The sequence below is a fragment of the Nannocystis exedens genome (assembly GCF_002343915.1).
Classification (GTDB): domain Bacteria; phylum Myxococcota_A; class Polyangia; order Nannocystales; family Nannocystaceae; genus Nannocystis; species Nannocystis exedens.
Genome location: NZ_NETK01000001.1, coordinates 4,716,153 through 4,946,838, shown reverse-complemented (window position 1 = coordinate 4,946,838; position 230,686 = coordinate 4,716,153). Strand labels below are relative to the sequence as shown.

The 230,686-nt window shown below is 71.6% G+C and carries 184 protein-coding genes and 2 tRNA genes (2 of these 186 only partly in view); 100 read left to right on the top strand and 86 right to left on the bottom strand.

Annotated elements, in window-relative coordinates; translation table 11 throughout:
• Positions 1-997 carry the 5' portion of a peptidase S8 gene (locus NAEX_RS19465; RefSeq protein WP_100792910.1) on the bottom strand. 857 nt of this gene lie to the left of the window's left edge, so 997 of the gene's 1,854 nt are visible here — the first part of the coding sequence; the start codon lies at positions 995-997; its stop codon lies beyond the left edge, outside the window.
• Between the two features lie 132 nt (positions 998-1,129).
• Here NAEX_RS19465 and NAEX_RS19460 point away from each other — a divergent pair.
• Positions 1,130-1,206: transfer RNA gene (locus NAEX_RS19460), tRNA-Arg, on the top strand.
• A gap of 507 nt (positions 1,207-1,713) precedes the next feature.
• Here NAEX_RS19460 and NAEX_RS19455 read toward each other — a convergent pair.
• From NAEX_RS19455 to NAEX_RS19435, 5 genes are all read right to left on the bottom strand, one after another.
• Positions 1,714-3,531 carry an FG-GAP repeat domain-containing protein gene (locus tag NAEX_RS19455; protein WP_096328986.1) on the bottom strand — a complete coding sequence of 606 codons (1,818 nt, stop codon included), beginning with the start codon at positions 3,529-3,531 and terminating at the stop codon, positions 1,714-1,716.
• Positions 3,501-4,625: an FHA domain-containing protein gene (locus NAEX_RS53000; RefSeq protein ID WP_096328985.1), complete on the bottom strand. Its 1,125-nt coding sequence runs from the start codon at positions 4,623-4,625 to the stop codon at positions 3,501-3,503. The genes NAEX_RS19455 and NAEX_RS53000 overlap by 31 nt, the downstream gene beginning before the upstream one ends.
• Before the next feature lie 128 nt (positions 4,626-4,753).
• The gene (locus NAEX_RS19445; RefSeq protein WP_170135841.1) at positions 4,754-5,626 is read right to left on the bottom strand and encodes a divergent polysaccharide deacetylase family protein; all 873 of its coding nucleotides are present in this window, start codon (positions 5,624-5,626) and stop codon (positions 4,754-4,756) included.
• 81 nt (positions 5,627-5,707) lie between these two features.
• Entirely contained in the window at positions 5,708-7,102 is a 1,395-nt protein-coding gene (locus NAEX_RS19440; protein WP_096328983.1) for a S41 family peptidase, read from the bottom strand.
• A gap of 137 nt (positions 7,103-7,239) precedes the next feature.
• Positions 7,240-10,881 (bottom strand): vitamin B12-dependent ribonucleotide reductase, encoded by a 3,642-nt coding sequence (locus tag NAEX_RS19435; RefSeq protein ID WP_096328982.1) that lies wholly within the window; start codon positions 10,879-10,881, stop codon positions 7,240-7,242.
• A 734-nt stretch (positions 10,882-11,615) separates the two neighbouring features.
• Between NAEX_RS19435 and NAEX_RS19430 the strand changes: the two genes are divergently transcribed.
• Positions 11,616-12,146, top strand: coding sequence for a winged helix-turn-helix domain-containing protein (locus NAEX_RS19430; RefSeq protein ID WP_096328981.1), 531 nt, complete (start codon positions 11,616-11,618; stop codon positions 12,144-12,146).
• 379 nt (positions 12,147-12,525) lie between these two features.
• On the opposite strand, the gene NAEX_RS19425 is transcribed toward NAEX_RS19430, so the two are convergent.
• Positions 12,526-12,602 (bottom strand) — tRNA-Asp (locus tag NAEX_RS19425).
• A gap of 139 nt (positions 12,603-12,741) precedes the next feature.
• Positions 12,742-13,797, bottom strand: a complete 1,056-nt coding sequence (locus NAEX_RS19420; RefSeq protein ID WP_100792911.1) for a class I SAM-dependent methyltransferase — start codon at positions 13,795-13,797, stop codon at positions 12,742-12,744.
• Between the two features lie 111 nt (positions 13,798-13,908).
• Between NAEX_RS19420 and asnB the strand changes: the two genes are divergently transcribed.
• Positions 13,909-15,786: an asparagine synthase (glutamine-hydrolyzing) gene (gene asnB, locus NAEX_RS19415; RefSeq protein ID WP_096328980.1), complete on the top strand. Its 1,878-nt coding sequence runs from the start codon at positions 13,909-13,911 to the stop codon at positions 15,784-15,786.
• A gap of 78 nt (positions 15,787-15,864) precedes the next feature.
• Here asnB and NAEX_RS19410 read toward each other — a convergent pair whose 3' ends face one another.
• The gene (locus tag NAEX_RS19410; RefSeq protein ID WP_096328979.1) at positions 15,865-19,416 is read right to left on the bottom strand and encodes an AAA family ATPase; all 3,552 of its coding nucleotides are present in this window, start codon (positions 19,414-19,416) and stop codon (positions 15,865-15,867) included.
• Between the two features lie 327 nt (positions 19,417-19,743).
• Positions 19,744-21,051, bottom strand: a complete 1,308-nt coding sequence (locus NAEX_RS50420; protein WP_170135840.1) for a metallophosphoesterase family protein — start codon at positions 21,049-21,051, stop codon at positions 19,744-19,746.
• A gap of 1,279 nt (positions 21,052-22,330) precedes the next feature.
• Between NAEX_RS50420 and NAEX_RS19400 the strand changes: the two genes are divergently transcribed.
• The gene (locus NAEX_RS19400) at positions 22,331-25,309 is read left to right on the top strand and encodes a carboxypeptidase regulatory-like domain-containing protein (RefSeq protein WP_096328977.1); all 2,979 of its coding nucleotides are present in this window, start codon (positions 22,331-22,333) and stop codon (positions 25,307-25,309) included.
• A gap of 148 nt (positions 25,310-25,457) precedes the next feature.
• Positions 25,458-28,376, top strand: a complete 2,919-nt coding sequence (locus NAEX_RS19395; protein WP_170135839.1) for a carboxypeptidase regulatory-like domain-containing protein — start codon at positions 25,458-25,460, stop codon at positions 28,374-28,376.
• A gap of 167 nt (positions 28,377-28,543) precedes the next feature.
• Here the strand turns inward: NAEX_RS19395 and NAEX_RS19390 are convergent, their stop codons facing one another.
• From NAEX_RS19390 to NAEX_RS19370, 5 genes are all read right to left on the bottom strand, one after another.
• Positions 28,544-29,494: an acyl-CoA desaturase gene (locus NAEX_RS19390; protein ID WP_096328975.1), complete on the bottom strand. Its 951-nt coding sequence runs from the start codon at positions 29,492-29,494 to the stop codon at positions 28,544-28,546.
• A gap of 62 nt (positions 29,495-29,556) precedes the next feature.
• Complete coding sequence (locus NAEX_RS19385) at positions 29,557-30,306, bottom strand: response regulator transcription factor (RefSeq protein ID WP_096328974.1); 750 nt, start codon at positions 30,304-30,306, stop codon at positions 29,557-29,559.
• Positions 30,303-31,823: a Fic family protein gene (locus NAEX_RS19380; RefSeq protein WP_096328973.1), complete on the bottom strand. Its 1,521-nt coding sequence runs from the start codon at positions 31,821-31,823 to the stop codon at positions 30,303-30,305. Before NAEX_RS19380 ends, NAEX_RS19385 begins: the two co-directional genes overlap by 4 nt.
• A 186-nt stretch (positions 31,824-32,009) precedes the next feature.
• Complete coding sequence (locus NAEX_RS19375; RefSeq protein ID WP_096328972.1) at positions 32,010-32,969, bottom strand: sensor histidine kinase; 960 nt, start codon at positions 32,967-32,969, stop codon at positions 32,010-32,012.
• Between the two features lie 10 nt (positions 32,970-32,979).
• Positions 32,980-33,828 (bottom strand): hypothetical protein, encoded by an 849-nt coding sequence (locus tag NAEX_RS19370; RefSeq protein WP_096328971.1) that lies wholly within the window; start codon positions 33,826-33,828, stop codon positions 32,980-32,982.
• Positions 33,829-33,857: 29 nt separating this feature from the next.
• Here NAEX_RS19370 and NAEX_RS19365 point away from each other — a divergent pair, with 29 nt between their 5' ends.
• Positions 33,858-34,460, top strand: coding sequence for a MiaE family protein (locus NAEX_RS19365; protein WP_096328970.1), 603 nt, complete (start codon positions 33,858-33,860; stop codon positions 34,458-34,460).
• Positions 34,461-34,468: 8 nt separating this feature from the next.
• On the top strand, positions 34,469-34,942 hold the full coding sequence (locus NAEX_RS19360; RefSeq protein WP_096328969.1) for a VOC family protein: 474 nt from the start codon (positions 34,469-34,471) through the stop codon (positions 34,940-34,942).
• Positions 34,943-34,999: 57 nt separating this feature from the next.
• On the opposite strand, the gene NAEX_RS19355 is transcribed toward NAEX_RS19360, so the two are convergent.
• From NAEX_RS19355 to NAEX_RS19345, 3 genes are all read right to left on the bottom strand, one after another.
• The gene (locus NAEX_RS19355) at positions 35,000-37,681 is read right to left on the bottom strand and encodes a putative bifunctional diguanylate cyclase/phosphodiesterase (RefSeq protein WP_096328968.1); all 2,682 of its coding nucleotides are present in this window, start codon (positions 37,679-37,681) and stop codon (positions 35,000-35,002) included.
• A 432-nt stretch (positions 37,682-38,113) separates the two neighbouring features.
• Complete coding sequence (locus tag NAEX_RS19350; RefSeq protein WP_096328967.1) at positions 38,114-38,521, bottom strand: response regulator; 408 nt, start codon at positions 38,519-38,521, stop codon at positions 38,114-38,116.
• Positions 38,522-38,634: 113 nt separating this feature from the next.
• The gene (locus NAEX_RS19345; RefSeq protein WP_096328966.1) at positions 38,635-39,465 is read right to left on the bottom strand and encodes an MBL fold metallo-hydrolase; all 831 of its coding nucleotides are present in this window, start codon (positions 39,463-39,465) and stop codon (positions 38,635-38,637) included.
• A gap of 83 nt (positions 39,466-39,548) precedes the next feature.
• On the opposite strand from NAEX_RS19345, the gene NAEX_RS19340 reads away from it, so the two are divergent.
• The 9 genes from NAEX_RS19340 (at position 39,549) to ttcA (ending at position 45,187) form a co-directional block, all read left to right on the top strand.
• Positions 39,549-40,322, top strand: coding sequence for an arginyltransferase (locus tag NAEX_RS19340; RefSeq protein ID WP_096333662.1), 774 nt, complete (start codon positions 39,549-39,551; stop codon positions 40,320-40,322).
• Between the two features lie 287 nt (positions 40,323-40,609).
• A complete protein-coding gene (locus NAEX_RS19335; protein ID WP_170135838.1) occupies positions 40,610-41,383 on the top strand; it encodes a FadR/GntR family transcriptional regulator in 774 nt (257 codons plus the stop codon).
• Positions 41,370-41,585, top strand: a complete 216-nt coding sequence (locus NAEX_RS50415) for a hypothetical protein (RefSeq protein WP_170135837.1) — start codon at positions 41,370-41,372, stop codon at positions 41,583-41,585. The genes NAEX_RS19335 and NAEX_RS50415 overlap by 14 nt, the downstream gene beginning before the upstream one ends.
• Positions 41,483-42,064, top strand: coding sequence for a sterol desaturase family protein (locus NAEX_RS19330; protein ID WP_096328964.1), 582 nt, complete (start codon positions 41,483-41,485; stop codon positions 42,062-42,064). The genes NAEX_RS50415 and NAEX_RS19330 overlap by 103 nt, the downstream gene beginning before the upstream one ends.
• Positions 42,065-42,131: 67 nt before the next feature.
• Positions 42,132-42,815 carry a M14 family metallopeptidase gene (locus NAEX_RS19325; RefSeq protein ID WP_170135836.1) on the top strand — a complete coding sequence of 228 codons (684 nt, stop codon included), beginning with the start codon at positions 42,132-42,134 and terminating at the stop codon, positions 42,813-42,815.
• A gap of 119 nt (positions 42,816-42,934) precedes the next feature.
• A complete protein-coding gene (locus tag NAEX_RS19320) occupies positions 42,935-43,522 on the top strand; it encodes a hypothetical protein (protein WP_096328962.1) in 588 nt (195 codons plus the stop codon).
• 89 nt (positions 43,523-43,611) lie between these two features.
• Positions 43,612-43,872, top strand: coding sequence for a DUF1244 domain-containing protein (locus NAEX_RS19315; RefSeq protein WP_096328961.1), 261 nt, complete (start codon positions 43,612-43,614; stop codon positions 43,870-43,872).
• On the top strand, positions 43,869-44,294 hold the full coding sequence (locus NAEX_RS19310) for a secondary thiamine-phosphate synthase enzyme YjbQ (protein WP_096328960.1): 426 nt from the start codon (positions 43,869-43,871) through the stop codon (positions 44,292-44,294). The genes NAEX_RS19315 and NAEX_RS19310 overlap by 4 nt, the downstream gene beginning before the upstream one ends.
• Positions 44,291-45,187 (top strand): tRNA 2-thiocytidine(32) synthetase TtcA, encoded by an 897-nt coding sequence (gene ttcA, locus NAEX_RS19305; RefSeq protein WP_245913758.1) that lies wholly within the window; start codon positions 44,291-44,293, stop codon positions 45,185-45,187. Before NAEX_RS19310 ends, ttcA begins: the two co-directional genes overlap by 4 nt.
• A gap of 303 nt (positions 45,188-45,490) precedes the next feature.
• Here the strand turns inward: ttcA and NAEX_RS53855 are convergent, their stop codons facing one another.
• Positions 45,491-46,096: a single-stranded DNA-binding protein gene (locus tag NAEX_RS53855; protein WP_096328959.1), complete on the bottom strand. Its 606-nt coding sequence runs from the start codon at positions 46,094-46,096 to the stop codon at positions 45,491-45,493.
• 434 nt (positions 46,097-46,530) lie between these two features.
• On the opposite strand from NAEX_RS53855, the gene NAEX_RS19295 reads away from it, so the two are divergent.
• The 4 genes from NAEX_RS19295 (at position 46,531) to NAEX_RS19280 (ending at position 52,246) form a co-directional block, all read left to right on the top strand.
• On the top strand, positions 46,531-47,118 hold the full coding sequence (locus tag NAEX_RS19295) for a glycosyltransferase (RefSeq protein WP_096328958.1): 588 nt from the start codon (positions 46,531-46,533) through the stop codon (positions 47,116-47,118).
• Between the two features lie 25 nt (positions 47,119-47,143).
• The gene (locus tag NAEX_RS19290) at positions 47,144-48,232 is read left to right on the top strand and encodes a M50 family metallopeptidase (protein WP_096328957.1); all 1,089 of its coding nucleotides are present in this window, start codon (positions 47,144-47,146) and stop codon (positions 48,230-48,232) included.
• A 302-nt stretch (positions 48,233-48,534) separates the two neighbouring features.
• Positions 48,535-50,922: an excinuclease ABC subunit UvrC gene (gene uvrC / locus NAEX_RS19285; RefSeq protein WP_170135835.1), complete on the top strand. Its 2,388-nt coding sequence runs from the start codon at positions 48,535-48,537 to the stop codon at positions 50,920-50,922.
• 16 nt (positions 50,923-50,938) lie between these two features.
• On the top strand, positions 50,939-52,246 hold the full coding sequence (locus tag NAEX_RS19280; protein ID WP_096328955.1) for a hypothetical protein: 1,308 nt from the start codon (positions 50,939-50,941) through the stop codon (positions 52,244-52,246).
• A gap of 255 nt (positions 52,247-52,501) precedes the next feature.
• Here the strand turns inward: NAEX_RS19280 and NAEX_RS19275 are convergent, their stop codons facing one another.
• A complete protein-coding gene (locus NAEX_RS19275) occupies positions 52,502-53,758 on the bottom strand; it encodes a spinster family MFS transporter (protein WP_170135834.1) in 1,257 nt (418 codons plus the stop codon).
• A 114-nt stretch (positions 53,759-53,872) separates the two neighbouring features.
• Here NAEX_RS19275 and NAEX_RS19270 point away from each other — a divergent pair, with 114 nt between their 5' ends.
• The 3 genes from NAEX_RS19270 to NAEX_RS19260 all read left to right on the top strand — a co-directional run bounded on the left by NAEX_RS19270 (position 53,873) and on the right by NAEX_RS19260 (position 57,490).
• On the top strand, positions 53,873-54,298 hold the full coding sequence (locus NAEX_RS19270; protein WP_096328953.1) for a ribonuclease III domain-containing protein: 426 nt from the start codon (positions 53,873-53,875) through the stop codon (positions 54,296-54,298).
• A gap of 64 nt (positions 54,299-54,362) precedes the next feature.
• The gene (locus NAEX_RS19265) at positions 54,363-55,901 is read left to right on the top strand and encodes a hypothetical protein (protein WP_143140468.1); all 1,539 of its coding nucleotides are present in this window, start codon (positions 54,363-54,365) and stop codon (positions 55,899-55,901) included.
• An 8-nt stretch (positions 55,902-55,909) separates the two neighbouring features.
• Positions 55,910-57,490, top strand: a complete 1,581-nt coding sequence (locus NAEX_RS19260) for a Rossmann-fold NAD(P)-binding domain-containing protein (RefSeq protein ID WP_096328951.1) — start codon at positions 55,910-55,912, stop codon at positions 57,488-57,490.
• 64 nt (positions 57,491-57,554) lie between these two features.
• Here the strand turns inward: NAEX_RS19260 and ybaK are convergent, their stop codons facing one another.
• From ybaK to NAEX_RS19245, 3 genes are read right to left on the bottom strand one after another with little or no spacing between them, the layout of a single operon-like run.
• On the bottom strand, positions 57,555-58,028 hold the full coding sequence (gene ybaK, locus NAEX_RS19255) for a Cys-tRNA(Pro) deacylase (RefSeq protein WP_096328950.1): 474 nt from the start codon (positions 58,026-58,028) through the stop codon (positions 57,555-57,557).
• 7 nt (positions 58,029-58,035) lie between these two features.
• Positions 58,036-59,535 carry a PQQ-dependent sugar dehydrogenase gene (locus tag NAEX_RS19250; protein WP_096328949.1) on the bottom strand — a complete coding sequence of 500 codons (1,500 nt, stop codon included), beginning with the start codon at positions 59,533-59,535 and terminating at the stop codon, positions 58,036-58,038.
• A gap of 44 nt (positions 59,536-59,579) precedes the next feature.
• Entirely contained in the window at positions 59,580-61,475 is a 1,896-nt protein-coding gene (locus tag NAEX_RS19245) for a serine/threonine protein kinase (protein ID WP_096328948.1), read from the bottom strand.
• Between the two features lie 139 nt (positions 61,476-61,614).
• On the opposite strand from NAEX_RS19245, the gene NAEX_RS19240 reads away from it, so the two are divergent.
• The 4 genes from NAEX_RS19240 (at position 61,615) to NAEX_RS19225 (ending at position 65,644) form a co-directional block, all read left to right on the top strand.
• Positions 61,615-62,850 carry a S1C family serine protease gene (locus NAEX_RS19240; protein WP_245913757.1) on the top strand — a complete coding sequence of 412 codons (1,236 nt, stop codon included), beginning with the start codon at positions 61,615-61,617 and terminating at the stop codon, positions 62,848-62,850.
• Between the two features lie 21 nt (positions 62,851-62,871).
• Complete coding sequence (locus NAEX_RS19235) at positions 62,872-63,840, top strand: Hsp33 family molecular chaperone HslO (RefSeq protein WP_096328946.1); 969 nt, start codon at positions 62,872-62,874, stop codon at positions 63,838-63,840.
• A 119-nt stretch (positions 63,841-63,959) separates the two neighbouring features.
• A complete protein-coding gene (locus NAEX_RS19230) occupies positions 63,960-64,868 on the top strand; it encodes a pseudouridine synthase (RefSeq protein ID WP_100792914.1) in 909 nt (302 codons plus the stop codon).
• Between the two features lie 410 nt (positions 64,869-65,278).
• On the top strand, positions 65,279-65,644 hold the full coding sequence (locus tag NAEX_RS19225; protein ID WP_096328944.1) for a hypothetical protein: 366 nt from the start codon (positions 65,279-65,281) through the stop codon (positions 65,642-65,644).
• Positions 65,645-65,872: 228 nt separating this feature from the next.
• On the opposite strand, the gene NAEX_RS19220 is transcribed toward NAEX_RS19225, so the two are convergent.
• Positions 65,873-66,820, bottom strand: a complete 948-nt coding sequence (locus NAEX_RS19220) for an HDIG domain-containing metalloprotein (protein ID WP_170135833.1) — start codon at positions 66,818-66,820, stop codon at positions 65,873-65,875.
• Positions 66,821-66,985: 165 nt separating this feature from the next.
• Between NAEX_RS19220 and NAEX_RS19215 the strand changes: the two genes are divergently transcribed.
• From NAEX_RS19215 to NAEX_RS19205, 3 genes are all read left to right on the top strand, one after another.
• Positions 66,986-67,690 (top strand): hypothetical protein, encoded by a 705-nt coding sequence (locus NAEX_RS19215; RefSeq protein ID WP_096328942.1) that lies wholly within the window; start codon positions 66,986-66,988, stop codon positions 67,688-67,690.
• 30 nt (positions 67,691-67,720) lie between these two features.
• Positions 67,721-68,023 carry a glutaredoxin domain-containing protein gene (locus NAEX_RS19210; RefSeq protein ID WP_096328941.1) on the top strand — a complete coding sequence of 101 codons (303 nt, stop codon included), beginning with the start codon at positions 67,721-67,723 and terminating at the stop codon, positions 68,021-68,023.
• Between the two features lie 107 nt (positions 68,024-68,130).
• Positions 68,131-68,874 carry an MYXO-CTERM sorting domain-containing protein gene (locus tag NAEX_RS19205; protein ID WP_143140469.1) on the top strand — a complete coding sequence of 248 codons (744 nt, stop codon included), beginning with the start codon at positions 68,131-68,133 and terminating at the stop codon, positions 68,872-68,874.
• A gap of 337 nt (positions 68,875-69,211) precedes the next feature.
• Here NAEX_RS19205 and NAEX_RS19200 read toward each other — a convergent pair whose 3' ends face one another.
• Positions 69,212-70,162 (bottom strand): AraC family transcriptional regulator, encoded by a 951-nt coding sequence (locus NAEX_RS19200; RefSeq protein WP_096328939.1) that lies wholly within the window; start codon positions 70,160-70,162, stop codon positions 69,212-69,214.
• Positions 70,163-70,272: 110 nt separating this feature from the next.
• On the opposite strand from NAEX_RS19200, the gene NAEX_RS19195 reads away from it, so the two are divergent.
• Positions 70,273-70,656, top strand: coding sequence for a nuclear transport factor 2 family protein (locus NAEX_RS19195; protein WP_096328938.1), 384 nt, complete (start codon positions 70,273-70,275; stop codon positions 70,654-70,656).
• Between the two features lie 55 nt (positions 70,657-70,711).
• Here the strand turns inward: NAEX_RS19195 and NAEX_RS19190 are convergent, their stop codons facing one another.
• From NAEX_RS19190 to NAEX_RS19180, 3 genes are all read right to left on the bottom strand, one after another.
• Positions 70,712-71,278, bottom strand: a complete 567-nt coding sequence (locus tag NAEX_RS19190; RefSeq protein WP_143140470.1) for a TlpA family protein disulfide reductase — start codon at positions 71,276-71,278, stop codon at positions 70,712-70,714.
• 10 nt (positions 71,279-71,288) lie between these two features.
• Positions 71,289-72,347 (bottom strand): asparaginase, encoded by a 1,059-nt coding sequence (gene ansA / locus NAEX_RS19185; protein WP_211302433.1) that lies wholly within the window; start codon positions 72,345-72,347, stop codon positions 71,289-71,291.
• A 209-nt stretch (positions 72,348-72,556) separates the two neighbouring features.
• A complete protein-coding gene (locus NAEX_RS19180; RefSeq protein WP_096328936.1) occupies positions 72,557-73,573 on the bottom strand; it encodes a helix-turn-helix transcriptional regulator in 1,017 nt (338 codons plus the stop codon).
• 448 nt (positions 73,574-74,021) lie between these two features.
• Between NAEX_RS19180 and NAEX_RS19175 the strand changes: the two genes are divergently transcribed.
• Positions 74,022-75,368 carry an ABC1 kinase family protein gene (locus tag NAEX_RS19175; protein ID WP_096328935.1) on the top strand — a complete coding sequence of 449 codons (1,347 nt, stop codon included), beginning with the start codon at positions 74,022-74,024 and terminating at the stop codon, positions 75,366-75,368.
• Between the two features lie 148 nt (positions 75,369-75,516).
• Here the strand turns inward: NAEX_RS19175 and NAEX_RS19170 are convergent, their stop codons facing one another.
• From NAEX_RS19170 to NAEX_RS19145, 6 genes are all read right to left on the bottom strand, one after another.
• On the bottom strand, positions 75,517-76,923 hold the full coding sequence (locus tag NAEX_RS19170) for a glycosyltransferase (RefSeq protein ID WP_096328934.1): 1,407 nt from the start codon (positions 76,921-76,923) through the stop codon (positions 75,517-75,519).
• Between the two features lie 311 nt (positions 76,924-77,234).
• The gene (locus NAEX_RS19165) at positions 77,235-78,398 is read right to left on the bottom strand and encodes a mannose-1-phosphate guanylyltransferase (protein ID WP_096328933.1); all 1,164 of its coding nucleotides are present in this window, start codon (positions 78,396-78,398) and stop codon (positions 77,235-77,237) included.
• A 176-nt stretch (positions 78,399-78,574) separates the two neighbouring features.
• Complete coding sequence (locus tag NAEX_RS19160; protein WP_096328932.1) at positions 78,575-81,247, bottom strand: efflux RND transporter permease subunit; 2,673 nt, start codon at positions 81,245-81,247, stop codon at positions 78,575-78,577.
• A gap of 11 nt (positions 81,248-81,258) precedes the next feature.
• On the bottom strand, positions 81,259-82,248 hold the full coding sequence (locus NAEX_RS19155) for a glycosyltransferase family protein (protein WP_096328931.1): 990 nt from the start codon (positions 82,246-82,248) through the stop codon (positions 81,259-81,261).
• A gap of 3 nt (positions 82,249-82,251) precedes the next feature.
• Positions 82,252-83,004 carry a DUF2334 domain-containing protein gene (locus NAEX_RS19150; protein ID WP_170135832.1) on the bottom strand — a complete coding sequence of 251 codons (753 nt, stop codon included), beginning with the start codon at positions 83,002-83,004 and terminating at the stop codon, positions 82,252-82,254.
• Positions 83,005-83,470: 466 nt separating this feature from the next.
• Positions 83,471-84,634 (bottom strand): glycosyltransferase, encoded by a 1,164-nt coding sequence (locus NAEX_RS19145; RefSeq protein WP_170135831.1) that lies wholly within the window; start codon positions 84,632-84,634, stop codon positions 83,471-83,473.
• Between the two features lie 297 nt (positions 84,635-84,931).
• Here NAEX_RS19145 and NAEX_RS19140 point away from each other — a divergent pair, with 297 nt between their 5' ends.
• Together NAEX_RS19140 and NAEX_RS19135 are read left to right on the top strand one after the other, a co-directional pair.
• Positions 84,932-85,885: an alpha/beta fold hydrolase gene (locus NAEX_RS19140; RefSeq protein ID WP_143140471.1), complete on the top strand. Its 954-nt coding sequence runs from the start codon at positions 84,932-84,934 to the stop codon at positions 85,883-85,885.
• Between the two features lie 146 nt (positions 85,886-86,031).
• Positions 86,032-86,790, top strand: coding sequence for a lysophospholipid acyltransferase family protein (locus tag NAEX_RS19135; RefSeq protein WP_170135830.1), 759 nt, complete (start codon positions 86,032-86,034; stop codon positions 86,788-86,790).
• On the opposite strand, the gene NAEX_RS19130 is transcribed toward NAEX_RS19135, so the two are convergent.
• The 3 genes from NAEX_RS19130 to NAEX_RS19120 all read right to left on the bottom strand — a co-directional run bounded on the left by NAEX_RS19130 (position 86,757) and on the right by NAEX_RS19120 (position 89,768).
• Positions 86,757-87,938, bottom strand: a complete 1,182-nt coding sequence (locus NAEX_RS19130; protein WP_143140472.1) for a glycosyltransferase family 2 protein — start codon at positions 87,936-87,938, stop codon at positions 86,757-86,759. The genes NAEX_RS19135 and NAEX_RS19130 overlap by 34 nt on opposite strands.
• A gap of 296 nt (positions 87,939-88,234) precedes the next feature.
• Positions 88,235-89,059 (bottom strand): SDH family Clp fold serine proteinase, encoded by an 825-nt coding sequence (locus NAEX_RS19125; protein WP_096328925.1) that lies wholly within the window; start codon positions 89,057-89,059, stop codon positions 88,235-88,237.
• Positions 89,046-89,768 carry a rhomboid family intramembrane serine protease gene (locus NAEX_RS19120; protein ID WP_096328924.1) on the bottom strand — a complete coding sequence of 241 codons (723 nt, stop codon included), beginning with the start codon at positions 89,766-89,768 and terminating at the stop codon, positions 89,046-89,048. The genes NAEX_RS19125 and NAEX_RS19120 overlap by 14 nt, the downstream gene beginning before the upstream one ends.
• A gap of 287 nt (positions 89,769-90,055) precedes the next feature.
• Between NAEX_RS19120 and NAEX_RS19115 the strand changes: the two genes are divergently transcribed.
• The 3 genes from NAEX_RS19115 to NAEX_RS19105 all read left to right on the top strand — a co-directional run bounded on the left by NAEX_RS19115 (position 90,056) and on the right by NAEX_RS19105 (position 94,059).
• Positions 90,056-90,697: a bifunctional 4-hydroxy-2-oxoglutarate aldolase/2-dehydro-3-deoxy-phosphogluconate aldolase gene (locus NAEX_RS19115; protein ID WP_096328923.1), complete on the top strand. Its 642-nt coding sequence runs from the start codon at positions 90,056-90,058 to the stop codon at positions 90,695-90,697.
• A 129-nt stretch (positions 90,698-90,826) separates the two neighbouring features.
• A complete protein-coding gene (locus NAEX_RS19110; protein WP_096328922.1) occupies positions 90,827-93,100 on the top strand; it encodes an Rv1355c family protein in 2,274 nt (757 codons plus the stop codon).
• A gap of 227 nt (positions 93,101-93,327) precedes the next feature.
• Positions 93,328-94,059: a CoA transferase family protein gene (locus NAEX_RS19105; protein WP_143140473.1), complete on the top strand. Its 732-nt coding sequence runs from the start codon at positions 93,328-93,330 to the stop codon at positions 94,057-94,059.
• A gap of 117 nt (positions 94,060-94,176) precedes the next feature.
• On the opposite strand, the gene NAEX_RS19100 is transcribed toward NAEX_RS19105, so the two are convergent.
• Positions 94,177-94,605, bottom strand: a complete 429-nt coding sequence (locus NAEX_RS19100; RefSeq protein WP_143140474.1) for a hypothetical protein — start codon at positions 94,603-94,605, stop codon at positions 94,177-94,179.
• Between the two features lie 397 nt (positions 94,606-95,002).
• On the opposite strand from NAEX_RS19100, the gene NAEX_RS19095 reads away from it, so the two are divergent.
• Positions 95,003-97,327 (top strand): Rv1355c family protein, encoded by a 2,325-nt coding sequence (locus NAEX_RS19095; RefSeq protein WP_245913756.1) that lies wholly within the window; start codon positions 95,003-95,005, stop codon positions 97,325-97,327.
• A 52-nt stretch (positions 97,328-97,379) separates the two neighbouring features.
• On the opposite strand, the gene NAEX_RS19090 is transcribed toward NAEX_RS19095, so the two are convergent.
• The 5 genes from NAEX_RS19090 to NAEX_RS19070 all read right to left on the bottom strand — a co-directional run bounded on the left by NAEX_RS19090 (position 97,380) and on the right by NAEX_RS19070 (position 100,472).
• Positions 97,380-98,105: a hypothetical protein gene (locus tag NAEX_RS19090; protein WP_096328918.1), complete on the bottom strand. Its 726-nt coding sequence runs from the start codon at positions 98,103-98,105 to the stop codon at positions 97,380-97,382.
• A complete protein-coding gene (locus NAEX_RS19085) occupies positions 98,092-98,640 on the bottom strand; it encodes a hypothetical protein (protein WP_096328917.1) in 549 nt (182 codons plus the stop codon). Before NAEX_RS19085 ends, NAEX_RS19090 begins: the two co-directional genes overlap by 14 nt.
• A gap of 71 nt (positions 98,641-98,711) precedes the next feature.
• Positions 98,712-99,257, bottom strand: a complete 546-nt coding sequence (locus NAEX_RS19080; RefSeq protein ID WP_096328916.1) for a YfgM family protein — start codon at positions 99,255-99,257, stop codon at positions 98,712-98,714.
• On the bottom strand, positions 99,254-99,799 hold the full coding sequence (locus tag NAEX_RS19075) for a hypothetical protein (protein WP_143140475.1): 546 nt from the start codon (positions 99,797-99,799) through the stop codon (positions 99,254-99,256). Before NAEX_RS19075 ends, NAEX_RS19080 begins: the two co-directional genes overlap by 4 nt.
• Before the next feature lie 73 nt (positions 99,800-99,872).
• Positions 99,873-100,472 carry an RNA polymerase sigma factor gene (locus NAEX_RS19070; protein WP_170135829.1) on the bottom strand — a complete coding sequence of 200 codons (600 nt, stop codon included), beginning with the start codon at positions 100,470-100,472 and terminating at the stop codon, positions 99,873-99,875.
• 62 nt (positions 100,473-100,534) lie between these two features.
• Here NAEX_RS19070 and NAEX_RS19065 point away from each other — a divergent pair, with 62 nt between their 5' ends.
• On the top strand, positions 100,535-101,341 hold the full coding sequence (locus tag NAEX_RS19065) for a pseudouridine synthase (RefSeq protein WP_096328913.1): 807 nt from the start codon (positions 100,535-100,537) through the stop codon (positions 101,339-101,341).
• A gap of 232 nt (positions 101,342-101,573) precedes the next feature.
• A complete protein-coding gene (locus NAEX_RS19060; protein WP_170135828.1) occupies positions 101,574-102,284 on the top strand; it encodes a 4Fe-4S single cluster domain-containing protein in 711 nt (236 codons plus the stop codon).
• A gap of 81 nt (positions 102,285-102,365) precedes the next feature.
• Here NAEX_RS19060 and NAEX_RS19055 read toward each other — a convergent pair whose 3' ends face one another.
• The 4 genes from NAEX_RS19055 to NAEX_RS19040 all read right to left on the bottom strand — a co-directional run bounded on the left by NAEX_RS19055 (position 102,366) and on the right by NAEX_RS19040 (position 107,083).
• Positions 102,366-103,406, bottom strand: a complete 1,041-nt coding sequence (locus NAEX_RS19055) for an STAS domain-containing protein (RefSeq protein ID WP_100792917.1) — start codon at positions 103,404-103,406, stop codon at positions 102,366-102,368.
• A gap of 340 nt (positions 103,407-103,746) precedes the next feature.
• A complete protein-coding gene (locus NAEX_RS19050; RefSeq protein WP_096328910.1) occupies positions 103,747-104,514 on the bottom strand; it encodes a polyamine aminopropyltransferase in 768 nt (255 codons plus the stop codon).
• Positions 104,511-105,473, bottom strand: coding sequence for a hypothetical protein (locus tag NAEX_RS19045; protein ID WP_096328909.1), 963 nt, complete (start codon positions 105,471-105,473; stop codon positions 104,511-104,513). Before NAEX_RS19045 ends, NAEX_RS19050 begins: the two co-directional genes overlap by 4 nt.
• Positions 105,474-105,487: 14 nt before the next feature.
• Positions 105,488-107,083, bottom strand: coding sequence for an aldehyde dehydrogenase family protein (locus NAEX_RS19040; RefSeq protein WP_096328908.1), 1,596 nt, complete (start codon positions 107,081-107,083; stop codon positions 105,488-105,490).
• A 157-nt stretch (positions 107,084-107,240) separates the two neighbouring features.
• Here NAEX_RS19040 and NAEX_RS19035 point away from each other — a divergent pair, with 157 nt between their 5' ends.
• On the top strand, positions 107,241-108,320 hold the full coding sequence (locus NAEX_RS19035) for an MYXO-CTERM sorting domain-containing protein (RefSeq protein WP_096328907.1): 1,080 nt from the start codon (positions 107,241-107,243) through the stop codon (positions 108,318-108,320).
• A gap of 117 nt (positions 108,321-108,437) precedes the next feature.
• Positions 108,438-109,838 (top strand): NHL repeat-containing protein, encoded by a 1,401-nt coding sequence (locus NAEX_RS19030; RefSeq protein ID WP_143140476.1) that lies wholly within the window; start codon positions 108,438-108,440, stop codon positions 109,836-109,838.
• A 243-nt stretch (positions 109,839-110,081) separates the two neighbouring features.
• Here the strand turns inward: NAEX_RS19030 and NAEX_RS19025 are convergent, their stop codons facing one another.
• Positions 110,082-110,744, bottom strand: coding sequence for a DUF4920 domain-containing protein (locus NAEX_RS19025; RefSeq protein ID WP_096328905.1), 663 nt, complete (start codon positions 110,742-110,744; stop codon positions 110,082-110,084).
• Between the two features lie 93 nt (positions 110,745-110,837).
• Here NAEX_RS19025 and NAEX_RS19020 point away from each other — a divergent pair, with 93 nt between their 5' ends.
• Together NAEX_RS19020 and NAEX_RS50410 are read left to right on the top strand one after the other, a co-directional pair.
• Positions 110,838-112,553, top strand: coding sequence for an alkaline phosphatase family protein (locus tag NAEX_RS19020; protein WP_096328904.1), 1,716 nt, complete (start codon positions 110,838-110,840; stop codon positions 112,551-112,553).
• Positions 112,554-112,563: 10 nt separating this feature from the next.
• A complete protein-coding gene (locus NAEX_RS50410; protein WP_170135827.1) occupies positions 112,564-113,697 on the top strand; it encodes an NHL repeat-containing protein in 1,134 nt (377 codons plus the stop codon).
• Positions 113,698-113,761: 64 nt separating this feature from the next.
• Here the strand turns inward: NAEX_RS50410 and NAEX_RS19010 are convergent, their stop codons facing one another.
• Positions 113,762-114,550, bottom strand: a complete 789-nt coding sequence (locus NAEX_RS19010) for an energy transducer TonB (protein ID WP_100792918.1) — start codon at positions 114,548-114,550, stop codon at positions 113,762-113,764.
• A 651-nt stretch (positions 114,551-115,201) separates the two neighbouring features.
• On the opposite strand from NAEX_RS19010, the gene NAEX_RS19005 reads away from it, so the two are divergent.
• The 5 genes from NAEX_RS19005 to NAEX_RS53850 all read left to right on the top strand — a co-directional run bounded on the left by NAEX_RS19005 (position 115,202) and on the right by NAEX_RS53850 (position 120,079).
• A complete protein-coding gene (locus NAEX_RS19005) occupies positions 115,202-116,401 on the top strand; it encodes a beta propeller repeat protein (RefSeq protein ID WP_143140477.1) in 1,200 nt (399 codons plus the stop codon).
• 143 nt (positions 116,402-116,544) lie between these two features.
• Complete coding sequence (locus NAEX_RS19000; protein WP_143140478.1) at positions 116,545-116,829, top strand: hypothetical protein; 285 nt, start codon at positions 116,545-116,547, stop codon at positions 116,827-116,829.
• Between the two features lie 286 nt (positions 116,830-117,115).
• Positions 117,116-118,432, top strand: a complete 1,317-nt coding sequence (locus NAEX_RS18995; protein WP_096328900.1) for a sensor histidine kinase — start codon at positions 117,116-117,118, stop codon at positions 118,430-118,432.
• Positions 118,433-118,766: 334 nt separating this feature from the next.
• On the top strand, positions 118,767-119,324 hold the full coding sequence (locus NAEX_RS52160) for a hypothetical protein (protein ID WP_177325906.1): 558 nt from the start codon (positions 118,767-118,769) through the stop codon (positions 119,322-119,324).
• Between the two features lie 620 nt (positions 119,325-119,944).
• Positions 119,945-120,079, top strand: coding sequence for a hypothetical protein (locus NAEX_RS53850; RefSeq protein ID WP_256254039.1), 135 nt, complete (start codon positions 119,945-119,947; stop codon positions 120,077-120,079).
• A 243-nt stretch (positions 120,080-120,322) separates the two neighbouring features.
• On the opposite strand, the gene NAEX_RS18985 is transcribed toward NAEX_RS53850, so the two are convergent.
• The 4 genes from NAEX_RS18985 to NAEX_RS18970 form a co-directional block, all read right to left on the bottom strand.
• The gene (locus NAEX_RS18985) at positions 120,323-121,474 is read right to left on the bottom strand and encodes an AI-2E family transporter (protein ID WP_096328899.1); all 1,152 of its coding nucleotides are present in this window, start codon (positions 121,472-121,474) and stop codon (positions 120,323-120,325) included.
• Between the two features lie 172 nt (positions 121,475-121,646).
• Positions 121,647-122,321, bottom strand: coding sequence for an acetyl-CoA carboxylase biotin carboxyl carrier protein (locus NAEX_RS18980; protein WP_096328898.1), 675 nt, complete (start codon positions 122,319-122,321; stop codon positions 121,647-121,649).
• Positions 122,322-122,323: 2 nt separating this feature from the next.
• Positions 122,324-124,054: an acyl-CoA carboxylase subunit beta gene (locus tag NAEX_RS18975; protein ID WP_096328897.1), complete on the bottom strand. Its 1,731-nt coding sequence runs from the start codon at positions 124,052-124,054 to the stop codon at positions 122,324-122,326.
• A gap of 32 nt (positions 124,055-124,086) precedes the next feature.
• On the bottom strand, positions 124,087-125,451 hold the full coding sequence (locus tag NAEX_RS18970; RefSeq protein ID WP_211302432.1) for an acetyl-CoA carboxylase biotin carboxylase subunit: 1,365 nt from the start codon (positions 125,449-125,451) through the stop codon (positions 124,087-124,089).
• 275 nt (positions 125,452-125,726) lie between these two features.
• Here NAEX_RS18970 and NAEX_RS18965 point away from each other — a divergent pair, with 275 nt between their 5' ends.
• Positions 125,727-128,150, top strand: coding sequence for a serine/threonine-protein kinase (locus NAEX_RS18965; RefSeq protein ID WP_170135826.1), 2,424 nt, complete (start codon positions 125,727-125,729; stop codon positions 128,148-128,150).
• 205 nt (positions 128,151-128,355) lie between these two features.
• Here the strand turns inward: NAEX_RS18965 and NAEX_RS18960 are convergent, their stop codons facing one another.
• On the bottom strand, positions 128,356-129,279 hold the full coding sequence (locus NAEX_RS18960) for a ribonuclease Z (protein WP_096328894.1): 924 nt from the start codon (positions 129,277-129,279) through the stop codon (positions 128,356-128,358).
• Between the two features lie 184 nt (positions 129,280-129,463).
• On the opposite strand from NAEX_RS18960, the gene NAEX_RS18955 reads away from it, so the two are divergent.
• The gene (locus NAEX_RS18955; protein WP_143140479.1) at positions 129,464-130,468 is read left to right on the top strand and encodes a hypothetical protein; all 1,005 of its coding nucleotides are present in this window, start codon (positions 129,464-129,466) and stop codon (positions 130,466-130,468) included.
• Between the two features lie 7 nt (positions 130,469-130,475).
• A complete protein-coding gene (locus NAEX_RS18950) occupies positions 130,476-130,772 on the top strand; it encodes a gamma-butyrobetaine hydroxylase family protein (protein ID WP_096328892.1) in 297 nt (98 codons plus the stop codon).
• 378 nt (positions 130,773-131,150) lie between these two features.
• Here the strand turns inward: NAEX_RS18950 and NAEX_RS18945 are convergent, their stop codons facing one another.
• The 5 genes from NAEX_RS18945 to NAEX_RS18925 all read right to left on the bottom strand — a co-directional run bounded on the left by NAEX_RS18945 (position 131,151) and on the right by NAEX_RS18925 (position 136,737).
• A complete protein-coding gene (locus NAEX_RS18945; RefSeq protein ID WP_096328891.1) occupies positions 131,151-133,376 on the bottom strand; it encodes a DUF3160 domain-containing protein in 2,226 nt (741 codons plus the stop codon).
• Between the two features lie 84 nt (positions 133,377-133,460).
• Positions 133,461-134,006, bottom strand: coding sequence for a GNAT family N-acetyltransferase (locus NAEX_RS18940; RefSeq protein ID WP_096328890.1), 546 nt, complete (start codon positions 134,004-134,006; stop codon positions 133,461-133,463).
• A gap of 46 nt (positions 134,007-134,052) precedes the next feature.
• Positions 134,053-134,292 carry an RNA-binding protein gene (locus tag NAEX_RS50405; protein WP_170135825.1) on the bottom strand — a complete coding sequence of 80 codons (240 nt, stop codon included), beginning with the start codon at positions 134,290-134,292 and terminating at the stop codon, positions 134,053-134,055.
• Positions 134,293-134,500: 208 nt separating this feature from the next.
• Positions 134,501-136,114 (bottom strand): FecR domain-containing protein, encoded by a 1,614-nt coding sequence (locus NAEX_RS18930; protein WP_096328888.1) that lies wholly within the window; start codon positions 136,112-136,114, stop codon positions 134,501-134,503.
• Positions 136,111-136,737, bottom strand: a complete 627-nt coding sequence (locus tag NAEX_RS18925; RefSeq protein ID WP_096328887.1) for an RNA polymerase sigma factor — start codon at positions 136,735-136,737, stop codon at positions 136,111-136,113. The genes NAEX_RS18930 and NAEX_RS18925 overlap by 4 nt, the downstream gene beginning before the upstream one ends.
• A 91-nt stretch (positions 136,738-136,828) precedes the next feature.
• On the opposite strand from NAEX_RS18925, the gene NAEX_RS18920 reads away from it, so the two are divergent.
• Together NAEX_RS18920 and NAEX_RS18915 are read left to right on the top strand one after the other, a co-directional pair.
• Positions 136,829-137,437, top strand: coding sequence for a hypothetical protein (locus NAEX_RS18920; RefSeq protein ID WP_100792919.1), 609 nt, complete (start codon positions 136,829-136,831; stop codon positions 137,435-137,437).
• An 86-nt stretch (positions 137,438-137,523) separates the two neighbouring features.
• Entirely contained in the window at positions 137,524-137,949 is a 426-nt protein-coding gene (locus tag NAEX_RS18915; RefSeq protein WP_096328885.1) for an HU family DNA-binding protein, read from the top strand.
• A 62-nt stretch (positions 137,950-138,011) separates the two neighbouring features.
• On the opposite strand, the gene NAEX_RS18910 is transcribed toward NAEX_RS18915, so the two are convergent.
• The gene (locus tag NAEX_RS18910) at positions 138,012-140,093 is read right to left on the bottom strand and encodes a PEP-utilizing enzyme (RefSeq protein ID WP_143140480.1); all 2,082 of its coding nucleotides are present in this window, start codon (positions 140,091-140,093) and stop codon (positions 138,012-138,014) included.
• A gap of 112 nt (positions 140,094-140,205) precedes the next feature.
• On the opposite strand from NAEX_RS18910, the gene NAEX_RS18905 reads away from it, so the two are divergent.
• A complete protein-coding gene (locus tag NAEX_RS18905; RefSeq protein WP_096328883.1) occupies positions 140,206-140,679 on the top strand; it encodes a hypothetical protein in 474 nt (157 codons plus the stop codon).
• Complete coding sequence (locus NAEX_RS18900; protein ID WP_096328882.1) at positions 140,676-141,035, top strand: hypothetical protein; 360 nt, start codon at positions 140,676-140,678, stop codon at positions 141,033-141,035. Before NAEX_RS18905 ends, NAEX_RS18900 begins: the two co-directional genes overlap by 4 nt.
• Positions 141,036-141,128: 93 nt before the next feature.
• On the opposite strand, the gene ppk1 is transcribed toward NAEX_RS18900, so the two are convergent.
• Both ppk1 and NAEX_RS18890 read right to left on the bottom strand, forming a co-directional pair.
• Positions 141,129-143,273 (bottom strand): polyphosphate kinase 1, encoded by a 2,145-nt coding sequence (gene ppk1, locus NAEX_RS18895; protein WP_096328881.1) that lies wholly within the window; start codon positions 143,271-143,273, stop codon positions 141,129-141,131.
• Between the two features lie 21 nt (positions 143,274-143,294).
• On the bottom strand, positions 143,295-143,771 hold the full coding sequence (locus tag NAEX_RS18890; RefSeq protein ID WP_096328880.1) for a SixA phosphatase family protein: 477 nt from the start codon (positions 143,769-143,771) through the stop codon (positions 143,295-143,297).
• Positions 143,772-143,901: 130 nt separating this feature from the next.
• Between NAEX_RS18890 and NAEX_RS18885 the strand changes: the two genes are divergently transcribed.
• The 5 genes from NAEX_RS18885 (at position 143,902) to NAEX_RS18865 (ending at position 148,730) form a co-directional block, all read left to right on the top strand.
• Positions 143,902-146,028, top strand: coding sequence for a DUF2079 domain-containing protein (locus NAEX_RS18885; RefSeq protein ID WP_096328879.1), 2,127 nt, complete (start codon positions 143,902-143,904; stop codon positions 146,026-146,028).
• 145 nt (positions 146,029-146,173) lie between these two features.
• Entirely contained in the window at positions 146,174-146,899 is a 726-nt protein-coding gene (locus NAEX_RS18880) for a hypothetical protein (RefSeq protein ID WP_096328878.1), read from the top strand.
• 1 nt (position 146,900) lies between these two features.
• Positions 146,901-147,434, top strand: a complete 534-nt coding sequence (locus NAEX_RS18875) for a hypothetical protein (RefSeq protein WP_096328877.1) — start codon at positions 146,901-146,903, stop codon at positions 147,432-147,434.
• Positions 147,435-147,445: 11 nt separating this feature from the next.
• Positions 147,446-147,949, top strand: a complete 504-nt coding sequence (locus NAEX_RS18870) for a hypothetical protein (protein ID WP_096328876.1) — start codon at positions 147,446-147,448, stop codon at positions 147,947-147,949.
• A 241-nt stretch (positions 147,950-148,190) separates the two neighbouring features.
• On the top strand, positions 148,191-148,730 hold the full coding sequence (locus tag NAEX_RS18865) for a hypothetical protein (protein ID WP_096328875.1): 540 nt from the start codon (positions 148,191-148,193) through the stop codon (positions 148,728-148,730).
• A 62-nt stretch (positions 148,731-148,792) separates the two neighbouring features.
• Here NAEX_RS18865 and NAEX_RS18860 read toward each other — a convergent pair whose 3' ends face one another.
• Positions 148,793-151,474 (bottom strand): MGH1-like glycoside hydrolase domain-containing protein, encoded by a 2,682-nt coding sequence (locus NAEX_RS18860; RefSeq protein ID WP_096328874.1) that lies wholly within the window; start codon positions 151,472-151,474, stop codon positions 148,793-148,795.
• 93 nt (positions 151,475-151,567) lie between these two features.
• On the opposite strand from NAEX_RS18860, the gene zwf reads away from it, so the two are divergent.
• From zwf to ppsA, 4 genes are read left to right on the top strand one after another with little or no spacing between them, the layout of a single operon-like run.
• Positions 151,568-153,094 carry a glucose-6-phosphate dehydrogenase gene (gene zwf, locus NAEX_RS18855; protein WP_096328873.1) on the top strand — a complete coding sequence of 509 codons (1,527 nt, stop codon included), beginning with the start codon at positions 151,568-151,570 and terminating at the stop codon, positions 153,092-153,094.
• Entirely contained in the window at positions 153,091-153,774 is a 684-nt protein-coding gene (pgl, locus tag NAEX_RS18850) for a 6-phosphogluconolactonase (RefSeq protein ID WP_096328872.1), read from the top strand. The genes zwf and pgl overlap by 4 nt, the downstream gene beginning before the upstream one ends.
• Positions 153,767-155,206: an NADP-dependent phosphogluconate dehydrogenase gene (gene gndA, locus NAEX_RS18845; RefSeq protein WP_096328871.1), complete on the top strand. Its 1,440-nt coding sequence runs from the start codon at positions 153,767-153,769 to the stop codon at positions 155,204-155,206. The genes pgl and gndA overlap by 8 nt, the downstream gene beginning before the upstream one ends.
• Before the next feature lie 31 nt (positions 155,207-155,237).
• Positions 155,238-157,544, top strand: a complete 2,307-nt coding sequence (ppsA, locus tag NAEX_RS18840) for a phosphoenolpyruvate synthase (RefSeq protein ID WP_096328870.1) — start codon at positions 155,238-155,240, stop codon at positions 157,542-157,544.
• Between the two features lie 86 nt (positions 157,545-157,630).
• Here ppsA and NAEX_RS18835 read toward each other — a convergent pair whose 3' ends face one another.
• The 3 genes from NAEX_RS18835 to NAEX_RS18825 form a co-directional block, all read right to left on the bottom strand.
• Positions 157,631-158,524 carry a hypothetical protein gene (locus NAEX_RS18835; protein WP_096328869.1) on the bottom strand — a complete coding sequence of 298 codons (894 nt, stop codon included), beginning with the start codon at positions 158,522-158,524 and terminating at the stop codon, positions 157,631-157,633.
• Positions 158,525-158,872: 348 nt separating this feature from the next.
• Positions 158,873-159,856, bottom strand: a complete 984-nt coding sequence (locus tag NAEX_RS18830) for a zinc-dependent alcohol dehydrogenase family protein (RefSeq protein WP_096328868.1) — start codon at positions 159,854-159,856, stop codon at positions 158,873-158,875.
• A gap of 1 nt (position 159,857) precedes the next feature.
• On the bottom strand, positions 159,858-160,499 hold the full coding sequence (locus NAEX_RS18825; RefSeq protein WP_143140481.1) for a hypothetical protein: 642 nt from the start codon (positions 160,497-160,499) through the stop codon (positions 159,858-159,860).
• A gap of 1,058 nt (positions 160,500-161,557) precedes the next feature.
• On the opposite strand from NAEX_RS18825, the gene NAEX_RS18820 reads away from it, so the two are divergent.
• The gene (locus NAEX_RS18820) at positions 161,558-162,400 is read left to right on the top strand and encodes a formylglycine-generating enzyme family protein (RefSeq protein ID WP_170135823.1); all 843 of its coding nucleotides are present in this window, start codon (positions 161,558-161,560) and stop codon (positions 162,398-162,400) included.
• A gap of 4 nt (positions 162,401-162,404) precedes the next feature.
• On the opposite strand, the gene NAEX_RS18815 is transcribed toward NAEX_RS18820, so the two are convergent.
• From NAEX_RS18815 to NAEX_RS18800, 4 genes are all read right to left on the bottom strand, one after another.
• Positions 162,405-163,913: a hypothetical protein gene (locus NAEX_RS18815; RefSeq protein ID WP_143140482.1), complete on the bottom strand. Its 1,509-nt coding sequence runs from the start codon at positions 163,911-163,913 to the stop codon at positions 162,405-162,407.
• Positions 163,867-164,868 (bottom strand): hypothetical protein, encoded by a 1,002-nt coding sequence (locus NAEX_RS18810; RefSeq protein WP_096328864.1) that lies wholly within the window; start codon positions 164,866-164,868, stop codon positions 163,867-163,869. The genes NAEX_RS18815 and NAEX_RS18810 overlap by 47 nt, the downstream gene beginning before the upstream one ends.
• Positions 164,869-164,947: 79 nt before the next feature.
• Positions 164,948-165,979, bottom strand: coding sequence for an agmatine deiminase family protein (locus NAEX_RS18805; protein WP_096328863.1), 1,032 nt, complete (start codon positions 165,977-165,979; stop codon positions 164,948-164,950).
• 4 nt (positions 165,980-165,983) lie between these two features.
• On the bottom strand, positions 165,984-166,961 hold the full coding sequence (locus tag NAEX_RS18800; protein ID WP_096328862.1) for a deoxyhypusine synthase family protein: 978 nt from the start codon (positions 166,959-166,961) through the stop codon (positions 165,984-165,986).
• Between the two features lie 117 nt (positions 166,962-167,078).
• Between NAEX_RS18800 and NAEX_RS18795 the strand changes: the two genes are divergently transcribed.
• From NAEX_RS18795 to NAEX_RS18755, 9 genes are all read left to right on the top strand, one after another.
• Positions 167,079-168,713 (top strand): glycerol-3-phosphate dehydrogenase/oxidase, encoded by a 1,635-nt coding sequence (locus tag NAEX_RS18795; protein WP_096328861.1) that lies wholly within the window; start codon positions 167,079-167,081, stop codon positions 168,711-168,713.
• 59 nt (positions 168,714-168,772) lie between these two features.
• Positions 168,773-169,720 (top strand): diacylglycerol/lipid kinase family protein, encoded by a 948-nt coding sequence (locus tag NAEX_RS18790; protein WP_096328860.1) that lies wholly within the window; start codon positions 168,773-168,775, stop codon positions 169,718-169,720.
• A gap of 30 nt (positions 169,721-169,750) precedes the next feature.
• Positions 169,751-171,427: an FAD-binding oxidoreductase gene (locus NAEX_RS18785; protein WP_096328859.1), complete on the top strand. Its 1,677-nt coding sequence runs from the start codon at positions 169,751-169,753 to the stop codon at positions 171,425-171,427.
• Entirely contained in the window at positions 171,424-171,987 is a 564-nt protein-coding gene (locus tag NAEX_RS18780) for a hypothetical protein (protein ID WP_096328858.1), read from the top strand. The genes NAEX_RS18785 and NAEX_RS18780 overlap by 4 nt, the downstream gene beginning before the upstream one ends.
• Positions 171,984-172,847 (top strand): hypothetical protein, encoded by an 864-nt coding sequence (locus NAEX_RS18775; protein WP_096328857.1) that lies wholly within the window; start codon positions 171,984-171,986, stop codon positions 172,845-172,847. The genes NAEX_RS18780 and NAEX_RS18775 overlap by 4 nt, the downstream gene beginning before the upstream one ends.
• A 750-nt stretch (positions 172,848-173,597) precedes the next feature.
• Positions 173,598-174,032 (top strand): MarR family winged helix-turn-helix transcriptional regulator, encoded by a 435-nt coding sequence (locus NAEX_RS18770; protein ID WP_096328856.1) that lies wholly within the window; start codon positions 173,598-173,600, stop codon positions 174,030-174,032.
• 117 nt (positions 174,033-174,149) lie between these two features.
• Positions 174,150-175,967 (top strand): ABC transporter ATP-binding protein, encoded by a 1,818-nt coding sequence (locus NAEX_RS18765; RefSeq protein ID WP_096328855.1) that lies wholly within the window; start codon positions 174,150-174,152, stop codon positions 175,965-175,967.
• Positions 175,964-177,727 carry an ABC transporter ATP-binding protein gene (locus tag NAEX_RS18760; protein ID WP_096328854.1) on the top strand — a complete coding sequence of 588 codons (1,764 nt, stop codon included), beginning with the start codon at positions 175,964-175,966 and terminating at the stop codon, positions 177,725-177,727. The genes NAEX_RS18765 and NAEX_RS18760 overlap by 4 nt, the downstream gene beginning before the upstream one ends.
• Before the next feature lie 187 nt (positions 177,728-177,914).
• The gene (locus NAEX_RS18755) at positions 177,915-179,324 is read left to right on the top strand and encodes an NHL repeat-containing protein (RefSeq protein WP_143140483.1); all 1,410 of its coding nucleotides are present in this window, start codon (positions 177,915-177,917) and stop codon (positions 179,322-179,324) included.
• Positions 179,325-179,337: 13 nt separating this feature from the next.
• Here the strand turns inward: NAEX_RS18755 and NAEX_RS18750 are convergent, their stop codons facing one another.
• Complete coding sequence (locus NAEX_RS18750) at positions 179,338-181,647, bottom strand: hypothetical protein (protein ID WP_096328852.1); 2,310 nt, start codon at positions 181,645-181,647, stop codon at positions 179,338-179,340.
• Positions 181,648-182,951: 1,304 nt separating this feature from the next.
• Between NAEX_RS18750 and NAEX_RS18745 the strand changes: the two genes are divergently transcribed.
• On the top strand, positions 182,952-183,257 hold the full coding sequence (locus NAEX_RS18745) for a hypothetical protein (protein WP_096328851.1): 306 nt from the start codon (positions 182,952-182,954) through the stop codon (positions 183,255-183,257).
• A gap of 498 nt (positions 183,258-183,755) precedes the next feature.
• On the opposite strand, the gene uvrA is transcribed toward NAEX_RS18745, so the two are convergent.
• Both uvrA and pdxA read right to left on the bottom strand, forming a co-directional pair.
• Positions 183,756-187,091 (bottom strand): excinuclease ABC subunit UvrA, encoded by a 3,336-nt coding sequence (gene uvrA, locus NAEX_RS18740; protein WP_170135822.1) that lies wholly within the window; start codon positions 187,089-187,091, stop codon positions 183,756-183,758.
• Positions 187,088-187,993: a 4-hydroxythreonine-4-phosphate dehydrogenase PdxA gene (gene pdxA, locus NAEX_RS18735; RefSeq protein WP_211302431.1), complete on the bottom strand. Its 906-nt coding sequence runs from the start codon at positions 187,991-187,993 to the stop codon at positions 187,088-187,090. The genes uvrA and pdxA overlap by 4 nt, the downstream gene beginning before the upstream one ends.
• A gap of 135 nt (positions 187,994-188,128) precedes the next feature.
• Between pdxA and NAEX_RS18730 the strand changes: the two genes are divergently transcribed.
• The 3 genes from NAEX_RS18730 to NAEX_RS18720 all read left to right on the top strand — a co-directional run bounded on the left by NAEX_RS18730 (position 188,129) and on the right by NAEX_RS18720 (position 191,561).
• Positions 188,129-189,433 carry a DUF3108 domain-containing protein gene (locus NAEX_RS18730; protein WP_143140484.1) on the top strand — a complete coding sequence of 435 codons (1,305 nt, stop codon included), beginning with the start codon at positions 188,129-188,131 and terminating at the stop codon, positions 189,431-189,433.
• A 130-nt stretch (positions 189,434-189,563) separates the two neighbouring features.
• Complete coding sequence (locus tag NAEX_RS18725; protein ID WP_096328849.1) at positions 189,564-191,015, top strand: serine/threonine protein kinase; 1,452 nt, start codon at positions 189,564-189,566, stop codon at positions 191,013-191,015.
• A gap of 27 nt (positions 191,016-191,042) precedes the next feature.
• Positions 191,043-191,561 (top strand): gamma carbonic anhydrase family protein, encoded by a 519-nt coding sequence (locus NAEX_RS18720; RefSeq protein ID WP_096328848.1) that lies wholly within the window; start codon positions 191,043-191,045, stop codon positions 191,559-191,561.
• A 4-nt stretch (positions 191,562-191,565) separates the two neighbouring features.
• Here the strand turns inward: NAEX_RS18720 and NAEX_RS18715 are convergent, their stop codons facing one another.
• Positions 191,566-192,174, bottom strand: coding sequence for a hypothetical protein (locus NAEX_RS18715; RefSeq protein WP_143140485.1), 609 nt, complete (start codon positions 192,172-192,174; stop codon positions 191,566-191,568).
• A gap of 83 nt (positions 192,175-192,257) precedes the next feature.
• Here NAEX_RS18715 and NAEX_RS18710 point away from each other — a divergent pair, with 83 nt between their 5' ends.
• Positions 192,258-192,650 carry a hypothetical protein gene (locus NAEX_RS18710; RefSeq protein WP_143140486.1) on the top strand — a complete coding sequence of 131 codons (393 nt, stop codon included), beginning with the start codon at positions 192,258-192,260 and terminating at the stop codon, positions 192,648-192,650.
• Here the strand turns inward: NAEX_RS18710 and NAEX_RS18705 are convergent.
• On the bottom strand, positions 192,647-193,630 hold the full coding sequence (locus tag NAEX_RS18705; RefSeq protein ID WP_096328845.1) for a fibro-slime domain-containing protein: 984 nt from the start codon (positions 193,628-193,630) through the stop codon (positions 192,647-192,649). The two genes, NAEX_RS18710 and NAEX_RS18705, sit on opposite strands and share 4 nt — an antisense overlap.
• A 407-nt stretch (positions 193,631-194,037) precedes the next feature.
• On the opposite strand from NAEX_RS18705, the gene NAEX_RS18700 reads away from it, so the two are divergent.
• The 7 genes from NAEX_RS18700 (at position 194,038) to NAEX_RS18670 (ending at position 203,625) form a co-directional block, all read left to right on the top strand.
• Positions 194,038-195,177, top strand: coding sequence for an N-acetyltransferase (locus tag NAEX_RS18700; protein ID WP_096328844.1), 1,140 nt, complete (start codon positions 194,038-194,040; stop codon positions 195,175-195,177).
• Between the two features lie 82 nt (positions 195,178-195,259).
• Entirely contained in the window at positions 195,260-195,541 is a 282-nt protein-coding gene (locus NAEX_RS18695; protein ID WP_170135821.1) for an acyl carrier protein, read from the top strand.
• 4 nt (positions 195,542-195,545) lie between these two features.
• Positions 195,546-197,315, top strand: coding sequence for a fatty acyl-AMP ligase (locus tag NAEX_RS18690; RefSeq protein WP_096328842.1), 1,770 nt, complete (start codon positions 195,546-195,548; stop codon positions 197,313-197,315).
• 121 nt (positions 197,316-197,436) lie between these two features.
• A complete protein-coding gene (locus NAEX_RS18685; RefSeq protein ID WP_096328841.1) occupies positions 197,437-199,173 on the top strand; it encodes an FG-GAP repeat domain-containing protein in 1,737 nt (578 codons plus the stop codon).
• 392 nt (positions 199,174-199,565) lie between these two features.
• The gene (locus NAEX_RS18680; protein WP_143140487.1) at positions 199,566-200,183 is read left to right on the top strand and encodes a hypothetical protein; all 618 of its coding nucleotides are present in this window, start codon (positions 199,566-199,568) and stop codon (positions 200,181-200,183) included.
• 380 nt (positions 200,184-200,563) lie between these two features.
• A complete protein-coding gene (locus tag NAEX_RS18675) occupies positions 200,564-203,053 on the top strand; it encodes a DUF4215 domain-containing protein (protein ID WP_170135820.1) in 2,490 nt (829 codons plus the stop codon).
• Positions 203,054-203,151: 98 nt separating this feature from the next.
• On the top strand, positions 203,152-203,625 hold the full coding sequence (locus NAEX_RS18670; protein ID WP_096328838.1) for a DUF4112 domain-containing protein: 474 nt from the start codon (positions 203,152-203,154) through the stop codon (positions 203,623-203,625).
• 91 nt (positions 203,626-203,716) lie between these two features.
• Here NAEX_RS18670 and NAEX_RS18665 read toward each other — a convergent pair whose 3' ends face one another.
• Positions 203,717-204,169 (bottom strand): hypothetical protein, encoded by a 453-nt coding sequence (locus tag NAEX_RS18665; protein WP_100793212.1) that lies wholly within the window; start codon positions 204,167-204,169, stop codon positions 203,717-203,719.
• A 124-nt stretch (positions 204,170-204,293) separates the two neighbouring features.
• On the opposite strand from NAEX_RS18665, the gene NAEX_RS18660 reads away from it, so the two are divergent.
• Positions 204,294-205,499 (top strand): PD40 domain-containing protein, encoded by a 1,206-nt coding sequence (locus tag NAEX_RS18660; RefSeq protein ID WP_096328836.1) that lies wholly within the window; start codon positions 204,294-204,296, stop codon positions 205,497-205,499.
• Between the two features lie 98 nt (positions 205,500-205,597).
• Here NAEX_RS18660 and NAEX_RS18655 read toward each other — a convergent pair whose 3' ends face one another.
• From NAEX_RS18655 to NAEX_RS18645, 3 genes are read right to left on the bottom strand one after another with little or no spacing between them, the layout of a single operon-like run.
• Positions 205,598-206,467 carry a prolipoprotein diacylglyceryl transferase gene (locus NAEX_RS18655; RefSeq protein WP_096328835.1) on the bottom strand — a complete coding sequence of 290 codons (870 nt, stop codon included), beginning with the start codon at positions 206,465-206,467 and terminating at the stop codon, positions 205,598-205,600.
• 50 nt (positions 206,468-206,517) lie between these two features.
• Positions 206,518-210,054: a hydantoinase B/oxoprolinase family protein gene (locus NAEX_RS18650; RefSeq protein ID WP_096328834.1), complete on the bottom strand. Its 3,537-nt coding sequence runs from the start codon at positions 210,052-210,054 to the stop codon at positions 206,518-206,520.
• 33 nt (positions 210,055-210,087) lie between these two features.
• A complete protein-coding gene (locus NAEX_RS18645) occupies positions 210,088-210,771 on the bottom strand; it encodes a hypothetical protein (RefSeq protein WP_143140894.1) in 684 nt (227 codons plus the stop codon).
• A gap of 74 nt (positions 210,772-210,845) precedes the next feature.
• Between NAEX_RS18645 and NAEX_RS18640 the strand changes: the two genes are divergently transcribed.
• The gene (locus NAEX_RS18640; protein ID WP_096328832.1) at positions 210,846-212,666 is read left to right on the top strand and encodes a histone deacetylase family protein; all 1,821 of its coding nucleotides are present in this window, start codon (positions 210,846-210,848) and stop codon (positions 212,664-212,666) included.
• Positions 212,667-212,759: 93 nt separating this feature from the next.
• Here the strand turns inward: NAEX_RS18640 and NAEX_RS18635 are convergent, their stop codons facing one another.
• The 4 genes from NAEX_RS18635 to NAEX_RS18620 form a co-directional block, all read right to left on the bottom strand.
• Positions 212,760-214,721: a tetratricopeptide repeat protein gene (locus tag NAEX_RS18635; RefSeq protein WP_096328831.1), complete on the bottom strand. Its 1,962-nt coding sequence runs from the start codon at positions 214,719-214,721 to the stop codon at positions 212,760-212,762.
• Positions 214,722-215,035: 314 nt separating this feature from the next.
• Complete coding sequence (locus tag NAEX_RS18630) at positions 215,036-216,457, bottom strand: DUF1552 domain-containing protein (RefSeq protein WP_096328830.1); 1,422 nt, start codon at positions 216,455-216,457, stop codon at positions 215,036-215,038.
• On the bottom strand, positions 216,454-218,163 hold the full coding sequence (locus NAEX_RS18625; RefSeq protein WP_170135819.1) for a DUF1592 domain-containing protein: 1,710 nt from the start codon (positions 218,161-218,163) through the stop codon (positions 216,454-216,456). The genes NAEX_RS18630 and NAEX_RS18625 overlap by 4 nt, the downstream gene beginning before the upstream one ends.
• 230 nt (positions 218,164-218,393) lie before the next feature.
• Positions 218,394-218,642 carry a hypothetical protein gene (locus NAEX_RS18620; RefSeq protein WP_096328828.1) on the bottom strand — a complete coding sequence of 83 codons (249 nt, stop codon included), beginning with the start codon at positions 218,640-218,642 and terminating at the stop codon, positions 218,394-218,396.
• Here NAEX_RS18620 and NAEX_RS18615 point away from each other — a divergent pair.
• Positions 218,629-219,597 (top strand): WD40/YVTN/BNR-like repeat-containing protein, encoded by a 969-nt coding sequence (locus NAEX_RS18615; protein WP_143140895.1) that lies wholly within the window; start codon positions 218,629-218,631, stop codon positions 219,595-219,597. The genes NAEX_RS18620 and NAEX_RS18615 overlap by 14 nt on opposite strands.
• Before the next feature lie 129 nt (positions 219,598-219,726).
• Here the strand turns inward: NAEX_RS18615 and NAEX_RS18610 are convergent, their stop codons facing one another.
• Entirely contained in the window at positions 219,727-220,536 is an 810-nt protein-coding gene (locus NAEX_RS18610) for a class I SAM-dependent methyltransferase (RefSeq protein WP_096328826.1), read from the bottom strand.
• A 713-nt stretch (positions 220,537-221,249) separates the two neighbouring features.
• Here NAEX_RS18610 and NAEX_RS18605 point away from each other — a divergent pair.
• The 6 genes from NAEX_RS18605 (at position 221,250) to NAEX_RS18580 (ending at position 225,372) form a co-directional block, all read left to right on the top strand.
• The gene (locus NAEX_RS18605) at positions 221,250-222,074 is read left to right on the top strand and encodes a hypothetical protein (RefSeq protein ID WP_096328825.1); all 825 of its coding nucleotides are present in this window, start codon (positions 221,250-221,252) and stop codon (positions 222,072-222,074) included.
• Between the two features lie 79 nt (positions 222,075-222,153).
• A complete protein-coding gene (locus tag NAEX_RS18600; protein ID WP_096328824.1) occupies positions 222,154-222,492 on the top strand; it encodes a RebB family R body protein in 339 nt (112 codons plus the stop codon).
• A complete protein-coding gene (locus tag NAEX_RS18595; protein WP_096328823.1) occupies positions 222,489-222,887 on the top strand; it encodes a RebB family R body protein in 399 nt (132 codons plus the stop codon). Before NAEX_RS18600 ends, NAEX_RS18595 begins: the two co-directional genes overlap by 4 nt.
• 182 nt (positions 222,888-223,069) lie before the next feature.
• Positions 223,070-223,606: a hypothetical protein gene (locus tag NAEX_RS18590; protein ID WP_096328822.1), complete on the top strand. Its 537-nt coding sequence runs from the start codon at positions 223,070-223,072 to the stop codon at positions 223,604-223,606.
• Positions 223,607-223,719: 113 nt separating this feature from the next.
• A complete protein-coding gene (locus NAEX_RS18585; protein ID WP_211302430.1) occupies positions 223,720-224,181 on the top strand; it encodes a TspO/MBR family protein in 462 nt (153 codons plus the stop codon).
• 561 nt (positions 224,182-224,742) lie between these two features.
• On the top strand, positions 224,743-225,372 hold the full coding sequence (locus NAEX_RS18580; RefSeq protein ID WP_096328820.1) for an NADAR family protein: 630 nt from the start codon (positions 224,743-224,745) through the stop codon (positions 225,370-225,372).
• Positions 225,373-225,418: 46 nt separating this feature from the next.
• On the opposite strand, the gene NAEX_RS18575 is transcribed toward NAEX_RS18580, so the two are convergent.
• Positions 225,419-226,249, bottom strand: coding sequence for a TIGR02452 family protein (locus NAEX_RS18575; RefSeq protein ID WP_211302429.1), 831 nt, complete (start codon positions 226,247-226,249; stop codon positions 225,419-225,421).
• 83 nt (positions 226,250-226,332) lie between these two features.
• Here NAEX_RS18575 and NAEX_RS18570 point away from each other — a divergent pair, with 83 nt between their 5' ends.
• Complete coding sequence (locus NAEX_RS18570; protein WP_096328819.1) at positions 226,333-227,415, top strand: CE1 family esterase; 1,083 nt, start codon at positions 226,333-226,335, stop codon at positions 227,413-227,415.
• A 64-nt stretch (positions 227,416-227,479) separates the two neighbouring features.
• On the opposite strand, the gene NAEX_RS50400 is transcribed toward NAEX_RS18570, so the two are convergent.
• A complete protein-coding gene (locus NAEX_RS50400; RefSeq protein WP_170135818.1) occupies positions 227,480-228,085 on the bottom strand; it encodes a hypothetical protein in 606 nt (201 codons plus the stop codon).
• A 918-nt stretch (positions 228,086-229,003) separates the two neighbouring features.
• On the opposite strand from NAEX_RS50400, the gene NAEX_RS18560 reads away from it, so the two are divergent.
• The 3 genes in view from NAEX_RS18560 to NAEX_RS18550 are tightly spaced (at most 53 nt apart) and all read left to right on the top strand, a layout consistent with a single transcriptional unit that may run on beyond the window.
• Positions 229,004-229,549 (top strand): RNA polymerase sigma factor, encoded by a 546-nt coding sequence (locus NAEX_RS18560; protein WP_096328817.1) that lies wholly within the window; start codon positions 229,004-229,006, stop codon positions 229,547-229,549.
• A complete protein-coding gene (locus NAEX_RS18555; protein WP_096328816.1) occupies positions 229,549-230,139 on the top strand; it encodes a hypothetical protein in 591 nt (196 codons plus the stop codon). Before NAEX_RS18560 ends, NAEX_RS18555 begins: the two co-directional genes overlap by 1 nt.
• A gap of 53 nt (positions 230,140-230,192) precedes the next feature.
• Positions 230,193-230,686 carry the beginning of an RNA ligase gene (locus tag NAEX_RS18550; protein WP_096328815.1) on the top strand. It continues 646 nt past the right edge of the window, so only the first 494 of its 1,140 coding nucleotides appear in the window; its start codon is at positions 230,193-230,195; the stop codon falls past the right edge of the window.

Here is a 230,686-nt window from a genome sequence, read left to right as displayed (position 1 = left end):
CGCGGCCGCGGCTCTCGTTGCCGGCGGCGCAGACGACGGTGACGCCCTTGCTGTTGGCGTAGTCGATCGCCTTGGCGAGCACGCTCGACGGCATCGGCCCGCCGAGGCTCATGTTGATCACCTGGGCGCCGTGGTCGGCGGCGTAGCGGATGGCGTTGGCGATCCAGGGGATCTGCCCGCGGCCGTCGCCCGACAGCACCTTGAGCGGCATGATCGTGCTCTTGAAGGCGACGCCGGTGACGCCGAGCGCGTTGTGGGTGGTCTGGGCGATCGTGCCGGCGACGTGGGTGCCGTGGAGGTGGTCGTCGAGGCCGTCGGCGATCGAGTTGGGGACGAAGCTGACGCCGTTGGTGAAGGCGGTGCCTGCGAGGTCGGGGGCCTGCTTGGCGACGCCGGGCAGGTCCTTCCAGGCGACGCCGGTGTCGATGACGGCGACGATCACGCCCTCGCCCTTGGTGATGCCCCACGCTTCGGGCGTGTGGATCATCTGCATGTGCCACTGACGGGCGTACATCGGGTCGTCGGGCTCGAAGCGGGGCCGGCGCTCCTTGCTCGGCTCGACCTCGTCGGCGGGTTCGATGCCGACGTCGCCGACGAGCGAGTAGACGAGCTCGGGCTCGACGACCTCGACCAGCGGGTTGCTCGCGAGCGTGGTTTGCAGCTCGGCCAGCTGCTCGGGCTCGCCGACGACGCGGAAGAGGTGCTCGCCCTCGCTGTAGAAGCCGGCCGGCTCCCAGGCGAGGCCGAGGTCGTCGAGCAGCGCGCGCAGCTCGGCCTCGCTGCCGCCCTCGCCGTCCTCGGGTTCGACGAGGTCGAGCAGCAAGGCGCCGGTAGTCTCGCCGAGGTCGAGGTCGGCGACGGAGACGGGCGTGATGTCCGCGGCCCGCACGCCGTCGTCGGTGGAGCGGTGCTCGGCGGCCAGCCAGACGCTGGCGGCGGCGAGGCCTGAGGCCGAAAGGAGGGTGCGGTGACGCGAGAGGGCCGAGACGAGACGCATGGGTGCTCCTGGGAGGGGCCTGAGGCCGGCGGTCAGTTCGTCCGTCCAGTATAAAAGGGCGGCATGGCCCATGCACGGCGCGTCGTGCGTGCGCTTTTCGCCGGGCGCGAGTTCGGGTATCCTGGCCCCGCTGCGTTCGTAGCTCAGCTGGATAGAGCATCGGGCTTCGAACCCGAGGGCCGCAGGTTCGAATCCTGCCGAGCGCACCATCTGCGGGGCCATCCGGCCCCGCGACCCTCCGGGTCGTCCGACTGTCGAGCTGCGTGAAAGAAGGATCGCCGCCCGCGAGCCCGCGGATCACGCGCCGTTCTTCGGGCGGTTGCAATGCAGGGAGCGGGCGGTGGCTCGCTCGGCGAAAGGGCCACGGTCGAGCTCGCCGTACACGGGGGCGCGCGCGGCGAGGACTCCTCCGCGGAGGGCAGGCGTGTCCCGAGGGACAGGTGCGGCGCGTCGAGCGGCTCCGGGCGACGGCGAAGGCTGCCCGGCTCGTGTGACGGGAGGGCCAGGTGCGACGCGGCCCCCCTCGGGCGCGACAGCGAAGGGGCGGGGGTGATGTGTCCGGAGGGACAGGCCGCGCGCTCGGACCCGGGACGGCGGACGCTTCGAGGCCCGGCGCGAGGCGGCGCGGGTGGCCGAAGGAGCATGCCCTGGAGGGCATGCCCTGCGGGCCAGCTCCGGCTGTCCGGGGGGACATGCCCTCCGGGACAGCAGCGGGTCTAGCGGCGGCGGCGCGGCCGGAGGAGCGCGAGCACGCCGAGGCTGAGCAGGCCGGCGGAGCCGGGGGACTGCTGGCGGCAGCCGCAGCCGCCGTCGTCGTCGGTGCCGGCGGTGTCACCGGTGCTGGCGGTGTCGTCGCCGGTGGTCGCGTCGGTGGTGGTGCCGGGCTCGCCGGTGGTCGGGCCGGGGCCAGGGCCGGTGGTCGGGTCGCCGCCGGTCGTCGGCGCGGTGGTGGTGGTGGTGGGGTCCGGGTCTTCGGTGGTGCTCGTGGTGGTGCCGTCGGTGTCGGTGCCGGTCTCGCCCGGGTCCTCGCCGAACATCTGGCAGGTCTCGTTGCCGGCGGCATCGACGGCGCACAGCTGGCCGAACGCCTCGCGCGGGGTGCCGCGCCACAGCGCCTCGCCGTACCACTGCATCGGGACCTCGGTGCCGCCGGCGACCAGCACGACCGACTGGAAGTCGTGCGGCATGACGGGGGTCTTGTTGTCGTGGATCCGCGCGACCACGCTGCCGTCGACCAGGGTGACGAGGGAGATCTTCGGGGCGGCGGTGTCTTCCGCGACGTCGACGCCGAGGAACACGCGGTCGGCGCTCTGCGGCGCCTCGCCCTCGGAGAGGACGACGTCGATCTTCTTGTCGCCGTCGAGGTCGGCGACGGCGATGCCGAGGGTGCCCTGCGAGTTGGCGGGCATGAAGGCGTCGACGACCTCGAGGTGGCCGTCGCCGCTGTTGAGCATCAGGCGGTCGTCGCTGCCGAACAGGCCGGCGATCACGAAGTCGGGGTCGCCGTCGCTCTCGTAGTCGAGGAAGGCGACCATGTTGTCGTCGCCGGGGATGTTGTCGGCGTCGGGCCAGAGATCGGCGGTGCCGTCGACGAAGCCGCCGGCGCCGTCGTTGACGAAGACGTGCTCGCGGCCCATCGGCCCGTCGTTGATCGTGACCAGGTCGAGGTAGCCGTCGCCGGTCAGGTCGATCGCCTCGAACTCGTAGTTGTTGGCGTACTGCGGCAGCTTGTCCGAGGCGTCGGTGAACACGCCGGCGCCGTCGTTGACGAACATGTACGAGCCGCTGCAGGACTTGCACGAGACGAGCACGTCGAGGTCGAGGTCGTTGTCGACGTCGGCGAGCTCGAGCTCCCACGACCAGGCGACCAGGGCGTCGGGCATGTTCGTGTCGGTGACGTCGGTGAAGACACCGCCGTCGTTGAGCCACAGCCGCGTGACGCCCGAGCTCTGGTTGGCGGCGCCGGGGCCCCAGTCGGCGAGCACGGCGTCGAGGTCGCCGTCGCCGTCGACGTCGCCGAGCTCGACGTCGCCGAAGCTGTGCGGCGCCTGCGGGAGGTTGTCGCTGGCCTCGGTGAAGCCGCCCTCGCCGTCGCCGAGGTAGAGCCGGCTCTGGGTCTCGAAGGTGTTGGCGACGATCAGGTCGACGTTGCCGTCGCCGTCGAGGTCGCGCACCTTGATCGCGCGGGTGAAGTCGGGCTCGGGCCCGAACACCTCTTCGCTGACATCGGTGAACGGCATGCCGGGGCCCTGGTTGAGGAAGGCCCGGTTCGGCTCGGGAGCCTCGGGCGAGGCGTAGCCGGCCCCGTTGGCGAACAGGACGTCGACCCGCCCGTCACCGTCGATGTCGGCGAGCTCGACCTTGTTCGACCACTCGGCGGTGGCCCCGATCGTCATCGCCGTCGCGTCCTCCCACGGGGCTGCCCACGCGGGCGCAGCGACGAGGACGACGCCGGTGACGATCAAGAGTTGAAACGTGTTCTTCAGGACATGTCCTGAAAGACTTACTCGAGCACAATTCCGCGTTCGGCACATACCGACACCATCTGCTTCTGTCGATTCGGATCGGTCAGCTTCTTGAAGGCGGACTTGGCCTTGGCCTGGTCGCCCATCTTGCACGCGGAGGCGCCCATCAGCGCCAGCGCGTTCGAGGTCTTGTCGATCTCGTAGCTCTTCTTGGCGAGGTCGTAGGCCTGGGTGGCGTTGCCGGCGAGGTTGGCCTTGCGCGCCTCCTCCAGCAGCTGCACCGGGTCGCCCTTGGGCACCGGCGGCTTGTCGGTCTTGGTCGGCGGCGGCGGCGACGGCGGCTTGACGACCTTCTCGCCCTTCGGCACCGCGGGCTTGTCGGTCTTGGTCGGCGGCGGCTCTTCGACCGGCGGATCGCTCGGCTCGGCGGAGGTGACTCCGGGCACCGGATCGTTGGGCAGCGGCGGCTGCTCGGGCGGCGGCTGCTCGGGCGGCTTGGCCTCGACCTTGGGCAGCGGCGGCGGCGGCTCCTCGACCTTCGCCGGCGGGTCGACCTTCGGCCCCTTCGGCGCGTCGGTGCCCGCAGCACCGCCACCACCACCGGCGAACTGATAGGCGACGAAGCCACCGCCGATCAGGAACACCGCGAGCAAGGCGAACAACAAGCCGCGACCCTTGCCCTCGGTGGGCTGTTCCGTGTGCCGCTCGTCGTCGCGGTCGCGCGAGGCGTCAGGCAGCGGCGGCGGCGGAGCGATCATCGCGGCGGCTTCGGTGGCCGGGATCCGCGGGAGGTCCATGCTGGGGGCGGCACGCATCGGGTCGGTCCCCGGCGCGCCCCCCTGACGCTCGATGTTGAGGGTGGTCTGTTCGGCGTTGTTGGTGATGGCGAGGTGGTAATCGCCGATCTGCACCACGTCACCCTCGTTGAGGTTGACCGTGCCCTCGATGAGGACTCCGTTCACCCGGACCCCGTTGTAACTGTCGAGGTCCTCGATCACCCACCCGTCCGAACCTGGGGTGAGCCGCGCGTGCTGCCGGGAGACGTTCTGCTCGGTGAGCTGGATGGTGTTCCCTGGCTCCCGTCCGATCGTGATCTCCTCTTCGCCGAGCGGCACGATCGTGGTCGCGCCCTCTTCGTCCTCGATGATCAGTCGCAGGGCCATCCGTGTGAGCTTCAGGGTAGGAAGTTCGGCGAATTACTGTCAAGCGAGCCCGCGGCGCCGCGGCTCCGCGTCCGCACGCTCCGAGCCAGCCAACCCAGCCGTTGCTGCCGGTCCGGCAATAACAACGTTCACTCCCGCACTTTGTCGAGGCCGCGGCGCGTAAGGATCTCGCGCAGCGGATAGACGCCGATCCCTTCCCGGTAAAGTCGCGGAAGCTCGGTCCGCAGGGCCTCCACGACCTCCTGCGAGGGATGGGCAATGACGACGGTCGGGACCTCGCGCGCGCGGGCGGCTGCGTGCTGAAGCTGGGCCAAAATCGCCTCGGGGCGCGGATCTTGGTCCAAAAACACGTCGCGCCCGAGCGCGGGGACCCCCGCGGCGTCCGCGGCCGCGAGACCCTGGCTGTGCGCGGTCGTCCGCGAGTCGAGGAAGAACAGGCCGCGCGCTCGCAGCTCGGGCATCAGCGCGTCCATGGCGGCCCGGTCGGCGGTGAGCCGCGAGCCCATGTGATTGTTGACGCCGACGGCGACAGGGACGCGGTCCAGCGCCGCCCGCAGCGCCGCGCGCAGCTCGTCGGCCGAGGCGCCGAGGCGGAGGAACTGCTCGCGCGCCTCGGGACCGTCGGTCATCTTGCCGGGGTCGAGCGGCTCACACGGGAGGTGCAAGAGGATCTCCCGCGGCCGGCGACGGTCGGTGCGCAGCCGGAGCTGCGCACCGGCGGCGTAGACGCCGCCCGGCACGACGCTGAAGGTCAACGGGAAGCGCAGCGCGAGCAGCCGGTCGAAGTGGTGCAGCTCGCGGCCGATGTCGTCGATGACGATCGCAAGGTGGCCGCGCGCTTCTTGCCAGGGGATCGTCAAGTCACCGCGCGAGTCCTGCCAGCGACGCGTGCGCGCGACGGTCTCGTCGAGCTGGCGCTGGAAGATCGCCTCGTCCTCGGCCGCTGCTTGCGGGGCCGGCGGCGGCCGCGGCGCGAGCCAGAACAACGCGGCCGCGCTCACCCACCACGCGACCAGCGAGACGCGAGCCCACCGCGGCGCGGCGACGGGCCGAAGCAGCGGCGCGCCCGACGAGCCCAGGCGCTACCTCCGCCGACCGCCGCGCGCCGGCACGCGCACGAGCCCGCGCAGGTGCTGCACGGCGACGCGCAGCTGGGCGTCTTCCCCGGCGGCGCGCACGGCCTCGCTGTCGTCCTGCATGGCGACGGCGGGGTAGCCGAAGTCCTCGGGCTTGAGGTGCCGCGGCTGGGCGCGCTCGGGCTCGAGCTCGGGCTGGCTGTCCTTGTAGGGGCGGAAGTCGGCGCCGACGACGACGTCGGGCTGGATCCCGCTGGCCTGGATGAGGCGATCGTTGGGGGTGTAGTAGAGGGCGATCGTCAGCTTGAGCAGGGAGCCGTCGCCGAGCTCGAAGGGGGCCTGGACGGAGCCCTTGCCGTAGGTGCGCTCGCCGACGACGAGGGCGCGCCGGTGATCTTGCAGCGCGCCGGCGACGATCTCGGAGGCGGAGGCGGACGACTTGTTGACGAGGACGACCAGCGGCAGCTTGGACCAGGCCTGGCCGGGGACGGCGCGGGCCTCGTCGAGGAGCTCGCCGCGGCGCCCGCGGGTGCGCACGATCGGTCCCTCGTTGACGAACAGGTCGACGATGGCGATCGCCTGGTCGAGCAAACCGCCGCCGTTGTCGCGCAGGTCGAGGACGACGCCGGCGAGGCCGTCGCGCGACTGGTCGCGCAAGCCGGCGAGGGCGTCGGAGAGCTCCCGCCCGCTGGTCTCGGAGAAGTCGCGCAGGCGCACGTAGCCGAGGCCCTCGCCGAGCGCGCGGCTGGTGACGGCGGGGCTGTCGATGTACTCGCGGGTGACGACGACGTTGCGCACGCTCGGCTTGCCCGGCTTGCCGTCGACCTTGGGCGCGGGCCGCTCGAGGGTGAAGCTGACCTTCGTGCCAGGTGCGCCGCGCATGGCCATGATGGCGCGCCGCAGGTCGAAGAAGTGGCTGATCGGCTTGCCCTCGATCGAGGGGATGAGGTCGCCGACGACGACGCCGGCCCGCTCGGCCGGGCCCTTGGCGACGACCTCGCGGACCTCGAGCACGTAGCGCGCCTGCGGCTCGGTCTCCTGGCGCAGGACGACGACCATGCCGACGCCGCCGAAGCTGCCCTCGATGTCCTCGCGCAACATCCGAGCCTCGCGCGGCGGGAGGAACTCGCTGTGCGGGTCGAGCTCGGCGACGAGGCCGGCGATGGCGCCGTAGATCAACTTTTCGCTGTCGACCGGGCGGACATAATGGTTCTCGAGGATGGTCAGCGCCCGCGCGAACATGTCGAGCTTGCGGTAGCGCGAGTAGTCGGCCGGGGCGGGCTGGGCGACCTGCTTCACCGCGCCGGGCTGGGCGATGGCCGATTGGACATATCCCGAAAGACCTGCCCCGAAGAGCATGCCGATTCCGACGAGCGCGACGGCGCGGAGCTTGGCTGTCATGGTGCGTCCCTACGCGGCGACCCGGCCGTCATCATCATCGGCCAAGAGTACCGCCGGGCACCCCGTGGGCAATAGTGGTGCAGGGAGGCGAGGCGCGGATCCCGCGATGGCGCCAGGATCCGCGCGCGACAGGTCGTTCACGAGCAGCCGCTGGTGGCGCCGCAGCTGACGCACTTCAGGCAGGAGCCGTTGCGGACCATGGTGAAGCTGCCGCACGAACCGCAGGCGTCGCCTTCGTAGCCGGACATGCGGGCGACGCGGACTTGCTCGCTGACGCTGGGGGCGGCGACGGCGGCGGGGCGCGGCTTGGCGGCGGCGCGGGCGGGTTCGGCGGCGGCGGTGCGGTCCTCGACCTCGATCGCGTGGCGCTTCTTGCCCGGGACGGGGCCGCGCGGGAGGTTGGCGCTGAGCTTGAGCGGGCCGGGGGTGACGATGCGCTCCGAGACGACCTCCTCGTCCTGGAACTCGACGCCCTCGTTCTGGCTCTGGTCGCCGAGCGCGTCGGGCTCGAGGTCCTCGGGGTTGACGTGGGCCAGCTCGTTGCGGTCGAGGTAGGTGACGGCGAGCTCGCGGAAGATGTAGTCGATGATCGAGGTCGACATCTTGATCCGCGAGTTGCCGACCACCGGGCCGGCGGGCTCGAAGCGGCTGAACACGAAGGCGTCGACGTACTCCTCGAGCGGGACGCCGTACTGCAGGCCGAGGCTGATGGCGATGGCGAAGCAGTTCATCAGGCTGCGGAAGGCGGCGCCCTCCTTGTGCATGCCGATGAAGATCTCGCCGAGCGAACCATCGGCGTACTCGCCGGTGTGGATGTAGACCTTGTGGCCGCCGATGGTCGCCTTCTGCGTGTAACCGCCGCGGCGGTCGGGCATGCGCCGGCGCTTGGCGAGGTAGCGGTGGACGATCTTCTCGGTGACCTTCTCGATCACCTGCGGCTGCGTGGTCGCCGGCGCGTCGGCGACGTCGTCCTCGGCCTCGACGGCGAGCGCGGACGACAGCGGCTGGCTCAGCTTGCTGCCGTCGCGGTAGAGGGCGTTGGCCTTGAGCGCGTACTTCCACGAGGCGATGTAGACGCTCTCGACCTCGCGCACGCTGGCGTCGCTCGGCATGTTGATGGTCTTGCTGATCGCGCCGGAGAGGAACGGCTGGGCGGCGGCCATCATGCGCACGTGCGCCATCGGGGCGATGTAGCGGGTGCCGTAGCGGCCGCACTTGTTGGCGCAGTCGAACACCGGCAGGTGCTGGGCGCGCAGGTGCGGGGCGCCCTCGACGGTCATGGTGCCGCACACGAAGTCGTTGGCGCGCTGGATGTCCTCGGCCGAGAAGCCCAGGGCCTCGAGGATGTTGAAGGTCGGGTCGTTGAGCTGGGCGTCGGTGAACTTGAGGACGTCGCGGCAGAAGTCGTCGCCGAGGACGTAGCGGTTGAAGACGAAGCCGATCTCGAAGGCGCCGGCCAGCTCCGACTCGATGCGCGCGAGCACCTCGTCGGTGAAGCCCTTGCGCTTGAGGTCGGTGTGGGAGATCCGCGGGCTGCCGACGAGGGTGCCGGCGCCCTTGCAGTAGCGGACGATGTCGGCGATCTGCGTCTCGGTGTAGCCGAGGGTGGCGAGGGCGGCGGGCACCGACTGGTTGATGATCTTGAAGTAGCCGCCGCCGGCGAGCTTCTTGAACTTCACCAGCGCGAAGTCGGGCTCGATGCCGGTGGTGTCGCAGTCCATCAGCAGGCCGATGGTGCCGGTCGGGGCGATGACGGTGACCTGGGCGTTGCGGTATCCGTGCTGCTCGCCGAGGCGGAGGGCGGCGTCCCACTCGGCCTGGGCGGCCTTGAGCAGGTAGCTCGGGCACACGTGCTGGGCGATGCCCATCGGCGCGATCGACAGGCCCTCGTACTCGGCCCGCGGGGCGTTGTAGGCGGCGCGGCGGTGGTTGCGGATGACCCGCAGCATCGGCTCGCGGTTGGCGGCGTAGCCGGGGAAGGGGCCGTGCTCGCGCGCCAGCTCGGCGCTGGTGCTGTAGCAGGCCGCGGTCATCAGGGCCGTGATGCCGCCGCAGATCGCGACCGCGAGCTCGCTGTCGTAGGCGATCCCGCGCAGCATGAAGTAGGTGCCGAGGTTGGCGTAGCCGAGGCCGAGGGTGCGGTACTTGTAGCTGCGGATCGCAATCGCCTCGCTCGGGAACTGGGCCATGAGCACCGAGATCTCGAGCACCATCGTCCACAGCTTGCAGGCGTGCCGCATGGCGTCGACGTCGAGGTCGAGGTCGCCGGCGCCGCTGCTGCGCGAGAGGAACTTGACGAGGTTCAGCGACGCCAGGTTGCAGGCCGTGTCGTCGAGGAACATGTACTCGGAGCACGGGTTCGACCCGTTGATCCGGCCGTCGTTCGGGCAGGTGTGCCACTCGTTGATGGTGGTGTCGAACTGCAGGCCGGGGTCGGCGCAGGCCCAGGCGGAGAAGGTGATCTTGTCCCACAGCTCGCGCGCCCGCACGGTGCGGTGGACCTTGCGGTCGCTGCGGCGGATGAGGTCCCAGGTGCCGTCCTCCTCGACGGCGCGCAGGAACTCGTCGGTGACGCGGACCGAGTTGTTCGAGTTCTGGCCGGAGACGGTGGCGTAGGCCTCGCTGTCCCAGTTGGTGTCGTACTCGGCGAACTCGATCTCGCGCGCGCCCTGCTTGGCGAGGGCGATCGCCCGCTGGATGTAGCTCTCGGGGATCTCGGCGGCGCGGGCGTTGGCGATCGCCTTGCGCAGGCCCTTGTTCTTGCGCGGGTCGAAGCGGTCGTCGCCGGTGAGGTCGACGTCGTGACATGCGCCGAGGACCAGGTTGAGGTGGCGGCTGCACAGCCGGCTGCCGGCGACCAGCGCGGCGACCTTCTGCTCCTCGATGACCTTCCAGTCGATGAACTTCTCGACGTCGGGGTGGTCGACGTCGACGATGACCATCTTGGCGGCGCGCCGGGTGGTGCCGCCGCTCTTGATCGCGCCGGCGGCCCGGTCGCCGATCTTCAGGAAGCTCATCAGGCCGCTGCTGCGACCGCCGCCCGAGAGCGGCTCGCCCTCGCCGCGGAGGGTGGAGAAATTCGTGCCGGTGCCCGAGCCGTACTTGAACAGGCGGGCCTCGCGGACCCACAGGTCCATGATGCCGCCCTGGCCGACGAGGTCGTCGCTGACCGAGGAGATGAAGCAGGCGTGCGGCTGCGGGCGCTCGTAGGCGTTGTTCGACAGGCTGAGCTCACCGGTGACGGGGTCGCAGTAGCTGTGACCCTGGGCCGGACCGGTGATGCCGTAGGCCCAGTGCAGGCCGGTGTTGAACCACTGCGGGCTGTTCGGCGCGACGGCCTGGTCGGCGAGCATGGTGGTCAGCTCGTCGTAAAAGACGCGGGCCGACTCCTCGTCGCTGAAGTAGCCGTGCTTGAAGCCCCAGTAGGTCCAGCAGCCGGCCAGGCGGTGGAACAGCTGGCGGCTGTCGGTCTCGCCGACCATGCGCTGCTCGGGCGGCAAGGCGGCGAGCGCGTCGGTGTCGGCCTCGCTGCGCCACAGCCACTCGGGCACGCCCTCCTCCGCGACCTTGCGCAGGCGCGCGGGCACGCCGGCCTTGCGGAAGTACTTCTGGGCCATGATGTCGACGGCGACCTGCGACCAACCCTGCGGGACCTGGATGTCGCTCGCCTCGAACACCACCGTCCCGTCAGGGTTGGTGATCCGCGAGCTACGGCGCTCGAACTCGACGCCGGAGAAAGGTCGGGGTTGATCCTTGGTGAACAGCCGGGACAGCTTCATGACGGGGCGGACTCCGGGGGCAGGAGGCTGAGTTGTCGGGGGGGGGCGTGAAATGCGCGACCGGCCTCGCCAATGCAAGACCTGGCCAGCCGCGACCAGGCTTCGCGCAGACCCAGGACGGGGCGAGCGAAGTCGAGCAGCAGGGGCGAAATTGTAAAGTCGGGCAGAGATGGACCGAGGAGCACCCGGATGCAAGCCGGACGGAAGCGCTCCTCGACCCCCACATCTTGTGGGTGAGGGGCCTTGTAGCACGACATGTTGGGGCAGAGAACTTCCGCGCTCCGCGCTGTTCGCCCTGTTGCAGGCTCTAGGGAGGGGGCTTGCGGCCCTCCCGCATCCACAGGAATTCCGCAGCCCGGCCCGCCTGTCCTGCGCGAATCTGGAATGGTGTTTAGTCGAGCGTCGAGGTGCCTCGGAGCGTTCGCGCGGTCCGCACAAGGCGGCGGCTTCGCCACTCGGCGAAAACCGCGCGGAAGCTGTCCACATGGGCCCTGGGGGCGGTGAGACTCGTACCTGTAGGGGCGTTTACGTACATTCCCTGGCGCGGGTTCACGCACCTGTGTGGTGGCGACGAAGAGATCTCTCCGCGCGCCGGTGAATCCCGGAGGCGGTTGGGACAATGATTCCCCGATGAGCGGCCGATCGCGGCTTGCGCGGGCCGATCGGATGAGCAATACCGGCCGAAGCGCCCAGCGCCGTCAGGAACGGTCGCAGCGCCCGATCTGGAACATCCGATGACACGTGAAGCCAGTGCCATTTTCCGCGCCGAGAGCGGCGCGCTCGAGCGGCTGAGCGCGCTCGAGACGCTCAAGGGCCTCAAGAACCGCGACACGGTGTCGCTCGGGGACCTGGTCCACTTCCTCGAGGCGCGCGGGCTGTGGGCGCAGTTCGGGAAGATCACCCTCGGCGACCTGCGCGACGGCTTCGGTCCGCCGCCCGAGCCGGTCGCCGCCGAGCCCGAGCCGACGGGGCGCAAGAAGAAGCGCCGGATCCTCGAGGAGGAGCTGGCCGAGGTCGAGGCCGAGGCCAAGGCGCTGAAGAAGGAGAAGGAAGAGGCGCCCGAAGACGGCGGGCTGTCGACCGACGAGGTCGCGCGCCAGGTGCTGCCCTTCATCGAGGGCAACGGCGACGTGACGATCGAGGACATCGCCGAGTACTCGCGCATCGATCGCAAGGTGCTGCGCCACCACCTCGGGGTGCTGGTCAAGCAAGGTCGAGTCGAGCGCATCGGCGTCGGCCGGCACGCGGTCTACTCGACGCTTTGAGCGCGGAGCGAGGCCGGCGCGGGCGCGTCGGTCTGATCGGTGCGGTGGACAGATGCCGGCCCCGCGGTCGGGGTCGGGAACTCGGCGAGCTCGATCCTGGGCGGTGAGCTGGGGCGCGAGGGTCCGTCGAGCGCAGCAGACGGCCCGGTCCTCGGCGAGGAGCTTGGCGTGCGGGCCCTTCTGGCGCGAACTCCGGTACGAGGGGGCCCGGCGGCGCACTTGGGCACGAGGACTGGCGAGCGGAGCAGGCGGTCTGGGCCGCGAACTTCGGGGGGAGCCGCCAGGGTGACGAGCCGGGCCATCGATGGCGAGGCCGCGAGGCGGACCAAAACACAAAGCCCCGAAACCGGGCGGTTTCGGGGCTTCGCTTCAGTTTCTCTGGCGGGGCGGACGGGGCTCGAACCCGCGACCTCCGGCGTGACAGGCCGGCGTTATAACCAACTTAACTACCACCCCTCAGGGCTCTCGCAGCCGTTCGGTGCGAGGGGCCAGGAAGATGCTCTGGTTCGGAACGGAAGTCAAGCACGATCCGAGGGTCCCAGCACCCGTAAGGGAGGGCGGCAAAGCCCGGAGGGTGGTGGGGTTACCCGTGTGCTCAGACGACGTGGGCCCGGGCGACGACGACGAGGTTCGCTCCCCAGCCGCAGTGGGCCCCGAACACGCCTTCGAGCCAGGGGCCGAGGGCGCTGTCGAGGCTGTCGAGGCCGCGGACGACGAGCGGGCCGGCCAGGCGCTGCCACCGCCGGCCCTGTTTGGAGGGCTGAAGGCGATCGCCGGCGACGCCCGCGACGCCGGGGGAAGCGGCGGGGCCACGGCGGGAGGGGCCGAGGCGGCGGCGCAGCTCCAGGGCGAGGTCGGCAGCCGTGAGCAAACTCGGTGCGAGCGAGGTGCCGATCTGAGGGGCGCTCCACAAGATCTCGGGCTCCAGACCGGCGCGGGTGAGGGCGGCGGTGAAGGTGGCGCGCTCGAAGAAGCTGATGTGATCGCCGAGTTCGAGCGGGCGGAAGCGGCGGCCCCAGAGCGGTCGCAGGAGATCGCCCCAGTTCGGGACCTCGATCACGGCCAGGCCGCCGGGGGCGAGGTGGCGGCGGATCCACACCAGACCGCGCACCGGCTCGCGCAGGTGCTCGAGCACGTGGGTCATGGTGATGAGGTCGAAGCGACCGAGGCCCAGGTCGGTGACCTCGATGTCGAGGGCGTGGACCTCGTGACCGGCGGCCTGGGCCTGGGCGCCCGCGGGCGAGCGCTCGATGCCCTCGGTGCGGTAGCCGAGCTCGCGCAGGACGTCGAGCAGGAGGCCGGTGTCGCAGCCGATGTCGAGGGCGCGAGCTCCCGCGCGCGGGCGACCGATGCGGCCCCCGCTGAGGCGGTCGTAGAGCTCGACGTTGCGGCGCTTGCGGCTGCTGTCGCGGGCGGCGGGTTGCGTGGGCGACTGGCGCTGCTTGGCGCGCGTGGCGTAGTACGACTCGCTGAGGTAGGTGGCGGCGTAGTGGCCGGTGGCGTGGACGAGGTCGCAGCCGCGGCAGCGGACGACGCCGATGCCGTGGACCTCGGGGAGGAGGGGGCGGCCGTCGCGGGCGCCGCAGACCGGGCAGGCATCGACGGGTTCGACGGTGGGGGCGTCGGTGGGGGCGTCGGTCGCGGCGGTCATGACGAGGGCGGCTGCGGGCGGCCCGGGCCATAGTATGCCAAGCTCGCCCCTGATGGCGCCCTGGCGACCCGAATCTGGCCGACGCGCCCGTGCTGTGGGGGGGCGGTCCTGATGTGCGGCATCGCCGGCATGGTGGGGGCGTGCGACGCGGCTCTGGTGGCGAGCATGACCGCGGCGCTGCGGCACCGCGGGCCCGATGGTGACGGGGTCCATCTCGAGCCGGACGTCGGGCTCGGTCACCGCCGGCTGGCGATCCTCGACCTCGCCGGCGGGGCCCAGCCGATGACCGACGCGAGCGGCGATTTCGTGATCGTCTACAACGGCGAGATCTACAACTTCGCGGCGCTGCGGGCCGAGCTGCTGGCGGCCGGGGTGCCGCTGCGCACGCGCGGCGACACGGAGGTGCTGCTCGAGCTGTGGCGGCGCGAGGGGCCGGCGGCGCTGCAGCGGCTGCGGGGGATGTTCGCGTTCGCGGTGTGGGACCGGCGGACCCGCGAGCTCCACCTGGTGCGCGACCGGCTGGGGCAGAAGCCGCTGTATTACTCGCAGCTCGCGGGCGGCGAGCTGCTGTTCGCGTCGGAGCCGAAGGCGCTGCTGCAGTGCCAGGCGGTCGACCGCTCGCTCGACCTCGCGGCGCTCGACGCCTACCTCGAGCTCTACTATGTCCCGCCGCCGCGGTCGATCTTCGCCGGGGTGAAGCAGCTGCCGCCGGGGCATCGATTGACCTGGCGCGAGGGACAGGTGACGATCTCGCGCTGGTGGGACTGCGAGCCGCGGCCACCGGACCCGCGGCTGCGGAGCGTGGAGGCGTGGGCAGAGGCGGTGGCGCCGACGCTGGCGGAGGCGATCGAGCTGCACACGGTGTCGGACGTGCCGGTGGGGGCGTTCCTGTCGGGCGGGCTCGACTCGTCGACGATCGTCGCGGCGCTGGCCCGCCGGGGCACGGCGCTGCAGACGTTCTGCGTCGGCTACGGGCCGGAGGGGGCGAGCTACGAGGAGCGGCACCACGCGCGCGAGGTGGCGCGGCACTTCGGGCTAATGCACCACGAGCTCGAGCTGAAGGTCGACATCCTCGACGACCTGGCGGCGATGGTGGCCGGCTTCGACGAGCCGTTCGGCTCGTGGACGGCGCTGCTGGCGTATCACCTGTCTCGCTTCGCGCGGCAGCGCGTGACGGTGGCGCTGGCCGGCGACGGCGGCGACGAGGTGTTCGGCGGCTATCCGCGCTACCGGGGGCTGCGGATCTCCGAGCACCTCGGGCGCGTGCCGCCGGGGGCGGTCGCGCTGGCCGGGCGGGCGCTGCGGGTGCTGGGCGAGCCGACCACGGCGCTGAGCCTGCGCCGCTGGGGCCGGCAGTTCCTCGACAGCCTGGCGCTGCCGCCGGGCGAGCGCTACGCGGCGTGGGTCGGCAAGGGCTCCGATTCGGCGCGCGACCGGCCCTACGCGCGCGAGACGGCGCGGCGGATCGCCGAGGTGCGGGCGCCGAACTTCATCGCCGAGGCCTTCGATCGACCTGTCTTCGGGGACCTGGTCGCAAGGGCATGGTACGCCGACATCCACGGGTTTTTGCCCGAGAACGTGCTGCGCTGCACCGACCGCATGAGCATGGCCCACGGGCTCGAGGTGCGGGTGCCGTTCTGCGACCACGTGCTGCTCGAGCAGATGGCGGCGGCGCCGTCGTCGATGCGGGTGACGGCGCTGGCGTCGAAGCGGGTGCTGCGGGAGATCGCCGGCGAGTGGCTGCCGCCGGCCGTGCTGAAGCGCAAGAAGCTCGGGTTCTCGGCGCCGTTCGGGGCCTGGCTCAAGGCGGCGGAGGCGCGCATCGTCGCCGACTGGCTGCACCCCGACGTGATCAAGCGGCGCGGGCTGTTCGACGTCACCGGGGTGGCGCGGATCGTCGGCGAGCACCGCCGCGGGACCCGCGATCACTCGCTGCGGATCTGGTCGCTCATCGTGCTCGAGCAGTGGCAGCGCATGTACTCTGACTAGCTGCTCTAGCAGACATGCTCCCCGGAGCATGTTTTGAGAGACATGTCGCCAAAAACATGTCCCCAGAACAGCGCCGGCTCAGGCCTCGGCGGCGCGCGAGAGGCCGGCGTCGGGCGGGTCCGGGAGCTCGACGATCTGCAGGGCGGCGCCGGTGTCGGTGGTCTGGCGCGCGAGGTGCATCAGGTGGCGGTGGCAGGTGAGGAAGAGGATCTGGGTGGTGCGGGCGACGTCGCGGAGGGCCTGCAGGGTGGTGGCGGCGCGGTCCTCGTCGAAGTTGACGAGCACGTCGTCCATCACCAGCGGGAGCGGCTCGTTGCGGTCGCAGTAGTCGAGGACGTAGGCGAGGCGGAGGGCGAGGAACAGCTGCTCGCGGGTGCCGAGGGACAGCTCGCCCGGGAGCCGGAGGCGGCCGCCGCGGCCGACGGCGGCGAGGGTGCCGGCCTCGGGCTGGGGGACCACGCGGAGGTGGCGGCCGCCGGTGATCGTGGCCAGCAGGTCGGAGGTGTAATGGAGGATCGCCGGCTGGTTCTCGCGGGCGTAGCGGTCGGTGACGCGGGCGAGCACCTGCTGGGCCAGCTGGACCAGGACGTAGCGGTCGACGTGCTGGGTGAGGTCGGCGTGGAGCGCCTCGCACTCGGCGTTGAGGCGCGCGGCGCGGTCGCCCCCGAGGTGCTGGAGCTGGTTGTCGAGCTTGCCCTTCTGCTCGACGGCGGCGGTGCGGCGGCGGTCGAGCTCGCCGATCCGCCGGGCCAGGTCGTCGCGCTCGGCGGCCAGGGCCTCGCGGCGGGCGCCCTGCAGCTCGGCGTCGTAGCTGTCGCGCGCCGGGCCGTCGCCGAGGGCGCGGGCCAGCCGCAGCGCCAGCTCGCTCTGTCGCTTCTGCAGGCGGGCGCGCTGGAGCGCTCGTTCGGACATGTCCAATAGTTCAGCCGTATCGCGGGCGCCGGCGCGGGTCGCCAGCGCCGCGAGCTCGGCGGACGCGGCGGCGCGGAGCTCGGCCAGGCCGTCGCGCTCGCGCTGCTTGGCCTCGGCCTGCTCGCGCGCCTGGGCGGCGGCGGCGGCGGCGGTGCGGGCCTCGGCGAGGCGGCGGCTGAGGCGGTCGACGGTGTGCTCGGGCGCGAGCCCGTCGGCGGGGCGGCCGAGGCGGGCGAGGAGCGCGGCGCACTCGGCGTCGAAGCCGGCGAGCAGCGCCTCACCGCGCGCCAGGGCCTCGCGGCGGGCCTCGAGGTTGGCTAGCTTTTGGGACATGTCCTCGAGGGCATCGATGCGGGCGAGCGCGGCGTCCGGCTCGAGGTCGGCGGGCAGGCCGAGGGTGACGAGCAAGGCGGAGAGGGCGGCGCGGATGTCGGCGAGCTCGCGGGTGAGGGCGGCGTGGGCGGCGTGGCCGCGGGCGACGGCGCTCTCGAGGCCGGCGAGGCGGGCCGAGGCGGCCTCGAGGCGGGCGCGCGCGGCCATGGCGGAGCGTTCGCGGTCGCGCAGGCCCTGGGCGAGCGCGGGCAGGCTGGCGCCGGGCCAGGCGAGGCGGCGCTGCAGGCGGGCGGTGAAGTCGTCGAGCGCGGGGCGGAGGCGGCGGACGACCTCCTCGCGGCGGACCTGCTCGGCCGCCAGCTCGCGCAGGTTGGCGGCGTCGCGGTACCACGCGATCATCGCCGCCGGCGGGCCGGGGACGATCTTGGTCGGGCGCCACAGCGCGGCCCACTCGGCGGCCCAGCGCTGCTCGGCGCGGGTGACCGCGGCGACCCGCTCCTGCGCGCGGGCGACGTCTTGCTCGGCGCGATCGATCTGGCGCTGAAGGCCTGTCTTTTTGGCCAGCTGGTCGGCGGCGTCGCGCAGGCGGTCGGCGAGGTCGTCGGCGTCGGCGAGGGCGCGCTCGAAGCGGCGCGCCAGCTGCTTGCGCGCGGCTGTGGTGTCGGGCCCGGGGTCGACCGCGTCGGCGCCGGCGAACAGGGCGCCGAAGCCTTCTTGCGTGTGGAGCCGGCGGCGGACCTCGTGCCAGACCTCGTCGCGGCGGGCGCGGGCGGCGGCGAGGGCGTCGGGGTCGGGCAGGTCGGCGGCGGCGAGGGCCTCGAGCTCGGCGCGGGCGCGGGCGAGGTCGTCTTGCTCTCGGGACAGGTCCGAAAGGGCAGCCCGGCGCTCGCGCTCGAGGTCGAGGCCGCGGGCGTGGTGGTCGTCGAGCTCGGCGGGGCGCGGCAGCGGGGCGGCGGCGAGGTCGGCGGCGGCCAGGGGCGGGTGCAGGCGCAGCAGGCCGAGGTCGAGGTCGGCGCGCAGGCGGGCGAGCGCCAGCTCCTCGCGGTCGAGCTCGGCGCGACGGGCGAGGGCGTCCTCGAGCTCGGCGAGCAGGGCGCTGTCCTCGTGGTCGGGGGCGGCGGCGGCGAGGTCGGCGACGCTGGCGCGAAGGGCCGCGAGCTCGGCCTCGTCGTCGGCGAGGCCGCGGGAGGACAACATGAGCTCCTGGCGGGCGCGCTGCCAGCGGGTGGCGAGGGCGCGCAGGCGGTCGAGCTCGTGCGGCTGGATGACCCATCGGACATGGTCTTCCGGGCGTGTCCCTGGAGACATGGTCGAAAGGATCGACTCGAGGGCCTCGGTCTCGCGGGCCAGGCGCTCGCGCTCGCGCGGGATGACCAGCCGCTGCTCGGCGACGGCCTCGACGCGGCGGACCAGCCGCTCGACGGCGCCGGCCTCGGCGAGCAGGGCGGGGTCGGCGGCGGGCTGATCGGCGCGGGCGAGCAGGCGCGCGAGCTCGGCGTCGAGGGCCCGCAGCTGGTTGTCGGCGGCGGCGAACTCGGCGTGGCGCTGGCGGGCCCGCTCGGCGGCCGGCTCGTCGAGGTCGGTGCGCAGCGAGGGGTCGGCGAGGGCGCGCACGAGGCCGAGGTGCTCGTGGAAGTCCTCGAACGCGCCGAGCAAGGTGCGCAGCCGGGCCTCGCGCTCGCGCAGGCGGGCGAGCTCCTGCTCGGCGGCGTCGGCGTCGTGGCGCGCGGCGGCGAGGTTCGTGGTCAGCGCGGCGTACTGCGGCTGGGCGAACATGGCGTCCCGCAGCGCCAGCTTGGCGTCGCGCAGCTGGGTGAGGCCGCGGTTGATCGCGGGGTTCTTGCCCTTGGCCTTGAAGAGGGCCTCGCTCTCGCCCTGAAGGCCCGCGAGGGCGCCGCGGATCTTCTCGGCGCTGCCGCCGAGGGCGCCGCCGCCGAGCAGCTCGGCGAGGCCGGCGACCTGGAGGACGTCGGAGCCCTGCTGCAGGTCGGCGTGCGAGAAGCCGAAGATCGCGCGGTAGAGCTCCTCGGTGATGGCGCCGAAGTAACGGGCGAAGCGGGCGGCGTCGAGCGGGACCTCGCCGGCGTCGCTGCGCAGGCTGCCGGCGAGCGAGTCCTTGCGCTTCTTGAGGCGGGTGACGTGGAGGCGCTGACCGGCGCTGTCCCGAAGGACAGCTCTCAGGGCGATCGCGCGGTAGTCGTACTCGAAGGCGTAGGGGGTGCGGTCGTCGACGCCGAACAGGAGGCCGTGGAGGGCGCGCAGGAGGGTGGTCTTGCCGGCCTCGTTGGGGCCGTAGAGGACGACGAGGCCGGGCCCCCCGGGCAGGTCGATGTCGAGCGACTCGAAGTGGCCGAAGCGCTCGACGGTCAGGCGTTCAAAGCGCATTTTCTGTTCGGGTGGACGGGATGCAAGGAGCGCGTTGAGGTCGTTTTCGGGGCGGGGACGCGGCGAGATCTGCCATACCGGAGGCTCGACGCCGAGGGGGCGCGACTCGTGGGCCGGGCGTCAGCCATGGGGCCCGTGGCTGTGCCCGGGCTCGCCCGACTCGGCCGCGAACGTCGCGAGCCTCGCTCGTGAGGGCGGCTTGCGACGGGTCGTCGATGGGGCTGGCCTTGGGGACATGTACGAAGAGGGAACGTTCTTCCGTGTGTCTCTCGGTGCATGTCGGGACATGCAGCCGCGATGGGGCGATGCGCGCGCGGCCACGCCGGGTCACTGGACCTCGGGGTGCTCGCTCGGGCGGATCGCGGCCGGGTCTTGCGGGGGCAGGTGCGCGGGCGGGCGCGGGTGCGGGAGGTCGGGGGCGAGGAGGCCGAGGAGGAGGGCTTCGACCTCGGGGAGGCGGGCGGCGAGGCGCTCGGGGTCGTCGGGGCGGAGACCGAGATAAGGAGCGACGAGGGCGCCGAGCGGGGCGAGGGCGGGGCCGTATTCGGCGAGGCGCTGCGGGTCGGCGGCGAGGGCCTCGAGCTCGTCGCGCAGGGCTTGATGGAGGGCGAGCAGCTCGCCGTGCTCGGTCTCGGCGGGCGGACGGGTGCGGAAGCGGACTTGCTCGATCCACACGTCGCCGAGGTCGGCGGCGATCGCCCGCGTCTGGGCGGCGAAGGGCTCGGGGTGGGCGGCGAGGCGCGCGTGCAGGTGGGTGGCGCCGTCGACGAGGACGCGCGCGAGCACGGGCCTCCCGCCGGCCTCGAAGACGATCTGCTGCAGGCGCATGCGCAAGGTGCCGAGGAGGTCGTCGGTGTCGGCGGCGCTGGCGGCGGCGAGGGAGATCTCGGCCCAGCGCAGGACGTCGAGGTCGCGGTGGGCGACGCTGCGAATTTTCAAATTGTCGATGTCGAGGACGGTGCAGCCGCGCGGGCCGGTCTCGTGGGCGTGGCGACCCTGCAGGTTGCCGGGGTAGACGACCCACGGGTCGGCGTGGAGGATGCTGCGCTTGTGGACATGTCCCAAAGCCCAGTAGTCGTAGCCGCGGCGGACGAGCTGCTGGACGGTGCACGGGGCGTAGTTGCTGTGCTCGGCGGCGCCGATGGCGTTGGTGTGGAGGACGCCGATGTTGACCAGGTCGCGCCGGCGGTCGGGGTAGAACTCGGCGAGGTTGTCCTCGACGCTGCGGTTGCCGTAGCTCTGCCCGTGGACGGCGAGGCCGAGCGCGGGCAGCTCGAGGGTGCCGGCGGCCTCGGCGGGGAAGGTGTGGACGTGCTCCGGCAAGGGGATGTGGCGCGCGAGCACGGACTCGGCGTCGTGGTTGCCGCGGACCATGACGACCCGGGTGCCGACGTCGCGCAGGCGGGCGAGCTCGCGGACGAAGAAGAGGCCGGTGTTGAAGTCGCGCCACTCGCCGTCGAAGACGTCGCCGGCGAGGATCAAGAGGGCGGCCTGGTCTTCGAGACAGGTGTCGACGAGGCGGGTGAAGGCGCGACGGGTGGCCAGGCGGATGTCGTCGACGGGCGCGCCCTCGATGCGACCGAGCCCGCGGAGCGGGCTGTCGATGTGCAGGTCGGCGGCGTGGATGACCCTCATCCCCGGTGACGGTGGCACCTTTGATCGCCCGGTGCCAGCACGCCCGGCCCGGGGCGGCGCCGCCGCGATCATGGATCGAAGCCGAGGGAACTGGGGGCCAGAGGTCCCTGGGGGCCGATCTCGCAGGACACAGGGTGCGCTCGACGAGATCTTTCTTCGCAAAGCGGCGACGGAATTCCCCGGCGCCCACGGGGCGGCGCGGACGCCGTGGTCAGGGTCGGGCAGAGCCGCAGGAAGCCGCCGCGACGAGGCGCTAGCATCCCGGTCGCAATGAGATCGTGGACCCCCGCTCCTGCGTATGTCCCCAGACCTGGAACATCCGCGGCCCCTCGGGCGTAGCGGAAAAATCACATGTCCCGAGTGACACGTCGCCGAGACGAGAGACGCGCGTGCTGAAGGCCGGCAATCCACGGAGGAGACAGTTCGGGGCGAGGACCTCGCTGCAGAGCGGCGAGGACGGAGGGGCTCCAAAGCGCGCCCTGTCGCGCAGGTCGTCCCGAGGCGCCGAGCACGGTCGGGGGACGGGACGAGACGGGCGGGGACAGCAGGCCAGCGCGGGGCCGTGGGTGCGGGTCCGCGCGATCGGGCGAGTCGCAGCGATCGACCTCTGGAAACGGCGAGCTCTGCCGGACGGCGCGGCTGCTCGCGGCGCTTCGCACGGCGACGAGGGGCGGGCTTCGCCGGGGGCCGGAGCGCTCGCGCGGCGAGACGACGGGGCAGCGACCGGCGATGCTCGCCGACGATCGACATCGCGCTCGCCGTGGGCGTCGACCCGTGCGAGGTGGGGAGTCCCGAGCGGAGCGGGCGGGCGGGAGGTCGTGAGCGGAGGACGTCGAGCCTGCTCGCGCGAGGAGGGCTCGAGTGCCACGGCGCTCGCGAGCGAGGTCGTGAGCGGAGGACGCCGAGCCGTCTCGCGCGAGGAGGGCTCGAGTGCCACGGCGCTCGCGAGCGAGGTCGTGAGCGGAGGACGCCGCGCCGTCTCGCGCGAGGAGGGCTCGAGTGCCAAGGCGCTCGCCAGCGAGGTCGTGAGCGGAGGACGTCGCGCCGCTCGTCGCGAGGAGCCGCGCGGCGGAGAGGTCGTGAGCGCGCGGTTCACGGGGCGGGGAGAAGTCCGGTGCGGCGCGGCGATCGAAGGTGGAGCCGTGAGCGGCGTGGGCTTGCGACCTCCGCTGCCGCGGGCAGCTTTTTGTCGTCGGGTGCGAGGGAGACGGCGGGATACACTTTGGACATGTCTTTTTCGACATGGTTTTCTGTGCATGTCTGAAAGGATAGGTAGTGCGTGAGCAAGGACGAGACAGCGCGAGGGTCAGGGCCGGTATGGCTGGTGGTCGCGGGGTTGGCCGGGGCCGCGTTTTGGTGGTGGCGCAGCGGAGCCGAGAGCGCGGCGGTGCCGGCCGCGGAGCAGGGTGAGCAGCAGGTGCAGGCGATCGCCACCAGCCTGCCGGAGGCGCGGCCGGAGTTGGTGCTGAACCCGCGCTTCGCCGAGCGGGCGACGGTCGCGGGGATCGTGCGAGATCCGCAGGGCCAGCCGGTGGCCGGGGCGCAGGTGTGCGCGACGACCTCCGCGAACGAACTGGCGTCGAAGGACATGGAGCGGCCGAGCTGTACGAAGACCGAGCGCGACGGTCACTACCGCATCGAGGGGCTGTTCCCGGTGCGCTACGCGATCCTGGCGAGCGCCGCCGGCTTCGCGCCGGGGAAGTACTACCAGGGCGAGGGCGCGGCCCGACGCAGCTGGATCGACCTGCGGCCGAAGATGGAGGCGCTCGGCGTCGACATCACGCTCGAGGACGGCGGCGTCGAGATCCACGGGTTCGTCAAGGACCTGAGCGGCGGGCCGATCGAGGGCGCCCAGGTCACCGCCGGCGCGACCTTCGCCTGGACGGCGGCCGACGGGTCGTTCTCGGCGTGGGTCGCGGAGGGGTCCGTCTGGATCGTGGCGAACGCCGACGGCTATGCGAGGGGCCACGAGGAGGGCCTGGCGCCGGGTCACGAGTTCGAGCTGTTCCTGACGCCCGAGGCGGTGCTGGTCGGCAAGGTAGTGCGCGCGGGCGAGGGCGGCGGGCCGATCGAGGGCGCGCAGGTCATCGCGGTGTCGGGCGGATGGGGCTTCATGCCGAAGTCGGCGTACACCGACGCGAACGGCGAGTTTCGCATCGAAGGGCTCGAGCCCGGGGCCTACAAGGCGCGGGCCGAGGCCGACGACGCGCTCGGGGTGGCGAAGGAGCAGGTGATCCTCGGGCTCGGCGAGACGTCGGACCCGATCCTGATCGAGGCGCACCCGGCGTTCACGGTCGAGGGCAAGATCGTGACCGAGGGCGGCGGGAGCTGCGACAACGGCAACGTGAGCCTTGCAGATCCGGCGCAGGGGCGCGAGGCGTGGATGCCGATCGAGAGCGACGGCACGGTGCGCAAGCGCGGGGTGCTGCCCGGCGATTATCAGGTCCACGTGCGCTGTCGCGGGTTCGTGTCGGCCGAGCGCTACGAGCGGGTCAAGGTCGTCGACAAGAGCGTGACGGGGCTGCGCTGGGACGTGTCGAAGGGGCAGTCGATCCGCGGGGTGGTGGTCGACGCGAGCGGCAAGCCGGTGCCCAAGATGAACCTCGAAGCGTCCCTCAAGCCGGACCCGAGCCGGGCGCGGGCGCACCAGACGGCCAACGTGTGGGGACCCGAGACCGACGCGCAGGGCCGCTTCGAGCTGGCCGGGCTGCTCCCGGGGACGTACGACGTGTCGGTGAATTCGTGGGGGCAACCGCGGGCGACGCCGGCGACGCCGACGGTGGTGGAGGTGCCGAAGGGCAAGGACGCGACGGGCGTGCGCATCGAGTTGCCGGCGACCGGCGAGGTGCGCGGGTCGGTGCGCGATTCGAAGGGGCAACCGATCGCGGCCGCGAAGATCGGGGCCAACGACGGGGTCCACTGGCAGTTCGCGACCGCGGCGGACGACGGGAGCTTCCACTTCAAGAACCTGGCCAGCGGGGACTACCGCATCACGGCGCGGATGGGCTGGTTCGGCGAGACGATGCGAGCGCCCGGGACCAGCGACGACGACGTGCAGGGCGAGCGCGTCGAGGTGCGCGAGGGCAAGGTCGCGACGGTGAAGCTGGTGGTCGAGAGCGCGTCGGGGCGGATCACGGGGGTGGTGCGCGACGAGGACGGCGGACCGGTGGCGGACGCGTTCGTCGAGGCGACGCGCGAGTCGGAGAGCGCGGCGAGTTCGGCGGGCGCGGGGATGCGTCAGGGCCGCTGGGGCGAGTTCTTCGAAAAGCCGAACCTGACCGACCAGGACGGGAAGTTCACGCTCGAGAGGCTGGAGACGGGGAAGCACACGCTCCGTGCCCACCGCAAGGGCGGCGGCGAGGCGATCGTCGAGCACGTGGCGCTCGGCAGCGAGGTGGTGCTGACGATCGCGTCGCCGGGGCGGATGTCGGGCACGGTGAACGTGCGCGGCGGGGCGGCGCCGGAGGAATTCACGATCGTGGTCCTCGACGAGGCGACCGGGTATCAGCGACACGACAACTTCTTCCGCACCGGCGGGGCGTGGAGCGTGCCCGACCTGCCGGCCGGGAACTACAAGGTGTCGGTGACCGCGGGCGGAGGCACGGCCGAGGTCCACGCGACCATGGCCGCGGGCAAGGACACCAGCGGGGTGCGCATCGAGCTGGCGCCGAAGGTGACGGTGCGCGGGACGGTGGTCGACACCGACGGCAAGCCGATCGCAGGGTTGGAGGTGTCCGTCAGCGCACCCGGTACGTGGTCGTCCAGCAGGGGCGACGAGGACAAGCGCCACGTCACCGACGAGCAGGGTCGCTACGAGGTGACGAACGCGCCGAGCGGGAAGGTGCAGGTGAACGTGTACCCGCGCAGCTGGGGCAACAGCGAGTACTCGTATACCTCGATGCCGGTGATGCTGTCGGCCGACGCGTCGGAGACGGAGCTGGCGCCGATCAAGGTGGCGCGGAAGCGCGTGAAAGACGGCGAGAAGTCCGGCGAGCTGGGGATCAAGCTCAAGGAGCCGGAGCCGGGCGCGGACCCGCTGACGCGACAGCTCATCGTGGCGTACGTGCGCCCGGGCAGCGCGGCGGCGCTCGCGGGGCTGCAGATCGGCGACGTGATCGTCAGCGTCGACGGCCAGGACGTGACCGGGGCGAACGCTTACCTGTATCACGGGCTGACCGAAGTGCTCGAAGGCACGGCGCTGACGCTGGGGCTGGCGAACGGCAAGAGCCTCTCGGTGACGGCCGGCAAGGCGCCGTGAACCGAAATCAGATGTTCTGAAGGACAGGTCGCTACGGGCGCGCGCCGTGGTGACCGGCCGGGAAGAGGAGCCCCGCGGGGCGGGTTCCGCGGGGCGGGTCGAGATGTCTCGAAAGCCAGATTCGGTGCGCGAGCAGAGGTGTGGCGAGATGCGCAGGAGAGCCGTCGTCGGGGTGATTTTGGCGGTCGTCGGAGGGGCGCTGTGGTGGTTGCGCGAGGAGAAGGACGCGGCGCCTGTCGCGACCGCCGAGGTCGTGGCGGCGCCGGTCCAGGCGATGGTGAGCGCGGGACAGGAGGAGGCGGCGGGGCTGCAGCTCGACCCGCGGCTCGCGGCGCGGGCGTCGATCGCGGGGTTCGTGAAGGACGCGAAAGGGGCCCCGATCGCGGGGGCGCAGGTGTGCGCGCTGTTGACTTCGGAGCGGTTGCCAACAGACGAGCGACGCCGGCCTCCCTGCGTGACGAGCGAGCGCGACGGGCACTACCGGATCGCGGGGCTGTTCGGGGCGCGTCACGAGGTCGTCGGTTCGGCGCCGGGGTTCGTGCCGACGTTGTACGCGCAAGGAGAAGGCGCGAGCCGGCGCGAGTGGGTCGAGCTGCGGCCGGGGATGGAGCTGCTCGGGGCCGACATCGTGCTCGAGGACGGCGGCGTCGAGATCCGCGGGGTCGTCAAAGATCTAAGCGGCGGACCGATCGAGGGCGCTCAGCTCCTCGGGAATCGCCAGCCTGTCGTCTTCACCGGGCCCGAGGGCGAGTTCTCGATGTGGGTGAAGCCGGGCCAAATCGGAGTGCGCGCGATGGCCGACGGGTACGCGGACGGGCGCGACAACGGCGTCGCGCCGGGGCACTTCTTCGAGGTGTTCATGACGCCGGAGGCGGTGCTGGTCGGCAAGGTGGTGCGCGCGGGCAGCGGCGAGCCGGTCGAGGGCGCACAGGTGTCGAGCGGAGGCGGGTCGTGGACATCGACGATGACCGACGCGCAGGGGATGTTCCGCCTCGACCGCTTGCCGCCGGGGCCGTACAAGCCGAGCGCAGCGTCCGACGAGACGTTCGGGCTGGCGGAGGAGCTTGTGATGCTGGGGCTCGGCGAGACGTCGGAGCCGCTGGTGATCACGGCGCACCCGGCGTTCTTCGTCGAGGGGCGAGTGGTGATCGAGGGCGGGGGGAGCTGCGACGCCGGGTCGGTGATCTTGCGCGACGGGGCGAGCGGTCGCGCGGTGCGTGGGGCGACCGAGGCGGACGGTGTGATTCACCTGAGGGCCGTTCGACCCGGGGAGTACGGGATCGAGGTGCGGTGTCAGGGACATGTCCCGGAGGACACGTATGAAAAGGTGAAGGTGGTCGACCGCAGCGTGTCCGGGGTCGAGTGGAAGGTCCGGCGCGCGCAGGCGCTCCGCGGGGTGGCGGTCGACGTGCGGGGGCGGCCGGTGGCGAAGCTGACGGTGAGCGCGGGCTCGAAGCCGGACCCGAGCCGGCCGCAGGCGCAACGGATCTGGGCCAGCGCGCAGACCGACGCGAGCGGGCGCTTCGAGGTGACGGGGCTGTTGCCGGGGAAGTACGACGTGGAGGCGTCGTCGTGGGATCCGCCGCGCACGACGCCGAAGGCGATGGAAGTGACCTTGCCCAAGGGACAGGATGTGGAAGGTGTGCGGATCGAGCTGCCGGCGGTCGGCGAGGTGCGCGGGTCGGTGCGCGACGCGAAGGGGCAGCCGGTGCGCGGGGCGTCGGTGGCGCTAGTCGGCGGTTCGACCCGGTTCGGGGCGACGGTGGCCGACGACGGGACGTTTCGCATCGAGCACGTGGGCGTCGGCGAGTACCGGGCCGAGGCGCAGAAGGGCTGGGAGAAGCTGCGCGCGCCGGGGACGAGCGACGACGACGTCCAGGGCGAGAAGATCGAGGTGCGGGCGGACGCGGTGACGACGGTGCAGCTGGTGGTGGCGAGCGCGACGGGGAAGATCACGGGGGTGGTGCGCGACGAGCACGGGGCGCCGGTGGCGGACGCGTTCGTCGGCGCGGCGCGGGAGTCGGACCGCGCAGGAGCGGCCAAGGGCAGCGCGTCGCTGGAGACGCGGTGGACGTTCGGCAAGCAGCCCAACATGACCGACGCCGAGGGGCGCTTCACACTGACGGACCTGAGCGACGGGAAGCACACGGTGCGGGCGCATCGTCGCAGCGGCGGAGAGGCGATCGTCGAGCAGGTGGCGGTCGGGAGCGAGGTGACGCTGACGCTGGCGCCGGCGGCCCGACTGGCGGGGACGGTGGCGCTGCCCGGGGGCGGGACGCCGGAGGAGTTCACGGTGGTGATCGCGGAGGCGACCAGCCAGTACCGCCGCACCGACAACTTCTACCGCACGAACGGGGCGTGGAGCTTCCCGGAGGTGCCGGCGGGCGAGTACAAGGTGCAGGTCAACGCGGGGGCCGGGACCGCGGAGGCGACGGTGAAGGTGGCGGCCGGAGAAGAGCTGTCGGGGGTGCGCATCGAGCTGGCGCCGAAGGTGACGGTGCGCGGGACGGTGGTCGACCTCGAGGGCAAGCCGGTGCCGGGGCTGACGGTGACGGTGTCCGGCAGCGGCGCGTCCGCGAGCGCGCAGGACGGCAAACACAACGTGACCGATGAGTCAGGTCGGTTCGAGTTCCGCAACGCGCCGGCCGGACTGGCCCAGATCAACGTGTCGCCCCAGAACGGGAACGCCGAGTTCGGCTGGTCGTCGATGCCGGCGATGCTGTCGGGCGAGGCGTCGACGGTCGAGCTGCCGCCGATCCGCGTGGCGCGCAAGCGGACGCCGAGCGGCGAGCAGGCGGGCGACCTCGGCTTCACGACCCACGAACCGGCGTCCGGCGCCGACCCGATGAAGCGGCGGTGGGTGGTGGCGCACGTGCGGCCGAAAGGACCGGCGGCGCTGGCCGGAGTGGTGGTCGGCGACGAGATCGTCAGCGTCGACGGCCAGGACGTGCAGGGGCCGAACAGCTACTTGTTCCACGCGCTGACGTACGCGCCGGTGAAGACGACGCTGACGCTGGGGCTCGCGCGCGGGGCCAGCGTGCAGCTGACGCTCGACGCGCGGCCCTGAGGGCGGACGAACGAGCCTGTTCTTCGGGACAGGTTGTTCGCCGCCTCGCTGGTGCGCGGCCGTGGGCTGGCCTTCGGGACAGGCGCTTGGGCCGGTTCGCCTGGGCCCCGCAGGCCAGGCGCGCTCCGTACCGGAGGGTGAGAGGGCCTGTCCGTTGGGACAGGCGCTCAGGCCTGGTCGGGGAGGGCGGCGTCGAGGGCGTCGCGCAGGTCGGTGGTCGAAGGCGCGGCGGAGGCCGCGGGGGCGGCCTTGCGGCGCCCGTCGGCGAGGATGGTCTCGGGGACAGGTCGCAAGTCCCACACGAGGCCGACCCAGCTCATGGCCTTGAGGATGTAGTAGGTGATGTCGACCTCCCACCAGTAGAAGCCCTGGCGGGTCGAGCCCATGTAGTGGTGGTGGTTGTTGTGCCAGCCCTCGCCGAGGGTGATAAGCGCCAGCAGCCAGTTGTTGCGGCTGGTGTCGGTGGTGGCGAAGCGGCGCTTGCCGAACACGTGGGCGAGCGAGTTGATGGTGAAGGTGCCGTGCCACAGCAGGGTGGTGCTGAGGCCGAAGGCGATAAACAGGCCCGACAGGCCCATGGTGAGGTAGACGAGGACGCCGAGAGCGGTCGGCGGAAGGTACCAGTACTTGTCGAGCCAGCGCAGCTCGGGGTACTTGGCGAGGTCGCGGATCTTGTTGTAGTCGGTGTCGCCGGCGTTCTTCTCGAAGATCCAGCCGATGTGCGAGTACCAGAAGCCGCGCTGGATCGGCGAGTGGGTGTCCCACGGCAGATCGCTGAACTTGTGGTGGTGACGGTGGTGCGCAGCCCACCACAGCACGCCGCGCTGCGAGGAGGTCTGGGTGAGGACGGCGGCGATGAACTGGACGATCCGGCTGGTCTTGAAGGTGCGGTGCGAGAAGTACCGGTGGTACCAGCCGGTGACGAAGAACATGCGCCCGAAGTAGAGGGCGAAGCACACGGCCCAGTCCTGCCAGCGCGTGCCGGTCCACAACGCGCCGAGCGGCATCAGGTGGATGGCCAACATCGGCCCGATGCTGCCCCAGTCGTATCCGGGGCGCTCCTTCGGCGGGAGGTCGCGGAACTTGTGGGGGATCGGGATCGGCGAGTCGAGCTGCATGCGCTCCGGTCAAGGTGCCGGAGATGCCCGAACGACGCCTGTCCTCGAGTGGTCAATCCGTGTCACGGTTTGGTCACCGGGCTCGGGACGACGAATTTGTAGCCCGTTCCCCTCACCGAGACGAAATACACGGGATTCACCGGGTCGGGTTCGAAGTGGCGCCGGAGGCGCATGATGAAGTTGTCGACCATCCGCGTGTTGGGGTAGTTCGCCAGCTTCCACACCTGCTCCTGCAGCTCCTGGCGCGAGAGCACCCGCCCAGGGTTGGCCGCGAAGTAGCGCACGAGGTCGAACTCGAGGCGAGTGAGCTTGACCTCCTGGTCGCCCTTGCGCGCTTCGCCGCGCTCGACGTCGATGACGGCGTCGCCGAAGCGGATCGGGGCGACGGAGGTGGGGTCCTGCGCAGGTCGCTCTTGCGCCGGGCGTTGTTCGCGCTCCCACGAGCGCCTGCGCAACAGCGAGCGCACCCGGGCCAGCAGCTCGCTGAGCTCGAACGGCTTGACGAGGTAGTCGTCGGCGCCGACCTCGAGCCCGCGCACGCGATCGTCGGTGGCGTTTCGCGCGGTGAGCATGAGGACGGGCGCGAAGTTGCCGCCGTCGCGCAACTTCTTGCACAGCTCGAAGCCGTCGGTGTCGGGGAGCATGACGTCGAGGACGATGGCGTCGTAGCGCGCGCCGAGCAGCAGCTCGGCGGCCCGCCGCGCGGTGCTGGCGAGATCGACCGCGTAGCCCTCGAGCTCGAAGTTCAACTTGAGCCCGGCGGCGAGGTGCTGCTCGTCCTCGACGAGGAGGAGTCGGGGCGAGACGCTCACTCGGCTCCCTCCTCGCTCGAGTCGCCGCGGAACGCCGCGGCGACGGCGCTCTGGAGACGAGCGACCTGCTCGTCGCTGAGCTCGGCGAAGAGCTTCCGCTTCGCCCGCGACAGGACGAGGTTGTTGTCGATGCAGATGCGCAAGAAGAGCTCGCGTTTGCGATCGGGCATGTCGATGATCCGCGACATCCGGCGCCTAGCTTCATCGACTTTCTTGAGGATGTCGATCTCCTCGACGAGGTCGCGCCGGATGGTCTCCTGGACCCATCCGTAAAGCGCCTCGGCGTGCGGGGTGAGATCGAGGTAGGCGTAGAGCGAGGCGTCGTTGTCGGTCGCGGTCATGACGCCCAGGTCGTCGAGCGTGTAACGGACGATGCGGAGGAGCGGCCGCGAGATCTCCTCGAGGACCATGTCGTAACCCGCCTTGTCGCGGAGGATCGCCGCGGACACCGGCAAGACGAGGTCGTCGGGGCAGAACCGAAGACAGTGCAGCATGAAATGGATCAGGTAGCGATGGATGCGCCCGTTGCCGTCGTCGAACGGGTGGATGTAGACGAAGCTGAAGGCGATGACGGCGGCGGCGACAACAGGGTCGATCCCGTCGGCCGACCTCGACGAGGTCCAGCGCTCGGCGAGCCCGAGCAGCCCTTCCATCATCGCCGGGACATCCTCAGGCCGAGGGCAGACGTAGTGGATCTTGTGCTGCCACAAGATCGCGTTGCTGCCGATGTAGGTCTGATCGCTGCGGTAGTCCGACTCGCGATAGGCTTCGACGACGATGACGTTCTGCAGCTCGATCAGGAGCTGCTTGTCGAGCACGCCGGTGCGCGGCCCTCGTTGCAGCAGATCGACGAAGCGAGCCTCGCGATCCGAATCGACCCGTTCACCCTCCAGCTCGAAGCTCTTGCGCGTCTCCTTGGTGTAGAGGTAGCTGACGGCGCGGCGGAGGAGATCGGGATCGTGCGAGGCGAGGCTGTGCTCGATCTGCGACGACAGCGGGAGCGCGGCCAGTTCCACGAGGCGCTGGGTCTTGCGAACCTGCGGGCACCAGGCGCGTGAGCCGAGCAAGTTGTTGCGGACGCGTTGCCGCGGCACGTTCGTCGGCGACCCGGTGAATTGCTCGTCAGGATCGAGGGCGTCGACGTATGCGACCGCCTGGTGGAGGTCGTCCAGCTCGAGGCGCCGCTCGGTCAGCCATTCGTAGAAGAACCACAGCCGGCGCAGATACTTGCCGTTAGGCGTGGCGATCAGCGCCGTCCGCAGCTCGTTCGGGTCGAAGGCGGCGAAGACTCGGGCGAGCACTCCGAGGTCGACGCCGTCGTATTTGAGCGCGAAGACGAGGTGGTCGACGGCGCCGTCACCAGGGTCGTAGTCGGGGGGAAAGCGCTCGTAGACCCTTCGGGGGCCGTCGTAGGTGACGGAGCGCGCGCCCGCCGCAATTTCCGACAGGTGGTACGGGTCCGCGCACTTCAGGCGGTATCGCGCGATGAGCCAGGCGTACCCTGCAGGACCAGCCATCCGTGAACCTTCAGGCGCCTCCAGAAACTATCTCGAAATCTGAAGACTGTCCAAAAGGGTTAAGGAACGGGGCACTCTCTAAGAAAAGCTTAGCGCAAGGTGCGCCGATCCGGGCGGCCCGGAGCTCCGGAAATCTTCAGGCGGCTGGGAAAACATGCTGAAATTCGCCGTCGGCTTCGAAAACGTTCAGGCCGAGCGGAGGCGCATCGGGAGGGTGACGCGGAGGGTGGTGCCCTGGCCGGGGCCGGGGGAGAGGGCCTCGGCGCGGCCGCCGAGGGAGCGGACGAGGGCGGAGACGACGTAGAGGCCGAGGCCGGTGCCGCGGCGCTCGCGGACGGCCTCGTCGGGGACGCGGTAGAAGCGCTCGAAGACGCGGCGCAGGTGGGTGCGCGGGATGCCGATCCCGCGGTCGCGGACCTCGAGCGCGACCTGCCCGCGCGCCTCGACGGCGCTGGCGCTGACGACCACCGCGACGTCGTCGCCGCTGTACTTGATGGCGTTGTCGATCAGGTTCTCGAGCACGGCGGCCAGCGCGACCTCGTCGGTGACGATCCGCAGCTCGGGGGCGATGTCGACGCGGACGACGTCGTCGGCCAGGTGCGCGCGGCGAGTGACGCCGGCGGCGCAGCGACGCGCGAGCTCGGCGAGCGAGATGTCGGTGAGGTGCTGCGCCGGCCGGACCTCGCCGGCCAGCCGCGTGGCGGTGAGGACCCGGTCGATGAAGGCGGTCAGCCGCTCGACGTCGTCGTGCATCATCCGCCGCAGCCGCTCGTGCTGGGCCCCGGGCAGGTCGGGCCGCGCGAGCGTCTCGAGGCACAGCTTGAGCGCGGCGAGCGGGCTCTTGAGCTCGTGCGTGACGGAGTCGATGAAGCTGGTCTGCCGCCGGACCTCGCGGATCTCCCGGACCAGGAAGACCGTGAAGAGGACGATCACGAACATGATGACGACCAGCGAGCCGATGCCCGCGACCAGCAGCCAGCGGTTGCCGCGGAGGTCGGCCACCATCTCGGGGTTCTGCAGCACGAGGTAGCTCCAGCCGACCAGCAGCGCCAGGCACAGCGCGACCGCCCCCGAGGACAGGATGATCGGCACGGAGATCGACCGCGTCATGCGGGCGAACGCCATGGTGCGTGTCCTTCGGGTCATGGCGAAAAGCTCATGTTCCAGGGGACATGTGCGAAAGTTGCAACGAGCCGGCGGCGCCGGGGCTGCCGCCGCGGCCCCGCGCGGCGCCCATGTCGAGCTCGACGCGCTCGATCGCGGCGCCGACGGGGGTGCAGTAGTCGAGGACGCTGTCGTCCTCGGGGTCGCAGGCCGGCGCGGGCTCGGCGAGCCGCTGCTCGGGGGTGCAGGCGACGTCGGCGACCGCGAGCGGCGGGAGGGCGCGGCCGTCGGCGAGGAGGAGGCGCACGCCCGCGGCGCCGGCGGCCACCGGGGCGCTCCACCACACGCGCACGGCGGCGGGCGCCTGGGCGCCGGGCATGGCCGGGCAATCTGTCCCCTGGGTCACGAGCTCGGCGGCGACGGGGAAGGGCGGGGCGTCGGCGGGGACGACGTCGGCGGACTGGCCGTCGAGGTCGCGGCCGTCGGCGTCGAACAGCTGGCCGGCGACGGTGACGCTGACGAGCTCGCGCTGGGGCGCGGGGACGACGAGCTCGAGCGCGCGGAGCTCGTCGCGCTCGCTGGCGGGGGCGAGGCTGGCGGCGATCGGGACGCGCCGGGTGCCGTCGCGGGCGAGGACGACGAAGCGGCTGGGGATCAGGGCGGCCGGGTCGAGCGGGCGGGTGAAGACGACGTAGACGAGGGTGCCGACCGGGACGCCGAAGTACTCGCGCCCGTCGCCGGCGGGCGGCGGCTGGGCGTGGGCCGAGAGGACCCGGGTGGGCGTGCCGAGGGGACGCGCGGCCGCGGGCGCGCCGCCAGGAGGCTGCGGCGGCATGTCGGCCGGGGCGAGGGCGCAGGCGGCGAACGCGAGGGCGGCCGCGACGCGGAACAGGGCAGGCACGCGAGCGCCAGGGTACACTGCCGCCGCCGATGCTGCACCTGGCCGCGCCGACCGATGAGCGCTGGGCCGCGCGAGCGCGCGAGCACCTGCCGGAGATCCTCCTCGACCACGCCCACTGCGAGAAGAAGGCGGCGTCGACGGCGTTGTCGCTGATCTTCCGCTACCCGGAGCGGCCGGCGATGGTGGTGCCGCTGTCGCGGCTGGCGCGCGAGGAGCTGGCCCACTTCGAGGAGGTGGTGGCGGTGATGCGCGCGCGCGGGCTCGAGTTCCGCCGCCAGACGCCGAGCCCCTACGCGGCCCAGCTGATGGCCGCCGCCCGCACGCACGAGCCGATGCGGCTGCTCGACACGCTGCTTTGCTGCGCGCTGATCGAGGCCCGCAGCTGCGAACGGATGCGCCTGCTGGCGGAGACGCTGGACGACCCGGGGCTGGTGAAGCTGTACCGCGGGCTCCTGGCGTGTGAGGCCCGCCACTTCCACAGCTACGTCGAGCTGGCGCGAGCGCTGGAGCTGGTCCCGGAGGCGGAGCTGTCGGCGCGGCTCGACGCTCTGGCCGCGCACGAGGCCGCGGTGCTGCGCGGCGACCCGGGCGAGCCGCGGCTGCACAGCGCGGTCGCGCCTGCGCTACAGTGAGGCCCGGCATGACCAGCGAACACCGCCCGTTCCGCGTCCTCGGGGTCCAGCAGATCGCAGTCGGCGGCCGCGACAAGGCGGCGCTGCGCCGCTTGTGGTCCGACCTGCTCGGCCTGCCGATCGTCGGCAGCTTCCGCAGCGAGCGCGAGAACGTCGACGAGGACATCGCCGTCGCCGGCACGGGGCCGTGGCAGGTCGAGGTCGACCTGATGCAGCCGATCGACCCCGACAGGCGACCCCGCGTCCACGAGCCGGCGCTCAATCACGTCGGCCTGTGGGTCGACGACCTCGACGCGGCGGTGACCTGGCTCTCGGGACAGGGGGTCCGCTTCGCCCCCGGCGGCATCCGCCGCGGCGCGTCCGGCCACGACGTGTGCTTCATCCACCCGCGCGGCGACGAGGGCAGCTTCCCGCTCGGCGGCGAGGGCGTGCTCATCGAGCTGGTGCAGGCGCCGGCCGAGCTGATCGCGGCCGGGCGGTGAGGGACGGAGGCCCGGAGCGGCCGGGCTTTGAGGACATGTCCTGACGGACAGCCGAGCTCACGGCTTGCAGTCGCGCGAGATCATCGACTCGGCGACGCCGCGGGTGACCGGGCGCGAGAAGTAGTAGCCCTGGCCGAACTCGCAGCCCATCTCGGCCAGCAGGTCGAGCTGGGCCCGGGTCTCGACGCCCTCGGCGATCACGCTCATCCCGAGGTTGTGCGCCAGCGTGACGATGGTGCGCACGATCTCCGCGTTCTCGCCGTCGGGTCCGATGTTGCTGATGAAGGAGCGGTCGATCTTCAGCGCCGACATCGGGAAGCGGTGCAAGTAGCTCAGCGAGGAGTAGCCGGTGCCGAAGTCGTCGACGTAGGAGTGGACCTGCTCGAGCCGGAGCTGCTCGATCAGCTCGGAGGCGGTCCGCGGATCTTCCATGATCACGCTCTCGGTGATCTCGAGCTTGAGGCTCGACGGGACGAGCATGCTCTCGTGCAGGGCCTTGGTGATCAGCGCCGGCTGGGCGAACTGCTTGCCCGACAGGTTGACGCTGATCGACAGGGCCTCACGGTGGGGGTACTTGGCGTGCCAGCGCTGCATCTGGCCGCAGGCCTCGCGCAGGACCCACTCGCCGATCGGGATGATGAGGCCGGTCTCCTCGGCGCAGCCGATGAACTCGCCCGGGAGGACGAGGCCGCGGGTCGGGTGGTTCCAGCGCAAGAGCGCCTCGAAGCCGCTGATCTGGCCGCTGACGAGGTCGATGACCGGCTGGTAGTAGACCTCGAACTCGCCGCGCTCGATGGCCCGCCGCAGGTCGCTCTCGAGCGTGAGCTGGGCGACGGCCTCGGCGTGCATGTCGGCGTCGAACAGCTCGTAGCGGCTCTTGCCGCGCCGCTTGGCCCGGTGCATCGCGGTGTCGGCGTCGCGCAGGATGTCCTCGGTGCGCTCGTAGCCGAGGGCGCTCCAGGTGATGCCGACGCTGATCGAGGTGTAGACCTCCTGGTCGCGCAGCGACAGCGGCTGCTTGAGCTGGCCGAGGATCCGGTCGGCCACGCGGATGGCGTCGCTGGCGTCCTGGACGTTGGGCAGGAGGACCCCGAACTCGTCGCCCGACAGGCGCGCGAGCAGGTCGTCGGGGCCGACGCAGTCCTGCAGCAGCCGCGCGACCGAGATCAGCAGGCGGTCGCCGGTCGAGTGGCCGAGGCTGTCGTTGATGTTCTTGAAGCGGTCGAGGTCGAGGCACAGCACCGCGAACGCGGGCCGACCCTGGCGCACGCCCTGCAGCGCCGCCTCGAGCTTCTCCATGAAGGCCTGGCGGTTGGGCAGGCGGGTCAGCGGGTCGTGCAGCGAGTCGTGGCGCGAGCGCTCCTCGCGGGCGCGCAGGGCGATCTCGGCGCGGCGGCGGCGGGTGATGTCGCGCGCGACGACCTGGACGCCGGTGACCGCGCCGTCGAAGTCGCGCAGCGGCACGACGGTCGACGAGAACCACCCGCTCTTGCCGCGGACCTCGATCATCTCCTCGACCGAGACGCCGATCCCGCTCTCCATGACCTGGGCGAAGCGGGCGAGGTAGGCCTCGGCCAGCTCGGGCATGTCGGGCGCGAGGTCGCCGAGGCTCTTGCCGATCAGGCTGTCGACGGTCGACGAGAAGAGGTCGGCGATCAGCTCGTTGGCGTGGAAGATGACGCCGTCGCGGTCGAAGCAGAGCAGGAAGACGTCGCTGGCCTCGACCAGCAGCTGGTACTTGATCTCGCTCTCCTGCAGGGCGCGCTCGATCTTGCGGCGCTCGCTGATGTCGACCAGCGTGACCATGATCGCCGCTGCGCCCTCGCCGTCGTCCTCGACCGGCACGGCGGTGAGGTTGGTCCACAGCAGCTCGCCCTTGGCGGTGCGCAGGCCGACGGTCATCGGCGGCTGCGGCTTGTGCTGCTCGAGGCAGCGCCGCAGCGGCGAGCCGGGGGCGAGCGGGTGGCCGTCGTCGCGCAGGGCGCCGCGCTCGAGATCGTCGATCGTCAGCGCGGCGAGGGCCTCGGCGCTGTGACCGAGCAGCCGCTGCGCGGTGGTGTTCGACATGACGATCGCGCCGCGGGCGTCGAGCTGGAGGATGCCGGTCGGGACGGCGTCGATGAGGCGCAGCAGCGCAGGCGCGACCAGCGGGCGGGCGCCGACGGCCGGGTCGCCGAAGTGCCGCGCGAGCCCGGGGGCCTCGCGCAACAGCCAGGCATGCGTCTCGACCAGCGGCGGGTCGACCCGCTGCGCCAGGTCGGGGTGCAGCTCGAACCACGCCGCCCGCCCGCGGGCGTAGGCGACCAGCGCGGTCCAGCGGGCGTACAGCGCCGGCGTCAGCGCGGCCGCCAGCGCGGCCCGCCCGTCGGCGCCGTCCCGCGGGTCGGCGGCGAAGGCCAGGCCGCAGCGCATGAGCATGTCGTGGAGGACAGGGTCTTCAGGCCATGTCTCGAGGTGCAGGTGCTGCTCGCGCAGGGCGTCGCGGGCGGCCGGCAGCTGGGCGATGAAGGCCCGCGGGTCGTCGAGCGCGGCCAGCACGGCGGTCGGCGCGAGGCCCAGGCGGGTGAGCGCGAGCGCGTGCTCGACGAGGCCGGCGCCGGCCCGGCGGAGGGTCAGGAGGAGGGTGAGCTCCTTGAAGACCGCGGGCAGGGGGCAATCGAGGTAGGCGTGTCTGGCGGCGTGCCACAGGTCGGCGAGGGTGTCCGGACAGGCGAAGGCCGGCTCGAAGAAGGCCGGCAAGTAGCCGAAACGCTGCTCGATCTGCGCACGCAGGGCGGCCAGGCGGCTCCCGGCCCCGGCCTCACTCTGGGGTTCGAGCCCGCTCTCGGCGGGCGATCCGGCATGTGCGTGGGCGTCCGTGATCGCAGTTCTCCGCGGAAAACCGTGCCAAAAGAGCGTTACAGGGGCCCGCGAGGGGTGTCAATTGCAGGACGCGTGAGGAGGCGGTCGGGACGCGGTTCCGTCGCGTTTTTCCGGGCTCATCCGGCACGTTTTTCGGGGAGATCGGCGCGCGGACGAACGCGCGGAGCGGCGGACGGATGACCGCGGCTCGCCCCGATGACATGACTGAAAGGACAGACGCGAGCGCGCCGTCGGTCGAGCCTGCGAGCCGGCGTCACGCGGAGCCGGCGAGACACGACAGCGACGACGCTGCGTCCGCGGAGGCGGTGATCAACCGGCCCGGCTGTCGCTGGGATCGCCGGCGCCGCCCTCGGGGTCGGGCACGAAGCGGTTGATCTTCGAGAGCAGCCGCCGCAGGTCGATCGGCTTGGTGTCGTAATCGTCGCAGCCGGCCTCGAGGGCCTTCTCGCGGTCGCCGGACATGGCGTGCGCGGTGAGGGCGATGACGGGGATACTCGCGGTCGCCTCGTGCTCCTTCAACACCCGCGTGGCGTACCAGCCGTCCATGTCGGGGAGGCTCAAGTCCATCAGCACGATGTCGGGCTTCTCCTTCTTCACCATGGCGACACCCTCGCCGCCGTCGACGGCGACGAGCACCTCGTAGCCCTTGCGACGCAGTCGCCTCGAGAGCATGTCCCGGCTGAGTTCGTTGTCCTCGACGATCAAGACCTTGGGCATAACCAGGTCCATCCTATCACCAGCGGCCGGCGAAGGGCGACCGCGCGACGCGCCGGGCGACTGCGCGCCGCCAACCTCGCGTCTGGTAAGCCCGTGTACGGCGGCGCGCCCGTTCAGGTCAGGACGAACTGACCGTCGGGCTCGCGGCGGACCCGGCCCTCGCCCTCGAGCTTGCGCAGGTGGGCGTCCAGAGACCGCTCGGCCAGCCACCAGATCTCCCGCGGGGTGTCGCTGTAGGCGCCGGCGAGGAGCTCGGGCATCCGCGTGGCGCCGGCGTTCAGGGCGGCGAGCACCCGGCCCTCGCGCTGTCTGCGATGGGTGATGTAGCGCTCGAGGCACTCCTGCGGCGCCGCGATCACGGGGCCGTGGGAGGGGACGAGCGCCGTCGGTCGCGCGGTACCGAGGCGGGCGAGCGAATCGAGGTACGCCGACATGTCTCCCCCGTCGGCAGGGTCGATGAGGATCGTCCCGATGCCGGCGACGAGGTCGCCGGCGTAGGCGATCCCCGTGCGCTCCTCGCAGTAGACGAGGTGGCCCGGCGCGTGGCCCGGCGTGAACAGGGCTCGAAGGACATACCCGTCGTCCAGCTCGAGCCGGTCGCCGTCGGCCAGCGTGACGTCGACGGGGAAATCGACCCGGGCCGCCGTGAGCGAATGGGCGTAGATCGGCGCGCGCCATCGCTGCGCGAGCTCGAACGCGTAGCCGATGTGATCGCCGTGGTGGTGGGTGACGAGCACGGCGACGATCTCCGCGCCCGCGGCGGCCCGCTCCGTGAGCAACGCATCGAGCGCGGCCCGCTCAGTCGCATACGGCGTGGCCGGCTCGACGACCGCGAGCCGGCGCGTGCCGACGATCAAAGTATTGGTCGCGGTCGCCGGCGGGAGCGTCGGCGTCTCGTACGGGACCCGCCAGACGCCGGGGTCCAGGACTTCAGGCTCGGCCATGGCACGCGAGTGTAGTGCCCACGGCGCCCGGTACAACACGATGGCGCGCCTCGCGGCGGCGAGGACCCGTATACTGACCGATGATGCGCTGGCGCCCCCGCTTGCTCGCGGCCGACCCGCCCGAGCTGCTGGTATACGACGAGGCGACCGTCTGCCCCTATCTCCAGGGGCGCGACGCTCGAATGCCGCTCCGCGTACCGACGCGGATGCTCACCCCGCAAGAGTTCGCCGAGCGCCTGCGGGTCGGCGACCGCCGCCAGGGCGTGCTGCTCTACCGCACCTCGTGCCCGACCTGCCAGGCCTGCGAGCCCATCCGCATCGACGTCGAGCGCTTCGTGGCCGACAAGACCCAGCGCCGCGTGTACCGTCGCGGCCTCGGGCGCATCGACGTCGAGATCGGTCCGCCCGAGCTCACCCCCGAGAAGGTCGCGCTCTACAACCGCCACAAGGCCGAGCGCGACCTCAACGCCGACGGCCACGACATCGACGAGGTCGGCTACCGCGCCTTCCTCGTCGACACCTGCTGCGAGTCGTTCGAGATCCGCTACCGCGTCGACGGCCGCCTGATCGGCGTCGCCGTCGTCGACCGCGCCGAAGACGCCCTGTCCGCCGTCTACTTCTACTTCGACCCCGACTTCGAGCCGCTGTCCCCCGGCGTGTTCTCGATCATGAAGCAGCTCGAGCTGTGCCGCGCCTGGGGTCTCCGCTACCTCTACCTCGGCCTGTACATCCGCGAGTGCCCGTCGATGGCCTACAAGGCCCGCTACCTGCCCCACGAGCGCCGGATCGCCGGCCGCTGGCGCCGCTTCGACCGCGCCGGCGCGGCCGTCGAGCCCCCCGTGTCCGAAGAGACATGACGCATCGGACAGGCGAGGCGGCGCGCCCGCCTCGACCCTGTGCGCTGCCCTTCGCCGAGCGGACCCGCCCTCGTTCCGCTGACGGTCCCCGGATCGCGATCGCCGCGGGTGCGCGCGGGCTGCTGGTCGCTCGGCGGCCGACGGCGCAACCCTTGCCGTTCGCGGCCGGCTCGCTCGGCCGGTTCCGCCCAACCGCAGGCCGGCCACGAGATCGTGCCCATTTAAACTGGTATGACCAGTTGACCATCGAATCTGGACATGACATGCTGAGCGCATCAGGCTCGTCCATGCGCCTCAAGCCAGTCGCCCGAAAGTCCCTGTCCGACGCTGTGTTCGAGCAGCTTTCTCAGGAGATCGTGCACGGCCGGATGCGCCCGGGCACGCCGCTGCCGAGCGAGCGCGCCCTGTGCGACGTCCTGCGGGTCAACCGCGGGGCGGTGCGTGAGGCGCTCAAGCGGCTGTCGCAGGCCGGGCTGATTTCCATCCAGCACGGCGGCGGCACGCGGGTGCTCGATTTCAAGCAGACCGCCAGCCTCGACCTCCTCAATCGCCTCCTCTTTCACCACGACGGCACCGTCGACCTCCGCGTCGCCCGCAGCGTGATGGAGATGCGGGCCGCGATGGCCCCGGACATCGCCCGGCTGGCCGCCTTGCGCCGCAGCCCCGGCCAGGTGCTGCAGCTCGACGAGGTCGTCGCCGCGATGGCGGCGCAGGAGCACGACTTGCTGGCGCTGCAGGTGCTAGCGCTGCAGTTCTGGGACCTGCTCACGCTCTGCAGCGACAACATCGCCTACCAGCTCGCCTTCAACGGCCTGCGTCACACCTACGAGGGCATGCGCGAGGCGCTGGTCGAGGTGATGAGCGAGGAGCTGCGCGACCTCGCGGCCTATCGCCGGATCGCCGACGCCGTGCGCCGCAAGGACGGCGAGGGCGCCGGCCAGAGCGCCCAGGCGCTGATGCAGCACGGCTCGCGCGGCATCTTGCAGCTGCTCGCCGCGCTCGAGCACCCGGACGAAGATCGAGCGGCAGACGGAGAGGAGGACGACGATGACGAGCAATGAGCACGAACCCCTGGGCGGCCGCGACGGCAAGAGCCCCACGCTCGGCCAGGCCGCGCGCGCCTTCTTCACCTTTCACAGCCCGCGGATCTTCGCGGTGGTGTGGCCGCTGCTGGTCGCCACGCGCCTCGCGGTCGGCGACTTCGGCTGGGCCTCCTCGTCGTCCCGATCCTCCTGGCGGCCCAGCCATTCGTCGAGTGGCTGATCCACGTCTACATCCTCCACTTCAAGCCGACCACGGTGTTCGGCCGCAAGTTCGACCTGCAGATCGCCAAATTTCACCGCGCCCATCACCGCGACCCGTGGCGGCTCGAGCTGGTGTTCATCCCCCGGCGCGCCGGCTGGCTCGGCCTGGCGATGTTCTCCGCGGTGTGGTTCCTGCTCGCGCCCACGCCGCAGGTCGCCCTCAGCGGCGTGGTCGGCAGCGTGACGATGGCTTTCCTCTACGAGTGGACGCACTACCTCACGCACACCGGCTACAAGCCCAGAGGCGAGTTCTACCGCCGGATCTGGCGCTACCACCGCCTGCACCACTTCAAGAACGAGCACTACTGGCAGGGCGTCACCACCCACCTCGGCGACCGGATCCTCGGCACCATGCCCGACCACACCGGCGTCCCCAACTCGCCGACCTGCCGCACGCTCGGGGTCGAGGCGCCGACCGACTTGCCCGGCCCGCCGTGAGCGACATGTCCTTCGGGACAGCCGCGGCCTCTTGCCCTCGGGCGCGCGCTCGAGGCACCCTCTCGGCGTGTCGCGCCTGTCGCCCGGGGTCCACTGGTTCTCGCCCACGCTGCCGATCCACGTCTTCGACGCCGCCGAGCCGGGTCCGGTCGCGCTGATCCAGGCCGGCATCCACGGCGACGAGGTCGCCGGCGTCCACGCGCTGCAGGAGCTGCTCGAGGAGCAGATCCGTCCGACCCGCGGGCGCCTGATCGTCGTCCCGATCATGAACCCTCCGGCCTATCGCGCCCGCCAGCGCTGCGCCCCCGGCGGCCTCGACCTCAACCGCTGCTTCCCCGGCGACGCCGACGCGCCCGAGCGCGAGCGCCGGCTCGCGCGCCGGTTCATGGACCTCGTGCTGGCCGAGCGCCCGGCGCTGATGGCCACGCTCCACGAGAGCCACAAGCGCTACCACCCCGACGTGCGGCCGTCGTTCGGTCAGACGCTGGTGTACGGCGTCGAGCCGATGCCGGCGATCATCGGCCGCACGATCGACCGCCTCAACGAGCGGATCGCCGGCGACGACGAGCGCTGGGCCCCGCAGTACTACCCGGTCGCGACCTCGTCCACCGAGGTCATCGTCGACGCGACCGGCTGCGTGGGGATCTGCGTCGAGACGTGGATGGGCCTGCCGGAGGCGCGGCGGATCGAGCTGCAGCGCCTCGTGGTCGAGCTGCTGCTCGACGACCTCGGTGTGCGTCCGATGGCCTGAAACGGCCGCTCGGCGCGCGTTCTGCCGCAGGCGTCCGCGCCGCTGCCACGGGCCTTGCGCGGGGGAGCCTCACGCCGGTTTTGTCGTGCCTCGCGCGGGTCTGCGGTAGATTTTGGCCAGTGCTCGAGTCCGCCACCGAGACCCTCACCGCCCCGGCCGCCCCCTCGTTGCCGACGAGCCCGCTCGCCGCCCATGCGGACGAGGTCTTCGAGGCCACCAGCCCCTACGACGGCGACGGCTTCCGCAACCACTGCCGGCGGCTGTTCCTGTTCACCGAGATGCTGCTCGCGCGCGAGGGCACCCCGCTCGCGCGCGACCTCGCGTACGCGATCGCCATGTGCCACGACCTCGGGATCGTCAGCCGCGGCGACACCGGGCGCACCTACCTCGAGCGCAGCCGCAGCCTGTTCGCCCGCGAGATGGCCGGCTACGAGCTCAGCGCCGCGCAGGACGTGGTCGACGAGTGCCTGATCTACAACCATCGTTTGCTGCCGGTGCCGAACCTGTCGCCGCAGGCCGACGCGTTCCGCCGCGCGGTCCAGATCGAGCACACCCGCGGGTTGCTCCGCTTCGGCCTGCCGAAGGCCCCGGTCGCCGCCGTGTTCGCCGCCTACCCGCGCGACAACTTCGACCGCGTATTGCTCGACTTCACCTGGCGGACCCTGCGCCACGAGCCGCTGACCCTCGTCAACGGCATCTTCTTCTGAGCCTTCGCGCGGTCCTGGCCGGTGCGCCATGTCTCCAAGGACATGGCCCCCAGGACATGCACAATATACCCTGTACGAGAGGACATGTCATGACGAGCGAGCGCCTGACCCCGGAGCAGACCGAGCAACTCGAGGCGGCCGCGTTCCGCAGCTTGATGGCGCACTTGCGCGAGCGGACCGACGTGCAGAACATCGACCTGATGAACCTGGCCGGCTTCTGCCGCAACTGCCTGTCGCGCTGGTACCAGGAGGCCGCCGCCGAGCGGAGCATCCCGTTGACGCAGGACGAGGCGCGCGAGATCGTCTACGGCATGCCGTACAGCGAGTGGAAGGCGAAGCACCAGAAATGACGCTGTCACTCGAGTCCCGCGAGCTCGAGGTCGCCACGCGCGGCCGCGGCCTCGTCGACGTCACCGCCGAGGTGCAGGCGTTCGTCCGCGACAGCAAGCTGCGCCACGGCCTCGTCACCGTGTTCGTCCACCACACCAGCGCCTCGCTGCTGATCACCGAGAACGCCGACCCCGAGGTCCACCGCGACCTCGAGCGCCTGTTCCACCGCCTCGCGCCCGACGGCGACCCGCTGTTCCGCCACGACGCCGAGGGCCCCGACGACATGCCCGCCCACGTCCGCAGCGCGCTGACCCAGACGTCGCTGTCGATCCCCGTGCAGGCCGGTCGCTGCGCGCTCGGCACCTGGCAGGGCATCTACCTGTGGGAGCACCGCCACGCCGGCCACCGCCGCCGCCTCACCCTCACCCTCATCGGCTCGTGACCGACTCGCCCGACGACATCGCCGCGGCTCCGCAGGCGCCCGAATCCCTCGAACCGCCGCCGAGCGGCCGGTCCTCACGCCGTCGCCTGCTCGCGCGCGCGATGGTCAAGACGATCGCCGCCTACGACCTGATCGGCGCCGGTGACCGCGTGATGGTCGCGATCTCCGGCGGCAAGGACAGCTACACGCTGCTCGATCTGCTGTGGGAGGCGAAGGCGCGCGCGCCGTTCCGCTTCGAGCTGGTGGCGGTCCACCTCGACCAGGTCCAGCCGGGCTACGACGGGGCGCCGCTGCGCCGCTGGCTCGAGCGCTTCGGGGCGCCGTTCGAAATTTTGCGCGAGGACACGTACACGCCGGTGGTGGCCCACACGCCCGCGGGCAAGGCGTACTGCTCGATGTGCTCGCGGCTGCGGCGGGGGATCCTCTACACCGCGGCGGAGCGGCTCGGCTGCAACAAGATCGCCCTCGGGCACCACCGCGACGACAGCCTCGAGACGCTGCTGCTCAACCTGTTCTACGCCGGCCGCCTGCAGGCGATGCCGGCCGGCTACACCACCGACGACGGCCGGTTCCGCGTGATCCGTCCGCTCATCGAGTGCGCCGAGGCCGACATCGCCGCGCACGCGAGCGAGGCCGGCTACCCGATCCTCCCGTGCAACCTGTGCGGCTCGCAGGACAACCTCCGCCGCGACAAGATGTCCGCCCTCATCGCCCAGCTCGAGCAGGACAACCCCGATGTCCGCTCGGTGATGCTCAGCGCGCTCAAGAACGTCGCGCCGTCGCACCTGCTCGACCCCCGCCTGCTCGCGCGCGGCGAGGCCGACGAGGTCGCCGTGCCCGACCTGCCCCAGCCCGCGAAGCCGGGCCCGCGCCGCCTCACCGTGCTGCCCTGAGCTGCGTCTGTCCTCGGGGGACGGACCGCTCGGCAGAGCCCGCCTGGCGCGATGACTCTCGGGACATGTCCTCAGAGCCATCCGCTGCACGTCGCCGCGAGCGCGGGCACGCGCCCTGATTCGCCGTCCCGAACGAGGACTTGCCCCACGTGCCCGCTCCCGCGCGGGACCGCGCAGCGAGGTGTCCTTCGGGACACCTTTCCGGCCCGACGCTTGCGACGCAGCGGTCTTCGTAGACATGTCCCTTGCGTCCTGGCACGCGAGACATGCTCTTCGTGCCAGGCGCCCGCCGTCAGCCGCGGCTCAGAACGGGATGTCGTCGTCGCCCGGGTCGGACGGCATGTAGTTGTTGTCGTACGGCTCGTTGCCCGGCCCGCCGCCGTCGTCCTCGAAGCCGCCGCCGCCGCCGCCGCCGCCGCCGCCGCCGCCGCGGTTGAATCCGCCGCCGCCGCCGCCGCGATTGCCACCGCCGCCGCCGCGGTTGCCGTAGTTCCCGCCGCCGCCGCCGCGGCCACCACCGCCGCCGCCACCACCGTAACCGCCGCCGCCGCCCTCACCACCACCGCCGCCGCCGCCTTCACCGCGGCCGCCGAGGAACTGGACCGTGTCGGCCACAATCTCGGTCGTGTAGTGCTTCTGGCCCTCTTTCTCGTACGACGAGGTGCGGAGGCGGCCTTCGACGTAGACCTCGCGGCCCTTGGTGAGGAAGTTGTTGCAGTGCTCGGCCTGCTTGCCCCACACCGTGATCCGGTGCCACTCGGTCTCCTCGACCATCTCGTTGTTCTTGTTCTGGTACTTGCGCGAGGTCGCGACGTTGAGCTTGCAGACCGGCTGCCCGTTCTGCATGTAGCGGAGCTCCGGGTCGCGGCCGAGGCGGCCGAGGACGATGGCTTTGTTGACGCCAGCCATGAGATTGCTCTGGTTCTTTTCTGTGGTCGCGCGAGGCCCGTGAGGGGCAATCACGAGCGGCGCGCGGATGATATACGCGAAACTGCCCCCCGCGGGGAGGTCGCTCGGTGCGGCTGCCTGTTTGCAGGCGCCGCGAAAAAAGTCGAGCCCGCCGTGTCGCCGTGGCGACCCCTGCGCGTGCTGGGGCGCGGGCCTGCGGCGAAGCGACCTGGAGCGCTTGACTTTGCGCACGATGTTCGCTCACCCGTCGACGCCTCCGAGATCGTCGCGACTCGGGTGCTCACTGAGGATCGTGCTGCGCCCCCGAGTGGGGACGCCGCGATCCCCGATTCTTCCGCGTCCTCCTGGCCGCCAATCGGTGATTTGTTGACGATGAGCGGCGTTCGGAACTATTACCGGGCATAGTGAGGGAGTACTCCCCCACGCACGCCGCCATGCAATTGTCGCTCAGCGTCATCCTCTTGCTGCGGAACCGTGAACCGGCCGTGACCCAGATGGTGCGGCGGTGCGTCGACGTGGTGCGGAGTCGGGGGGCCAAGGCGCGGCCGTTCGAGCTGCTGGCCGTCGACCAGACCTCGGTCGACAACACGCTCAGTCTGCTGAGCGTCCTGCACGCGCGGATCCCCGAGCTGCGGACCCTGCAGGACGTGCGTCAAGGCATGGCGGTGATCGAGGCGGCGCGGGCGGCCCGCGGCGACCGCTGGTTGCTGGTCGATCGCGTCGTCGACCCCCAGCTCATGACCTGGGGTTTGAATCAGCTCGAGAGCGGCAAGCGAGCCGCGATCGTGCCGGGGGAGATCCTCGCGGTCGAGGCCAAGCTCGGCGCGCAGGTGCTCGGCAACCTCGCCGGCGGGCTCGTTTCGGCCCAGCAGGCCGTCGAACACGAGCTCGCCGCTCGCGGCCAGCGGGCGGCGTGGAGCCCGGCGCCCGACCGCGGCGTCGCCGAACGCGCCGCGCTGTTCGTGCGCCAGCGCCTGGGTTGGGTCGGTTTGAGTCAGCTCGACCGCCCGCTCGGGACCTGAGCTCGCCCGCTGCTATAGTCCCGCGGTGGCCACCCTCCTCGCCATCGTCGCGCTCTCGCTTTTAATCATCGTTCACGAGTTCGGGCACTACATCTGCGCGGTCGCCACCGGCATGAAGGTCGACCGCTTCAGCGTGTTCGGCATCGGTCCGGTGGTCGCGCGGCTCGGCGTGTGGCGCGGCACCGAGTTCGTCATCAGCGCGATCCCCTTCGGCGCCTACGTGCACATCGTCGGCATGGAGGCCGACGACGCCCCCTCGCTCGCGGTGGCCGAGGGTGGGCGCCCCGGCGAGGTCCCCGAGCACGACCCGAACGACCCCACGCTCTACCGCAATCGCCCGATCTGGGCCCGCATGCTGGCCATCCTCGGCGGTCCGCTGGCCAACTACCTCACCGCGATGGTGCTCGGCTTCGTCGCCCTGACCATGGTCGGCAACGAGGTCCCGCTGTCGATGCGGGTCGACAACGTGGTCGAGCCGGCGGCCCAGACCGCGGGCCTTTTGCCCGGCGACGAGCTGGTCAAGATCGCCGGCGAAGACGTCACCGGCCGCGGCACGCAGGACAAGATCCTCGCCACCACCGCCGCGCACAAGGGCGAGACGGTGGCGATGGTGGTCCGCCGCGAGGGCCAGGAGGTCGCGCTCGACCTGCCGCTGACCGCCGAGGGCAAGATCGGCATCCAGATGTCGCCCGGCGAGGTCACGCGCGAGACTCACCCGGTCGGCGTCGCCGCCAAGACCGCCGTCCTGTTCCCGATCAAGTTCAGCGCCTTCCAGCTCGACGCGCTCGGCAAGTGGGTCACCGGCCGCATCGAGGGCAAGATGAGCGGCCCGGTCGGCATCGTCCGCGAGATCGCCAAGTCGGCCGAGCGCGGCGTCGAGGCCTTCCTCGAGATCGCCATCAAGATGAGCACCTTGCTCGGCCTGTTCAACCTGCTCCCGCTGCCCGCCCTCGACGGCGGCCGCTTCGTCTTCCTGCTGTGGGAGGCCGTCACCCGCCGCCGCGTCACCCCGCGCATCGAGGAGACCGTCCACGGCATCGGCATGCTGGCCCTGCTCGGCCTCATCCTCTGGGTCACCATCCGCAACGACCTGTTCTCGCACCTCTTCGGCTGAGATGGCCCATGGCCGCGCGTCAAGGACGACCCCCGCACAAACCCGCCGCACCGCCCGCCGACCCGCCGCCGCATTCCGCCGGTCCTCCGGCGACCGGTCCTTCGGGACAGGCCTCTGAGGCCATGGCTCAGGAGCCAGACTCGGGCGATGCCCCGACACCGCCGCCCTCCGCCGCCACCGGGCCGGCGTCGTCAGCTCGGGACGAGGTCCCGAAGCGGTCGTCCGCTCGCGCTTCGGCGCGGGCGCCTGCGAGCGCGTCCGCGAAGTCGCCGTCAGGTGCTTCGGGACATGCCCAGAAGGGCATGTCCTTGGAGACATATCCGGACGACGCCCCGAAGCCGCCCTCGTCCGAGGCCTACACGCCGGAGGCCGAGGACGTGCTCGAGAGCTTCGAGGTCGCCGACGGCGGCGCGGGCGACCTCGACGCGCCGGGGCGGTTCGGCGGCTCGACGCGGACCGAGGCGCTGGCGGCGCTCCAGGCCGACGCCGAGTGGCAGCCGCGCGCGAGCACGGCCGAGGACTTGGCGGCGATCGTCGAGCGTCTGCCCGACCTGCCGGGCGTCTACATCATGCGCGACCGCAAGGGCGACGTCGTCTACGTCGGCAAGGCGAAGCGGCTGCGCGCGCGCGTGCGGCAGTACTTCAACGGCACCGACCCGCGGCTGTTCGTGCCCTACCTGGCGCAGACGCTGGGCGACATCGAGACGGTGGTCACCTCCAACGACAAGGAGGCGCTGCTGCTCGAGAACAACCTGATCAAAAAATACAAGCCGCGCTTCAACGTCAAGCTGCGCGACGACAAGCAGTTCCTGGTCCTTCGCCTCGATCCCAAGGCGAAGTGGCCGCGGCTCGAGCTGGTCCGGCGCATGCGCCAGGACGGGGCCCGCTACTTCGGCCCGTACCACTCGGCCCAGAGCGCCCGCCACACCCTGCGGGTGGTCAACCGCTACTTCAAGCTGCGCACCTGCACCGACTACACGCTGACGCACCGCAAGCGCCCGTGCCTGCAGCACCAGATCGGCCGCTGCCCGGCGCCGTGCGTCTACCCGGTCGACGCCGACGCCTACGCGCTGCAGGTCAAGGGCGTCGGCCTGTTCCTCGAGGGTCGGCACAAGGAGCTGGTGGCCGGCCTCACCGCGCAGATGGAGGACGCCGCCGGCGCGCTCGAGTTCGAGACCGCCGCGCGCCTGCGCGACCAGCTCGCGGCGATCAGCACCAGCCTCGAGCGCCAGCAGGTGGTCGGCTCGGCGTCGCTCGACCAGGACGTCATCGGCATGTACCGCGAGGGCGGCCAGGTCGAGTTCGTGGTCATGCACGTGCGCCAGGGCAAGCTGCTCGGCACGCGCACCTTCTCGGCCCGCGGCATGGAGCTGCCCGACCCCGACGTCCTCGGCAGCTTCCTCGTCGCCTACTACGACGACGCGCCGACGATCCCCGACGAGATCCTCCTGCCCTCCGAGCTGCTCGACGACGACGAGGCGCCGCTCAAGGCCTGGCTGCGCGAGCACAGCGGCCGCAAGGTCGCGCTCCTCGTGCCCGAGCGCGGCGACCGCAAGAAGCTGCTGCTCCTGGCCCAGCGCAACGCCGCCTCCAACTTCACCTCGCGCCGCAACCGCGCCGAGGACAGCGAGCAGGCGCTGCGCACCCTGCAGCAGCGCCTCGGCCTCACTCGCCTGCCGCGCGTGATCGAGTGCTACGACATCAGCCACATCCAGGGTCAGGACACGGTCGCGTCGATGGTCGTGTTCGTCGACGGCGCCCCGGCCAAGAAGCGCTACCGCAGCTTCAAGATCAAGGGCCTCGGCGGCCTGGCCCAGGGCGACCGCCAGAACGACGACTTCCGCAGCATGTACGAGGTGCTCGGCCGCCGGCTCAAGCGCGCGAATGTCGGCGAGGACATGTCCGAAGAGGTAGATGAGTCCGCCGAGGCCGAGGCCGAGCCGACGATCGAGGCGGCCGACGAGATCGAGGAGAACACCTGGGCGCTGCCCGACCTGATGGTGATCGACGGCGGCAAGGGTCAGCTCGGGCGGGTCATCGCGGCGCTGCACGACCTCGGAGTGCCGGTCGGCGAGGGCGGGGTCGACGTCGTCTCGCTGGCCAAGGAGCGGCGCCAGGGCCTCGGGCGCGGCAAGGCGGCGCTGCAGCGGCTGCGCACCTTCAAGACCTACGCCGACGCCGCGGCCGCGCTCGACGCCGCGGGCTCGCTCACAGCCGAGGACGCGCCGACGCCGGTGGAGCCCGACCCCGACGCGCCGCAGCGACCGGGCCAGAGCTACCAGGACTACGTCGTGCGCACGCCCGACGACGACCCCGAGGAGTGGGAGGTCAAGCCCGAGCGGGTGTTCGTGCCCGGCGCGAAGGATGCGATCCGCCTGCGGCCCGGCAGCTCCGAGCTGTACTTGATGACGCAGATCCGCGACGAGGCCCACCGCTTCGCGATCACGCACCACCGCAAGCGTCGCGGCAAGCGGGCCCTCCACAGCGCGCTCGACGACATCCCCGGGGTCGGCCCGGCGCTGAAGAAGGCGCTCATCCAGCACTTCGGCACGGTGGCGGAGATCCGCAACGCGGCTCCGGCGCGGCTGACCGAGGTGAAAGGCGTGGGCGCAGCGCTGGCGCAGCGGATCCACGAGGCCCTGCGCGAGGGCGGGACCGACGCGAGTGCGCCCCCGCGCGGCGAGTCGTAGTACCGTCGTCGCCGCCATGGCCGTGATCAGCTTCGACTGCCCCAACTGCGGCGCCAAGCTCCAGCCCGACGACAGCAAGCGACGCGCGCGCTGCCAGTACTGCGGCGCGAACTTCGACCTGCCGCGGACCACGGCCGTGCCGCCGCAGCACCACGCGAACGCGGGCGCGTCCCCCAAGGTCGTCGGCGCGCTGCTCAGCGGCTTGGCGACGACGGTGGTGCTCGGCGTCGTCGCCGGTTATTTCGTGATGTCGCCCGCCGGCCCGAGCTCGATCTCTCAGGCGCTGGTGCCGACGACGCCCGGCGCTCCGGCGCAGACGCCGACGATCGGCGGCCCGCCGGTCAAGGCCGACCCGATGCGCAACGAGGCCGACTTCATGTGGGACGAGGTCGGCGGCCCGCCGGTCATCGTCACCATCGACGGCAAGGAGCACGTGCTCGGCCGCCTGCGCGTGCGCCCCGACGACCAGCTCCACGTGGCCGTGTTCGCGGCCGACGACGGCAAGGAGCGCTACCGCGTCGGCCCGTTCGGCAGCTACGGCGAGGCCTATCGCTCGACGTACTTCAGCGTGGTCGGCGAGCGCCTCTTCGTCACCGACTTCCGCGGCAAGCTCAAGGTGTTCGAGCTGGCCACGGGCAAGTCGGTGCAGGACATCGCGCTGACCGACCGCGCCGAGCGCTTCTGCCTGCTCGAAGGGACAGGTGAGAGCCCGCGCCTCTACCTCGCGCTGGTCGACCGGCGCCAGTTCCTGGTCGACGCCGCCGGGCCGGCGCTCAAGGAGGAGAAGCTGCCGCGGGCTTGCGACGCGCAGGGCGGGTGGAGCCCGCGCGGCGGAGACCCATCGCTGTCGACGAGCGAGCGGCTGCGCCGCGCGCCGAAGGTCGAGGGCATCGACGTCTCGGGCGTCCACCTCGACGGTGCGCTGGGCGTCGCGCGCGGCGTGAAGTCGCCGGGCACCGCCTATCCGATGGCCTTCGGCTTCGACCCCGCGTCACGCGAGGTCCGCTGGAAGAGCCCGGTGCCCGCGGTCGACCTCGCCTCGGTGCGCGAGCGCGACAACGAACAGGACATCCTGGCCGGCGGTCGCTACTTCGCCACCTACGGCGAGGGCTCCGAACACTGGCACCTCGCCGCCCTCGACGCGAAGACCGGCGACCGCCTGTGGGACAACAAGCTGCGCAGCATTTTCGCCGTCGACTGGCTGCGCGGCATCGAGGCCACGGCGAACCACGTCTTCCTGGTCCGCATGAGCTCCGTCGAGGTGTACGACGCCGCAACCGGTGCGCTCAAGGCCACGATCGGCGACGAGAGCTACGACGGTTGACGCCGTACGAGGCTGTCGCAAAGGCCCCACGAGGCGCCGCCGCGCCTTGTCGCTGCCGCGCACGGTTGCTAGCATCGATGGTGCGCAGCAGAGCGCAAAGTAGATAGCTGAGGGACGGACACTGCGAGGGCCCGCGCGGGCGCCGGACGGAAGTCAGTCGGTCGCGCCCGGCCTGCGGCCCACAAGGACATAAGGACATGTCCTTGTGGGCAGCGAACCTTCGCCGCCGCGGCGCTCGGCCGCCGCGGCGCCACGCTAGGGCTGCCCCTCGACGAACTTCTTGATGTCCTTCTCGGCCGTGCGCACCGCGACGAAGCAGCAGGTCGCCGCGAGGATCAGCGTCGACGAGGTGACGAGGAACGTCTGCTGCGAGCCGTAGACCTCGGCGACCTGGCCGAACAGCGGCGGGGCCGCCATGTCGCCGAGGAAGTGGAGGATGAACACCGCGAGCGCGTAGGCCATCGCCCGCTGGGCGCCGGGCACGACGTTGGCGATCTGGGTGTTGACCGACGGCATGCAGAGGAACAGGCAGGTCGCGCCGACCCCGAGCGCGGGCAGGAAGATCGCCCGGCTCTCGGCCGAGAAGCCGATGAAGAAGGCCGGCAGCGCCAGCGCGTAGGCGATGCCGGCGAGCAGGGCGTACGCGCCGCGGGTGCGGCGCGCCAGGCGGTCGCCGAGCAGGCCGGCCAAACCCGAACCGATGAGGCCGCCGACCAGGCCGATCACCCCGAGCGCCAGCGACGCCTCGACCTTCGTCATGCCGCGCTCCTTTTGGAAGAACTCGATGCTGTAGTGGAGGATCGGCACCAGGATCATCACCGCGAACGCCTGCGCGAGGATGATCAGCATCAGCGTCTTGTTGCGCAGCAGGGCGAGGTACGACCTGACCCCATGGACATGTTCGTGAGAACCTGTCCCAGAGTGCCCGACGCGCGAAGGCTCGGCCAGCAGCGCGATCAGGACCGCGATCAGCAGCCCGGGCGCGCCGGCGACGTAGAACGCGTTCTGCCAGCTTCCGGAGTAGTGGGTGACGAGGCCGCCGATCAGGTAGCCCGCCGTGCCGCCGAGCGGCATGCCGAGGAAGAACAGGGCCAGCGCGCGGCCGCGGACGCGGTCGGAGAAGTAGTCGGCGACCAGCGTCGGGCCGATGACGAGGCAGCCGGCCTCGCCGACGCCGATCAAAAAGCGCGACAGGAACAGCCCCGTCTTGCCGGTCGCCAGGCCCGAGCCGATCGTCGCCAGCGACCAGATGAACACGCAGGCGGCGAAGATCATGGTCCGGCGGTAGCGCCCGGCCCAGTAGCCGATCAGCGGCGCGAACACCATGTAGCCGAGCGTGAAGGCCGACCACAGCATGCCGAACTCCGCCTTGGTCATGGCGAAGGCGCTCTTGATCTCGACCTCGAGCGCGCTGACCACCTGGCGGTCGGCGTAGTTGAGGAAGTTGGCGAAGAACACGACCGCCAGCGCGTACGCCAAATACCGGGAGGAAAAGCGGGGGCGCTCGGCCATGGGCGGCCGGAGCATAGCGCTGCTCGGCAGCGTCACCGACGCCGACTCGTGGTTCGCACGTGCAAGGGCTCACGCGCGGGCGTGCGCGTGGCTGGACTATGCTGCGCCGCGCCCATGGACCTGCAGGGGAGATCGATCCGCACCCTCGCGTGGCTCGGCGACGCCGAGTTCGAGCGGGAGGTCCGGCTCCGGCTCGCGCGGCGAGGCGACTACCCGACCGACCGGCTCCACGCCATGAAGGCCCGCATCGTCTGCGCCGAGGCCCAGGCCGAGCTGCTCGCGGCCATCGAGCCGGAGCTCGACGAGGCCGAGGCCGGGGTCGTGCGGCGCGGCCGCAACGTCAGCCTCAAGGCGTCCGGCCGCGGCGTGCGGGACGTGCGGGCTTACCGCGCGGCGACCGGCCTCGAGGCGCTGGTGGCCTACTGGTGCTTCGGCGACCCGGCGGTGCGCGGCCGCTTCGAGGCGCTGGTGGCCCCGCGCCTGGAGGCGGCGATCGACGCGGTATTGGCGTCACAGACGGCCGCCCGCAGGTCTTCGTAGCGAGGCGGCAGGCGCGGTGATAATTTGCCGTGGGGCGGCCTGGTCCGGTCCTGGAGGCATGTACATGCACCTGCTGGTACGGACGGCCGCGGCGGGGCTCGTCGCTGCGAGCCTGTCCTGTCGGACATCCGAGAACCCGACCGCGACCGAGACCACCGGCAGCGCGAGCACCGGCGAGCCGGACGACGGCTCGCGCGCGACGATGGTCCACACCTTCGGGCTCACGTCGCTCGCCGCCTTCGAGGAGACCGAGCCGTGCGTGCAGTGGACGCTGCACAACGAGCAGCCGCTCTACGTCAACGCCGTCACGCTGGTCAACGACGGCGGCTTTCACCACAGCAACTGGCTGACGGTCCCGGAGGACAAGTTCCCGGGCGAGGACGGGTTCTTCCGCTGCTCCGACCGCGGCTACAGCGAGCTCGACGCCGCGCTCTCGGGCACCGTGGTGTTCGCCCAGTCGACCCAGTCGCGCAGCGAGGTCCAGCAGCTCCCGCCGGGCGTGGTCATCAAGATCCCCCCGCGGCACAAGATCATCGCCGGCGTCCACCTCCTCAACCTCGCCAGCGTCGCCATCGAGACCGAGCTGCGCATGGCCCTCGACATCATCCACCCGCGCGACGTCGAGGTCCTGGTCGCTCCGTTCCGCCTGTCGTACTTCGACCTCGACATCCCGCCGCAGCGGCGCAGCCGCTTCACCGGCACCTGCAAGCTCCGCGGGCCCTACGTCGGCGCCGTCGACGGCGAGTTCGACCTCAAGCTCTACCACGTCCTGCCGCACACCCATTACCTCGGCGATCACTTCCGCCTCGAGAGGTTCGACGCCGACGGCGACAGCGAGGTCGTGTTCGAGAAGACCGGCTTCAACGCCGACGCCGGCGGCAAGGCGTTCGACCCGCCGCTCGAGCTGAACGGCAGCGAGGGCCTGCGCTTCTCGTGCGGCTTCGACAACTGGCGCGACGTCTCGGTCGGCTGGGGCATCGGCGACCAGGAGATGTGCGTCATGCTCGGCCTCGCCGACAGCCGGGCGATCATGGACGTCAGCGTCCTCACCGGCTCCAAGCCGACCGGGGTCGAGGGCGACGTGCTCCTGCACGAGGGCCCGTGCCAGGTGATCGCCTTCCCCGAGAACGGCGCCCAGACCGAGCCCACGGGAGAAGAGAAGGCCGCGCCGCTGTACGTCCCGCCGGGCGACCCGGGCGACGTCGACCTCGAGCCGCTGAAGCAGTGCGTCGACGCCGACCCGAGCGTGCCGTCCAAGGGCGCGCCGAGCCTGGAGGGCATCTACGGCGCCATCTTCGCACCGGGCTGCGTGTTCTCGTCGTGCCACGACGCCAAGCAACCCGCGGCCGGCCTCGACCTGCAGTCGCCGGGCCTCCACGAGCGCCTGCTGGCCCACAAGGTCGCAGCCCGGGTCGACGTCCCGCTCGTCGCCCCCGGCGACGCCGAGGGCAGCTGGCTGTACCGGATCGTCTCGCGCTGTGACCCGACCGACAGCGACGGCCAGACCGTCCGTCACATGCCCTACAACGCGCCCACCCTGCTCACCGACGGCGCGGTCGCGCTGATCCGCGCGTGGATCAACGCCGGCGCCGAGAATAATTGAGTACCGCCATGCACCGCCGCTCGCTCGTCGTCCTCGCCCTCGCGTGCGCCTGTCGCCTTGAACCTGGCTCTTCGGGCAGCGACGCCGCCAGCACCGGCGCCACCTTCGAGCCCGCGACCGCGACCACCGGCAGCCCGCCGGACCCGACGTCGACCACCGGCGAGCCGGCGCCCGAGACGGCGACGGTGGTCCACAGCTTCGGCAGCTACTTGATGACGCCGTACCTCGAGATCGAGCCGTGCGTGCAGTGGACGCTGCACAACGACGAGGCGATCTACGTCAACGCGGTGACGCTCGTCAACGACGGCGGGTTCCACCACAGCAACTGGTTCGCGGTGCCGGAGGAGGTGTTCGCCGGCGAGGACGGGTTCTGGGACTGCGCCTCGCGCGACTACAACGAGATCACCGCCGCGGTCGAGGGCACGGTGCTGTTCGCCCAGTCGACCCAGTCGCGGCAGGAGGTCATGCAGCTGCCGGCGGGCGCGGTGATCAAGATCCCGCCGCGGCACAAGATCATCGCCGGCGTGCACCTGCTCAACCTCGGCAGCACCGACCTCGAGTCCGAGCTGCGGATGGCGCTCGACATCATCCACCCGCGCGACATCGGCGCCGTGCTGGCGGCGATGCACCTCGACTACCGCGACCTGGCGATCCCCGCGAACAAGCACAGCCGCTTCACCGGCAACTGCTCGTTCAAGGCGACCTTCGAGAAGTCGACCGGCAAGCCGTTCGACATGAAGCTCTACTACGTGCTCCCGCACTACCACTACCTCGGGGAGTACTTCGGCCTGCAGATCCTCGGCGGCCCGCGGGACGGCGAGTTCCTGTTCGAGCTCGACGGCTTCAACGGCGGCGCCAACGGGGCCGCGTTCGACCCGCCGGTCGACCTGTCCGACGCCGACGGCCTGCGCTTCGCCTGCGGCTTCAACAATTGGCTCAACAAGGACATCGGCTACGGGATCGGCGACCAGGAGATGTGCATGATGCTCGGGCTGGTCGACGCGCGGGTGATGATCGAGTCGCGCGTCAGCGAGGGCTCGCAGCTGGTCGGCGTCGACGGCGAGGTGGTGCTGCACGAGGCCGAGTGCGCCAACTATGCCGTGTTCAAGAACCCGGCCCAGGGCCCGCCGACGCCGGAGGAGATCGCCCGGCCGCTCTACGTGCCGCCGACCGACCCGGGCGACGTCGACCTCGAGCCGACCAAGAGCTGCGTCGACAGCCCGCCGACGGCCGTGCCCGACACCCCGACGACGCTGACCAGCGTGCGCGACGCGATCTTCACCCCGAGCTGCACCTTCTCGTCCTGTCACGACTCGTCGGCTCCGGCCGCCGGCCTCGACCTGCAGACCGCCGAAGGCCTCGGCGCCCGCCTGCTCGCCCACGAGGTCGTCGCCGACACGCCCGACCCGCTCGTCACCCCCGGCGACCCTCAGGCGAGCTGGCTGTACCGCCTGGTCGCCGAGTGCGAGCCGCAGAACGGCAACGGCGCGACCGTCCGCCACATGCCGTTCAACGCCCCGACCCTGCTGCCCGACCCGCTGGTCGCCAAGCTGCGCGCGTGGATCGAGGCCGGCGCGATCGACGATTGATTCCGCTAAAATGGGGCATGTCCGAAGGGGTATGCCCGAGAGGGCATGTCTTCTGCGCCATGTCCTAAGCGACCTGTACGAGCGGACAGAGGGTCGCCCGGGTCGCGCGCACGTAGTCGTCGGGGTGCAGCACGATCTGCAGCCCGCGCGTGCCGGCCGACACGGCGATCTGTTCATAAAGAATCGCCGTCTCGTCGAGGTAGACCGGATAGTCCTTCTTGCCGGCCAGAGCCGTGACGCCGCCGCGGACGTAGCCGGTCAGCGGCGTCACCTCGCGCAGGGCGACCAGCTCGACCCGGCGGTCGCCGCTGGCGCGCGCGAGCGCCTTGAGGTCGAGGTGGCCGTCGCCCGGGACGACCGCCAGGCACACGCCATGACGGTCGCCGCGGGCGATCAGTGTTTTGAACACCTGCTCGGGGGGGAGGCCGACCAGGGCTGCGACCTCGGCCGCCTTGAGGTGCTCGGCATCGACCGGGTAGGGCCGCAGCTCGTAGGCGATGCCGAGGTTGTCGAGGATTCTGGCGGCGTTGGTCTTCACGTGCGCGTCACTGCGGGACGACCCGCAGGATCTTGCCGTCGACGGGGGCGTTGAAGCCGTCGAGCTGGACCACGGTGAACAGGACGTCACCGAAGCCGTTGCTGCCGGAGCCGAGGATCCGGTCGTCCTGGCCGGCGACCATGCCGAGGAGCTCGACGCTGGTGCCGTCCCAGTTGAGGGCGTAGACGCCGCCCGAGCAGTAGTCGCCGTAGAAATAGGTGCCGTTCCACTCGGGCACCTCGCAGCTGCGGTAGACGGTGCCGCCGGTGATCGAGCAGCCCTCGCCGTGGTTGTACTCGGCGATCGGGGTGGTGAGGCCCTGGTCGTTGACCTCGTTCGGGCCCTTGCCGTCGTCGCAGCCGCCGTTGAAGCAGTGGTTGCCCTCCATCAGGCTCCAGCCGTAGTCGGCGCCGGCCGCGACGACGCTGACCTCCTCCCACTGGTTCTGGCCGACGTCGGCCGCGTAGAGCGTGCCGTCCTCGTCGAAGGTGAAGCGCCACGGGTTGCGGAAGCCCCACGCGTAGACCTCCGGCGCGAACTCGGGGTCGTTCACGAACGGGTTGTCGGCCGGGACCGTGTAGTCGAAGCCGTCGAGCATCTCGCACTGGCCGCACGGCTCGTTGCTGTCGGGCGTGCCGTCGGGCTCGACGTCGATGCGCAAGATCTTGGCGTGCAGCGACTGCTTGTCGCGGCCGGTGTCGAACTGGTCGTCGGCGCCGCCGCCGTCGCCCATGCCGATGTACAGCATGCCGTCGGGCCCGAACTCGATCATGCCGCCGTTGTGGTTGCTGGCCGGCTGCGAGATGGCGATCACGAGCCGCTCGGACGCCGGGTCGACCTTGTTGGGGTCGTTGGGGTCGAGCTTGAACTCGGACACGTACGTCGGCCCGGGGCCCTGCCACATGCCCGGGTTGTAGTTGACGTAGATCCGCGGGTCGTTCGGGAAGTTGGGGTGGAAGTCGAAGCCGAGCAGGCCCTGCTCGGGGCCGATCTGGTTCGGCACCTTGTTCTTGACGTCGATGTCGAGGAAGCTCTCGTCCGGCGCGGTGGTCTGGCCGGGCTCGAGGATCTTGATCCGCCCGCCCTGCTCGAGCACGAACAGGCGCTCGGGGTCGCTGGGATCGGCGCGCACCTGGAGCGGGCGGTCGAAGCCGGTGGCGACGACCTCGAGCGCGAAGCCGGGACGGCCGGGCACCGGCGTGTACGGGCACGCGGGCTCGCCGGTGGTGGTCGAGGTGCCGTCGGTGGTCGGGTCGACGGTGGTGGTCGACGTCGGCGGGTTGTCGGTGGTCGGGCCGGCGGTGGTCGGGTCGACCGAGGCGGTGGTCGAGGTGCCGTCGGTGCTGGTGCCCGTCGGCGGGCTGTCGGTGGTCCCCGTGGTGTTGTCGGTGGTGTTGGGACCGCTGGTGGTCGAGCTGTTGGAGTCGGTGGCGTTGCCGTCGCCACCGCACGCGAGCAGCGTGACGCAAGGGAGAAGGGTGAGGCGGGCGAAGTTCTGCCAAGACATGGCGGGCAGCCTAACACACGCCTACGCGCGCCTGCGCGCCGGCCTCACTTCAGCGCGACGCAGGTGACGTCGATCTTCGGCGTGTTGGGAGCGACCTCCTCGACCGCGCCCGTGTTGGTGTCGACGACCTTGACTCGACCCGCGCTCATCTCGCTGGTCCACACCTTGCGATTGGCGAGCTTGGGGTTCTTGCGGAACTTGAGCACCTCGCCGCTCTTCGGCAGACGCCAGGTCTTGAGGCCGGCCTCGGTCGAGGTGTCGCAGTGCTCCTTGGCCTTCTCCCACAGCATCTTGCCGGGCAGACGCAGGCCGGGGATGTCGGCGTCGCTGATCAGCTCCTTCGGCTTGGGCGTCGGCTTCTTGCCGTCGTCCTTCTTGTCTTCCTTGTCTTCTTTCGTGTCGGGCGGCGTGTCGACCTTGGTGTCGGGCGGCGTGTCGACCTTGGTGTCGGGCGGCGTGTCGACCTTGGTGTCGGGCGGCGGCGGCGTGTCGACCTTGGTGTCGGGCGGCGGCGGCGTCTTGGTCTCGGAGCCCGCCGTGCCGGCGCTGACGACCTCGGGCGGAGGCGGCGGCGTCACGCTCGCCTTCTGCTTCATCATGAAGAACACGCCCGCTCCGGCGCCGCCGAGGACGAGCAACACGACGAGGATGAGGACGCCCTTGCCGCCGCCGCTGCGGGTCGGCATCGGCGGCTGGGTGCTGGTCCCCTCGCCGCGGCCGAGCGACCACGACTCCTCGGCGGCCGGGCCCCTGCCGAGCTCGCCGGACCAGGTCGGCTTGTTGCTCGCCGGCTGAAAGGTCGGCGGTTGAGAGATCGGCGGACCGCCGGTGATCACGGTCGCGACCGGAGGCGTGAAGCCGGGGTTCGACGTCGGCGGCGGGCCGCCGGTGATCACGGTCGAGGCCTGCGGCGGCGGCACGGACGACGGCGCGCCCGTCATCGGCGCGGCGGTCATCGGCGGCGCGTGGGTGTGCGAGGCCATCGCCGGCAGCGGCGCGCCGAGCTGCTCGAACGGCGCGAGCGCGGCCGACAGCTCGGAGCACGAGGCGAAGCGGTCGTCGGCGTTCTTGGCGAGGCAGCGCTCGACCACGGCGATGAGGCCGGGCGGCACGTGCGGCGCGAGCTGGGCGATCGGCGTCGGCTGCTTGGTCGAGACGGCGACGAGGATCGCGGCCATCGTCGCGCCGGTGAACGCGTCGGCGCCGGTCAGCGCCTTGTACAGGATCGCGCCCATCGCCCAGATGTCGGTGCGGTGGTCGACCCCGGCCGCGCCCTCGGTCTGCTCGGGCGACATGTATTCGGGCGTGCCCATCAGCACGCCGGCGCTGGTGCGCCCGCCGCCCTCGGTGCCGCCCTGCGAGAACTTCGAGATGCCGAAGTCCATCAGCTTGACCAGCAGGTGCCCGGGCGAGGGCTCGTGGAGGAAGATGTTCTCGGGCTTGAGGTCGCGGTGGACGATGCCGACCGCGTGCGCGGCGTCGAGGCCGATCAGCGCCTGGCGGATGATGAGCACCGCGAGGCCGGGGTCGACTTGACCTGTCTGTTGGACCAGCTCACCGAGCGAGCGCCCGTTGAGCATCTCGAGCACGATGTAGGGGCCGAGGACGCTCTGGCCGAAGTCGTAGATGTCGCAGATGTGCGGGTTGCCGATCTGCCCGGCCGCGGTGGCCTCGTTCTTGAAGCGGTCGAGGATGCCGGGGTTGCCGGCGAACTCGGGGTGCATCAGCTTGATGGCGACCGCCTTGCGCACGCGGATGTTCTGCGCCCGCCACACGGCCCCCATGCCGCCGGCCCCGAGCAGCTTGGTGAACCTGAACTTGCCGTCCAGAAGCCTCCCCTCGAGCGGCAGGACCTTCCCCGCGGTCGGGCACACGAACACGTCTTCCGGGTGCGACTGCTGGCAGAAGGGGCATGGGGCTGGCGCGGCGGCACCGTTCATGGTCGGCAAGGTATATCACGGCACGGGCGAAACCCCGCCTGCGCGGCTTCGGCCTGCACATAAATGCAGCCTCGCCGGCGTCGGCGGGTGCAGCAGGCCCTTGCGGACGCCGGGCGGGCGCCTAAAACAGAGCCCATCCATGGCCGCCTCACGCCGTACTTTGCTGTCTTCGTCCCTGGTCCTCCTCGGCTGCCTCACGGTGTTGCCGGGCATGACCGAGTGCCAGACCGCAGCGCCGCCGTCGCCTCAGGCCGAGACGGTCGCCGTGTCCGCCCCCGCGCCGCGAGAGATCGCCCCGGACGTGGGCGCGCACGGCACGCTGACGGGGCTCGCGGCCGCACCGGCACCGTCGCAGCCGCACGCGACGCCCGAGGTCAAGGCCCCGTCGCCGGCCGCGCGCCTCGAGGCCGAGCAGAACGTCATCGACGTGTTCCGCGCCGCCGCGCCCGCCACCGTGTTCGTGACGCAGAAGCGGCTGGTCCGCGACTACTCGATGCGCGCGCTCGAGGTCCCCGCCGGCTCGGGCACCGGCTTCGTCTGGGACACGCAGGGCCACGTCGTCACCAACTACCACGTGGTCGACGCCGGCCGCGCGCGCGGCACCTACAGCGTGACGCTCTACAGCCAGAAGACCTACGACGCGCAGCTCCTCGGCGGCGACCCCAACAAGGACATCGCCGTGCTCAAGCTCATCAACTGCGACGAGCCGCTGACGCCGATCCGCGTGCTCCCGCAGGGCGGCCCGCTCGAGGTCGGTCAGACCGCGATCGCCATCGGCAACCCGTTCGGCCTCGACCACACGCTGACCACCGGCGTGGTCTCGGCGATCGGCCGCGAGGTCCAGGGCTACGGCGGGGTCACGATCCGCGACATGATCCAGACCGACGCCTCGATCAACCCCGGCAACTCCGGCGGCCCGCTGCTCGACAGCGGCGCCCACCTCATCGGCATGAACACGATGATCTTCAGCAAGACCGGCAGCAGCGCCGGCATCGGCTTCGCGGTGCCGGTCGCCACGGTGCGCCGCGTGGTCCCGCAGATCATCGACAAGGGCCGCGTCGAGCACCCCGGCCTCGGCATCGAGCCGCTGCCCGACGCCTACGCCGCGCGCGTCGGCGTCAAAGGCGTCGTCATCACCCGCACGGTCGCCGGCGGCCCCGCCGCCAAGGCGGGCATCCGCGGCCTGTCGCAGGACCGCACCGGCGAGATCTTGCTCGGCGACATCATCGTCGGCATCAACGAGCACAAGGTCCGCAACTACGACGACCTGTACAACGCCCTCGACCGCTACAAGGTCGGCGACGAGGTCGAGGTCAAGCTGGTCCGCGACGGCGTGCCCACCAGCGTGCGCCTCAACCTGATCGACCTGCCCTGAGCGGCGCGCTACCCTCTCGCCGTGGACGTGCTTCTCCGCGCGATCGCCGCTGCGCCTGACTCCGCCTCGCCCGAAGCGCCGGCGATGCGCGCGCTGGCGGCCGTCACCACCGACCTGGTCCAGGAGTCGTGCCGCCGCCACGGCCTGCGCGGGCTCGAAGCCATCGCGCTCGGCCGGGCGCTGACGGCCGGCTGCCTGCTGACGACGCTGACGAAGTCGTCGGCCGAGCGGCTGCGGGTCGACGCGCGCTGCTTCTCCGACCTGCGCGGGGCGGGCGGCGGCGACGGCGAGCCCGGCGGCTTCTTCCTCGACGCCCACGGCGACGGCACGGTGCGCGGCTGCCTCCGCCGCGGCCTCGGCGACTCGCCGCTGCGGGCCACGCTCGAGCGGGCGTCGGGCCGTCTGCCGCTGTCGCCGTTCCTCGGCCGGCGCGGCTCGCTCACCGTCACCCGCGACTTCGACCTGTCCGCAGGGACAGACTCGCGCTACCAGGGCACGGTCGAGCTCGTCGCCGGCGAGGTCGACCTCGACCTCGAGCACTACCTCAACACCAGCGAGCAGGTGCCGTCGCTGCTGCGCTGCGAGGTGCTGCTCGACGCCGGCGGCGGGGTGCTGCGCGCGGGCGGCCTCTTGTGCCAGACGCTGCCCGGCGGCACCGGCGAGGCGCTGGCGCCGCTGCGCGAGCGGCTGGCCGGCGAGGCGCTCGCGTCGCTGCTGCTGCTGCCGCGCGAGCCCGGCGACCTCTTGCGCTTCGCCCTCGGCGACGCCCCGTTCGAGGTCGTCGGCGAGACGCCGCTGGCGTTCCGCTGCAACTGCGGCCCCTCCATGGCCCGTGACATCGTCGCCCTGCTCGGCGCCGACGACGTCGACGCCCTCGCCGGCGAGCGCGAGGTCACCGAGATCCGCTGCTCCTACTGCGGCGAGCGCTACCTCCTCACCTCGGCCGATCTGCGCGAGCTGGCCGCCGAGCTGCGCCTCCGGCGATCGTAGGGCATGTCCATGAGAACATGTCCTTTTCGCCAGGTTTTTTCGAGCATGTCACACGAGACATGGAGCTCGCTGTCCCTTCGTCCATGCTCGAAGGGGCATGTCGCGGAGGGCATGTGCGCATGAACAGGTCCGACGAGCCGACGCAGCCGGGGCCGGCCTTGCACGCGGCGGGGCGGGTGCGAGTGCGGGTGATCTCGATGGAGGACGGCATGACCCTGCGCCAGCTGCTCGGCCGGCGCCTCGGGCTGGCGGTCGCGCCGGCGTCCGACCTGATCCGCGCGGGCGGCGTCTACATCGGCAACGTCCGCACCTGCATCCCGACCCTGCGCGTGCGCGAGGGCGAGCGGGTCACCATCTTCTGCAACGCCGCCAGCGTCGAGCCGCTCGACCCCGACAGCCTGGTCGTCGTCCACCGCGACGCCCACTGCGTCATCGTCGACAAGCCCCACGGGGTCCCGGCCGCGGCCACCCGCGAGGGCAGCCGCGGGGCGGTCAGCCACGCGCTGGTCCAGCTGCTCGCGCGCGAGGGCGTGCTGCGGCCCTACGTCGGCCTCGTGCACGCGCTCGACCCCGGCGCCGCCGGCCTGGCGCTGTTCACCGCCCGCGGCCAGGACCGCTCGAGCTTCCTCGCCAAGTTCAGCGAGCTCGATATGCTCCGCGTGTACCGCGCCCGGCTTTCGGGACATGTCCCGGAGGGCATGTCCTGCGAGACACCGCTGGTCAAGACGAGCGCGGGCTTCCGGCTGGCGCGCCCCGACGAGCGCGAGGCGGTGGCGGCGCGCACGGAATTCCGGCCGCTCGCCGCGAGCGACGGCGCGACGCTGGTCGAGGTCGAGCTGCGCCGCGGGCCGACCGAGCAGATCTCGCTGCACGCGCAGGCGCTGGAGCGGCCCGTCGTCGGTCGCGCGGGCGCCGGCGAGGTGCTCGAGCTGGCCTGCGTGCGCCTCGCATTCACGCACCCGATGACCGGCGTCGCCGTCGACGTGCGCGCCGAGCTGCCGCCCTGGGCCGATCCGGGCGCGAATTGAGCCGGCGGTGGTCGGGGCCGGGTCGCTGCTGGCGCCGGCCTGCGGGCTTCTCGCATGCACGCACCCGATGACCTGCGTCGCCGTCGATGTGCGCGGGAATTGCCGCTCTGGGCCGATCGGGGCGCAAATCGAGGTCGTGCGGGGTCGGGTCGCTGCTGGCGCTGGCCTGCGTGCGTCTCGCCTTCACGCACCCGTTGACCGGCGTCGCCGTCGACGTGCCCCGAGTCGCCGCCCTGGGCCCCGCGGGGCGCGAATCACTGCTGGCGCTCTGGTTCGACCGGCAATGTCCTCGGCGCCTCGCGGCCGCTCGTCCCCGGTCAGCATGTTCGAGCGCACGGGATGAGCCCGGTCCTGGCCGGTCGTCATCGTCGGCGCCGGCTGTTATCCTCGCCGCAAGGACGCAAAAGCTGATGGATCTCAAGACGATCACCGCCACCCTCGCTCTCCTCGGACTCGGCGCGGGCGCGTGCGGCGGCGAGGCCAAGAAGGACGCCAAGGAAGCCGCCCCCGCCAAGGCCGCCGACGCCAAGCCGGCCGACGTGAAGCCGGCCGACGTGAAGCCGGCCGACGCCAAGCCGGTCGACGCCAAGCCCGCGGACGCCAAGTCCGGCGAGATGAAGTGCGGTGAGGGCAAGTGCGGCGAGGGCAGCTGCGGCGGCGCCAAGCACGGCGAAGGCAAGGCCGCCGACGGCAAGGCGGTGCCCGTCGACAGCGCGCCCGCCGGCGGTGCCGCGGCCCCGGCCGACGCGAAGACCGCCGACGGCAAGAAGACCTGACGGGTCGCGGAGTGAACTGTTTTTCAGGACAGATCACTTCGTTCGCCGGGCACCCCCTCGAGCTCGGGCACGCGACGGACCGCGTGCGCGAGGAGGACCGGCCTGGCCGGGTGCCGCGGCGTGCGGATCGAGGGCGAGGCCTGTCGAGCCGCCGGGTCCTGTGGTCGCTCCCAGGGTGCCGAGGCTGTCCCAAGGACAGCCTGATGCAGGGCTGTCCCGAGGGACAGCTCACGCCGCCGGCCCGGCGAGCTCGGCCAGCAGCCCGCGCTCGCGCACGACCTGCACGTAGTACTCGGCGGCCTGCCCGGCCTCGATCTCGCCGGCCTCGCACATCGCGGTCAGACGGTTGCGCAGCAGGCCGATGATCTTGCCGGGGGCCAGGCCGAGCTCGCGGATCAGCACGTCGCCGACGCCCGAGGGCAGCGGCGGCACGCGAGCGTCGAGCGCCGCGATCTCGCGGATCCGGCGACTCAGCTCGCTGATCAGGAACAGGCAGCGCTGGCGCTTGCCCGGCCGCTTGCTGGTGACGTCGGCGCGCGACAGGTCGAGCAGATCGGTGAGCAGCGGGCCCATCTCGTGGGCGAAGCGCCGCACGGCGGCGTCGGTCCAGCTGCCGTCGTACTGCCCGGGCCGCAGGTGATGGAGGATGAGCAGCTCGACCTGCTCGCGCAGCTCGGGGGGGAAGCCGATCCGGCGGGCCGGGCCGCGCCGGTACATGCGAACGCCCTCCTCCGCGTGGCCGTGGAACGTGACCTTGCCCGGGCCGACGAAGCGACGGGTCGTGACCTTGCCGATGTCGTGCAGCACCGCCGCCCAGCGGACGGCCGGGCGCGGCACCGACTGGCGCACCACCGCCTTCGTGTGCTCCCAGACGTCCTTGTGCCGCCGCCCGCCCTCCTGTGAGAACGCGACCGTCGCGTCGAGCTCGGGCAGCAGGTGGACCAAAAGGCCGGCGTCGCGGAGCCACTGCATCGCCACCTCGGGGTAGCGGCCGCAGAACGCCTCGCTGAGCCGCTCGAAGGCCTCCCGCGGGTCGATGGCCGCCACCCGTTCGGCGCACGCGGCGATCTGCGCGGTGAGCGCGATTTCGGGGATCTCCCCTGTTCTGCCGGCCTGGACGGCCGGCGCGAGCAGTTCGCCGGGGGAGGGGAGGTGCGGGACGACGGCTGCGGACACGGGACTTCGCGGCCCGACGATGTCGGGTGCCGCAGCATAGCAGGAGCCCTCGCCCCCGTAGTTGCGGGACATTGATGCGAACAGACCGCCTGCGAAGTACAGTTGGGCTTGCGGTGCGCATAAATCGCCGGCAACCTAGACGGGCACGCTCCTGCGAGCAGCATCATGGCGGCCAACCAGTCCCCCCAGCTCGGCTACAACCACAACATCCCGCATCGGGGGCGGCTCTATCACGTGCAAACCGAGGATTCGGGCATCCAGAAGGCCCACATCTTCACGCACGTGTTTTACGACGGCACGATCATCGCCACCAACAAGGTCGACTATCGCGACAAGTTGGAGAGCGAGAACCTCGACGCCGTGATCGTCGCGGCGATGCAGGACTCGCACAAGTCGATGATCCGCCAGCTGCGCAGCGGGTCGTTCGACGAGCGCATCGTCAAGTACATCGGCGCGCACCCCGAGGCCTCGAACAAGCCCGAGGTCGCCGCGCCGGTGGTGCAGGAGAAGGCGCCGGCGAAGCGGCCCGATCGCCGGCCGCCGCCCGAGCCGCGCGAGGTCGTGCCGCAGGGTCCGCCGCTCGCCGCGGGTGAGCCCGGTCCGACCCTCGATCCCACGCTCGGTCACGTCGTGTTCACCGCCCCCGAGGCGCAGGCCCAGGTGGCCGCCTCAGCCGCGGGTCAGGGTCCGCCGCGTCCGAGCCGCGGGCCGAGCCGCGTCGGACGGCGCCCGATCGGGGGCATCGGCGGACAGGGCGTCACCGCCGGCACCCCCATCGCCCAGCGGCGCGACGTCATCGTCGGCAAGTTTGCCAGCGAGCACCAGCACAAGCTCGACGACGAGATCCTCGCCCTGCTCGCCGAGGACTGATTCTCTGCTACACCCTCGGCGAGAACAGCCATGGGTGTCGCCGGGGCCATCACCGAATTCAAGACGCCGGAGCAGCTCGGCGCCGACGTCGTCTTGTACGTGACCGACACGTGCGGGTACTGCCGCATGGCCGAGTCGCTGCTGCGACGGCGCGATATCGCGTTCGTCGCCGTCGACGTGACCGACCTGCCCGAGGCGCGGAGCTGGCTGATCGAGAGCACCGGCCGGCGCACGGTGCCGCAGATCTTCATCAAGAATCAGAGCATCGGCGGCTTCACGGAGCTGGCGGCGATGGACCGCAGCGGCGCGCTGGCGACGGCCCTGGGCCGCTGAGCCCGCGCGGTTTGCACGTGCTTTCGCTCCGCTGCGCGCGGCAGCGGGACGTATTTTGGGGTTCACAGTCCCCGACGCGGGCTGTGCTACCCTCCGTCCCGACCGCCATGACGACCACATCGCGCAACAACCTCCTTCGACGCTTGACGCTCTCCTCGGCGTTCGCGCTGGCCGCGCTCAGCAGCGCCGCGGCTTACGCGGGCGAGGTGAAGGTCGGCGCCACGCCGATCGAGATCGACGACGCCGGCAAGATCACCGCCAAGGGCAAGTCGGCCGTCGTCGACACGCTCGACGAGGTGCCCGGCGAGGACCGCTGGATCGCCTACATCCACGCGAAGCTCGACAACCCGGCGCCCGGCCCGCTCTACATCGAGTTCTTCCAGGACCTCGACGGCAACAAGTCCTCGGTCTGGCGCCACGACGAGAACGACTTCGCCGGCGACAAGTACTTCTACGGCGAGATCGAGCTCGACGGCCGCAAGGGCTTCAACAAGAACCGCACCTACGACATCAAGGTCACGCAGGTCAACGCCAAGGGCAAGGAGCTCACCCTCGCCACCGGCAAGATCAAGCTGATCAAGAGCGGCAAGAAGCCCGAGACGCCGAAGGAGGACGAGTCGGAGGCCGAGGACAAGACCGCGGCCGAGCAGGACGCGCACGACTCCCTCGGCGGCGGTGACGGCAACGAGGGCGACGGCAGCAGCACCCCGAGCCCCGACTCCGCCAGCGAAGGCCCGCCCCCGGTCGAGAAGAAGAAGGGCTGCTCCGTCGACGCCGACGGCAACGCCTGGAACGGCGCGATGGTCCTCCTGGCCCTCGGCGCCGGCTTCATCCTCCGCCGCCGCCGCTAGGCCGCAACGCCGGCGAGCTCCGAGGGCACCTGGCCTTCGAAGCAGGTTCGCCGCGCGCTCGACCTCGGCGGTTCGGCCCCCGCCGAACGACGCGAAACCGGCCCTCGGGCCAGGTCCCGGCGCGCTCGCGCCTCGCCCTCGGGCGAGTCTCGGGACCCCGTTCGTTCGGCGGCGAGTTACAGGTCTTTCGGGACATGTACGTTGCGCCATGTCTCGAAGCACATCATGCCGGCTCCGCCGGCCGTCGGGCATGGCGGGCCCCGACGTCGCATGCGCTTCAGGACATGTGCGGGACGCCATGTCCCGAAGCACATGCCGGCTTGGCGACGTCCGGCGCTCACCGGCTCGACTCGCCCGCGCGGCGGAAGGCGCCCGGGCCGACGCCGACATACCTTTTAAAAACTTTGCTGAAGGCGGCCTCCGACGTGTAGCCGACCTGCTCGGCGATCTGCGCCAGCGACAGCTCGGCGCTGCGGAGCAGGGTCATCGCCCGGGCGACGCGGCAGCGCGTCAGGTAGCGCGCGGGCGACTCGCCGACCAGGACGCCGAAGCGCTCGGTGAACACGGTGCGCGACAGGCCGACGCGGGCGGCGACGCTCGCCACGGTCCACGGTCGGGCGAACTCGCGGTGGAGCAGCGCCACGGCGGCGCCGATCTGCGGCTCACGGAGCGCGTCGAGCCAGCCGGGCGGGGCGTTCGTCGGCACCTGGAAGTGGGCGCGCACGGCCTGCACGAACAGGATGTCGAGCAGGCGATCGAGCAGCAGCCGGCGGCCGGGGCTGGTGGTGTGGACCTCGTGGTCGAGCAGCGCCAGCGTCGAGCGGAGCCACGCCGCGTGGGGGTCGGCGAGGTCGGCGTCGCGCGCCCGCACCAGCAGCACCGGCGGCAGCGCGTCGAGGAGGCTGCGCGCGCTCTCGTCGTCGAGGAAGAACGCGCCGCACAGCAGCGTCGTGACGGGGCCGTCGCCGCCGTGCGACAGCCTGCCCTCGGCGTCGACCGGCGACACCGCGAGCAGCTCCTCGAGCGTCGGGGTCGGCGAGTCCGGGCTGTCGCGCACCGCGTAGGCGTTGCCGCCGGGCACGATCGCCAGGTCGCCGGGGCCCAGGCTCAGCGGCGCCGGGATGCCCTTCACCTCGAGCAGCAGGCTGCCGTCGACGACCAGGTTAAAGCTCGCCGGGCTGCGGCCCTCGACGCGGAAGCCCCACGGCGCGCGCATCGTCGACTGACAGAAGACGCGGCTGCGCAGGCGCACGGTCTTGAGGACGTCGCTGAGCGGGTCGCTCGTCATGCCGGGTGGGCGTCATCTTGCCCGAGTCGGGTCCGCGAGGCGACGAACGGACAGAGAAGGCGGACGTTCGAACATGGCGTCGGCCGGGCCCTTGCGCCACGTTTTGCGGCATGAACAGCGACCTGGACGCGACGACGAACGCGAGGGAGACCGTGATCGAATTCGAGGCCGCGTGGCAGCGCGGCGACTACGCCGCGGTGCGGCGACTGCTGGCCGACGACGTGACCTTCATCGGTCCGTTCGAGACCTGCAAGAGCGCCGACGCGTACGTCGCGTCGCTCGCGCGGGCCGGAGAGCGGCTCGAGCGGATCGAGGTGCGGAAGATCTTCGCCGACGGGGGCGACGTCGCCGTCTTCTGCGACCTGGTGATGAAGGCGCCGCTCCCCACCTCCTTCGTCGCCCGCTGGTATACCGTCGAGGCCGGCAAGATCCGCATGGCCCGGGTCGTGTTCGACGGCCGGCCCTTCGTGTCCGCCGCTCCGGCTCGCTCGTGAGGCCGGCGCGCCGACGCGACGTCCTGGCTTAGCCGCGGCGAAGCGACCGGGATCGCTAGGTCGCGCGCTTCGGCCGCGTGTCGGCCAGCCAGTGCGCCAGGGTCGGCTCGATCTTCGCAGCCTCGAGGCGCTCGATCGCCTGCTTCATCTCCTCCTGGGGCTTGCCGTCGGCGTCGAGCAGCATCAGCAGCGGATACGAGCCGGTCTGGCCGACCCAGCGGCGGCGCAGTTCATTGAACTCGTCCATGCGGGCGGCCGCGCTCCAGTCCTCCTCCTTGAGCTCGAGGAACCGGACGTCGCCGATCTGCGCGGCCGGGTGGCGGTTGCCGAGCTCTTGCTCGAGCTCGCGGCAGGGCTCGCACCAGTCGGCGCTGAACAGCACGGCCACGCGCTTGCCCTCGGCCAGCGCCTGGGCGCGCAGGCGGTCGAACATCGCGGCCAGCGTCTCCTCGTCGCGCGGCCGCAGGCGCCGCAGGTCGTAGCCGACCAGCGCCTCACCGGCGGGTTCTTGTTCGGCGGCGGGCTTAACCGGGGCGGCGGGCGCCGGCGGGGGTGAACTGCACCCCGGAACATGTACGAAAAGACATGCGCAAACGGACAGGCTTACGAGAGGAACACGCATCGTCGCACCTTCACGAGACGGCCGCGCTCGCGGGGTCCGGCGTCAGCTCGCCGGCGAGGTCCTGCTGCATGCGCGCGCGGACGGCGGCCGGCGGCAGGCCGGAGGCGAGCAGGCAGTAGAGCTTGGTGAGGGCGGCCTCGGGGGTCATGTCGAAGCCGGACAGCACGCCGGCGCGGGCGAGCGCCGCGCCGGTGCTGTAGGTCGTCTGGCGGACCGAGCCGCCGTGGCACTGCGAGCAGTTGACGATCACGACCTCGCGCGGCGGCGCGGCGCTGCGGGCGATCGCCGACAGCAGCGCCTGGTCGCGGCTGGGCGCGTTGCCGACGCCGTAGGTCTCGAGCACCAGCGCCTCGAGCGGGGGCTCGAGCAGCTTCGACATCATCGCCGCGCCGATGCCGGGGAACAGGCGGACGGCGGCGACCTCGGGCCGGCGCACCAGCGGGATCATCGTGAGGCCGGTCGGGCCGGTAGAACCTGGCTTTCGGACCAGGTGACGCGCGACCTCGATGCCGACCCCGACGTGGGCGAGCGGGGGGAGGTTGCCGCTGTCGAAGGCGACGAAGTCGAGGTTGTGGACCTTCTGGGCCCGGTTGCCGCGCAGGAGGCGGGAGGCGAAGTAGATGCAGACCTCGGGGATCTCGCAGGTCCCGGCGAGCAGCAAGGAGGTGATGATGTGCTCGCGGCCGTCGCTGCGGACGTGGGTGAGGCTGAGCTGCGAGCCGGTGAGGATGACCGGCTTGGCCAGGCCGGGCAGCAGGAAGCTCAGCGCCGAGGCGGTGTAGGCCATCGTGTCGGTGCCGTGGACGACGACGAAGCCGGTGTAGTCGTCGTAGCGGGCGGCGATGGCCTCGGCGATCCGGACCCAGTCCTCGGGCGCCATGTCGGCCGAGTCGAGCAGCGGCTCGAGCGAGACGACGTCGAAGGCCGGCAGCTCGGGGCGGCGCAGCTCGGGCATCGCGGCCATGTACTCGGCGAGGAAGCCCGGCTGCGGCGCGTAGCCGGTCTCGGTGCGGACCATGCCGATCGTGCCGCCGACGTGCAGGACGCAGACTCGCGGGCGCGTGCTCACGCGCGGATGATAGCAAAAGGAGGCGGGGGCCCACGCGACGACCTGCGTCGCATGGGTCCCCCGCCGGGGCCTGAGGTCACCACGACTCCACGCTCGAAAGGCCAGCGTCGGCCCCGGGGCGATGGAGTCACCCTCCCAGAGTCAATCTCCCCTCGACCTCGCGGAGGAGCTTGCCACGGGCGCTTGATCCGCGGCAGACAACGCGGCGCTCACGCCTGCGCGGTGTGGCGATCGAGGCGGTCGAGGAAGGCGCGCGCGTCGCTGACGACCTCCTCGCGCAGCTCGGCCGGCTCGATCGACTCGAGGCCGTCGACGATCGTGAACAGCCGCCGCGCGAACTCGCGACACGAGTGATACGGCACCTTGCGCTCGAGCAGCTCGCCAGGCTCGATCCACTTGTCCTCCTGGCCGGGGTCCCACACGAGGTTGGCGATCCACCGGGCCACGCCGCCGCGCACGCGCAAGGTGGCGACGCCCGGGCGGTCGCTGTCGATCCCGAAGCCGGGCTCCGAGCCGCCCCACAGGTTGTTCTTGGTCGGCACGGGCTCGCGCGGGGTCTGGCCCGGCAGCACGCGCGCGTGGACGATCTGCGCGACCCGGAAGCTGCGCGCGTCGCCGGTCGTCCGCGAGAACGCGCGCATGTACATCACGCCGTCGTGCAGCCGCAATTGCCACGGCTCGATGTCGTGCGTCTTGCGCGTGCCCGACCACGGGCTGTCGTACTCGATGCGCACCACGCCCGAGCCGACGGCCTGCAACAGCTTCGACACCAGCCGCGAGTCGACCCGCGTGCCGGTGGTCATCGTCGCGGTCACGCTCTTCGGCCGCACCTTGGCCGCGTTCTTCTGCGTCTCCTCGACGGCGGCGTCCATCTGCTCGACCAGCCGCTTGACGCGGGCGTTGAGCTCGGCGTCGGCGACCGGCTGCAGCAGCGCCGAGGCGAACACGACCGCCGCGAGGTCCTCCGGGTCGGGGTCGGTCAGCGGCAGCGTGAACTTGTCGTCGAGCAGCTTCCACACCTTGCTCGCGTGCACGAACTCGAGCGGCGCGTCCCACTCCTCGCGCATGTACTTGAGCGCCCGCTGCACCGTCACGCCGGCGACGCCGGCCTTGGTGGACAGCGTCTCCTTGGTCGCGCCGTCGGCGTTCTCTCGCAAGTAGCGGAGGATGAAGCGCGCGGTCTCCTGGACGGTCCTCGACGAGTCTGGCTTCGCTTCGCGGGTCACGGTCTGCTCCCTGGCTCATCCTACAAGCTCGCGGGCCCGGCGGCGCGGGCCCCTCGCAGGGCCGACCGGGCGGGCCGGAGCCCCCGCGAGCGCCCGAACCCCGGCCTCGGCGGGGGTTCCGCCCGATCCCGGCGCGGACGGCCGAGCTACCGCGTTCCGGGCGCCGGGGCGGGGCCGCGGCCGCGAGCCAGCGCACACGGGGGCGCGGGTAATCACTCCCTCGCCGGCGGCCGGCGGGGCGGCAGCACTTGCTCGTAGGAACATGTCCCGGAGGACATTTCTTCTTTGAGAGAGGACATGTCCCGAAGGACATCTGCGGCGAATCCGCCGGCGTGGGCAGGTCACGGCTCGGTGGCGGCCGGGCCCGCTGGCGCGGGCTTGCGACGCGCGGGCGCGTGGGCTTGCGCGGGCCCGAGCGGGCGGGCAGAGTAGGAGGGAGCGAGCGGCGATGAACGAGGGCCCGGTCACCAGGGGGAGGCGCTTCTTCAAGCTCGCCGGCATGACCGCGCAGGTCGCGGGCAGCTACGCGAAGACGCGGATCAAGGGCCTGTTCCAGTCGGAGGAGGACGCCGAGCGCGAGCGCAACGCGGCCCACGAGCTCAACGGCGGGCGCATCGCCAGGACGCTCGGCGAGCTCAAGGGCGCGGTGATGAAGGTCGGGCAGATGGCGTCGATCGCCAGCGACCTCTTGCCGAAGGAACTGGCCGAGGCGCTGCGCTCGCTGCAGCGGCAGGCGCCGCCGGTCGACTTCGCGGTGATCGCCCGCCAGATCGAGGCCGAGCTGGGCGCGGCGCCCGAGGTTTTATTTAAACGCTTCGAGGTCGAGCCGTTCGCGGCGGCCTCGATCGGCCAGGTCCACCGCGCGACCACCGACGACGGCCGCGAGGTCGTGGTCAAGGTGCAGTATCCGGGCGTCGACGGCGCCGTCGACTCCGACCTGGCGCAGCTCAAATTCGCCCTCAAGGCCGGCGGCTTCGTCAAGCGCGCCACCGGGCTGGTCGACGTCAAGCAGCAGAGCCTCGACGAGGTGTTCGCGGAGATTCGCGCCCGCCTGGTCGAAGAGCTCGACTACTGCAACGAGGCCGACAACGTCCGCCGCTTCGGCGAGATCCACCGCGGCGACGACCACATCATCATCCCCGAGGTGGTCGGCGAGCGCTCGTCGCAGCGCGTGCTCACCCTGACCTTCGAGCCAGGTGACCGCATCGACGAGCTCGACGCCCGCGGCTACTCGCAGGAGGTCCGCGACCGGATCGGCGACAACCTGTTCCGCGCGCTGGCGGCCGAGCTGTTCGAGCACCGGCTCCTGCACGCCGACCCGAACCCGGGCAACCTGGCGTTCCGGCCGAACGGCGACATCGTGCTGTACGACTTCGGCTGCGTGAAGCAGGTGCCGCCCGCGATCGCCGCGGCGTACGCGAAGACGATCCGCTGCGGGCTCGCCGAGGACTGGGACGGGGTCGACGAGGCCCTGCGCGGGCTCGGCGTGCGCAACCCCGACGGGCCGCCGGTCGAGCCGGCCTTTTACAAGCAATGGCGCGACGTGCTGGCGCTGCCGTTCCTCACCGGCGAGCCGTTCGACTACGCCCGCGCCACCCTGCACGACGACATGATCCGCATGATCCCCGCGGCCCTCAAGCGCATGGCCTCGTTCCAGCCGCCGCGCGAGATCATCTTCATCGACCGCGCGATCGCCGGGCACTACGGCAACCTCCGCCGCGTCCGCGCCCGCAGCCGCGTGCTCGACATGGTCCAGCCGTACCTCGACATCGCGCTGGCCGGCGCGCCGGCTTGAGCCTGCGCTTCAGGGCATGTTCCGAAGAGCATGCTTTGAAGTTCAGCTCCGTCGGGCCCGCAGCCCCGCGCCGGCGGACTCGCACGACGACCGGGAGCTCACGCGCCCGCTCGCCCGCCTCGACGAGGCGTCGAGGGCCCGCGCGCTCCTAGCTCCACGTCGGCTGCTCGCCGCCGTTGCGGTTGAGCAGGGCGGGCGGGCGCAGGGCGCTGAGGCCGACCACGGCACCGTGGACGGCGAGCCAGCGGGAGATCAGCCGGGGCGTGTTCAGGCCGCGGGTGCGGCGCTCGGCGGCGGTGCTGCGGCAGTGCTCGCGGGCGGCCTCGAAGGCGGCGTAGTAGCGGGCGATGCTGCGTTCGGGGTCGGCGCGGTCGCGGGCGTAACGAGCTGCCTCTTCAGACATGTTTTTAAGAGCAGCCTCGTCGCGCAGCAGCGAGACCACGCGGGCGCCGAATTCGGCGTCGGCCGCGTCGGTGTCGGGCCCGGGTTCGACGAGGAAGCCGTCGCGGCCGTCGCGGATCTGCTGCGACACGCCCATCCCGTCGGCGAAGGCCACGGCCGCGAGGCCGCACCACATCGCCTCGCTGACGACCTGCCCGTAGGTCTCGGACAGCGAGGTGTAGACGAACAGGTCGGCGTGCCGGTAGTAGTTCGGGACCTCGGTGACGGGCACCTCGCCGATGAAGTGCGCGCGGCCCCCGAGGCCCAGGCGCTCGGCGAGCGCGCGGAAGTCGTCGTGGTCGGGGCCGTCGCCGACGAGGGTGAGCGACGCCTGCGGGCACGCGGGCGCGACGTGGCGGGCGAACAGCCGCAGCAGCCGCTCGATGCCCTTCTCGCGCGAGTGGCGGCAGACGACGAGGAGGCGCTGGCCGGCGGCGGCCGCCGCGGGGAACGGGTCGGCGCCGGCCGGCGCGTCGAAGATGTGCGGGGCGACGGCGCGCGGGATGACGTGGATCGGCACGGTCACGCCGCGCTCGCGCCAGTAGTCGACGAGGCCCTCGGCGAGGACGATGAGGCCGTCGCCGAGGTTGTAGACCTCGGCGCTGTGGCGCTCGAGCCAGGGCATCAGGCGGTCCTGGAACAGGCCGTTGATGGTCCGGTTCTGCCGCATGCGCTCGGACAGGACCACGCCGTAGACGCTCGGCAGGTGCAGCGTGTTGACGCACAGCAGCGGCACGTCGTGCTTGAAGCGCAGCCACACGCCGAGGTCGCACAAGTCGTGGTTGCTCTGGCTGAGCACGAAGTCGAACTGCTGCGCCGCGGCCGCGCGAAAGCTGCGCGCCGAGGGGAACGGCATGTACACCCCGGGGTGATTGCGCAGCGGCAGCGAGGGCAGCAAGATCCGCCGCGGCGGCAGCTGCTCGGGGCGCGCGTGCGGGTCGTTGGGGCCGATGACGGTGACCTCTTGCCCGCGCGCGGCGAACTCCCGCCGCAGCATCTGCGAGGCGAACGAGGAGCCGTTGGCGTAGGGGACGCGCGCGTAGTCGTTGAGAATGGCGATGCGCCGCAGCCACGGCGGCGGCGTGGCGCGAGTGCTTGCCTCGGTGCTCGTCACGGGCGGCGAGTATAACGAAGCGGCGCGGCCGGCCCAGGCGCGCCGGTGTGCGGGGCCTCGCGCGGGCGCGACAGGGACGCCTCACGGCCGCGAGCTCCTGCGTCCCGAGATGTCCGTGGGGGCAGGTCATCGCTCGGTGGTCGGCTTTCGTGGCCTGACGATGGGTCGCCTCACGGGCGAGGCTTCGGCGCGGCCTGCCGGAGCCCCGAGATGTTCTTTGAAACAGGGGATCGCTTCGGATCCCGCTCGGGGTCAGGCAGGGCTTCGGCCGCGAGATAGCGGTGCCGGATGTCCTTCGGGACAGCCTGTCCTCAAGCGTCGTCGGGCTTGTCGCGCGGGCGGGCGGCGTGGCGGGCCGAGGCCTCGGCGGCGGCGCGGACCTCCTGGGCTCGCTCGAGCGGGCACACGAGGATCCGGCCGCCCGCGGAGATCACGGCGACGCCGTCGAGGCCGACGATCGCGACGTCGGCGCCGTCGGTCCAGACCAGGCCGTCGCGGCCGTCGACCACGTGGACGGCCGCGCCGTTCTCGGCGTGGACGGCGAAGCCGTCGCTGTCGCGCGGCAGGGCCTCGCGGATGGCCGCCCACGAGCCGAGGTCGGTCCAGGCGACGTCGCTGGCGGCGACGCGGAGGTCGGCGAGCTGCTCGAGGATCGCCACGTCGATCGAGGCCGGCTGGATCGCCGCGTAGGCGGCGGCGGTGCGCGTGCGGGCCAGCTCGACCTCGCCCTCGCGCAGGGCCGCGACCACCGGCGCGAACGCCTGCCACAGCGCGGGCGCGTGGCGCTGGTACTCGGCGAGCAGGCGGCCGATCGTCGTGATGCACACGCCGGCGTTCCACAGGAAGCGGCCGCTCGCCAAGAACTCGCGCGCACGGGCGAGGTTCGGCTTCTCGACGAAGCGCACCGCCGAGTAGAGGTTCAGCGAGGCGCAGGCGGTGTCGCACGGCGACGCGCGCGGGAGGCCGTCGCGCTCGATGTAGCCGTAGCCGGTCTCGGGCCGCGTCGGCGTGACGCCGAGGACCACGACGTCGCGGGTCTCGGCCGCGCAGTCGCAGGCGCGCGCGAGCAGGTCGGCGAAGCGGCCCTCGTCGCCGATGTGGTGGTCGGACGGCAGCACCATCAGCGCGGTCTCGTCGATCTGTCTCTCGGACCAGCCGCGCGCGCGCAGGCGCTCGACGATGTGGACCAGCGACAGGGCGACGCACGGCGCGGTGCTGCGGGGGCACGGCTCCTCGATCACCTGCTCGGCGGCGAGCTGCGGCGTCGCCGCGCGGACGGCGGCGGCCAGGCCGGCGGTGGTGACGAGGAAGGTGGAGTCGGCGCCGGCGACCGCGGCGGCGCGATCGACCGCGGCGGCGAGGAGGCTCTGCCTCCGGTCGTCGCGCAGCGCCATGAATTGCTTGGGCCGCTCCGGGGTCGAGGCGGGCCAGAGCCGGGAGCCGCCGCCGCCGGCCATCACGAGGGCGATCCGCATGCTCCCCTCACTTTAGCGGCTTTGCCCCACGGCGGGCCAGTATGCGCGCTTGCGCGCCCGGCAAAACCGTGCAGGGGCGAGCGCAGGAGCGCGGCCGGCCCGGCGCCGACCGGCGGGACGGCGGCGAGCGGCGCCAAGCTGTCATCTGGCGTTCGGAACATGTCGTAAAGGACCTCTCACTCGCCGCGCCGGACCCGCAGCCACTCGCCGAGGCGCAGACAAGCGGGCACGAGCGTGAGCGAGGCGACCAGGCAGAAGGTCATGCCCACGACCGCGGTCCAGCCGAGCGAGCGCAGGCCGACGTGGTCGACGAACAGCATGCTCGAGAATCCGATGACGGTGGTGACGGTGGTGAGGACGACGGCGCCGCCGGTCTCGCGCATGGTGTGCGCCAGCCGGCCGGAGCCCTCCTCACGGTAGCGGTGGATGATGTGGAGCGCGTCGTCCTGGCCCATGCCGACGAGCAGCGGCAGGGCGACCAGGTTGAACAGGTTGAGCGTCCAGCCCATCCACACGAACACGGCGGTCAGCCAGCCGAGCGCCGCGCCCACGGTCGCCAGCACGATCGCCGCGTGCGCGACGCTGCGGAACATCACCAGGGCGGTGACGATCAGCACGCCGAACACGGCGCACATCACCAGCGGGCCGTCGCCGCGGATCGCGTCGACGACCTCGGGCACGACGAAGTGCGAGCCGACCGCCGGCGCCGGGCCCATCGGCGTGTCGATGGTGTCGAAGGCGTCGTGGATCCGCTTGGCGTGGGCGTACTCGGACTTGGGCCCGCGCTGCCAGCAGGCGACGAAGCGCCCGAGCTCGCCGTGCATGTCGGTGAACTGGACCTTGACCCACGGCGGCAGGTCGTCGGGCCCGACCGGGCGGTCGACCTGCAGGTAGCGCTCCCACGACTTCAACTTCTCGAGGTCGGCCTCGCTGAAGGAGCCACGCTTGTTGTCGATGCGCTTGCGGATGTCGCGGATGACCTCGAGCTTCTCGGCCTGCAGCTCGGGCACGAAGCTGTAGATCGACAGCACGCTGCTGAGCAGGTCGTCCATCTCGCGCAGGCGCTCGGGCGGGTACTCCTTCAGCTGCTCGAGCACCGCGGGGTCGACCGGCCCGCGGGTGCGCGCGAGCTCGGCGAGGCGGACGAACTTCGGGTCGTCGGGCTCGACGTCCTCCTCGTCCTCTTCCTCGTCCTCGGCGGGCTTCGGCGCGGGCGCTGGCTTCGGCTCGGGCTTCGGCTTGCGCGGGGTGTCCGGGTAAGGCGCAAGGCCGGTGAGCTCGGCGATCTGCTCCGGCTCGAGGTCGAGGATCGCCTGCAGCTGGCGGTTCACGGCCTCGGTCTGGGGCAGGCTCTCGGTCAGCACGATCGTCGGGTCGGTCGACTGGGTGCGGCCGACGGCGTCGCGGTACTCGTTGGCCCGCTGCTGCTCCTCGGGGCTGGTGCGGTCGGGCGGGCCCAGCTTGCTGAGGTTGTACTCGAAGCCGATCCGCGGGAGCTGGGCGGCGCCGAGGAGCCCGCCGACGAGGCAGATCGCAGCTGTCCCGAAGGCCAGCCACGGGAACCTGCGCGGGACGATCCGCGCGCCGGGGGCCTCGCGCGCCCGCGGCGGCGGCACGCGCCAGGGGACGATGCGGTCGAGCACCAGCACCAGCGCCGGCAGAACCACCAGCGCGGCGACGAAGGCGATCATGATGCCGAGGCTGCCGATCACCCCGAACTGCGAGAAGCCGCGGAACTCGGCCAGGACCAGGAACAGGAACGCGAACGCGGTGCTCAGCGCGCCGCCGGCCGTCGACACGCCGGTGGTGGCGATGGTGGTGCGGATCGCCTCGAGCTGGCCGAGGCCGCGGCGCCGCTCGTCGCGGTAGCGCGAGAGGATGTGGGTGCCGAAGTCGATGCCGAGGCCGAGCGTGACGGCGAAGATGAAGGCGCTGACGAGGTTGAGCTCGCGGTAGAACAGCCAGCCGAGCGCCAGGGTGGTGACGACGGCGACCAGCAGCGGCACCAGCACCAGCGGGACCGCCCGCAGGCCGCGGAAGTAGATCGCCACCACCAGCAGGAGCACGCCGAACGCGAACGCGGTGCCGGAGATGATGTCGCGCTCGAGGCTGCTGGCCTGGGCGGTGTGCTCGGCGTAGCTGCCGTCGATCGTGACCTCGATCTCGGGGTGGAAGCGCCTGGGCTCGAGGCCGTCGATCGCCGCCTTGAGGTTGCGCGACAGCCCGCGCGCGAACGAGATGTCGGTGTTGGGCCGGGTCGGCCGCGCGCGCACGACCACCAGCCGGCCCTCGTCCCGCTCGAAGTACTCCGACGGCTCGCGATCGAGGCCGTAGCGCTCGCGCAGAGCCTTCTCGTCGAGGCCGAGGTCGTCGTCGCCGCCGCCCTCGGCCCGGTCCTCGGGGAACATGCTGAGCTCGCGGCGGACGCGGGCCTGGATGGCGTCGATGACCCGCTGGCGCAGGTCGAGCAGGTCCTGCAGCTCGGCGTAGAGCAGGAGGTTGTCGCGGAAGAACGCGGGGTCGCGGCGGAACAGGACGTAGCGGATGTCGTCGCGCTGCTCGAGGTCGTCGGCGATCGCCGCGCCGAGGGCGAGGTTGGCCTCGCGCGAGGGGCCGCGGATCGTGACGTAGAGGTCGGATTGATTGCCGAGCCGCTCGGTGACGGCGTCGAGGCGGGTGACGCTGGGGGCGTCGTCCGGGAGCAGCGCGCGCAGCTCCTGGTCGATGCCGAGCCGGCGCGTGCCGAAGTAACCGAGCACGCCGAGCACCAGCGCGACGACGACGATCGCCAGCGGGCGGCGCACGACGAGCGCGGCGAGGCCGGTGGCGCGGGACGACGACTCGGACATGCGCGTGGGCCTTATACCAGGAGCGCCGCGACGGCGCTGACGACCACCTCGGACACCGGCGGCATGGCGGCGACGAGGTCGGGCGCGGCGAACTCACCGCCGCGCACCCGGGCCAGGAAGTCGGCGACGTCCCGGGGACGCAGCGCCTCGAAGCTGCGCGCGAGCGCGACGCCGGCGAGCTCGGCGAGCTCGGCGTTCAGGGCCTGCTCGGCGTCGCCGCGCCGGTGCAGCGCCAGCGCGGGCTTGCGCAGCATGACGCACTCGGCCAGCACGTTGCTGCCGGCCGAGGTGATGACGCCGTCGCACCGGCGCAGGTGGTCGGCGAAGCCGGCGCGGTCGGAGCGGTGAAACACGAGGCCGGGCAGCTGCGGGTCGCGCTCGCCGAAGCAGACGACCTCGGCCCCGGCGGCGAGGGCGAGGGCGAGGGCGTCGCGGCCGTTGTCGTCGCGGAAGTAGGCCAGCAGAAAGCCCTCGCGGGTGACGGGGCCGCGCAGGTCGTCGCGCAGGTCGGGGCGGGCGACGGCGACGCGCGCGTCGGTGGCTTCGAACGGCAAGAAGTGGACGGCGACCAGGCGGTCGGCCAGCGCCAGCGGGGCGTTGTTGAGCCGCTCGTACAGCCGCGTCGCCGCGGGCGGGCGGATCGGCAGGCGGCTGTGGGTGAGCGCGAGGCCGTGGTCGACGGCGACGCTGCCGACCTTGCGCCGGCGCGCGAGCACGAGGCTCGGCTGGTCGCCGTCGCTGACGACGCACTCGGGCCCGGCGGCGGCGAACCGGTCGACGTCGCTCGACAGCCGTCGCAACCACCCGCCGACGGCGCCGAGGCCCGGCCGGACGATCGGGATGGCTGTCACTTCGGACATGTCCCTTAAAACTTGTTCCGCATCCCCGCCGGCGAACACGTGCAGCGCGTGGCCGGCGTCGCGCAGGGCGCGGGCGCAGGCGACGGCCCGGCTGGCGTGGCCGCGACCGCGGCCGTGGACGACGAGGCTGACGCGGGCCATCGCTCAGGCCTCGACGAGGGTGCGCGCCGGCACGACGGCGTCGCCGACGGCCCAGCGGAGCAGGCCGTGGATCTCCTTGCGCAGGATCGCGTGGCGCATGTCGGCAGGATGGATCGCCACGCGCGCGGGCAGGAGGCGCCGGGCCGGGCGCGCGAGCCGGCAGTAGACGAGGCTCGACCACAGCCGCGCCGGGGTGCGGCTGGCGTAGTTGAGGACGACGCTGGCTCGCTTCGCGCCGGCGGCCGGGTCGTACACGTGCAGGTGGTCCTCGGTGTAGCGGTAGCCGCGTTCGCGCAGGACGGCGTGCATCCACGGGGGCATCGACCACGCGGGGGCGATGAAGCCGTCGAGCTGCTCGAGGCCGGCGCGGCGCAGCACGGCCTCGCCGTCGTCGAGGCGGCGGCGAGCCTCGGCCTCGTCGACGTCGCTGAACTCGGCCTCGCCGCCCGACACGACCTTCTGCGCCCACAACTTCCGCAGGCCGCGCGGCGCCGCCTGACCGGCCGGGCCGGCCGCGCGCCGGTCCGCGCCTGCGAGGTGGTAGTAGCCGTGCAGGAAGATCTCGTGACCCGCGACCTGCCACTGTCGCAGCCGCCGCGCGTAGTCGGGGTGCTCGTCGAGCGGCCAGGCGCCGTGGTAGTTGGGGATGACCAGAAGGCCAGGTTTGATGCCGACCTCGGCGCACGCCTGCAAGGCGGCGTCGACCTCCGCGGCCCAGGCGGGGGTGACGTCGTGGATCGATACGTGGACCGGCACGCGCGGATGCTGGCACGCCGGCGGTGCGCTCGCAATCTCGCCGCGGTACACCCAGGTTTGGCAGGCCCTGGCGCGGTGACGGAGATCGCAGCGGGAACAGCGAGGGCGGACTCCTCGTGTCGCACAGCGGCCCGCCTGAACCCGCGTGCCGGCGCGAGCAGCTCCCGCGGGCGGTCGAGCACGGCGCGACGCGCACGGTTTCATCCCGGCCCACGCGTCGGCGCGAGGTGGCGGAAGGGCCCCTCGGGTCGCGGATCCTCACTCGGCGCAGCAGCGTGTCCGCGAACGTCTCGCGCGCGCGGCCGAGGGCGGCGCGGCTGCTCGGGTCGCGGAGTACGCCCCGGCGCAGCGGCTCAGGGCGAGCCACTCGCGGTAGCGGCCGCGCATGGACCGACGGCTCGTACCGCGACGCCTCGCCCGATGCAGCGGTTCAGGGTGAGGGGCCGACTGCTCGCGTCGCGGCGATTCAACGCGCGAGCAGCTCGCGGTAGCGGCCGAACAGGGCGTCGAAGTGGTCGACCACGCTGGGCACGCGGCGGGCCGCGACCGCGGCGCGGGCCCGCAGCTCGGCCGGATGGACGGCGAGCAGCGCCTCCGCGGCGGCCACGCAGGCGGCGACGTCGCCCGCCGGGTACTGCACCGCGCTCTCGGGCGGCGCCTGCTCGGCCGCGCCGCCGGCGTCCGGCACCACCACCGGCAGGCCGCTGGCGATCGCCTCGGCGACCCCGAGGCCGAAGGTCTCGTACGGACAGCCGTGCAGCAGCAGGTCGCCGCTGGCGAGCGTCACCGCCAGGAGGTCGCGGTCGCGCTCGAAGCCGAGGACGCGGACGTCGTCGCGCGCTCCGAGTCTGTCTTGAAAGACATGTCTCTCGGGACCGTCACCGAACACCGCCAGCACCGCCCCGGGCCGGCGCTCGGCGAGGCGGGCGTAGGCGTCGACGACCACGTCCCAGCGCTTCTCGACGGCGAAGCGGCCGATGGCGAGCACGAGCGGCCCGGTGCGCCCGGCCAGCAGCTCCTGGCGGCGGGCCTCGCTGCGCCGCTCGGGGGCGAAGCGGCCGGGCTCGATGCCGAACGGGATGTGCTCGACGCGGGCGACGCCGTGCTGCTCGAGCTTGTACTTCTGCCAGCGCGAGCCGACCACGGTCATGGCGCAGGCGGCGGCGATCCGGCGCACGTGGGCCCACAGCGGCTCGACCAGGCGATCGGCGGCCCGCGGGGCCCGGCCGCGGAACACGACCGTGAGGCGTCGCTCGAGGCCGCCGCGCAGGTAGGTGTCGATGAAGTCGGAGTGCCAGACGAAGGTGCGCACGCCGAACTCGCTTGGCTGCAGGCCGAGGGCCGCGATCGCGGCGACGTAGGGCGAGTGGATCTCGAGCACGTCGGGCCGCTCGGCCCGCAGCAGCCGCCGCGCCGCGCCGACCCGCCACAACAGGTGGTAGGTCGGGTCGTAGGGCAGCGAGGGCCCGGGGATGTAGCGCACGCCCGGGTCGGTGGCGTGCCGCGGACCCGGCGCGAAGACCAGGTGCTCGTGCCCCCGACGCGCCGCCGCGGCGGCCTTCTCCGTCAGGTGCGTGCGCACCCCGCCGCCGCGCTGGGAGTAGAACTCGGTCACGTCGACGAGCTTCATGGCGCGGGGCCGGCATTTTACGCGGGCGGCGACGAGGGCGTCAAGCAGTCCCCGGGGACATGTCCGAAGGGCCATGCTGCCCCCGCGCTGTCACCCCCGGCCCCCAGCGCGACCCCCGCGGCCAAGGCGGCGGCCGCGCGCCGGTCGCCGACGCTGCCGGGCCGCGGGCGCAATCTGTTCTTTGGGACAGATCACACCCGCGACCGCGGGCGTCGGGCGGAGCGCGGCCGCGTGCGCGCGTGCGCAGGGGGGTTCGCAGCGGCGCTGTGATCCCCAGCACGGTCTTACCGCGCCGCTTTGTGGACATTTCCTGGGGCTCTGAAGTCTCCTAATCGCATGCTGACCCTGCCCGAGCGACTCGCCCGTCGTGTCCTCAACGTCTCCGGCCTGAAGAGCCGCCGGGTGGCCACCCGCGTCGGCGACATTCACGTGCTGGACGGGGCGGGCGGCGGCGGTCTGCCGCCGATCGTGGTGCTGCACGGGCTCGCCGCCCACGCCGTGTGCTACGGCGGCCTGCTGAAGCGCTTCCAGCCGCACGTCCGCCGGGTCATCGCGCCCGACATGCCGGGCCACGGCTTCTCCGCGCTGCTGCGGCCGGGTGACCCGCCCACGGTGCTGCTCGACGCGCTGGTCGAGACGCTCGACCAGGTGCTCGACCAGCCGGCGCTCATCCTCGGCAACTCCATGGGCGGCCTGGTGGCGATCCGCTACGCCCTGGCCCGCCCGCACATGGTCCGCGGCCTGGCGCTCGTCTCGCCCGGCGGCGCCCCGCTGCCGCCGGCCCAGCACGCGGCCTTCCTCGACCGGTTCCGCATCGATACCTACGACCAGGCGCTCGAATTCGTCGACGACGTGTTCGCCAAGGTGCCGCCCCTCATGCGTCACCCGATCGCGCACAACCTCCGCCGGCGCTTCAACCATCCGCAGCTGCGCCAACTGCTCGGGGAGATCTCTCCCTCCGTGCTCCTCACGCCGGCCGAGCTCGCGAGCCTCCACATGCCCGTGCTCTTCGTGTGGGGGCGCGAGGAGCGGATCTTGCCGCGCGCGCACTATCGCTTCTTCGCGCAAAATCTGCCCGCACACGCCGAGATCGAGGAATTCACCGATTTCGGTCACATCGGCTTCATGGAGCAACCCGCGGCGCTGACCCGGCGCGTGCTCGATTTCGCGCGGCGCTTGCCTGCGCAGGATGTTTCACAGCGCTGCTCGACGTGTGCCCCGGGTCATGACACTTTTCGAGCATCCGCCTAGCACGACCATACCCCCTCGAGGGCTTCGCGCCGCAGGCAGCTGAGGGGACGCCCCCCCCGACGCTGCGCGCGGCCCCTGCCGTGAACTCAGCAACGCGCTCCGGCGATCTCGCAGGGGGCGTGTGCCGTTCGGCACTGCGGTCGGCGGTGGCCGGCTTCGACGTGCTGTCCCGCTACCACCGCTGCGAGGTGCGCGGGATCGAGAACGTCCCCGAGGGTCCGGCGCTGATCGTCGCCAACCACAACGGCGGCCTCAATCCGGTCGATGGCCTGTTCCTGGTCGAGTACTACCGCCAGCGCGGCTACGACCAGCCGGTCTTCATCCTCGCCCACGACATCCTGTTCCGCTTCAAGCGGGTGGCGAAGCTGCTCGAGTCGGTCGGCATCATCCGCGCCCGCAAGGGCCAGGCCCGCTCGCTGCTCGAGGCCGGGCACAAGGTGCTGGTGTTCCCCGGCGGCGACGTCGAGTCGATGCGCCCGTTCCGCGACCGCCGCCGGATCGTCCTGGCCCAGCGCCAGGGCTTCGCGCGCCTGGCTCTTCGGGCAGGTGTGCCGATCGTCCCGGTCGTCAGCGCCGGCAGCCACGAGACGATGATCGTGCTCACGCGCGGCCACCGGCTGGCGCGGCTGATGCAGACCCAGAAGTGGGCCCGGATCAGCTCCTTGCCGATCATCCTCGCCGCGCCCTGGGGCCTGCTGCTCGGCCCGACCTGCGCGCTGCCCTACCTGCCGCTGCCGTCGAAGATCACGTTCCAGGTCGGGCAGCCGCTCGCGCTCCACGACCGCGCCTGCTGCGAGGTCGAGGCGGCCGAGCGCGCCCCCACCGTCTACGACACGGTCGAGCAGACGATGCAGACGATGCTCGACTCGCTCTACGAGGAGCGGCTGCTGCCGATCTTCGGCTGACGCCGGCCGAGGCGGATCCCCGCCCGCACCACCGCCGTCGGATAGAACGTCCCGCGCCACAGCACCCCGCCCCGGCGCCACGCGAGCACCGCCGAGCGGACCAGCACCCAGCCGAGCGGGACGATCGACGCCCCGGGCAGCACCGCGGGCCAGCGCGGCATGCTGAGCCAGCGGCTCGCGGCGTACTGCGTGCTCGCGGCGACGGCGAAGGTGGCGAGCGCCAGCCAGCGCGCCGGCCCCGGCTGCGTGAAGCCGGCGAGCCACCCGAGCTCGAGCAGCACGAGCACCGCGATCACGGCGATGACGGCCGGCGCCGACTCGTTGGCGCCGGTCCGCTCGAGCGAGCGCTGGAAGACGGCGAACGAGGGATAGAACTCGAGGCGGACGAACTCGCCGCCGACGACCATCGCCTGACGAGCGCCCGAGCGCTTGAGCATGACCCCGAGCGCGAAATCGTCGGCGATCTCCATCTTGAGCCACTCGAGTCCCGGGCTGCGGTCGAGCGCGCTGCGTCGCACGAGGTTGAAGGCCCCGGAGCCGGCCGCGGTCTTCGCGGCCGGATCGGCCACCGCGGTCAGCGGCACGAGCGTGGTCAGCATGCGGAAGAACCCGACCAGCGTCGGCTCGAGGCTGCGGCGTGCGGTCATCGACGGCAGCGCGGCGACGTGGTCGACGCCCTCGCGTTCGGCCCACGCGATCACCCGCTCGAGGGTGCCGGGCGCGAGGTGGATGTCGGCGTCGCTGAAGAGGACCCAGTCGCCGCTGGCGCGATCGAGGCCGCGCTGCATCGCGTGGACCTTGCCGAGCCAGCCGTCCGGCAGCGCGTCGACGTGAACGACGGTGACGCGGCGATCGCTCGCCGCGAGCCGATCGGCGATCGCGCCGGTGTCGTCGTCGCTGCGGTCGTCGACGACCACCACCTCGAGCTCGGGATAACCCTCGGCGAGGCGGGTCCGCACGGCCTCGCCGAGGTGCGTCGACTCGTTGCGCGCGGGCACGACGAGCGAGAGGCGGGGCCAGGCGGGCCTCGTCTCGCGCGGCATGTCGGCGACGCGCGGGAGGCCGGCGATCGCCCGCGCCAGCCTGAAGGTCTGAAACAGCCACCACGACGCGCTCAGCGCGACGAACAGCGAGGTCCACGATCGCATGGCCGCCGCGCCGTGCAAGCCCCGGACCGCGAGCGGCGCGGCGAAAAACGCGGAGGACCGGCAGCGAACGACGACGCGATGCCAACCGCGATGGACCGCGGCTGACAAGTTGTCGCGCGCGGACCGGGGGCGCCGCGGCCGAGGGCTGCTGCGAGGTCCGCGAAGGCGGCTGAGCTCGAGATGTCCGGGGGACAGGTCATAAGCGAGCCGCTGACACCCGCGGGATTAACCTGTCCCCAAGACCATCCGAATCACCCGCGAAGGCGATGAGGTCTTCCTTCTTTTATTGACGCGAGTCAGCGCTCGTCGACCTTGCGGTAGGGCGACGGGATGAACTCGACCGCGGGGCGCTGGCGGGTCGGCTGGGGGTAGAGAGCCATGAGGCGCATGAACTCCGGCGGCATGTCCTCGGAGACAGGGAGTCCGAGGTCGCGGGCGACGCCGGCGGTGATCGGGTAGTCGTGGGTGAAGTGGCCCTCGGACAGCAGCTCGACCAGGCGGCGGCCGGCCTCGGTGTCGCGGTCGGCGGCGGTGAGCTCGCGGACGAGCTCGCGGATCTGCGCGAGCGCCTTGCGGGCCTGGTCGGCCCAGATGAGGGTCTGGTCGTCGATCTCCTGGATCGGCTTGTCGCGCACGACGGCGAGGATCGAGGCGGCGGAGTTGGCCCCGATCTGCGGGTCGACCGGGCCGAGGACCGCGTGCGGGCTCATGACGATCGCGTCGGCGGCGAGGGCGATCAGGGTGCCGCCGGACATCGCGTAGTGCGGCACGAACACGGTGACCTTGCCGGGGCGGCGGTGAATGGCGCGGGCGATCTGGGAGGCCGCCAGCGCCAGGCCGCCGGGGGTGTGCAGCACGAGGTCGATCGGCATGTTCGGATCGGTGAGGTCGAGCGCGCGCAGCACGGCCTCGCTGTCCTGGATGTCGATGTAGCGCATCAGCGGGAAGCCGAGCAGGCTCATGGTCTCCTGCCGGTGGACCAGCAGGATCACCCGCGAGCCGCGCTGCCGCTCGATGGCGCCGATCACGCGCGCGCGAGAGGCGTCGAGCAGGCGCTGCTTCAGCGCCGGCTGCAGCGTGACGAGGATGAAGAACAGCCAGAAGATTTCAGAGACGGACACGACGACCTCCGCGAGGCGGGAGCTCCCAGGCGCGCGCGAGCGCCCCCTCGTCGTCGCAGGGGGCGCGCCCGCCGGGCGGGAGGAACAGACGGTGCAGGACGAAGCCGGCGACAAAGCCTCCGATGTGGGCCCAGTACGCCACGCCGCCGAGCGAGGGCTCGAGGCTGCTGCTCACGATCTGGACCAGGAACCAGTAGAAGAGAAAGAACAGCGCCGACACCTGCACGAACAGCGGCCAGAAGAACAGCGGGATCAGGAGGACGATCCGCGCGTGGTGGTACATCGCCAGGTAGGCGCCCATGACCCCGGCGATCGCCCCCGACGCGCCGATGACGGGGAGCGTCGAGGTCGGATGGACGATCAGCTCGGCCAGCGAGGCACACACGCCGCACGCCAGGTAGAAGGCGACGAAGCGCGCCGGGCCCATGCGGTCCTCGACGTTGTCGCCGAAGATCCACAGGGTCCACATGTTGGCGATCAGATGCACCCAGCCGCCGTGCAGGAACACGGCGGTGAGCGGCGACCAGTACGGGGCAGGGGGGCCGGCGGTGAGCTCGGCCGGGACCATGCCGAAGGTGAACAGCACCCGCAGCAGCTCCCGGTCGGACAGGCCCAGCTCGAACATGAACACAAGGACATGTGCGGCGATCAGCAGCCAGTTGGCGACCGCGGGGTAGCGGCTGGGGATCGTGTCGTACAGCGGGAGCACTGCGCTGCTGCTTGTGAGGCGTCGCTCCGCGTTCGGCAAGCGGCAAGTTCGCCGGCCGCGGCGGCGCGCTCGGCCCCCGGGGAGCCCGTCGCCGCCGCTCCGGGCGAAGCGAGGGCGGTCGTCGCCGCGAGGCGCAGAGCATCACACCCTGCGTGACCGCCGCTGGCCGCGGGGCTGCGCGGTCGCCTCCGCGGGCGACCGGGTGCGCTTCACCTCGGGCTCACCCTTGCCTCGGTCCGGCGGCGAACTTGCGGCGCGAGCGGCCGTTGGCCTACGATGGCCCCAGCATGTCCTCCGAGACAGCCTTCACCGCGGCGCTCGCCCAGCACCGCGCGGTCGCCATCATGCGCGCGACCAGCCGCGACCGCGCCGCCGCGGCGATGTGGGCGGCCGTCGAGGCGGGCTTCCGCGTGCTCGAGTTCACGATGACGACGCCCGACGTGCTCGGCCTCGTCGCAGAGTTCGCCGCCGACGCGCGGCTCACCGTCGGCGCCGGCACGGTGATGGACTTGGAGGCCGCCGAGCAGGCGGTCCGCGCCGGGGCGCGATTTTTGGTCTCGCCGGTGCTCGACGAACGCGTCGTCGCCCGCGCGCGCGCGCTCGGGGCCGCGGCGGTGCCCGGCTGCTTCACGCCGACCGAGCTGTGGCGCGCGCACACGGCCGGCGCCGCGGCCCAGAAGCTGTTCCCGTCGCCCGGCGACGTCGCGGCGTACGTCCGCGTGGTGCGAGGGCCGATGCCGTTCCTGAACCTCCTGCCGACCAACGGGGTCGACGCCGCGAACGCCGCCGCGGTGCTGCAGGCCGGCGCCGCGGGCGTGGGCTTCACGACGCCGCTGTTCGCCCCGGAGCTCATGCACGCCGCCGATTTCGCCGCGATCGGGGCGCGCGCGACGACCCTGCTGGCGGCCGTCCGGAGCGCCGCCGCATGAACCGCGAGCTCGCGCCGACACGTGGGGAAGTGAAGGCGATGCGCCGCCCTTGTCGACTTCGCGCGCCTTGCGCTATCGTCAAAGCGTTGCGAGCCGAGCACACGCGCCGCGTTGCCTGAGGAGCCGTCGATGCCTGCGCGCCGTTTGCCGAAGACTCTGGCTCCGTGGCGTGAGGTGCTCGCGTCCGCCGAGCGCGAGTCGTGGTTCCCGCTGATCTTCGATCGCTCCGTGCCCGCCGAGGCCGAGGCGATGGACGAGCTGATGAACGACGGCGAGGTCGTGTACATCCACGACATGCTCGAGGCCCAGCTCAAGGACCTCGTGCGCTCGCGGACGCCGAGCAAGAACTACACCGACGACGAGGTCGCGCAGGAGATCGAGCGCCTCCTCGACGGACAGACGCCGCAGAACTACGGGCGCTGGGCCTTCTACCCATGGTCGCGGCGCATGGTCCACCTGCTGCCGCCCGACTCGTTCACCGAGCTGCGCTCCGATCGCAACCGCAACAAGATCACGAGCGAGGAGCAGGCTCGGCTGCGCAAGATCAAGATCGCGCTCGCCGGCCTCAGCGTCGGCAACGCGGTCGCGGTCACGCTCGCGCTCGAGGGCGTGTTCGGCGAGCTCCGCCTCGCCGACTTCGACACCCTCGACCTGTCGAACATGAACCGCATCCGCTGCGCGGTGCATCACCTCGGGCTCAACAAGGCGATCATCGCGGCGCGCCAGATCTTCGAGCAGAACCCGTACGCCAACCTGGTGCTGTTCACCGACGGCGTCACGCCCGAGAACATCGGCGAGTTCATCGACGGCACCGGCCCGGGCGACCGCGTCGACATCGTCATCGACGAGTGCGACAGCATCCAGATCAAGCTCAAGCTCCGCGAGGAGGCGCGCGCCCGCCGGCTGCCGGTGCTGATGGAGACCAGCGACCGCGGCATGCTCGACATCGAGCGCTTCGACCTCGAGCCCGACCGCCCGATCCTCCACGGCCTCGTCGGCAACGTGACCTCCGACCAGGTCAACTCGCTGCCGCCCCCGGCCCGCCTCGGCCTCATTCTGCAGATCGCCGGCCTCCACACCATCTCGCCGCGCCTGGCCGCCTCGCTGCTCGAGCTCAACCTCACGCTCAAGGGGTTCTCCCAGCTAGGCTCCGACGTGACCCTCGGCGGGGCGACGACGACGACCGCGGTCCGCCGCCTCGCGCTCGGCATGCCGCTCGCCTCGGGCCGGGTCTACATCGACGTCAGCGGGCAGCTCGCCGAGGTCACCTCGCCGCCGCTGCCCGACCTGAGCCACCCCCGCCGGCTCCGCGAGATCGGGGAGGTCCGTGAATTGGTGCAGTACGCGATCATGGCGCCGTCGCACGGCAACGACCAGCCGTGGCGATTCGAGTACGGCGACGGCGTCCTGCGCGTGTTCCACGACACCGAGCGCGGCGGCGGCGGACGCGACGAGATCGGCCGCCACTGGGCGCTGGTGGCCATCGGCGGGGCGCTGGCCAATTTGCAGATCGCGGCGGGGGTCAAAGGTCGCGAGGCCAACATTCAGCTGTTCCCGGCCAAGCAAGACCCGTCCCTGGTCGCGGAGGTGCGATTGGGATTGCGCGCCGGCGGACCGGCCGACGACCCCCTATTCGAGGAGATCCCGCGGCGAAACACCAACCGCGGCCTCGGCACCCGCGCGCACCTGTCGCCGGTACATGTGCAAGCGTTGACGGCAGCCGCCCGCGACAGCGGGGCCAAGCTGCAACTTTGTACAGACCGCGCGCTGCTCGGCGAGCTCGGGCAACTGATCGGTGAGGCCGAGAGACTGCGGCTGCTCACCCCGTCGCTTCACGGCCCCACGATGCGCCAGATCCGCTGGACCGAGGCCGAGGCCCACGACACCCAGGACGGCATTCGCGTCGAGGCACTGGCAGTGACACCGATGGACTTCGCGGCGTTTCAACTACTCCGCTCCACCGATGTCGCCAAGGTGCTCCGAGACACGAATGGTGGGCGCTTGCTGATGATGTCCTCGGTCCAAGCCCTAGCCTCATCCGCAGCGGTAGGCCTGCTCACGATTCCGGGCCAATCGCCGACGGCGCTGGTGCGCGGGGGCCAGGCGATGCAACAACTGTGGCTCACCGCCAGCGCGCTGGGGGTCGCCATCCATCCGATGAACACGCTGATTGATATGTTCGCCCGGGTGGAGCGCTTCCACGGCGCCGGCTTCGACAAACGCGAGATTCAGCGCTTTCTCGAGATGCGCGAGCGCTTCACTCGTGCTTTCACCGTCGCGCTCGCCGATGTCGAGATCCTGCTGTTTCGCCTCTCCTACGCAGACCCCGCGCCGTTGCGGACCTTACGCAGACCGGTCGATGCCGTGTTCTCGGCGCCGCTTCCCGAGAAGAAATCGCCGTGAGCCCCTGCCACCGGACCGCGACGAGGAGGGGCTCAAAGACCGCAAACTCGTTGCAATTTGTGTATTGCAGCACACATTTGCTGCATGTGCAAGAAAGCAGCGCGCCTTGACACTGCCAGGTGATTCCCGTACTCTCGACCGAACATGCGGTGGCGAGAGGCAAACAGGGTTTTGCGTGCTTGTGAGGGTTGCCGCGCCCTTTCCACACATGGACGGTGGTTCCACACATGCTCTCGCTCTCCCTCGTGAACCCGCATCTTGAGCCGTCCGTGGTGGACGAGTTCTCGCAGGCCCAGCGGGCCTGCTATGAGGAGTTCTCGGCGGAAGCTGCGGTCAGCGAGGTCGCGCAAGAAGACCTGCTGAGCGGCCGCGTGGTGTATTTCGTCGCCCGCGACGAGACCGGGGCGATGGTCGGGGGTCTGCGACTGCACCTAAGCTTTCCGGGCACCAAGCTGCCGGTCGAGCACACGCTGTCGCAACTGTCACAGCTCGCACGATTGTTGGAGAGCCGGCGACAGCACGGTGTCGCCGAGGTGTGCGGCCTGTGGGCCTATTCGCGGTACCGCGGGACCAAGCTGAGCAATGCGCTGGTACGCACGGCCGTGGCCGCTGCGCCGCTGTGCGAGACCAACCTGCTGATCGCGCTGTCGCACCACTATGTGGTGAACCACTGGGCCCCGATCGGATTCACCGCGGAGCCGCGCCTCGGCGTCCATTCGTACCCCGACGCCCGCTACTTCTCGAAGGTCATTCTCCTCGACCCCGTCCGCCTCGCCACCGCCGAGCCCGAGCACAAGTGGCGGATCTTGGGCCTCCGCCAGGCGCTGCGCATGCACTGCCCGATTTTCTGGTCGCCCGAGACCGAAGAGCACGTGCCCGTGCAGCCCAGCGAGCACGTCCCTGTCCCCTCGCCGTCCGAGCACCTCGCCGCGATCGCGCAGGCCGAGCACCCGGCGTGACACGTCGCGCCGCGCGGACCATCGTTCACCGCGGCGATGCGGCCCGTCGATCGCGGTCGCGTCACGCGGGCTGCAGGCGTCTGGGACGGCTGCGCTCGCTCTGCGCTCGCGCGCCCGCTAGGTCATCGCGCTCGAGATGCCGATCTTCTCGCGCAGCCGCTTGATCTCGGCCATCAGGCGCTCGTGGTGGTCCTTCGGGATCTCGAGGTACTCGATCGCCAGCGGGACCTGCACGGTCGTGAACGCCTTGATGTTGGGGTTGAACCAGCTGATCGCGGTGACGATGCCGCGGACCAGGCGGTTCAGGGTGACGACCGAGACCTTGCCCTTGAAGTTGTTGGCCTCGAGCAGGTCGTTCATCGCCCCGCGCTGGGTGGCGTTGGGACCCCCGCCCTCGGAGATGACGAGCGAGCTGGTGTACTTGCCCATCTGCTTGCGCCCGAAGTCGACGTAGCCGCTCCACTCCTCGTCGGTGGGGTTGTCCTTGGTATGCACGGCCACCAGCACCGAGTGGTAGAGCGAGTAGGCCATCGTGGGGGCGGACATGGGCGCGCTTCTTCTGGCGTGGCGGCGGCGGTGCGGACCCCGCTGAGCCTGCGAGAGTATAGACCAAGAGTGTCGGGACCGGGCCGCCGAGAGTGCGCGATTTCGCCCATGAGACGACGGTGCGGGGTTTGCGCATGCTGCGCTCGCTGCGGCGATCGGTCTGTTTTTTGAAACATGTCCTTTGCGACATGCCGGAAAGGGCATGTCATGAGGACCCGGCGGATCGGCCGTGCCGAGCGTTACCGCCCGCAAGCGGCGTGCGGCTCCAGGTTCGCGCCCGCGGCGCCGAGCGGGCGCGATCGAGCGCGCCGGCTGCGGTGGATCGACGCGACGAGCCCAGCCTATCATGGCGGGGAGAAACGGCCGCGCGGGCGCGAAGACAGCGGCGGGAGAGCACGTGGAAACAGGGGACCGACTGGGCAAGAGGCTGCTGGAGGCGCGTTACGAGAGCGAGGCGTGGCGACCTCAGCTCTTTCGCCTGGCCGTCAGCGAAGACCGGCGTTCGCTGTCGAAGCTGCTCGACGAGGTGCCCGGCCTGCAGGTCTACGACGCGATCGAGGAGCAGCTCATCGATCTGATCCGCACCCGCAACCCGAGCGAGCGGATCAGCGACCTCGCCGCGCGCGAGCGGGTGCGGCTGTACCTCGGCGAGACGCCGCCGGACGAGTACGGCGTGTGGGTCTACTACCCGTGGGCCGCCCGCCTGGTCCACTTGCTCGACGAGGCCGAGTTCGTCGAGCTGCGGACCAACCGCAACAAGTACAAGCTGACGCCCGAGGAGCAGGCGCGGCTGGCGAAGAAGCGGGTCGGCGTGGTCGGCCTGTCGGTCGGGCAGACGGTGGCGACGACGATGGCGCTCGAGCGCAGCGTCGGCGAGATCCGCCTGGCCGACTTCGACCGCCTCGACCTGTCCAACCTCAACCGGATCCGCAGCTCCGTCCACAACCTCGGCGTCTCCAAGGTCCTGATCACCGCCCGCGACATCGCCGAGATCGACCCCTTCCTCAAGGTCGTGCTCTACCCGGTCGGCGTCCACGACGACAACCTCACCGCGTTCCTCCTCCGCGGCGGCAAGCTCGACGTGCTGATCGACGAGTGCGACAGCATCGACATCAAGCTCAAGCTGCGCGTCACCGCCAGGCTGCACCGGATCCCGGTGCTGATGGAGACCAGCGACCGCTCGCTGATCGACGTCGAGCGCTTCGACCTCGAGCCGACCCGGCCGATCTTCCACGGCCTCGTCGGCAACATCGAGCCCGAGCGGATCGCCAATCTTTCGACCGAGGAGAAGATCCCCTACGTGCTCAAGATCATCGGCGAGGGCACCATGTCGAGCCGCATGGTCACCTCGATGATCGAGATCGAGTCGACCATCAAGACCTGGCCGCAGCTCGGCTCGTGCGTCGTCTACGGCGGCGGCGCGGCGGCCGACATCGTCCGGCGCATGAACCTCGGGCAGATGAACTACTCCGGGCGCTTCATCGCCGACATCGAGAACATCGTGCCCAACGATCCGCCGAGCGGCGCCGACGGGCAGCTCGAGCTGCCGCGCGTGCCCGAGTGGACCGTCGAGGGGATGGAGCGCGCCGCCGACCGCTGGTCGCAGCGGCGCCCGGCCGCGCTCGCGTGGCCGCCCGAGCTGGCGCGCGAGCTGGTCGAGGTCGCCGCGCGAGCCCCGTCCGGCGGCAACACCCAGCCGTGGCGCTGGCTGCTGCGCGGCGGCCGGCTGTTCCTGTTCCACGAGCGCGCCCGCTCCGAGAGCCTCGCCGACTTCCGCGCCCTCGGCGGCGTCGCGGCCCTCGGCGCGGCCGCCGAGAGCCTGCGCCTGGCGGCGCACGCCCGCGGGCTCGAGCTGGCGCAGCTCGTGTTCCCCAGCGCCGACGAGCCCGACCTCGCCGCGGTGTTCGAGCGCCTCCCCGCGCCGGGCCCGAGCGCCGCGCCGCACTGGCGCGACGAGCTCGCCGGCGTGCTCGGCCTGCGCCACACCAACCGCAAGAACTCGGGCCGCGCGCCGTTCGACCCGGCCCACCACGCCGCGCTGGCCGCCGCCGCCGCCTCGGTCGCCGGCGCGCAGCTGCTGTTCGTCAGCGGCGACGCCGAGCTGGCCGAGCTCGCCGAGCTCGTCGGCATCGGCGACCAGCAGCGCATCATCGACGACCGGCTCAACCGCGAGATGTTCCGCGAGGTCCGCTGGACCCCCGAGGAGGCCGAGGCGACCCGCGACGGCATCTACATCGAGTCGCTCGAGCTCAGCGCGGCCGACCGCGCCGGCCTGTCGATGTGCCGCCGACGCGACGCCCTGGTCCTGCTGCGCACGCTGAACGGCGGCCGCGGCCTGCGCAAGTCGGCCGCCAAGGCGATCGCCTCGGCGTCGGCCGTCGGCCTCTTGACCATGCCCCGCGTCGGCGCCGACGAATTCTTCCGCGGCGGGCAAGCGCTGCAGCGCATGTGGCTGGTGGCGCACACGCTGGAGCTGGCGATCTATCCGATGACGACGCTGCCGTACATGTTCCTGCGCGCGCGCCACGGCGGCGAGGGCCTCAGCGAGGCCGCCGTCGCCGCGCTCGCCGAAGCCCGCCCCCGCTTCACCCGGCTGTTCCCGGTCCGGCCCGAGCAGGCCGAGGTGCTGCTGTTCCGCGTGTCTCAGGCGGAGGCGCCGACGCTGCAGTCGCTGCGCCGCCCGGTCGCGGAGATCTTGCACGTCAGCGGGGCGGGGTCCTGACAATGTCCTTGGGGACATGTCCTGACGAATAGGACCGCGACTGTCTTGTGAGTCACGGCGAGCAGCGCTGGCAGGCCTCGGCGGCCAGGCGGCAGTCGTCGTCGGCCCGCCGGCACAGGTCGCCGTAGCGCGGGTCGCCGGGGTGCCGGGACGCGAGGTCGCAGATCTTGCCCTCGAGCTCGCAGGTCGCGGCGGACAGGTCACAGATGTTCTGGCAGCGGTTCGCCGGCGCGTTTTCGTCGGCGGCAGGGCTCGACGCGCCCGCCGCGGGCTTCGCGTCGACGTTGTACAGGACCTTCTCTTCGCGCGGAGCCGCGGGGCTCGTGGTCGTCGGCGCCTTCTTCACCGGCCCGCGCGCGGCCGACTCGGCGACCGTCGGCGTGTCGGCGGCCCGCCCCCCGCTGGCGTCCTTGCGCGTGCGCTTGGACTTGGCGGCGGTCGCCTGCTCCTCGCTGGCGACGCCCCCGATCGGCTCCGGAGCGGGCGGAGGCGGCGGCGCGTAGCCGGCCTCGCCCCTGGCCTCCCTCTGGAGCGCCGGCTCGCGCGCGGCTAGCAACACCCCGGCGGCGCGCAGCCGCGTCTCCTTGTCGGCGAGCAGGCGCTCGTACTCGGCGAGGCCGAGCTCGTCGTCGACGTTGTCGCGCTCGGCCTCCTCGCGCTCGGGGGGCAGCGGCGCGGGGGCGTCGAGCGGGGCGGGGGTGGCAAAGCGCTCGGCGTCCTGCGAGGCACAGGCGGCCAGCAGCGACAGCGAGGCGCCGAGGAGATCACGAGCACGCATGACAGGCCTCCGTGGCGAACTCGCAGTCGGTGGTGGCGCGCTCGCACGCCTGCTGGTAGCGCGGCTCCTCGGCGTGGCGCGGCGCGAGGTCGCAGATGTGATCGCGCAGCTGGCAGATCGACGTGGTGATGTCGCAGACCGACTCGCAGCGCCCGGCGGACGGCGGCTCGGCGGCGGCTTCCGCCTGGGTGACCGGTGCGCTCGAGGGCGCAGCGGCACCGGCGGCCGGCGCCTGCCGTTCGGCCGACTTCGCCGTCCGGTCGCCCGCCCGCGCGTCCGCGTCCGCCTGCGCGTCGAGCTGCTCGGACTTGGTCGGCTCGGCCTCGCCGCCGCCGCTCGCCGCCGCCGGCGGGGCCGCCCCGAGCGCGCGCAGCTGGTCCTCGCGCGCGGCCAGCTGGGCCTCGAGCGCGTCGATGTCCTCCGGCCCGGCCGCGACGTCCGCCGCGGTCGCCGGCGGCGCCGTCTCGACCGCCCGCTTGGTGCAGGCGGTCAGGGTCAGCCCGGCGAGCGCGAGCGAGAGTGTTCGCAGGGACATGTGCATCGCGACAGGTCTGAAACGCAAGGTCTGAAGGAACAGGTCTGAACGGACAGGCCCGATCGTCTCGCTCATGGCGCGGCTCCGGCGAGCGCCTGCTGGAGCAGCGCGCGGTTCATGTCGAGGGCCTCCTCGTAGGCGGAGAGGGCGTCGCCGTCGCGGCCCTGCTTCTCGGCGATCTCGCCGCGCAGGCCGACGAGGCGGGCGGTGAACGCGTTGGTGGCGATCGCCTTGTAATCGGCGCCGAGCCCCTCGCCGACCAGCTCGGCCAGCGCGTCGGGGGTCTTGGGGTCGACGTCGGGGTGGTCGAGGCGGAGGCGGACCAGGCGGCCATAAACGTCGTGGCGCAGCACCGCGGCGGCGTCGCCGGCGACCGCGGGCTCGGGCCAGGCGATGGTCCGCATCTGCTCGAGCGCCGCGATCGCGCCGGCGTAGTCGCGCTGCTTCAGCAGCAGGTCGACGCGCCGGTGCTCGGCCTCGACGGTCTGGGCGAGGGTGACGAGGACCTCGGGCCGCGGCGCCGGCGCCAGCCGCCCGGCCTGGGCCAGGCCGGCCAGCATCACGCCGGCGCCGACGACGGCGCCGAGGAGCGTGGCGATCCACGTGTGGCGCGTCATGGCTTGTCTCCGAGTGACATGGCCAAAAGGTCATGTCGAAGGACGCCGCGGTCGTCGTCGACCCGGGCGTCGAGGTCGCGGCGGGCGTCGTGCTCGAGCTGGGCGAACTGCTGCGCGAGCAACTTCGAGGCGCTCGGCCCGGGGGCCGCAGCGGCCGGCGCCGCGGCGGACTCGGCCGTGGCCACCTGGGGGGCAGAAGCCGACTCGGGCCCGCGGACGACCAGCAGCACGACCGCGGCGGTGGCGACCGCGGGCACGGCGCCCCACAGCCAGCGCCGGCGCCACCACGGCGCCGGCGTCAGCGCCGGGGCGAGTTCGCCCGACCACAACTTGTCGAGCTCGCCGGCCGTGAGCGCCTCGGGCGCCCGGGCGTGGCGGAGGAGGCGGACGATCGCCAGCTCGCCCTCGATCGAGCCGGTCTCGCCCTCGGCCTCCTGGCCGCGCCGCAGCTCGTCCTCCCACGCCGGGTCGAGGACGCCGCGCACGGCGGCGCGGCCGATTTCGGGCTTGGGGGAACTGGCGGACGGATCAGACCCGGTCATGCGAGCCTCCTGAAGGCGCGATCTGGTGGCTGAACGAGGGCTGCCGGAAGAAGCTTACGCGAGGCCATGACAGTCATAACTCGGCGCCCACGGGTAGGCCGCGTTTTTCGCACGCGGCGCGGAAGGCTTTGCACGCGCGGAAGAGGAGCACGTCGAGCGTGCCGATCTTCACATCCAGAGTCGCGGCGCACTCCTCGCGCGGGCGATCTTCGAGCAAGCGCAGGCGCAGCACCAGGGCGTAGCGCGGGTTGAGCTCGGACAGCACGGCCTCGATGCGGACCCGCAGGGCGTCGCGCTGCAGCTCCTCCTCGGCCGGGTTCTTCGGCTCGGTCGCGCCGGCGTTGCCGAGGTGCTCCTCGAACGCGCCGCGCAGCCGCTGCCGCCGACCCGAGGCCCGCAGCAGGTCGCGCGCCTTGTTCTTCGCCATCGTCTTCAGCCACGGATAGATGCCCGCGTCCTGCCACACGAAGTTGGGCAAGTGCCGGTACGCCGAGAGGAAGGTCTCGCGCAGGCAGTCGTTGGCGTCGTCGCGGTCGCCGAGCATCGGCACCAGCACGTACGAGAACAAGGTCGGCGCGTAGGCGCGGTACAGCCGCTCGAAGGCGCGGCGGTCCCCGGCGGCGGCCTTCTCGACCACGCTGCGTTCGTCGGGGAGCGGCTCGGGGCGACCCACGCGCCGCGAGACTATCGCGCTTTTCGTCGGTGTGGCGAGCGCGGCGAGGTTAGGCTTCGGGGGTGCCGCGGCTCGACCTTCTCATCGCCCACAACTTCGGCCTGTCGCGCGGGCAGGTGACCCGGGCCGTCCGCGCCGGGCGGGTGCGGACGCCGGAGGGCGAACCGCTGAAGGACCCGGGGCTGAAGATCGCGCCGAGCGCCCTGCCGCGGACGGTGATCTTCGACGACGAGCCGCGGGTGCTGCGGGTCCGCTATCACCTCCTGCAGCACAAGCCGGTCGGCGTGGTCACGGCGCTGCGCGACGATCGCCACCGCACCGCCTACGAGCTGGTCCGCGACGCGCCGCTCGGGCGCGATCTCCGGGCCGTCGGTCGCCTCGACCTCGACACCTCCGGCCTGTTGCTGTGGACCACCGAGGGCGCCCTGCTGCACCGGCTGACCCACCCGCGCTACGCCGTGCGCCGCACCTACCAGGCCGCCCTGACCGGCCCGTGGCGCGCGCCGCCGCCCGAGCTCGAGCTCGACGACGGCCATCGCCCCGAGATCCTCGAGCTCCGTCCGCTCGCCGAGGGCGAGGTCCACCCCGGCCTTCACGTGCCCGAAGGGACAGGTGCGCTGGCGAGCATCACGATCGCCTCCGGCAAGTTCCACGAGGTCCGGCGGATCTTCGCCGCCCTCGGCGCCGAGGTCCTCGGCCTGTGCCGCGTCTCGTTCGGCCCGCTCGAGCTCCCGCGCGACCTGCCCGCCGGCGAGCACCGCGAGATCGACCTGCACGCCCTGTTCGCCGGCACGCTCCACCCGGCGCCTCTGACCCCGGGCGAGGCCGCCGAGGACGTGCCTGTCGACCCGCTGCTCGAGGACGAGTGACATGTCCGAAGAGCCATCCTCACCGGCGAGCGACCCCGCCGCATCGGCCGACCCCACCCGGGTCGTGAACGCCGTGACGCGCAAGATGCCGGCGGAAAAGCAGCTTCCGCGGCGGTCGGGGGCGAGCAGGGCCGCTCCGGCCGCGCGGTCGGCGGCGATCGTCCTGTCCGGAGCAACAGCTCCTCCGGGAGCGGCGGCGATGCGCCCCCGGTCGAGGCTCCCGGCGAGCGACATGTCCGCAGGGACACCTGCTCCCTCGGCCGGGCAACCGCCCGCGAGCTCGCTGTCCGAAACGACATGTGATTCCCACGCGGACTCACCGTCGCGCGGACGCGAGCGCGGCGGCGAGCCTCGGCTCCGCGTCGCCGCCCGGGTCGCCTGCACCGAGGCCGAGGGCCCGGGGCGCCGGTTCGCGGTGTGGGTGCAGGGCTGCGACCTGCGCTGTCCCGGCTGCTGCAACCCCGAGCTCTTCGCCCGCGACGGCGGCGAGTCCCTGGCCGTGGCGTCGCTGGCGGACGAGCTGCGCGTGGCCCGGGACGTCCACGCGATCACCGGCCTCACCGTGCTGGGCGGCGAACCGAGCGAGCAGGCCGAGGCCGTCGCCGCGCTGTGCCGGGCCGCCCGCGCCCTCGGCCTGGGCACCCTCGTGTTCACCGGTCGCACCCACGCCGAGCTGCAGGCCATGCCCGAGGCCCGCGCGCTGCTCGACGCCGCCGACACGCTCGTCGACGGCCGCTTCGACGCGCGCCGCCGCGAGCCGCCCGACGGCCGGCGGTGGATCGGCTCGACCAACCAGCAGATCGTCCACCTCACGCCGCGCCACGCCGACCCGGCGCTGTGGCGCGGCCGCGATCACGTCGAGCTGCAGATCGACGCCGCCGGCCGCCTCACCGCCCACGGCGCGCCCGACCTCCTGCGACGTGTCCTCAAGAGCATGTCCTGAGGAGCATGATTGGTCGGGACCGACCCGGCGCTGGGTTCTCGTCGACCTGTCCTGATGGACAGGAAACCCGGCCGCGCCCGCTCACCGCCGCCGCATGCACAGCTCGAGCGCCGTCTTCAGCGTGCGCGTCGTCTGCAGGTCGGACAGGTCGACGCCGAGGCCCACCAGCGCCTGCGCGACCTCCGGCGTGATGCCCGAGACGATGCAGTGGGTCCCGAGCAGCCGGACCGCGTGGACCAGCTTGATCAGCGCGTCGGCGGTGGCGGTGTCGATCGCGTCGACGCCGGTCAAGTCGAGCAGCACGTGGCGCGCGCGCTGGCGGCTGACGGCGTCGAGCAGGGCCTCCATCACCGCGCTGCGGCGCTCCGCGTTGAAGCCGCCGATCAGCGGCACCGCCAGCACGCCGTCCCACACCTCGAGCACCGGCGACGACAGGCGGGCGATCGCCGTCTGCTGGGCCTCGACCAGCGCCAACTGGTGCTTGAGGTCCTGCTCGGCCGCGCGGCGCTCCGCCGTCTCGAGCGAGATCGTCACCGCGTCGGCCAGCGCCGCGACGAACATCTTCTCGTCGTCGCGCCACGGTCGCGGCCGGCCGACGTGCTCGCAGCAGATGAGCCCCGCGAAGCCGCCCCGGCGGCGCACCGGCGCGTCGAGCGTGGCGGCCACGCCGTGCTCCTTGAAATAGATCGCCGAGAACTCGCGCGTGCGCGGGTCCTCGTTGGCGTCGTCGGCCGCCAGCACGCGCACGGCCTCGAGCGCATCGAAGTAGATCGGAAAATCCTTGCGCTCAAGCATTGCCCCGCGCGAGTGGGTGCGCGTCGCCGACTCGAACATGTCGGCGCACTCGATCGCCGCGTGATCGGCCGCGAACAGCCACACCCCGGCGCGCGCCACGCCCAGCACCTCGCCGGCGAGCGCGGAGATCTGCGCGAACGCGCCGGCGAGCGTCCAGTCGTCGCGTTCGCGGTCGTCCGACAGCTGCAGCAGCGCCGTAAGCCCGGCCTCCACCGCGTCACCGCCGTCGCTCTTCAGCGCGGCCATCACTTGCGCCGCCGCGTCGGCGTCGCTGGTCGCGGCGCGTGCGATCGCAGCGACACGAGCAGCTCGTTCGGCCAGACTCATGCCCCCTCCAAAACGCCGTGATACTAGCCGCTCGCTCCTGTCTGGCCAACCACTCGACCCGCGCGCGAGAAGGCGCTCCGAGTCGCAGCGGCGCCGAGCTCGCCGCTCTCGCCGCGTCCGTGCCGCCGGTCGCAGCGCGCGACGCCGGTGGATGCGCCGCGCGTGCGGACATCCTCCGTCGTCGCCTCGCGATTGCGAACGAGGAGCGCGGCGGCGAAGCACGGCCTCGTTCCGTCGACCAGAGCTGCATCGACGGGCCGACGCCACATGCCTCATGAGGCAGGTAAGCGTCTGTCGCTCGCCCTTCTCGACCGCAGCTCAACGGCCCCGGCTCCAGGAGTCACAGCGACATCGTCGCCGTGCCCCAGCCCCACAGCTTCTTGATCTTCGGGCAGCGCCGGCGGAGCTCGAGCATCGCCGCCTCGTTGCCGCCGTAGTTCGGAAAAATGTCGACCAGCGCGACGTCGGCCGCGAGCGTCGGCAGGACCGCGAACGCGTCGCCCACGATCACCGTCAGCCGTTTTTTCAAGTGCGGGCGGATCTTCGGCAGATAGAAGTCGACCAGCTCCTGGCTGAGCTCGACCAGCACCACCTCCTTGACCTGCAGTCGGCGCGACACCTCGATCAGCTGATGGCCAAGGCCGAGGCCGGCGATCACCACACGACCCTTGGCCAGGCGCGTGCCCTCGCGCAGCGTGATCAGCTCGGCCGGCGTCAGCGACATCCACGGCGACTCGTTCCACAGCCCCGGCTCGCCCTCGCGGCACTGGAAGATCGCCGGGATCGGCACGTCGCTGTCGAAGATCACCGAGCCCGTCTGCGAGCCCCACCATGTCAGCAGGCGACGACCCGCGCGGTGCAGGCGGATGCAGTAGCGGAACAGCTTGTTCGGCGAGTCGGCGTGCTCGGCCGGGTTGAGCTCGGCCACCGGCGCGTCGCTCGGCGCCAGCTCCGGGAAGGCGATGAAGGGCCGGTACGACGCGCCGACGATGTTGAGCTCGGGCGCCCACTTCATCGCCGCGTCCCACGGCACGCAGCTGCGCATGCGTCGCTGGTACTCCTCGAAGATCTCCAGCTTCTGGGCCGGCGTCAGCTCGATCTTGGTCATGCCGCGCCCAGTGTATCAGCGCGCAGCCAGCGGCACGCCGCCGCCGCGACGGGGACGTAGAGGAGCACGAGGATCTCGCCGTAGACGCGCGGCTCGTAGATGTTGGCGACCAGCATCAGCCCGAAGAACCACGCCAGCGCGACCAGGGCGAGCCGCCGGTGCTCGGCCGGAATTCTCTTCCAGAGCAGCACCCACGCCAGCGGCAGCAGCGCGAAGTACATCGGCAGCCACAACCAGTGGACCGGCTCCGCCAGCCACTCGAGGTTGTGCAGCCACCGCGGCGTGTTCTTTCCGAGGGCGAAGTGCAGCGCGGGCCCGGGGTTGTCGGGCAGCGCGAGCGCGACCGCCAGGCGCGCCGCGGCCACCGCGGCCGTCATCGCCAGCACCGGCCGGATCACCTCGAAAATGTCCCTCAGGACATGTCTCGAGAGCCCGACGTGCAGCGCCAGCGCGGCCGCCGGGATCAGCGCCGCGCTCTCGCGGTTCAGCGCGGCGACGAAGCACAGCGCCGTCGCCGCGGCGAACCGCCGGCTGGCCACCAGCGCCAGGCCGCCCGCGGTGAACGCCATCGCCGGCGTGTCCCACGGGTAGAACACCGCCCACTTGTGCTTCAGCAGCAACGGGAACGCCAGCAGCGCGAAGAAACATGTCGCGAAGAACATGTCCCATCGCGCACCCACGAGCGGGCGCAGCGCAGCGCGCAGGGCGAACCACAGCGCCAGCGCGGCCGCGGCCTCGAGCGCGCCCCACACCAGCGCCAGCGGCCAGTCGGTCGCCGCGCGCAGCGGCCAGGCGACGAGCGACATCAGCGGCCGGTGGCCGAACGGCAGCGGCGCGGTGAATTCGGCGATCTGCGCCCACGTGGCGCCCTTGTACTCGCCGTTCATCTGCAGGCGGAGGGCGGCCCAGCCGGCGGCCAGGAGGACCAGCGCCCCGCCGCGACATGCCCTTGCGAGCATGTCCTCAGAGGCAGCTACTTCCCGGCCGTCGCGCGCTTCCACAGCGCCTTGCCCATGTCGACGAGCCCGCGCGCGCGGCCGGCCAGGCTCGTGCTGTAGAGGATGTGGAGGATCGCCTTGCCCTGCTCGTAGGTGCCGGGGCGGACCGGGTACATCTCGACGGCGGCGTGGATCGGCAGGCGGTCGGTGATCACGGCCTTGACGTTGGACAGCCCGCGCAGGCCCTCGGGGCCGTTGAGGCGGCCGAAGCCCGAGCCGCGCACGCCGCCGAACGGCAGCTCGTGGGCCATGTAGTGCATGGCGAAGTCGTTGATCACCGTCGAGCCGGCGACGATCTGGCGGGCGATCCGCTCGGCGCGGGCGCGGTCGCGCGAGAACACCGACGACGACAGCCCGTAGGCCGAGTCGTTGGCCAGGCGGATCGCCTCCTCCTCCGAGCGCACGCGCATGATCGCGATCACCGGGCCGAAGGTCTCCTCGCGCATGATCTTCATGTCGTGGTCGACGTCGACCAGCACCGTCGGCTCGAAGTACTGCCCGCCGGGGCCGCGCTTGCCGCCGGCGAGGATCCGCGCGCCGCGGTGGACCGCGTCGGCGACCAGGCGCTCGACGATGTCGACCTGGGCCGGCATCGTCATCGCCCCGACGTCGACCGTGCCGCCGCCGAGCGGCGGGCCCTGGCGCAGGCCGCCGACGATGCGGGCGACCGCGGCGACGAACTCGTCGTAGACCGCGTCGAACACGTAGATCCGCTCGGCCGCCATGCACAGCTGGCCGGCCGACGTCAACGTCCCGATCAGCGCGTTGTGGATCGCCTGGTGGATGTCGGCGTCGTCGCACACGATCATCGGGTCCTTGCCGCCGAGCTCGAGGATCACCGGCGTCAGCGTCTCGGCCGCGGTCTGCAGCACGCGCTTGCCGTTGGCCATCGAGCCGGTGAAGATCACCTTGTCGACGCCCGCGCCGACCAGCGCCGCGCCGGTCTCGGCGTAGCCGGTGATCAGCTGCACGAGGTCGGTCGAGTGGCCCTCGGCCCGCAGCGCCTCGTCGAAGATCTGCTGGATCCGCGGCGCCGACCAGGACGTCCACTCGGACACCTTGATCATCGCCGCGTTGCCGGCCATCAGCGCCGGGATCGCCGGCGCGAGCACGTTCTGCAGCGGGAAGTTCCACGGGCAGATCGCCGCGATCACCCCCAGCGGGTGGTACTCGATGCGCGCGGCCTTGTGCATGAGCACGCCGGACGAGACCTTCTGCGGCCTGAGCGCCTGCTCGGCGTGGGCCAGGTTCCAGCGCAGCATCTCGCAGATCGGCCACATCTCGACGGTCGCGTTCTCGAGCGTCTTGCCGGAGTCGCGGCTGATGAGGCGGCACAGCTCGTCGGTGTGGTCGAGCAGGTGCTGGAGGATCCGGCGCACCACGCGGCGGCGCTGGGCGAAGCTCGTCTTCGCCCACGCGGCCTGCGCAGCCCGGGCGCGCTCCAGGCGGGCGTGGACCTCGGCGCGGTCCATGACCGGCACCTCGCCGAGCGACTCGCCGGTGGCCGGGTCGGAGCAGGGGATGGTCGAGCGCGCGGCGGCGAGGCTCTTCGGCGAGGCGGCGGTGTCCATGGCGCGGGGACCCTACCGCAAACCGCCGCCTGCCTGCGCGTGATCCGCCCCACTGTGGCGCCCTCGTGGTCCGCCCCATGCTGGCCCGCCGGCCGGCGTGACAGTTTGGCAGCCGGCCGCACTTGAGCGCGTCATCGTGTCCGACTAGCTTGTGGGTATGCGGGTCGCGTCCACGCTCCTCGGCCTCTCGTTGCTCGCCGCGTGTACCAGCGAGTTCACTTTCTCCGATTCGGTCAACAGCCGGCTGTACGAGTTCAAGCCGCGGGCCGAGTACGGCGACGAGCTGAGCACCCCGTACGTGCTCGGGGCGCAGTTCGAGGTGTTCGTCGAGGACAACGACCAGGAGACCGACTTCGTCGGCTGGAAGGTCGAGAGCATGGACCCCAAGGTCCTGCAGCTGCGCGCCGAGCCGTACAAGATGAGCCCGCACATCCTCGTCGTCGAGGTCGGGGCCGTCGGCGAGGGCGTCACCGAGCTGCTGCTCAAGGACACCTCCGGCGCGATCCGTGGCAGCGCCGCCGTCGAGGTCAAGCGGCCGACCCGCGCCAAGCTGTTCGCCGCGCCGATCTACGCCCTCGACAACCCCGACTTCCGCGGCGAGACGCCGCACCCGCGGATCCTCGTCGGCGGCACCGCGACCTTCGCCGTCGAGTACTTGCACGAAGACATCCGCCTGCAGGGCTCGACCGACATCCAGGTCGCCAGCAGCGCCGCGATCGACGCCACGATCCGTCACTCCGAGCTGGTCGACAACCGCAACTGGTTGCAGGTCAGCGTCGGCGCCCAGGGTCGGCACAGCGCCGAGCTGTGGCTCGGCGACGACCTCGTCGAGGAGGTCGACATCTACGGCGTGCCGAGCAGCATGATCGCCGGCGTCGAGCTGATCGACGGCGACGCCACCACGCCCGACGAGCTCGCCGGCGAGTGGCTCTTGGTCGCGCAGGCGGTCGCCGAGGACAAGCAGCCGATCTACGGCGTCGACTTCGAGTGGGCGCTGCCCGACCGCGGCTTCACCGAGCCGGGCGACGTGTTCATCTACGAGCACGACCCCGAGCAGGAGTTCCGCAAGATCACCGCGCGGGCCTACGGGGTCGAGTCGCAGATCTCCGTGCGCGTCGCGGCCGGCGAGCCGGCCTCGTCGAACGACACCTCGCTGACCTGCAGCGTCACCGGCGGTCCGCCGCCCTGGGCCCTCGGCCTGTTGCTGCTCGGGCTGCGTCGCCGTCGTCGCGGCTGAGCGAGTTTCCGCGCTCGGCGAGTCCCGGAGCTGCCCCTCCGCAGCAAGAGGGGATCTCCGCTTCCGCTGACGAGAATTTCCCCTCGCTGTGCTAGCGTGCGGCATCGGGGAGTTCTCATGAGAAACGAGCTTAAGTCCTTAATCGCCGCCTCCGTGGTGTTCGCCTGCGGGGACAACGGTGGGCGCGACGACGGGGGGGCGACGGCCACGTTGACGCCGCCGACCTCGAGCCCGACGTCGACGATCACCGCGACCGAGCCGGGCACCGCCTCGGAGACCGCGGGGCCGACCAGCGAGACGCCCACCATGGGCACCGGGAGCGACAGCAACGCGACCACCCAGAGTCCCACCGATCCGACCGAGGGTGTCACCGGGACCTCGATGAGCAGCGACGGCGGGCCCAAGTTCGACCTCGGCGTCACGCCCGACGGCGGCATGGCCTGCAGCGGCGGCGGCGGCGGCGGCGAACCTGACTTTTCGTACATCTGGATCGCCAACAGCGGCCAGGGGACGATGAGCAAGATCAACACGGTGAACCTGGTCGAGGAGGGCCGCTACATCGTGCGCCCCGACTCGGCGGGCAACCCGTCGCGCACCTCGGTCAACCTCTCGGGCGACGTCGTGATCGCCAACCGCAACGGCGGGTTGACGAAGGTGTACGCGCAGGCCGAGCGCTGCGCCGACACCAACGGGATGCCGGGGATCCAGACGGCCGTCGACGGCAACTACCTGCCGTGGGGCGTCGAGGAGTGCGTCGCCTGGTACACGCCGATGAGCTACATCAGCCAGCGGCCGGTCGCGTGGACGCAGGGCAATTTTAACAAGGCGACGTGCCAGTGGGAGAACCAGAAGATCTGGACCTCCGGCAACAACGACGACTTCGTCAACGCCGACAACCAGCTCGACGTCCTGCTCGTCAACGGCGACACCGGCGCGATCGAGGCGACCGTCAACGTGGTCGGCGTGAACCCCGACTACTACGGCATCTACGGCGCCGCGGTCGACGGCGACGGCAACTTCTGGGGCTCGCAGCTCGGCGTCGGCCAGCTCGTGTTCATCGACCGGCTCAGCCTGCAGTACAAGCTGTGGCCGATGGCGATGTCGGGCTACGGCATGACCGTCGACTCGAAGGGCTACGTGTGGACCTGCAGCGGCAGCGGCGCGGCCCGCTTCGACCCGATGACCGAGACGTGGCAGACCGTGCAGGTCCCCGGCGGCGGCGGCTGCATGGAGGACGGCGCCGGCACCCTCTACATGTCCGGCGGCGCCAACAACATCATCGCCGTCGACACCGAGACGCTGGTCCAAAAGGACGTCCTGCCCGTCCCCAGCTACGTCCACGGCATCAGCATCGACTTCTACGGCTACGTCTGGGGCGTGACGCTGTCCGAGCCCTACGCCTACCGCGTCCACCCGGTCATGAAGACGGTCGACACCTTCACCGGCCTGACCGCCCCCTACACCTACAGCGACATGACCGGCTTCGCCCTCAGCAACGCCGGCTCGCCGTCGGGCTAGAGCGCCGCCGCCTCCCCGCTCCCCGTCCTTCGCCCCGCTGGCCTCGGCCTCCGCGGCTCGTCGGCGCCCCGGAGCGTCTCGCCCTTCCTCGCCCTGCTTCAGCCCGCTGGCCGCACCCCCTTCTCGCCGGTGTGCCGGAGCCGGGCGCGAGGCAGGCGCCGGTCGCGACGAAGGGCCATGTCCTCGCGGACATGGCCCTTCGGGCATGGGCCTCGCAACCTGTCCTCGAGGGACAGGCGCCGCTCAGCTGTTCTGGATCTTCACGCCCGAGGCGGTGAGCACGTACTCGGTGCGCTCGCCGGAGGCGGAGGCCGGGTCCTTGCCGGCGTCCTTCTCGAGGTGCTTGACCTGGGCCTCGGTGAAGGTGCGGGCCTCGAGGGTGCCCTCGACGACCACGGGCTTGCCCTTGGTGTCCATCGGCACGGTGAAACCGTGGTCCTTCATCAGGATCCGGGCCTGCTGGTCGCCGTCCTTCACGACCATCCAGCAGCCCTTCTTCTGGCACACGCTGTCGACGGTGCCGCTGACCTGGACGGCGTCCTTGGGCAGGGCGTCCTTGCCGGCGGCGAGGATCGGGCCGAGGGGCCTCGTCTCCTTCAGGGCGAACGCCGCGCCGAAGTGGCCGGGCTCGCCGGAGTTCGGGGTGCCCTCGGCGCCGCCGTGCGGGCAATCGGCCTCGTCGCCTTCCTTCTTGTGGGCGTCGGCGTAGATGCAGCCCTCTTCGCCCTCGTGCTTCTCGGCGGCGGCGACCTTCTCGTCGGGCTTCGCGGGCGCTTCGGCCTTCGCGGGTTCGGCGACCTTCGCCGGCTCGGCAGCGGGCTGGGCGGCGGGGGCAGCGGCGCCGCCCTGACAGGCGAGGACGGTGCATCCGAGGAGCGAGGCGAGGATCGCGTGGCGGACGTGCATGGCGCGGAGTGTGAAAGGGCGACCTGGGGCTGTCAATCAGTGCCTGCCTCACACCTGGACCCTGGCGGCGAACGGGCGTAAATCTGCCGCCGCATGTGCGCAGCGAAACATTCGGCGCTCTCGTGGACCCTCGCCCTCGGCCTGCTCGCGGCATGCACGCGCGAGTCCGGCGGCCAGTCGACGGTCCACGCGCCCGAGGTCCCCGAGGCCGCCGCCCGACCGCGCCTGGTCGTCCTGCTGGTCATCGACCAGATGCGCGCCGACTACCTGTCGCGCTACGCCGACCTCTATACCGGCGGCCTGGCCCGCTTGCGCCAACAAGGCGCGCTGTTCGAGGAGGCCCACGTCCAGCACGCGCTGACGTTCACCGCCCCCGGCCACGCCAGCGCGTCGACCGCGACCCACCCGAGCCGCCACGGCGTCATCGAGAACGAGTGGTACGACCGCGACGCGCGCAAGAAGGCCTACGCCGCCGACGACAAGGACGCCCGCATCGTCACCTCCGGCCCGCGCGCGGGCTCGCCCGACGGCCGCTCCCCCGAGCAGCTGATGCGCCCGGCGATCGGCGACTGGCTCAAGGAGCAGGTCCCGAAGGCCAGAGTGTTCTCGGTCGCCTTCAAGGACCGCGCGAGCGTGATGATGGGCGGGCAGCACCCCGACCGCGCCTACTGGTTCGACGCCGCCGCGGCCGGCTACGTGTCGTCGAGCTGGTACGGCGAGTCGCTGCCGGCGTGGGTGGTCGACTTCAACAGCGAGACCCGCGTGTTCCGCCGCTTCGCCGAGGGCTGGCAGCGGCTGCGCGACGCGGCGACGTACGCGCGCTCGGGCGCCGACAAGGTCGAGTTCGAGGCCGACGGCGTCCACACCGAGCTGCCGCACGGCTTCGACGACGGCACCCCGCAGGCCCGCGACAGCTTCCTCAAGGAGCTGCAGTGGACCCCGTTCGGCGACGAGCTGACGCTCGCGTTCGCCCAGCGCATGCTGAAAGAGGAGCAGCTCGGCGCCGACGCCGACCCCGACATCCTGCTCGTCAGCTGCTCGAGCGCCGACTACGTCGGCCACCGCTACGGGCCGATGAGCCACGAGGCCCAGGACTACTACATGCGCCTCGACGGCTACCTCGACGTGTTCCTGCGCGAGCTCGACGCCCAGGTCGGCGCCGGCAACTACGTCCTCGCCCTCACCGCCGACCACGGCGCGATCCCGATCCCCGAGCTCCTGGCGCAGTCGGGCCAGCAGAAGGACGCGCGCCGCGTCACCATGGCCGACTACAAGGCGCAGGTCACCCGCCAGGTCGGCGCCGCCACCCAGGCGCTGAACCTGCCGCCGGAGATCTTGCTCGACATCGGCGAGACGGGGGTGTGGCTCGACGTCGCCGCGGCGGAGGCCAAGGGCGTGAGGCCCGACCTGCTGCGCGCGGCCGTCGGCAAGGAGCTGGCGAAGCTCGACTTCGTCGCCGAGGTGCTCACCGCCGACGTGCTGTCGGGCGCCGCCCCCGACACCGGCGCGTCGGAGTTCCTCGAGCGCTACCGCCGATCGTTCTTCCCCGCGCGCAGCCCCGACGTGCTGATGCGCTTCAAGGAGTGGACGCTGGCGGCGACCTTCCCGAAGGGCACCAGCCACGGGTCGCCGTACCGCTACGACACGCACGTGCCGGTGCTGTTCTTCGGCGCGCAGGTGGTGGCGAAGACGCTCGCGGAGCCGGTCGGCACCGTCGACGTCGCGCCGACGCTGGCCGAGTTCCTCGGCATCACCCCGCCGGCGCAGGTCGACGGTCGCAGCCTGGCGAGCCTGGTCACGACGCGATAGCGTGCGGGCCATGGCCTCGCGCGCATCTACCCTTGCGATCCTCCTGACCTCCGCGCCGCTCGTCCCCGCCTGCGGGGACGACGGCAGCCAGACCACCGCCGACACGACGTCGACGAGCGACGCGACCACCACGGACGCGACCTCGACGACCGACACGACGTCGACGACCGGGCCGACCACCGGCACCTCGGAGCAGACCACCACCGGCGACCCGCCGACGACGTCGCTCACCACCACCGAGGCGACGACGTCGACGTCGACCACCGACCCGGAGACGTCGACGACCACCGACGGGACCACCGGCGACGACCTCGACTGCATGACGATCGAGCCCGGGCCGTTCACGCCCGAGCTGATCGGCGAGGGCTATGACGGCAGCGAAGACCTCGGCTTCGACGGCAAGGGCGGGCTCGCGCTCAAGCGCGGCGACACCGTGGTGATCGTCACCGCCGAGATGCTGGAGACGGACCTCGCGGGCGGCTTCCCGCAGGTCTACGGCACCCGCTTCGCCACCACGGGCGAGCTGCTGGTCGCGCTGCCGCAGTCGGGCGACCTGCAGGGGATCACCACCGACGGCATGGTCGGCGACCTCGCCGGCGGCCTGCAGAGCCCCAACGGCCTCTACGTCGACCCCGCGGGCCGGGTGTGGCTCACCGAGTTCGGCGGCAGCCGGGTGGTCCGCTTCGACGCGCAGTTCAACAAGAGCACCGTCTACGAGGGGCCGATGGCGTCGAGCGCCAACGGGGTGGTGCTCGACGAGGCGCGCAACCTGCTGTTCTTCACCAACTACGGCGCCGGTCGGGTGCTCAAGCTCGAGGTCGACGACCTCGGCGAGCCCGTCGGCGAGCCGAGCGAGGTCCTCACGGTCCCGGGCGCCCGGCTCGACGGCCTGGCGCTCGATCAGTGCGGCAACATCTACGCGGTCGACCAGGGCGACAGCCGGCTGTTCCGCGGGCTCCTCGACGCCGAGGCCCAGCTCGTCGGCCAGCCCGAGCTGCTGGCCGAGTTCGCCAGCAACGTCGCCAACGCCCAGTTCGGCTGGGGCGTCGGCTGGGACCCCGAGAGCCTGTACCTCTCGGGCAACCCCGGCGACCTCTACCGCCTCCCGGTCGGGATCGCCGGCGCCCCGATCGGCCTGCCCTGAGGGGCATGCGCGAAAGAGCATGTTCTCCAGAACATGCTCTTCAAAACATGTCTTCTGTATATTTTCACTTGAAGGTGATGCGGAACACCTGGGAGGTGCAGGTCTTGACCGCCTTGCCTTCGACCATGAACGGGCGGAACCGCCAGGTCTTGATGGTCGAGCGGATCACCTCGTCGACGGCCGGGTCGCCGGGGAACGCCTTGACCGTGCGGATCTCCGTGGTGCGGCCGGTCGCGTCGACGCAGAACGACGTCTCGTTCTCGCCTGGCCGCTTGTCGAACATGCCGGCGCGGGTGGCCGCGAGCCGGTCCTGGTCGGGGTTCGGGGTGTAGACGGCCTGCGCGCGCACGACCGCGAGCGGCACCGGGGCGCGTTGCTCGCTCTTCGGCTGGCGCGGGGCGGCCAGCGTCGGCGTGGAGAAGCCTGGCGGCAAGCGATGGACGCCGGGGATCCCCGTGGCGACGCCGGGCACGCCGATCGGCGCGGTGCCGGTGGCCGTCGGCGCGCCGTTGCCCACCGGGCCGGGCCGCGGCTTCGGGGGCGGGAGCAGCTCGGTGAAGTCCTCGGGCGGCTCGTCGTCCGGCTTCGGCTCCTCCGGGACCTCCTTGTCCTCCGGTTCGGTGCGCGCCGGCGCGGGCGGCAGCGGAGGCGGCGGCAGCGGGGTGTCGAGCGACATCTGCACGAGCACGAAGTTGGCGTTCGGCGGCGCGACCTGAGCGATCTGTAGCTTGCCCATGAGCCAGGTGAAGCCGAGCGCTCCGACCGTGAACAGCCCGGCGAGGTGAGCCGCCACCACCAAGCGCAGACGACGGCGACGGTCCGGGACGTGCTGATGCAGGTAGTGTTCGAACATGGTCTCACGCTAACGACCCGAGACCTCCCGCGGACCGGACGCGCTTCGGAAGACAACGCGTCGCGCGACGAGGCTCGCGAGAGACGTCCGCGCTGCCGATACCCTGGCGTCGGTATTCACTCGCGACATCGGACCTCGCGCGGACCGGACCGTGCGGCTCACGAGCCAAGCAAGCGTGCTGGCGAGGACGGGGCTCGCGGTGAGCGGACAGCGACCTCCGGCGCAGTCGAGCTCGAGCCTGGTCGGTGACGGCTCGCAGAGAGGCGGTGAACGATGCGTCGCGAGCGGGAGCTCGGGTCGCAGCGAGTCGGCCTGCGACTCCCGACGAGCTCGGGCTCGAGCATGGCCGCCGCGCGACTCGGAGAGCTCGGCCGTTTGCTGGTGAGCATCGGCGGCTTCGACGGGTGTCGAGGTGCGAGCGAGGTTCCTGCCGATCTCGCACTCGGTCGGGACGGCGACGAACGGCGCGTCGATCCTCGAGGCCGCGGACGGCGTCGGCGGGTCCGCGAGCGGCTACGCCGGGTCGTGTGGCCCCTGGCGCTGGCGGTCATCCGTACGGGGCTGCGGCCGGCGACGCGAGGGACGACCTCGATGCACGAGGGGGAATTTCGCCCCGTGCTGCCGATGGGTTCGCTGTGGCATCCTCGGGCCGTGAGCGTGCAAGGCATCCTCGTGCGCGCGGCCCGGGGCGTGTACGTCTGCTGGTCGTACGTCGAGCTCGCGTTCGCCGGCGCGTTCCTGTTCATCGCGCCATGGTGGGCGTTGCGGGGGATCCCCGCGATGGCGGTGTTGTTGGCGGCGCTCGGGGTGGGGTTCGACCTCGGCAGGCTCGCGGACATGCTCGCGTGGGCGCCGGCGTGGGTGCGACGGGCGGCGGTGGGGCTGGCGGTCGCCTCGCACGTGCTCGTCGGTGGTTGGGGCGTGGTCGAGTGGTCGCGGCCGATCGATCCGGCGTGGGCTCCGCTGGCGGGCAGCGCCGACTGGTCGGACCCACTGCTCGTCTTCTCGCAGGTCGACGGGTTCGTCGTGCAGAGCGGCGGTGGCCGCGTTCTGGCCTGGACCGACGACGACTGGCGCGACCTCGGTGAGCCGCCCGGCGGGCGCGCCTGGGAATTTCACGCCGCGCCCGACGGAGCGCTGTGGACGGCGCCGGTCGGCGTGGCGCGGCTCGACCGGCGCGACCCGGTCAGCGGGCAGTGGCGGTCGATCGGCCGGCCGGCCGGGGAGTTGAAGTCGCTGACCGTCGGCGGCGGCGAGCTGCTCGTGACCGTCGACGGCGCGCTGCACCGGCTCGACCTGGCGAAAGGGACATGGTCGAAAGAACAGATAGCCGGCCGGGTGGAGCAGGTCGCGCTCGGCGGCGGCTCCGCCGTCGTGCTCGGGGGATCGTGGTGGTCGCGCGACGGCGGCGGGGAGTGGGTCGACCGCACGCCGCCCGAGCGCGGCGACGGGTGGTTCTACCCGGCCGTCGGCGGTGGGTGGCGTTACGCGTGGCACAGCGGCGTGTGGTCGAGCGATCTCTATGTCGCACCACCTGGCCGGTCGTTCGAGCCGAGGACGCCGCCGGCGCCGGACTTGCGGGTGATGGTGCCCGACCCTGACGACGGGGCACGGGTGATCGCCGGGTCGTGGGGACAGGGTGTTTGGGGCAGCGACGACGGCGGCGCGACGTGGACGGCGCTGGGTCTGGAGCGCGTCCAGGTGCGGAGCCTGGCCGTCGATTGGCGCCGCGGTGTCGTTTGCGCCGCCTCTTCGAACACGATCTGGGACCGCGGCGTGTTCTGCCGCGAACTCCCACACGGACAACCGTCCGGCGTTTCAGAGCCCACGGCGCCGACGGGAAGTCCCTGACGACCGGGGCGCGGAGCCCGGCTTTTGCGATCTGGGATACACAGTTTTCCCACCCGTGAGTTGCGGCGATGGATGGATCGAGCCTTACGGCGCATAGTACTCTGATGTTCCCCCCTTGGCGGAAGCACCTGGAGTTCGGTGTCGTGATCGCTAACAGCCCTCGCCGGTACACGCATCTGGTCAACCTGATCGCGCAGCGCAGCAGCGCATTGCTGACGCGCGATCCGAACTGCTCGCACGACTACATGACGTGGGTGCGCTCGCTCGAGCAGACCTTCGGGGTCAGCATCGAAGTGCAGACCGTCATGGACCCTGAAGGTCGGCCCTCGGCGATCGGCGGCACGATCTGCGAGAGCGAGCGGCCCGACTGTCGGTTCATCTTCCAGGTCGACGGCGACGAGACCCGCTGCGCGCTCCGCTACACGTAGCGTCCGACGCGATCGTTTTTTCGCATGGCGCATGGGCCATGTGACGTCGTGACGTTGGGCTTGCGCGTGAGCGTGGTCGGCCGAGAGGTGGCCGAGAACATCGATGGCGAGCCCGAGCCGCAGAGCTCGCACGCGGGCGGATCTGCGCGATCACGGGGTCTCCGGCGGGCCCGGCGAGCCGGGCCTGTCGAACAGTTGATACGCCCGGGCCGATGGTCTAGGCTGCGATTCTAGCTACAGGACGCGCTCCGAGCCCGCGGACGCGTCGTCTCCTACCCTTCGAGTCATGATCCGGAAGTCGCCCACGCCGCTCGCGTTGCCCGAGATCGTCCGGATCGTCGGAGCCGACGCGGCCTACCTGTACTTCTACTCGGAGAGCACCGAGCGGCTGCACCTCAAGTCGGCGCGCGACGCCGAGGGCAAGGAAGCCGACCTGGCGCTGGCGAGCGCCGCCGTGCTCGAGCGGGTGCGCCTCAGCCGCGAGCCGTTCGCCATCTCCGGCGACGCCGCCGGCACCGAGCAGCTCGACGGCAGCCCGCTGCCGCCGCGGCACATGCTGGCCGCGCCGCTGCTGCTCGGCCACCGCTTCTTCGGCGTCATCTACCTCGACCGGCCGCTCACCCGCGGGCCGTTCACGCAGGACGACGTCGACATCCTGCTGGCGATCGCCGACCACCTGGCGCTCGCGCTCGAGACGGCCCACACCGAGCGGCTCGAGCTCGAGCGCAACACGCTCGAGCGCCGCGCGCGTCGCCTGGCCCGCTCGAACGAGGAGGCGCTCGACGCCTCGCGGGCCAAGAGCGCCTTCATCGCCCACATGAGCCACGAGCTGCGCACCCCGCTGACGGCCATCATCGGCTACAGCGAGCTGCTCGAGGACGAGTTCAACGATGTCGTCCAGGCGGGGAGCTTCATCCCCGACATGCAGAAGATCCAGGCGGCCGCCAAGCACCTGCTGTCGCTGATCAACAACATGCTCGATCTGTCGAAGATCGAGGCCGGCAAGATGGAGCTCTTCCTCGAGGAGTTCGAGCTCGGGGAGGTCATCGACGAGGTGTCGATGACCGCGCGTCCGCTCATCGAGAAGAACCGCAACACCTTCGTGTCCCGCTGCGAGGACGCCCTCGGCCCGGTCCGCCTCGACCGCGTCAAGGTCCGCCAGGTCCTGCTCAACCTCCTCAGCAACGCCGCCAAGTTCACCAGCAGCGGCGAGGTCGCCCTGGCCGCCCACCGCAGGGCCACCGACCACGGCGAGCAGCTCGTCTTCACCGTGTCCGACTCCGGCATCGGCATGTCGCCCAGCCAGATCAAGCGCATCTTCCAGGAGTTCGCGCAGGGCAGCGCCGCGACCACCCGCCGGTACGGCGGCACCGGCCTCGGCCTCGCCATCAGCCGCAACTTCTGCCACCTGATGCGCGGCGACATCGAGGTCGAGAGCGCGCTCGGCCGCGGCACCACCTTCACCGTGCGCCTGCCCGTCCGCCTCGCCGAGGCCGACCTCGAGCCGCCCGTCGAGGTCGAGGCCGCCAGCAGCATGGACGGCGAAGAGGAGTCCATCGAGGAGAGCCCCGCGCGTTCGGGGGTCTACCCCTGGACCGTGTGAGCCCGTCGCCTCCGCCGGAGGACCGCAGCCGCGTCCGCAACCCCGGCCGCCGCCGTAGCGTTCGCGGCCGCCACAGCGCGGGCCCGCGTCCGCGTCCGTAGTCCGGCGCCGAAGGTTCACAGCGGCGGCTCGCGTCGCGGCGAGGCCGGCCAGGCCCACGCTCGCGAGCGTCGGCGACGTCCGATCGACGAGCGACGCCCGTGAGAGCGACGGCGCGCGCGTCGTTCGTCGCTGCGTGTTCTGGTCCAGATCGACAAGGTCGTCGCGCTCCGTGGCAAACTGCTGCAGTCACAGTAGGCCGCCTCGAGAACGAGTGGCCCTGGGGAGGAGAGCGATGGCTACGTCATATCGGAAGAAGGCAACGAAGAAGACCGCGAGCAAGAAGACGGCGAAGAAGGCCGCGCCCAAGAAGGCGGCGAAGAAGGCCGCCGCCAAGAAGCCGGCGGCGAAGAAGACCGCAGCCAAGAAGACCGCCAGCAAGAAGACCGCCAGCAAGAAGACCGCGGCGAAGAAGACGACGGCGAAGAAGACCGCCGCCAGGAAGACCGCGAGCAAGCGGCCGCCGCAGGACACGGCGCCGGTGGCCGCCGCGACCGCGGGCGGCGAGGGCGACGGCGGCGGCGCGGCGACGGCCGAGACCTCGGGCGGCAGCTCCGACTCGGAGGAGGAATCAGCCGGCGACTCCGAGGATGACTTAGCGGACATGTCCGAAGAGACCGGGCCCTCGGAGCTGGAGACCAGCCGGCGCCTCAGCGCCGACCTCGATGCGACCGCCGACACCGACGACGACGACGAGAGCCCCGCCGAGCTGGTGCTCCCGCCCGCCTCGGGGGCCCCGCTGGACGACGACGTGCTGTCCCGCCTCGGCGACGACGACGACGACCTCGATTGAGCCGCGCAGACGTCCCTGCGCCGCCGGGCTCGGAGGCGCAGCCGGACGGCCAGGCCGTGCGCCGCTCGCCGAGCCGGAACGAGAGCTCGCTCGCGAGGCCTTTCGATGTCCGCCACGGACGACCGCGATTGCGCCCGCAAAGCGTCCTTGCGCTCTCCTGTCCGGCCCCGGACGACCGCGATTGCGCCGGCGGAGCGCTCGAGGTGTCGCGGGCGATCTTCGGATCGCGGCCGGCAATCAGCCCGGGCCCAGTCGAACGCAGGTGTCGGTGACCTCGAGGTCGCGCCCGACGCCCCGGGGATCGACGCCTGCAACTCGAGCGTCCTGCGCAGGCTCGGCACCGCCGCCGAATCACGTCGACGAGGAGCCCCGCGCGGAGGACGGTGCGACTCCGAGCCGGGAGGCCGAACCACCCGGCACTTTCCCTTGCTCGGCGAGGACGCCGAGCTCGATGGCGCCTCTCTGCTCCGTTCCACGCGCACACCCGCTCGCGACGCTCGTTGCTTCTACAAGGGTCGGAGCAGTTCTGCGCGCATAGCGCGCGCTAACAGCTCTTGCGACGACCCTTCGTTCTGTTACAACTGAGAGTCATGGACGTTACGCGTACTCGAGATTTCCCGATGTTGTTCGAAGAAATCTCCCCCCAGGGCCCGCTCGCCCTGGCGCGGTTGCGCAGGCTCAGAAGTGACCTCTGCTGCCTGTTCGCGGCGGGCGGCGTGATCAGCGCGGTGATCCGCCTGGTCCTGATGGGCTGAGCGAAGGTGACAGCCTCGCGACGTGCATGTCACGTCGCCGGCGCGATTCCACGCGCGATGGTTCGCAAAAATCCGTGATCCGTTGAGGGACCTGGCGACGCTCATTCATCGAGTCATCGGTCTGTGTCCTCGACCGGTCACGGCGCACCTGGGCCTCGGTGTCCAGGGTTCGGGTCCAAGTGCGCCGTGGCCGGTCGCAATCTTTTCAAAGGCCAGAAGACGCGGCCGATGACGGCGCCGGTGTCACTTGCCCTGCTCGGGCGGTGAGACGATGGGCGGGAGCACCGGCGGCGGAGGCATGTCCGGCGGCGGGATCGTCGGCCGCCCACCCTTGAGCGACGTGTCGGGGTGGAGGAAGGCGTCGAACAGCGCCAGCGCGATGGCGAGGATCACAGGGCCGAGGAACAGGCCGACGATCCCGAACACCTGCAGCCCGCCGAGCACGGCGAAGAAGATGAACAGCTCGTGCAGCTTGGCCTTCTCGCCGACCAGCTTCGGCCGCAGGAAGTTGTCGACCAGGCCGATCACCAGCGAGCCCCACAGCGTCAGCCCGAGCGCCGCGCCCCACGAGCCGGTGACCGCGAGGTAGATCGCCGCCGGCACCCAGACCACGAACGCGCCCGCCAGCGGGATCAGCGACATGAAGGTCATCACCAGGCCCCACACCACCGCCGAGGGCAGGCCGATGACCCAGAACGCGAGCCCGCCGAGCGTGCCCTGCATCACCGCGATCACGAACACGCCGTAGACGCTGGCGCTGATGACCTCGCGGATGCGGACGATCAGCTGGTTCATGGTCCGCCCGCGCAGCGGCAGCGCGTTCGCCAGGGCGGCCCACAGCTTCGCCCCGTCGCGGAACAGGTAGAACATGGTGAAGAAGACGAAGAAGACCTCGATGACGATGCCGGCGATGCCGCCGAGGATCCCCCGCACGTAGCCGATCGAGTTCGAGGTCAGCTCGCCCATCGCCTGCTGCGCCTGCTCGATCGCCTGCTGCTTCACGGCCGCGATGTCGACGCCGCGCTCGGACAGCCACTGCGCCACCTTGCCGATCACCGGCGAGTTCGGATCCAGCAGGCTCGAGATCATGGCCTGCAAGGTCTCGAACGCGGGCGCGAGCTCGCGGACGAGGGCCAGGCCGATCAGCGCCGTGGGCACGCCGATCGCCAGCATGACGGCGAAGCAGGACACCAGGGCGGCGACATCCTGGTTCTTGATGCGCTGGCGGATCCGGTTGTGAACCGGGCCGAAGGCCGAGGTGAGGACGAGGCCCCACAGCAGCACCCGGACGAACGGCTGCAGCATCAACCAGCAGAGGTAGAAGGCGAGCGCGACTCCGCTCAGGAGGATGAGCCAGCGGACCTTCTCGCGCTTGTCTTCGGCTCGTTCGTCCACGGATTACCTCGTCAGCGGCGGTCAGAAAAAAAATCGCATCACCCTGTCATCCAAATCGGTCGGACAGGCACTTCATGATCACGCGGGTTCGCTGGTCCGCAGTCAGCGGATCCGTCGCCAACTGAGGCCGTCCCCCCTCAACGCTATCTAAGTCGACCCCCACCTGCTATCGCTATGCCGGGTGGGGTTTCGTATTTTGGTCGTCCGCGGCGTCGACCGGCTCGACCTCGAGGAGCGGGTCGCCCTGGGCGACATCCGACTCGTCGGCCTGGCAGACCCGGACCACCCGCGCGCGTGAGGGCAAGGCGTCGCCGCCGTACAGCACGCGGCTGAAGGTCTTCATGACCTCGATGAGGCCGACGGTCTGCCCCGGCTCGAGCACGGCGCCGACGCTGACGAAGGCGGGCTTGCCCGGGCCGGAGCGGGCGTAGAAGCGGCCGCTGGTGGGGGCACGCAGGACCGCGGCACCGCTGACGCCGGGGCGGGCGGCCGGGCCGGACTGGTTGGCGGCGGACTCGCCTCGCGTGGCGCTGGGGTCGAGGGTGAGCAGGATGTCGTCGAAGCCGACGGCGCGACGCGCGGGCCCGGGGCCGCGCGCCAGCGCCTCGTCGGCGACCACGAGGCCGCCGGCGCCGACGGGCGCGAGGACGTGGTGGACGACGCCGAGGATCTCGAGCGCGCCGATCGCCTGGTCAGGCCCGACGAGCATGCCCGGGTCGGGGGCGCCGCGGAACATGCCGACGCCGGGCGCGAGCAGGCGCTGCCGACCGTCGGGCCCCGCAGCCAGGCGCGCGCGGAGCACCGGCGGAGTGAGGCGAGCGTCGAGGACGAAATTCTTGACGGGCATGGTCAGCGGATCCCTCCGGTGAGCACCGCGAGGTCGTGCATGGTCCAGATCCGCGGGTTCTTCACCCGCCGGTACCCTGCGTACTGGTAGCTCATCTCGACGAGCGCGCAAAGGTAACTGCGGAGCTCGCTGACCCCGACGATCTCGTCGGTGTCCATCTGCCGGGCCGCGACGTACGGGTCCATGTCGGCCTCGATGCGCTGCTCGACCGCCCGCATGCCAGCCTCGATGGCGCGCCGCTCCTCCGGATCCTTGGCGAGGATCTCGAAGTTGTCGTCGAGCTTGGTGTTGTAGGTGGCGATCGACAGCGTGCGACCTTCCATCACCGAAAGCCGCGTGAGGCAGGTGGAGAGCTGCACCACGGGGTCGTAGGGCAGGCCGGCCATGGCGTAGTAGCCGGCGCCGGAGGCCTTGCGCAGCAGCACCGTGAACATCGGCGTGGTGTTGGTGCTGTTGGTGTAAATGAGGTTCGAGCCGTAGGCGAGCAGGCCCTGCCGCTCGGCCTCGACGCCGATGTCGAAGCCGGAGATGTCCTGCAGCCAGATGATCGGCAGGCCGTCGCTGTCGCACGCGCGCGAGAAGGCGGAGATCTTGGCGATGCCGGCGCGGTAGAGGGTGCCGCCGGGGCGCCGCGCGCCGGGGTGCTCGGGGTCGCCGACGAGACCCTGGCGGTTGATGATGAAGCCGGCGTAGAGGCCGCCGACCCGGCCGACGCCGCAGATCATCTCCTCGCCGGCGTCGGGCATGAGCTCCCAGAACAGGCTCTGGTCGCACAGGCGCGCGAGCACCTGATAGGCGTCGTAGCCCTCGCGGTGGTCGACGGGCATGAGGCCGCACAGCTCGTGCGCGGGGAACAGCGGGTCGATCGCGCCGGCGTCGCCGCGGTAGAAGTCGGCGCCCGAGCTCGGCAGCTTGCGGACCTCGCGGCGCAGGCAGTCGATCAGCACCTCGTCGTTGGGCACGCGCCGGTCGGCGCAGCCGCTCAGATGCACGTGCACCTCGGGGCCGCCGATGTCGAGGCTGGTCAGCTTCTGGCTCTTGGCGCCCTTGATCAGCGCGGCGCCGGCGATGACCATGTAGGCCTGCTCGGTCATGTAGACGCGGTCGCTGATGATCGGCATGTAGCCGCCGCCGGCGATGCAGTCGCCGAACACGCCGGCGAGCTGCGGCACGCCGTTGGCCGACAGCAGGCTGTTCATCTTGAAAATGTGCCCCGCACCCGTGGCGCCGGGGAAGCTCTTCGACTGCTCGGGCAAGAACAGGCCGGAGCAGTCGACGAGGTAGATCGTCGGCAGCCGCAGCCGCAGCGCCATCGTCTGCGCCCGCTCGATCTTCTCCGGCGTGCGCGGCCACCACGAGCCCGAGGCGACGGTGTTGTCGTTGGCGATGACCATGCACCACCGCCCCTCGACCCGACAGAACGCGGTGACCACCCCGGCCGCCGGCGAGGTCAGCTTGTCGCCGAACACCAAACCGTCGTTGACGAAGGTGCCGACCTCGAACGGCCGCGTGCCGGGGTCGATCAGCCGGGCGACGCGCTCGCGCGCGGTCAGCTTGCCCTTCGCGTGGACGCGGGCGACGTAGGCGTCGCCCCAGCCGGCGTGGACGGCGGCCCGGCGCGAGGCGAGGGCGGCTTCGAGGCCGCCGAGCGCCTTGCGCTGCTCGTCGAAGGTGCGGGGGTCGGCGGCCTGCTCGCGCGGGGTGCCGATCGGGACCAAAGGGACATGTGCCATCGGTCAGGTTCCTGGGAGCGCGCGCTCGATCGTCAGATGCCCGGGATCGCCCGGGTGTCGTAGTGATTGCTGCGGAAGGCGGGGGAGCGGAGGATCTGCAGGTGCAGCGGGACGGTGGTCGGCACGCCCTCGCACACCAGCTCGCCGAGCGCGGTGATCATGCGGCCTATGGCCTCGTCGCGGGTGGCGCCGGCGGTGATGACCTTGCACAGGAGGCTGTCGTAGTGCGGCGGGACCTCGTAGCCGCTGTCGACGTGGGTGTCGACGCGCACGCCCTCGCCGGTGGGGCTGTGCCAGCGGACGATCTTGCCGGGCGCGGGCTTGAAGTTGTTGGCCGGGTCCTCGGCGTTGATCCGGCACTCGATCGCGTGGCCGGCGAGGACGACGTCGGCTTGCCCGAAGGACAGGGGGTGGCCGGCGGCGACGCGGATCTGCTCGACCACGAGGTCGCGGCCGCTGCGGACCTCGCTGACGCTGTGCTCGACCTGCAGGCGGGTGTTCATCTCCATGAAGCGGAGGGTGCCCTGATCGAGCAGGAACTCCATGGTGCCGGCGCCGACGTAGCCGATGCTGGCGGCGGCCCGCACCGCGGCGGCGAGGGTCTTCTCGCGCTCCTCGGCCGACAGCGACGGCGAGGGCGACTCCTCGAGCAGCTTCTGGTGATTGCGCTGGACGGTGCAGTCGCGCTCGCCGAGGTGGACGACGTCGCCGTAGCGGTCGGCCATGATCTGGATCTCGACGTGGCGGCCGCCCTCGATCAGGCGCTCGAGGTAGAGGCGACCGTCGCCGAATGCAGCGATCGCCTCGGCCTGCGCGTCCGCGTAAGCCGAGGCGACCTCGTCCGGTCCGCGGGCGATCCGCATGCCGCGGCCGCCGCCGCCGCTCTCGGCCTTGAGGAGGACGGGGTAGCCGACGCGGTCGGCGACCTCGCGGGCCTGCTCGGCGCTGTCGAGGATGCCGTCGCTGCCGGGGATCAGCGCCAGACCGGCCGCCCGCATGGCCGCCTTCGCCGGCGTCTTCTTGCCCATCAGGTGCATCGCGCGCGCCGGCGGGCCGATGAAGGTGACGCCGTGGGCCTCGCACAGCGCCGCGAACACGGGGTTCTCCGAGAGAAATCCCCAGCCGGGGTGCAGCGCCGTGCACTCGCTCTGGCGCGCGGCCTGGACGATCGCCTGCATATTCAAGTAACTCTGCGGCGAGCGAGCGGCGCCGATGCATACGGTTTCGCGCCCGCGCAGGTAGCCGGCGTCGCGGTCGGCGGTCGAGGTGGCAAACACCGGCGTGATGCCGAGGAGGTCGCAGGCCCTGGCGATCCGGACCGCCACTTCGCCCCGGTTGGCGACCATCAGCCGGCGAAACATCGGTACAGCGGGTGTGCCGCGGGTCTTGGCGCTCATGGAGGCGCCGAGGCTACCACCTTTTGCGCGGTACTGCCCCGCCGCTCGTCGCGCGCACGAGGCCGGTGCGCGCCGACGATCTCGACGCGCGCTTTCCATTTATAATCGCCGTCGAGGTTCTCCTTATGGCGGACGAGGACAAGGGACGCGGTCAGAGCGACGACAAGGGGCGCACGGTCTTCGGCATCGGCTTGCCGGCGTCGGTCCAGGCTGCGACTCGGGCGGCTCCGGCCGCGTCGCCGCCCCCGCCTCCGGTCCCGAGGCCCGCCCCGCCCGTGAAGATCCCCGCGAAGCCCGAGGACGAGGACACCATGCGCGACGTCCGGGACCTCACCCGTCCGGACGACAAGCGGGTCGCCGACGAGAAGCGGACGATCGTCGCCAGACCGGGCCAACTCATCGGCGCCGCCGCGTCCCAGGCCGCGGCGGAGCGGCCGGTGTCGGACCACACGGTCCCCGACATCCGCGCGGTCACGGGCCAAAAGCGCGACACGGGAGAGTTCACGCCGCCCGCGATCGCGAACGCCGATACGCACCTCGAGCTGCGCACGCCGGTGAAACTCACGGCGGGCAAGCCGATCCCGGGCACCCGCTACAAGCTGCTCCGCTGGCTCGGCGAGGGCGGCATGGGCGTGGTTTATGAAGCCGAGCACATCGACATCGAGCGGCGGGTGGCGCTGAAGATCCTCCGCGCCGAGCTCAGCCTGCGCAGCGACACCGCCCAGGTGTTCCGCGACGAGGCGCGCGCGGCGACCCGCGCCGGCTCGAAGAACATCGTCGAGATCTTCGACTTCGGCGAGCTGCCCGACGGGCGCCTGTTCTTCTGCATGGAGCTGCTGAACGGCATCGACCTCGCCAGCCAGGTCGAGACCGAGATCGAGTTCGACCGCCTCATCGCCGTGCTGCGCCAGGTGTGCAAGGGCCTCGGCATGGCCCACAAGGCCGGCATCGTCCACCGCGACATCAAGCCCGAGAACATCATCCTCGTGACGCACGAGGGCCGCCGCGACATGGCGAAGATCGTCGACTTCGGCGTGTCGGCGATGCTGTCCAACGACCGCGGCTCCGGCCCGATCGCCGGCACCCCGGCCTACATGCCGCCGGAGCAGATCAACAACACCGACTTCGACGGCCGCCTCGACATGTACGCGATCGGCTGCGTGATGTACGAGCTGCTCGTCGGCCACCCGCCGTTCGTCGACGACAACCTCGCCGAGGTGCTGCTGGCGCACATCAAGCTCACGCCGCCGCTGCCGAGCCAGATCAAGCCGGAGCGCAACATCCCGAAGGCGCTCGAGGACGTGGTGATGCGCTGCCTGGCGAAGTCGCCGGCCGACCGCTACGCCAACATGGCCGAGCTCGAGGCGGCGCTGTGCGAGGCCCAGATCGCGGCCAGGATCACGACCGAGTGGGACGACCTGCCGCTGCCCGACATCGACCCCGAGCGGCGCGCCGCCCTGCTCGCGCGCATGCCCGGCTCGCAGTCGGAGCAGGCGGAGAAGCGGCGGTGGGTGCTGCCGGTGGTGGCGGCGGTCGGGGCGGCGGTGGTCACGGCGGTGGTGCTGATGCTGACCAGCGCGCCGGAGGTGACGCCGGAGGAGCAGGAGCAGATCGAGAAGCTGAGCCGGATCGCCCGCCAGGCGGCGAGCATCGGCCACTACGTCAACCTGCCGGAGGACGGCGGCCCGACGGCGCTGCTCAAGGTCAAGGAGCTCGAGGCGGTCGAGGGCAGCGGCGAGCGGCTGGCCGACGAGCGCGGCGAGGAGCTGCGCAAGGAGTTCTCGAACCAGCTGCTGACGATCGGCGACAAGTTCTGGGACACCGAGGGCACCCGCTCGCTGTCGCGCGACTACTACGCGTGGGCGCTGGCGTTCGACCCCAAGAGCGAGCGCGCCTTGACCCGCGCGGCCCGCTCGCAGGCGGAGATCGACGACTACGTCAAGCGCGCCGAGGCCGGCACGCTGAGCCCGGGCGAGAAGGCGAGCGGCGAGATCGCGGTGGCGCTGATCCAGCCCGACGTGAAGAAGCGCGAGGCGAGCTTCAAGAAGGCGATCGCCAAGGCGCGGACCGAGGCGCCGCTGTCGGCCCAGACGGCGATCCTCGACGTCGCCCGCGGCGCCGGCGTGGCGGTCGAGCCCGAGGCGGCGCCGCCGACCGAGAAGGAGCCCGAGGCCGAGCCGCCGAAGCAGGTCGAGGCGCCGCCGGAGCCGGCCGAGCCCGAGGCGGTCGAGACGCCGGAGCCGAGCGGCGCGAAGCCGAAGTCGGGCAAGGGCGGCAAGAAGCGCGAGCAGGAAGACCCGGGCGACGACGAGCTGCCCGACGCGCCGGTCAAGCGCGACCCGGCCAAGGCGACCGAGATCGCCGGCCAGGGCAAGGCCGCGCTGGCGTCCGGCCGCCGCGACGAGGCCGAGTCGCTGTTCAACCAGGCGATCAGCTACGACCGCCGCAACGCCGAGGCGCTGATCGGCCTGTCGGACATCTACTTCGACCGCGGCTCGGCCGACAAGGCCCAGCGCTTCGCCGAGAAGGCGGTCGCGGTGGCCCCCAACAACGGCTCGTACCGGATCAAGCTCGGCGACGCCTATTACAACGCGCTCCGCTACCGCGACGCGCTGCTGCAGTACGAGAAGGCCCAGGAGCTCGGCGACGCCAAGGCCGCGCAGCGGATCTCCAAGGTCAAGAGCAAGCTCGGCGGCTAGGCTGGCCCTCCGGGCATGTTCGACGAGCATGCCCCGAGGGGCATGCTCGAAAGGTCGGGACAGGAATCAGCCCGGTCGCCGCGCTCGCTGGTTCCCTGCCGCCCTGGCCGCGGCGGTCGTGGATCCGTGTCGGGCACGAGGACGGCTCGAGAGGCTCCGGCCACCGCGCCAGGAGAGGCAGACGTGTTTTTGCCGGCGCGCGGCCTCAGGACGCGACTTCGAGGCGCTTCGGCACGGGGATGACGTCGCAGTCGCGGGCGGCGATCACGTCGGGGTGGATCGCCCGGGCCTCGGCGACGAAGGCCTCGGTGTCGGTGTAGCGCTGCGAGAAGTGGGTGAGGACCAGACGGCGGACGCCGGCGTCACGGGCGATGGTGGCGGCCTCGACGGCGGTCATGTGGCCGTGGTCGTGGGCGAGGTCGGCGTCGCAGTGGAGATAGGTCGACTCGCACACCAGCATGTCGGCGCCGCGGGCCAGCGCGACCGCGTTCTTGCACATGCGGGTGTCCATGACGAACGCGAACACCTGGCCGGACTTCGGCAGGCTGACGTCGTCGAGGTGGACGGTGCGGCCGTCGACCTCGAGCGAGCCCTCGGTCATCAGGCGACGGATCATCGGCCCGCGGACGCCGGCGGCGGCGAGGCGGTCGGGCAGCATGGTCCGCTTGGCCTTCTCCTCGAGGCGATAGCCGTAGGCCTCGACGCCGTGGTCGAGCGGCAGCGTCGACAGGGTGAGGTCGGCGTCCTCGTAGATCGTGCCGGGGCCGCGGATCGGCCGGGCGGTGATGTGGGCGACGTCGTGGAAGATCGAGGCGTGGCGCAGGCGGTCGAAGTACACCTGGCCCGACGCGGGGTAGTGGACGGCGATCTCGTGCTGCACCCGGTCGAGCGAGATGCGCTGGGAGATCCCCGCCAGCCCGAGGCAGTGGTCGCCGTGGAAGTGGGTCACGCAGATCCGCGTGATCGCGGCCGTCGTCACCCCGGCATAGATCATCTGACGCTGCGTCCCCTCGCCGGGGTCGAACAAAAGGCCGTGGTCGTCCCAGCGCAGCAGGTAACCATTGTGGTTGCGGTAGCGCGTGGGCACCTGGCTGGCGGTGCCGAGGGCGATCAATTCGCGGGCGGACATAAGGGCGCGGAGCATAGATCAGGCGGCGCGGCCCGGGGGGCGAGCGGGCGGGCGAGCGGGGCCTTCCCTCCAGTACGAACCGGTCCCTTGGGACAGGTTCGAACAGGCAGGTGGCTCCGGGTGGGGCTGATACGATGTTCAGATGCGCGCGCGCGTGGTCGGCGCTTGTGGTAGGATCCGCGCCGTGCATTCTCGCCTCCTGAGGCTGGTCGGCGGCTCCACGGTGTGGATGCTCGGCGCGTGCGGTGCCAAGCCGACCGAGGTCGAGCTGCAGCTGTTCCCGTGCGACCTGGTCAGCGGCGCGCCGACGAGCGTGTCGCTGCAGATCCAGAACTACGGCGCCGACGGTGCCATCGGTGAGCCGCTGAGCAAGACGTTTCCGATCGCCGATCCGGGGGTGTTCGACGACGGCTTCGCCACGGTGGGCTTCACGCCGCCCGCCGGCACGCTCAGCGCCGACATCACGGTGACGTGGATCGCCGGCGACGAGATGGTCCAAGCCATCTACAACGAGCCGGTGCCGCCGCTCGGCGAGGTCATGGCGCTGGGCAAGGACGAGTGCGAGGGCGCGCCCGGGACGACGTCGACGCCGACGACGATGGACCCGACGACCGCCGGGCCGGGCACGAGCGAGTCGAGCACGAGCACCGAGTCCGGGACGACGACGACGACGGACCCGACGGAGACGACGAGCACGAGCACGACGGAGACGACGAGCACGAGCTCGAGCACGACCGACGAGACGACGACCACCACGACGTCGACGACGGACACCACCGACACGACGATGGGGACGAGCGGCGGGCCGATGGAGGGCGACGACTGCCCGCTGGAGAACTCGGCGGTGTGCGACGCCGGGCCCGGGGTCCTCGGCAAGGTGCTCCACTGCCAGATGGGCAAGTGGGTGGTCAACAACAGCCTCTGCAGCGCGGACAGCTGCGGCGAGACCGGCTTCGCCAACCCTCAGGTCGCAGGCTGCGTGGGCACGCTGCAGGCGTGGTACTGCGCCTGCGCCGACACCCCGAAGAGCGAGTGCTCGATGGGCATGGAGAGCCAGTGCGGCGAGCCCACCGGCGACGGCGTGAAGGTCGAGCTGTGCATCGAGGACGCCGGACAGACCTACTATTACGTGTCGGTGTGCCCGAACTGCGAGGAAGTCGACGGCGAGCCGCTGTGCTTGCTCCGCTGAGGCGCCGATGGTCCCGGTCGACATCGCTCACCACGTGAAGGAAGCTGTCCTCGAGGTCACCTGGGACGACGGCTCGGTGTCGCGCCTGTCCGCGGCGCTGCTGCGCGGCTGGTGCCCTTGCGCGACCTGCCAGGGCCACTCGCCGGGGCTGCGCTTCCACGAGCCGCCCGCCGGGGTGACGATCGCGGAGCTGCACGAGGTCGGCGCCTACGCGCTCGGGATCCGCTTCTCCGACGGGCACGACAACGGCATCTACTCCTGGCCGCACCTGCGCTGGATCGCCGCTTACGGACAGCAGGGCTGAGGCCGGCGATCGGACGCTCGCCCGCCGCGCGGGCTGGCGAGGTCGCGGGGCTACAGCGGATTGACGCCGGACTGGCCCGAGCCCTGGTAGCCGGCTTTGGTGCTCGTCGTGATCTTCATGGCTCGAGCGTGCCTGCCGGGGCCGAGAGTGTCGAGCGGGAGCGACGATGCTCGGTGTCGATGTCGCGGCGGGAGCGCTCTCGGGCCGTCGCGTCAGCATGCGCGCAGCGCCTGGGCCGGAGGACCGGCGCCGTGTCCGCTGCGGGCGAGTGTTTGTGAAACATGCTCTTCAGGACATGCGTGAAAGCGCATGTCCTGAAAGCCACCCCAGCGACCACGGCGGACCGGGCCGGTCGCCGTGGTCGACGTGTAGCGAGATTTAGCGGACGAAGCTCTCGGTCCACGACGGCCGGGGCGGCGGGTCGCCGGCGAGCTGCTCGGCCCAGGCGGAGTCGGTCTGGCGGTCGTAGTTCTCGGTGAGGACGCTGTGGAAGCTCGAGACCGGGCCGACGTAGGCGCGGGTGCCGGAGCAGTCTTCGAGGGTGAAGACCATGAGCATCGGGCGGCCGGTGGCGGCGTGGAGGACCCAGCCCTTGGGGTTGCCGTCGGCGTCGGTCGGGGCGGTGTGGACGTCGGCGATGGTCGGCTCGAACTCGGCGATCTTCGCTTGGTCGAAGAACAGCTTGCCGTACCAGCCGTCGTACTGGACCTCGCCGCAGCCGACCAGCTCCATCTCGATCGTGCCGCGGAGGAAGTCGTACTCGGCGGTGGTGAGCGCCTGCCCGTCGATCTCCTTCTGGGCGATGCTCTCGAGCGTGGTCGACACGTCCTTCAGGTGGGTGAAGAACGACTGGGCGCTGCCGACCTCGAAGCCCTCGCCGGCGAGCTCGCCGGTGAGCTCGAGGCCGAGGTCGCCGAGGTGCGCCAGGCGATTGTAGAGCGCGGGCACCGGCTCGACGTAGGCGTCGATGTACTCGCAACCGTTGCCGCCGGAGTACGACTGCTTGACGTACAGCAGGGTGTCGTGGCGCAGCTCGGCCCACGAGGCGGTCTGGGTGTTGAGGCCCTTGTCGGCCCACGCGGCGGTGCGCATCGACTCGGGCAGGTTGTCGAACTCGCTGTGGTCGCCCAGCGCCCGGATCGCCGCCAGCCAGCCGTTGTAGAAGCTGTTGTCCCAGAACTCCTGCGGGTGGCTGTCGACCAGGAAGCGCATCTCGTGCAGGGTGCCCTGGTAGCCGTACTTGTCGAGCTCGGGCTTGAGGTGGTGGGCGGCGGCGTTGTTGCCGAGCACGAACTGGACGTCGAGCTCGCTCGGCAGCATGCGCGTGACCTTGGTGCCGGTGCGCAGGTCCTGCACGCGGTCGTAGGTGACGTTGTTGAAGACGTAGGAGTCGATCGTGAAGCGCTGACCCATCAGGTGGAACACGCGCGGCAGCATCAGCTGCGGGTCGTTCGGGTCGGTGAACATGATCTGCGACATGATGCGCTGGATGCCGTAGTCGCCGTCGATGAGCGCCTTGTAGACGACCTCGTCGGACAGCTTGACCAGCTCCTCGGGGGTGTGGGCCTTGACCGCGTCCATGTAGGCGGTCATGTCGGCCGGGCTCATGCTGTCGCGCTCGCCGATCAACAGCGAGATGGTCTTGTCGATGCGCTTCCAGTTGGCCTCGGCGCCGCTGTCCTGAAGGACATGGTGCAGGAGGAAGGCGGCGTCGAGGCCGCGGCGGTTGAACTGCGGCTTCTGCTCCTGGTCGTAGACGACCATCGGCAGGTCGGTGCGGCCGAGCCAGATCATGGCCTGGAAGTAGGTCTGGAGGTCGGTGTCGCCCTCGTAGTGGCCGCGCGGCTCGAGCTGCGAGAAGTCGTAGTCGACGGCGACGCCGAACAGATCGAGGGTCGCCGGCTGCAGCGAGGTGGCGGCGGCGAGGATCCGGTCGACCTTGTCCTGCACGGCTGGGTCGTCGCCGACGGGCTGGGCGAAGCCGGTGAGCAGCGAGCGGGCGACGGTGAGGTAGACGTCGAGGTCGGCGGCGGCGGCGGCGAGGTCGGGCGGCAGCTTGGCGAGGCGCTCGCCGAGGGCCTTGTGGCTGGTCTCGAGCATCCTCGCCATCTCCTGGCGGAGGACGGTGCGCTCGAAGTACATCAGCATCGAGTCGAACGACTTGTGCAGCGCGTAGAGCATGCTGTCGGCGGTGACGAGCACCGGAAGGTCGTTGTCGTAGATGTCGAGGTAGGTGGTGGCGAAGGTCTGGGTCTCGGCGGCGTCGACGGCGACGAAGCCGTTGGTGGCGAGCAGCTTGTCGTGCGCCTCGGTGAGGCCGGCGTAGGGGCGGATCAGGTCGAGGCCGGCGGCCTTGAGCGCGTCGTACGAGACGGAGGCGACGTAGGCGGGCTGCGGGTAGAGCTCGAGGAACTGGTCGACGCTGAGCTTCTTGGCCTCCTCCTGCACCGGCGCGTAGTTCTCGGCGATCCACGGGTCGGGCGCGGGCTGCTCGACTTCGGGGGCCGGGCTCGGGCCGCTGCCGCCGTCGGAGCCGTCCGGCTGACAGGCGGTGACGGCGAGCGCGAGGGCGATGAAGGAGGAGGTCAGACGAAGCAAAGTCATGACCCCGAGGGTAGATGGACTTGCGGGCCCGTCAACCAATTGTCAGGTGCGTGTCGCCATGACGCCCGTGCCCTGGCGCGCCGGTCATACTGGGGGGACGAGGCGACGCGCGAGGTAGATGTCGTGCTGGCCGAAGCCGTTGGCGTCGGGCATGACGCCGATCACCGAATAGCCCAGCCGTCGATAGAAGCCGATGGGGTGGCCGCGCAGGTTCTGCAGGCGCGCGAGGTGGCCGATCACGTCGGGGTAGAGGTCGACGCCGGCGAGCGAAGTCAGCCCGAGCTCGTCGTCGGAGCCGACGAACATCGTATGGATGCCCATGGCGCGCACCCGATCCTCCAGGTCGCGGACCAGCGTGCGGCCGACGCCGCTCCGCTCGCGGTCGACCCGGACCACGAGCGGGTGGATCTCCCACACGTGATCCGTGTACCGCTCGTTGGCCGCGGCCCAGCCGAGGAGGGTGTCGTCCGCGATGACGGCCCGCGCGATCCGGGCCGGGTCCAGGGCCGCGTCGACCTCCTCGCGCGCGGCGTCCACGTCGGGCCAGCCCTCGGGCATGCGCGCGTGGAGCAACTCGGCCGCCTGCTCGAGCAGGTCCGGGCGATCGTAGGTGAGGTCGACGAGGCGCACGCGGGCAGGCTAGCCAGCTTTTGCTCGCGGCGACAAGCGCCGCGGCTCAAGCGTCTTCGATGACGCTGATGGTGGCGCCGTTGAACGGCGTGTTGTTCATCGAGGCGATGGCGGCGGCGCCGGATTCCGTGCTCGTGTACTCGACGTGGGCGACGCCGGTGGACGCGCCCGTCTCGTCGAGCTCGAGCTGACAACGGACGATCGATCCGAAGCCGTCGAAGCCGGCCTTCACTTGCGCCGGCGTGGTGGTGACAGTCATATTTTCTACGCGGATGCGCTTCGGCATCGTTGCCTCCTTTTCAATAAACTGAAGGTCGTCCCGCGGTCCTGGAGCCGCACGTCGCGGTGTAGCACGGCGAAGCCGAAAGCGCCGGTCAGCCGGCCGCGCGGCGAGCTCGCCGAACGTCAGTGTCTGGGCGCGGCTCATCCGTTCATGGCGAACGGCGTTGACGATCGCAAAACGTCGCGCGGCCGAGGGCGGCAGCGGACGGTTTCTACAGCTCGGAGACCAGCTGGGGGAAGCGCTGGAGGATCTTGCCGGCGTACTTGCCGTCGGGGTGACGCCGCAAGTAGTCACGGCCGTGCTCGATCGCCTCGTGGATGTCGCCGTTCTCGGTGCTGGCGAGCCACAAGCGATAGCGCGCGAGCTCGACGTCGGGGTGGTCGGGGGCGCGGGCCAAGAACTTCTCGAACGCCTGCTTGGCGGCCGGGTAGTCGTTGGCGAAGTCCATGCGCAAGATGCCGATCAGGAGGTGGCCCTCGGCGATGTCGTCGTCGCCGTGCTCGCTCATGAATTGGGTGAGGCAGCGAGCCGAGAGGTAGCGGGTCTCGGGCGACTCGTAGAGGCCCTGGCAGTGGGCGAGCGAGGCCATGAGCTGCTCGCGGCGCGAGGCCCGGGTCTCGCGCACGAGCTTGTCGATGAGCGCCTGGCCGTCGTCGCCGCGGACCTGGCGGCCGCGCTTGGGCCCGGGGGCGTGCGGGCGATCGAGGCGGGCCCGATCGTCGGCGACGGGGGTGCGCACGACGATGTGCTCGAGGCGCCGCAAGCTGGGGACGTCGGGCAGGCCGGGGACGACCCAGCTCGGCGGGATGGTGCCGTCGGCGAAGGTGAATTGACCGTCGCCGTCGCCGTCGCTGAGCGGCATGGCGAGACCGACCTCGGGCCGACCGACGTCGGCGTAGGTCGAGCGGGCGACGTCGAAGCGATAGCCGGCGCTGACCTCGGCGAGCAGCTCCTCGGTGTTGGGGTCGAGGACCTCGACCTCGCCGCGCAGGACGGCGACGGCGGTGTCGCCGTGATCGTCGACCTCGACGGTGAAGACGGTGCCGACGACGCGGACGATCGCGGAGGGCGTGCGGATCTTGAGGATCGGGTCGGCGGGCAGGCGCTCGTAGCGGACGGCGATCATGCCGCGGCGCAGGTCGAGCTCGACGAGGCCCGGGTCGGCGCGCGTCCAGTGGACCTCGGAGCCGCTGCCGAAGTTGGCGAGGATCTTCCCGACCAGGCCGATCTGCATGCTGCTGCCCGGGAACACCTCGAAGCGGGTGCCGACCGGGAAGGTGTCGGTGGCGACGGGACGCTCGCCCTCGGCGACGAAGCTGTTGCCGGCCACGACGCGGCCGTAGTCGGCCTGGGCGTGATGATCGAGGCCGGCGGCCCGCTCGGGCTCGGCCCGCGCGGGCGGATTCGAGGGCACGCTGGCGAGCAGGTCGGGCGCTCCGTCGCCGACGTCGCGCGGCGAAGCAGGGCCGCGCGCCGGGCTGACGACCATCCAGGCGAGCACGGCGGCCAGAGCGGCGACGCCGGCGAGGCTGAGGTTCTGCCCGTACCAAGGGACAGGTGCAGAGGCGCGGACCTTGCGGAGGATGGCGCTGAACTCGCGATCGCGGGCGACCATGCCGGGCCCCGAGCTGGCCGGGTCAGGGCCGCGGTAGAGGGCGGCGAGCACTTGATGGGCCCGACGGCAGGCGTCGCAGCCGCGCAGGTGGGCGTGGTAGCGGGCGAGGGCCTCGGAGTGCAGGCGATCGCAGACGACGAGCTCGGCGTCCTCGCGGCACTCGAGGCAGCCGTAGCGCGGAGCAGAGTCGTCGTGAAGCGCGGGGTTCATGCTTCGCCGTTGACGAGGTCGTGGAGGCGCTTGCGCGCGCGCGTGAGCCGGTCGCCGACCGTCGAGACCGGCTTGTCGAGGATCTGGGAGATCTCCTGCAGGGTGAGGCCCTCGTAGTGATAGAAGACGAAGACCTCGCGCAGGTCGGGCGCGAGCCGCTGCAGCAGCCGCTCGGCCTCGCCGCGGACGTCGACCCGACCGGTTTGCAGGTGCGCGTCCCGCCCGTCGGTCCACCACTGGAAGGCCGACTTGACGCGGTTGCGACGGAACCGCTGGCGCAGCAAGTTGTGCGTGGTGTTGGTGGTGATCCGGTACAGCCACGTGCTGAGCGCCGAGTTGCCCTTGAAGGTGCCGAGCGCGGCGAAGGCCCGCGCGAACACGGTCTGGACGATGTCGTCGATCTCCGAGTCGGGCCCGAGCAGGCGATAGAGGTGGCCGCGGACCTGGGACTGGTGCGCCTCGTAGAACTGTCGCAGGGCCCGCGGGTTGCCGGCGCGCGCGCCGGCGAGGACGAGCTGCTCCTCGGTGGTGAGGTACCCGGGGGCGCGCGCCTCGTCAGGGGCGGCGGCTTCGGCGGTCGCGTCGGTTGCGAACAGATCGGCGATCGGCAGGGCCTGATCCATGGGGCGGGCGTTGCGTGTCACCGATCCGACAACCTTTCCGCGGGAAATTTCCGGGCGCTTGGCCTCACCATAGCAGGGTTACACTGGCGGTGTGATCGATCCGGCGACGAGCGCGCTCTCGTCCTGGCGGGCCCGCTACTGGGACCGGCCCCTGGACCGGGCGACGTGTACGGCGATGGCCGCCAAGTACGCGGCGCTGGCCGCCCTCGAGGCCATGCCCAGCGGGCCGGCCCAGGACGCGGCCCTCCGCGCCGCGGCCGAACGCTGGCCGGGCTGCCTCCGCGAGTCACAACTCGCCGGTCCGGCTCGCTGTCAAATCCGTCATGAACAGGCGTCGGCGGGCCAGGACGCCGCGGAACGCCCGCGCGCGCGCTGGCGCGAGGCCGGGGCCGCTCCGGTGGTGCTGTGGGCCGACCTCCACCCGCTGCTGAGCGACCTGCTGGCCTGGCGGCGGGCGACGGCCGGCAAGGGCGGCCCAGCAGGGCTGCTCGCGTTCGTCAAGGGCACGCCGGCCGCCGATCGCTGGCCGGCGGATCCCGCGCTGCTGATCCGGGTCGGCGGTCCGCAAGCCCGGGTGCGCATGGCATACGCCTGGCTGGCCGCCCAGGCCAATCTGGGCCTGTCGGCGCTCAACCTGGAGTTGTTCGGACGTGAGGGTCCGTGGGACGCCAGGGCAGGCGATCCGCCGCCAGTGCCCTAGCAGTCTCGGGGGCCGTCTTACTGCTTGAGATCCCTCGTTTTTTCCGCCTAACATCATCGCCCCCGGCGGTCTGGGAGATCTGCGACGTGACCAAATCCGAACTCATCGAGCGCGTGTCCGAAGCTGCGAAGCTGACCAAGGGCAAGGCCGAGTTGGTCGTCGGGACGATCTTCGGAGCCATGACGGAAGCGATGGTCCGCGGCGAGGGCATCGAGATCCGCGGCTTCGGCAGCTTCACCGTCAGGCAGTACAAGTCCTACGAGGGCCGAAACCCGCGCACCGGCGGGTCGGTCCACGTGAAGCCGAAGCGCCTGCCGTTCTTCAAGGTCGGCAAGGAGCTGCGCGCCCGCGTCAACCTGTCGACCGCGCCCCTCGTCGAGGACAACGAGGACGCCGAGGTCCAGGAGCGCAAGGCCGTCGCGCCCAAGCCGGCCGCCGCCGCGCCCGCGGCCGCGAAGCCGCGCCCGGCGCCGAAGCTCCGCGAGGAGCACCTCTCGGAAGACGAGATCTAGGCCGCGCTGCGGGGGCGCCCGGAGGGCCCGACGGTCGGCGACGGCCGGCCGCAGCGCCGGTCTCACCTGTTTGAAAGGACATCCGCCGGCGAGCGCACGCGGAGGCGACCGACGCGGGTGTCGAGCTCGACCTCGAGGCCATCGGCCAGCTCGGTGCAGCCGGTGCAGCCGATCAGCGCCGACAGACCGAGCTCGCGGGCCATCAACGCGGCGTGGCTGAGGGCGCCGCCGTACTCGCAGCAGACGGCGCGCACGCCGAGCGCCCGCAGGGCGACCGCCGCCTGGGCGGTGAGCGCCGGCAGGACGACCACGGCGTCGGGGGCCGGCGGGCGCGCGAGCAAGTCGGCGAGGTCGCGCCGACGAGCGACGGGGCCGCGCGCCGGCGAACCGACGCCGATCCCGCCGAGCCGCCGCCGCGGCGAGACCGGCAAGGGCCGGCCGTCGAACAGCGCCGGCGGCGGCCGCAGCTCGGCGAACCGCTGCTGCTCGCGCCGACGCGCGGCGAGATCGGGGAGGTCCCGGCCGGCGAGCGCGAGGCTCAGTTCGTCGGGCGCGAGCAGGAAGATGTCGTCGCCGAGCCCGAGGCGCTCGCCGGCGGCGAGGTAGATCCGCCGCAACGGGGCCAGGCCGAGCGCGAACAGGTGGTCGTCGAGCTCGCGCACGAGGACGGCCGCGCGCTGCGGGTCGGCCGGATCGACCGCGGCGCCGTGGTCGCGCTCGGGCCCGCGGGCAGGCGATGCCCGGGGCTCGGCCGGCTCGAGCTCGCTGCCGGGGTCGCGCTCGCGCTCGCGGGCAGGCGAGGCCCGGGGCTCGGCCGGATCGATCTCGCTGCCGGGGTCGCGCTCGGGCTCGCGGGCGGGAGGCGCCTGAGGCTGGCCGGTCGGGTCGCTCGCGCGCTCGCGGTCGCCCTGGAGATCCTCGGCCGCCCCGTCGGGCTGACCCTCGCGGCCCGCGGGCTCGCGGGCGAGACATGTCGGATCGACCAGGTCGGCCAGAGCCGGGCTGGCGATGTCCCAGGCGGCAGGCAGGACGTCGAGGTAGTCGCCGCGGTCGTGCAGCGACAGGAGGGCCCGCGGGTCGGGCTCCGGGAGATCTCGCGGGAGGTCGACGCGGACCTCGGCATGCAGGGCGAGGATGGCCCGCAGATGCTCGAGAGCGCGCGCGAGCAGCGGGCGGAGATCTCCGGCGAGGTCGTCGACGAACGCGGCGAGGGCCCGCCGCGCGGCCGGGAGATGGCGCCCGCGCAGCTCGGCGAGCGCGCGGTGCGGGTCGACGCCGGCTCCCCGGCTGGAGGACGAGGCGCGCTCGTACAGCCAGCCGCCGAGGACACGCAGGCCGGATCCCTGTCCGATGAGCCAGGTGACGACACCGGCGTGGGCTGGCGAGAGCACCGCCGGGTTGTGCTCGCCGTCCAGCTTCCACAGGCCGGGCAGGTCGGGGAGGTGGTCGCGGCCCGGGGCGACGGCGGCGCAGAACTCCGGCCACCCGGGCACGAGCGGGCGCGCGAGCGGGCGGGCCTGGACCAGCCACACCGCGCCGGTGGGGTCGACCACGAGCTCGAGGTCGAGGGCTGGCACTTCGGACATGACCGATGCGACATGGTCGAAGATACTGGTGATCGGCGCGGCCAGGGCAGGCTCGGCGAGCGCGAGCGGGCCGGACCAGCCGGGGCTGGCGCCGGCGGCGAGGGCGTCGGCGCGGGCGGCGTCGTGGAGCTCGAGCAGGCGGGCGCCGCCGCGATCGGCGGCGGCGACGGCGAGCCAGCGGCGCTCGACCTGGCGCTGGACGAGCAGCTGATAGCGGGGCGGGCCGCCGCCGTAGCGCAGCAGCCAGGGGTCGCCCGCGGCCTCGGCGATGGCGGTCGCGGCCCGGTCGAGGTCGGCGAGGTCGCGGCAATCGGGCACGGACAGGCCGAGGCCCGCGGCGGCGGCGTCGGCGGTGTCCTCACCGGCCAGCGCGGCGCGGACGATCACCGGGCCGCCGGCGAGGAGGTCCTCGAGGCGGCGACGCACGGCGCGATCGCTGAGCGCTTCGGGAGCGACGGCGAGGCCGGGTGGGATCGGCAGGCCGGCGCGGAGCAGGCGCGAGAGGACGGCCGGCTTGGGCGCGGCGTCAGGCCCGGGCAGGTCGCCGAGGACGAGCACGGCGAGACTGTAGCGGATGCGCGCGAGGACTGGACGCGAAGTCGCGTCGCCGGCGCGGGCGCAGGGCGATGGCGCCGGCTCGGCGGCCCCGGCGTGGTACACCGCGGAGGTCATGGACCTGCTGCTGCCCGGGCCGGGGCTCGCCGAGTGGTTGCTCGCCGCGCTGAGCGGCAAGAAGGTGGCCCTTTGGACAGGTTCGGACGCGGGCCGCGGGCGCGGGGGACGGGCGGCGCGAACCACCACGACGGCCTTGCGCGAGCGGCTGGGATGGGTCGACCTGGCGGGGGCGAGCGGGCTCGAAGGCCTCGTGGTCGTGATGGCGCTGGGGGGCACGGAGCCGCCGGCGGATGCGCTGCAGGCGGTGCAGGGCGGCGGCACGGTGGTCGAGCTGGCGCACCCGCCGGTGGTGCCGCTGTGGCGACCGTCGCGGTGGGCCGCGCGAGCCGAGCTGGTGCGGCGGGCCTCGGAGTCGCGCGCGGGGGTGTGGCTGGGGCGCGGCTGCTACGCGGTCGAACAGTGGGCGCCGATCGACACGCCGCGGCTGCTCGTGACGTGCGGGCGGGTCCGTGCGATACCCGGCGCATGAGCTCCGCTTTTCTGACCGTCGAGGTCGACGACGCGACGTTCACCGAGCCGGTCCAGCTGACCTTCCGCCGGCTGGAGCCGCCGCGGCGGGTGTTCACGGTCGACCTCGACGGGGCGGGGCCCCGGCGCGCGCGCGGCCTGCAGCGCCGGCCGGACGGCAGCCTCGACGCCGACGCGCCGGCCTGGGCCTGCCCGGTCGAGGACAGCGGCGCGGGGGTGTCCTGGCTGGTCTACGGCGGCAACGCGGGGTTGTGGCTGGCGCCGGAGGCGGCGAGCGAACCTGACCTCGAGGACAGCGGGCAAGTCGTCGAGACGTACGTGCTGGTCGACCGCGGCGACATCGTGCTGGCGGAGTGAGCGCGGGCGCGGAGCGTCGAAGGGACAGGTTCTAAGAGACATGTCTGGAAAGGCAGTGCTACCTGCCCCATCAAGCATGTCCCGCAGGACAGATTACTCGAGCATGTCCTGGCGGACGAGCAGGTCCTCGAGGATCTGGCGCTGGGCCTGGGCGGTGCCCTGGTTGGCGGAGAGCAGGCGGAGCAGGGTCTCCTGGGCCGGGCGGGCCTCTTCGGTGGCGGGGTTGGGGCAGCAGCGGACGTAGCTGCCGTCGGACTGCAGCTCCCAGGCCTGGGTGTTGTCGGCGAGGTAGGTGGTGAGGCCCTCGGTGACGACGCGGGCGCGCAGGGCCGGGTCCTCGATCGGGAACGCGGTCTCGACGCGGCGCAGCAGGTTGCGCGACATCCAGTCGGCGCTGGCGCAGTAGGTGACCTCTTCGCCGGCGTTGTGGAAGTGGTAGATGCGATGGTGCTCGAGGAAGCGGCCGACGATCGAGCGCACGCGGATGTTGTCGGACACGCCCGCCACGCCGGGGCGCAGGCAGCAGACGCCGCGGACGATCAGGTCGATGGTCACGCCGGCCTGCGAGGCGCGGTAGAGGGCCTCGATGACCTTGACCTCGGTGAGGGCGTTGAGCTTGGCGACGATCCGCGCCGGCTTGCCCTGGCGGGCGTTGTCGGCCTCGCGGTCGATGAGCGCGATCAGCCGGTCCATCAGCGTGAAGGGCGAGACCAGCAGCTTGTTCATGCGCGGCACGCTGCCGAGGCCGGTCAGCTGCATGAACACGTTGTGCACGTCCTCGCCGATCGCGTCGTCACAGGTGAGGAAGCTGAAGTCGGTGTAGAACTGGGCGGTGACGCTGTGGTAGTTGCCGGTGCCGAGGTGGACGTAGCGGCGGTAGCGGCCGTCCTCGCGGCGGACGATGAACAGCGCCTTGGCGTGGGTCTTGTAGCCGACGATGCCGTAGACCACGGTGACGCCGGCCTGCTGCAGGCGGGTGGCGAGGTCGATGTTGGCGGCCTCGTCGAAGCGGGCCCGCAGCTCGACCACCGCCGTGACCTCCTTGCCGGCGCGGGCCGCCTCGAGCAGCGCCTCGGCCATCGGCGAGTCGGCGCCGGTGCGGTAGAGGGTCTGCTTGATCGCCAGCACCTTGGGGTCGCGCGCGGCCTGGCGCACCAGCTCGAGCACCAGCGAGAAGCTCTCGTACGGGTGGTGCAGCAGGATGTTGCCGCGCCGCAGCTCGGCGAACAGGTCGACCTCGGCGCCGGGCGTGCGCCGCGGGCCGGGGATGAACGGCGGGTACTTGAGCTCGGGCCGCTTGATGACGTCGTAGATCGCGGCCAGCCGGTGGAGGTTGACCGGGCCGTCGACGCGGTACAGGTCGTCGGGCTGGAGGTCGAACTTGCTGAGCAGGAACTCCGCCATCTCCGGCGGGCAGGTGTCGCTGACCTCGAGCCGCACGGCGTCGCCGAAGTTGCGGGTCCGCAGCTCGCCCTTGAGCGCGTTGAGCAGGTCCTCGACGTCCTCCTCCTGCACCCACAGTTCGCTGTCGCGGGTGACGCGGAACTGGTAGCAGCCGCGGACCTGCATGCCGGGGAACAGCTTGTGGACGAAGGTGGTGACGATCGAGCCGAGCAGGGCGTAGCCGTGCGGGCAGTCGGCGACCGCCGGCGGGAGGAACACCAGGCGCGGCAGGCTGCGCGGGATCTGCACCACCGCGGTGCCGCTGTCGCGGCCGAACGCGTCGCTGCCGGCGAGCGCGACGATCAGGTTGAGGTTCTTGTTCTGGATGTTCGGGAACGGGTGCGACGGGTCGAGGCCGATCGGCGTGAGCACCGGCAGGACCTCGCGGTCGAAGTAGTCCTCGAGCCAGGCGCTCTGCTCCGGGGTCCAGGTGTAGAGCTTGAGCAGGCGGATGCCCTCGGCCGCGAGCGCGGGCAGCAGTTGCTGCTGCAAGAACACGTACTGCTCGCGCACGAGCTTCTGCGCCGCCTCCTTGAGCGCGCGCAGGGCGTCCTGCGGGGTGCGGCCGTCGGGGCCGACCTGCGGCAGGCCGAAGCCGACCTGCTCCTTGATGCTGGCGACGCGGATCTCGAAGAACTCGTCGAGGTTGGTGCTGACGATGGTGGTGAAGCGCAGCCGCTCGAGCAGCGGCACGCGCGGGTCCATCGCCTGCTCGAGCACGCGACGGTTGAACTCGAGCTGGCTCAGCTCGCGGTTGATGTAGAGACTCGGATGGGTGAGCTCGACGGGCGCCATGATCGCAGCGGCCGCAGAGTATCAGGCGCCGAGCGTTCGCAGCATTTTCGGCAGAACCAGCGCCTGCAACTCCATCGACGCCGGACGCAGCGGTCCAGAGAGCACGGCGAACCCGCCCTTCTTGAGCGGAAACCGCTCGCCGCGAGCGATCTCACCGACCGTCAAGAAGGCGAGCAGCGCGCTGAGGTGCGGCTCGTGGCCGACCAGCGCGACGCGCTCGCCCTCGATGTGCGCGAGCATCTCGAGGTCGGGCGGACGGGCGAGATCCGGCAGGCTCGAGGCCTCTCCCCGCAAGAGCGGCTGCAGCAGCTCCGCGGTCTGGACCGCGCGCAGGAGCGGGCTGTGATACAGGCGGTCGAAGCGCCAGCCGAGCCGCCGCGCGCCCTTCACCGCGGCGGCGAACTTGCGCTCGCCCGCGGGCGTGAGCGGGCGGGAGGCGTCGGGGCGGTCGGGCGTCGCCTCGGCGGCGATGGCGTGACGGACGAGAAACAAGAGCACGACGGGGGAAGTGTGCCGCAAACGGGCGCGGCTTGCTGGGCTGCTGGGGCCGCTGTTACACTCCCGCGTTCCGAAAAAAGGCCCGAGAACGCGGTCTTTCGCCCGCGTCGGGCCGCCCGAGACAGGCCTTATGACGACGACACCGGAGAGCGAGCCGCCGAAGGGACGCCTGCTGCGGGCCATCGACGCGACGGTCGCGCAGCTGTGGAGCTGGGGTCCGCTGTACCTGCTGATCGCCATCTCGCCGGGGCTCGCGCTGTGGCCCCTGCTCCGCGCCCCGGCGCTCCGCTACGTCGTCAAGAACGACCTGTCGATCGACCAGCGGTACGAGGTGCTGGCGGCGGTCGCGGTCTCGTTCATCGCGACGACCGCCGCTTACGTGGCGCTGTGGCGGCGGCGCCGGCGGACGGAGCCGGAGCTCAGCCTCGGCGCCTCGTTCGCGGCGACCAACCGCTGGGCCTTCGTGCTCCTCGCGGGGCCGCTGCTGATCGGCCTCAGCGCGGCCCGCATCGAGGTCAAGCACCCGATCTTCACCTCGTTCTTGACCGCAGCGGTCACGGCGGTGGCCATGGTGTTCTTCTACCGCCTGCTGGGGCTGGGGCGGTTCGCGCCGCCGGAGGACCCGTTCGTGCCGGCCCGCGACGGCCGGCTGGCGCGCGCGGTGTTCGTGGCCGGGCTGCTCGGCTACTGCGCGCTGCTGTCGTGGTTCGCGCTGCTCGACCACCGCAACATCGCGACGACGGTCTACGACCTCGGGATCTACGACAACCTGGTGTGGCAGACGGCGCACGGCCACTTCCTCGATTGCTCGCTGATCCGCGGCGGCAATCACATGTCGGCGCACTTCGACCCGATCCTGCTGCTGCTGGCGCCGGTGTACCTGCTCTACCCGCACGCCGAGACGCTGCTGGTGGTCCAGACGCTGTGGCTCGCCAGCGGGGCGGTGCCGCTGTGGCTGCTGGCGCGGCGCCGGCTGACGAACGAGTGGATGGCGACGATCTTGACGATCGTCTACTTCCTGTACCCCGCGCTGCACGGGGTCAACATGTTCGACTTCCACTCGGTGGCGCTGATGGTGCCGCTGGCGATGTGGGCGGTGTACCTGCTCGACGCCGGCCACCTGCGCCGCTACTGGCTGGTGTTCGCGCTGCTGCTGGCGACCCGCGAGGACATGAGCCTCCTCAACTGCTTCATCGGCGCCTACGCGATCCTCAGCGGCCGCACGCGCACCGGCCTGGTGACGATCGCCGTCAGCCTGATGTACCTCGCGTTCGTCAAGGCGTTCGTGATGGCCGACTCGAGCCTGCTGATGTCGGCCGACAAGGCGTACTCGTACATCTACTTCTACGAGGAGATGATCCCGCACGAGAAGGAGGGCGCGCGCGGGCTGTTCACCACGCTGCTGGTCAACCCGCTGTTCGCGCTGCTGGTGCTGTTCAAGGAGGAGAAGCTGCTGTTCTTCTTCCACCTGCTGCTGCCGCTGCTGGCGCTGCCGTTCGCCGCCGGCCGCAAGGTGGTGCTGATGCTCCACGGCCTTCTGTTCCTCGGCCTGGCCAGCCGCAAGCACCTGTTCTCACTCCACTATCAATACTCGGCGCTGCTGTTCCCGATGCTGTTCGCGGCGCTGCCCGAGGGCCTGGCGCGCGCGGTCGACAGCGAGCGCCTGCGCACGCTCGGGCTGGCGCGCGCGCGCGTGGCGTGGACCCTGCTGCTCGGCATGCTCACCGGCTCGCTGCTGGTGTCGTGGAAGCGCGGGGTGATCTTCGAGAACGCCTCGTTCGTGGCCGGCTGGACCCGCTTCGAGCGGCGGCCGACGCAGGCGATGAAGGACCGCTACGCGAAGGTGCAGGAGATCGTGGCGCGCGTCGGCCCGGAGGCGAAGCTGTCGGTGAGCCACGAGATCGGGCCGCACTTCTCGAACCGGCGCCACGCGTACCACTGGCCGATGATCGCCGACGCGCAGTACGTGGTCCTGTTCACCGACGTCTACTCCTTCAGCAAGGAGGACGAGCGCCGCTACAAGCGCCTCGTCGAGCGCGGCAAGTTTCGCGTCATCGAAGACACGCTCGGCCTCATCCTGCTCGAGCGCGTCGACGGCTCGGAGCTGCCCGAGGAGTTCCGCGGCGAGCACGGGGAGCGGCCGAGCGAGGACGCCGCGATCGAGGCCGCGTCGGGGCAGCCCGCCAAGAAAGCCCCAGGGCGCGCCTCGGGCCCCGCGAGCTCCGCGGCGGGCGCGAGCGACGACGCGAAGGAGTGAGGAGGCGGACGCGACCGCGAGCCGGGGCGCCCACACGCGGCGCTTCCGCCCCGATCCTTGACGGGGGTGGACCCGGGCATTAGTTTTTGCGCTGCGGCGCGGGAAGCCCGCGCTGCGAAAGACACCCATGAAGAGTCCACTGTCAATGGTTGCGGTCCGTCCTCTCGCTGTCGCGCTGTCGGCGGCGGTCGCGCTGGGCGGAGTCACCGGTTGCGAGTCGGGGCGCTCGAACGAGCGCTGGGTCGTCACCGAGGACACGCGGGTCGAGATCGACTGGGACGCGGTCAACCAGGCCTACCGCGAGGCGGAGGGGCCGGAGGACTTCGAGAAGCGCGTCAACGAGATCTACACGGGCGACGAGGTCGTCAGCATCTCGGTGCGTGACCAGGACGACAAGACCCAGGTCGTCACCGGCTTCTTCGACAAGGACGGCGACGGCAGCGCCGGCGAGTCCGAGAAGATCTTCACGATCAAGCGCGACATCGTCGGCGAGGGCGCCGCGCAGTACCAGATCGCCGGCGCCGGCCCGTACGCGTCCTACCACTCGCCGATGTGGGACATCGCGGCCGGCATGATGCTCGGCTCGTTCCTCAGCAACATGTTCATGCCGGGCTACCGCCCGATGTACATGGTGCCCTACAGCACCAGCCCGGCTCGCGCCGGGGCGCTCGCCGCTCACCGCGACAGCTACCGCGCGGCCAACCCGAGCAAGTTCCCGCCGAAGTCGGGCGCGAGCTCCGGCCGCTCGTATGGCAGCCGCGGCGGCGCGTGGGGCTCCGGCGGCTCGGGTCGCTCGAGCGGCGGCGGCGGCCGACGCGGCGGCGGCTTCGGCGTGAAGACGAAGCGCACGCGCGTGCTGTTGCGCGCCTGACATGGCCTCGCTGCGCGACCTGCCGTTCGAGCAGACGCCGCCGCTGGCGCTGTTCGGGCTCGACCGGGACGGCGACGTCCCGGTCGACCACGAACACACGCGCTACGGCTGGTGCGTGCTGCCGGGGGTCGAGCTGGTCGGCGAGGACCAGGCGCTGTGGGTCGAGTCGCCGCTGGTGCTCGCGCTCCACAGCCCCGACGAGGACGAGCTCGCGGTGCCCCGCCGCGGCGGCGTGCCGAGCGACATCAACCTCGAGTTCGCGCTCTCCGAAGAAAACTCCGCGATCGCGCTGCTGTCGGAGTTCCTCGCCACGCGCGTGCCGGCGATCGCCGGCGACGCGCGGGCGATCGTGCTCGCGCTGTGCAACCCGCGGCGCGCGCGGATCTCCAAGCCCCCGGCGCTGGTCGGGCGGCGCCTGTACTACGGGACAGGCGACGTGGTCGCCTGGCTGCGCCGCCGGCCGCACGCGACCGACTGGTCGCTGACCGGCGACGCGTTCGTCCAGCTCGAGGCCGCACGCTGGTACACCTGCTGACAAGGAGCACCATGACCGTCTCGCACGCCAAGAAGCTCGGCTACGCCGGGATGTACGTCCTCAAGAAGCTCGACCTCAAGCCCGGGGAGGGCGGGATCCGCCTGCCCGTGCTGCTCGAGCCGCAGCACGCGCCGCTCGAGGAGGTGCTCGAGAAGCTGGTGATGGACGGCTACATCGAGATCGATCGCAAGGCCCAGCTCTACAAGCTGACGAAGCGCGGGATCTCCTACCTCGGCAAGCTGATCGACGAGGCCGAGAGCTACATCGACGAGTTCGACGAGCAGGAGATCGCCGACATCGTCGACGAGCTGCGCGCCCGCAACATCGACCCGCTGCGCGTCCGCTTCTTGTGGGGCTGGTACCAGGGCGAATTCGACGACGTGGCGATGTTCCAGGAGCGCCGCGGCTTCGTCGAGATCGAGCCCGACTGGCCGCTGTTCATCGTGTCCGACGACTTTTACGAGAACCTCGAGCTCGACGTCGAGGGCGACGAGCCCGAGGCGCTGCCGGGCTGAGTCGTGTTCAAGAGGCACGCCCGCGACCGCGGGCGCCGGCGGCTTCGGGCCCGTCGTTTCGTCGCGCGGGCTCGCGCTTCAAGGCAACGTCGGCGACCGGCGACCGTCCGCGATCGAAAGCCGGGGTCGTGACACTGATGAAGAGGGAGGCCTTCGCCTGCCCCGGCGCTCCCGGGCGCCGGACTTCACTTTGTCACGAGCCGAAGGGCTCGACGAGGACGTTATGCGCAGAGATCGAAGCTTGAATGAGCGATGGCGCCGCGCGGCCGGCCTGCTGGGGCTGGGGCTGGCGCTGGTCGGGTGTGACTACTTCTACGACGTGACGGTGCCGGCCAGCGACAGCACGCCACCGGTGGCGTGGGCGGCGGTGTGGCGCCAGGACGTGTACGAGGCGGTCAGCAGCAGCGACGGCGGCGCGGCGCTGTCGTTCGCGGTCCCTGACCCGAACGACTACTACATGCTCATCGGCGCGGGCACCGACGACGGTGGCACCAAGAAGGTCACGATCCAGCAAGAGTTCTCCCGCACCTGTATTCAGGGCGACATCGGGCAGCTGCAGACGGGGCTGCTCGTGCCGATGGTGGAGACGCAGTCGGGGACCGTCGGCGCGACCGTCTCGAACGGCGTGTGGACCGGTCCGATGGTCCGACTCAGTGACTATGCGACGTGTGATTCCGGGTGGACGCTGAGCCACGTGGCCTATCTGTGGCACGTGACGGCGGAGGACTTCCACGGGAACAAGAAGTCGCACGGCTGGGCCCGGATCCACTGGTCGCCGTAGCGTCCGCACGTCGACCCGCGCGAGCCGGACGAGGTGGGCTTCGTCCGGCTCGCGAGCATTCGCTAGTGATCGTCGTCGACGCGCGGGCACTGCTGCAGGAGCAGCTTGGCGACCAGGGCGGTCCAGCCGGTCTGGTGGCTGGCGCCGAGGCCCTGGCCGGTGTCGCCATGAAAATACTCGTGGAACAGCAGATGATCGCGCCAGTGCGGGTCGTGCTGGCGCGGGTCGTCGCCGGCGTAGGGGCGACGGCCGCCGCTGTCGGGCAGGAACAGGCGGGTGAGGCGGCGCGACAGCTCGTCGGCGATCTCGCGGATCGACATGTACTGGCCGGAGCCGGTCGGACACTCGACGCGGAAGTCGTCGGAGTAGTAGTGGTGGAACTTCTGCAGCGCCTCGATGATGAGGTAGTTGATCGGGAACCACACAGGGCCGCGCCAGTTGCTGTTGCCGCCGAACAGGCCGGTGCGCGACTCGCCGGGCTCGTAGCCGATCGAGAGGGTGCTGCCGTCGATGTGCAGGCGGTACGGCTGGGTCGCGTGGATCTTGCTCAGCGAGCGCACGCCGTAGTCGGACAGGAACTCGTTGGGGTCGAGCATGCGCCGGAGCAGGCGCTTCATGCGGCTGCCGCGGACCAGCGCGAGCAGGCGGCGCTCGCCGGCGCCCGGCTCGTACCAGCGCGAGACCAGGCGCGCGAGGTCGGGGCGGTGGGCCAAGAACCACTCGAGGCGGTGGCGGAAGCCGGGCATCTGCTCGAGCAGCAGCGGCTCGACGGTCTCGACGGCGAGCAGCGGGATCAGGCCGACCAGCGAGCGCGCCCGCAGGCGCAGGGCGCGGCCGTCGGGCAGGTGCAGGACATCGTAGAAAAACTCGTCCTGGTCGTCCCACAGGCCGATGCCCTCGCCGCCGAGGTTGTTCATGGCGTCGGCGATCGACAGGAAGTGCTCGAAGAACTTGCTGGCGATCTTCTCGTAGACCGGGTTGTCGAGGGCGAGCTCGAGCGCGATCGTCATCATGTTGAGCGAGAACATGCCCATCCACGCGGTGGCGTCGCTCTGCTCGAGCACGCCGCCGCGCGGGAGGCCGGCGCTGCGGTCGAACACGCCGATGTTGTCGAGCCCGAGGAAGCCGCCCTGGAAGATGTTCTTGCCGGCCGAGTCCTTGCGGTTCACCCACCAGGTGAAGTGCAGCAGCAGCTTGTGGAACATCGCCTCGAGGAAGGCCCGGTCGCCCTTGCCCTCGTGGCGCTGCTCGATCTTGTAGACCCGCCAGGTCGCCCACGCGAACACGGGCGGGTTCACGTCGCTGAAGTTCCACTCGTACGCCGGCATCGCCCCGTTCGGGTGCAAAAACCACTCGCGCGTCAGCAGGTCGAGCTGCGCCTTGGCGAACTCGGGGTCGACCAGCGCCAGCGGGATGCAGTGGAACGCCAGGTCCCACGCCGCGTACCACGGGTACTCCCAGGTGTCGGGCATCGACATGACGTGGTGGTTGTAGAGGTGCCGCCAGTCGGTGTTGCGCCCGCGGGCCCGCTCGCGCGGCGGCGGCGGCTGGGCCGGGTCGCCGGTGAGCCAGTCGCGGACGATGTAGTGGTAGAACTGCTTCGACCACAACAGGCCGGCGATCGCCTGGCGGAACACCTGCCGCTCGTCGTCCGACATGTGCGCGCGGACGCCGTCGTAGAAGGTGTCGGCCTCGGCCCGGCGGGCCTGCATCACGGCGTCGAAGTCGGCGAACGGGGCGAATCCGGGGCCCGCCACCGGCTCGGCCGGGCACTGCGGTGAGGCTGTCTTTTGGGACAGGCGCAGGCGCACCGTCCAGCTTTTGCCGGGAGCGACGACGGCGCGCCAGTGGACGGCCGACTTGGTGCCGTCGGGGGCGAGGACGCCGGGCTCGCGGTCGACGACGTGGCGGTGGAAGGCGTCCTTGACGTGCGGGCTGCGGCTCTTCGCGCCCCACAGGCGCTCGGAGTTGGTCTCGTTGTTGGTGAACAGGAGCTCGCCGGGGGCGTCGCCGACGAACCAGAGTTCGCCGAGCTCGCGGTGGCCGGCGACGAGCGCGGGCAGGCCGTCGGGGCGGTCGACCGGGGTGAGCGAGGGGACGCGCGGGTCGTCCGACCAGGCCCAGGTGTTGCGGAACCACAGCGTCGGCAGCAGGTGCAGCGGGGCCGGGTCGGGGCCGCGGTTGTGCGCGGTGATCCGGATGAGGATGTCGGTCGGGCCGGCCTTGGCGTACTCGACGAACACGTCGAAGTAACGGCCGCCGTCGAACACGCCGGCGTCGACCAACTCGAACTCGGGCTCGTCGCGCGAGCGGCGGGCGTTCTCGGCGAGCAGGCGCTCGTACGGGTAGGCCGCCTGCGGGTACTTGTAGAGCGCCCGCATGTAGCTGTGGGTCGGCGTGTTGTCGAGGTAGAAGTAGACCTCCTTGACGTCCTCGCCGTGGTTCCCCTGCGGCCCGGTGACCCCGAACAGCCGCTCCTTCAAGATCGGGTCGCGCTCGTTCCACAGGGCCAGGGCGAAGCACAGCCGCTGGTGGTCGTCGCTGATGCCGAGGAGGCCGTCCTCGTTCCACCGGTAGGCCCGCGAGCGCGCGTGGTCGTGCGGGAAGTAGCGCCAGACGTCGCCGTTCTCGCTGTAGTCCTCGCGCACGGTGGCCCACGCGCGTTCTGCGAGGTAGGGCCCGAACAGGTCCCAGCGGCGTTCGCGTCGGCGTTGCTCGGCGTGGCGCTGGCGCTCGGGATCCATGGCCGCGCGCAATGTACCACGCGGACCCGCGTTCGCTCGCCCGGCGTGGGGGGCTGCCGCGCGCGGCGATGCGGGCTACCATTGCCGCGCCTCATGCCCTCCTCTCCTCCGGCGCACGTCGTGATCTTCGGCGCGAGCGGCGACCTCACGCTGCGCAAGCTGATGCCCGCCCTCACCAGCCTCGCCGCCCGCGGCCGCCCGAACGGCGGCTTTCACGTGCTCGGGGTCGCTCGCCGCCCGCTCGACGACGAGACCTATCGCCAGCAGATCCGCGAGGCCATGCCCGCGGAGCAGCGGGCCGACTTCGACGCCCTCGCGCCGCGGGTCCACTACCTGCCGGGCGACGTCGGCGCGCCGGAAGACCTGGCCCGCCTGTCGCAACGGCTCGACGAGCTGCCCGGGGGGCGCGAGGCGGGGCGCCTGTTCTACCTGTCCTTGAAGCCAGAATTGTTCGCGCCCACGGTCGCGCTGCTGTCGGTCGGCGGGCTCCTGCACGTGCGCGCCGACGACGCTCGCGCGTGGCGGCGGGTGGTGGTGGAGAAGCCGTTCGGGCACGACCTGGCGTCGGCGGCGGCGCTCAACCGCCAGCTGCACGAGTCGCTGCGCGAGGACCAGATCTACCGCATCGACCACTACCTCGGGAAAGAGACGGTGCAGAACCTGCTCGGGTTCCGCTTCCACAACGCGATCTTCGAGCCGTTGTGGAACCGGCACCACGTCGAGCACGTGCAGCTCACGGTCGCCGAGGACCTGGGGATGGAGCGCGGGCGGGCGGCCTACTACGACTCGACCGGTGCGCTGCGCGACATGGTCCAAAACCACATGTTGCAGGTGCTGGCGCTGGCGATGATGGAGCCGCCGAGCTCGCTCGACGCGGCGGCGATCCGCGGGCAGAAGGTCCAGTTCCTGCGCAGCCTGCACGTGCCCGGGCCGGAGCACGCGCGGCGCTACTCGGTCCGCGGGCAGTACACGGCCGGCCGGATCGGCGACAAGAAGGTGCCGGGCTACCTGCAGGAGGAGGGCGTGCCGTCCGGCTCGCGCACCGAGACGTACGTGGCGATCCGCGCCGAGTGCGACTCGTGGCGCTGGGGCGGGGTGCCGATCCTGCTGCGCCACGGCAAGCGCATGCCCAAGAAGTTCACGGAGGTGCGGATCCAGTTCCGCGTGCCGCCGGTGCAGCTGTTCAACCGCCCCGAGGGCATCAGCGACGACGAGTTCCGCGAGCGCCTGCGCCAGGGCGACCTGTGCCAGATCCGCCCCAACGCGTTGACCATCTCGATCCAGCCGCGCGAGGCGATCCGCCTGTCCTTCGGGGTCAAGCGCCCGGGCGCGGCCATGGTGATGGCCCCGGCCGAGCTCGACTTCGACTACCGCGAGCGCTTCGGCGACCGCACCGCGCCGGCCTACGAGCGGCTGCTGCTCGACGCGCTCAGCGGCGACCAGACGCTGTTCCTCCACGCCGACGAGATCGAGGCGAGCTGGCGGTTCGCCGACGCGTTCCGGGGCGCCTGGGACCGGCCGGACGCGCCGCCGCCGGCCGAGTACCCGGCCGGCTCGTGGGGTCCGGAGCAGGCCGACGAGCTGTTCACCGGCTGCGAGGGCGGGTGGTCGGAGGGATGACGCCGACGCTCGAGATCGTGCGCACGCCGCGGCCGACCGAGGCGGCGGCGGAGCGGCTGGCCCGGGCGATCGCCCGCGTCGACGCCCAGCGCGGCGCGTGTCGGCTGGCGATCCCCGGCGGCTCGGCGCTGGCGGTGCTCCCGCATGTCCTCAAGGACCTGCCGCAAGGGACATGGTCGAGAGTGCAGCTCACGTGGGTCGACGAGCGCTGCGTGCCGGCGAGCGAGGAGGGCAGCAACCGCGGGTCGTTCTTACGGCTGGGGCTGCCGCCGCCGGGCGCGGCGCTGCCGCTGTGGACCGACGACGACGCCGACCCGGCCGTCGCGGTCGCCCGGTACGGGCGCGAGTTCCTGCGCGCGTTCGCGGGCGGGCTCGACGTGGCGCTGCTCGGGCTCGGCGAGGACGGGCACGTGGCGTCGCTGTTCCCCGGGCACGCGGCGCTGCAGGCGGGCGGGGCGGCGGTGTTCGTGGCCGACAGCCCGAAGCCGCCGCCGCGCCGGATGAGCCTGACGCTGCCGGTGCTGCGGGCGACGCCGCTGGCGGTGATGATGGCCGCGGGCGCGGGCAAGCGGGCCGCGCTGCGGCGAGTGATAAAGCGCGAGGAGGGGCTGCCGACGACGGCGCTCGCGTACCTCGTGATTGCGACCGACATCGATTCGGAGGGTGAGAGCGATGAATGAGACAGGGCTGTGCGAACTGGCCGTGGTCGGCCTCGGCGTCATGGGCGGCAACCTCGCCCGCAACTTCGCCAGCCGCGGGCTGCGCGTGGCGGGCTATCAACGCACCGTCGAGCACGCGCACGCGCTGGCGGCGGCGCATCCGGAGGCGCGCCTGCGGATCGCCGATTCTCTCGAAGCGCTGGTGAAGATGCTCGAGCGGCCGCGGCGGCTCGTGCTGATGGTCAACGCCGGGCCGGCGGTCGACTCGGTGCTCGACCAACTCGACCCGCTGCTCGAGGACGGCGACATCGTCGTCGACGGCGGCAACAGCCTCTACACCGACACCGACCGCCGGGTCGCGCGCGCCGAGTCGCGGCCGTGGCGGTTCGTCGGCATGGGCGTGTCGGGCGGCTCGGAGGGCGCGCTGCTCGGGCCCTCGATCATGCCGGGCGGCGACCGCTACGCGTGGGAGCGCCTGCGCCCGCCGCTCGAGGCGATCGCGGCCCGCAGCCCGTCGGGGGTGTGCGTGACCTACTGCGGGCGCGGCTCGGCCGGGCACTTCGTGAAGATGGTGCACAACGGCATCGAGTACGGCGACATGCAGCTGATCGCCGAGGTCACCGCGCTGATGCGCGAGGGCATGGGCTGGCCCTGGGGACAGGTCGCCGACACGTTCGCCGAGTGGAACCGCGGCGAGCTCGAGAGCTACTTGATCGAGATCACGGCCGACATCCTGCGCGCGCCCGACCCGCAGAACCCGGGGGCGCTGCTCGTCGACGCGATCCTCGACCGCGCCGGGCAGAAGGGCACGGGCAAGTGGACGGTGGTGGCGGCGGCCGAGCACGGGGTGCCGATCCCGACGATCGCCGCGGCCGTCGACGCGCGCCTGCTGTCGGCCGCCAAGGAGCTGCGCACGCGCGCCGAGGCGGCGCTGCGGCCGGCTCGCGGGGTGATCCAGGGCGTGTCGCCGGACGACCTGCGCGACGCGCTGTACGCCAGCAAGATCGCCAGCTACACGCAGGGCTTCGCGCTGCTGCAGGCCGCCAGCGAGGCCCGCGATTACGGCGCCAACCTGGCGGAGATCGCCCGGATCTGGACCGGCGGCTGCATCATCCGCGCGGTCTTCCTCGAGCGGATCCGGGCCGCCTTCGCGCAGGCTCCACGGCCCTCCGGGCCTGATGGGCCCGAGCTGCTGGTGCTCGCGCCCGACTTCGCCGCCGACGTCGCGCGCCGCCTGCCCGGCTGGCGCCGGGTGGTGGCGGCGGCGGCTGCGGCCGGCCACCCGGTCCCCGGGCTGTCCGCCTCGCTGGCGTGGTTCGACACACTCACCCAGGCCCGCGGCAGCGCGTCGCTCATCCAGGCCCAGCGCGACTACTTCGGCAGTCACACGTACGAACGCGTCGACGCCCCGGGGGTGTTCGTCCACACCGAGTGGCCCAAGTCCTCGCAGTAGCCGCCCCCGCGACCTTCGCCATAGTTGGGCCATGGCGACGTACATCGCATGGCTCTCCGAGCTGTCGGCCGCCGACGTCCCGAGCGTCGGCGGCAAGGGCGCCAACCTCGGCGAGATGACCCGCGCCGGCCTGCCCGTGCCCGGCGGTTTCGTCGTCACCACGGCGGCCTTCCTCGCCGCGGTCGACGCGGCCGGGGTCCGGAATGAACTTTACGACATGTTTCAACGGGCAGACGCCGACTCGCCGCAGGGGCTGGCGGAGGCGTCGGCGCGGATGCGGGCGCTGGTCCAGCGGGCGGGCGTGCCGGCGGACGTGCGGGCGGCGGTCGCCGCGGCCTACGCGGAGCTCGGGGCGGACGTCGCGGTGGCGGTGCGCTCGTCGGCGACCAGCGAGGACGCCGGCGCGACCTCGTTCGCGGGGATGCACGAGACGTACACCAACGTCGTCGGCACGGCCGCGCTGTGCGAGCGGATCGTCGCCTGCTGGGCCTCGGCGTACGGGCAGCGGGCGCTGGCGTACCGCAAGGCCGAGGGCATCGGCGAGGAGCCGACGATCGCGGTGGTGGTGCAGGCGATGGTCGACGCGGCCCGCTCGGGGGTGATGTTCACCGCCGACCCGGCCAGCGGCGACCGCGAGATGATCGTCATCGAGGCGGCGTTCGGGCTCGGCGAGGTGGTGGTCGGCGGCCAGGTCGAGGTCGACACCTACGTGCTCGCGAAAGCGGGGCCGACGGTCCGCTCGGCGCGCGTCGGGGCGAAGCAATTCAAGATCGTCCGCGACGCCCGCGGGCACGAGAGCAAGGTGTCTCTCGGGACAGACGAGGCCCACCGCCGGGTCCTGGCCGACGAGGAGCTGCTGCAGCTCGCGCGCCTCGGCGCGCAGGTCGAGGCCCACTACGGGGCGCCGCAGGACGTCGAGTGGGCCGAGGCCGGCGGGCGGTTCTTCCTCGTGCAGACGCGGCCGATCACGACGCTGCCGGCGAGCCCGCGCGAGCCGGCCGAGGCGGCCCGCGGGCGCGCGCTGCTGCACGGGCTCGGCGCGTCGCCCGGGACGGCCAGCGGCAAGGTCCGGGTGCTGCGCTCGCCCGACGAGGGCGGCCGCCTCGAGGCGGGCGAGGTCCTGGTGGCGACGATGACGTCGCCCGACTGGGTGCCGACGATGCGCCGCGCCGCGGCGGTGGTGACCGACTCCGGCGGGATGACGTGTCACGCGGCGATCGTCAGCCGTGAGCTGAAGATCCCCGCGGTCGTCGGCGCGCGCGAGGCGACCCGCGTGCTGCGCGACGGCGAGCTGGTGACGGTCGACGGCAAGCGCGGGCAGGTGCTCGCCGGCGCCAAGCCGGAGCGCGTCGAGGTGGTCGCGCCGAGCGCCGGCGAGCCGCCGACGAGCCGCGAGGCGCTGGCGACCCGGCTGTACGTCAACCTGGCGCTGGCCGAGCGCGCGGCCGAGGCGGCGGCCCTGCCGGTCGACGGGGTGGGGCTCCTGCGGGCGGAGTTCATGATCCTCGACGCGCTGGCGGGGCAGCACCCGCGCGACCTGGTGGCCCGCGGGGGCGGCCGCGAGTTCGTGGCGGCGATGACGGCGCGGCTGCGGCAGATCGCGCTGGCGTTCGCGCCGCGGCCGGTGATCTACCGGACCTACGACTTCCGCAGCAACGAGTTCCGCGGGCTCAGCGGCGGCGAGCGCCACGAGCCCCGCGAGGACAACCCGATGATCGGGTACCGCGGCTGCTTCCGCTACATCAAGGATCCGGCGCTGTTCGACCTCGAGCTCGAGGCGGTGGCGAAGGTCCGCGAGGAGTCGCAAAACCTGCACGTGATGATCCCGTTCGTGCGCACCCGCTGGGAGCTCGAGCGCTGCCTCGAGCGCCTCGACAAGAGCCCGCTCGGCGGCGACCGCGGGCTGCTCCGCTGGGTGATGGCCGAGGTGCCGTCGGTGGCGTTTTGGATCCCCGAGTACGCGCGCCTCGGCATCCACGGGGTCTCGATCGGCTCGAACGACCTCACGCAATTGATGCTCGGGGTCGACCGCGACTCGGAGCTGTGCGCCGAGCTGTTCGACGAGTCCGACCCGGCGGTGGTCGACGCGATCGCCCGCATCATCGCCGCCGCCCACGCCCACGGGCTCACGTCGTCGCTGTGCGGCCAGGCGCCGTCGAACCGGCCCGAATTCGCGGAGACGCTGGTGCGCCTCGGGATCACGTCGATCTCCGTCAACGTCGACGCGGTCCACCAGACCCGCGCCACCGTGGCCGCGGCCGAGAAGCGGCTGCTGCTCGCAGCTGCTCGTTCGGGCATGTCCGAAGGGTCATTGTCGGCAGGAGCGCAGCGGGGATGAAATTGCGATGAATTCCCGCCACGGGCCGCGAATGCGATGGTTTGCATTGATTAGATGGCGCAAGGGACATGTCTGTCGCCGAGATCTCAGCGGAGGAGGCGGCAGACGCCGAGGTGCAGGCACTGCGGGGCCTCGTCGGGGCCGTAGAACGGCTGGCAGGCTTGCCCCGCGCCCGGGCAGGCCGAGGGCTGGGTGAGGTCGCACCACGGGACGCAGCAGCCGGCGGCGTTCGGATCGCACTCGAGCGCGGCGCCCGGGTCGGCGCAGAACAGGCCCGGGTCGCACTCGCTGCCGTCGTTGCAGCCGTCGCCGAACGCGCCGGCGGCCCCGGACGCGTCGGGCAGGCACTCGAAGAGGATGCCGCGGCCGAGCGCGAGCGGAGCGCAGACCTGCGAGTCCGGGCAGGGATCGCGGATCGGATCACAGCCGGGCAGGCAGACCGACAGGCCCGAGGCGAAGATCGAGCACCAGTGCGCGGTGCTGCACGCGGGCAGGCCCTGCGAAGGACAGCTCGGGGCGTCGGGGCTGCCGGTGCAGAAGGAGACGCAGACGCGGTCGGCCGGATCGCTGACCTGCTCGTCACAGAGAGAGCCGGCCGCGCACGAGTCGAGGCCGTCGAACGGCTGGTCGCCGGTCGAGCACGGCTCGCCGGGGAGGTCGGGATCGCGGGCGACGGGGACGCAGCGGAAGGTGTCGAGGGTGCCGCTGCCGTTCAGGGCGGTACACTTCTGTCCCTCGGGACAGTCCTGTAAAAAGAGGTCGCACTCCTCGATCGCGGCGGCGTCGGGGCGGGCGATGAAGGGGCTCGAGTCGTCACCGGTCGGCGCGTCGGCGCCGGTCGAGGTCGGGAGCACCCCATCGGTCGAGGTCGAGCCGGCGTGCGTCGCGACGTTCTCACCGGCCTGCTCGGTCGGGCCGGCGCCGCACGCGAGCAGACCGAGCAAGGCGAGCGCGAAGCCGGGAGACAGGCGCGACGGCATCACGATCAGACTAGCAGCGGTTCGGCGGCACGAAATGGCGCGAGCCTTGCCCGAGGCCGCCGACGCCAGGGCAGGGGACGCGTGCCGATGGCGAAGCCGGGCGGCGCCGCGCCGGGAGGGCGAGCCGCGGATGCCAGGAGGCATCTCCCTTTCTGCGACGTCATCCGGCCGAACACCTGTCCCGGACGGGCCAGCAATGCGTCGCCCGGTGCGACGAGTCGCGGCGATGGTCGAGCGGGCGGAGGCTGACATATCGCCGTCGTCATGCTCGAGGTCACGAGGGCGAGACGATCGAAGCGTGACCGTATGGCCCCCGCTCGTGGAGGTCGGGTGCTCGCGCCGCAGCATTCACGGCACGAGGACCGCGGCGCCCGTGAAGGCGCCGGCGCGCAGGTCCGCGAGCGCCTGGTTGGCCTGTTCCAAGGGATAGGTGTGCGTCGCCACCACGAGCGGGGTGCGGGCCGCGGCGGCGAAGAAGGCGTGGCCGTCGGCGCGGGTGAGGTTGGCGACCGAACGCACCACGCGCTCGCCCCACAGCAGGCGGTACGGGAAGCCGGGGATGTCGCTCATGTGAATGCCGCCGCAGACGACCACGCCGCCGGGACGCACCGCCTGCAGGGCGAGGGGGATCAGCGCGCCGACGGGGGCGAACAGGATCGCGGCGTCGAGCGGCTCGGGCGGGGCCTCGTCCGAGCCGCCGGCCCACACGGCGCCGAGGCTGCGCGCGAAGCTCTGGGCCGCGACGTCCCCGGGTCGCGTGAAGGCGTGGACGCGCCGACCCTCGTGCGCGGCGAGCTGACAGAGGATGTGCGCGGCGGCGCCGAAGCCGTAGAGGCCGAGCGCCGCGGGGTTGCCGGCGAGGCGGTAGCTGCGATACCCGATGAGGCCGGCGCACAGGAGCGGCGCCGCCTCGACGCCGCGGTAGCGCGGCGGCAGCTCGAAGCAGAAGCGCGCGTCGGCGACGGCAAACTCGGCATAACCGCCGTCGAGGGTGTAGCCGGTGAAGCGCGCGTCGGGGCACAGGTTCTCCTGTCCCCGGAGACAGGCGTTGCAGCGTCCGCAGGCGCCGCCGAGCCAGGGCACGCCGACATGGGTCCCGAAAGGCAGGGCGGTCGCGTCCGCGCCGCGGGCGACGATCCGACCGACGATCTCGTGGCCGCACACGAGGGGGAGCTTCGGATCGGGCAACTCGCCGTCTGTGACGTGCAGGTCGGTGCGACACACGCCGCAGGCGACGACCCGGATCACGACCTGATGCCGGCCCGGCTCGGGGACCGGTCGCTCGACGAGCCGCAGCGGGTCGCCGACGCGCTCGAGGACCATCGCGCGCATGTCAGGAGGTCGGGGCGTCGACGGCGAGCGCGGCGCGGCGGATCGCCCCGAGCCATGGGGTGGCCTTGCGGATCAGCCCATGGACGTGGATCGGTCGCCCCAGCACGAGGTCGTCGCGGCGCATGACGTCGAGGGTGAAGCTGACCTCGCACGGCCCGCCGCGATCGGCGGTGACGAGCCGCAGCTGATCGCCGCCGTCGATGATGAGCTCCCCCGCGAGCGCGCCGTAGCCCACGGTGCCCTCGCCACCGACGCCGGCGACCGCGGCCAGCTGCGCGGCGTCGAGGCGCCGCAGGTGCAGCTCGCGGACGACCTGGGCTCGCTTGGCGACGAACACGAGCTCGCCGTCGCCGTCGCGCTCGAGCACGCCGGTGAGGAGGACGTCGTGGCCGAAGAAGTCCCGCAGGCCGCGCGGGTGCCGGCCGCCGGGCCCGGCGAGGCGCGGGGAGAAATCGTCCATCGGCAACCACGGGGTGACGCGCAGGCGCCGACCCTGGGTGTCCTCGAGGACAGGCCACATGGCGCCGACGCCGTCCCCGCCGCACCGCCGCAGGTGCCCGCGGCCGGTGACGATCCGCCGCATGAGCTGGTCGGCGTGCTCGAGCAGCGTGCTGAGATCGATGGCACGCGAGGCGTCATACATGGCCGGAAACCATGGCCGGCGGCGCCGCCGCGGCAACCACGAGAGCCACAAGTCGAACACGGCCGAGCTCACGAACAAGGCGGCGAGCGAGCCGCCGGCGCGGCGCCCACGGCGGTCGGTCTCGGGGCCTGACCGAGCAGGCAGACGACGAGCCCATGAGTGCCCTCAGCCCACGGATTCTGCGGCGCAAGAGTCGGGTCAAGAGATGACAAGTCTCGAAAGACAGGTCCATTGGGAATTCAACGAGAGCGCATGAAGATGCCCTTTCGGGCATCCTCGAGGCGACGAATCAGCAGACGGCCCGCAATCTCGCAGTATGCGTCGACGTCGCTCGGCGTCTCCGGGCCGTCCGGTCTCGGGGGCTACACAAGGGTCGCCAGCGCGCGGTTGCGGGAACAGCAGCTCGCAGCGCTCGTCACTTCGTTGCCCCAGGAAACGCTGCGCTGGGCCGGCCGGGGGTGGGGGGGCGAGCGAGCTCTCACGCCACGGACACCGCCGCTCCGGGCGAACAGCAGGCTCATGCCGGGGGTTGTTGGGTATGGAATCGCCGCCGAGGCAGCGGAAAAGACGTTCTGGAACTTTAAGAGGCCGCCGACCGTGTCGAAGTGTGCCATGGCAGTGACGCCGAGCCCAACGAAGCCCAAGAAGAGCGAAAGCGCCCATATCCGGTTTGGGCGCTACATACGCATGAGTGACGGCATGTGCGGGCTCAAGGCGAAGCGCCCGGGCATGCTCGATGTGGCTCGTGCCCTTGACATCGCCCGTCGCCACGAATTCTCCTGAGGTCGATGCGGCATGTCGCCTCCCTTTCGAGCCCGTTGTCATGGTGCATTTCGGCCTCGATGGGGCTGTTGGCCTGCCAGTGTGCAGGGCCGTCCGGGAGCGAGTCGACCACGTCAGGTTCGAGCGGCGTCTCGTCGAGCACGAGTGAGGCCGGCGGCGGCAGCACGAGCACGAGCACGGGCGGGCAGCACGTCCCGGAGCCGCCCGTCTGCGGACCCGAGGCGACGTGCGAGTGCGGGGCGCTCGGCTGCGCGTGCGGGCCCGAGGAGTCGTGCATGGAGGGGACGTGCAACCCGAACACGGGGACTTGCGTCGAAGAGAAGGACGGCATGATGCGAGTGCCGGCCGGCCCGTTCTGGATGGGCTGCCGTGAAGGAGTCGACACGGACGAAATCACCGGGCCGTGCGATAAGTCAGAGCTGCCCTATAGGCAAGTGACAGTCGGAGAGTTCTGGATCGATCGAACCGAGGTGTCGAAAGCGGCGTATCGGAAGTGCCTGGAGGCAGGTGCTTGCGCGGCGCCGCCGAGGTGGGACGAAGAATGGCACAAGGAAGGCGACGGCGTGTTCATCCCCGGGCTCGAGGAGATGCCCGCCGCTTCGGTGACGTGGCTGCAGGCGAAGACGTATTGCGAGTGGGCCGGTAAGCGGCTGCCGACCGAGGCAGAGTGGGAAAAGGCGGCGCGCGGGACGGACGGCCGCAAGTATCCGTGGGGAATGACGGAGCCGACGTGCAGTCACGCGAACTTCAAGCCCTGGGACATCGAAGGGATGAAGCCCGGGCCGGATTGCCACTACCGCGAGGAGTACCGCACGTTGACGCCCGTAGGGATGTTCTGTGAGTGGGGGGCGTCCGTGTATGGTGTATGCGAAATGGTCGGTAGCGTGGCGGAGTGGGCTGGAGATGGTTATCAATCCAGCGGCTATGAAGGTCTTCCAGCCGAGAACCCCTTCCGCGAGCCGCTGGAAGGTTATGTCGCACGCCGAAGCGCGGGCTGGGGAGCCTTCTCCCTTAGCCCGATTGGCTATTCACTACGAGTGTCCAGGCACAAAGGCGGTGAAATTGACGACCTCGGTGAAACTCTGGAGACCGGGTTTCGCTGCGCTCGTTCTGGTTGATGCCCTATTGGCAAATGGCGGGAGCGCTGGCTGGGTCGTATTCGCCGAAATTCATCATCTCCAGCACAATGTCGCTAATGTCATTCCAGTTTTCATGACCTCGACAGATGACGCCATCGAGGAATTCCGTCATGTCGACCCCATCCTGGCCGCGGTCGATGAGGTCAGGGCGCAAAGGGTTCGTGGGCATGTAGTTCCCGCCGAGGTAGCGCACGAGGACGTCCTGGAACTTGAAGAGGCCGCCGAAGGTGTCGAAGTTAGTGCCGTAATCGGTGATCGTCGGGTTGACGGGCAAGGTATCGTCGGCGTCGAGAAAGTCGGCGAACTCGCCCCAAGGCTCGGCTTCAGCGCCGTCGAGGAAGTCCCAGAAGATGCGCCATGTCCAGCCGCCGCTCCCGCAGTCGCTCCTGGTATTGTAGAGGTCATACGGCAGACCAGCGACGTTCTCGTTGAGACCGGTCGCGAACTCGACCTTGCCCTGAAAGTCCGGATCTTCCGTCTCGATGCTGTTGTCGTAGCCGGTGAAGATCCATGGCTGGCCGGTGACGAACGGCGCCATCACGTTGGCGAAGCCCTCTCCGAAGGCGCCTGACCACGGCACTGTGTCGCAATTTCCGTTCCCGTGAAAGGCCGCCAGGAACATGTGGTGAAACCAGTGGAACATCTCGTGGGCCAGCGCGTGCTCGTCCTGCGAGTCGTGGTTGCTGGCGCTGTCGCTCACGTAGACGGCTTGGCTCGCCCCCACATAGCACGATGTGGTGCCGCAAGCCTGGCCGGGGATGACGCGCAGGTACACCCACGGGAAGACGCCGGTGTTCGCGTCTCCTACGAGGAATGGTTTGGCGAACTCCTGGACGCGGACTGCGACCTGCATGCTAGCGAACCATGGGTAGTACAGGTCGTAGGTGTCGTTGGGATCGTTTGGGTCATCTCGATCGATGTAGCGTTCGCCCCAGTCGTGGTCCTCGTAGGGCCACGCGTCCGCGTGCAGGGTCCAGTAGGACTTTTGGGTCACAAAGTCGTTGTCGACATAGGGTGGAGTGGCCAGGTCGGCGACGCGCTGCGCAGCGACGCGATAGACGCCGAAGTCCGTCGCGGCGACCGGACGCATGAGGTGTGGACCGAAGAGGAGGCAGCCGTCCTCGTCAGGGACGTAGATGTGCCAGGAGCTGTCCTCCTGCGTGACTGTCCTCAAGATTCCGTGGCAGTTGTCGTCGATCTCGATCGTGACGCGCTCCAGCGGCGCCTTCTCCGGGATCGCGGTGAAATTCCCGTTCTGGGGCGGCGTGAAGATCTGGGGCTCACCGAGGAAGCGGACTCGTTCGTAGGTCAGCGCGCCACGCATGCTCAGCGTGTTTGCCGGCCGCTTGTCCATGAGCCATAGCTCCGAGAGCACGATCGACGGGCTGAACGCAGGACCGCTCGGAGTGTAGAGCCCCACGCTGAGCTCGAGCTCCAGCTCGTCGTCATCCTCGTATTCGTCGATGCGCGCCGGACGAAGGACCAATGGCACCTCGATCTCGGAGGTACAGCCGCGGCCCGGGATGCAGACGGACTCCTCGATCTCGACATCCAGGGTCGCGTGACCCCCCCGTGTCGGCCTCGCGGACATTGACGATCACGAAGCGACCCTCGAGCGAGGTCTCGGACGCGAGCTGACCGGCCACGACAGCGCGAGCGCCCGGGACAGGGGTGACGGTGAAGGTGTTTGCGAGCGGCTGGACCATGGTGCTGGTACCGCTCGGCAGATCGGTGACGCGGAACGAGCCGCCTGCGTCGTTCTGGAAGGTAACGGCACCGGTGCGCACCGGGGCGTAGCGGATGGTGACGGCGCTCTCGTAGGTACGGACGAGGGTACCGTCGGGAGAGATCGACACGGGTAACCTGTACTCGCCCGCCGGGGTGGCGTTCGCGGAGGACAGGGCGTACGTCACCTGGTAATCGCCATCGCCGAGATCGACGATGACTTCCGAGCCGGAGACATAATGGCTATCGACCTCGCTGAAGTCGACCCCGATCTCCAGGCCCTCGTCCTGGGCTTGCAGCGTGAACACGATCGTGTCGCCGCCGCTCCATTCGAACTGAGTGTGGCCGACTCCGAGGAGGCGAACGGTCGGATTGGCGAACGAGGCGAGCGCCGCGTCATCGGTAACGGCGTTGCCGCAGGACGCCTCGACGCTGAAAGTGTGGCTGCCCGAGCCGAAGTGGGCCTCCTCGAAGCACGGAGCACGCGGGGCCGAGAGGATGTCCTCGCCTGCGACGTAATCGATCACGAGGTTGTTGTCGATCGATAGCTCGACGGTTTCGGGCTCGGCGCAGTCGTACGTGATCAGGATGCAGGTGAGGCCCGGCGTTTGCGCCGGCAAGACCTGAAGGTCGACGTCCGCAGAGGCGACAGAGGGTAGGGTCGCGAGGAGGCCAGTGAGCGACAGCGCGACGAGCGGAAAACGGAGGAATACACGCGTCATCACTCCAACGCTCCTCGCAGGCCGCTGAAGCTGTCAACTCAGGCGTTCGCGCAGGTCGATTTCGACCCGGCGCCGCGGCTCAGAACGGCTGCTGCTGGCTGAGGCAGTGCAACGAGCCGAGGCCGACGACGAGGTACTTCGCGGGCACCGGGACGACCACGCGGTCGGGGAACAGCTGCTCGAAAATCTTGAGCGCCTGTTCGTCGGTCGGCTGTTCGAACGTCGGCACCAGCACGGCGCGGTTGGCGAACAAAAAATTCGCGTAGCTCGCGGGCACCTGGCGGACGCCGCCGGGCCAGTCGTCTTCCGGGGGGAAGTCCCAGAAGATCGGCGCGGGCGCCGGGAGCTCGACGAGCTGCAGCTTCTGGCCGTTCTGGTCGCGCGCTTGCGTCAGCGCCTCCCAGTTGCGCTCGAGCACCTCGTGGTCCGGGTGGCCCTGCGGCGCGCGCACGGCGGCGATCGTGTCGGCGGCGACGAAGCGGGCCAGGTCGTCGATGTGGCCGTCGGTGTCGTCGCCGGCGATGCCCGCGGGCAGCCAGATCGCGTGGGTCGTGCCGAGCGCGGCGTGCAGCTCGCGCTCGATGTCGGCGCGGCCGAGGTTGGCGTTGCGGCCGGGGTGGAACAGGCACGACTCCGAGGTCATGACCGTGCCGACGCCGTTGACCTCGATGCTGCCGCCCTCGAGCACGAAGTCGTGGATCCACACCGGCATGCTCAGCAGCAGCGCGACCTTCTGCGGCACGACGTCGTCGTTCGCGCAGTCGCCGTACTTGCCGCCCCAATTGTTGAAGTGGAAGTCGTGCAGGGCCAGCGCGCCGTCGGACTTGCGCTTGACGAAGATCGGCCCGTAGTCGCGGATCCACGCGTCGTCGGTGGCGATCGAGATCGACTCGCCGAGCATGCGCACCGGCACGAAGCGGCGCACGGCGGCGGCGAAGTCGGCGTGCTGCGCCTGCGCCTCGGCCAGGCAGCCGGGCCAGGTCGTCGGGTTGTGCGGGCGCGCCAGCCAGATCGACGACAGCGGCTCCCACTCGGCGGGCATGCGGTAGCCGAGCTCGGCCGCCGACTCGGTCAGCTCGTTCAGAGGATGGTTGATGCGCGGGTGCTTCACGACGTCACCAGCCGAGCACGTAGGCGAACACGAGCGGCGCGACGATCGTCGCGTCGGACTCGATGATGAAGTTGGGGGTGTTCACGCCGAGCTTGCCCCACGTGATCTTCTCGTTGGGCACCGCGCCGGAGTACGAGCCGTAGCTGGTGGTGCTGTCGCTGATCTGGCAGAAGTAGCCCCACAGCGGCACGTCGGTGCGCCGCAGGTCCTGGTGCAGCATCGGCACCACGCAGATCGGGAAGTCGCCGGCGATGCCGCCGCCGATCTGGAAGAAGCCGATCGAGCTCTCCGCCGAGGTGGCCATGTACCACTTCGACAGCTCGATCATGTACTCGATGCCGGTGCGCACCGTGTGCACGTTCTTGACGTGGCCCTCGATCACGTGGCCGGCGTACATGTTGCCGAGCGTCGAGTCCTCCCACCCGGGCACGAACATCGGCAGGTCGCGCTCGGCCGCCGCCATCAGCCAGCTGTCCTTCGGGTCGATCTGGAAGCTGTCCTTCAGGACACCCGAACGCAGGATCTTGTACATGAACTGGTGCGGGAAGAAGCGCTCGCCGGCCTGGTCGGCGCGCTCCCACTCGGCCAGCACCGCGGCCTCGATCCGCCGCATCGCCTCCATCTCGGGGATGCAGGTGTCGGTCACCCGGTTGAGGTGGCGCTCGAGCAGCGCCTGCTCGTCCTGCGCGGTCAGCGACCGGTAGTGCGGGACGCGCACGTAGTGGTCGTGGGCGACCAGGTTGAACACGTCCTCTTCGAGGTTGGCGCCGGTACAGCTGATCGCGTGGACCTTGCCCTGGCGGATCATCTCGGCCAGGCTGAGCCCGAGCTCGGCGGTGCTCATCGCGCCGGCGAGGGTCACCAGCATGCTGCCGCCGCGGTCCAGATGGGCCCGGTACGCCGTCGCGGCGTCGACGAGCGCCGCCGCGTTGAAGTGGCGGTAGTGGCGGCGGATGAACTCGGAGATCGGTCGGTCCTGCATGCGGCGGGCAGAGAATACGCGATCGCTGGGCCTGGTGGCACCGTGTGAACGGCGTCTCGCGGACAATGCGCACGAGGGCCTGGTCGTCGGGTCGGAAGGACAGTAGGTTTGCCCCGCATGCGGAGCCTCGCGCGCCTGGCCCAGCGGACCTACGACCTCGTGATCCTCGGCGGCGGGATCACCGGCGCCTGCGTCGCCCGCGACGCGGCGCTGCGCGGGCTGCGAGTCGCGCTGGTCGAGAAGCACGACTTCTGCAGCGCCACCTCGGGCGCGTCCTCGAAGCTCATCCACGGCGGCCTCCGCTATTTGAAGAACTTCGAGTTCGGGCTGGTGCGCGAGTCGCTGCGCGAGCGCCGGCTGTGGGAGCTGCACGCGCCCCACCTGGTCTACCCGCTGCCGATGCTGCTGCCCGTCTACGCCGGCGCGGTCAATTCGCTGGCCGAGATGCGGGTCGGCCTGACCCTCTACGACCTGCTGGCCTGGGACCGCAACCGCCTGCCCGACCCCGACCAGCGGCTGCCCGCCCACCGCGCGCTGTCGCCGGCCGAGGTCCTCGAGACCGAGCCCAGCCTGTCGGCGGAGGGCCTGAAGGGCGGGGCGCTGCTGTGGGACTGCCAGATGTTCTCGCCCGAGCGGCTCGAGCTCGAGTGCCTGCTCAGCGCCGCCGCGGCCGGGGCCGAGGTCGTGAACTACGCCGAGGCGGTCGGCTTCGTGCGCGAAGGCGCGCGGGTGGTCGGCGCCAAAATCGAGGGCCGCCTGCCGGGCGACGGCTTCGTCGAGCTGCGCGCGCCGGTGGTCGTCAACGCGACCGGGCCGTGGGCCGACCTGATGCTCGAGACCCTCGGGCAGCCGCCGCACGCCCACCTGGTCCGCTCGAAGGGGATCCACATCATCACCCGCAAGCTGACCCGCGAGGTCGCGCTGATGATGGCCGCCGGGACAGGTCACTTCTTCGTCCTGCCGTGGCGCGACCACGCGCTCATCGGCACCACCGACGAGGTCTACGCCGGTCACCCCGACGCCTTCCGCGTCACCGAGGCCGACATCGCCGGGCTCCTCGCCACCGTGAACCAGTACTACCCGGCGGCCGAGCTGCGCCGCGAGGACGTGCTCCACAGCTACGGCGGCATGCGCCCGCTGGTCGACGACGACAGCCCGAAGTCGGGTTCGTATCAGAAGAGCCGCCGCGCCGAGGTCTGCGACCACGGCAAGACCGACGGCGTGCCCGGGCTGATCTCGGCCATCGGCGGCAAATGGACCACCTCCCGCGCGCTCGCCGAGAAGGTCGTCGACCTGGCCCTGCGCCTGCTCGGCCGCCCGCGCGCCGCGAGCCTCACCGACCGCACCCCGCTGCCCGGCGGCGCGATCGGCAACTTCCGCGCCTTCGTGGCCGGACTGCAGGCGCGCCACCCGAGCCTGCCGGAGTCGCTGATGGTCCACCTCGGCCGCAACTACGGCGCCCGCGCAGGGGAGCTGCTGGCGCTGATCCAGGCCGACCCGACGCTGGGCGCGCCGCTGCGACCGGGGCTGCCGGAGGTGGGGGCGGAGATCGTGCACGCGGCCCGGGCGGAGTGGGCGGTCGAGCTCGGTGACGCGGTGCTGCGGCGGACGGGCCTCGGGCAGCTCGGCGACCCCGGGCTGCGCGCGCTCGAAGCCGCCGCTCGCCTGATGAGCGGCCCCCGCGGCTGGGACCGCGCCGAGCAGGTGCGCCAGGTCGACCGCGTGCTCGACCGCTACGACGCGCCGACATGACACGCCGGGGCGAAGCGACATAAGCTTCATCAGGGCCCCAGGCCGCGAAGGTTCCTCGTATGCGCGCGCGAGCGATCGTCAACCCGAACTCCTCCCGCGGCCGCCTCGCCCGCGCCTGGCCCGAGGTCCACGCGAGGTTGCAAGCGGCGCTCGGCCCGGTCGAGGTCGCGTTCACCGACGCGCCGATGGCCGCGGCCAGGCTCACGCGCGAGGCCCTGCGCGACGGCGTCGAGCTGGTGATCGCCTGCGGCGGCGACGGGACCAACAACGAGGTGGTCAACGGCTTCTTCGAGCCGCCCGCGCCCGGCGGGCCCGACGTCCGCGTCGGCGAGGGCGCTGCGCTTTCGGTCCTGATGCTCGGGACAGGCGGCGACTTCCGCAAGAGCTTCGGCGCCGCCGGCGACGTCGACGCCCAGGTGCGGCGGATCGCCGAGGCCAGGCCCCGGCCGCTCGACGTCGGCCGCGTCGACTTCGTCGCCGACGACGGCTCGCCGGCCGCCCGCTACTTCATCAACATCGCCAGCTTCGGCGTGTCCGGGGTGGTCGACCGCGAGGTCAACAAGGCGCGGCTCACCAAGCTGCTCGGCGGCAAGTTCACCTACTTCGCCGCGACCGTGCGCGGCCTGCTGCGCTACCGCCCGACCGAGGTGGTGATGCGCGTCGACGACGGCCCCGAGCTGAAGCTCGTCGTCAACACCGCGGCGGTGTGCAACGGCCGCTACTTCGGCGGCGGCATGCACGTGGCGCCGATGGCCGACCCGGGCGACGGCCGGCTCGAGGTGGTCGTGATGCACGACATGGGCCTCGTCGACTTCGTCAAGGACCCGAACGCGATCTACCGCGGCGAGCACCTCACGAAGCCCAAGGTGCGCCACCTCTCGGGCGCGCGCGTCGAGGCGCGCGCGCCTTCGGGGGCGGAGGTGCTGCTCGACATCGACGGCGAGGCCCCTGGCCGCTTGCCGGCGACCTTCACCGTGTTGCCCGGGGCGCTGACCCTGCGCTATTGAGTCTCACCACATGTACGAAGGGACAGACCGATGATCGACCGCCGCGCGCTGCGCTGGAACGGCTGGGGCTTCGTCCACGCCGGCTTCGAACTGGGCCGCCGCGAACCCGAGGTGTGGCGCTGGGTCGCCGACCAGCTCGGCCGCAAGACCCTGCCGCACCGCCCGGCCGCGCCGCTCGACCGCCTCGAGCTGGCCGCGCCGGCGCTGGCCGAGGCCGACCTCGCGGCCCTGCGGGCGATCGTCGGCGCCGACCACGTCAAGACCGACCGCTACGAGCGCGCCTTCCACTCGCGCGGCAAGAGCTACCTCGACCTCCTGGCCCTTCGGGCAGGTGACCTGCGGCAGGTGCCCGACGCCGTGGTCTACCCCGGCACGTCGGAGGAGGTCCAGGCGGTGGTGAGCCACTGCGACCGCGAGGGCATCGCCGTGGTCCCGTTCGGCGGCGGCTCGTCGGTGGTCGGCGGGGTCGCGGCGATCCGCGGCGACGGCCACCGCGGCGTCGTCACGCTCGACACCACGCGGCTCGGCCGGGTGCTGGCGATCGACGGCGAGTCGCTGACGGCGCGGGTGCAGGCCGGCATCTACGGCCCCGAGCTCGAGCGCACGCTGCAGCGCGAGGGCTTCACCCTCGGCCACTACCCGCAGTCGTTCGAGTTCTCGACCCTCGGCGGGTGGATCGCCGCGCGCGGCGCCGGGCAGCAGTCGTACCGCTACGGCAAGGCCGAGAAGTGGCTGGTGTCCGCCGAGCTGGCGACGCCGAAGGGGCCGTGGCGCACCGAGAACTTCCCGGCCTCGGCGGCGGGGCCCAACCTCAACCAGTGCGTCGCCGGCAGCGAGGGCATCCTCGGCGTCATCACCGAGGCGACGGTGAAGATCCACCGCGTGCCGGCCGAGAAGGACTACCGCGGCTTCTTCTTCAAGGACTTCGAGGCGGGCGCCAAGGCGGTGCGGACGATCCTGCAGGAGGAGCTGCCGGTGGCGATGCTGCGCCTGTCCGACGGGCCCGAGACGCACTTCCTGCAGAGCTTCTCGGCGGCCCAGAAGCCGCCGGGGGCGCTCGAGAAGGCGGCGATGCAGGCGCTGGCGTGGCGCGGCTACGGCGAGGGCCGCTGCCTGCTGCTGGTCGGGCTCGAGGGCGACCGCGAGACGGTGCTCGAGTCGCAGGTCCGCACCCGCGCGATCATCGAGCGGCTCGGCGGGGTCCACCTCGGCAACCGCCCCGGCGAGCGCTGGTACGCCAAGCGGTTCGCCATGCCCTACATGCGCGACCCCATGCTCGACCGCGGGATCGCCGTCGAGACGCTCGAGACCTCGGTCCGCTGGTCCGACCTGCACAACCTCTACCGCGGCGTCCACCTGGCCATCCACGACGCCCTGCGCGACAACGCCGCCGACGCCGAGGCGCGCGCGATCCTCATGTGCCACCTGTCCCATGGTTACTTCGACGGCGCGAGCCTCTACTTCACGATGATCTTCCCGCAGAAGCAGGGCGCCGAGGTCGAGCAGTGGATGGCGATCAAGCGCGCCGCCTCCGACGCGATCGTCGCCGGCGGCGGCACCATCAGCCACCACCACGGCGTCGGCACCGACCACGCGCCGTGGCTGCTGCGCGAGAAGGGCGAGGTCGGGGTCGCGCTCCTGGCTGGCCTCAAGGACAGCCTCGACCCCAAGCACACGTGCAACCCGGGCAAGGTGCTGCCAGGGTGAGCCCGCCGGCCCCCGCGCCCGCGCGCCCGCTGCGACGCGACGTCGCCGCGGCGCTGCTGGTGCTCGTGGTCTGGGTGGTGCCGATCAGCCAGGGCGCGATCCAGGCGGCGCCGGCGATGTGGTGGCCGACGGTCGTCCGCGACCTCGGATCGATCTCCTGCCTGTTCCGCCACCGGCCCGAGAGCGTGTCGTACTTCTTCATTCAGGTGCTGCGCGAGGGCCGGCGCGAGTGGGAGCCGATCGACGAGCAGGCGATGTTCCCGATGGAGCCGTTCGGCTACCGCAGCCGCTTCGACCGCTTCATGGAGCGCTTCGGCGCGAAGCAGGAGGCGTCGCGCCTCGACCTGGCCCGCTGGGTCGCCGCCCGCGACCGCGAGCTGAGCCCGACCCGCAGCCCGGTGGTGGCGGTCCGCTTCCTCGCCGGGGCGCAGAAGATCGACCCGGCCCGGCCGCCGGCCGGACACTGGCAAAAGCCCGCGCCGACGCCTCAGACGGTGCGGGTGCTGTCGAGCCACGACCTGCGGGCCGAGATGGCCAAAGAGCCAGGTGGGGGGCGATGACGCCGCGGGCGAGCGAGCTGCTGCAGCGAGCCGGCGGGTTCGTGTTCGGGCCGGTCGCCGCCGGACGGCTGGTCGTGTTCCGCTCGCTGTTCGCGGCGACGCTGCTGTACTACGTCGCGTTCCGCTGGCGCTACGCGGCCGAGTGGCTCACGCCGGTCGGCTATCACCCGAGCGGGGGCGCGAGCGCGGGCTTTCAGCAGGCGGTGCCGCTCTTGTCGGAGGCGGCGCTGCCGTGGTTCGGCGTCGTGTATTTCTCCGCGATCGTCGCGCTGATCGTCGGCATCCGGCCGCGCCTGTCGATCTGGCCGGTCCTGCTCGGCACGGCCTACGTCACCGGCGCCGACCGACTGGCGGCGTTCACGATCAACAAGATCTTCCTCGGCGGCCTGCTCATCCTCGCCCTCGCGCCGCCGATCGTCACCGACGCCGAGGGCCGCTCGACCATCCGCTCGGCCTGGCCGCTGCGGGTGCTGCAATTCACCCTGATCGTGCAGCTGTTCGGCGCGGGTGTCTGCAAGGTCAGGTACGGCGATTGGCTGGCCCACAGCGACACGCTGTGGCATCAGGTCCAGCTCAACTTCATGACCGACACGGCGGCGTGGATGGTCCGCAACGTGTCGATGCCGGTGTGGGCCGGGCTGCAGCACCTCGCGCTGGTGTTCGAGCTGGCCTCGCCGCTGCTGTTCACCGTCCGCCGCCTGCGCCCGCTCGGCTACGCGATGGGCTTCGGCATGTTCCTCACCATCTCGCTGACCATGCGTGAGCTGGTGTTCTTCGCCCTGCAGATGTGCGCGTTCTTCGTGCTGTTCGTCGACGAGGACCGGCTGCACCGCTTGCGGCGAGCGTTCAGTCGGAATTGAGGCACAGCGCCAGCAGCTCGCTGCGGCTCATCACGTCGACATCTTCCTGGCGACCCTGCACCCGCTGCGCGCCGACGAGGCGTTGCCACGCGAGGAGGCGGTGGCGGCCTGCGCTCGCGGTTCGGCGTACGCCGAGTTCGAGGACAGGCGCAAGGGCACGCTGGCCCCCGGGACGCGGCCATCGAACAGCCGCGTGATTTTGCCCGGCTCCAACGATTCGTCAAGCCCCCTCGAACATGGCGCGCAACAGGCCGGAGACCGCAGAAAAAAAACGAGCAAGACGAGGTCTGTCTCTTGCCAGATCACATACGCGGTATTGTGAGGGCACGGCCGATGCGGCCCGAATGGATGGCGGCGAATGGCCAGCGAGATCGAGTCACCCCCGGATCGCGACCGCGCGGTGCCGGGCGTCAGAGCTTCAGCGGATGTTACCGATGGAATTCTTGATCGTATCGTGCCTCGTGCCGGCGCGGACGCCGGTCTTGATCTGCAAGGGCGCTTGCTTCGTGGTCTTCATCTCGATCCTCCTTCAATAAATACCGTAGCACGGAGGCGTGGGCGCGTGAGCACGGTCAGGCGGCGTGGAACCGCCCGGCGCGGAGGAGATGCTCGCGACCGTCCGCGGGGCCGGTCGCGACGTCCGAGTGCGGGTAGGGGCTGACGAGCCGGAGCGTCTCCTCTCAGTACGGCCCGAAGCCCGGCCGGAGGTCGCTTGACGAAACGAATCTCGTTGTATACGATCGTCGAACGATGTCGACCAGCCGCGAGGTCGAGCACCTCAACGACGCCTTTCACGTGCTGCTGCTGCGGCTCAACCTCGCGCGCCTCGACCTCTGGTCGGACAAGCTCGCCGGCATCGGCTACCTCGACCTGCACGCGATGTCGTTCGCCGAGAGCAAACCCGACCACACGCTGGCGGAGATGCGCGAGCACCTGCAGGTGCCGCAGAGCACCCTGACGAGCCTCATCGACCGCCTCGAGAAGCGCGGGCTGGTACGGCGGTCGATCCACCCGACCGATCGTCGCTCGTACCTCGTCGAGCTGACCGACAAGGGCGTCGAGGTCCAGCAGGAGCACCACCGCGTCGAGCGGCTGCTGATGCGCAAGATCCTCGACGCTTTGCCGAACGCGAGCGAGCGGACCCAGTTCGTCGAGCTGTTCCGCAAGATCGTCGCCAAGCTCTAGTCGCTCCCGGCGGCGGCGAGGCGGCCGTCGCCTTCATTCGCAGCAAATATAACGAACTTCGTAAGCTACGATATCAGCAAGACATTGCGGAGGTGAACCTCCGCGGGCAGGAGATTCATGCGTGACACCCATGGCTCGCATCTTTCGGGCGCGCCGCCGAGGACCGGCGCGCCCGTCGATCCCTCGCCGCCGCGGCTCGCCCGCTTCGGCGCCCTGACCCGGCTGCTATGGCCGGTGAGGCTGCATCTGCTCGGCTGCGCCGTGCTCTCGGCGGCAGGCGCGGTCGCGGGGCTCGCCCCGTACGTGGCGGTCGCCGAGATCGCGCGTGTCGTGCTGCGCGCGGAGGATACGACGGGGACGGCGGACACGGTGGGGTCCTGGGTCGGCGTCGGCGTGGCCGGGGCGTGCGCGCGGCTGGTGCTGGTGTTCCTGTCGTCGCGGCTCGGGCACTACGCCGACGCGGAGACGCTGCACGCGATCCGCGTCCGCATCGTGCGGCACCTGGGCGTCTTGCCGCTGGGATGGTTCCGGGCGAGCGGGTCGGCGGCGGTGAAGAAGGTGATGACGCAGGACCTCGAGGAGATGCACCAGCTCATCGCCCACGCGCTCGGCGAGGTGGTCGGCGCGGCCACGGCGATCGCGGCGGCGTTCGTCTACCTGGTGGTCGTCGACTGGCGACTGGCGCTCGTGGCCGTCGCGGTGTTGCTGCTGATGGCGGCGAGCTTCAAAATTGCGATGCGCTCGGCGGGGATGCACATCGCCCGGCTGCTGGCGGCCGAGGGGCGCATCAGCGCGGCCAGCGTGGAGTACGCCGACGGGATCACGGTGGTGAAGACGTTCGGCGCGGGCGGAACGATCCTCGCGCGCTTCGACGCGGCGGTGCGCGAGTACACCGAGGCGATGCGCGCGTGGGTGACCGAGACGCAGGTCAGCTCGGCCGCGGCGCGGCTCCTGGGCTCCGAGATGACGGTGTTCGGGGTGATGATGATCGCCGGCATGTGGTCGGTGAGCTCGGGCCGGCTCACGACCGCCGATCTGCTGCCATTCCTGGTCGTGGGGATCGGCCTGCCAACCTCGATCGTGCCGGCGATCCACGGCGCTCAAGGCTTGCGCAAGGGCCGAGTGTCGGCCGGGCACATCGAGGCGCTGCTCGCTCGCGCGGGGTTCGAGGCGCCGGCCCACCCGCAGCTCCCCCGCGGCGCGCGCGTCGAGTTCGACCGCGTGACGTTCGCCTACGACGGCGTCACCCCGGCGGTCGTCGAGATCTCCGCGACTTGCGAACCCGGGACCGTGACGGCGCTGGTGGGGCCGTCGGGCGCCGGGAAGAGCACGCTGGCCAGCCTGCTGCCGCGCTTTTACGACGTGACCGCGGGCGCGATCCGGATCGGCGGCGCCGATGTCCGCGCGATCCCGGCGACCGCGCTGCTGTCGTCGCTCGCGCTGGTGTTCCAGGACGTGGTGCTCTTGCGCGACACCGTGGCCGAGAACATCCGCCTGGGCCGTATGACGGCCACCGACGAGGAGGTGCGGGCGGCGGCGCGGGCGGCCCAGATCGACGGGGTGATCCAGCGATTGCCGCGAGGCTACGATACGATGCTCGGGGAGGACGGCGGCGGGCTGTCCGGCGGTGAACGGCAGCGGTTGACCATCGCCCGCGCGATCGTCTCGGGCGCGCCGATCGTCGTCCTCGACGAGGCCACAGCCGCGCTCGACGCCGACAGCGAGGCGGCGGTCCAGGACGCGCTGGCCGAGCTGATCGCCGGCAAGACGGTGATCGTGATCGCCCACCGCTTGCACACGATCGCCGGCGCCGACCAAATCCTCGTGCTCGACGCCGGACGATTGGTCGAGGCCGGCGAGCACCGCGAGCTGCTCGCGCAGGGCGGCCTCTACGCCCGCATGTGGCGGGCCCAGCACGGAGGAGCCCTCGTATGATTCGCCATCTGTACCGCCTGTGTCCGCAGCCGTGGCTGCTGCTCCGCCTCGGCCTGCTGCACGCCGTGCTGGCGGTGCTGCAGGGGCTGTTGCTCGCGCTGCTCGTGCCGATCTTGCGGGCCCTGCTGCGCGCCGAGCCCGACTTCGCGGCGGCGGAGCCGTGGCTTTTCACCGGCGCGATCGGGCTGCTCGTCTACGCGGTCTTGACAATGATCGCCTCGCCGGTCGGTTTCGCCGCCAGCATGCAGCTCGCGGCGCAGCTCCGCCATCACGTCATGCGTCACGTGACCACGCTGCCGCTCGGATGGTTCACCGCCGATCGCAAGGCGCGGCTCGCCCGGGCGCTCACGGCCGATGTCGGCTGCGTCGCGCAACTGGCGGTGACGATCGGCGCGCCGGCCATCACCTGCGTCCTCGTCTCGGCGACGATCCTCGCGGTCGTGTTCGCGGTCGACCTGCGGCTGGCGCTGCTGCTCCTCGCCGTGGTGCCGGTGGCGTACGTGACGCTGCGACACGCGGGGCGGGTCGCGTCGGCGGCGGAGATCGAGCTGGAGGCGGCGGCGACCGAGATCGCGGCGCGGGCGATCGAGCTCGGGCAGGCGCAGCCGGTGCTGCGGGCGGCGGGTCGCGGAGAGACCGGCGGCGAGCGTCTGCGCGAGGCGCTCGACGAGCACCGCCGCAGCTATCGCCGCGGCCTCGGCCGCTCGACGCTCCCCGACCTCGGCTACACCGCCGTCGTGATGGCCGGCCTCCTCGCGGTCCTCGTGCTCGGCGCGCGCATGTTGCTGGTCGGGGCGCTGTCGGTCGCGGACACGGTCGCGTGGATGGTCCTGGCCGTGCGCTTCTTCGAGCCCCTCGGCGCGCTGATCGATCTGGTCGGCGCGCTGCGAGCGATGGACAACGCGATGACCCGCCTCGAGGAGATATTTCACGCGCCGGCGTTGCCGCGCAGCGCGGACCCGGTGCGGCGCGTGGAGCGGGCGAGCGTCGAATTTTCGCGGGTGAGCTATGCATATACCGACACGCCCGCGCTGTCGGAGGTGTCGTTCGTCTGTCCCCCCGGGACGACGACGGCGCTGGTCGGCGCGTCCGGCTCGGGCAAGACCACGGTCACGCGGCTCATCGCCCGCTTCTTCGACGTCGACGCCGGCGTCGTGCGGGTCGGCGGGGTCGACGTCCGCGACCTCGACCCCGAGGTCTTGATGAACGAGATCGCCATCGTCTTCCAGGACGTCTACCTGTTCGACGCCACGATCGAGGAGAACCTCCGGCTGGCGCGCCCCGAGGCGACGCGCGAGGAACTGCTGATTGCCGCCCGGGCCGCGCGCCTCGACGAGGTCGTGGAGCGGCTCCCGAACGGTTGGCAGACCCGCGTCGGCGAGGCGGGGGCGCAGTTGTCGGGCGGCGAGCGCCAGCGCGTGTCGATCGCCCGCGCCTTCCTCAAACAGGCCCGGATCGTGCTCATCGACGAGGCCGGCTCGGCGCTCGATCCGGAGAACGAACGGGCGATCGGTCACGCCATCGCCGAGCTCGCCCGCGACCGCGAGCGCACCGTGATCGTCATCGCGCATCGCCCGACCACCCTCGCCTCCGCCGATCAGGTCGTCAGCCTCGCCGGCGGTCGCGTGGTCGAGACGGGCGCGCCCGACGAGCTCCGCCGCGCTGGCGGAGTGTTCGCGCGGCTCTACCACCAATACGAGCAGACGCGAGGTTGGTGCATCGCCGCGAGGCGCGACGCGACCCGCAGCGCGTCGCCCTGACTCGGGCCTCGTGGAGCAGCCGTCTCTGCTCGAATGACAGGGCGGGGTTCGAGGTCACGAATGGTGCGGCTGGCTCTTCAAACATGTCGCTGCACAGCCTCGATTCGGGGCCTTCGAACCCCGCGCCCGCGGATGCGGACATGTTCGAGGGCTTGCCCGTGCCATGGTCGCGTGGGTACCCTTGGTCATGCTCCGCTGCATCGATCCGTCGCTGGTCTTCGGCTCCACGCTGGTGTTTGCGCTCGTCGGCTGCGGCGGCGCCGAACCGGGCGTCACGGCCGGGGACAGCAGCACCACCACGGTGACGACGAGCGCGCCGGTGACCACGGTCGAGACGACGCCGACGACCACGGGCAGCGGCGGGCAGACGACGACCACGAGCACCAGCGGCGCGACCGACTCCGAGAGCGACGGCACGACGGTGGCGCCGACGACCAGCACCTCGACCACGGACGGCCTCAAGCTCGACGTCGCCGCGCCGGACCAGGGCGGCTCGTGCGCGACCAAATGCGGCAACACCGACTGGAGCTACGTGTGGATCGCCAACAGCGGCGAGCACACGATCAGCAAGATCGACACACGGACGATGGAGGAGGAGGGGCGCTACATCACGCGCGCCGACCAGGCCGGCAACCCGTCGCGGACCTCGGTCAGCATCGACGGCAAGGCGGTCGCGGTCGCCAACCGGGCCGGCGGGATCACCAAGATCTGGGCCCGCCAGGAGTACTGCAGCGACAAGAACGGCAACGGCACCATCGAGACGTCGCAGGGCAAGGACAACGTGCTGCCGTTCGACCAGGAAGAGTGCGTGGCGTGGTTCACCGCCTTCCCCGACGCGACCACGCAGCGGCCGATCGCCTGGACCTCGGGCACCTTCAACGAGGCGACCTGCGAGTATGAGGACCAGAAGATCTGGACGGCCGCGGCCAACGGCACCAAGGGCGCGCCGTGGCCGTGCGACGGCTCGCCGGGCATCTTCGTCTACCGCCTGAACGGCGACACCGGCGAGGTCGAGGACACCATCTACATGCCGGAGGTCACCTGCGGCGGCACCTTCGGGCCGTACGGCGGCGCGGTCGACAGCGACAACAACTTCTGGATGTACATCTGGTCGGCGGGCACCCTGGTCCACGTCGACTACGAGACGCTCGAGTACTACACCATCAACGGCGGCTCGTACGGCATCACGGTCGACACCAAGGGCCGGGTGTGGATCGACAGCGGCCAGCGCTACGACCCGGTGACGCAGCAGTGGGCCTCGCAGATCGGCAACCAGCCCGGCAACGGCGGCAGCGGCGTCGCGGTCGACCTCAAGGGCCGCGTGTGGAAGGCGACCACCGGCGGGGTCGGGTGGGTCGACTCCGAGACGATGATGGTCGGCGACACCGTGATCTTGCCGAACCCCGGGCTGGCGCGCGGGGTCGGGATCGACGTCGACGGCTACATCTGGGCGGTGATCCTCGGCGGCACGCAGGCCTTCCGCATCCACCCCGACACCTACGAGATCGCCACCTACGACGGGCTCAACGCGCCCTACACGTACAGCGACATGGCGGGCGGGCAGATCAACAACGTGACCTGCAACCCGCAGGGCTGAGCGCCTGTGCGGCTCAGCGCGCGGCCTGGGTCGCCCCGCCCCGGCGGCCGTCGGTGCATTCGGACAGCTTGAACGCGACCTTCGTGACGCCGAAGTGGCCGCGCCGCTGGGCGTACGAGTGCGTGTGGCGATTGACGACCTCGGTCACCGAGTTGACGTTGGCGTCGGCCTCGCCGCGGTCGGCGACCTCGTTGAGCCCGTTGAGCGTCCAGAAGCCCATCGCCGAGATCATGCCGCCGCGGGGGCCGAGGATCTGGTCGCCGTCGGCCATGATGTCGACGCCGGACTCGGGGAACTTGCGGTCGATCTCGCTCTGCACGTCCTGGAAGTTGCCGCGCCCGGTGAGCTGCAGGTAGCCCTTGCCGCGGTAGCGCCAGCCGTCGCCGCTGGCGATGTTGCCGTTGCCGTTGCGGTTGGCGTAGGCCCGGTTGGCGATCGCCTGCTGCTCCGCCGGATGGCCCGGCGTGCGGCCGAGCTGCTGGGCCTCGCCCGGGTTGCGGCGGAAGTAGCTGAAGGTGCTGATCAGGCGCTCGGGCGGGTAGTCGAGGCTCTCCGCCAGGGCCCGGATCGACGCGCCGACCTCCTCGCGCACCTGGGCGAAGAAGTGGGCCTTGCGCCGGCAGGTCACCAGGTCGAACTTCTTGAAGGCCTCGTTGAACACGGCCTTCACCTCGTCGATGCGCGCGTCCGTGGCGCTGGGGAAGATCTGCTTGAGCTGCTCGGCGGTGATGTCGGCCTCGCAGTTGGGGCAGCCGCCGCCCGTGCCGAGGAAGTTGGCGACCAGCGCGATCGGGTGGATGTGGTGGACCATCGGGCTGGCGGGGAAGCCCTCGACCTTGCCGGCCACCTCGGTCCACCAGCGCAGCCGGTCGATCCGCTGCTTCTCGACCTGCCACTCGGGCAGGCCCTCGAGCATCAGCGGGTCGAGCTCGTGCCACTTCGTCATCTCGCCGCCCCACTCGCTCTCGTAGTGGGCGACGATCCGCGCCAGCGCGCGCGCCAGCAGCGGCTGCCGCATCGCCACCTTCAGCTCCTGGGCGTCGAGGTTGCCGTCGCGGTTCTCGTCGATCTGCTCGTAGATCTTCGTCACCAGCGCGCTGCCCTCGGCCTTGTCGGCGCGGGCCGTGAAGTCGCCCTCCTCGCGCAGCGTCGCTGCGCCCTCGCGCAGCAGGTCGCGGGCCATCAGGTCGACCGGCCGCACCTCGCCCTCCGACACGCACTCGAAGCCGGGCCAGGCCCACGGCGATTGCCACGACACCTTGTCGTGCCCGGTCTCGCGGACCCAGCCGCCGCTGGCGCGCCGCGCCGACGCGCCGCCGGCTCCGACGCCGTCGAGCCGCCACCACTTCTTGCCCTCGTGATCGACCGCCTTGTCCTCGGCGGGCAGCGCCTCGAGCTCGGCCTTCGGCACCACGCGCGTGAAGCCGGCCTCGGGCCCGGCCGGGTTGGCGACCTGCAGCGGGAACGCGCTCCACCCCGACGCATCGGCGGCCGGACCCGCCCCGCCCTCGCCGAGCGCGCCGCGCTCGACCCACAGCTCCGGCCCGCTCGGCATCATGACCTCGCGCCGGCGGTAGTTCAGCCGCTCCGCCTCGCTCTCGCTGCGCGTGCGCTGGTCGTCGCGCGCCCCGACGTACCAGCCGGTCCACACCGCGCCGCTCGAGTAGGTGTTGGTCGACGAGGTGAACGTGCCGAGCGTCGAGCGCTCGACGACCCGCACCTCGCTGCGACGGACCTTCACCCACCGCCCCGCGGCCGCGCCGCCCACCGGCGCCAGCCGGGTCCCCGCCGGCACCGTGACGTCGGGCTGGCTCGGCTGCACGAACTTGGCGGCGCTCTCGACCAGCAGCAACGTGCGGGCGCTCTCCGGCAGCGTCTGCGCGTAGGCCCGCGAGCGCTCGATGAACGCCGGGACATCGTCGCCGCTGAACACCTCGACGTGCAGCAGCGGCCGCTTGCGGCGCTCCGGCACCGGCTTCGCGTCCTCGTAGCGCTGGTATTCGCCGAGGTACCCGAGCTTCTTGCCGGCCTGGATCGGCCGCGGCGGCGTGACCGCGACCACGGTGTCGAGCTCGGGCTCGGCGTTGGTGTCGGGGTCCAGCTCGCCGAGGAACACCCACCCGGTGGCGGCAGCCGGATCGACCGGCGTCCCCGCGCGCACCGGCGCGATCTGCCCCTCGATGACCCGGGCGATCCGCGCCCACTTTTTGTCGGCCGACCGCTCACCGACCTCGATGCGCGCGCCGCGAGGCAAGATGCCGAGCTTGGGGCTGCGGCTGCTGGCCTCGCGGCGAATGTTGAGCCCGACGATCGTCTCGGTCATTGCATGCTCCTCGCGGCTCCTCCGGCGGCCGACACCGACGACGTTTGCATGAGGTCTGTCATCCGCCCGCGCGAGCGCTCGATCGCTGCATCAAGACGCTCTGCCGCGGGCGACGAGCAGGCGCTCGTGTGCGGGTACGAGGAACGGGAGCCCCGCGTCGCGCAGGGCCGCGGGGATGTTCGCACCCATCGGCCGCGCCCATTCTGCAGGGCGTCGGGAGCGCACGCGACCGGCCCTCGGCTCGACCGCCGCAACCCAGTTTCCCGGTGGTATGGCGGCATCGCGCTCCCTCCGGCCCTTCCCCGCGCGCCCCTGCGAGCGCCCCACACCCACGCTACCACATCACGCGAGCGCGTGACCTCGCGGCGCGTCGGCGAGGCTCCTCCTCGCCGGGTGCGACCCACCGACTCTCGTCCCGCAGGTCGGTGTGGGCCGGTGGTGCACTCGGACGCTGCCGGACCAGGACGCCGAGCGTGCTCGCCGGTGAGCAGCGCGGCCGTGACGGGTGACGGCTGCGAGAGGCTCGGGCCTTCGACCGTCTCCAAGCCGTCTCCGCCGATCCGACCCTGTCGGGCTCATGGTGCGCCGGGACCGCTCGACGCCCGCGTATGGGAGCGCGCAGGCCCTCGGTCGCAGGGGGATTCCCGCGGGTGTTCCGCTGGAGGACAGCCGCTCCCGCAGTGAAGAGGAGCACCGCGACGACGAGCGCGACGACGGCAGGACGAGGAGAGAGGCGCTGGACCGCCGCAGCTCGTGCGAGCGAGGGCGACGTCGGCATCCCGGCCCCATCGAGCTCGTGATACGGCGGCGCGAGCATCGTCATGGGCTGGTGACGCGGCGATGATGCCGGGCGATGACGCGACCTGCGATCCCGGTGCGAGCAGATCGGGCCCTTCTCCTGCGCCGCGCGGGAGCTGCTGCGCTGCCGGCACGTCCTCGTGTCTTCATATCTCGGTGACATGTCCGATCGGACATCCTCGCTGTCGGTCATCAGGACGTCGCTCTCCGCGAACCGCGCGGAATGGAGGCACCGCGGTGCCGCCATTCGTCGAAGGATGGACGGCACGCAAATGACAGGAAAGAACTCCACCGCGCCGAAACCGTGGAGAGCCGCACAAGCGCATGGACCGGCCGATGCGACCTCGCCTGTGGCGGCGCTCCACCCCGGGGCGGCGGCGGCAGCGGCTCGACGGGCCGCACAGCGCCGCTTATCGACGCGGGCCGGACGCTCGACAAGCTTCCGCTCCTGAACCATGTTTTCGGCGCCATCCCGCGGTGAGAGCGGGGGCGCAGAGGAGACAGTGATGCATTTCAAGAAGTGGATCCGCGTCATGGTGCCGAATTCGTGCTTCGCGTTGTTCGCCGCGCTCGCCGGCCCGGAGCTCACCGGCCAGAGCCAGCCCGTCGACGTCCGGCTCACCATCGATCGGGGCGACGTCGACCCCGGGTTCGACGAATTTTCGCCCCCGGAGGACGCGGACCTCGAGGTGTTCGATTCGCCCGACGACGACGCCGTCGTCCCGCGCCAGAACCCGCACCACCCCGCGCCCAACTCGAACCCCTGCAAGAAGAAGGAGAACGAGCCGAAGGGCTGCCCGGGCAATCAATAGATCGCCGGCGCCGCCGGGCCCGGCTGCTCCGCCGGGCTCGGCACGTACGATCGAACATGTCCATCAAGACATGTTTGAAAGACGGATGACCGCGGGCGCGCGCCGGCGAGGGTGAAGGCGACGCGGCCGTGGTCACCTGCAACCCCAAGCGTTGTGGCGAGCGCACCGCCGCGGCATCGCTTGAGACCCGGCGGAGCGCGTCGCCGCGCTCGCGTCGCCTGTGCAGGGAGCAGGCGAGCCGCGGTAACGTGCCGCGCGCGGGCTTTCGTCGCGCAGGAGCACGATGTCGATGTCGAGCAGGCAGTATTTGCGTTCGCTGGCGCGGGTGGCGTGTGTCTCGGGGGCCCGAACGACCGGCTGGTGCAGGAGATCAGCCTGACCTACCAGAAGATCGAGTGGAACTGGGCCGAGGGCAACGTCACCGTCAGCGACGACTGGGACAAGCCCAACGCCAAGAAGTGACGCGCTCCCCGGGGCATGCCCTTCGGGACATGACCTTCAGGCCATGCCGAGGACGCGCGCCAGGTAGTGGCCGGTGGCGCTCTCCTTGACCCTGGCGACCTGCTGCGGCGGGCCGGCGGCCAGCAGCCTGCCGCCGCGCTCGCCGCCCTCGGGGCCGATGTCGACGACCCAGTCGGCGCACTTGATGACGTCGAGGTTGTGCTCGATGACGACGACGGTGTTGCCCTCGTCGACCAGGCGGTCGAGGACCTTGAGCAGCTGCTTGATGTCGCCGAAGTGCAGGCCGGTGGTCGGCTCGTCGAGGATGAAGAGCGTCTTGCCGGTGCTCTTCTTCGCCAGCTCCTTGGCCAGCTTGATGCGCTGGGCCTCGCCGCCCGACAGCGTGAGCGCGCTCTGGCCGAGGGTGACGTAGCCGAGGCCGACGTCGCGCAGCGTCTCGAGGCCGCGGCGCAGGTTGGGGTAGTTGGCGAAGAACTCGCAGGCGTCGGCGACCGACATCTCGAGCACGTCGGCGATGCTCTTGCCGCGGTAGGTGATCGCCAGCGTCTCGCGGTTGTAGCGGCGGCCGTCGCACGAGCGGCAGGTGACGTACACGTCGGGCAGGAAGTGCATCTCGATCCGGCGCACCCCGTCGCCCTGGCACGACTCGCAGCGGCCGCCCTTGACGTTGAAGGAGAACCGCGCCGGCGTGTAGCCGCGGATCTTCGACTCGCTGAGGTTGGAGTACAGCGTGCGCAGCTCGGCGAACAGGCCGGTGTAGGTGGCGGGGTTCGAGCGCGGCGAGCGGCCGATCGGCGACTGGTCGACGTGGATCACCTTGTCGAGGTGCTCGAGCCCGGTGATCGAGTGGTGCGCGAGGCCGAAGCTCGAGGCGCCGTTGAGCCGGCGCGCCGCCTCGGGCAAGAGCGTGTCGATCACCAGGCTCGACTTGCCGGAGCCGCTGACGCCGGTGACGCAGGTCAGCGCGCCGAGCGGGATCTTGACGGTGATGTCCTTGAGGTTGTGGCCGGTCGCGCGCGAGATGCAGATCGCCGGGCCGACGCCGCCGCGCCGCTTCTCCGGCACGGGGATCGTCATGCGCCCGGTCAGGAACGCGGCCGTCAGCGAGCGCTTGTTCTGCAGCACCTCCTGCAGCGGGCCGGCGGCGACGACCCGCCCGCCCTGGGTGCCGGCGCCGGGGCCCATGTCGACCAGGAAGTCGGCGGCGCGGATCGTGTCCTCGTCGTGCTCGACGACGATCACGCTGTTGCCGAGGTCGCGCAGGCGCAAGAGCGAGGCGATCAGGCGGTCGTTGTCGCGCTGGTGGAGGCCGATGCTCGGCTCGTCGAGGATGTAGGTGACTCCGACCAGCGCCGCGCCGATCTGCGTGGCCAGGCGGATCCGCTGGGCCTCGCCGCCCGACAGCGTCATCGTCGTGCGGTCGAGGGTGAGGTAGCCGAGGCCGACCTCGAGCATGAACTTCAGCCGCTGCTTGGCCTGGGCCAGGATCGCCTCGGCCACCTCGCCCGTCTCGGGCCCGAGGTCGAGCGCGTCGAGGAACGGCACCAGCTGCTCGATCGGCAAGGTCGCCAGCTCGGCGATGTTGCGCCCGCCGATCTTGACCATGCGCGCCTCCTGCCGCAGGCGCTGGCCCTCGCACGCCGGGCACGGCACCTCGGCCATGAGCTCGGCGATCTCGTCGAGCGTGCCGCCGTTGTCGTCGGCGTCGGCCTCGTCGACCTTGTCCTCGGCCTCGCGGAGGCGCCGCTGTAGGCCCGGGATCACGCCCTCGAACGGCGCGGCCTTCTTGCCGGCGAGGCCGGGGACGGCGTCGGTGCCGGTGCCCTGGAGGATCGAGATCTTGACCTCCTCCGGCAGGTCGAGCCACGGGGCGAACAGGTCGAAGCCGTAGTGCTCGGCGAGCGCCTGGAGCTGGGCGCTGGCGGTCTTGCCGGCCCGCCGCGTCCACGCCGAGAGCGCGCCCTCCTTGATGCTGAGGTGCTCGTTGGGGACGATCCGCCGCGGGTCGAACACCCGCTTGCCGCCGAGGCCGTCGCACTCGGGGCAGGCGCCCTCGGGGCTGTTGAAGGAGAACAGCCCGGGCGTGAGCTCGGGGTAGGCGAGGCCGTGGTCGAGGTCGGCGAAGCGCTCGGAGAACTGCAGCTCCTCGCCGTCGAGGGTGACGACCTTGAGCTGGCCGCCCGACAGCCGCAGGGCCGTCTCGACCGAGTCGGCGAGGCGGCCGCGGACGTTGTCCTTGAGCACGAGGCGGTCGACGTAGACCTCGATCGTGTGGCGGACCTTGGGGTCGAGCTTGACCTCCTCGCTGCTGAGGTCGCGCACCGCGTCGTCGACGGCCAGGCGGGCGAAGCCCTGGCGGCGCAGGTCCTCGAGCAGCTCGTGGTGGTCGCCGGGGGCCTCGCGCACGACCGGCGCGAGCACGCTGAAGCGGGTGCCCGCGGGCAGGGCGAGGACCGCGTTCAGCATGTCCTCGACGCTGTGGCGCTTCATCGGCTTGCCGGTGCGCCAGCTGAAGACCTCGCCGCAGCGGGCGAACAGCAGGCGCAGGAAGTCGTAGACCTCGGTCGAGGTGCCGACGGTCGAGCGCGGGTTTTTGCCCGGCGACGACTGCTCGATGGCGATCGACGGCGACAGGCCCTCGATGAGGTCGACGTCCGGCTTGGGCAGCTGGGCGAGGAACTGGCGCGCGCTGGCCGAGAGGCTCTCGACGTAGCGGCGCTGACCCTCGGCGAAGATGGTGTGGAAGGCCAGGCTCGACTTGCCGGAGCCCGAGGGGCCGGTGAGGACGACCAGCTTGCCGCGCGGCAGGTCGAGGTCGACGCCCTGGAGGTTGTGCGTGCGGGCCCCGCGGATCTTGATGCTGTTCGGCGGGACCGGGATCGCGGGGGTCGCGGAGGGAGTGGGCGCGGCCGGAGTCGCAGGCGTGGCCGGCTCGGCGGCTTCGGCCGCGGGGGTGAGAGAGGCGGTCGCAGCAGCAGCGGCCCTGGAGGCCTTCGCGGTCGCAGCAGGGGCCGGGGTCGTCGAGGTCTCGGCGGCGGTCGAGGTCGCGGCGGCAGCGGCCTTGGAGGCCTTCGCGGTCGCAGCAGGGGCCGGGGTCGTCGAGGTCTCGGCGGCGGTCGAGGTCGCGGCGGCAGCGGCCTTGGAGGCCTTCGCGGTCGCAGCAGGGGCCGGGGTCGTCGAGGTCTCGGCGGCGGTCGAGGTCACAGCCCTGGAGGTTTTCGCAGCGGGGGCGGGCGCCGGCGCGGCCTCGGGGGGCGTCGGCGCGACGGCCTTGGCGGCGGCCTTGGAGGCCTTGGGAGCCGGGCTCGCCGCAGGGGCGGCCGGCGCCGACGAGGCCGCGGCGGACTTGCGGGTCTTGGATACCTGGCTCATGGTACATGTCCCCGAGCGAGGGCGACGGCCGCCAGCATGCTGCTGGGATCGGCGACCCCGCGGCCCGCGATGTCTCGCGCGGTGCCGTGGTCGGGTGAGGTGCGGGTGAACGGGAGCCCGAGGGTCATGTTGACGCCGTCGCGCATGTGCAGCAGCTTGAAGGGCCCCAGGCCCTGGTCGTGGTACATGGCGAGCAGGCCGTCGAGGCCGCCCTCGAGGTGGGTGACGAACGCGGAGTCGGCCGCGAGCGGGCCGACGAAGCTGCACGGCAGCGCCTCGGCGGCGGCCCACGCCGTCAGCTCGGCGAGCGCCGGCTCGATGATGCGCTGCTCCTCGTCGCCGAGCATGCCGCGCTCGCCGGCGTGGGGGTTGAGGCCGAGCACGCCGATCCGCGGGGCCGGGAGGCCGAGGTGACGCAGCAGCGCGCGCGCCAGCAGCTTGCCGCAGCGGACGATCGCGGCCGGCGTGAGCAGCTCGGGCACGGCCCGCAGCGGCACGTGGATCGTCACGGGCACGACGCGCAGGCGCGGGCCGATCATCAGCATGGCGAAGTCGTCGACGCCGGCGCGGTGGGCCAGGTACTCGGTGTGGCCGGGGAACGCGAAGCCCTCGGCCTTGCAGGCGGCCTTGTCGATCGGCGCCGTCACCAGCGCGGCGCCGGGCTGCTCCAGCACGAGATCGACCCCGCGGACCAGAGCGGCGACCTGCCCGCCGCGCACGTCGTCGACCCGCGGGGCGATCGCCTCCCAGCCGCGGGCCGCCCACGGGGTGCCGAGGGCGCGAGCCAGCCCTTCGAGGCGCTCGCGGTCGGCGACGACGCGATCTCCTGTGCGGAGCGCGCCGGCGTCACCCAGGCGGAGCAGGAGCTCGGGACCGATCCCCTCGGGGTCGCCTTGGGTCACCACGAGGTGCGGCAGAGCTGGCAGTGCGGTACTCAAGCGCTCCTTGGAAGTTGGCGGAAAAGGGCCGGCACTCTACCATCTTTGCCTCGCGTCATGACGAAGCGCCCTCCCCCCTCGCGGCCTACACGCGCGACCTTGAGCGCGGCCCTCGCGGCCCTCGCTACATCGGTGCTGTGCGCCACCGCGGCCGCGACGACCTGGAGCATGGCGCGTGAGGCCGACGCACGGACGACGCGGAGCGAGGCGCCGGCGAACGCCACGCCGACCGCGACGGCACCGGCGCCGAGCCCTGCACCCGCGACCCCCACGCCCGCGACGCCCGCAGCCCCGGACAAGTCGGTTCGCATCACGCCGTCGAAGCAGCCGCGCAGCGAGCCGGCGCCCGAGCCGGCGCCGCGGCCCGAGGGTCGTCTCGCGGCGCCGGAGATCGACCTCGGATTTTTTGCAACAGATGGCTCGCGCCTGCCGCGGGTCGAGCCGCCGAACGCGCTGGTGCAGGGGCGCGACGAGCCGGGCCTGTCGCCGCTGGTCGGTCGCAGCGGCGATCTGGCGAGGCCGCCGCTGGTCGACCGCTCGCGGCGCCTGCGAGCGTCGCCGCGGCCGCCGGACTTCGGCTTCACGCTGCTGCCGGGCGAGCGCTTCAAGTACGACATCGTGTTTGGCGGCAACCCGACCGGCATCGCCGAGGCCGGGGTGGTGGCGCGCGAGCCGGGGCCCCACGGCTCGCCCGACCGGATCCGCCTCGAGGGCTTCGCGCGCACCAGCGGCGTGGTCGCGCTGCTGACGACGCTGGTCTACGACATGGCGGCCTACGTCGACGCCAAGACCGGCGCGCCGCTCGAGACCGGCTCGATCACCCGCCGCGAGGGCCTGCCCGGCTCGTACAAGCGGCGCGAGACGACCACCACGTTCTTCGGCCGCGGCTTCGTCGAGATCCAGGACAAGCGCGACGAGCGGTCGTCGACGCAGCGGCGGCGCTTGCCGGTCGACACCTTCGACCCGCTGTCGATCATGGCGTGGGTCCGTTCGCTCGACCTCAAGCCCGGCGAGAAGGTCAAGGCGTACGGCCTCGACGGCACGGTGCTGCTGCGGGTCGACATCACCGGCAAGGGGCCGGTGAGGTTCGACGCGATGCCGCCGATCGGGACGGCCCTGGGGATCGCTCCCGACCAGGTGCAACAATTCGAGGGATCGATCACTCGCGTCGACCGCTACGGGGCTGCAATCCCCGGCAAAAAAGCGTATAAAATGCGGGTCTGGGTGAGCACGGACGGCCGACGCATCCCGCTGGCCGTGGAGAGCGACATCTGGTTCGGTGTCGTCCGGCTGGTGCTCACGCAGTACGATCCACCGCGTCCGCAGACAAGCTCGACAGCGCCCGCCGGGCCGCCTGCTCGGCCCCCGGCGGCGGTTCCGGCCGCCGGGCCCGTGCCCGGATGATGCGCGCCCTGGAGCCGAAACCTTTGTTACACTGCAACGCGTTTTCGCGGTTTGCCACCGCGATTTACACGCCCCGCGAGATTGAATATTTCCTCGCCCACCCGGCCCGCGCCATCAACCCCGCCTCGTCATGACCTCGCAACGCTACCGACCCCTCTACAAGCTCGACGCCGGCGGCATGGCCGAGGTGTACGTCGCCGAGGCCGAGTCGATGGCGGGCTTCAAGAAGAAGGTCGCCATCAAGCGCATCCTCCCGGGGCTCATCAAGGATCAGCGGTTCGTCCGCATGTTCCTCGACGAGGCGCGGCTGAGCCTGCGACTGGCCCACGCCAACATCGTCTCCGTCTTCGACATCGGCGAGAGCGACAGCACCTACTTCATCGTCATGGACTTCGTCCATGGCATCAACATGAAGACGCTGCTCGAGCACCAGGTGAAGCGCGGCGGGCCGATGCCGGTGGCGCTCACCGTCTTCATCCTCAACGAGGTGCTGAAGGGCTTGGCGTACGCCCACCGCCTCACCGACAGCGAGACCGGGCGGCCGCTCGGTATCATCCACCGCGACATCTCGCCGCCGAACATCCTCATCTCGTGGAACGGCGAGGTGAAGCTGACCGACTTCGGCCTGGCCAAGGCGACCACGCAGCTCGAGTCGACCGACCCGGGCGTGGTCAAGGGCAAGTACAGCTACCTGTCCCCGGAGGCAGCTCGCGCCGAGGAGATCGACGCGCGCGCCGACCTGTACGCGGCCGGCATCCTCGGCTTCGAGATGTTGACCGGGCGGCGGTTGTTCCGCGGCAAGAACGACTACGAGACGATCGCCCTCGTGCGCGCGGGCGAGGTCCCGAGCATCCGCCAGTACAATCCGCAGGTCCCCGAGGACCTCGAGCAGGTGCTGTTCAAGGCGCTGCACAAGGACATCTCGCAGCGCTACCAGACCGCCGACGACTTCGCCGAGGCGCTGCTCGGGTTCTTGTTCACGCACCGGCTCAAGGTCTCGGCGCGCGACCTGATCGACTTCTGTCGCCCGGTCCGGGAGGAGCAGGAGGCGGAGCGCCGCGCGGCCGAGTCGAAGGCTCAGCAGGAGCGCTCGCCCGGCGGCAACAACCTCATCATCAACCTCATCAACGAGGAGATGCTGCACTTCCGCTCGCTCGGCCAGGAGGACAAGAAAGAGGCCGCCGCGGGGGCGCAGCCGGTGGTGGCGATCGGCGAGGCGAAGGCGCTCGACCCGAGCCAGCCGCTCGACGTCGACGTGTTCACGCCGGCGCCGACCGGAGTCACGCCGAACCGCCTGGCTCTGTCGCCGACCCCGACCGAGCCGCTGCCCGACAAGAACGAGCCGTCGCTCGTCGACCAACTCGGGCTGGGCAAGGACAGCCCGCGGCCGAAGACCTCGCCGAGCGCCGCCGACAAGCTGCCCAAGCGCCCGCCGCCCGGCAACCGCACCATCCCGCCCGACCCGCGCACCGCCCGGCCCCCGGAGCCCACCAACAAGGGCGAGGGCGGCTCGGCGTGGATCATCGTCCTCGTGCTGCTGCTGGTCGGCGGCGGCGTGGTCGCCTTCCTGGTCCTCACCTGACCTTTCGGCCAGGCACGGCGCACCCGCATGCTGGAGAAGCTCCGCGGCATCCGGCCCCAGGTCGCCCCGACCGCGTTCGTCCATGAGGCGGCGACGCTGATCGGCGACGTCGTCGTCGGTTCACGCGCCTCGATCTGGCCGGCCGCGGTGCTGCGCGGCGACGACGGGGCGATCGTCATCGGCTCCGACACGTCGATCCAGGACGGCACGGTGATCCACGCGACCGAGGGCGTGTCGCACACCACCGTCGGCGCGCGCGTCACCGTCGGCCACAAGGTCATCCTCCACGGCTGCACGATCGGCGACGACTGCCTGATCGGCATGGGCTCGATCGTCCTCGACAACGCGGTCGTCGAGCCGTGGTCGTTCGTCGGCGCCGGCACCCTGATCCCGCCGGGCAAGGTGGTGCGCTCCGGCGAGATGGTGATGGGCAACCCGTTCCGGGTGGTCCGCCAGCTCACCGCCAAGGACCGCGAGTGGATCGAGTACGCCTGGACAGTCTACGTCAAGCGCGCCGCCGAGTACCTGGCCGAACGGTCAGGTTGATTCGTCAGGCGAACAGGGCGCAGTCGATGACGAGCGCCAGCGGCGAGCCAGCGGCGTCGAGCGCCCACCACAGCGAGTAAAAGGTGTCGCCGTCGAGCGCCGGCCGGAAGACGGCGACGTTCCACGGGCGGGAGAGGCCCGGGACGGCGACGAGCGCCCCCGGCTGGTCGTCCGGCAAGACCAGCAGCGCCGAGACCCGCGCGCGCTCGGGCTCACGCAGGTTGGTCGCGGTGGAGTAGTCGAAGACGGCGCCGACCGTGCCCGTGAGCCGCAGCCGGTCGTCCTCGTGGTAGGGGGACGTGCCCTGCGCGCGCTCGACGGCGGCGACCTCGCCCTCGCCGAAGCGGATGACGACCGCGCCGACCTCGGTCGGGTCGTCGCCGCACAGCAGCGTCACCGGGTGCTGGCGACGAGGGACGCGGCGGGCGAGCGGCTGCTTGTGCAGGTGATCGGTGTCGGCGATCGACACCTCTCCGCGCGGGAGCTTCAGCTTCCCCAGCTCGTGCACGCGGCGCACCTCGGGATGACCGCGCAGCAGCAGCCGGATCGTCCGCTGCATGTCGCGCGGATCGGTGAGCTCGCCGGTGTCGGGGTCCGCGGACAGGATCGTCATCGGCGACACGCTATCCTGCTCGCCGCGCGGGGCCAACCGGGGGTCGTCGTGTTCCTCGCGACTCCCAGGTATGATGGCGCCGCGTGATCGACGTCCGGGAGGTCGCAACATACGTGGTGGCGCTGGCGGCCCGCGAGAAGCTGCAGGCGCAGTGGTCGATCGCCGCCTTCTCGCCGACCCATGACGACCACCGATGGGTGCATTTTCGCTGCCGCTACGTCGGCGACGAGACGGAGCCGGCGCGCCGGGTGGAAGCGACACGGGCCGCGCTGGCGGCCATCGAGTCGGCCCTCGCGCCGCTGCGCGACTGCGTGTCGGTGGAGCCGTCCAAGAGCCCGACGCACGTCGAGGGCGGCGAGCCGCGGCCGGACATCCGCGCGTGGTTCGTGCTTCTGGTGTGGATCCGCGGCCCCCGGGAGAAGTACGCCGAGGCGGCCTGGCAGCGCCGGCCGCCGCTCGACGGGCCCGCCGGCTAACCCGGGATCACGAAGCACTGGATGCTGGTGTCGATGCGGAAGTTCGACTCGGTGGTGTGGCGCTCGGCGTGGAAGATGTCCATCGAGTAGTTCTGGCCGACCGTGATCCCGAGGTACGCCGCGTTTTCGTCGAGGTCGATCGTGTCGGTCAGCTGGGGGTGCAGCCCGCCGAGGTCGATCGCCAGCTTGCCGTTGATGAACAGCCACAGGTCGTCGTCGCCGGTGAACGTGAACACCTCGCCGCCCTGGTAGGTGAACTCGGTGTGGATCTCGGTGGTGAAGTGGAAGTTGTGCGGGTTGCCCTCGTTGCCCCAGCCCTGGTCGTCGATGGGGAAGAAGGCGTTGTTCTGGTAGGTGAACTGGCCCGGCGACACCTCCGTCAGCGGGATGTCGATCTCGAACGCCATGTTGACGTCCGGCGTGTCGTTGTACCACTGCGCGAACTGGTCCGGCCCCGCGGTCTGCGGGGTGGCGCCGTCGTGGGCGTAGACCGGCTTGTTGTCGGGGCCGAGGTCCTCCTCGACCAGGCCGGTGTAGGCCGCGTCGCCGCCGAAGTCCTCGAAGTCGGGGTGGTCGACGCGGAAATCGCGGATCGTCGCCTTCATCACCGGGTCGCACTCGGGCGGCTCGAAGCCGGTGGTGTTCGGCAGCGACGTGCTGGTCATCGGGAAGGTCGTCGACGTGCTCGTGCTCGTCGTCGTGTCGTCCGGGCCGGTGGTCGCGGTGGTGGTCGGCGGCTCGGTCGTCGTCACCGTCACCGCGGTCGCCGAGCCCTCGCTGCCGCCCTCCGTGATCGTGCCGGCCTCGCTGGCGCCGCCGCTCGCGGTCGCGTCGGTCGAGGTCTCGCTGCCGCCGGCGGTGCTCAGCGAGTCGATGCCGGTCGGCCCGCCCGTGTCGGTCGGGTCCTTGCCCTGGGCCGAGTCGCCGCAGGCGGGCAGGAGCGGGGCGATGGCGAGGATGGTTTTAAGGACATGTCGCATGGTGTACTCGCTTCCACGGGGTGATGGGGCCGCCGGCGCCCGGGCCCGCGGGGACGCGGCCGGACCTACCACCGCGGCGGCGGGGCGCCGGCCGACGTCCGAGGGCGGGCCGCTGCGCCGCGAGCCGCGGCCCCGCCGTTCGGCAGGGTCTTCGGCGGCGAAGGACGCGCGGACGGGCTCGCCGGGCGGCCGAGCAGTACTTTCGGACATGTTTGAAAAACCATGTCGAAGCCGAAACCGCGCGAGCACAGCAGCCACGTCGACGAGGATAGCTCGCGCCGCCGCTGCGATCGCGGGGGGAAGCACCCGCGGGCGCGCCGAGCGGCCTCTGCGCACTTGACGCGACGTGCGGCGGGCGGTAGCCCGGCGGCTGAACAAGCTGCAGCGTGCGGCTTTGAGGCCTCGCCATGTCGTTCGAGCTCATCGAAGTCCCTCTCAGCGACCGCAAGCTGGTCGAGCGGTTCATCCGGGTGCCCTGGTACATCCACCGCGAGCACCACCTGAGCCCGCACTGGGTGCCGCCGCTGTTGATGGACCGGCGGGACTATCTGAACCCGGACAAGAACCCGTTTTTCAAGCACGTGCAGGCGGCGTTCTGGATCGCGCGCAAGGACGGGCGCGACGTCGCCCGGGTCGCCGCGGTACGCGACGAGGACTTCGTGAAATTCCACGGCCAGCCGACCGGCTACCTCGGCATGTTCGAGTGCCCGGACGACCCCGCGCTCGCGCAGGCGCTGGTCGACGCCGCCAGGGCCTGGCTCGAGGCCCGCGGCTGCACGGCGATGATCGGCCCGTTCGAGCTGTCGATGAACTACATCTCGGGCGTCCTGATCGACGGCTTCGACCGCGACCCCGGCATCAACATGCCGTACAACCCGCCGTACTACGACCGCCTGCTCCAAGGGACAGGCATGCGGAAGGCCAAGGACCTGCTGCACTGGGGCATCGACCCGCAGCGGCCGATCCCCGAGCGCGTCGCGCGGATCGCCGCCAAGGTCGCCGAGCGGCGCGGGATCACCGTCCGCGACATGCGCTTCGACGACTGGGACGCCGAGGTCCTGCGCTCGCTCGAGATCATGAACGACGCGTGGGAGAAGAACTGGGGCTTCGTCCCGGTCGGGCGCGAGGAGTACCTGCACATCGCCAAGGACCTCAAGCTGGTGCTCGAGCCGGGCCTGCCGATCATCGCCGAGGTGAAGGGCGAGCCGGTCGCGTTCGTGATCACGATCCTCGACGTGAACCCGGTGCTGAAGAAGCTCGACGGCCGGCTGTTCCCGTTCGGGGTCTTGCGCCTCGTGTGGGACCTGAAGGTGCGCAAGGTCGTCAAGGGGGGGCGGCTGATCCTGCTCGGGATCAAGGAGAAGTACCGCGGCCAGGGCATCGACACGCTGCTGTTCCTCGCCACCCACAGGGCCGCGCAGCGGCTCGGCTGGACCGAGGGGCAGATCGGCTGGACCCTCGAGGACAACGACCGGGTCAACGCCGCCGTGAAGAACATGGGCGGCTACCGGATCGCCACCTATCGCGTGTACGAGACCACGCTGTGACCCCGCTAACGGTGGCCGGCGCGCGCGCCGCTTCCGGTCGCGCTCCAGTTGCGATATAGCCGCCGCTACTCCGGGGAGCGCCGTGACCGAAGCCGCAAGTCCCACCTACGAAGCCGTGCTCGCCAAGATCTTCGCCTACTTCGACGAGAACCTGGCTGAAAAGCCAGCCACTCCGGTGAGCGAGCAGTCGCACCTGATCCAGGACCTGCGGCTCGACTCGATGCAGAGCTTCGAGATGGTGTCCGACCTCGAGGACCACTTCGGCATCACCATGCCGATGGAGCTGTTCCAGCACGTGGTCACCGTCGGTGACGTGGCGCGCGAGGTCGTCAAGGTCATCGCGCAGGAGCGCGGCGAGGCCTGAGCGCATGATCCGCTCGGAGACGCTCACGCAGGCCCTCGACGCGGCGACCGCCCGCGCCGACGGTGGTTACTCGCACCTCGTCCAGGAGAAGGACCCGGTCAAGTTCTTCTCGTACGCCGAGACCGCGCGGCGGGCCCGTCGCTTCGGCGCGGCGCTGCAGGCCGCGGGGGTCCGCCCGGGCGAGCGCGTCGGCCTCATCCTCCCCGACTCGTCCGAGTTCGTCGAGGCGATCTACGGGGCGATGTACGCCGGCGCGATCGCGGTGCCGGTGTACCCGCCGATGAACCTCGGGCAGTTCGAGGGCTACCTCGCCAACACCACGCACATCCTGCGGCAGGCCGGCTGCTCGCTGGTCGTCACCGACGGCAAGGTGCGGCCGATCCTCGGCAGGCTGATGAGCAACGTGCCGAGCGTGCGCGCGGTCGAGGTCTACGCGTCGTTCGTCAAGCAGGTCGACGAGCGCGCGGCGCCGATCGGCGTCGACGTGAAGCCCGACGACGTCGCGTTCCTGCAGTTCACCTCGGGCAGCACCTCGCGGCCCAAGGGCGTCACGCTGACGCACGCCAACCTGATCGCCAACGTCTACGCGCTGGGCGCCGGCCTCAACACCAGCGAAGACACCTACGGCCTCAGCTGGCTGCCGCTCTACCACGACATGGGCCTCATCGGCTTCGTGTTCACCCCGGCGGTGCTGCAGGTGCGCGGGGTCCAGTTCATGTCGCCGCTCTTGTTCCTCAAGCGGCCGGCGCTGTGGCTGCGCCAGCTGTCGGAGCGCAAGGCCCACGTCTCGTTCGCGCCCAACTTCGCCTACGGCCTCTGCACCGCGCGGATCAAGGACCACGAGCTGCAGGGCGTCGACCTGTCGCACCTGCGCGTGGCCGGCTGCGGCGCCGAGCCGATCCAGTACGACACGCTCAACGCCTTCGCCGAGCGCTTCGCCGCCTGGGGCTTCCGCCGCACCGCGTTCTTGCCGTGCTACGGCATGGCCGAGCACAGCCTCGCGGTCACCTTCGTCGGCCTCGACGAGGACCTGCGGGCCGACAAGGTCGACGCCGACGCGCTGGTCCACGGCGAGGCGAAGCCGAGCGAGGCCGACGACGCGCTCAAGGTCGTCTGCTGCGGCCGCACCTTCCCCGGGCACGAGCTGCGGATCGTCGACGCCGAGGGCAATCCGCTGCCCGAGCGCCGCGTGGGGCAGATCGAGCTGCGCGGGCCGAGCGTGATGCGCGGCTACTGGGGCGACGCCGAGCGCACGCTGCAGGTGCTGAGGGACGGCTGGCTGGCCACGGGCGACCTCGGCTACCTGGTCGACGGCGAGCTCTATGTGTGCGGCCGGATCAAGGACCTCATCATCATCCACGGCCGCAACTACTACCCGCAGGACCTCGAGTGGCAGGCCTCGCAGGTCGAGGGCGTGCGCAAGGGCAACGTGGTCGCGTTCGGCATCGAGGACGCGTCGCTCGGGCGCGAGCGTGTGATCGTCGCCGCCGAGGTCCGCACGCCCCACGCCGACGACCTGCGCGACAAGATCGCCGCGAAGATCCTCGAGACCCTCGCGCTCAAGCCCGACGAGATCGTGCTGCTGCCCCCGGGCAGCCTGCCGAAGACCTCGAGCGGCAAGCTGCAGCGCAACAAGACGTCGGAGCTGTACCGCGACGGTCAGCTCGGCAAGGGCGCCGTCAAGGCCGGCACCATCGACGTCATCAAGCACCTGGCGACGTCGCGCTGGAGCTACATCCGCGCGGCCTTCGGCAGCCGCGACGCCGAGGACTGAGCGCGCCCGCCCGGCGCGGCCACGCGCCCGGATCGCCGGGGCGACGTCGCCGCGACGGTCGCGGCCGCTTTGGCGTATCGTCCTCGCCGGAGGTGCGAGGATGAGGGCAAGGGCGTGGAGGATGGTGGGAGCGGGGCTGCCGGCGATGGCGATCGCCTGCAGCACGGCGGCCGGGGCGGACGACAGCGACGGCGGGCCGACCGGCAACGGCACCGACCCGGTCACCTCGATCTCCTCCACCGAGGGCCCCGGCGGCCTCACCACCACCGCCGGCGGCAGCGAGGGCAGCACCGACGCGCCGGCGCCGACGACCGGCTTCGAGCCGACCGGCGGCCCGGAGGGCAGCACCACCGGCGGCCCCACGGGTGAGCCCCCGCCGCCGAGCTGCGGCGGCGGCGGCGGCCCGGCGGTCGCCGCCGAACCTGTCCTCTCGATCACGCTGAAAGATCGCTGGGAGGAGGCCTGGCTCGGCTCGCCCGCGGTCGCCGATCTCGACGGCGACGGCGACAACGAGGTCATCGTCCCGCGCGGGCAGGCGCTGCTGGCCTGGGCGGCCGACGGCGAGGTCCTGTTCAAATTCGAGGCCGAGGGCGGGCGGATCTGGTCGAGCCCGGTGGTGGCGGACTTCATCGGCGGGCCGGAGCTCGAGATCGCGTTCGCCGCCCGCGACCAGGTCTACCTGCTCGACAGCACGGGGTCGATCGCACCTGGCTTTCCGGTCACCTGGGAGGACGAGCTGCGCAGCATCGCCGCCGGCGACCTCGACGGCGACGGCGGGCTCGACCTCGCCGTCAGCGTCGCCCACGGCGGCCCGACCGACGTCGTCCACGCCTGGCGCAGCGACGGCACGCCGCTGCCGGGCTTCCCGCCGAATCAGAGCGGCAGCTCGGGCTGCGACGACAAGTGCTACCTGGCCGGCTGCTACGACCAGAACCTCGCCGTCGGCGACCTCGACGGCGACGGCCAGGCCGACCTGGTCGCGCCGCACGACAACGCCTACGCCAGCATCCACGAGGGCAGCGGCGAGGCGTTCGACGCCGCCGACATCTTCCCCGTCACCAAGACCCCGGGCGTCCGCTACCTGCACGTCCTCGCCGAGGCGATGCAGGGCTACGCCGAGGACGAGGAGACCGCGCTGCAGGCCCACTTCACCAACACGGCGCCGGCGATCGCCGACATCGACGGCGACGGCCAGCGCGAGGTGATCATGCTCGCCAGCGTGCAGAACGCGGCCCAGACCGACCGCGAGAAAGGCGTCGCGGTGTGGGTGGTCGGGCCCGACGCCAGCCGCCGGGCCGGCTTCGACCCGCCGGTGCACCTGCCCGACTACCTCTCGGGCCTGTGGGACTACGGCGACACCAACATCGTCGGCATCACCAACCAGGTCGCGGTCGCCGACCTGCGCGCCGATCACCCGGGCCTCGAGATCGTGTTCGTCGGCTTCGACGGGCGCGTGCACGCGGTCAGCGCCGCGGGCCAGGTGCTGTGGAGCACCGAGTACACCACCGACCCCGAGGTCGCCGCCGGCGGCGTGGTGATCGGCGACCTCTCGGGCGACGGCGTGCCCGAGGTCGTGTTCAACAGCTACAGCACCGGCGACGACAAGGGCGCGCTGTTCGTGCTCGGCAGCGACGGCGCGGTCCAGCACGAGCTGCCGCTGCCGCGCCGCGGCGCGATGCCTGTCCCCACGCTCGCCGACGTCGACGGCGACGGCCAGGCCGACATCGTCGTCTCGCTCAAGGACGCCGAGGACATGGTCGAGAGCGTGCGCGTCTACACCGTGCCCGGCTCGACCGCCTCGTGCCTGCTGTGGCCGACCGGCCGCGGCAACTACCTGCGCAACGGCCTGGTGCCGTAGCGCGGTACATGTCCGAAGGGACATGTAGGCGCGAGACGTGACGATCCGTCCATGTCCGTGAGGACATGTCGCACGGTGGAGGCGTGGGCGAGCGACCCGAGGCAAAGCCCCGGCGTCACCGGCGCTCGGGCTCGTGACGGCGACAATCGACCCGAGCCCTCCAGGCCGCGAGGTGGAGCGAGCCGCTCGCCCGTCGGCGTCCCTCGTCATCGGCAAACTCCCAGAGATGACCTGTCCGAGAGGACATGCACGTTCGGACCGGCGGACTCGCCTGCGCCTCGCGGACTCGGCGCCGCGTCCGCGCAGCCGCGTGCGCGCCTCACAGCGCGCGTGCGCCAGCGCGTTGTCGCGGTCACGGGCCTTCGCTCGGCCGGTTTGCTAGCGTCTTCACCATGTCCGACTCTGCCCGCAGTCACCGCGATCTCGTCATGGGGGCGCTCGCCGGCCAGGCCGCGCTCGCCGCTCGCTCGGCCGCGCGCGCGCTGTACGACGCCGGCGGTCGCGAGGTCCTCCCCACCGTCGCGCAGGCCGGGCTGCAGACCGTGCTGACGCGCACGGCGACCGGGGCCGTCGCCGCGACCGCGCCGACGTTGCTGGTCGACGCCGGGGCCCAGGCCGGCGCGGCCGAGGTCGCCAGCCTCGCGGTGGTCACGACGGCCCGCGCGGCGGGGGCCCAGATCGCGCGCACGGCCGCGCGCGCGGGCGTGGTCGGCCTCGTCGTCGACGCGGCCTTCGGCGCCGCCGAGGGCGTGATGGCCTACCGCCGCGGCACCATGACCGGCAAGCAGGCCTGTGTGCACGCCACCGTCGAGGCCGGCACCGGCGCCGCCTCGACCTCGGTCGGCGTGCTCGTGGCCGCCGGCGCGGTCGCCCTGACCGGCGGCCTGGCTGTCCCTGCGGTCATGGCGATTGGGACAGGTACCGCCCTGGCCACCAAGCTCGGCCTGCGCCGCCTGTTCGTCCGGGGCCGCGCGAACAAGCCCGCCGCCCCGCTGCCGGCCGCGAGCTGAGCGGCGCCTCGCGGCCGTTGCGAAGCGCGGCCCTCGGGGCTGCGATTGTCCCCTTCGCCCGCGAGGGCGTGCGGTCTGCGGCTCGACTGCCGGCGAACCACGTCGGTCTGCCCGAAGCGCCGCTGACACCGCTGGCGTCGCCATCGCCCGGGACCGCCGTGCTGCCGGCGATGCACTCGCAGCGCCGTCTCGCGCTCGCCGTCGCCCCCACGTGCGCTCGAACCCGCGCGCGTCCGCCCTCACCCACGGGCCCAGATCGCCCGCTTGTGCCCTTCTGCGGCTTCTGGCAGGCATATGGGGGTCTCGTGGCGACATTGTGTGGAGATTCGCCCCCATGCGTGGGGTGAGCCGTCGGCGAGGCGTGGAGGATGAGGATGCGGATGATGGAGCTTGGACTACGGCGATCTGTCCTTTCGACCACCTTGTTGTTGGCGGCCTGCGGCGAGACCGACACGGCGGCCAGCGCGAGCGAGACCTCGAGCGGTACGAGTGACGTGCAGACCAGCACGGGCGCGCCGTTGACGACCACCGGCGTCGGCGTCACCGACACGCCGACGACCACGCAGGGCATGTCGGGCGGCGAGACCGTCGAGCCGACCACCGGCGACCCCACCACGACCACCGGCGACACCACCGACACGACCACCACCGGTGGGCCCGATCCCGCCTGCGGCGACGGCCACGTCGATCCGGGCGAGGCCTGCGACGACGGCCCCGACAACGGCGCCGGCAAGCCGTGCAACCTGCAGTGTCAGGCCAACACCTGCGGCGACGGCGACCAGGGCCCCGGCGAGGAGTGTGACGACGGCGCCGACAACATGGACTCCAACTCCTGCAAGGCCGACTGCACCAACAACGTGTGCGGCGACGGGGCCGTCGGTCCGGGCGAGGGCTGCGACGACGGCGACGACGACGACGCCGACGACTGCACCAACGCCTGCGCGCTGGCCAGCTGCGGCGACGGCATCGTCGCCCCGACCGAGCAGTGTGACGACGGCAACCTCGACAACACCGACGCTTGTACCGACACCTGCACCGACGCCACCTGCAGCGACGGCCACGTCCAGCCGAGCGCCGGCGAGGAGTGCGACGACGGCAGCGACAACGCCGACAACGCCGCCTGCACCACCGCCTGCAAGCAGAACGTGTGCGGCGACGGGGCCCTCTACAACACCGGCGACGGCGCCGAGGAGTGTGACGACGGCGTCGACAACGGCGCCGGCAAGGCCTGCAACGCGCAGTGTCAGTTCAACACCTGCGGCGACGGCGACCAGGGCCCCGGCGAGGCCTGCGACGACGGCGACCTCGACCCCGGCGACGGCTGCTCGTCGACTTGCAAGCTCGAGGAGTGCGGCAACGGCATCCTCGACCCCCGCGAGGACTGCGACGACCAGCAGAACGGCGACGACGACGACGGCTGCACCGACAGCTGCGAGCTCCCGGCCTGCGGCGACGGCATCCACCAGCCGAGCGAGGGCGAGGAGTGCGACCTCGGCGGCCTCAACAGCGACAGCGGCGCCTGCACCGTCGCCTGCAAGCTCGCGACCTGCGGCGACGGCCTCGTCCAGGCCAACGTCGAGCAGTGCGACGACGGCCCCGGCAACAACGGCCCCGGCAAGGCCTGCAACGCGACGTGCAAGACCAACGTCTGCGGCGACGGCGACAAGAGCCCGAGCGAGGCCTGCGACGACGGCAACGGCAGCAACGACGACGCCTGCACCAACGTCTGCAAGCAGGCCAGCTGCGGCGACGGCTTCGAGCAGCCCGGCGAGGAGTGCGACGCCGGCGACAGCAACAGCAACACCGGCGCCTGCACCCTCGCCTGCAAGAACCCGATCTGCGGCGACACCTTCGTCCAGCCCGGCAAGGGCGAGCAGTGCGACGACGGCAACCTGTCGAACAACGACGCCTGCCTCAACACCTGCAAGTCCGCCAGCTGCGGCGACGGCGTCGTGCATCAGGGCGTCGAGCAGTGCGACGACGGCAACCAGGTCGGCAACGACTTCTGCAGCAACCAGTGCCTGTCGCCGACCTGCAGCGACGGCGTCAAGAACGGCAGCGAGACCGACGTCGACTGCGGCGGATCGTGCGGCAAGTGCGGGCTGAACCTGCAGTGCACCGGCGGCCTCGACTGCACCACCGGGTACTGCAACGCCGGCAAGTGCGGGATCGCCACCAACTGCAAGGCGATCAAGCAGGCCACCCCCGGGGCCGGCAACGGCGTCTACCCGATCGATCCGGACGGCGCCGGCGCCCAGCAGCCGTTCAACGTCTTCTGCGAGATGACGATCGACGGCGGCGGCTGGACCCTCGCGCTCAAGGCGAACGGCGCGCAAAACACCTTCACCTACGCCGCCGCGCTGTGGACCAACAACGCGACCTACCAGCCGCAGTTCCCCGACCTCGACCACAACGAGGCCAAGCTGCAGAGCTTCAACACGGTGCCGTTCAACGACGTCCTCGTCGGCATGGAGCACCCGATCGGAGGCGGCGCGCTGGTGCTCAAGACGATCAAGCTGCCCGGGCTCAACCGGCCCTCGCTGCAGAACTTGATGAACGCCGGCTACGTCGCCACCGCCGTCGGCCGCAACGCGTGGAAGAGCCTGATCGACAACAGCTCGCTGCAGCCGAACTGCAACCGCGAAGGTTTCAACAGTGTGCCGTGGAACGTGGCGGGCTGGCCGCGGGCGCGGATCGGCATCGTCTCCAATCAGGAGAACGACTGCAGCTCGCCCGACTCGTACATCGGCATCGGCGGCGACGGGGGCCAGTGCAACGTCATCGGCTACTCCGTGGGCGACCTCGCCAGCTGCGGCGGCGACAACGGCGACAAGAACCTGGCGGCGTTCGGCGCCGTGTTCGTCCGCTGAGCTCGCCGGCGCGGCGCCGGCCCCGTGGCGGCGCCGCTGCCTCTTTTTAAAGAAATGAGCGTGTTGCCGGGGGGGCGGAGGGGAACCATCCTCTCCGCATGCCTCGCGACTCCGAGCCGCGCGCGCCCGACGACGTGCGACAGATCGTCACCTGGCTCGACAACGCCGTGCGGATCCCCGGCACCGACTGGCGGATCGGCCTCGACCCGCTCCTCGGGCTCGCGCCCGGCCTCGGCGACACCGTCTCGTCGGTGCTGTCGGGCTGGATCGTCGTGCGCGCGGCCGGCCTCGGCGCCTCGCCGGCCACGCTCGCGCGCATGACCGGCAATCTGTTGATCGATGCGCTGATCGGGACGCTCCCTGTCCTCGGGGACATGTTCGACTTCGGCTTCAAGGCCAACCAGCGCAACCTCGCCTTGCTCGAGGGCCACCTCGCCGATCCGGCGCGGCGTCGCGTCGTCGATCGTCGGCTGGTGATCGCGGCCGCCGTGGTCGCGGTGCTCGTCCCGAGCGGGCTCGCGGTGCTGGTCGGCTGGCTGGTGTTCGCGGCCGTGCGCGCGATCGGCTGGTGACGCGCGGTTGCGAGCGGCGCGAGGACCGACCTGCGTTCAGCGCTCATCGCCGTCACTCGGTCCGGCAGCGAGCCAGGGCGACCGAAGAATTTCAGCGGCAGCCGGCCTTGCGCGCCGCTGTGGCCAGCGCGTCGGCGCCGAAGCGACGCCCGATCTCCGCCTCCATGATTTTATTGAATCCGTGAACGCGCATGCGCTGCTCGTCGGCTGTCGCGCAGTCGGTCAGCGCGCGGTGCTCGATCCGGTGTCGGCGCCACAGCAGCCGCGCGTAGCGCTCGCGGCACGCGGGCGGCGGCCCGAACGTCTGCAGCGCCAGCTCACCGCGGCCGAGCGCCGCCAGGGCCTCGCGTTCGCCCTGCGCGTACGCAGACGCCTGCAGCGCCTCGAACGCCTTCACCGCTGCGTCGGGGATGTTCGGTCCGTCCCACTCGGCCAGCGGCGGCGGAGGTTCTTCGGGCTGCGCGAGCGCGGGCGAGGGGTCGTGTCCGGCGCAGGCCGCGAGGCCGAGGGCGACGAGCAGGGACCGGCGAGCGCGGGCCTTCACGCTCACAGCGTGACTCGCCGGCGATCGGCGCACATCCGACCCGGATCGGCCCCTTCGGGTTGCCCGCGCCCGCGGACCTGCGCTATGAGCCATCGTCGCACTCTTCGCCAAGGACGGCCGCGCGATGCACCGACGCTTCACGACCTTCACCACCGTCGTCCTCGGCGGCGCCCTCCTCGCTGCGTGTGGCGGCGCCTCCGAGGGCCCGGCCAAGCCGGCCGCGCCTGCGGCCCCTGCGGCCCCCGCGGCCCCGGTCGAGGCCCCTGCGCCGGCCCAGCCGGTGGTCCCCGACACGCCGCCGCTGACCGCCGCCGAGCGGGCCGCCGCTGCGGGCCGGATCTTCTTCCTCGCCGAGCGCGAGGGCGGGGCCACGATCGACGCCATCTTGCCTTCGGGACAGGGCGCAAAGACCATGCTCCAGGGGACACCCGGCGACGGTCCGCCCTCGGTGTTGCCCGGCCCGATCGCCCCCGGCGGCGAGCTGATGGCGATCATCACCGTCGACGAGCACGAGGGCGCCCACTTCGAGCGCATCGAGGTGCGGCCGCTGGGGGCCGAGGGCGAGCTCGGCGAGCCGCTGTGGCGCAGCGACGCCGCGCCGCAGGTGCGCAGCCCGGCGTGGTCGCCGGACGGGCGGACGCTCGCCTTCGAGGCCGCCTTCTCGAGCTTCCGCGATATCTACGGGCTCGACCTGGCCGACCGCGCCAAGCCCAAGCTGAACCGCCTGACCGACCACCCGGCCGGCAACTACGAGCCCGCCTGGTCGCCGGACGGGCGCCGGATCGCCTTCGTCTCCAGCCGCGACGGCAACGCCGAGATCTACGTCATGCGGGCCGACGGCAGCGAGCCGCAGCGCGTCACGCACTTCCAGCTCGACGACTGGGGCCCGGTGTGGTCGAAGGACGGGAGCCTCCTGGCGTTCATCAGCAACCGCGAGAGCGCCGACCGGATCTTCCTGTGCAAGCCCGACGGGTCCGAGCTGCGCCGGCTGACGCCCGACGGGCCGGAGGGGCGCAAGGCGTTCGAGCCGGCCGAGGCCGAGCCGACCTTCACGCCCGACGGCCAGGGGCTCGTGTTCAGCACCCGCACCGGCCCGCAGCAAGGCGCGCTGCGCCGCGCCGACCTCAAGACCGGCGCGATCACCCCGCTCACCGCCGGCACCAGCTCCGACCGCGAGCCGACCTTCTCGCCCGACGGCAAGCTGCTGGTGTTCGCCTCCGACCGCGACGGCGACCCCGAGCTCTACCTCATGCGCCCCGACGGCACCGGCGTCACCCGCCTCACCGAGCGCAAGGGCGTCGACTGGCTGCCGCGCTGGAGCCCGCGCTGACGGCCCTCTTCACGAGGGACATGCTCTGAAGCACATGTCGCTCCGGACATGCCCCGGAAGGCATGTCCGGAGCGACAGGCGCCGAGGTGAGCGCCGGCTCAGGTCGACTTCGGCGCGGCGTTCTTGGCCTCGGCCTCGGCGCGCTCGCGGGCGATGCGCTCGCTGTCCTTCGCGTAGGCGAAGTCTCCCGGCTTCGGCTTGCGGATGAACAGCAGGTACACGCCGATGCCGAGGATGATCATCGTCGCGTAGTGGGCGGTGGTGAGGCCGAAGTAGAGCTTGTCCTTCTCGCGCATGAAGTCGAGCGCGAAGCGGAACGGCGCGTAGAGCAGGCAGGTGAGGCCGGCGATCCGGCCGGGGGCGGACTTGGCCCAATTGAACACGAAGTGCACGAACAGGACGATCGGCACCAGGTACATGAACTCGAGCAGGCCGTTGTCGAAGCGGTACTCGCCGCCGGGCCAGGGGCCGACCGCGAGCGGGTGCGACGGGTCGACGATGGCGCCGGGGTGGTCGTGGACGAGGGCGCAGCCGAGGCGGCCGAGGGTGAAGCCGACGAGCAGGCCGAACACCAGCATGTCGGCCCAGATCAGGTACGGCTGCTTCATCTTGCGCAGGTACCAGAAGAACCCGACCAGCGCGCCGAAGAACCCGCCGACGCTCGACAGGCCGTTCCAGATCATCAGCAGCACCGCGGGGTTTCGCGCCACGTCCTCGGGGAAATAGAACAGCACCGAGACCCAGTGCGAGATGACGAAGCCCGTGATCAGGATGTAGAACATCAGGTCGCGCGCGACGAACTCGTCCATGTCGCGCTTCTTCGCGAACGCCAGGCAGCGGTGGTACCCGAGGATGACGCCCACCGCGACCAGCGGCCCGAACACCTGCAGCTTGAGCGGCCCGATGACGGGAAGATCGGCGATCAGCTTCTCGGGCGGCTTGATGTACGGGATCAGTGCTTCGAGCATCGGAGCCGCAAGGTAGCCGAAGCCCCCCGGCCCTGCAAAACCCCCGGCCTTCAGCGCGCGCCGGGGCCGGAGCCCGGCTCGCCGTAGCCTCCGCCGCCGGGCGTCTCGATCGTGAGGCGCTGGCCGGCCTGCACCGTGATCCGCGCGCGCCCAGGCAGCTCCGCGCCGTCCAGCAGGTTGCGCCCGCACGCCCCCGCAGCCCCGCCCGCGAGCCCGAACGGCGCTCTGCTGCGCCGCTCCGCCACGATCGAGACTTCGATCCCGCCGCGCAGGAATTCGAGTTCGCGCACGAGCCCGTCGCCCCCGCGGAAGCGCCCGATCCCCCCCGAACCGCGGCGCAGCGCGAACCGATGCACGCGCACCGGAAACCGCGCCTCGAGCACCTCGGGGTCGGTGATCCGCGTGTTCGTCATGTGCGTGTGGACCCCGGACGCGCCGGCCTCTCCGGCGATTGCGCCGCTGCCGCCGCCGATCGTCTCATAGTAACCAAAGCTCGCGTCGCCGAAGCTCAGGTTGTTCATCGTGCCCTGGCTGGCGGCCGCGGCCCCCAGCGCGCCGAGCAGCACGTCGACCACCCGCTGCGCCGTCTCGACGTTGCCCGAGGCCACCGCCGCACCTGTCTCCGGGGACAGGATCGTGCCCGCCGGCAGCACCAGGTCGACCGCGTGCAGGCAGCCCGAGGCCAGCGGGATCGGCCGCCCCGCCAGCAGGCGCAGCACGTACAGCAGCGCCGACACCGTCACCGCGCGCGGCGCATTGAGGTTGCTCGCCGACTGCGGCCCCGTGCCGGTGAAGTCGACCGTGAGGCGCCCGCCGCGGGTCGTCAGCGTCACCGCGATCGCCGTGCCGTCGTCGAGCGCGTCGGTGAACGAGCGCGCGCCGGCCGGCATGCGGGCGATGAGCTCGGCGACGCAGGCGGCCGCGTCGTCCTGGATCGCCCGCAGATAGCTCGCCAGGCCGGCGCTGCCGCAGCTCGCCGCCAGCTCTCGCAGCAGGCGCGCGCCGGCCTGGTTGGCCGCGATCTGCGCCTCGAGGTCGGCGAGGTTCTCCTCCGGCCGGCGCGCGGGCCATGTCCCTTCGGTCAGGATCGCCAGCACCCCGTCGCGGTCGAGCCGGCCGCCGCGCACGGCAGGGAACGCGCGGAACACCGCGCCCTCCTCGGCCAGCGTGCGGGCGTCCGGCGGCATCGAGCCGGGGGTGATGCCGCCGACGTCGGCGTGGTGCCCGCGGTTGGCGACGAACCCGCACAGCGCGCCCGCGGCGTCGTGGACCGGCGCGATCACGGTGATGTCGGGCAGGTGCGAGCCGCCGGCCGCCGGGTCGTTGGTGACGAACACGTCGCCGACCTGCGGCGAGGGGTGCGCCGCCAGGACGCCGCGGATCGACTCGCTCATCGCCCCGAGGTGGACCGGGATGTGCGGCGCGTTGGCCACCAGCCCGCCCTCGGCGTCGAACACCGCGCACGAGAAGTCGAGCCGCTCGCGGATGTTGGTCGACAGCGCGGTCCGCTGGAGGACGACGCCCATGTGGCGGGCGATGCCGGAGATCCGCGCGCTCATGATCTCGAGGCTGACGGGGTCGACCTCGCCGGCGCGCACCGGCTCGGTGCCCGCCACGTCGCGCGCGACCAGGCAGCCGTCGGCCGCCAGCTCGGCGACAAAGCCGGGCTCCAACACGATCGTCGCCGTCGCGTCGAGGATCAGCGCCGGCCCCTCGATCACCTGCCCGGCCGCGATCGCCTCGCGCCGCAGCGTCGGCACCCGCTGCCACTCGCCGGCAAACCACATGTCCGAACGGTCAGGGATGTCCAACGACGAACCTGTCTCTTCGGGCAGCAGGCCGGAGGCCGCCTCGTCCGTGACCACCAGCTCGACGCGCGCGCTGACGACCTCGATCGGGTGGTCCGGCCGGGCGTAGCCGAACTCGCGCGCGTGGGCCCGCTCGAACGCCGCCCGCAGGCCCTCGCCCCACGGGACCGTCAGCGCCACGTGGGTGCCGCGGTAGCGCAGGTCGACCCGCCGCGCCGCCGAGACCTCGCGGGCGCCCTCGGCCGCCAGCGCCGCGCGGCCCTCGGCTTCTAGCCTTTGGAACATGTCCGAAAGGTCCAGTGAATCCTCGAGCAGGCCCCCGCCGACGTCGGCCTGACCGTGCCAGCCCGGGCGCGCGGCGCCGATGCCGACGGCCGACAGCACCCCGGCGAGCGGGTGGAACACGAGCGTGCGGAGCTGCAGCGACCGCGCCACCGCGCACGCGTGCTGCCCGCCCGCCCCGCCGAACACGATCAGCGCGTGCTCGCGGACGTCGTGGCCGCGGCGCACCGTGACGTCGCGGATCGCCGCCGCCATCCGCTCGTCGGCGATCTGCCGCAGCCCCTCGGCGACCTGCAGCGGCGACATCGCGGCCCCGCCGGCGTTCACCTCCTCGGTCAGCGCCTCGAGCCCGGCGAACGAGCGCTCCCGGTCGAGCGCGAACGGGAAGCGGGCCGGGTGCAGGCGGCCGAGCACGAGGTCGACGTCGGTCAGCGTCAACGCCTGCGCGGTCGCCCGCCCGTAGCACAGCGGCCCCGGGTCGGCGCCGGCGCTGTCTGGCCCGACGGACAGCTTGCGGTCGCGGTACCGGCAGATCGATCCGCCGCCGGCCGCGATCGTGTGGACCGCCAGCATCGGCGTGCGCAGCCGGACCCCGGCGACCCGCGTCTCGTAGCTGCGCTCGAGCTCGCCGCCCCAGCGGAGCACGTCCGTCGAGGTCCCGCCCATGTCGAACCCGATCACCTGCGAGAGCCCCAGCCGCGCTGCGATCGCGGCGCACGCCACCGCCCCGCCGGCCGGGCCCGACAGCACGGCGTCGCGCCCGCGGAACCGCTCGGCGGCGCACAGGTCGCCGCTCGACTGCATCAGCTGCAGCTCCGCCGAGCTCAGGCGCGCCCGCAGCCCGCGCACGTAGGCGCGGAGCAGCGGCGTCAAGTAGGCGTCGACCACGGCCGTCTCCGCCCGCGCCAGCAGCCCCTGCGCCGGCGCGACCTCGTGCGACAGCACCACCTCCTCGAACCCCGCCGCGCGCGCGGCGGCCCCGACCTCGCGCTCGAGCCCGCCGTCGCGGTGGTCGTGGATCACCGCGACCGCCGCGCTGCGCAGGCCCTTCGCGCGGATGTCCCGCAGGACATGTTCCAACGCACCTGTCTCGGGAGAGACAATCACGGCTCCGTCGGCCGCCCTCCGGGCGTCGACCTCGAGCACTGCAGCGGGCAGCGGCGGCGGCTTGTGGATCGCCAGCGCGAACAGGTCGGGTCGGGCCTGGTCGCCGATCTCGAGCAGGTCGGCGAAGCCGCGGGTGATCAGCAGGGCCGTGGGGGCGCCCTTGCGCTCGAGGAGGGCGTTGGTGGCGACGGTGGTGCCGAGGCGGATCCGGCAGCGAGGGATCGGCTCGTGTTCGCCGAGCCCGAGCAGCCCGCGGATCGCCCGCAGCGGCGCGTCGTCGGTCGACAGCACCTTGATCGCGCGCAGCCGGCCGCTCCCCGGCGCCCGGCCGACGCAGTCGGTGAACGTGCCGCCGCGATCGATCCAGAACTCCCACGGCTCCTCGCGCATCGCGGTCTCCTTACCACGTCGCCGCGCCGGCGCTCACTCGGGCGGCTCGGCCAGGCTGAGCGTGTCCCACAGCGCCTCCCAGACCTCCTCGGCCATCGCCGACTCCTTGCGCCCGGGGTCGGTGGCGATCGGCGCGGCGATGTCCCAGTGGACGACCTCGCCGCGCCTGCCGTCCCGCCGCTCGATGATCAGGAGCTGGCCGTCGATCTCGCCTGGAGGCGCGAATTTCGCCTGGTCCGGCAGCTTCCACGCCGGTTGCAGCTTGGCCGCGACCATCGCCCAGTCGACCGGCTGCCGCGGCCGCGGCCGACACATCCCGAGGCCGTGGCCGGTGCGCCGGTCGACGCAGTCGATCCAGTCGCGGTACTCGGCGAACATGCCGTCGTCCTCCTCCTGCGTGGGCGCCGACCAGAACACCCACATCTCGCCGGTCACGCCGTCCGCGCCGCTGCGCACCTCGACCAGAGCGCGCCGCGCAGGGGTCCGGATCCACACGCGCAGCTCGGTGTCGAGGGCCCCCAGCCGCGCCTGCGCCAGCGGCGGCGCCCCGCGCAGCAGGTCGACGCGGGCCAGCTCGTCGACGCGGGCGGCGAGCCAGTCGACGGCCGGCAGCTCGCGGACGACGGTCGCGTCGCGTGGCGCAGCACAACCTGTCCCAAAAGTCGAGTGGAGGCCGACGAGGACCACGGCGGCGAGCCGACGAGACGAGACATGCATCGCAGCGGCGAGCGTAGCGGGACGGGCGAGCGTTGCCAAACCGCGGGGGACGTGCCAACCATGCCGCTCGGGCGATGACGACCGGCGAGAAGATCTTTCGTCAATTGCGGCGCCGCGCCAATCAGATGTTCGCGCGCCTGCGGCCGCCGCCGGCCGCCTTCGTCTACGGCCCGCACTACGAGTGCTCGTGGCCGGGCTCCGCGGTCGACGAGGTGCGCGGCGAACGGATCCTCACCGCCCTGGCGGCCGAGGGCCTCGTCACCTTCGAGCAGGTGAGACGCCCGCCGCTGGCGACGTACCACGCGATCCGGCGGGTCCACGACGACGCCTACCTCGACGCCTGTCAGCGCCCCGAGGTCATGAGCGACATCCTCGGCGGGCTCGCGGTCAGCGAGGTCGACACGGCGCGGATCCTCGACCTCCAGCGGGCCATGACCGGCGGCACCATGCTCGCCACCGACATCGCCCTCGGCACCGGCAAGATCGCCATCAACCTCGGCGGCGGGTTCCACCACGCGCACCGCCAGATCGGCCGCGGCTTCTGCGTGTTCCACGACGTCGCGGTGGCGATCGCCGAGCAGCGCGCGCTCGGCTTCCACGAGCGGATCCTCGTCGTCGACCTCGACCAGCACGACGGCGACGGCACCCGGGCCCTGTTCGCCGACGACCCCAGCGTGTTCACGCTGTCGATCCACAATCATCACTGGGGCGGCACCGAGGCGATCGCCTCGACCAGCGTCGCGCTCGGCGACGTCGTCGGCGACACGCTCTACCTCGAGACGGTGCAGCTGCACCTCACCGAGGCGCTGCGCCAGCACCGGCCGCGATTGATCTACTTCCTGGCCGGCACCGACCCGGCCGTCGGCGACCGGATCGGGGTGTGGCAGATCAGCGCCGAGGGCATGCTCGAGCGCGACATCGCCGTGTTCGAGGCGATCCGCGAGTTCGCGCCGGACGCCGCGGTGGTGGTCTGCCTCGCCGGGGGCTACGGGCCCACCACCTGGCAGCACAGCGCGCGCAGCTTCGCCTGGCTGCAGAGCGGCCACCGCGGGTTCGAGCCGCCCGACAACGACGAGCTGACGCTGATGCGCGCGCGTCACTACGCGGCGCTGCTCAAGCCGGCCGAGCTGACCGGCGAGGACGACGACCTCGGGCTCACGCTCGAGGACCTGGTGCCGAGCCTGGCGGCGACCGCCCGCGAGCCGCGGTTTCTCGGCTACTACTCGCGCCAAGGCCTCGAATTGGCGCTCGAGCGGCACGGCTTCCTCGGCCGCCTGCGCGGCAAGGGCTTCCAGCCCTCGCTCGAGTTCAACCTGGTCGACCCGCAGCGGCACATCCTCAAGATCTTCGGCGACCCGGAGCACAAGGAGCTGCTGTTCGAGCTGGTCGTGCGCCGCGACCGGCGGACGATCCCCGGCTTCGAGCTGCTGGCGATCGACTGGCTCCTGCTGCAGAACCCGCGCGAGCATTTTTCCGAGGACAAGCCGGCGCTGCCCGGCCAGCGCCACCCGGGCCTCGGGCTGTTCGAAGAGACCGTCGCCCTGCTGATCATCGCCTGCGAGCGGGTCGGCCTGGCCGGCCTGGTGGTCACGCCGTCGCAGTACCACCTGGCGGTCCAGTGGCAGAAGCGGCTGCGCTTCGTCGACCCGCGCGCCGGCGCGCGCATGCGGGCGATCCGCGAGGCCCTGCCCGGCGCCAGCCTGACCGAGGCCGCCCGCGCGCTGCAGGAGGGCCGCGTCGTCGACCAGTCCGGAAGGACATGTTCGTATGAACCTTCGCCGATGATCTTCCCGATCTCCGACGAGCTCAAGGCCGAGCTCGACCCCGAGAACTACCTGCGGGCGATCGACGAGGCAGCCGACGAGTACCGCTTCCAGCTGTCCTCGCCGCGCTGACCCGCGGTGATCGAAGACGACCCGGCCGTCGACGCGAGCGACGCGAATGCACGGTGCGGCTCACGCCGCCGTGACGCATCCCGGGCCGCGGCGTCATCGCTTGACCGCGGCCGGGTCGCCGCCCAGCTTCTTGAACTTCTCGCAGCCCTCGACGAGCCCGCCCTTGCACTGCGCGCCGTAGAGGTCCCTGGCGCGGGCCTTGTCGCTGCTCCGGAGCTCGTCGGCGAGCCTCAGGCAGGCGGTGTTGTTGCCCTTCTGGCAGAGGTCCTCGTAGAGCTTGAGCGCGCGGTCGCGGTCCTTTGCCACGTCCTTGCCTGTGAGGTACATGTCGGCCACCTCGAGGCAACCATTGCCGCTGGCGTTGCACATGCGCTCCATGTAGGTCGCCGCGCGCGCGCCGTCTTTCGGGACCTGCGCCCCCTCGCGGAACATCCTGGCGAGCGTGCCGCAGGTCGAGCCGGCGCCCGTGGTCGGGCACGTGCGCTCGAACAGCGCCTCGGCCCGCGCGGCGTCCTTGGCGGTGCCGCGGCCGGCGAACACCATCAGGCCGGCGTCGAGGCACGACAGGGTGTTGCCGGTGGCGCAGCTCTTCTCGTGGTACTCGAGGCCGACGGCCTCGTCCTTCGGCACGAGCTTGCCGTCGATGTGGAGATTGGCCACCTCGCGGCAGGCGTAACGGCGGCGCGACGCACAGGCTTCCTTGAGTACGGCGACGCCCCGGGCGATCTCGTCTGGTGCGGGCGCGGCGCCCCCGCGGGGCTTCAGATAGGAGTCGGCGAGCGAGCCGCAGCCGAACGCGTCGCCGAGCTTGCACGCGCGATCGAGCAAGCCGCGACCGCGTGCGAGATCCGGCGCGGCGCCGGCGAGGAAGTCGCCGGCGAGGACGCGGCACGCGGGCCCGTGGCCGAGGTCGCAGCCGCGTTGCCAAACCTTCTGCACCTCGGCGCGCGGGGCCTTGAGCGCCATGGCGACGTAGCCGAGGCGATCGCAGCTCTCGGCGACGCCGCCGTCGCACGCGCGGGTGAACAGCTGGTGCAGCTCCTCGTCGCGCTGCCGGGCGAGCTGCACCAGCGAAGCGTCACCCGCGACCTCGAGTCTCCGGTTCTGCAGGAGGACCGCGAGGTTGTGGCAGCTTCCGGCGCTGCCCTTCTGGCACTGGGTCTCGCACGCGCGCTCGTCGTCGGCGGCGCACAGGTGCGGCGCGGCAGCGTCGGCGGTGCATTTGCCGGCGGCCATGGCCATGCCGACCGGGCAGGCGACGGCCAGCGGTACCGGCGGAGGCTCGGCCGGCGGCCTGGTGTCGTCGGCGGGAGGCGAGGCGGCGGCGGTGAGCGGCACCAGTTCGAGGCGGACCGCCGAGCGGCACTGCGCCGGTGGTTTGACGTCGTCGGGCGAGGCGCCGCGGCATTCGCCGAGGTCGCCGTCCTTGTTCAGGCTCTGGCGTTCGCTCGCGCTGCGGGCGTTGGCGCCGTACCCGAACACGTCGGCCACGAGCCGCGCCTCGCCGCGGGTGCCGACGCCGACCGCGAACGCGCCGACGCTGGCCGAGCGCACGAAGTGGGTCGCGCCCTCGCAGCGACCGCTGAGCTCGGGCTGGCCGGCGGCGTCGAGGGTCGTGCTCTGCTTGCCGACGAGCACGAGCGCGAGGTCGAGCGCGGCGTCGCGGTCGAGGCCTCCCGCCAGCTTGACGCCGTTGAGCGGCAGGTTGGCCGCGACCTCGCCCTTGTCGACGAGCTTGATCACCTCTTCCTTGCGGCTGACGCCGGCGAACTTGTACGCCCCGGGGAGCCGGCACGCAGGCAAGAGCCGCATGCTCTTGCAGTCGTAGGCGACCACCGCGAGGCCCTCCTTCATCGCCACCTCGAGGTCGACGCGCTCGGAGGACGACATGTCGACGATGAGCGGCTGGGCGTCGGTCGCCCCTTCCCGACAGGTCAACTCGGCCGCCTGCAACGCCTCGCCCGCGGTCGGTGAGGTCGGTCGCACGGCCTTGCCGAGGGTACCGGCGCCGCAGCCGGACGCGAGCAGCAAGGTCGCGCAGGAGAGGACGAACATGGGCAGAGGCTTCGAGAAGGCAGACATGCAGACTCCGGGATGTGCATCCCCTGGATGCCGGGCCTCGGCGGCTGTCGCACGGCCGGGCCCGGTGCGACTGTTGCGTTGACTCACGCATGTTCGGCGGCGGACGCATCGACCGTGCCAAGGTCCGCGCCGCTCGCGGGGGCGGTGATGCGAATCGTCCACCCCGACCGGGTATGCCGATTCGTGCAGGTCACCGGCCACGCTCCGCCGTACCGGGGTTCAATAGCGAAGCGCCCGTGGACGTGCGATCCGTCCACGAGCGCTGATTCGTCGCCGCTGCTGTCGATTCAGGTCAGGCGGTCGAGCTCGCCGGTGCAGGGCAATTGCGTGTCGCCCTTGAGCGTCACGCTGGCCTCGCCGACCTGGTCGATGTCGGCGCCCATGGCCCTGGCGATCGACACCAGCAGGCGGTTGTGCGGGGGACCCTGCGGCTCGTCGCCCCACGTCCCCTTGATAATGTTCTTCTGGGCCCAGCGGACGTAGCGCCCGGTCTTGAAGTGATGGGTGGCGCCGGCCATGACGATCGGCCACTGGTTCATGCTGTGCTCGCCGGTGCACAGCTCGTTGCCCCACACCACCAGCGTGTCGTCGAGCAGCGTGCCGTTGTCGCCCGGCACGGCGTCCAGCGCCGCCAGAATATTCTTAAAATCTTCGGCGTGGATCTTGTGGTAGTTCGTCATCACCTGCATCGCCGTCGGGTCGGACGAGGCCTGGTGCGCGTAGTCGTTGTGGAGGTCGCCGGGCGGGGCGCTGACGTGCTCGTTGCGCAGGCCGCTGAAGGCGAGCACGGCGACGCGGGTCATGTCGCACGACAGCGCCAGCGTGGTCAGGGTCGTGAACACCTGGGCGCGGTGGAAGTAGAACTGCGGGTCCTCCCACGGCGGGCCGCCGTCGGGCTCGGCGGGGGCCTCGCAGACGATGTTGGCGAGGTTCTCGAGCTGCTGGCCGAGCGAGTGCAGCAGGTCGCGGTGCTGCTCGACCTTGAGCTTGTCCTCGCCCGACATCTTCGGCGCGAGCGCGTGGTACTGCTCGCGCACCAGCGAGACGACGCTGCTCTGGCGGTTGCGGATCGTCTTGAGGTCGTCGGGCGGCTCGTTGGGGTCGACCGGGCCGTTCGGGAACAGCTTGCTGTAGAGCTGCCAGGGGTCTTCGATCCACGGCAGCGCCTTGCCGCCGGCGTCGAAGCTGTAGGCCCAGCTGCCGTGCGAGACCTGCAGCGAGGCGATCTGGCCCGGCTCGGCGACCACGCCGGCGACGATCTGGTCGATCGAGGGCCCGCCCGCGAGCGCCACGCCGCCGTCGACCGGCTGCGCCAGCGTGCCGGTGAGGCAGGTGGCGTGGCCCTCCTCGTGCTCGTTGATCCCCGTCATGTGCCCGGTCGCCATGCCGACGCCGTCGAGCACCAGCAGGCGGTCGCGGAAGCCGTGGAGCGGCCGCAAGATCTCGCTGAATTCGGCCTCGGCGAGGGCCCCGAGCGGCGCCTCCCAATCTGTATCTTCGGGCAGGTTGCCCGGGCGCATGCGCCAGTTCTGATAGACGGTGCCGTGCTCCGTCATCAGCATCAGCAGCCGCTTGACCGGGCCCGGCGGCTCGGCGCGGGCGCCTCGCGGCATCAGCGAGGGCAGGCAGAGCGCGCCCAGGCCGAGGCCGAGGCCGCCGAGGAAGCTGCGCCGGCGCAGGCGCGGGGCGCGGAGGTTCGATGCGGTCATGGGGCCTCCTTTCGGGTGCGGAAGGCGTCGCTGGTGACGACGGCGAGGAGGAGCGCGCGGACATCTCCGCTCGACGCGGCGAACTGGGCCCGCAGGTCGCCGAGGCTGCACAGGTCGGCCGCGGTGGTGCCGCGACCGAGGGCGTAGCGGTACACCTGCGAGACCACGCAGTTGTGGGCCTGCGTGCTGGTCGCGAGCTTCTGCGACAGCTCGATCGCCCCGTCGAAGGCGCCGTCGACGTCGGTGCCGATCAGCTCGCCGCTGGCGTCGACCGGCTCGCCGTTGTCGAGGTCGCGCCAGCGGCCGAGCGCGTCGTAGTGCTCGAAGCCGAAGCCGACGCCGTCGATCGTGGTGTGGCACGAGGCGCAGTCGGCCTGCGCGGTGTGCTTGGCGTAGCGCTCGCGGTTGGTCTTGGGCTGGCCGGGCTCGCCCTCGTCGGGCGGGTTGGTGTTGACGTTGGCGGGCGGCGGCGCGGGCGGGACGCAGAGCAGCCGCGCGAGCACGAACACGCCGCGCTTGACGGGCGAGGGGTGGACGGCGTGGGCGGTGCGGGCGAGGAAGCCGGCGCGCGTGAGGATCCCGCTGCGCTGCGCGGGGTCGAGGAGGGCGGGCGCCCACTCGCCGGGCGGCGGGGCCTCGACGCCGTACAGGGCGGCGAGGGTGGCGTCGACGTCGGTCTCGGTGCTGGTCAGCAGCGAGGCGAAGGTACCTGGCCCTTCGAACAGGGTCGACTCGACGAAGCGGTCGAGCTCGGCGCGCATGGCGGCGCGCAGGTCGGGGCTGTAGTTCGGGTAGGTCGCGGGGTCGGGGTTGATGAGCTCGACGCCGTCGAAGTCGAACCACTGGCGGTGGAAGTTGACGAGCGCGCCGCGGGCCTTGCTGTCGTCGAGCATGCGCATCGCCTCGGCGGCGAGGCCCTCGACGGTGTCGAGGTCGCCGGCGGCGGCCGCCGCGAACAGCTGGGCGTCGGGCATGCTGTCCCACAAGAAGTAGCTGAGCCGCGTGGCCAGCTCGTGGCCGGTCAGCGCGACGGCCTCGCCGCCCTCGACCGGCTCGCCGCCGAACTCGAGGAAGTAGAGGAACGCCGGCGACTGCAGCAGCGCCTGGGTCGTGAGCTGCAAGGCGACCGAGAAGTTGGTCTCGGCCAGCTGCTGGTCGAAGAAGCCGAGGAACGCCGCCTCCTCGTCGGCGGTCAGCGGCCGCCGGAACGCGCGCGCGCCGAAGTCGAGGATGAAGGTGTGACCGCACTGCTGCGGCTCGCCGCCGCCGTCGGCCGCGCACGGCAGGAACGCCTCGGGCGTGGCCCAGGCGGCCTCGGTGACGGCCAGGGCGGCGCGCTGGTACTGCTCGATGAGCAGGGCCGAGGGGGTCTGCACGTCGGCGTTGTTCTCGAAGCCGTTGACCTTCGGGTCGACGGCGATCGTCTGCAGCGGCAGCGTCACGCCGGGGAAGAGGTCGCGGACGGTGTTGTTGTACTGGGTGTGGGTGAGCCGCCGCAGCGGCGCGGGGCCGGGATCGAGCGGGCCCTCGCAGTCGGCGGGCTCGCCCTCGGTCGGGTCGACGCCGGTGCCGTCGCTCGTGGTCGGCGTGGTCGTCGTCGCATCGGTGGCAGTGCCGGGACCCTCGGTCAACGCCGCGGTCGCGGAGTCGTCGTCGTTGCCGCCGCCTCCGCCGCTACATCCCAGGACCAGCGTGCCACCGAGCATCCATGCTCGTGCCTGTCGCCTGTCGATCATCACCTGTCCTCCCGCCCACGCCGCACGGCGCGACGAAGACAGCTACAGGAGCGCGTAGGGGCTGTCAAACGCGCGCACACGCACGACGCGAGGCCGCGCGCGACGATGGGGGCGCAAGACACCTTGCGAGGTTCACCGCGACCTCGTTACCGTGAAGCGGTGCGGCGGATGTGGATCGGGGCGGCGCTGGTCGTCGCTTGTCAGGGCGGGGGCAAGGAGTCGGCGGGCGTCGACGGCACCAGCGAGGCGACATCGACGACGTCGACGTCAGGCACCTCGGAGGAGGTGACGTCGTCGCCGACGACGCCGGCGACGACGTCGATCGAGACGACGACGGTGAGCACGTCGACGAGCACGACCGAGGGGCCGACGACGGAGGCGCCGACCGGCACCGACGCGACGTCGACGACGACCGGGCCGCCGCCGGTGACGGCGGTGCCGGTGTTCATCGCCCAGGGTCACTACGGGCGCACGACGATCTCCTGTGACGACGGCCACACGTGGATTCAGGACAAGTCGCAGGACGACGCGGTGCGCTGCTTCGAGGCGGGCCTCGACTGCGATCACGACGCGTTCGCCGGTCGGGGGATCGCCCACGGCGAGCAGACCTTCGTGCTGACGTGGGGCTGGGGCGCGCCGGGGTCGGTGGTGCGCAGCGAGGACGCGTCGGTGTTCGAGACCGTGCTCGGCGACACCCCCACGTTCGCCGACATCGCGTTCGGCAACGGCCGCTTCGTCGCCAACAGCTCGACGACGCAGATCTCCGACGACCTCGGCAAGACGTGGACCGAGGGCGGCCCGCTCGACATCGACATCAACACCCGCGCGATCGAATTCTTTCCCCACGAGGCCGGGTGGTTCGTGGTCTCGGGCGAGAGCGGCGAGCAGCGGGCGATCGTCCGCAGCCCCGACGGGATCACGTGGACGCCGGCGACGACGCGGCCGCCGCAGTGCGGGGGCTACGTGATCGGCATGGCCTATGGGTCAGGTGTGGGGGTGATGGCCAGCGGCAACGGCCACGTCTGCCGCACCACCGACGGCGGCGACACCTGGGAGTACGTGCCGGTGTCCGCCGACCTATCGTCGCCGCCGATCTGGACCGGCTCGGAGTTCTTCGTCTACGAGGGCTCGACGCTGCACCGCAGCGCCGACGGGGCGAGCTGGCAGAGCGAGCCGATCTCGCCCGGCGACATCTCGATCGGCCAGGTCGCCCGCAGCCCCGGCGGCACGTTCGTGGCCGCGAACGCCGGCTGGATGGTGTGGTACGAGGAGCAGCGGTTCTTCCGCAGCGAGGACGGGGTGAACTGGGAGGTGCTGCCCGCGGAGGCGTTCACCGGCAGCCACCCGATCTACTTCATGGCCCACGGCGAGGTCGCGCCGGGCGCCGGGTGCCCGGCCGAGTAGCTCGAAAGGACATGTCGTAAGGAAATTCGACGCGCCGCCGAAATCGCCCGCGGCAGGCGCCGGTGGGGTGATCGCGGCGCCTTGTAAAAAAGACATGTTACAAAAAACATGTCTTGAGAGCCTGATGCCTCAGCGGACGCCGAGGCCGAGCAGGGCGGTCTGGCCGTAGACGACGGGGCCGGCGCCGAAGCGCTCGCGCAGGCGGGCGAGCACGTCGGCTTCGAAGGCCTGCCACTGCTCGGGCGCGAGGCGCTGGTGGATCAGGGCGATCGGGGCGTTGCCGCGGACGTTGAAGGTCCAGAACGCGGCGACGTCGGCGAAGTGGAACTCGTGGGTGACGGGCTCGACGCGGACGCCGGTGAAGCCGGCGGCGGCGAGGGCCGCGGCGAATTCGTCGGGCTGGGAGAGCGGGGCGGGGCCGCGGCCGAGCGGGAGCTCGGGCATGACGGCGCGCAGGGCGGTGAACAGGAGCGAGAGCGGGTGCGACTCCGCGAAGGGGCTCCACGAGCCGACCACGGCGCGGCCGCCGGGGCGCAGCACGCGATGCAGCTCGCGCAGGCCGCGGGCGGGGTCGGGGAAGAAGATCAGGCCGAACATCGAGAAGGCGGCGTCGAAGCTGGCGTCCGGCCACGGCAGGTCCTGACCGTCGCCGACGCGGGCGTCGACGACGAGGCCGGCCCGCTCGGCTCGCTCGCGCAGGCGGTCGATCATCGCCGCGGCGAAGTCGAGCGCGGCGACCTGCGCGACCGCGGGGGCGACCAGCAGCGCAAGGGTGCCGGGGCCGCAGGCGACGTCGAGCACGCGCGCGTCGGCGGCCGGGGCGGCGAGCGCGATCGCGTCGCGGGCGTAGGGGTGCAACATGTGGACGCCGCGCTCGGCGTACCACTCATCGACGAGGTTCCACGGGGCAGGATCGGCGAGGGGCGACGGTGAGGTCATGCCCAGACGGTGACAGCCGCGCCGGCGCCGGACAAGCCGCGGCCGGCGTGCGGAAGATCAATTTTTGCAAACTCATTGCAAATGAAATGGTTGTGCGAGTGAGGGCCGAGCCCGCGGACGCGGGGCTGCCGGGCGGTAGATGCAAGCGAAGAGCGTTTGCAATTCGATTTGCAAAAGCGTGCGGCGTAGGGTCGCACCGCGGCCGCCAGTCGGAAACCGGCCGGCCTCGCCGGGTCGGTGCGGCGACGCGGCGCGTGCTCGCGGCGCCCGAGGGCCACGCGGGCCTGCTCGAGCGCGACGCGAAAGTCGGAGGGCCCGAGGCGCCTCGCGTCCTCGCTCCGCGAGAGCCCGTCGTGTCCGTCCCGACGAGTCCTCGTCGCCGTCGTCGCCCTCGCCGTCGTCGCCCGTCACAGCCGCCGAGGCACGACGGCGAAGCAACCACGGGTGGTGACTGCCGGCGTGTTCACGCGCAAGCTCGGCGACACCGGTGCGCCGATCTCCCTGCGACCCGGGCGTACGACGAGCTCGCGGCCCAGGCGCGCACGCTCGGCGACCTCCCGACGCGTGCGTCGCTGTCGATCGCGCAGGAGCGCGATCGCAGACGCGGCTGCGCGGAGCAATGAGGAACCTCTCGCGTGCGCGGGCGCCAGCGCGCGCGGGGCCGGCTCTGGGGCGAGTTCACCGCTGCGTCGGCGCTGTTAGGCTCGGATGGGATGCCGAACAAGTTCGCGGGGTCGGGCCTGATGATTGCGCTGCTGATGGCGTGCGCCGAGGGCACCATCAGCGACACCGGGTCGATCCCGCTGCCCACCACGAACAACATCACCACCGCCCACCCGAACACCTCCGTCAGCGACAGCGACGGCAGCAGCGGCGACAGCGACAGCGGCAGCGGCAGCGAGGACGGGACCGGCGAGCCGCCGACGACGGGCTCGCCGGGGTCCACAGGCCCGCTCACCACGAGCGAGCCGGCGGGGGTGTGCGGCGACGGCAACGTCGACGCGAACGAGGCCTGTGACGGCGAGTCGCTGGTCGGCAGCACGTGCATGACCGAGGGCTACGGCGCCGGCACCCTGGTGTGCGGGCCCGACTGCAAGCTGTTCACCGACGGCTGCTACACCTGCGGCGACGGCATCGTCCACATGGCCGAGGCGTGCGACGGCACCAACTTCAACGGCAAGAGCTGCGTGAGCCTCGGCTACGGCGGCGGCAACCTGGTGTGCGCGCCGAACTGCAAGAGCATCGACACGGCCGGCTGCACGCCGCTGGCGACCTGCGGCAACGGCGTGAAGGAGGGCTCGGAGCAGTGCGACGGGGGCCAGCTCGGCGGTGCGACCTGCGTCGGCCTCGGCTACGACATGGGCGCGGTGTCCTGCACCCCCTCGTGCACGATCGACACGTCCGCGTGCGAGACGCTGGCGTGCGCCGGTCAGGGCGAGTTCTGCATCTTCGACGAGAACAACCCGCAGTCGAATTGCTGCCCGCCGGGGGTGAAGGACAACATCCTCGGCATCTGCGACATCTTCATCTGTTTCTGAGCGCGGGCGGCGACGGCCGCGATCCGCCGCGGCTGTCGCGGCGCGTCGCCGGGGCGTATCCTCGCAAGACAGGAGCATCATGGCCAGCGAAGCCGCCGTCAATGCGCAGATCACCGACGCCGTGCCGACCGCCGTCAATTCGCAGATCAACGACGCCGCGACAGAGACCGTCAACTCGCAGATCACCGACGCCGTGACGCAGAGCAACGTCAAGGTGATCGGCGACGCGCCGGCGGTGGCGATGGCCTCGCTCTACCGGACGATGGCGCACTCGACGGGGCTCATGGTCCAGAACGCGGTGACGGACCAGCAGCAGCTCAACATGGCCGCGCAGGCGGCGACGGTCCAGGGGGTGGCGCTGCTCTACGGCGTCGACACGACCGCGGACGGGGTCGCCGCGGGGAAGGTGAAGAAGTGACGGCGAACGACGAGGCCGAGGCGTTCGCCAGGACCGCGTCGGCGGTGACGCAGGCGGTGACGCGGGCGCTGGCGCAGCTCGAGGCGGTGCTGGCGGCGCAGCGGCGCGGGATCGTGGCCCTCGCCGCGGTCGGCGGGATCGAGCTGCCGGCGCTGCCGGCTCCCGCTCCGGCGCTCGACGATCAGGTCCCGAAGGACATGTCCGAAGGGACACCGGCGAGCGAGGCCCAGGACGACCCGGCGGGGCTGGCCCGCGCGGCGCTCTACCAGGTCGCGGCTCACGCGATCGGGATGGCGCTGCACAACGCGGTGACGGCCCAGCAGCACCTGAACGTGCTCGGCCAGGCGGTCGCGGCCCAGGCGGCGGCGCGGGTGCTGGCGGGGCGCGGTGAATGACGGCCGAGGACGCCGACGAGGCGATGCCGCGGGCGAGCGACGAATGACGGCCGAGGACGCCGACGAGGCGATGCCGCGGGCGAGCGACGAGGCGGCGCCGGCGGAGCGCGACGATTGACGGCCGAGGACGCCGACGCCGAGGCGATGCCGCGCGTCGAGGCGGCGCCGGCGAGGTGCGGCGAATGACGGCCGAGGACGCCGACGACGAGGTGATGCCGCGCGCGAGCGTCGAGGCAGCGCTCGCATGGCTGGCGACGCGGACGCCGCTGCAGCGGGCGCCGCGAGGGGCGCTGCCGGGGGCGATCGCGGCGCTGCGCCCCCGCCTGGGCCGCGCGCTGCCGGCGAGCCTGGTCGAGTTTCTACAAAAGTTTCACTGGATCGCCACCCACTCGGTGACGACGCTGGCGGTCGAGAGCAGCGAGCGCCGCACGATCGAGACGGCGCGCCGGGTGATCGCGGAGTACGTCGAGGCGACGTGGCGATCGCTGCCGCGGGTCGACGACACGGCGCGCGCGAACGGAGAGGCGCTGCTCGCGTGGATCCCGGTGGTCGAGATCGGCAACCCGCTGCCCTTCGGCAGCGCGCTGTTCCTCGACGAGGCGGGCGCGTTCCGCCGCGCGTCGGTGCGCGAGTTCCCGTTCTCACGATTCGGCGACGAGGCGACGCCGTCGTTCACGACGGCGCTGCTGACCACGCTCGCCGCGTGGCACGAAGGCTGAGCGCGTCGCGGCAGCGGGCCCGAGCGGCGATCATCGTCGCGGCTCGACGCGATCGCCGCGAGTTGCCGCGATGGCAGACCTCCCTCAGGCTTGCGACTATGCACCGCCGCCGATTGCTGTCACCCCTGAGCCTGCTGTTCTGGATCGGCGTGGCCTACGTGCCCGCGCTGTCCGGGTACTTCTTCGGGCCCGACCGCTGGTACCACCGCCTGCACAAGCCGGACTGGACCCCGCCCGACTCGGTGTTCGGCCCGGTGTGGACGTCGCTCTACGCGACCCTGGGTATCAGCGTCTACCTGGTGGCGCGCAAGGACAAGCACCCGCTGCTGCCGTGGGCGATCGGGCTGTTCTTCCTCTACCAGCTGCTCAACGCGGCCTGGTCCCCGCTGTTCTTCGGCCTGCACCGCCCGGACCTGTCGCTGGTGTGCGTCGGCGTGCAGTGGTTCGCGCTGGTGTCGATGATCCGCGCGTTCATCAAGATCCGCCCGGCCGCCGGTCTGCTGCAGATCCCGCACCTGCTGTGGGTGACATTCGCGTTCGCGCTGAACGCGGCGATCTGGCACCTCAACCGTTGAGCCCGGCGGGCGCCGTGGGCGGTCCCGGGGCCAGCCCGCTTCGTGCTTCCTCTTTATCATATGTCCCCCGGGACATGTGTTTGTAAGCATGTCCTGGGGGACATTTACGCCGGGGCGACGCGATCGAGCGGCGGGAGGGGGCCGGGGCGGCAGCGGAGCCGCAGCGGTAGCGGGAGCCGTCCTCGGCGACCTGCGCGCCGTATTCGCCGGTCCGCACGCCGAGCTCGGGCGGAGGTCGAGGCGGCGCCGGGCGCCCGAGGGGACGAGCCGGCGTGAGCCGCCCTCCCCAGGCGACGTCGAGGATGGGCCGACCGGCGGCGCTGCAGCGGAGCGACTGGCGGGGAGCGGGGCGCCCTGCGCAGCACCTGGCGGAGTGAAGACGCGATCGCCGAGCGCGATGGGGCGGCTCTGCCGGCACCCGACGAGCGCGCCCCGAAGGACCGCCGTCGACGCCGGCCTGCGCCGGCGAAGTCCTGGCGGCGGCGAGCGAAGGCGGCCCCGCATGCGGCGAGGGTCACAAGAAAGCGCGGAGCCCCGCGGCGAGGGCGGTAGAATCGGCGCATGGCGAGCGCGCGACCGCTGCGAGAGCTGCTGAAGGGCCGCGGGGTCGCCGAGGCCTGCCGGTCGATCGACCCCGGCGATCCGCAGCTCGAGGGGCTGCTCTACGAGGGCCGCCGCGCGACCGTCGGAGACGCGCGCGCGGCCGAGCACGAGGCGCGCACGCTGAAGCTCGGGCCGGGCGAATACGCGGCGTGGCGGGCCCAGCAGCGGCGGCCGCTCCAACACATGATCTCGGGCGCGCCGCTGGCCAGCGATTCACCCGCGCCGTTCGTGCTGGGCGGCCTGGAGTGCCGCAGCGTGTGGTCGTTCTATCAGTGCCTGAAGCTGCCGGAGGACGACCCGGCGCGCGCGGCGGTGGCGGCCGGGACGTCGGGCCGGCGACGGGTCGGCACGGGCGGGCGCCGGACGTTCCGCTGGCGCGGCGAGGAGATCGCGGTCGGCTCGCCCGAGCACGGGGCCCTGATCGCCCGCGCGACCGAGGCCAAGCTGCGGGCCCACCCGGACGTGTGCCAGGCGCTGCTGGCGACCGGGATGTCGCTGCTGTACATGGGCCCCGCCGACGCGCAGGCGCTCGGCCGCTACATGCCGCTCGCGCTGATGGTGCTGCGATTTCGGCTGCAGGGAAAATGATGATGGATGACTGAAAGGATATGTCTTGAAGGACATGTCTTGAAGGTCAGACGAAGCGGCGGGCGAACGGGCCGAGGGTGCGCTGCTCGAGGCTGGTGTCGAGGACGGCGAACACGACGCGCTCGAAGGCGCCGCGGAAGGGGCCGGTGAGGGCGGCGTGGAACTGGTCGGCGACGAGCTCGGGGTCGCAGCCGAACGCGCCGCAGCCCCAGGCGCCGAGGACGACGCCGTCGTGGCCGTGGCGGGCGGCGAGGGCGAGCACGCGGGCGATCCGGCCGGCGAACACCCGCGGCAGCTCGGGCTCGCGCTCGGGCGCGTGGCGGCGCAGGGCGTTGCGGTTCGGCGCGGCGGCGGTGATGAAGCCGCACGGCCAGGGCGCCTCGAGCAGCGGGCCGTCGTCGCCGCGGAACACCGGGACCGCCGGCGAGTAGATCATGCCGTGGCCGTGCATCGCGTCGTGCCAGCCGCCGTGGTCGCCGTACATCGCCCGGCCTTCGAGGCACACGTACAGCGCCGAGGCGCGGCACAGTGACTCCTCCTGGGCCCGCGCGCCCGAGAGGAACCCGCCGCCCGGCCGGCGCGCGGAGGCGAAGTTGAGGGCGACGACGTCGAGGCCGGCGTCGTGCAGCCGGCGCGCGGCGACCAGAGTGCTGTCATTGACGACCTCGATGCGCGTCGACCGGCGACCGCCGGGGGCGAGGCCGAGGGCGAGCGCGGGGGGAATGTCGACGGTGCCGGCGATCGCCCGCGCGATCGCGTCGGCCAGCTCGACGACCCGGCCCGACGGAGCGGTGTATCTGCCGGCGCGACAGACCTTCAGGGCCTCCGCCCCCATGGCCGCGGCGTCGGACCGGCAGATCTCGCGAGGGTCGCGCATGTCGCGAGGATCACCGATCGGCCGCCGCGCGTCGACGATCGAGAACGCGCCCCGGTGATTCGGCGGATTTGGTAGCGTGCCGCATGATCCGCGGATTAGGGAATTTCTCGTGGGCGGCGTGGCTGGCGGCCGGATCGATCGGCGGCTGTTCGGGCGGCGGCGACGGCAGCACCGACGCCACCGGCGCGACGACCACGATGGCGACGACGGACCCGCCGGCGACCACCGGCGAGGCGGCGAGCGACGCGACGACCACCGGCGGAACGACCGCCGAGCCGCCGGCGAGCACGAGCACGGGCACGACGGCGGCGCCGACGACCGGGACGCCGACGACCGGCGAGCCGACGACCACCGACGCGAGCACCACGGGGGGCACGACGGGCGCGCTCGGCAGCGCGGGCTGTGGTGTGATGAATCCTGCGAGCGGGGGCCTGACGATCGCGGTGCAAGATCAATCAGGGCAGTACATCGTGTCGCTGCCGCCCGACTACGACCCGAATTCGCCGTACCCGCTCGGGTTCGCGTTCCACGGCCGCAACCGCACCGGGCCCAATTGTCAGGACGGCGACTGCGCCGGGTTCCAGGCGGCGATGGGCGATCACGCGATCCTGGTGTACATGACGTCGCTCGGCGGGACCGGCTGGGAGGGCGACGGGGAGCGCGAGATCAACGCCGAGTTCTTTGAAAAAGTGCTCGAGCAGCTGGTGAACAATTACTGCGTCGACGAGGCCCGCGTGTTCGCGGCCGGCACCAGCTCGGGCGCGCACTTCGTCAACATCCTCGGCTGCCGGTTCGGCGACCGGCTGCTGGCGGTCGCGCCGGTGGCCGGCTACCTGCCGGAGAAGGAGGATTGCGTCGACCGGGTCGCGGCGCTCGTGATCCACGGGATCGCCGACGTCCACGTGCCGTTCGGCAACGGCGAGGAGGCGCGCGACTTCTGGCGCGAGCGCAACGGCTGCAGCGACGAGACGGCGCCGCCGATCGCCGACGTCCACGCGGCGGTCGAGGCAGAGCCGGAGAGCCACGGCTGCGCGGCGTATCAGGCCTGCGACGTCGGTTTGCCGGTCGTGTGGTGCGAGCACAGCGAGGGCGGCTACGACGGCACGACGCACGGGTGGCCGCTGTTCGGCGGGCAGCAGATCTGGGAGTTCGTGCAGAGCCTGTGACGACGACGCGAAGGGGCCGCGACCGGCGAGGCGCCGATCGCGGCCGTGGGGCGGGCGCTGCGCGTCAGATGTCGTCGGACTCGATCACCAGGTCGAGGCAGATCTCCACGTCGATGAAGATGAAGCCGTCCTCCTCGTGGATGTCGATGTTCTCTGCGATGTCGTCGTCGTCGTCGTCGTCGTCCTCGTGGTGGTCGTTGTCGTCGTCGTCGTGGTCGCCGTCGCGGGCCTTGAGGTCGTTGTCGGCGTGGCAGAAGGCGGCGCCGCCGGTCTCACATTGGCTGCGGCACGTCGCCAGGCGCTCGTCGACGCAGGTGGCGAAGTCGCCACCGCGGGCGCGGCTGGCGATCTCCGACTGGCACAGCGGCGCGACCGCCTCGGCGGTGCAATTCGACAGGCACTGCGGGCCCTCGACGAGGTCGCACGAGTAGGAGCGGTCCTCCTGGGCGAGCACGAGCTGCGCCTCGAAGCAGACCTGCAGGGCGATGAATTCGTCGCCGCCGCCGTCGTCGTCGTCGTCGCTGTCGTCGTCGTCGCGGTCGCCGTCGCGGTCGTCCCACAGAGTCTCCGGGGCCTGGGTGGCGAGGGGACGCGCCATCGTCGGCTGGGAGGTGACGAACGGCAGTGCGAACGCGAGCGCAGGGGCCAACATGAGAATGTTGCGAGACATGGTAGCAATCCTTTCTTCCGGAGGACGGCGAGTCGATCCCTCCGCCGCTCCCGACTCGAAGGATGATTGCGTCGCGCGGGCGAGCAATCGCGAATTGTGGCCAGGAACGGCCGCGCGGGCCCCTCGCCGCCGCCCGCGGCCGCGAATACACCGGCGAAATCGCGGTTGTCCCCCGATCGCGGGACGAGCCCGCGCAGCGGCGAATTGCGACCGTCGGCCCCGCGGGATGTAACGCGCTACACAATATACATAGTGGAGCATCCGAGCCGCCCGCCGCGCCGGCCGGATCGGAGAGCGCGCCGCAGGCCGCGTCCGGTCCGCCGCCGGCCGCAGGGGCAGGAACTGGGCGGATTCATTGGACAAGCGGCGCGCCCGCGGCGGCCCCGGAGCCCGCCGCGCACGACCGGGCCGATCTCGGCGCCTCGCGTCATTCGCCGGTCTGTACATATCGGCCGTCGCCCACACGAGGCCGCGGCGGGCCGCGAGTGTTTGCGTGTGGGACATTCATCGCACCCGCCGCGCGGCGACCGGCGCGCCGTGAAACTATGATTATATGTCTGAAGAGTCATGGCGCGGGGAGCAGGCTCGGCGCCCCGCGCCTGGGAGGTCCCGCCCGGAGGTCGCCGTGGGGCCGAGCTCGGCCCGGCCGTCGCTCGAGTCGTGGCGGGTCGCCGGAGGGACGGGCAAAATCACGGAGAGGGAGGTGCCCGACGGCAGGACGCGAGCGCGAGGTCAGGCCGCCGTCGCGCGATCCGTGGCGATGCTCCGGGTCGTCATGGCCTCCGCAGCGGCGAAGGGACCGGGCGTGGAGCTCGCGGGCGAGGCCCGAGTCCGGGCGCCCGCGGCCGGCCGGCGAAAAATTGCGCGTCCGCGTGAACCGGCGCGGCCCCGGCCCCGACTGTACGGGTGGAAGCACCGATGAGCCGCGAGACCAACCGCATTCGTCACGAGCTGCTGGCGCTCCGCTGCCGGCGGGGGGAGCCCGACGCGCTGGCCGAGCTGGTGCGGGCGTGGGAGCCGCGGCTGTTCTTCTACGTGCGGCGGATGCTCGTCGACGAGGAGGAGGCGTGGCAGGTGATGCAGGAGGTGTGGGTGGCGGTGCTGTCGCGGATCGATCGGCTGCGCGAGCCGCAGTGCCTGCCGCAGTGGCTGTACACGATCGCCCGCAACACGCTGATGACCCACCTGCGCGAGCGCTACGCCGAACGCGAGCGGGTCGCCGGCGAGGCGCCGGAGCCGATCGACGAGGCCGATCCGCTGGGCCGCTGGGCCGACGCGGAGCAGGTCTACGCCGGGCTGGCCCGCCTGCCGCCGGTCGACCGCGAGGTGCTCACGCTGTGTTTCTTGGCTGACCTTTCGATCGCCGAGATCGCCGCGGTCCTGGCGATCCCGCCGGGCACGGTGAAGTCCCGGCTGTTCAAGGCGCGACGGGCCCTGCGGGCCGTGCTGGAAGGAGAGGAGTGATGACTGACCGTTCGGACAGGTTCTCGGACCGGCTGCTCGAGCTCGAGCAGACGCACACGACGGCGGCGCTGCGCGAGCGGCATCGCCTGCAGGTGGAAGCGATGCTGGTGCGCCCGCTGTCGCCGCCGCAGCGGCTGCTGCACGCGGCGGTGGCGACGGCGGGGCTGGCGGGCGCGGGCGTGTGCGCGGCGCTGGTGGTGAGCGAGCCGGCCACGCTGGCGCCGCTGACCCGCGCTGCGCTGACGCTGTGCGCGGGCTTCGGGGCGAGCTGGTCGCTGTGGGCCGTGGGCGTGCTGCGGCGCGGGGCGGTGCATCGCCGGCGCGACCGCGGGGCAGCGGCGCGGATGGCCTTCGGCTTCACCCTGGTCGCGGTGCTGATGGTGGCGGCGCTGGCCGCCGCGTCGCCGGGCCCGGCGTCGCCGGGGCTGCTGGCGATGTCGCTGGCGCTGCTGGTGACGGCGGCGGTGGTGCTGCTGATGCACGCGATCGAGCAGGAGGGGCTGCGCGGACGCGAGCACATGCTCGCGCTGCAGCTGCAGGTGCTGGAGCTGACGGCGAGCGTTCGCGGGCGGGACGGCGATTGTGCATAGTCCGGGGAGGGGTCTTGCGAATCGCCGGACCCTCTGGCAAGTTGCGCGGCCTTATGTCCGATATCGACGTTGTCCGCGCGCTCCGCAGCGAGGGGCTCGACGGGCTGGCGCGGCGCCTCGCGCTGCAGACCCGCCGGCACCGCGAGCACCCGCAGCTGGTCCTGCTCAAGTACGACATGATCGAGACGCCGATGGGCGACCCGGTGGCCCGCCAGTGTCGCGGCCTGGTGGTCGACGAGGCCGACGGCTTCCGCCCGGTGGCGTACCCGTACGACAAGTTCTTCAACGCCCACGAGGGGCACGCGGCGCCGATCGACTGGAGCACGGCGCGCGTGTTCGAGAAGATCGACGGGACGCTGTGCACGCTGTACGCGTACCGCGGGGCCTGGCACGTGGCGAGCGCGTCGCTGCCCGACGCGCAGGGGCAGCTGCGCGGGGCCGGGTGCAGCGTGGCGGAGGCCTTTTGGCGGGTGTTCCGCGCGGGCGGCTACGCGCTGCCCGACCGCGCCGACCACTGCTTCATGTTCGAGCTGTGCCTGCCGAGCGA

Coding starts and splice junctions, on each gene's coding strand:
- NAEX_RS18725 (WP_096328849.1), top strand. CDS start 189,564: ATGACCTCGCAACGCTACCGACCCCTCTACAAGCTCGACGCCGGCGGC.
- NAEX_RS18835 (WP_096328869.1), bottom strand. CDS start 158,524: ATGCCGTCGCGCCTGTCTCCCGGCTTCGCGCTCGCCTTGCTCGGTCTG.
- NAEX_RS18875 (WP_096328877.1), top strand. CDS start 146,901: ATGGCCTCGCTGCGCGACCTGCCGTTCGAGCAGACGCCGCCGCTGGCG.
- NAEX_RS18685 (WP_096328841.1), top strand. CDS start 197,437: ATGGTGGGAGCGGGGCTGCCGGCGATGGCGATCGCCTGCAGCACGGCG.
- NAEX_RS53855 (WP_096328959.1), bottom strand. CDS start 46,096: ATGGCTGGCGTCAACAAAGCCATCGTCCTCGGCCGCCTCGGCCGCGAC.
- NAEX_RS19055 (WP_100792917.1), bottom strand. CDS start 103,406: ATGAGTCTGGCCGAACGAGCTGCTCGTGTCGCTGCGATCGCACGCGCC.
- ppk1 (WP_096328881.1), bottom strand. CDS start 143,273: ATGGCGCCCGTCGAGCTCACCCATCCGAGTCTCTACATCAACCGCGAG.
- NAEX_RS18700 (WP_096328844.1), top strand. CDS start 194,038: ATGTCGTTCGAGCTCATCGAAGTCCCTCTCAGCGACCGCAAGCTGGTC.
- NAEX_RS18590 (WP_096328822.1), top strand. CDS start 223,070: ATGACGGCCGAGGACGCCGACGACGAGGTGATGCCGCGCGCGAGCGTC.
- NAEX_RS19020 (WP_096328904.1), top strand. CDS start 110,838: ATGTGCGCAGCGAAACATTCGGCGCTCTCGTGGACCCTCGCCCTCGGC.
- NAEX_RS19110 (WP_096328922.1), top strand. CDS start 90,827: ATGCCTGCGCGCCGTTTGCCGAAGACTCTGGCTCCGTGGCGTGAGGTG.
- NAEX_RS18560 (WP_096328817.1), top strand. CDS start 229,004: ATGAGCCGCGAGACCAACCGCATTCGTCACGAGCTGCTGGCGCTCCGC.
- NAEX_RS18760 (WP_096328854.1), top strand. CDS start 175,964: ATGATTCGCCATCTGTACCGCCTGTGTCCGCAGCCGTGGCTGCTGCTC.
- NAEX_RS18770 (WP_096328856.1), top strand. CDS start 173,598: ATGTCGACCAGCCGCGAGGTCGAGCACCTCAACGACGCCTTTCACGTG.
- NAEX_RS19115 (WP_096328923.1), top strand. CDS start 90,056: ATGTCCTCCGAGACAGCCTTCACCGCGGCGCTCGCCCAGCACCGCGCG.
- NAEX_RS19035 (WP_096328907.1), top strand. CDS start 107,241: ATGCGGGTCGCGTCCACGCTCCTCGGCCTCTCGTTGCTCGCCGCGTGT.
- NAEX_RS19025 (WP_096328905.1), bottom strand. CDS start 110,744: ATGCACGTCCGCCACGCGATCCTCGCCTCGCTCCTCGGATGCACCGTC.
- NAEX_RS19145 (WP_170135831.1), bottom strand. CDS start 84,634: ATGAAGCTCGTCGACGTGACCGAGTTCTACTCCCAGCGCGGCGGCGGG.
- NAEX_RS19375 (WP_096328972.1), bottom strand. CDS start 32,969: ATGACCCGAAGGACACGCACCATGGCGTTCGCCCGCATGACGCGGTCG.
- NAEX_RS19130 (WP_143140472.1), bottom strand. CDS start 87,938: ATGCGATCGTGGACCTCGCTGTTCGTCGCGCTGAGCGCGTCGTGGTGG.
- NAEX_RS18800 (WP_096328862.1), bottom strand. CDS start 166,961: ATGCAGGACCGACCGATCTCCGAGTTCATCCGCCGCCACTACCGCCAC.
- NAEX_RS19260 (WP_096328951.1), top strand. CDS start 55,910: ATGCACCGCCGCTCGCTCGTCGTCCTCGCCCTCGCGTGCGCCTGTCGC.
- NAEX_RS18580 (WP_096328820.1), top strand. CDS start 224,743: ATGGCGAGCGCGCGACCGCTGCGAGAGCTGCTGAAGGGCCGCGGGGTC.
- NAEX_RS18670 (WP_096328838.1), top strand. CDS start 203,152: ATGCCTCGCGACTCCGAGCCGCGCGCGCCCGACGACGTGCGACAGATC.
- NAEX_RS18995 (WP_096328900.1), top strand. CDS start 117,116: ATGATCCGGAAGTCGCCCACGCCGCTCGCGTTGCCCGAGATCGTCCGG.
- NAEX_RS19205 (WP_143140469.1), top strand. CDS start 68,131: ATGACGACCACATCGCGCAACAACCTCCTTCGACGCTTGACGCTCTCC.
- NAEX_RS18605 (WP_096328825.1), top strand. CDS start 221,250: ATGCCGAACAAGTTCGCGGGGTCGGGCCTGATGATTGCGCTGCTGATG.
- NAEX_RS19225 (WP_096328944.1), top strand. CDS start 65,279: ATGGATCTCAAGACGATCACCGCCACCCTCGCTCTCCTCGGACTCGGC.
- NAEX_RS18620 (WP_096328828.1), bottom strand. CDS start 218,642: ATGAACACCGGCACCGCCGTCACCGGCGGCGGCCCGGTCGTCGTCGAC.
- NAEX_RS18905 (WP_096328883.1), top strand. CDS start 140,206: ATGGACCTGCTGCTGCCCGGGCCGGGGCTCGCCGAGTGGTTGCTCGCC.
- NAEX_RS18660 (WP_096328836.1), top strand. CDS start 204,294: ATGCACCGACGCTTCACGACCTTCACCACCGTCGTCCTCGGCGGCGCC.
- NAEX_RS19295 (WP_096328958.1), top strand. CDS start 46,531: ATGCAATTGTCGCTCAGCGTCATCCTCTTGCTGCGGAACCGTGAACCG.
- NAEX_RS18880 (WP_096328878.1), top strand. CDS start 146,174: ATGGTTGCGGTCCGTCCTCTCGCTGTCGCGCTGTCGGCGGCGGTCGCG.
- NAEX_RS19365 (WP_096328970.1), top strand. CDS start 33,858: ATGCTGCACCTGGCCGCGCCGACCGATGAGCGCTGGGCCGCGCGAGCG.
- NAEX_RS18785 (WP_096328859.1), top strand. CDS start 169,751: ATGATCGACCGCCGCGCGCTGCGCTGGAACGGCTGGGGCTTCGTCCAC.
- NAEX_RS18680 (WP_143140487.1), top strand. CDS start 199,566: ATGTCCGACTCTGCCCGCAGTCACCGCGATCTCGTCATGGGGGCGCTC.
- NAEX_RS18950 (WP_096328892.1), top strand. CDS start 130,476: ATGGTCCCGGTCGACATCGCTCACCACGTGAAGGAAGCTGTCCTCGAG.
- NAEX_RS19265 (WP_143140468.1), top strand. CDS start 54,363: ATGCACCTGCTGGTACGGACGGCCGCGGCGGGGCTCGTCGCTGCGAGC.
- NAEX_RS18825 (WP_143140481.1), bottom strand. CDS start 160,499: ATGTATGACGCCTCGCGTGCCATCGATCTCAGCACGCTGCTCGAGCAC.
- NAEX_RS50415 (WP_170135837.1), top strand. CDS start 41,370: ATGACGAGCAATGAGCACGAACCCCTGGGCGGCCGCGACGGCAAGAGC.
- NAEX_RS19275 (WP_170135834.1), bottom strand. CDS start 53,758: ATGGCCGAGCGCCCCCGCTTTTCCTCCCGGTATTTGGCGTACGCGCTG.
- NAEX_RS18900 (WP_096328882.1), top strand. CDS start 140,676: ATGAGCTCCGCTTTTCTGACCGTCGAGGTCGACGACGCGACGTTCACC.
- NAEX_RS18970 (WP_211302432.1), bottom strand. CDS start 125,451: ATGAGCGCCAAGACCCGCGGCACACCCGCTGTACCGATGTTTCGCCGG.
- asnB (WP_096328980.1), top strand. CDS start 13,909: ATGTGCGGCATCGCCGGCATGGTGGGGGCGTGCGACGCGGCTCTGGTG.
- NAEX_RS19310 (WP_096328960.1), top strand. CDS start 43,869: ATGACGCTGTCACTCGAGTCCCGCGAGCTCGAGGTCGCCACGCGCGGC.
- NAEX_RS18975 (WP_096328897.1), bottom strand. CDS start 124,054: ATGGCACATGTCCCTTTGGTCCCGATCGGCACCCCGCGCGAGCAGGCC.
- NAEX_RS19190 (WP_143140470.1), bottom strand. CDS start 71,278: ATGCGTGTTCCTCTCGTAAGCCTGTCCGTTTGCGCATGTCTTTTCGTA.
- NAEX_RS18810 (WP_096328864.1), bottom strand. CDS start 164,868: ATGACGCGTGTATTCCTCCGTTTTCCGCTCGTCGCGCTGTCGCTCACT.
- NAEX_RS18775 (WP_096328857.1), top strand. CDS start 171,984: ATGACGCCGCGGGCGAGCGAGCTGCTGCAGCGAGCCGGCGGGTTCGTG.
- NAEX_RS18705 (WP_096328845.1), bottom strand. CDS start 193,630: ATGCGACATGTCCTTAAAACCATCCTCGCCATCGCCCCGCTCCTGCCC.
- NAEX_RS18635 (WP_096328831.1), bottom strand. CDS start 214,721: ATGTTCGTCCTCTCCTGCGCGACCTTGCTGCTCGCGTCCGGCTGCGGC.
- NAEX_RS18820 (WP_170135823.1), top strand. CDS start 161,558: ATGGAGGGGACGTGCAACCCGAACACGGGGACTTGCGTCGAAGAGAAG.
- NAEX_RS19080 (WP_096328916.1), bottom strand. CDS start 99,257: ATGACGCGCCACACGTGGATCGCCACGCTCCTCGGCGCCGTCGTCGGC.
- NAEX_RS19085 (WP_096328917.1), bottom strand. CDS start 98,640: ATGTCCCTGCGAACACTCTCGCTCGCGCTCGCCGGGCTGACCCTGACC.
- NAEX_RS19075 (WP_143140475.1), bottom strand. CDS start 99,799: ATGACCGGGTCTGATCCGTCCGCCAGTTCCCCCAAGCCCGAAATCGGC.
- NAEX_RS18650 (WP_096328834.1), bottom strand. CDS start 210,054: ATGCGCGAGGAGCCGTGGGAGTTCTGGATCGATCGCGGCGGCACGTTC.
- ppsA (WP_096328870.1), top strand. CDS start 155,238: ATGGCGACGTACATCGCATGGCTCTCCGAGCTGTCGGCCGCCGACGTC.
- NAEX_RS18860 (WP_096328874.1), bottom strand. CDS start 151,474: ATGGATCCCGAGCGCCAGCGCCACGCCGAGCAACGCCGACGCGAACGC.
- NAEX_RS19105 (WP_143140473.1), top strand. CDS start 93,328: ATGCTCTCGCTCTCCCTCGTGAACCCGCATCTTGAGCCGTCCGTGGTG.
- zwf (WP_096328873.1), top strand. CDS start 151,568: ATGCCCTCCTCTCCTCCGGCGCACGTCGTGATCTTCGGCGCGAGCGGC.
- NAEX_RS19030 (WP_143140476.1), top strand. CDS start 108,438: ATGAGAAACGAGCTTAAGTCCTTAATCGCCGCCTCCGTGGTGTTCGCC.
- NAEX_RS19280 (WP_096328955.1), top strand. CDS start 50,939: ATGGCCGTGATCAGCTTCGACTGCCCCAACTGCGGCGCCAAGCTCCAG.
- NAEX_RS18640 (WP_096328832.1), top strand. CDS start 210,846: ATGACGACCGGCGAGAAGATCTTTCGTCAATTGCGGCGCCGCGCCAAT.
- NAEX_RS19390 (WP_096328975.1), bottom strand. CDS start 29,494: ATGCAGCTCGACTCGCCGATCCCGATCCCCCACAAGTTCCGCGACCTC.
- NAEX_RS18980 (WP_096328898.1), bottom strand. CDS start 122,321: ATGCCCGTCAAGAATTTCGTCCTCGACGCTCGCCTCACTCCGCCGGTG.
- NAEX_RS18570 (WP_096328819.1), top strand. CDS start 226,333: ATGATCCGCGGATTAGGGAATTTCTCGTGGGCGGCGTGGCTGGCGGCC.
- NAEX_RS18715 (WP_143140485.1), bottom strand. CDS start 192,174: ATGACGATCCTGTCCGCGGACCCCGACACCGGCGAGCTCACCGATCCG.
- NAEX_RS18575 (WP_211302429.1), bottom strand. CDS start 226,249: ATGCGCGACCCTCGCGAGATCTGCCGGTCCGACGCCGCGGCCATGGGG.
- NAEX_RS19420 (WP_100792911.1), bottom strand. CDS start 13,797: ATGACCGCCGCGACCGACGCCCCCACCGACGCCCCCACCGTCGAACCC.
- NAEX_RS18610 (WP_096328826.1), bottom strand. CDS start 220,536: ATGACCTCACCGTCGCCCCTCGCCGATCCTGCCCCGTGGAACCTCGTC.
- NAEX_RS19060 (WP_170135828.1), top strand. CDS start 101,574: ATGTCCGCAGGGACACCTGCTCCCTCGGCCGGGCAACCGCCCGCGAGC.
- NAEX_RS19100 (WP_143140474.1), bottom strand. CDS start 94,605: ATGTCCGCCCCCACGATGGCCTACTCGCTCTACCACTCGGTGCTGGTG.
- NAEX_RS19215 (WP_096328942.1), top strand. CDS start 66,986: ATGGCGGCCAACCAGTCCCCCCAGCTCGGCTACAACCACAACATCCCG.
- NAEX_RS18830 (WP_096328868.1), bottom strand. CDS start 159,856: ATGCGCGCGATGGTCCTCGAGCGCGTCGGCGACCCGCTGCGGCTCGTC.
- uvrA (WP_170135822.1), bottom strand. CDS start 187,091: ATGAGCCAGGTATCCAAGACCCGCAAGTCCGCCGCGGCCTCGTCGGCG.
- NAEX_RS19340 (WP_096333662.1), top strand. CDS start 39,549: ATGCGCTGGCGCCCCCGCTTGCTCGCGGCCGACCCGCCCGAGCTGCTG.
- NAEX_RS18675 (WP_170135820.1), top strand. CDS start 200,564: ATGATGGAGCTTGGACTACGGCGATCTGTCCTTTCGACCACCTTGTTG.
- NAEX_RS19350 (WP_096328967.1), bottom strand. CDS start 38,521: ATGCCCAAGGTCTTGATCGTCGAGGACAACGAACTCAGCCGGGACATG.
- NAEX_RS18925 (WP_096328887.1), bottom strand. CDS start 136,737: ATGGATCAGGCCCTGCCGATCGCCGATCTGTTCGCAACCGACGCGACC.
- NAEX_RS18720 (WP_096328848.1), top strand. CDS start 191,043: ATGCTGGAGAAGCTCCGCGGCATCCGGCCCCAGGTCGCCCCGACCGCG.
- NAEX_RS18745 (WP_096328851.1), top strand. CDS start 182,952: ATGCATTTCAAGAAGTGGATCCGCGTCATGGTGCCGAATTCGTGCTTC.
- NAEX_RS19270 (WP_096328953.1), top strand. CDS start 53,873: ATGGACCTGCAGGGGAGATCGATCCGCACCCTCGCGTGGCTCGGCGAC.
- NAEX_RS18885 (WP_096328879.1), top strand. CDS start 143,902: ATGACGACGACACCGGAGAGCGAGCCGCCGAAGGGACGCCTGCTGCGG.
- NAEX_RS18930 (WP_096328888.1), bottom strand. CDS start 136,114: ATGAACCCCGCGCTTCACGACGACTCTGCTCCGCGCTACGGCTGCCTC.
- NAEX_RS19315 (WP_096328961.1), top strand. CDS start 43,612: ATGACGAGCGAGCGCCTGACCCCGGAGCAGACCGAGCAACTCGAGGCG.
- NAEX_RS19455 (WP_096328986.1), bottom strand. CDS start 3,531: ATGTGCCGAACGCGGAATTGTGCTCGAGTAAGTCTTTCAGGACATGTC.
- NAEX_RS18755 (WP_143140483.1), top strand. CDS start 177,915: ATGCTCCGCTGCATCGATCCGTCGCTGGTCTTCGGCTCCACGCTGGTG.
- NAEX_RS19435 (WP_096328982.1), bottom strand. CDS start 10,881: ATGAAGCTGTCCCGGCTGTTCACCAAGGATCAACCCCGACCTTTCTCC.
- NAEX_RS19165 (WP_096328933.1), bottom strand. CDS start 78,398: ATGCGGATCGCCCTCGTGATGGCCGGCGGCGGCGGCTCCCGGCTCTGG.
- NAEX_RS18765 (WP_096328855.1), top strand. CDS start 174,150: ATGCGTGACACCCATGGCTCGCATCTTTCGGGCGCGCCGCCGAGGACC.
- NAEX_RS19360 (WP_096328969.1), top strand. CDS start 34,469: ATGACCAGCGAACACCGCCCGTTCCGCGTCCTCGGGGTCCAGCAGATC.
- NAEX_RS19040 (WP_096328908.1), bottom strand. CDS start 107,083: ATGGACACCGCCGCCTCGCCGAAGAGCCTCGCCGCCGCGCGCTCGACC.
- NAEX_RS19160 (WP_096328932.1), bottom strand. CDS start 81,247: ATGTCCGAGTCGTCGTCCCGCGCCACCGGCCTCGCCGCGCTCGTCGTG.
- NAEX_RS18555 (WP_096328816.1), top strand. CDS start 229,549: ATGACTGACCGTTCGGACAGGTTCTCGGACCGGCTGCTCGAGCTCGAG.
- NAEX_RS50405 (WP_170135825.1), bottom strand. CDS start 134,292: ATGCCGAAGCGCATCCGCGTAGAAAATATGACTGTCACCACCACGCCG.
- NAEX_RS19230 (WP_100792914.1), top strand. CDS start 63,960: ATGAACAGGTCCGACGAGCCGACGCAGCCGGGGCCGGCCTTGCACGCG.
- NAEX_RS18945 (WP_096328891.1), bottom strand. CDS start 133,376: ATGACTTTGCTTCGTCTGACCTCCTCCTTCATCGCCCTCGCGCTCGCC.
- NAEX_RS18960 (WP_096328894.1), bottom strand. CDS start 129,279: ATGTCCGCCCGCGAATTGATCGCCCTCGGCACCGCCAGCCAGGTGCCC.
- NAEX_RS18645 (WP_143140894.1), bottom strand. CDS start 210,771: ATGCATGTCTCGTCTCGTCGGCTCGCCGCCGTGGTCCTCGTCGGCCTC.
- NAEX_RS19440 (WP_096328983.1), bottom strand. CDS start 7,102: ATGACAGCCAAGCTCCGCGCCGTCGCGCTCGTCGGAATCGGCATGCTC.
- NAEX_RS50400 (WP_170135818.1), bottom strand. CDS start 228,085: ATGTCTCGCAACATTCTCATGTTGGCCCCTGCGCTCGCGTTCGCACTG.
- NAEX_RS19155 (WP_096328931.1), bottom strand. CDS start 82,248: ATGGCCCGCGTCAGCCTCGTCGTCCACGGCCGCGGTCGCGGCCACGCC.
- NAEX_RS18750 (WP_096328852.1), bottom strand. CDS start 181,647: ATGACCGAGACGATCGTCGGGCTCAACATTCGCCGCGAGGCCAGCAGC.
- NAEX_RS19240 (WP_245913757.1), top strand. CDS start 61,615: ATGGCCGCCTCACGCCGTACTTTGCTGTCTTCGTCCCTGGTCCTCCTC.
- NAEX_RS53000 (WP_096328985.1), bottom strand. CDS start 4,625: ATGGCCCTGCGACTGATCATCGAGGACGAAGAGGGCGCGACCACGATC.
- uvrC (WP_170135835.1), top strand. CDS start 48,535: ATGTCCTTGGAGACATATCCGGACGACGCCCCGAAGCCGCCCTCGTCC.
- NAEX_RS19045 (WP_096328909.1), bottom strand. CDS start 105,473: ATGCTCGCAAGGGCATGTCGCGGCGGGGCGCTGGTCCTCCTGGCCGCC.
- NAEX_RS19245 (WP_096328948.1), bottom strand. CDS start 61,475: ATGAACGGTGCCGCCGCGCCAGCCCCATGCCCCTTCTGCCAGCAGTCG.
- NAEX_RS19395 (WP_170135839.1), top strand. CDS start 25,458: ATGCGCAGGAGAGCCGTCGTCGGGGTGATTTTGGCGGTCGTCGGAGGG.
- NAEX_RS19345 (WP_096328966.1), bottom strand. CDS start 39,465: ATGGCCGAGCCTGAAGTCCTGGACCCCGGCGTCTGGCGGGTCCCGTAC.
- NAEX_RS18790 (WP_096328860.1), top strand. CDS start 168,773: ATGCGCGCGCGAGCGATCGTCAACCCGAACTCCTCCCGCGGCCGCCTC.
- pgl (WP_096328872.1), top strand. CDS start 153,091: ATGACGCCGACGCTCGAGATCGTGCGCACGCCGCGGCCGACCGAGGCG.
- NAEX_RS52160 (WP_177325906.1), top strand. CDS start 118,767: ATGGCTACGTCATATCGGAAGAAGGCAACGAAGAAGACCGCGAGCAAG.
- NAEX_RS19410 (WP_096328979.1), bottom strand. CDS start 19,416: ATGCGCTTTGAACGCCTGACCGTCGAGCGCTTCGGCCACTTCGAGTCG.
- NAEX_RS19175 (WP_096328935.1), top strand. CDS start 74,022: ATGAACGAGGGCCCGGTCACCAGGGGGAGGCGCTTCTTCAAGCTCGCC.
- NAEX_RS50420 (WP_170135840.1), bottom strand. CDS start 21,051: ATGAGGGTCATCCACGCCGCCGACCTGCACATCGACAGCCCGCTCCGC.
- NAEX_RS18690 (WP_096328842.1), top strand. CDS start 195,546: ATGATCCGCTCGGAGACGCTCACGCAGGCCCTCGACGCGGCGACCGCC.
- NAEX_RS19195 (WP_096328938.1), top strand. CDS start 70,273: ATGAACAGCGACCTGGACGCGACGACGAACGCGAGGGAGACCGTGATC.
- gndA (WP_096328871.1), top strand. CDS start 153,767: ATGAATGAGACAGGGCTGTGCGAACTGGCCGTGGTCGGCCTCGGCGTC.
- NAEX_RS18630 (WP_096328830.1), bottom strand. CDS start 216,457: ATGACCGCATCGAACCTCCGCGCCCCGCGCCTGCGCCGGCGCAGCTTC.
- NAEX_RS19090 (WP_096328918.1), bottom strand. CDS start 98,105: ATGCGTGCTCGTGATCTCCTCGGCGCCTCGCTGTCGCTGCTGGCCGCC.
- NAEX_RS19010 (WP_100792918.1), bottom strand. CDS start 114,550: ATGTTCGAACACTACCTGCATCAGCACGTCCCGGACCGTCGCCGTCGT.
- NAEX_RS18600 (WP_096328824.1), top strand. CDS start 222,154: ATGGCCAGCGAAGCCGCCGTCAATGCGCAGATCACCGACGCCGTGCCG.
- NAEX_RS18655 (WP_096328835.1), bottom strand. CDS start 206,467: ATGCTCGAAGCACTGATCCCGTACATCAAGCCGCCCGAGAAGCTGATC.
- NAEX_RS19380 (WP_096328973.1), bottom strand. CDS start 31,823: ATGGCTGGTCCTGCAGGGTACGCCTGGCTCATCGCGCGATACCGCCTG.
- NAEX_RS18795 (WP_096328861.1), top strand. CDS start 167,079: ATGCGGAGCCTCGCGCGCCTGGCCCAGCGGACCTACGACCTCGTGATC.
- NAEX_RS19250 (WP_096328949.1), bottom strand. CDS start 59,535: ATGTCTTGGCAGAACTTCGCCCGCCTCACCCTTCTCCCTTGCGTCACG.
- NAEX_RS18625 (WP_170135819.1), bottom strand. CDS start 218,163: ATGCTCGGTGGCACGCTGGTCCTGGGATGTAGCGGCGGAGGCGGCGGC.
- NAEX_RS19430 (WP_096328981.1), top strand. CDS start 11,616: ATGACACGTGAAGCCAGTGCCATTTTCCGCGCCGAGAGCGGCGCGCTC.
- NAEX_RS50410 (WP_170135827.1), top strand. CDS start 112,564: ATGGCCTCGCGCGCATCTACCCTTGCGATCCTCCTGACCTCCGCGCCG.
- NAEX_RS19050 (WP_096328910.1), bottom strand. CDS start 104,514: ATGACCAAGATCGAGCTGACGCCGGCCCAGAAGCTGGAGATCTTCGAG.
- NAEX_RS18870 (WP_096328876.1), top strand. CDS start 147,446: ATGACCGTCTCGCACGCCAAGAAGCTCGGCTACGCCGGGATGTACGTC.
- NAEX_RS19210 (WP_096328941.1), top strand. CDS start 67,721: ATGGGTGTCGCCGGGGCCATCACCGAATTCAAGACGCCGGAGCAGCTC.
- NAEX_RS19200 (WP_096328939.1), bottom strand. CDS start 70,162: ATGACGAGCGACCCGCTCAGCGACGTCCTCAAGACCGTGCGCCTGCGC.
- NAEX_RS19335 (WP_170135838.1), top strand. CDS start 40,610: ATGCGCCTCAAGCCAGTCGCCCGAAAGTCCCTGTCCGACGCTGTGTTC.
- NAEX_RS53850 (WP_256254039.1), top strand. CDS start 119,945: ATGTTGTTCGAAGAAATCTCCCCCCAGGGCCCGCTCGCCCTGGCGCGG.